Annotated in this window: 219 protein-coding genes, 4 tRNA genes, 2 pseudogenes and 1 riboswitch (2 of these 226 only partly in view); of the genes and pseudogenes, 152 read left to right on the top strand and 73 right to left on the bottom strand. The window is 59.6% G+C overall.

The features are described 5' to 3' along the window. The 57 genes from H8F22_RS05950 to H8F22_RS05670 all read left to right on the top strand — a co-directional run. Positions 1-106 carry the 3' end of a glycosyltransferase gene (locus H8F22_RS05950; RefSeq protein WP_194939836.1) on the top strand. It extends 3,467 nt beyond the left edge of the window, so the window shows 106 of its 3,573 coding nt (coding positions 3,468-3,573); its start codon lies beyond the left edge, outside the window; its stop codon occupies positions 104-106. Between the two features lie 987 nt (positions 107-1,093). Beyond that, on the top strand, positions 1,094-1,867 hold the full coding sequence (rfbF, locus tag H8F22_RS05945; protein WP_027922331.1) for a glucose-1-phosphate cytidylyltransferase: 774 nt from the start codon (positions 1,094-1,096) through the stop codon (positions 1,865-1,867). Next, a complete protein-coding gene (rfbG, locus tag H8F22_RS05940) occupies positions 1,849-2,931 on the top strand; it encodes a CDP-glucose 4,6-dehydratase (protein WP_194939835.1) in 1,083 nt (360 codons plus the stop codon). The genes rfbF and rfbG overlap by 19 nt, the downstream gene beginning before the upstream one ends. Beyond that, entirely contained in the window at positions 2,928-3,488 is a 561-nt protein-coding gene (locus H8F22_RS05935) for a dTDP-4-dehydrorhamnose 3,5-epimerase family protein (protein WP_194939834.1), read from the top strand. Before rfbG ends, H8F22_RS05935 begins: the two co-directional genes overlap by 4 nt. Beyond that, positions 3,485-4,711, top strand: coding sequence for a class I SAM-dependent methyltransferase (locus tag H8F22_RS05930; RefSeq protein WP_194939833.1), 1,227 nt, complete (start codon positions 3,485-3,487; stop codon positions 4,709-4,711). Before H8F22_RS05935 ends, H8F22_RS05930 begins: the two co-directional genes overlap by 4 nt. After that, the gene (locus tag H8F22_RS05925) at positions 4,708-5,565 is read left to right on the top strand and encodes an NAD-dependent epimerase/dehydratase family protein (RefSeq protein ID WP_059181386.1); all 858 of its coding nucleotides are present in this window, start codon (positions 4,708-4,710) and stop codon (positions 5,563-5,565) included. The genes H8F22_RS05930 and H8F22_RS05925 overlap by 4 nt, the downstream gene beginning before the upstream one ends. Beyond that, complete coding sequence (locus H8F22_RS05920; RefSeq protein ID WP_027922336.1) at positions 5,555-6,625, top strand: class I SAM-dependent methyltransferase; 1,071 nt, start codon at positions 5,555-5,557, stop codon at positions 6,623-6,625. The genes H8F22_RS05925 and H8F22_RS05920 overlap by 11 nt, the downstream gene beginning before the upstream one ends. Before the next feature lie 17 nt (positions 6,626-6,642). Then, positions 6,643-7,380 carry a cephalosporin hydroxylase family protein gene (locus H8F22_RS05915; RefSeq protein ID WP_027922337.1) on the top strand — a complete coding sequence of 246 codons (738 nt, stop codon included), beginning with the start codon at positions 6,643-6,645 and terminating at the stop codon, positions 7,378-7,380. Between the two features lie 56 nt (positions 7,381-7,436). Then, on the top strand, positions 7,437-10,370 hold the full coding sequence (locus H8F22_RS05910; RefSeq protein WP_194939832.1) for a TIGR00180 family glycosyltransferase: 2,934 nt from the start codon (positions 7,437-7,439) through the stop codon (positions 10,368-10,370). Positions 10,371-10,400: 30 nt separating this feature from the next. Beyond that, positions 10,401-11,402: a UDP-N-acetylglucosamine 4,6-dehydratase (inverting) gene (gene pseB, locus H8F22_RS05905; RefSeq protein ID WP_027922339.1), complete on the top strand. Its 1,002-nt coding sequence runs from the start codon at positions 10,401-10,403 to the stop codon at positions 11,400-11,402. Beyond that, positions 11,399-12,562 (top strand): UDP-4-amino-4,6-dideoxy-N-acetyl-beta-L-altrosamine transaminase, encoded by a 1,164-nt coding sequence (gene pseC / locus H8F22_RS05900; protein WP_027922340.1) that lies wholly within the window; start codon positions 11,399-11,401, stop codon positions 12,560-12,562. Before pseB ends, pseC begins: the two co-directional genes overlap by 4 nt. Positions 12,563-12,566: 4 nt before the next feature. Next, complete coding sequence (gene pseF / locus H8F22_RS05895; RefSeq protein WP_027922341.1) at positions 12,567-13,262, top strand: pseudaminic acid cytidylyltransferase; 696 nt, start codon at positions 12,567-12,569, stop codon at positions 13,260-13,262. After that, positions 13,259-14,764 (top strand): UDP-2,4-diacetamido-2,4,6-trideoxy-beta-L-altropyranose hydrolase, encoded by a 1,506-nt coding sequence (pseG, locus tag H8F22_RS05890; protein ID WP_194939831.1) that lies wholly within the window; start codon positions 13,259-13,261, stop codon positions 14,762-14,764. Before pseF ends, pseG begins: the two co-directional genes overlap by 4 nt. Further along, on the top strand, positions 14,757-15,809 hold the full coding sequence (pseI, locus tag H8F22_RS05885) for a pseudaminic acid synthase (protein WP_027922343.1): 1,053 nt from the start codon (positions 14,757-14,759) through the stop codon (positions 15,807-15,809). Before pseG ends, pseI begins: the two co-directional genes overlap by 8 nt. A 227-nt stretch (positions 15,810-16,036) precedes the next feature. Continuing rightward, complete coding sequence (locus H8F22_RS05880) at positions 16,037-16,963, top strand: ketoacyl-ACP synthase III (RefSeq protein WP_027922344.1); 927 nt, start codon at positions 16,037-16,039, stop codon at positions 16,961-16,963. A 96-nt stretch (positions 16,964-17,059) separates the two neighbouring features. Further along, on the top strand, positions 17,060-18,352 hold the full coding sequence (locus H8F22_RS05875; protein WP_027922345.1) for a motility associated factor glycosyltransferase family protein: 1,293 nt from the start codon (positions 17,060-17,062) through the stop codon (positions 18,350-18,352). Next, positions 18,349-18,618: a hypothetical protein gene (locus H8F22_RS05870; protein WP_027922346.1), complete on the top strand. Its 270-nt coding sequence runs from the start codon at positions 18,349-18,351 to the stop codon at positions 18,616-18,618. Before H8F22_RS05875 ends, H8F22_RS05870 begins: the two co-directional genes overlap by 4 nt. 254 nt (positions 18,619-18,872) lie before the next feature. After that, complete coding sequence (locus tag H8F22_RS05865) at positions 18,873-19,724, top strand: flagellin domain-containing protein (RefSeq protein ID WP_027922347.1); 852 nt, start codon at positions 18,873-18,875, stop codon at positions 19,722-19,724. Positions 19,725-19,798: 74 nt separating this feature from the next. Further along, the gene (locus H8F22_RS05860) at positions 19,799-20,164 is read left to right on the top strand and encodes a flagellar protein FlaG (protein WP_027922348.1); all 366 of its coding nucleotides are present in this window, start codon (positions 19,799-19,801) and stop codon (positions 20,162-20,164) included. 82 nt (positions 20,165-20,246) lie between these two features. Beyond that, positions 20,247-21,653 (top strand): flagellar filament capping protein FliD, encoded by a 1,407-nt coding sequence (fliD, locus tag H8F22_RS05855; protein WP_027922349.1) that lies wholly within the window; start codon positions 20,247-20,249, stop codon positions 21,651-21,653. A gap of 128 nt (positions 21,654-21,781) precedes the next feature. Continuing rightward, complete coding sequence (fliS, locus tag H8F22_RS05850) at positions 21,782-22,177, top strand: flagellar export chaperone FliS (protein WP_027922350.1); 396 nt, start codon at positions 21,782-21,784, stop codon at positions 22,175-22,177. Positions 22,178-22,187: 10 nt separating this feature from the next. Beyond that, positions 22,188-22,484 (top strand): hypothetical protein, encoded by a 297-nt coding sequence (locus H8F22_RS05845; protein WP_008044601.1) that lies wholly within the window; start codon positions 22,188-22,190, stop codon positions 22,482-22,484. Positions 22,485-22,658: 174 nt separating this feature from the next. Continuing rightward, positions 22,659-24,134, top strand: a complete 1,476-nt coding sequence (locus H8F22_RS05840) for a sigma-54 dependent transcriptional regulator (RefSeq protein ID WP_027922351.1) — start codon at positions 22,659-22,661, stop codon at positions 24,132-24,134. Between the two features lie 127 nt (positions 24,135-24,261). Then, the gene (locus tag H8F22_RS05835) at positions 24,262-25,467 is read left to right on the top strand and encodes a sensor histidine kinase (protein ID WP_172825915.1); all 1,206 of its coding nucleotides are present in this window, start codon (positions 24,262-24,264) and stop codon (positions 25,465-25,467) included. A 5-nt stretch (positions 25,468-25,472) separates the two neighbouring features. Beyond that, positions 25,473-26,858, top strand: a complete 1,386-nt coding sequence (locus tag H8F22_RS05830; RefSeq protein ID WP_027922353.1) for a sigma-54-dependent transcriptional regulator — start codon at positions 25,473-25,475, stop codon at positions 26,856-26,858. A 171-nt stretch (positions 26,859-27,029) separates the two neighbouring features. After that, positions 27,030-27,359 (top strand): flagellar hook-basal body complex protein FliE, encoded by a 330-nt coding sequence (fliE, locus tag H8F22_RS05825; RefSeq protein WP_008072611.1) that lies wholly within the window; start codon positions 27,030-27,032, stop codon positions 27,357-27,359. Positions 27,360-27,373: 14 nt separating this feature from the next. Beyond that, the gene (gene fliF, locus H8F22_RS05820; RefSeq protein ID WP_059181381.1) at positions 27,374-29,161 is read left to right on the top strand and encodes a flagellar basal-body MS-ring/collar protein FliF; all 1,788 of its coding nucleotides are present in this window, start codon (positions 27,374-27,376) and stop codon (positions 29,159-29,161) included. After that, positions 29,154-30,173: a flagellar motor switch protein FliG gene (fliG, locus tag H8F22_RS05815; protein WP_007894195.1), complete on the top strand. Its 1,020-nt coding sequence runs from the start codon at positions 29,154-29,156 to the stop codon at positions 30,171-30,173. The genes fliF and fliG overlap by 8 nt, the downstream gene beginning before the upstream one ends. A 7-nt stretch (positions 30,174-30,180) precedes the next feature. Further along, positions 30,181-30,990, top strand: a complete 810-nt coding sequence (gene fliH / locus H8F22_RS05810; RefSeq protein WP_027922355.1) for a flagellar assembly protein FliH — start codon at positions 30,181-30,183, stop codon at positions 30,988-30,990. Further along, positions 30,980-32,338: a flagellar protein export ATPase FliI gene (gene fliI, locus H8F22_RS05805; RefSeq protein WP_027922356.1), complete on the top strand. Its 1,359-nt coding sequence runs from the start codon at positions 30,980-30,982 to the stop codon at positions 32,336-32,338. The genes fliH and fliI overlap by 11 nt, the downstream gene beginning before the upstream one ends. Before the next feature lie 6 nt (positions 32,339-32,344). After that, positions 32,345-32,794, top strand: a complete 450-nt coding sequence (fliJ, locus tag H8F22_RS05800; protein ID WP_027922357.1) for a flagellar export protein FliJ — start codon at positions 32,345-32,347, stop codon at positions 32,792-32,794. Positions 32,795-33,008: 214 nt separating this feature from the next. Next, positions 33,009-33,320: an STAS domain-containing protein gene (locus tag H8F22_RS05795; RefSeq protein WP_027922358.1), complete on the top strand. Its 312-nt coding sequence runs from the start codon at positions 33,009-33,011 to the stop codon at positions 33,318-33,320. 5 nt (positions 33,321-33,325) lie between these two features. Next, positions 33,326-35,029: an ATP-binding SpoIIE family protein phosphatase gene (locus H8F22_RS05790; protein ID WP_027922359.1), complete on the top strand. Its 1,704-nt coding sequence runs from the start codon at positions 33,326-33,328 to the stop codon at positions 35,027-35,029. A 30-nt stretch (positions 35,030-35,059) separates the two neighbouring features. Beyond that, positions 35,060-35,407 carry an Hpt domain-containing protein gene (locus tag H8F22_RS05785; RefSeq protein ID WP_027922360.1) on the top strand — a complete coding sequence of 116 codons (348 nt, stop codon included), beginning with the start codon at positions 35,060-35,062 and terminating at the stop codon, positions 35,405-35,407. Positions 35,408-35,510: 103 nt separating this feature from the next. Further along, positions 35,511-36,899 (top strand): flagellar hook-length control protein FliK, encoded by a 1,389-nt coding sequence (locus H8F22_RS05780; protein ID WP_194939830.1) that lies wholly within the window; start codon positions 35,511-35,513, stop codon positions 36,897-36,899. Between the two features lie 222 nt (positions 36,900-37,121). Further along, positions 37,122-37,619 (top strand): flagellar basal body-associated protein FliL, encoded by a 498-nt coding sequence (fliL, locus tag H8F22_RS05775; protein WP_027922362.1) that lies wholly within the window; start codon positions 37,122-37,124, stop codon positions 37,617-37,619. A gap of 9 nt (positions 37,620-37,628) precedes the next feature. Next, positions 37,629-38,597 (top strand): flagellar motor switch protein FliM, encoded by a 969-nt coding sequence (fliM, locus tag H8F22_RS05770; RefSeq protein ID WP_027922363.1) that lies wholly within the window; start codon positions 37,629-37,631, stop codon positions 38,595-38,597. A gap of 68 nt (positions 38,598-38,665) precedes the next feature. After that, positions 38,666-39,124 carry a flagellar motor switch protein FliN gene (gene fliN, locus H8F22_RS05765; RefSeq protein ID WP_027922364.1) on the top strand — a complete coding sequence of 153 codons (459 nt, stop codon included), beginning with the start codon at positions 38,666-38,668 and terminating at the stop codon, positions 39,122-39,124. Then, positions 39,125-39,571 (top strand): flagellar biosynthetic protein FliO, encoded by a 447-nt coding sequence (gene fliO, locus H8F22_RS05760; RefSeq protein ID WP_059181378.1) that lies wholly within the window; start codon positions 39,125-39,127, stop codon positions 39,569-39,571. It begins immediately after the preceding gene. Continuing rightward, positions 39,571-40,329 carry a flagellar type III secretion system pore protein FliP gene (gene fliP / locus H8F22_RS05755; protein WP_027922366.1) on the top strand — a complete coding sequence of 253 codons (759 nt, stop codon included), beginning with the start codon at positions 39,571-39,573 and terminating at the stop codon, positions 40,327-40,329. The genes fliO and fliP overlap by 1 nt, the downstream gene beginning before the upstream one ends. After that, positions 40,326-40,595 (top strand): flagellar biosynthesis protein FliQ, encoded by a 270-nt coding sequence (gene fliQ, locus H8F22_RS05750; protein ID WP_007948918.1) that lies wholly within the window; start codon positions 40,326-40,328, stop codon positions 40,593-40,595. Before fliP ends, fliQ begins: the two co-directional genes overlap by 4 nt. A gap of 3 nt (positions 40,596-40,598) precedes the next feature. Then, positions 40,599-41,384, top strand: a complete 786-nt coding sequence (fliR, locus tag H8F22_RS05745; protein WP_027922367.1) for a flagellar biosynthetic protein FliR — start codon at positions 40,599-40,601, stop codon at positions 41,382-41,384. Positions 41,385-41,387: 3 nt separating this feature from the next. Next, positions 41,388-42,527: a flagellar biosynthesis protein FlhB gene (flhB, locus tag H8F22_RS05740; protein ID WP_059181377.1), complete on the top strand. Its 1,140-nt coding sequence runs from the start codon at positions 41,388-41,390 to the stop codon at positions 42,525-42,527. Between the two features lie 169 nt (positions 42,528-42,696). After that, on the top strand, positions 42,697-44,826 hold the full coding sequence (flhA, locus tag H8F22_RS05735) for a flagellar biosynthesis protein FlhA (protein ID WP_027922369.1): 2,130 nt from the start codon (positions 42,697-42,699) through the stop codon (positions 44,824-44,826). Positions 44,827-44,837: 11 nt separating this feature from the next. Beyond that, positions 44,838-46,172 carry a flagellar biosynthesis protein FlhF gene (gene flhF, locus H8F22_RS05730; protein ID WP_194939829.1) on the top strand — a complete coding sequence of 445 codons (1,335 nt, stop codon included), beginning with the start codon at positions 44,838-44,840 and terminating at the stop codon, positions 46,170-46,172. A gap of 116 nt (positions 46,173-46,288) precedes the next feature. Continuing rightward, entirely contained in the window at positions 46,289-47,119 is an 831-nt protein-coding gene (gene fleN / locus H8F22_RS05725; RefSeq protein WP_003222917.1) for a flagellar synthesis regulator FleN, read from the top strand. Further along, positions 47,116-47,856: an RNA polymerase sigma factor FliA gene (gene fliA, locus H8F22_RS05720; protein ID WP_007894214.1), complete on the top strand. Its 741-nt coding sequence runs from the start codon at positions 47,116-47,118 to the stop codon at positions 47,854-47,856. The genes fleN and fliA overlap by 4 nt, the downstream gene beginning before the upstream one ends. A 167-nt stretch (positions 47,857-48,023) precedes the next feature. Then, positions 48,024-48,395, top strand: coding sequence for a chemotaxis response regulator CheY (locus H8F22_RS05715; RefSeq protein ID WP_003183998.1), 372 nt, complete (start codon positions 48,024-48,026; stop codon positions 48,393-48,395). Positions 48,396-48,417: 22 nt separating this feature from the next. Further along, entirely contained in the window at positions 48,418-49,206 is a 789-nt protein-coding gene (locus tag H8F22_RS05710; protein WP_027922371.1) for a protein phosphatase CheZ, read from the top strand. A 54-nt stretch (positions 49,207-49,260) separates the two neighbouring features. Next, positions 49,261-51,501 (top strand): chemotaxis protein CheA, encoded by a 2,241-nt coding sequence (locus H8F22_RS05705; protein WP_194939828.1) that lies wholly within the window; start codon positions 49,261-49,263, stop codon positions 51,499-51,501. Positions 51,502-51,550: 49 nt separating this feature from the next. Continuing rightward, positions 51,551-52,690: a protein-glutamate methylesterase/protein-glutamine glutaminase gene (locus H8F22_RS05700; RefSeq protein WP_027922373.1), complete on the top strand. Its 1,140-nt coding sequence runs from the start codon at positions 51,551-51,553 to the stop codon at positions 52,688-52,690. After that, complete coding sequence (locus H8F22_RS05695; RefSeq protein WP_027922374.1) at positions 52,690-53,430, top strand: flagellar motor protein; 741 nt, start codon at positions 52,690-52,692, stop codon at positions 53,428-53,430. The genes H8F22_RS05700 and H8F22_RS05695 overlap by 1 nt, the downstream gene beginning before the upstream one ends. A 15-nt stretch (positions 53,431-53,445) precedes the next feature. After that, positions 53,446-54,336, top strand: coding sequence for a flagellar motor protein MotD (motD, locus tag H8F22_RS05690; RefSeq protein WP_027922375.1), 891 nt, complete (start codon positions 53,446-53,448; stop codon positions 54,334-54,336). A gap of 43 nt (positions 54,337-54,379) precedes the next feature. Then, positions 54,380-55,168 (top strand): ParA family protein, encoded by a 789-nt coding sequence (locus H8F22_RS05685; RefSeq protein WP_027922376.1) that lies wholly within the window; start codon positions 54,380-54,382, stop codon positions 55,166-55,168. A 27-nt stretch (positions 55,169-55,195) separates the two neighbouring features. Next, positions 55,196-56,056 (top strand): CheW domain-containing protein, encoded by an 861-nt coding sequence (locus H8F22_RS05680; protein WP_027922377.1) that lies wholly within the window; start codon positions 55,196-55,198, stop codon positions 56,054-56,056. A 73-nt stretch (positions 56,057-56,129) separates the two neighbouring features. Beyond that, entirely contained in the window at positions 56,130-56,615 is a 486-nt protein-coding gene (locus H8F22_RS05675) for a chemotaxis protein CheW (protein WP_027922378.1), read from the top strand. After that, entirely contained in the window at positions 56,616-57,008 is a 393-nt protein-coding gene (locus tag H8F22_RS05670; RefSeq protein WP_027922379.1) for a DUF2802 domain-containing protein, read from the top strand. It begins immediately after the preceding gene. 194 nt (positions 57,009-57,202) lie between these two features. Here the strand turns inward: H8F22_RS05670 and H8F22_RS05665 are convergent, their stop codons facing one another. Further along, positions 57,203-57,532, bottom strand: coding sequence for an EscU/YscU/HrcU family type III secretion system export apparatus switch protein (locus H8F22_RS05665; RefSeq protein ID WP_027922380.1), 330 nt, complete (start codon positions 57,530-57,532; stop codon positions 57,203-57,205). After that, complete coding sequence (fliK, locus tag H8F22_RS05660) at positions 57,529-59,115, bottom strand: flagellar hook-length control protein FliK (RefSeq protein WP_027922381.1); 1,587 nt, start codon at positions 59,113-59,115, stop codon at positions 57,529-57,531. The genes H8F22_RS05665 and fliK overlap by 4 nt, the downstream gene beginning before the upstream one ends. A 197-nt stretch (positions 59,116-59,312) precedes the next feature. Here fliK and ccmA point away from each other — a divergent pair, with 197 nt between their 5' ends. The 10 genes from ccmA to H8F22_RS05610 all read left to right on the top strand — a co-directional run bounded on the left by ccmA (position 59,313) and on the right by H8F22_RS05610 (position 66,676). After that, positions 59,313-59,948: a cytochrome c biogenesis heme-transporting ATPase CcmA gene (gene ccmA / locus H8F22_RS05655; protein WP_027922382.1), complete on the top strand. Its 636-nt coding sequence runs from the start codon at positions 59,313-59,315 to the stop codon at positions 59,946-59,948. Beyond that, complete coding sequence (gene ccmB / locus H8F22_RS05650; protein WP_007946758.1) at positions 59,945-60,613, top strand: heme exporter protein CcmB; 669 nt, start codon at positions 59,945-59,947, stop codon at positions 60,611-60,613. The genes ccmA and ccmB overlap by 4 nt, the downstream gene beginning before the upstream one ends. Before the next feature lie 72 nt (positions 60,614-60,685). After that, positions 60,686-61,441: a heme ABC transporter permease gene (locus H8F22_RS05645; RefSeq protein ID WP_007946756.1), complete on the top strand. Its 756-nt coding sequence runs from the start codon at positions 60,686-60,688 to the stop codon at positions 61,439-61,441. Next, entirely contained in the window at positions 61,438-61,614 is a 177-nt protein-coding gene (gene ccmD, locus H8F22_RS05640) for a heme exporter protein CcmD (RefSeq protein WP_027922383.1), read from the top strand. The genes H8F22_RS05645 and ccmD overlap by 4 nt, the downstream gene beginning before the upstream one ends. Further along, a complete protein-coding gene (ccmE, locus tag H8F22_RS05635; RefSeq protein WP_027922384.1) occupies positions 61,611-62,066 on the top strand; it encodes a cytochrome c maturation protein CcmE in 456 nt (151 codons plus the stop codon). Before ccmD ends, ccmE begins: the two co-directional genes overlap by 4 nt. Positions 62,067-62,069: 3 nt before the next feature. After that, a complete protein-coding gene (locus tag H8F22_RS05630) occupies positions 62,070-64,058 on the top strand; it encodes a heme lyase CcmF/NrfE family subunit (RefSeq protein ID WP_194939827.1) in 1,989 nt (662 codons plus the stop codon). Next, the gene (locus H8F22_RS05625) at positions 64,055-64,591 is read left to right on the top strand and encodes a DsbE family thiol:disulfide interchange protein (protein WP_059181373.1); all 537 of its coding nucleotides are present in this window, start codon (positions 64,055-64,057) and stop codon (positions 64,589-64,591) included. Before H8F22_RS05630 ends, H8F22_RS05625 begins: the two co-directional genes overlap by 4 nt. Further along, the gene (locus tag H8F22_RS05620; RefSeq protein WP_059181372.1) at positions 64,588-65,058 is read left to right on the top strand and encodes a cytochrome c-type biogenesis protein; all 471 of its coding nucleotides are present in this window, start codon (positions 64,588-64,590) and stop codon (positions 65,056-65,058) included. The genes H8F22_RS05625 and H8F22_RS05620 overlap by 4 nt, the downstream gene beginning before the upstream one ends. Further along, the gene (gene ccmI / locus H8F22_RS05615) at positions 65,055-66,257 is read left to right on the top strand and encodes a c-type cytochrome biogenesis protein CcmI (RefSeq protein ID WP_027922388.1); all 1,203 of its coding nucleotides are present in this window, start codon (positions 65,055-65,057) and stop codon (positions 66,255-66,257) included. The genes H8F22_RS05620 and ccmI overlap by 4 nt, the downstream gene beginning before the upstream one ends. 14 nt (positions 66,258-66,271) lie before the next feature. Beyond that, positions 66,272-66,676: a hypothetical protein gene (locus H8F22_RS05610; RefSeq protein ID WP_027922389.1), complete on the top strand. Its 405-nt coding sequence runs from the start codon at positions 66,272-66,274 to the stop codon at positions 66,674-66,676. Between the two features lie 47 nt (positions 66,677-66,723). Here H8F22_RS05610 and H8F22_RS05605 read toward each other — a convergent pair whose 3' ends face one another. Then, entirely contained in the window at positions 66,724-67,611 is an 888-nt protein-coding gene (locus H8F22_RS05605; RefSeq protein ID WP_027922390.1) for a LysR family transcriptional regulator, read from the bottom strand. A gap of 148 nt (positions 67,612-67,759) precedes the next feature. Then, on the bottom strand, positions 67,760-68,479 hold the full coding sequence (locus H8F22_RS05600) for an SDR family oxidoreductase (protein WP_194939826.1): 720 nt from the start codon (positions 68,477-68,479) through the stop codon (positions 67,760-67,762). Between the two features lie 284 nt (positions 68,480-68,763). On the opposite strand from H8F22_RS05600, the pseudogene H8F22_RS05595 reads away from it, so the two are divergent. Further along, positions 68,764-69,012, top strand: a pseudogene (locus H8F22_RS05595) (type II toxin-antitoxin system HicB family antitoxin); the annotation flags it as partial. Positions 69,013-69,110: 98 nt separating this feature from the next. Here the strand turns inward: H8F22_RS05595 and H8F22_RS05590 are convergent. Next, the gene (locus H8F22_RS05590) at positions 69,111-70,316 is read right to left on the bottom strand and encodes an MFS transporter (protein ID WP_027922392.1); all 1,206 of its coding nucleotides are present in this window, start codon (positions 70,314-70,316) and stop codon (positions 69,111-69,113) included. A gap of 237 nt (positions 70,317-70,553) precedes the next feature. Between H8F22_RS05590 and H8F22_RS05585 the strand changes: the two genes are divergently transcribed. Further along, positions 70,554-71,183 (top strand): DUF5666 domain-containing protein, encoded by a 630-nt coding sequence (locus H8F22_RS05585; RefSeq protein ID WP_172825914.1) that lies wholly within the window; start codon positions 70,554-70,556, stop codon positions 71,181-71,183. Between the two features lie 89 nt (positions 71,184-71,272). Here the strand turns inward: H8F22_RS05585 and H8F22_RS05580 are convergent, their stop codons facing one another. The 8 genes from H8F22_RS05580 to gcl all read right to left on the bottom strand — a co-directional run bounded on the left by H8F22_RS05580 (position 71,273) and on the right by gcl (position 80,875). Further along, complete coding sequence (locus H8F22_RS05580) at positions 71,273-72,271, bottom strand: sulfate ABC transporter substrate-binding protein (RefSeq protein WP_059181368.1); 999 nt, start codon at positions 72,269-72,271, stop codon at positions 71,273-71,275. A gap of 93 nt (positions 72,272-72,364) precedes the next feature. After that, positions 72,365-73,189, bottom strand: a complete 825-nt coding sequence (locus tag H8F22_RS05575) for an ion transporter (RefSeq protein ID WP_027922395.1) — start codon at positions 73,187-73,189, stop codon at positions 72,365-72,367. Between the two features lie 21 nt (positions 73,190-73,210). Next, on the bottom strand, positions 73,211-74,125 hold the full coding sequence (locus H8F22_RS05570) for an urea transporter (RefSeq protein ID WP_027922396.1): 915 nt from the start codon (positions 74,123-74,125) through the stop codon (positions 73,211-73,213). Between the two features lie 138 nt (positions 74,126-74,263). After that, a complete protein-coding gene (gene pyk, locus H8F22_RS05565) occupies positions 74,264-75,679 on the bottom strand; it encodes a pyruvate kinase (RefSeq protein ID WP_194939825.1) in 1,416 nt (471 codons plus the stop codon). Then, positions 75,669-76,949, bottom strand: a complete 1,281-nt coding sequence (locus tag H8F22_RS05560; RefSeq protein WP_194939824.1) for a glycerate kinase type-2 family protein — start codon at positions 76,947-76,949, stop codon at positions 75,669-75,671. The genes pyk and H8F22_RS05560 overlap by 11 nt, the downstream gene beginning before the upstream one ends. 119 nt (positions 76,950-77,068) lie before the next feature. Beyond that, positions 77,069-77,959 (bottom strand): 2-hydroxy-3-oxopropionate reductase, encoded by an 891-nt coding sequence (locus H8F22_RS05555; protein ID WP_027922399.1) that lies wholly within the window; start codon positions 77,957-77,959, stop codon positions 77,069-77,071. 183 nt (positions 77,960-78,142) lie between these two features. Beyond that, positions 78,143-78,925 (bottom strand): hydroxypyruvate isomerase, encoded by a 783-nt coding sequence (hyi, locus tag H8F22_RS05550; protein ID WP_027922400.1) that lies wholly within the window; start codon positions 78,923-78,925, stop codon positions 78,143-78,145. 174 nt (positions 78,926-79,099) lie between these two features. Beyond that, positions 79,100-80,875 carry a glyoxylate carboligase gene (gcl, locus tag H8F22_RS05545; protein WP_027922401.1) on the bottom strand — a complete coding sequence of 592 codons (1,776 nt, stop codon included), beginning with the start codon at positions 80,873-80,875 and terminating at the stop codon, positions 79,100-79,102. Between the two features lie 267 nt (positions 80,876-81,142). On the opposite strand from gcl, the gene H8F22_RS05540 reads away from it, so the two are divergent. Together H8F22_RS05540 and H8F22_RS05535 are read left to right on the top strand one after the other, a co-directional pair. Further along, positions 81,143-81,583, top strand: coding sequence for a GlcG/HbpS family heme-binding protein (locus tag H8F22_RS05540; protein ID WP_027922402.1), 441 nt, complete (start codon positions 81,143-81,145; stop codon positions 81,581-81,583). 209 nt (positions 81,584-81,792) lie between these two features. Further along, positions 81,793-82,251 carry an REP-associated tyrosine transposase gene (locus H8F22_RS05535; protein WP_059181367.1) on the top strand — a complete coding sequence of 153 codons (459 nt, stop codon included), beginning with the start codon at positions 81,793-81,795 and terminating at the stop codon, positions 82,249-82,251. Between the two features lie 56 nt (positions 82,252-82,307). Here H8F22_RS05535 and H8F22_RS05530 read toward each other — a convergent pair whose 3' ends face one another. Further along, positions 82,308-82,913, bottom strand: a complete 606-nt coding sequence (locus H8F22_RS05530; protein ID WP_027922404.1) for a TetR/AcrR family transcriptional regulator — start codon at positions 82,911-82,913, stop codon at positions 82,308-82,310. A 134-nt stretch (positions 82,914-83,047) separates the two neighbouring features. Between H8F22_RS05530 and H8F22_RS05525 the strand changes: the two genes are divergently transcribed. Continuing rightward, a complete protein-coding gene (locus tag H8F22_RS05525; protein WP_027922405.1) occupies positions 83,048-83,962 on the top strand; it encodes a DUF808 domain-containing protein in 915 nt (304 codons plus the stop codon). 184 nt (positions 83,963-84,146) lie between these two features. On the opposite strand, the gene H8F22_RS05520 is transcribed toward H8F22_RS05525, so the two are convergent. Together H8F22_RS05520 and H8F22_RS05515 are read right to left on the bottom strand one after the other, a co-directional pair. After that, complete coding sequence (locus H8F22_RS05520) at positions 84,147-84,935, bottom strand: MlaA family lipoprotein (RefSeq protein WP_027922406.1); 789 nt, start codon at positions 84,933-84,935, stop codon at positions 84,147-84,149. After that, a complete protein-coding gene (locus H8F22_RS05515; RefSeq protein WP_027922407.1) occupies positions 84,928-86,226 on the bottom strand; it encodes a serine/threonine protein kinase in 1,299 nt (432 codons plus the stop codon). Before H8F22_RS05515 ends, H8F22_RS05520 begins: the two co-directional genes overlap by 8 nt. A gap of 223 nt (positions 86,227-86,449) precedes the next feature. Between H8F22_RS05515 and H8F22_RS05510 the strand changes: the two genes are divergently transcribed. Beyond that, positions 86,450-86,818 (top strand): hypothetical protein, encoded by a 369-nt coding sequence (locus H8F22_RS05510; protein WP_027922408.1) that lies wholly within the window; start codon positions 86,450-86,452, stop codon positions 86,816-86,818. A gap of 124 nt (positions 86,819-86,942) precedes the next feature. On the opposite strand, the gene H8F22_RS05505 is transcribed toward H8F22_RS05510, so the two are convergent. Continuing rightward, positions 86,943-88,538, bottom strand: coding sequence for a glycoside hydrolase family 17 protein (locus H8F22_RS05505; protein ID WP_194939823.1), 1,596 nt, complete (start codon positions 88,536-88,538; stop codon positions 86,943-86,945). 300 nt (positions 88,539-88,838) lie between these two features. Between H8F22_RS05505 and H8F22_RS05500 the strand changes: the two genes are divergently transcribed. The 3 genes from H8F22_RS05500 to H8F22_RS05490 all read left to right on the top strand — a co-directional run bounded on the left by H8F22_RS05500 (position 88,839) and on the right by H8F22_RS05490 (position 91,862). Continuing rightward, positions 88,839-89,690, top strand: a complete 852-nt coding sequence (locus tag H8F22_RS05500) for a glycine betaine ABC transporter substrate-binding protein (protein ID WP_027922410.1) — start codon at positions 88,839-88,841, stop codon at positions 89,688-89,690. Positions 89,691-89,895: 205 nt separating this feature from the next. Continuing rightward, the gene (locus tag H8F22_RS05495) at positions 89,896-90,207 is read left to right on the top strand and encodes a DUF485 domain-containing protein (RefSeq protein WP_027922411.1); all 312 of its coding nucleotides are present in this window, start codon (positions 89,896-89,898) and stop codon (positions 90,205-90,207) included. Then, positions 90,204-91,862, top strand: coding sequence for a cation acetate symporter (locus H8F22_RS05490; protein ID WP_059181365.1), 1,659 nt, complete (start codon positions 90,204-90,206; stop codon positions 91,860-91,862). Before H8F22_RS05495 ends, H8F22_RS05490 begins: the two co-directional genes overlap by 4 nt. A gap of 273 nt (positions 91,863-92,135) precedes the next feature. Here the strand turns inward: H8F22_RS05490 and gltA are convergent, their stop codons facing one another. After that, entirely contained in the window at positions 92,136-93,425 is a 1,290-nt protein-coding gene (gltA, locus tag H8F22_RS05485) for a citrate synthase (protein WP_007945132.1), read from the bottom strand. Between the two features lie 363 nt (positions 93,426-93,788). Here gltA and sdhC point away from each other — a divergent pair, with 363 nt between their 5' ends. The 12 genes from sdhC (at position 93,789) to H8F22_RS05425 (ending at position 108,214) form a co-directional block, all read left to right on the top strand. After that, positions 93,789-94,163, top strand: a complete 375-nt coding sequence (gene sdhC, locus H8F22_RS05480) for a succinate dehydrogenase, cytochrome b556 subunit (RefSeq protein ID WP_027922413.1) — start codon at positions 93,789-93,791, stop codon at positions 94,161-94,163. Next, complete coding sequence (sdhD, locus tag H8F22_RS05475; protein WP_027922414.1) at positions 94,157-94,525, top strand: succinate dehydrogenase, hydrophobic membrane anchor protein; 369 nt, start codon at positions 94,157-94,159, stop codon at positions 94,523-94,525. The genes sdhC and sdhD overlap by 7 nt, the downstream gene beginning before the upstream one ends. A 3-nt stretch (positions 94,526-94,528) precedes the next feature. Further along, positions 94,529-96,304, top strand: coding sequence for a succinate dehydrogenase flavoprotein subunit (gene sdhA / locus H8F22_RS05470; RefSeq protein WP_027922415.1), 1,776 nt, complete (start codon positions 94,529-94,531; stop codon positions 96,302-96,304). Between the two features lie 11 nt (positions 96,305-96,315). Next, positions 96,316-97,020: a succinate dehydrogenase iron-sulfur subunit gene (locus H8F22_RS05465; protein ID WP_010456852.1), complete on the top strand. Its 705-nt coding sequence runs from the start codon at positions 96,316-96,318 to the stop codon at positions 97,018-97,020. 261 nt (positions 97,021-97,281) lie between these two features. Continuing rightward, positions 97,282-100,113 carry a 2-oxoglutarate dehydrogenase E1 component gene (locus H8F22_RS05460; protein WP_027922416.1) on the top strand — a complete coding sequence of 944 codons (2,832 nt, stop codon included), beginning with the start codon at positions 97,282-97,284 and terminating at the stop codon, positions 100,111-100,113. A gap of 42 nt (positions 100,114-100,155) precedes the next feature. Next, complete coding sequence (odhB, locus tag H8F22_RS05455) at positions 100,156-101,376, top strand: 2-oxoglutarate dehydrogenase complex dihydrolipoyllysine-residue succinyltransferase (RefSeq protein WP_010456848.1); 1,221 nt, start codon at positions 100,156-100,158, stop codon at positions 101,374-101,376. Positions 101,377-101,473: 97 nt separating this feature from the next. Further along, a complete protein-coding gene (gene lpdA / locus H8F22_RS05450) occupies positions 101,474-102,910 on the top strand; it encodes a dihydrolipoyl dehydrogenase (protein ID WP_027922417.1) in 1,437 nt (478 codons plus the stop codon). A 198-nt stretch (positions 102,911-103,108) separates the two neighbouring features. Further along, entirely contained in the window at positions 103,109-104,275 is a 1,167-nt protein-coding gene (sucC, locus tag H8F22_RS05445; RefSeq protein WP_007898980.1) for an ADP-forming succinate--CoA ligase subunit beta, read from the top strand. Then, positions 104,275-105,156 carry a succinate--CoA ligase subunit alpha gene (sucD, locus tag H8F22_RS05440; protein WP_027922418.1) on the top strand — a complete coding sequence of 294 codons (882 nt, stop codon included), beginning with the start codon at positions 104,275-104,277 and terminating at the stop codon, positions 105,154-105,156. Before sucC ends, sucD begins: the two co-directional genes overlap by 1 nt. Before the next feature lie 338 nt (positions 105,157-105,494). Next, a complete protein-coding gene (gene brnQ / locus H8F22_RS05435) occupies positions 105,495-106,808 on the top strand; it encodes a branched-chain amino acid transport system II carrier protein (protein ID WP_027922419.1) in 1,314 nt (437 codons plus the stop codon). Positions 106,809-107,075: 267 nt separating this feature from the next. Beyond that, positions 107,076-107,813 carry a DUF599 domain-containing protein gene (locus H8F22_RS05430; RefSeq protein WP_027922420.1) on the top strand — a complete coding sequence of 246 codons (738 nt, stop codon included), beginning with the start codon at positions 107,076-107,078 and terminating at the stop codon, positions 107,811-107,813. Beyond that, complete coding sequence (locus tag H8F22_RS05425; protein WP_027922421.1) at positions 107,813-108,214, top strand: MAPEG family protein; 402 nt, start codon at positions 107,813-107,815, stop codon at positions 108,212-108,214. Before H8F22_RS05430 ends, H8F22_RS05425 begins: the two co-directional genes overlap by 1 nt. A 67-nt stretch (positions 108,215-108,281) precedes the next feature. Here the strand turns inward: H8F22_RS05425 and H8F22_RS05420 are convergent, their stop codons facing one another. Then, positions 108,282-108,515 (bottom strand): hypothetical protein, encoded by a 234-nt coding sequence (locus tag H8F22_RS05420; RefSeq protein WP_027922422.1) that lies wholly within the window; start codon positions 108,513-108,515, stop codon positions 108,282-108,284. Between the two features lie 156 nt (positions 108,516-108,671). Here H8F22_RS05420 and H8F22_RS05415 point away from each other — a divergent pair, with 156 nt between their 5' ends. The 4 genes and pseudogenes from H8F22_RS05415 to H8F22_RS05400 all read left to right on the top strand — a co-directional run. Beyond that, complete coding sequence (locus H8F22_RS05415; protein WP_027922423.1) at positions 108,672-109,148, top strand: PaaI family thioesterase; 477 nt, start codon at positions 108,672-108,674, stop codon at positions 109,146-109,148. Further along, positions 109,145-109,597: a PaaI family thioesterase gene (locus tag H8F22_RS05410; protein ID WP_194939822.1), complete on the top strand. Its 453-nt coding sequence runs from the start codon at positions 109,145-109,147 to the stop codon at positions 109,595-109,597. Before H8F22_RS05415 ends, H8F22_RS05410 begins: the two co-directional genes overlap by 4 nt. Positions 109,598-109,677: 80 nt before the next feature. Beyond that, complete coding sequence (gene htpG, locus H8F22_RS05405; RefSeq protein ID WP_027922425.1) at positions 109,678-111,582, top strand: molecular chaperone HtpG; 1,905 nt, start codon at positions 109,678-109,680, stop codon at positions 111,580-111,582. Positions 111,583-111,657: 75 nt separating this feature from the next. Continuing rightward, positions 111,658-111,789 (top strand): annotated as a pseudogene (locus H8F22_RS05400) (dienelactone hydrolase family protein); the annotation flags it as partial. A gap of 31 nt (positions 111,790-111,820) precedes the next feature. Here the strand turns inward: H8F22_RS05400 and H8F22_RS05395 are convergent. After that, a complete protein-coding gene (locus tag H8F22_RS05395) occupies positions 111,821-112,681 on the bottom strand; it encodes a pirin family protein (protein ID WP_059181363.1) in 861 nt (286 codons plus the stop codon). Positions 112,682-112,742: 61 nt separating this feature from the next. Beyond that, on the bottom strand, positions 112,743-113,159 hold the full coding sequence (locus H8F22_RS05390; protein WP_059181362.1) for an OsmC family protein: 417 nt from the start codon (positions 113,157-113,159) through the stop codon (positions 112,743-112,745). A 261-nt stretch (positions 113,160-113,420) separates the two neighbouring features. On the opposite strand from H8F22_RS05390, the gene H8F22_RS05385 reads away from it, so the two are divergent. Next, positions 113,421-114,797 (top strand): pyridoxal-phosphate dependent enzyme, encoded by a 1,377-nt coding sequence (locus tag H8F22_RS05385; protein WP_027922428.1) that lies wholly within the window; start codon positions 113,421-113,423, stop codon positions 114,795-114,797. Beyond that, entirely contained in the window at positions 114,794-115,969 is a 1,176-nt protein-coding gene (locus tag H8F22_RS05380) for a trans-sulfuration enzyme family protein (protein ID WP_059181361.1), read from the top strand. Before H8F22_RS05385 ends, H8F22_RS05380 begins: the two co-directional genes overlap by 4 nt. 65 nt (positions 115,970-116,034) lie before the next feature. Here H8F22_RS05380 and H8F22_RS05375 read toward each other — a convergent pair whose 3' ends face one another. From H8F22_RS05375 to purM, 3 genes are read right to left on the bottom strand one after another with little or no spacing between them, the layout of a single operon-like run. After that, positions 116,035-116,748: a DUF3108 domain-containing protein gene (locus tag H8F22_RS05375; RefSeq protein ID WP_027922430.1), complete on the bottom strand. Its 714-nt coding sequence runs from the start codon at positions 116,746-116,748 to the stop codon at positions 116,035-116,037. A gap of 8 nt (positions 116,749-116,756) precedes the next feature. Further along, the gene (purN, locus tag H8F22_RS05370) at positions 116,757-117,407 is read right to left on the bottom strand and encodes a phosphoribosylglycinamide formyltransferase (RefSeq protein ID WP_027922431.1); all 651 of its coding nucleotides are present in this window, start codon (positions 117,405-117,407) and stop codon (positions 116,757-116,759) included. Further along, positions 117,407-118,465 carry a phosphoribosylformylglycinamidine cyclo-ligase gene (purM, locus tag H8F22_RS05365; RefSeq protein WP_027922432.1) on the bottom strand — a complete coding sequence of 353 codons (1,059 nt, stop codon included), beginning with the start codon at positions 118,463-118,465 and terminating at the stop codon, positions 117,407-117,409. Before purM ends, purN begins: the two co-directional genes overlap by 1 nt. A gap of 382 nt (positions 118,466-118,847) precedes the next feature. Here purM and H8F22_RS05360 point away from each other — a divergent pair, with 382 nt between their 5' ends. From H8F22_RS05360 to H8F22_RS05340, 5 genes are all read left to right on the top strand, one after another. Beyond that, positions 118,848-119,909: a DUF2066 domain-containing protein gene (locus tag H8F22_RS05360; protein WP_027922433.1), complete on the top strand. Its 1,062-nt coding sequence runs from the start codon at positions 118,848-118,850 to the stop codon at positions 119,907-119,909. 38 nt (positions 119,910-119,947) lie between these two features. Then, positions 119,948-121,021 carry an AI-2E family transporter gene (locus H8F22_RS05355; RefSeq protein ID WP_027922434.1) on the top strand — a complete coding sequence of 358 codons (1,074 nt, stop codon included), beginning with the start codon at positions 119,948-119,950 and terminating at the stop codon, positions 121,019-121,021. 230 nt (positions 121,022-121,251) lie between these two features. After that, positions 121,252-121,956: a DnaA regulatory inactivator Hda gene (hda, locus tag H8F22_RS05350; protein WP_010456804.1), complete on the top strand. Its 705-nt coding sequence runs from the start codon at positions 121,252-121,254 to the stop codon at positions 121,954-121,956. Between the two features lie 214 nt (positions 121,957-122,170). Further along, a complete protein-coding gene (locus tag H8F22_RS05345) occupies positions 122,171-122,797 on the top strand; it encodes a C40 family peptidase (RefSeq protein WP_027922435.1) in 627 nt (208 codons plus the stop codon). 165 nt (positions 122,798-122,962) lie between these two features. After that, positions 122,963-123,499, top strand: a complete 537-nt coding sequence (locus tag H8F22_RS05340) for a C40 family peptidase (RefSeq protein WP_027922436.1) — start codon at positions 122,963-122,965, stop codon at positions 123,497-123,499. 107 nt (positions 123,500-123,606) lie between these two features. On the opposite strand, the gene H8F22_RS05335 is transcribed toward H8F22_RS05340, so the two are convergent. Together H8F22_RS05335 and H8F22_RS05330 are read right to left on the bottom strand one after the other, a co-directional pair. After that, a complete protein-coding gene (locus tag H8F22_RS05335; protein ID WP_194939821.1) occupies positions 123,607-124,920 on the bottom strand; it encodes a PQQ-dependent sugar dehydrogenase in 1,314 nt (437 codons plus the stop codon). 68 nt (positions 124,921-124,988) lie between these two features. Beyond that, positions 124,989-125,573, bottom strand: coding sequence for a hypothetical protein (locus H8F22_RS05330; protein ID WP_027922438.1), 585 nt, complete (start codon positions 125,571-125,573; stop codon positions 124,989-124,991). A gap of 155 nt (positions 125,574-125,728) precedes the next feature. Next, positions 125,729-125,962: riboswitch (cobalamin riboswitch) on the top strand. Between the two features lie 81 nt (positions 125,963-126,043). On the opposite strand from H8F22_RS05330, the gene cobO reads away from it, so the two are divergent. The 14 genes from cobO to H8F22_RS05265 all read left to right on the top strand — a co-directional run bounded on the left by cobO (position 126,044) and on the right by H8F22_RS05265 (position 137,605). Continuing rightward, positions 126,044-126,655, top strand: coding sequence for a cob(I)yrinic acid a,c-diamide adenosyltransferase (gene cobO, locus H8F22_RS05325; RefSeq protein WP_194939820.1), 612 nt, complete (start codon positions 126,044-126,046; stop codon positions 126,653-126,655). Beyond that, positions 126,652-128,034, top strand: coding sequence for a cobyrinate a,c-diamide synthase (locus H8F22_RS05320; RefSeq protein WP_194939819.1), 1,383 nt, complete (start codon positions 126,652-126,654; stop codon positions 128,032-128,034). Before cobO ends, H8F22_RS05320 begins: the two co-directional genes overlap by 4 nt. After that, on the top strand, positions 128,031-128,681 hold the full coding sequence (bluB, locus tag H8F22_RS05315) for a 5,6-dimethylbenzimidazole synthase (RefSeq protein WP_194939818.1): 651 nt from the start codon (positions 128,031-128,033) through the stop codon (positions 128,679-128,681). The genes H8F22_RS05320 and bluB overlap by 4 nt, the downstream gene beginning before the upstream one ends. Further along, positions 128,678-129,586 (top strand): adenosylcobinamide-phosphate synthase CbiB, encoded by a 909-nt coding sequence (gene cbiB / locus H8F22_RS05310; protein WP_027922442.1) that lies wholly within the window; start codon positions 128,678-128,680, stop codon positions 129,584-129,586. The genes bluB and cbiB overlap by 4 nt, the downstream gene beginning before the upstream one ends. Next, positions 129,579-130,571: a threonine-phosphate decarboxylase CobD gene (gene cobD / locus H8F22_RS05305; protein WP_194939817.1), complete on the top strand. Its 993-nt coding sequence runs from the start codon at positions 129,579-129,581 to the stop codon at positions 130,569-130,571. The genes cbiB and cobD overlap by 8 nt, the downstream gene beginning before the upstream one ends. Then, positions 130,568-132,019 carry a cobyric acid synthase gene (locus H8F22_RS05300; protein WP_194939816.1) on the top strand — a complete coding sequence of 484 codons (1,452 nt, stop codon included), beginning with the start codon at positions 130,568-130,570 and terminating at the stop codon, positions 132,017-132,019. The genes cobD and H8F22_RS05300 overlap by 4 nt, the downstream gene beginning before the upstream one ends. A gap of 147 nt (positions 132,020-132,166) precedes the next feature. Continuing rightward, entirely contained in the window at positions 132,167-132,688 is a 522-nt protein-coding gene (gene cobU, locus H8F22_RS05295) for a bifunctional adenosylcobinamide kinase/adenosylcobinamide-phosphate guanylyltransferase (RefSeq protein ID WP_027922445.1), read from the top strand. Beyond that, positions 132,685-133,740, top strand: a complete 1,056-nt coding sequence (gene cobT, locus H8F22_RS05290) for a nicotinate-nucleotide--dimethylbenzimidazole phosphoribosyltransferase (RefSeq protein ID WP_027922446.1) — start codon at positions 132,685-132,687, stop codon at positions 133,738-133,740. Before cobU ends, cobT begins: the two co-directional genes overlap by 4 nt. Next, positions 133,737-134,312, top strand: coding sequence for an alpha-ribazole phosphatase family protein (gene cobC, locus H8F22_RS05285; protein ID WP_027922447.1), 576 nt, complete (start codon positions 133,737-133,739; stop codon positions 134,310-134,312). Before cobT ends, cobC begins: the two co-directional genes overlap by 4 nt. Positions 134,313-134,314: 2 nt before the next feature. Beyond that, positions 134,315-135,046 (top strand): adenosylcobinamide-GDP ribazoletransferase, encoded by a 732-nt coding sequence (locus tag H8F22_RS05280; RefSeq protein ID WP_059181354.1) that lies wholly within the window; start codon positions 134,315-134,317, stop codon positions 135,044-135,046. A 169-nt stretch (positions 135,047-135,215) separates the two neighbouring features. Beyond that, the gene (locus H8F22_RS05275; protein ID WP_027922449.1) at positions 135,216-135,620 is read left to right on the top strand and encodes a MarR family winged helix-turn-helix transcriptional regulator; all 405 of its coding nucleotides are present in this window, start codon (positions 135,216-135,218) and stop codon (positions 135,618-135,620) included. Between the two features lie 53 nt (positions 135,621-135,673). Further along, positions 135,674-136,882 (top strand): MFS transporter, encoded by a 1,209-nt coding sequence (locus H8F22_RS05270; RefSeq protein ID WP_027922450.1) that lies wholly within the window; start codon positions 135,674-135,676, stop codon positions 136,880-136,882. Beyond that, complete coding sequence (locus tag H8F22_RS32860) at positions 136,879-137,001, top strand: hypothetical protein (RefSeq protein WP_007977581.1); 123 nt, start codon at positions 136,879-136,881, stop codon at positions 136,999-137,001. The genes H8F22_RS05270 and H8F22_RS32860 overlap by 4 nt, the downstream gene beginning before the upstream one ends. A gap of 55 nt (positions 137,002-137,056) precedes the next feature. Next, positions 137,057-137,605: a glutathione peroxidase gene (locus tag H8F22_RS05265; protein WP_027922451.1), complete on the top strand. Its 549-nt coding sequence runs from the start codon at positions 137,057-137,059 to the stop codon at positions 137,603-137,605. 90 nt (positions 137,606-137,695) lie between these two features. Here the strand turns inward: H8F22_RS05265 and H8F22_RS05260 are convergent, their stop codons facing one another. From H8F22_RS05260 to H8F22_RS05250, 3 genes are all read right to left on the bottom strand, one after another. Further along, positions 137,696-138,967: an OmpP1/FadL family transporter gene (locus H8F22_RS05260; protein ID WP_027922452.1), complete on the bottom strand. Its 1,272-nt coding sequence runs from the start codon at positions 138,965-138,967 to the stop codon at positions 137,696-137,698. Between the two features lie 146 nt (positions 138,968-139,113). After that, a complete protein-coding gene (locus H8F22_RS05255; protein ID WP_027922453.1) occupies positions 139,114-139,596 on the bottom strand; it encodes a hypothetical protein in 483 nt (160 codons plus the stop codon). Positions 139,597-139,872: 276 nt separating this feature from the next. Then, entirely contained in the window at positions 139,873-140,097 is a 225-nt protein-coding gene (locus H8F22_RS05250) for a hypothetical protein (protein WP_019407963.1), read from the bottom strand. 951 nt (positions 140,098-141,048) lie between these two features. Here H8F22_RS05250 and H8F22_RS05245 point away from each other — a divergent pair. Both H8F22_RS05245 and rmuC read left to right on the top strand, forming a co-directional pair. Continuing rightward, positions 141,049-141,372 carry an SEL1-like repeat protein gene (locus H8F22_RS05245; RefSeq protein ID WP_081743915.1) on the top strand — a complete coding sequence of 108 codons (324 nt, stop codon included), beginning with the start codon at positions 141,049-141,051 and terminating at the stop codon, positions 141,370-141,372. Positions 141,373-141,547: 175 nt separating this feature from the next. After that, positions 141,548-142,912 (top strand): DNA recombination protein RmuC, encoded by a 1,365-nt coding sequence (rmuC, locus tag H8F22_RS05240; RefSeq protein WP_177327595.1) that lies wholly within the window; start codon positions 141,548-141,550, stop codon positions 142,910-142,912. Positions 142,913-143,026: 114 nt separating this feature from the next. Here the strand turns inward: rmuC and H8F22_RS05235 are convergent, their stop codons facing one another. Then, complete coding sequence (locus tag H8F22_RS05235) at positions 143,027-146,497, bottom strand: hybrid sensor histidine kinase/response regulator (RefSeq protein ID WP_027922456.1); 3,471 nt, start codon at positions 146,495-146,497, stop codon at positions 143,027-143,029. Positions 146,498-146,642: 145 nt separating this feature from the next. Then, complete coding sequence (locus H8F22_RS05230) at positions 146,643-147,179, bottom strand: TetR/AcrR family transcriptional regulator (protein WP_027922457.1); 537 nt, start codon at positions 147,177-147,179, stop codon at positions 146,643-146,645. A gap of 153 nt (positions 147,180-147,332) precedes the next feature. On the opposite strand from H8F22_RS05230, the gene H8F22_RS05225 reads away from it, so the two are divergent. From H8F22_RS05225 to H8F22_RS05210, 4 genes are all read left to right on the top strand, one after another. Beyond that, the gene (locus H8F22_RS05225) at positions 147,333-148,526 is read left to right on the top strand and encodes an MFS transporter (RefSeq protein WP_059181352.1); all 1,194 of its coding nucleotides are present in this window, start codon (positions 147,333-147,335) and stop codon (positions 148,524-148,526) included. A 42-nt stretch (positions 148,527-148,568) separates the two neighbouring features. Further along, positions 148,569-148,880, top strand: a complete 312-nt coding sequence (locus H8F22_RS05220; RefSeq protein ID WP_027922459.1) for a cupin domain-containing protein — start codon at positions 148,569-148,571, stop codon at positions 148,878-148,880. 105 nt (positions 148,881-148,985) lie between these two features. Then, entirely contained in the window at positions 148,986-150,137 is a 1,152-nt protein-coding gene (locus tag H8F22_RS05215; RefSeq protein ID WP_059181351.1) for a TDT family transporter, read from the top strand. 98 nt (positions 150,138-150,235) lie between these two features. Beyond that, entirely contained in the window at positions 150,236-152,110 is a 1,875-nt protein-coding gene (locus H8F22_RS05210) for an MFS transporter (protein WP_027922461.1), read from the top strand. A 107-nt stretch (positions 152,111-152,217) separates the two neighbouring features. Here H8F22_RS05210 and sugE read toward each other — a convergent pair whose 3' ends face one another. From sugE to rdgC, 3 genes are all read right to left on the bottom strand, one after another. Next, on the bottom strand, positions 152,218-152,532 hold the full coding sequence (sugE, locus tag H8F22_RS05205) for a quaternary ammonium compound efflux SMR transporter SugE (protein WP_027922462.1): 315 nt from the start codon (positions 152,530-152,532) through the stop codon (positions 152,218-152,220). Between the two features lie 119 nt (positions 152,533-152,651). Further along, positions 152,652-153,617 carry a bile acid:sodium symporter family protein gene (locus H8F22_RS05200; protein ID WP_027922463.1) on the bottom strand — a complete coding sequence of 322 codons (966 nt, stop codon included), beginning with the start codon at positions 153,615-153,617 and terminating at the stop codon, positions 152,652-152,654. A 189-nt stretch (positions 153,618-153,806) separates the two neighbouring features. Then, a complete protein-coding gene (gene rdgC / locus H8F22_RS05195) occupies positions 153,807-154,727 on the bottom strand; it encodes a recombination-associated protein RdgC (protein ID WP_007945202.1) in 921 nt (306 codons plus the stop codon). 161 nt (positions 154,728-154,888) lie between these two features. Between rdgC and H8F22_RS05190 the strand changes: the two genes are divergently transcribed. The 4 genes from H8F22_RS05190 (at position 154,889) to H8F22_RS05175 (ending at position 155,427) form a co-directional block, all read left to right on the top strand. Further along, positions 154,889-154,964: transfer RNA gene (locus H8F22_RS05190), tRNA-Val, on the top strand. A 19-nt stretch (positions 154,965-154,983) separates the two neighbouring features. Next, positions 154,984-155,060: transfer RNA gene (locus tag H8F22_RS05185), tRNA-Asp, on the top strand. Positions 155,061-155,259: 199 nt separating this feature from the next. After that, positions 155,260-155,335, top strand: a tRNA-Val gene (locus tag H8F22_RS05180). Between the two features lie 15 nt (positions 155,336-155,350). Next, positions 155,351-155,427: transfer RNA gene (locus H8F22_RS05175), tRNA-Asp, on the top strand. A 91-nt stretch (positions 155,428-155,518) separates the two neighbouring features. Here H8F22_RS05175 and H8F22_RS05170 read toward each other — a convergent pair. Together H8F22_RS05170 and H8F22_RS05165 are read right to left on the bottom strand one after the other, a co-directional pair. After that, positions 155,519-156,652: a catalase family protein gene (locus H8F22_RS05170; protein ID WP_194939815.1), complete on the bottom strand. Its 1,134-nt coding sequence runs from the start codon at positions 156,650-156,652 to the stop codon at positions 155,519-155,521. Continuing rightward, complete coding sequence (locus H8F22_RS05165; RefSeq protein ID WP_194939814.1) at positions 156,649-158,457, bottom strand: di-heme-cytochrome C peroxidase; 1,809 nt, start codon at positions 158,455-158,457, stop codon at positions 156,649-156,651. Before H8F22_RS05165 ends, H8F22_RS05170 begins: the two co-directional genes overlap by 4 nt. 269 nt (positions 158,458-158,726) lie before the next feature. Here H8F22_RS05165 and H8F22_RS05160 point away from each other — a divergent pair, with 269 nt between their 5' ends. From H8F22_RS05160 to H8F22_RS05140, 5 genes are all read left to right on the top strand, one after another. Next, positions 158,727-159,440 (top strand): FKBP-type peptidyl-prolyl cis-trans isomerase, encoded by a 714-nt coding sequence (locus H8F22_RS05160; RefSeq protein ID WP_027922465.1) that lies wholly within the window; start codon positions 158,727-158,729, stop codon positions 159,438-159,440. Positions 159,441-159,733: 293 nt separating this feature from the next. Beyond that, complete coding sequence (locus H8F22_RS05155) at positions 159,734-160,198, top strand: YkvA family protein (protein WP_027922466.1); 465 nt, start codon at positions 159,734-159,736, stop codon at positions 160,196-160,198. Positions 160,199-160,519: 321 nt separating this feature from the next. Next, on the top strand, positions 160,520-160,861 hold the full coding sequence (locus H8F22_RS05150) for a helix-turn-helix domain-containing protein (RefSeq protein ID WP_027922467.1): 342 nt from the start codon (positions 160,520-160,522) through the stop codon (positions 160,859-160,861). Beyond that, the gene (locus H8F22_RS05145; RefSeq protein ID WP_007898892.1) at positions 160,858-161,229 is read left to right on the top strand and encodes a hypothetical protein; all 372 of its coding nucleotides are present in this window, start codon (positions 160,858-160,860) and stop codon (positions 161,227-161,229) included. The genes H8F22_RS05150 and H8F22_RS05145 overlap by 4 nt, the downstream gene beginning before the upstream one ends. Next, on the top strand, positions 161,230-161,637 hold the full coding sequence (locus tag H8F22_RS05140) for an SEL1-like repeat protein (RefSeq protein WP_027922468.1): 408 nt from the start codon (positions 161,230-161,232) through the stop codon (positions 161,635-161,637). It begins immediately after the preceding gene. A 46-nt stretch (positions 161,638-161,683) separates the two neighbouring features. Here H8F22_RS05140 and H8F22_RS05135 read toward each other — a convergent pair whose 3' ends face one another. Together H8F22_RS05135 and H8F22_RS05130 are read right to left on the bottom strand one after the other, a co-directional pair. Beyond that, a complete protein-coding gene (locus tag H8F22_RS05135) occupies positions 161,684-163,474 on the bottom strand; it encodes a bifunctional diguanylate cyclase/phosphodiesterase (protein ID WP_027922469.1) in 1,791 nt (596 codons plus the stop codon). Positions 163,475-163,620: 146 nt separating this feature from the next. Beyond that, entirely contained in the window at positions 163,621-165,702 is a 2,082-nt protein-coding gene (locus H8F22_RS05130) for a carboxy terminal-processing peptidase (RefSeq protein ID WP_172825913.1), read from the bottom strand. A gap of 139 nt (positions 165,703-165,841) precedes the next feature. On the opposite strand from H8F22_RS05130, the gene H8F22_RS05125 reads away from it, so the two are divergent. Beyond that, positions 165,842-166,804: a zinc-binding dehydrogenase gene (locus tag H8F22_RS05125; RefSeq protein ID WP_059181347.1), complete on the top strand. Its 963-nt coding sequence runs from the start codon at positions 165,842-165,844 to the stop codon at positions 166,802-166,804. 113 nt (positions 166,805-166,917) lie between these two features. Here H8F22_RS05125 and H8F22_RS05120 read toward each other — a convergent pair whose 3' ends face one another. The 6 genes from H8F22_RS05120 to H8F22_RS05095 form a co-directional block, all read right to left on the bottom strand. Further along, on the bottom strand, positions 166,918-167,571 hold the full coding sequence (locus tag H8F22_RS05120; RefSeq protein ID WP_027922472.1) for an HAD family hydrolase: 654 nt from the start codon (positions 167,569-167,571) through the stop codon (positions 166,918-166,920). A gap of 34 nt (positions 167,572-167,605) precedes the next feature. Next, positions 167,606-168,595 carry an ABC transporter ATP-binding protein gene (locus H8F22_RS05115; protein ID WP_027922473.1) on the bottom strand — a complete coding sequence of 330 codons (990 nt, stop codon included), beginning with the start codon at positions 168,593-168,595 and terminating at the stop codon, positions 167,606-167,608. Further along, positions 168,592-169,392 (bottom strand): ABC transporter permease, encoded by an 801-nt coding sequence (locus H8F22_RS05110; protein WP_194939813.1) that lies wholly within the window; start codon positions 169,390-169,392, stop codon positions 168,592-168,594. The genes H8F22_RS05115 and H8F22_RS05110 overlap by 4 nt, the downstream gene beginning before the upstream one ends. Beyond that, complete coding sequence (locus tag H8F22_RS05105) at positions 169,379-170,224, bottom strand: ABC transporter permease (RefSeq protein ID WP_027922475.1); 846 nt, start codon at positions 170,222-170,224, stop codon at positions 169,379-169,381. The genes H8F22_RS05110 and H8F22_RS05105 overlap by 14 nt, the downstream gene beginning before the upstream one ends. Further along, positions 170,221-171,027: an alkaline phosphatase family protein gene (locus tag H8F22_RS05100; protein ID WP_194939812.1), complete on the bottom strand. Its 807-nt coding sequence runs from the start codon at positions 171,025-171,027 to the stop codon at positions 170,221-170,223. Before H8F22_RS05100 ends, H8F22_RS05105 begins: the two co-directional genes overlap by 4 nt. A gap of 182 nt (positions 171,028-171,209) precedes the next feature. Beyond that, positions 171,210-172,274, bottom strand: a complete 1,065-nt coding sequence (locus H8F22_RS05095; RefSeq protein WP_027922477.1) for an ABC transporter substrate-binding protein — start codon at positions 172,272-172,274, stop codon at positions 171,210-171,212. Positions 172,275-172,635: 361 nt separating this feature from the next. On the opposite strand from H8F22_RS05095, the gene H8F22_RS05090 reads away from it, so the two are divergent. After that, positions 172,636-173,349 carry a UTRA domain-containing protein gene (locus H8F22_RS05090; protein ID WP_027922478.1) on the top strand — a complete coding sequence of 238 codons (714 nt, stop codon included), beginning with the start codon at positions 172,636-172,638 and terminating at the stop codon, positions 173,347-173,349. 119 nt (positions 173,350-173,468) lie between these two features. On the opposite strand, the gene H8F22_RS05085 is transcribed toward H8F22_RS05090, so the two are convergent. From H8F22_RS05085 to minC, 7 genes are all read right to left on the bottom strand, one after another. Then, on the bottom strand, positions 173,469-175,628 hold the full coding sequence (locus tag H8F22_RS05085) for a mechanosensitive ion channel family protein (protein ID WP_194939811.1): 2,160 nt from the start codon (positions 175,626-175,628) through the stop codon (positions 173,469-173,471). Between the two features lie 77 nt (positions 175,629-175,705). Next, positions 175,706-175,882: a hypothetical protein gene (locus tag H8F22_RS05080; RefSeq protein WP_172825912.1), complete on the bottom strand. Its 177-nt coding sequence runs from the start codon at positions 175,880-175,882 to the stop codon at positions 175,706-175,708. Positions 175,883-176,039: 157 nt separating this feature from the next. Beyond that, positions 176,040-177,329 (bottom strand): M18 family aminopeptidase, encoded by a 1,290-nt coding sequence (locus H8F22_RS05075; RefSeq protein ID WP_027922480.1) that lies wholly within the window; start codon positions 177,327-177,329, stop codon positions 176,040-176,042. 149 nt (positions 177,330-177,478) lie between these two features. Further along, positions 177,479-178,114 (bottom strand): RluA family pseudouridine synthase, encoded by a 636-nt coding sequence (locus tag H8F22_RS05070; protein WP_027922481.1) that lies wholly within the window; start codon positions 178,112-178,114, stop codon positions 177,479-177,481. Between the two features lie 90 nt (positions 178,115-178,204). Further along, entirely contained in the window at positions 178,205-178,459 is a 255-nt protein-coding gene (gene minE, locus H8F22_RS05065; RefSeq protein WP_007944431.1) for a cell division topological specificity factor MinE, read from the bottom strand. Continuing rightward, the gene (minD, locus tag H8F22_RS05060) at positions 178,459-179,271 is read right to left on the bottom strand and encodes a septum site-determining protein MinD (RefSeq protein WP_027922482.1); all 813 of its coding nucleotides are present in this window, start codon (positions 179,269-179,271) and stop codon (positions 178,459-178,461) included. Before minD ends, minE begins: the two co-directional genes overlap by 1 nt. 201 nt (positions 179,272-179,472) lie before the next feature. Then, the gene (minC, locus tag H8F22_RS05055) at positions 179,473-180,210 is read right to left on the bottom strand and encodes a septum site-determining protein MinC (protein ID WP_027922483.1); all 738 of its coding nucleotides are present in this window, start codon (positions 180,208-180,210) and stop codon (positions 179,473-179,475) included. Between the two features lie 118 nt (positions 180,211-180,328). On the opposite strand from minC, the gene H8F22_RS05050 reads away from it, so the two are divergent. Both H8F22_RS05050 and H8F22_RS05045 read left to right on the top strand, forming a co-directional pair. After that, positions 180,329-181,261, top strand: a complete 933-nt coding sequence (locus H8F22_RS05050) for a lipid A biosynthesis lauroyl acyltransferase (RefSeq protein ID WP_027922484.1) — start codon at positions 180,329-180,331, stop codon at positions 181,259-181,261. Between the two features lie 27 nt (positions 181,262-181,288). Further along, a complete protein-coding gene (locus H8F22_RS05045) occupies positions 181,289-182,461 on the top strand; it encodes a patatin-like phospholipase family protein (RefSeq protein WP_027922485.1) in 1,173 nt (390 codons plus the stop codon). Positions 182,462-182,601: 140 nt separating this feature from the next. Here the strand turns inward: H8F22_RS05045 and H8F22_RS05040 are convergent, their stop codons facing one another. The 7 genes from H8F22_RS05040 to puuE all read right to left on the bottom strand — a co-directional run bounded on the left by H8F22_RS05040 (position 182,602) and on the right by puuE (position 189,927). After that, complete coding sequence (locus tag H8F22_RS05040; RefSeq protein WP_027922486.1) at positions 182,602-183,387, bottom strand: outer membrane protein OmpK; 786 nt, start codon at positions 183,385-183,387, stop codon at positions 182,602-182,604. Positions 183,388-183,887: 500 nt separating this feature from the next. Continuing rightward, positions 183,888-185,246, bottom strand: coding sequence for a nucleobase:cation symporter-2 family protein (locus H8F22_RS05035; RefSeq protein ID WP_027922487.1), 1,359 nt, complete (start codon positions 185,244-185,246; stop codon positions 183,888-183,890). A 167-nt stretch (positions 185,247-185,413) separates the two neighbouring features. Next, on the bottom strand, positions 185,414-186,715 hold the full coding sequence (locus H8F22_RS05030) for a urate hydroxylase PuuD (RefSeq protein ID WP_027922488.1): 1,302 nt from the start codon (positions 186,713-186,715) through the stop codon (positions 185,414-185,416). Between the two features lie 50 nt (positions 186,716-186,765). After that, positions 186,766-187,269, bottom strand: coding sequence for an ureidoglycolate lyase (locus H8F22_RS05025; RefSeq protein WP_008146154.1), 504 nt, complete (start codon positions 187,267-187,269; stop codon positions 186,766-186,768). A 124-nt stretch (positions 187,270-187,393) separates the two neighbouring features. Further along, the gene (gene alc / locus H8F22_RS05020; protein ID WP_027922489.1) at positions 187,394-188,389 is read right to left on the bottom strand and encodes an allantoicase; all 996 of its coding nucleotides are present in this window, start codon (positions 188,387-188,389) and stop codon (positions 187,394-187,396) included. A 99-nt stretch (positions 188,390-188,488) separates the two neighbouring features. Continuing rightward, positions 188,489-189,004, bottom strand: coding sequence for a 2-oxo-4-hydroxy-4-carboxy-5-ureidoimidazoline decarboxylase (gene uraD, locus H8F22_RS05015; protein ID WP_059181344.1), 516 nt, complete (start codon positions 189,002-189,004; stop codon positions 188,489-188,491). After that, positions 189,001-189,927, bottom strand: a complete 927-nt coding sequence (gene puuE / locus H8F22_RS05010; RefSeq protein ID WP_008031461.1) for an allantoinase PuuE — start codon at positions 189,925-189,927, stop codon at positions 189,001-189,003. Before puuE ends, uraD begins: the two co-directional genes overlap by 4 nt. 418 nt (positions 189,928-190,345) lie before the next feature. Between puuE and uraH the strand changes: the two genes are divergently transcribed. After that, positions 190,346-190,699 carry a hydroxyisourate hydrolase gene (uraH, locus tag H8F22_RS05005; RefSeq protein WP_194939810.1) on the top strand — a complete coding sequence of 118 codons (354 nt, stop codon included), beginning with the start codon at positions 190,346-190,348 and terminating at the stop codon, positions 190,697-190,699. 156 nt (positions 190,700-190,855) lie between these two features. Here the strand turns inward: uraH and H8F22_RS05000 are convergent, their stop codons facing one another. From H8F22_RS05000 to H8F22_RS04960, 9 genes are all read right to left on the bottom strand, one after another. Continuing rightward, entirely contained in the window at positions 190,856-192,472 is a 1,617-nt protein-coding gene (locus H8F22_RS05000) for a hypothetical protein (RefSeq protein WP_194939809.1), read from the bottom strand. Positions 192,473-193,034: 562 nt separating this feature from the next. Continuing rightward, positions 193,035-196,634: a calcium-binding protein gene (locus H8F22_RS04995; RefSeq protein ID WP_194939808.1), complete on the bottom strand. Its 3,600-nt coding sequence runs from the start codon at positions 196,632-196,634 to the stop codon at positions 193,035-193,037. A gap of 207 nt (positions 196,635-196,841) precedes the next feature. Next, on the bottom strand, positions 196,842-197,471 hold the full coding sequence (locus H8F22_RS04990; protein WP_194939807.1) for a LysE family translocator: 630 nt from the start codon (positions 197,469-197,471) through the stop codon (positions 196,842-196,844). A 79-nt stretch (positions 197,472-197,550) separates the two neighbouring features. After that, on the bottom strand, positions 197,551-198,900 hold the full coding sequence (locus tag H8F22_RS04985) for an NCS2 family permease (RefSeq protein WP_027922494.1): 1,350 nt from the start codon (positions 198,898-198,900) through the stop codon (positions 197,551-197,553). 463 nt (positions 198,901-199,363) lie between these two features. Next, entirely contained in the window at positions 199,364-199,735 is a 372-nt protein-coding gene (locus H8F22_RS04980) for a glutathione S-transferase N-terminal domain-containing protein (protein ID WP_027922495.1), read from the bottom strand. A 103-nt stretch (positions 199,736-199,838) separates the two neighbouring features. Further along, a complete protein-coding gene (gene folE / locus H8F22_RS04975) occupies positions 199,839-200,384 on the bottom strand; it encodes a GTP cyclohydrolase I FolE (protein ID WP_003204506.1) in 546 nt (181 codons plus the stop codon). Between the two features lie 77 nt (positions 200,385-200,461). Beyond that, on the bottom strand, positions 200,462-201,019 hold the full coding sequence (locus H8F22_RS04970; protein ID WP_027922496.1) for a Smr/MutS family protein: 558 nt from the start codon (positions 201,017-201,019) through the stop codon (positions 200,462-200,464). A gap of 85 nt (positions 201,020-201,104) precedes the next feature. After that, positions 201,105-201,425, bottom strand: coding sequence for a hypothetical protein (locus H8F22_RS04965; RefSeq protein WP_027922497.1), 321 nt, complete (start codon positions 201,423-201,425; stop codon positions 201,105-201,107). A gap of 131 nt (positions 201,426-201,556) precedes the next feature. Next, positions 201,557-202,147 (bottom strand): cysteine hydrolase family protein, encoded by a 591-nt coding sequence (locus H8F22_RS04960; RefSeq protein ID WP_027922498.1) that lies wholly within the window; start codon positions 202,145-202,147, stop codon positions 201,557-201,559. A gap of 239 nt (positions 202,148-202,386) precedes the next feature. On the opposite strand from H8F22_RS04960, the gene prmB reads away from it, so the two are divergent. Continuing rightward, a complete protein-coding gene (prmB, locus tag H8F22_RS04955; RefSeq protein WP_027922499.1) occupies positions 202,387-203,295 on the top strand; it encodes a 50S ribosomal protein L3 N(5)-glutamine methyltransferase in 909 nt (302 codons plus the stop codon). Positions 203,296-203,416: 121 nt separating this feature from the next. On the opposite strand, the gene H8F22_RS04950 is transcribed toward prmB, so the two are convergent. Further along, positions 203,417-204,208, bottom strand: a complete 792-nt coding sequence (locus H8F22_RS04950) for a hypothetical protein (protein ID WP_194939806.1) — start codon at positions 204,206-204,208, stop codon at positions 203,417-203,419. Between the two features lie 95 nt (positions 204,209-204,303). After that, on the bottom strand, positions 204,304-205,257 hold the full coding sequence (locus tag H8F22_RS04945) for an alpha/beta hydrolase (RefSeq protein WP_027922501.1): 954 nt from the start codon (positions 205,255-205,257) through the stop codon (positions 204,304-204,306). A 129-nt stretch (positions 205,258-205,386) separates the two neighbouring features. Here H8F22_RS04945 and aroC point away from each other — a divergent pair, with 129 nt between their 5' ends. Genes aroC through mtnC form a run of 5 tightly spaced genes read left to right on the top strand, consistent with a single transcriptional unit; the run spans position 205,387 to position 209,535 of the window. Further along, positions 205,387-206,478 carry a chorismate synthase gene (gene aroC / locus H8F22_RS04940; protein WP_007914036.1) on the top strand — a complete coding sequence of 364 codons (1,092 nt, stop codon included), beginning with the start codon at positions 205,387-205,389 and terminating at the stop codon, positions 206,476-206,478. A gap of 34 nt (positions 206,479-206,512) precedes the next feature. Next, positions 206,513-207,658 carry an MFS transporter gene (locus H8F22_RS04935; protein WP_194939805.1) on the top strand — a complete coding sequence of 382 codons (1,146 nt, stop codon included), beginning with the start codon at positions 206,513-206,515 and terminating at the stop codon, positions 207,656-207,658. Further along, complete coding sequence (locus tag H8F22_RS04930; RefSeq protein ID WP_194939804.1) at positions 207,655-208,281, top strand: methylthioribulose 1-phosphate dehydratase; 627 nt, start codon at positions 207,655-207,657, stop codon at positions 208,279-208,281. Before H8F22_RS04935 ends, H8F22_RS04930 begins: the two co-directional genes overlap by 4 nt. Positions 208,282-208,301: 20 nt before the next feature. Further along, positions 208,302-208,847 (top strand): 1,2-dihydroxy-3-keto-5-methylthiopentene dioxygenase, encoded by a 546-nt coding sequence (locus tag H8F22_RS04925; protein WP_123434165.1) that lies wholly within the window; start codon positions 208,302-208,304, stop codon positions 208,845-208,847. Positions 208,848-208,851: 4 nt separating this feature from the next. Then, positions 208,852-209,535, top strand: a complete 684-nt coding sequence (gene mtnC, locus H8F22_RS04920) for an acireductone synthase (RefSeq protein WP_194939803.1) — start codon at positions 208,852-208,854, stop codon at positions 209,533-209,535. A gap of 71 nt (positions 209,536-209,606) precedes the next feature. Here mtnC and H8F22_RS32945 read toward each other — a convergent pair whose 3' ends face one another. Further along, positions 209,607-209,885: a DUF3509 domain-containing protein gene (locus H8F22_RS32945; protein WP_027922506.1), complete on the bottom strand. Its 279-nt coding sequence runs from the start codon at positions 209,883-209,885 to the stop codon at positions 209,607-209,609. A 341-nt stretch (positions 209,886-210,226) separates the two neighbouring features. On the opposite strand from H8F22_RS32945, the gene H8F22_RS04910 reads away from it, so the two are divergent. From H8F22_RS04910 to H8F22_RS04865, 10 genes are all read left to right on the top strand, one after another. Beyond that, entirely contained in the window at positions 210,227-212,065 is a 1,839-nt protein-coding gene (locus tag H8F22_RS04910; RefSeq protein WP_027922507.1) for a long-chain-acyl-CoA synthetase, read from the top strand. 96 nt (positions 212,066-212,161) lie between these two features. Beyond that, entirely contained in the window at positions 212,162-212,680 is a 519-nt protein-coding gene (locus H8F22_RS04905) for an ankyrin repeat domain-containing protein (RefSeq protein ID WP_027922508.1), read from the top strand. Positions 212,681-212,794: 114 nt separating this feature from the next. Further along, the gene (locus H8F22_RS04900; RefSeq protein ID WP_059181337.1) at positions 212,795-213,325 is read left to right on the top strand and encodes a hypothetical protein; all 531 of its coding nucleotides are present in this window, start codon (positions 212,795-212,797) and stop codon (positions 213,323-213,325) included. Positions 213,326-213,389: 64 nt separating this feature from the next. Continuing rightward, positions 213,390-213,581 (top strand): PLDc N-terminal domain-containing protein, encoded by a 192-nt coding sequence (locus tag H8F22_RS04895; RefSeq protein ID WP_027922510.1) that lies wholly within the window; start codon positions 213,390-213,392, stop codon positions 213,579-213,581. 275 nt (positions 213,582-213,856) lie between these two features. Further along, the gene (gene speE / locus H8F22_RS04890) at positions 213,857-214,732 is read left to right on the top strand and encodes a polyamine aminopropyltransferase (RefSeq protein ID WP_027922511.1); all 876 of its coding nucleotides are present in this window, start codon (positions 213,857-213,859) and stop codon (positions 214,730-214,732) included. Between the two features lie 219 nt (positions 214,733-214,951). After that, the gene (locus H8F22_RS04885) at positions 214,952-215,185 is read left to right on the top strand and encodes a hypothetical protein (RefSeq protein WP_059181336.1); all 234 of its coding nucleotides are present in this window, start codon (positions 214,952-214,954) and stop codon (positions 215,183-215,185) included. Between the two features lie 215 nt (positions 215,186-215,400). Further along, positions 215,401-215,742 carry a ribonuclease E inhibitor RraB gene (locus tag H8F22_RS04880; RefSeq protein WP_027922513.1) on the top strand — a complete coding sequence of 114 codons (342 nt, stop codon included), beginning with the start codon at positions 215,401-215,403 and terminating at the stop codon, positions 215,740-215,742. Between the two features lie 397 nt (positions 215,743-216,139). Continuing rightward, positions 216,140-217,549 carry a circularly permuted type 2 ATP-grasp protein gene (locus H8F22_RS04875; protein ID WP_194939802.1) on the top strand — a complete coding sequence of 470 codons (1,410 nt, stop codon included), beginning with the start codon at positions 216,140-216,142 and terminating at the stop codon, positions 217,547-217,549. A gap of 12 nt (positions 217,550-217,561) precedes the next feature. Continuing rightward, positions 217,562-218,512, top strand: a complete 951-nt coding sequence (locus tag H8F22_RS04870) for an alpha-E domain-containing protein (protein WP_027922515.1) — start codon at positions 217,562-217,564, stop codon at positions 218,510-218,512. Further along, the gene (locus tag H8F22_RS04865; RefSeq protein ID WP_027922516.1) at positions 218,509-219,318 is read left to right on the top strand and encodes a transglutaminase family protein; all 810 of its coding nucleotides are present in this window, start codon (positions 218,509-218,511) and stop codon (positions 219,316-219,318) included. The genes H8F22_RS04870 and H8F22_RS04865 overlap by 4 nt, the downstream gene beginning before the upstream one ends. A gap of 122 nt (positions 219,319-219,440) precedes the next feature. On the opposite strand, the gene H8F22_RS04860 is transcribed toward H8F22_RS04865, so the two are convergent. Further along, entirely contained in the window at positions 219,441-220,262 is an 822-nt protein-coding gene (locus H8F22_RS04860; RefSeq protein WP_027922517.1) for a c-type cytochrome, read from the bottom strand. A 593-nt stretch (positions 220,263-220,855) separates the two neighbouring features. Between H8F22_RS04860 and H8F22_RS04855 the strand changes: the two genes are divergently transcribed. From H8F22_RS04855 to H8F22_RS04845, 3 genes are all read left to right on the top strand, one after another. Beyond that, positions 220,856-222,061, top strand: coding sequence for an acetyl-CoA C-acetyltransferase (locus H8F22_RS04855; RefSeq protein ID WP_027922518.1), 1,206 nt, complete (start codon positions 220,856-220,858; stop codon positions 222,059-222,061). A 27-nt stretch (positions 222,062-222,088) separates the two neighbouring features. Beyond that, complete coding sequence (locus tag H8F22_RS04850) at positions 222,089-224,233, top strand: 3-hydroxyacyl-CoA dehydrogenase NAD-binding domain-containing protein (RefSeq protein WP_194939801.1); 2,145 nt, start codon at positions 222,089-222,091, stop codon at positions 224,231-224,233. 95 nt (positions 224,234-224,328) lie between these two features. Beyond that, positions 224,329-225,051 (top strand): amidotransferase, encoded by a 723-nt coding sequence (locus tag H8F22_RS04845; RefSeq protein WP_027922520.1) that lies wholly within the window; start codon positions 224,329-224,331, stop codon positions 225,049-225,051. An 85-nt stretch (positions 225,052-225,136) separates the two neighbouring features. On the opposite strand, the gene H8F22_RS04840 is transcribed toward H8F22_RS04845, so the two are convergent. Next, positions 225,137-226,108 (bottom strand): magnesium and cobalt transport protein CorA, encoded by a 972-nt coding sequence (locus H8F22_RS04840; protein WP_027922521.1) that lies wholly within the window; start codon positions 226,106-226,108, stop codon positions 225,137-225,139. A 148-nt stretch (positions 226,109-226,256) separates the two neighbouring features. Then, positions 226,257-226,444, bottom strand: the 3' portion of a protein-coding gene (locus H8F22_RS04835) for a 1-acylglycerol-3-phosphate O-acyltransferase (protein WP_194939800.1). The gene runs 535 nt beyond the window's last position; the window shows 188 of its 723 coding nt (coding positions 536-723); the start codon falls outside the window, past its right edge; it ends in the stop codon at positions 226,257-226,259.

Genomic DNA, 226,444 nt, shown 5'->3' with positions numbered 1-226,444 from the left:
TGCGAGTTATCGCATGGGGGATCAGTTGCGTGAGGCGGTGCATCGGGATTTCATGTTGCGCGGGGATAATCTTCAGCACTGGTTGTGGGGTTGGTTGCCGGACTGATTCGGTGTACATATCCGTTTTTCGGTAACGGCTTCTATTGGTTTCGCTCTTACAGCGAGTCACTTTGGAAAATCCGGAATGCCGGCCCAGACCAAAGTAACCAAAGCGCGTTTGCCCCTTTCGTTCGGTGCCTCGCTGTGGCTCGGCATGCCCTCGCTCCGGTCCTGCTCCGTGGGCCCGCCGCCACCGGCCATCCATGGCCGGGGGCGGCTAACCCGGCATCCTTGCCGGGTTGCCCACTGCGCAGAACCTCCACTCGGCCTCTCGAGGGGGCGGTGCATCAAGATCAAAAGCTGAAGGCGAGCTAACGCTCGGCCTGATGAGTGGTGAGAAGCAAGGGCGGTATACCGATCTATTGTCGGAGCCTGGCTTGCCAGCGATGGCGTCCTGTCAGCCAACCAATCTCTCTGGGATGCACCCAGTCCAACTGTGGGAGCGGGCTTGCTCGCGAAGCTGTTGATCTTGCCGTTGTCGTTGTCGTTGCCGTTGCTTCGGCTTTTGACGTTGATCTTGATCTTGATCTGTTGCCCCTTTCCCAGAGGCCGAACGCAGGCGTTGCGTAGGGGGCACCGCGGCAAGGATGCCGCGGTAGCCGCCCCCGGCCATGGATGGCCGATGGCGGCGGGCCCCCGGAGCAATGCCGGAGTGAGGGCATGCCGAGCCACAGCGAGGCACCGAATGGAGGGGCAAAGCCTTTTGCTTACTTTTCGGCGTCTGGAAAAGTGAGTCGCTGTAAGAGCGAAACCGCCAGCAGCCGTTATCGCAGAAATGGATATGCACGCAAATCCCTAACCACAGAACCCAAAACCCATCAGTCGCCCACCCCAAGCAATTGGCTCACTTCCTGCAAGTCCCCCACATATCGCCATAAATCCTTCACCTCAACAGGCGTGAAGGCCCCAGTGGCTGCGGGTTAATGATGTGCATCTGACGGTTCGCCAACCCTAGCGGGGCTGGCCAAACCGCGCGAAGAGCAAGAGGACAGCGATGAAGGCAGTAATTCTGGCGGGTGGTCTCGGTACGCGGATCAGCGAAGAGTCGCACCTCAAGCCCAAGCCAATGATCGAAATCGGCGGCAAGCCAATTCTTTGGCACATCATGAAACAGTACTCCGCCCACGGCATTCACGACTTCGTGATCTGCCTTGGCTACAAGGGCTACGCGATCAAGGATTTCTTCGCCAACTACTTCCTGCACACCTCCGACGTCACGTTCGACATGTCCAACAACCGCATGGACGTTCACCAGAACTACAGCGAACCGTGGCGCGTGACCCTGATCGACACCGGCGAAGACACCATGACCGGTGGCCGCCTGCGTCGCGCCGCCCGTTACCTGGAAGGCGAACAAGCGTTCTGCTTCACCTACGGCGACGGCGTCTCGGACCTGAACATTGGCGCGTTGGTGGACTTCCACCTGAGCCACGGCAAACTCGCGACCGTGACCGCCGTGCAGCCACCGGGACGTTACGGCGCCCTGGAGCGCGACGGTGACAGCGTCAAAGGTTTCATTGAAAAACCACGCGGTGACGGCGGCTGGATCAATGGCGGCTTCTTCGTACTGTCGCCCAAGGTCTTGCCCTACATTGCTGACGACCAGACCTCCTGGGAAGCCGAGCCATTGGCCGCGCTGGCCAACGAGCAACAGTTGCAAGCGTTCCAGCACGACGGCTTCTGGCACCCGATGGACACCCTGCGCGACAAAAACCACCTTGAGCAGCTGTGGCTGAGCGGGGAGGCCCCATGGAAGCAATGGGACTGAGTCAGGAGTTCTGGCGCGGCAAGCGGGTTCTGCTGACCGGCCATACCGGCTTCAAGGGCAGTTGGTTGACGTTGTGGCTGCAAAGCCTCGGTGCCAAGGTCAGCGGTTTTTCGCTGGACCCGTCCACCGAACCGAGCCTGTTTGAACTGGCGCGCGTGCACGAAGGCATCAACGATCAGCGCGGCGATTTGCGTGACCTCGGCGCATTGCTGGAGCTGATCGCCGAGATCCAGCCGGAAATCGTCTTGCACCTGGCGGCCCAGCCGTTGGTGCGTGAAGGTTATCGCGACCCGTTGGGGACTTATTCCAGCAACGTCATGGGCACCCTCAATCTGCTCGAAGCCATCCGCCAGGTCGGCGGCGTGCGCGCCTGCGTGCTGGTGACCACCGACAAGGTTTACGCCAATCAGGAATGGCTGTGGCCGTACCGCGAAAACGAAGCCCTCGGTGGCCACGACCCGTACAGCAGCAGCAAAGCCTGCTGCGAGTTGCTGGCGCAGTCTTACGCGGCGTCGTTCTTCCCGGCTGAAAAGTACGCCGAGCACGGTCTGGCCCTGGCCACCGCCCGTGCCGGCAACGTACTGGGTGGCGGTGATTTTGCACCTGAGCGGTTGATTCCCGATGTGCTCAAGGCCTGGTCCGCCGACGAACCGGTGACCCTGCGTTACCCGCAAGCCGTGCGCCCGTGGCAGCACGCGCTGGAACCGCTGGCCGGTTACCTGCAACTGGCGGCCGGCCTGTATGAACAAGGCCCCGAGTTTGCCGGTGCGTGGAACTTCGGCCCGAGTGAAGCGGACATGTGCAGCGTCGGCGAAGTCGTCGAATTGCTCGCCAACCGCTGGCCACAAGCCCGTGGCCTGCGCATCGAACCGAGTGAGTTGCATGAAGCCGGCCTGTTGCGCCTGGACAGCAGCCGCGCCCGTCAACTGTTGGCGTGGCAGCCGCGCTGGTCGTTGCAACAGTGCCTGACCCAGACGCTGGATTGGCACCTGGCCTGGCAAAACGGCGACGACATGCGCGCCATCACTTTGGGCCAGTTGAACCTGTACCGAGGCGCGTTGTGAGCGAGTTTTCGATAACGCCATTGCCGCTGGCCGGTCTGTTCAGCGTGCAGCACAAACGCTTCGAGGATGAGCGCGGACACTTCGCCCGTCTGTTCTGTGAAGGCAGCCTGAGCGCCTTCGGCGAGCCGTTTCATATCCGTCAGATCAACCATTCCTGCACCCGTGAGCGGGGCAGTGTGCGTGGCCTGCATTATCAAAACGCGAGCGCGCCGGAAGCCAAATTGATCACCTGCCTGCGCGGCGAAGTCTGGGACGTAGCGGTGGATTTGCGCCCCGATTCCGCGACCTTCCTGCACTGGCACGCCGAGTACCTGCGCGCCGGTGACGGTCGCAGCCTGCTGATCCCGGCCGGCTTCGCCCACGGTTTCCAGGCCCTGAGCGACGATGCCGAATTGCTCTACCTGCACAGCGCGGATTACACGCCAGTGCATGAGGGTGGTTTGAGCGTGAACGATCCACGGCTGGCGATTGCCTGGCCGTTGCCTGTCAATAATCTGTCGGCGCGGGATTCCAGCCATCCCTTGCTTGATGACCACTTCGCTGGAGTGCGTGTATGAATTGCCGTGGTTGCGGGACTTCCCTGGCCTTGCCGCTGATCGACCTCGGCACCTCGCCGCCGTCCAACGCTTATGTGCGCGCCGATCAGCTGGAGCAAACCGAGCAATGGGTGCCGCTCAAGGTGGCGGTGTGTCAGCAATGCTGGCTGGTGCAGACCGAGGATTACACCAGCGCCGACAGCCTGTTCGACGCCGAGTATGCGTATTTCAGTTCGTTCTCCAGCACCTGGCTGGCCCATGCCGAGCGTTACGTCGCCGAGATGACCGAGCGCTTCGGCCTGACCGCTGACAGCCGCGTGGTGGAAATCGCTGCCAACGACGGTTACCTGTTGCAGTACGTCGCCGGACGCGGCATTCCGTGCCTGGGCGTCGAGCCGACCCGCAGCACCGCACAAGCGGCGCGGGACAAAGGCCTGGAGATTCGTGAACTGTTTTTCGGTCGCGATACCGCCGCGCAATTGGTCAGCGAAGGCTGGTCCGCCGACCTGATGGCTGCCAACAACGTGTTGGCCCACGTTCCGGACATCAATGATTTCCTCGGTGGTTTTGCGACCCTGCTCAAGCCGACCGGGGTGGCGACGTTCGAGTTTCCGCAACTGCTGACGTTGATGGCCGGCCAGCAGTTCGACACGCTGTATCACGAGCATTATTCCTACCTGTCGCTGACCGCCGTGCAGACCTTGTGCGAGCGCAATGGACTAGAAGTGTTCGACGTCAGTCAGCTGTCGACCCATGGCGGTTCGCTGCGGGTTTTCGTCCAGCGTGCCGATGGTGTACGTCGTCCGGTACAACCAGCCGTTCAACAGCAGTTGCAGGCCGAACTCGCCGCCGGGGTAAAAACCACCAAGTACTACGCGACCCTCGCACCCGCTGCCGAACGGATCAAACACGAACTGCTGCGCTTCCTGCTGCAGGCCAAGGCCGACGGCAAGCGTGTGGTCGGTTACGGCGCGGCGGCCAAGGGCAACACCTTGCTCAACTACGCCGGAGTCAAACCGGATTTGCTGGCGTGGGTGGCCGATGCCAACCCGCACAAGCAGGGCAAGTATTTGCCGGGCAGTCGCATTCCGATTGTCTCGCCGGCACAGATCGACCTCGAGAAACCCGATTACGTCCTGGTGCTGCCGTGGAACCTGCTGACCGAAGTCAGTCAGCAACTGGCGCAGGTGCGTCAGTGGGATGGCCGTTTCGTGATCGCCGTGCCTGAGTTGACCGTGCTGTGAAAGTGCTCGTGACCGGCGCCACCGGGTTTGTCGGCCGTCATCTGGTCGACGCCTTGCTCGCCCGTGGCTGCGAAGTCCGCGCCGTGGCGCGCAATGCCGAGACTGCCGCGACCATGCCGTGGATCAATGCCGTGGAATTCGTTGCGACGGATATTCACGCCGAGGATCTGAACATCGCCGCATTGACCGATGGCGTCGACGCGCTGGTGCATCTGGCCTGGCCAGGGTTGCCGAACTATCGGGCGCTGTTCCACTTCGAACACAACTTGATGGCCGACTACCGGTTCATCAAGGGCGCGGTCGAGGCGGGCGTCTCCCAAGTCTTGGTCACTGGCACCTGTTTCGAATACGGCATGCAAAGCGGTCCGCTCAGCGAGCACACCGCGCCGCAGCCGAGCAATCCGTACGGGTTGGCAAAAAATACACTGCGCCTGTTTCTGCAAAACCTGCAGCAGGTTCAACCGTTCACCCTGCAATGGGCGCGGTTGTTTTACCTGCATGGCGAAGGGCAAAACCCGAACAGTTTGCTCGCCGCGCTTGACCGCGCCATCGACGCTGGCGATGACAGCTTCAACATGTCGGCCGGTGAGCAATTGCGTGACTACCTGGCGATTGAAACCGCGGCCGGTTACCTCGCCGCCATCGTGCAACAGCGTGAATTCGATGGCGTGATCAATTGCGCCAGCGGCCAGCCGGTTTCGGTGCGGGCGCTGGTCGAACAGCGGCTGCGTGAGCGCGGCGCGTCGATCCATTTGAACCTCGGTCACTACCCATACCCGACCCACGAACCGATGGCGTTCTGGGGCGTGGCGGACCGTTTGCAACAGCTACTGGGAGCAGAGCATGAGGCATGAGTTGTATCGGGTCGCCGACCTGCCGGTGTTGCAAAACCGCACCTTTGCCGACCCCGCGTCGGCCAAGGCTTCGGCGTGTGCCGACATGGTCCTGGTACAGGATGAAAAGAGCGGGTTGATCTTCAACCAGGCCTTCGATGCCGACAAGCTCAGCTACGACGCCGACTACCAGAACGAGCAGGCGCATTCGGGCCAGTTCCAGAAGCACCTGGGCGATGTCGAAGGCATCATTGCCCGCCACTTCAAGGGCCGGGAACTGATCGAAGTCGGCTGCGGCAAGGGCTACTTCCTCGAACTGCTCAAAGGGCTGGGTTACGCCATCACCGGCATCGACCCGGCCTACGAAGGCGACAATGCCGACGTGATCAAAGCACCGTTCACCCGTGGCCTAGGCCTGGCGGCGGATGCCATCGTGCTGCGCCATGTGCTGGAACACATTCAGGACCCGGTGAGTTTTCTTGCCGAGATCGCCGACGCCAATCAGGGCGGGCAGATCTACATCGAAGTGCCGTGCTTCGACTGGATCCTCGAGCACAAAGCCTGGTTCGACCTGTTCTACGAGCACGTCAATTACTTCCGCCTCGATGACCTGCGCCGGATGTTCGGCACCGTGCACGAGGCCGGGCACCTGTTCGGCGGCCAGTACCTGTACATCGTTGCCGACCTGGCGACCTTGCGCCTGACCCCGGAACAACCGGTGCCACGCCTGGCGCTGCCTGACGGTTTCACCGCAAGCCTTGCGCGTGCGGTACAGATTATCCAGGACGCACCCGAGCACGGTTCGGCGATCTGGGGCGCATCGTCCAAAGGCGTGATCTATTCGCTGTTCCTGCAAAGGGCCGGTGTGGCAGTGGATCGCGTGGTCGACATCAACCCGGCGAAGCAGGGCCGTTATCTGCCCCTGAGCGGCGTGCGTGTGTCCTCGCCGCAAGAGGCCATGGACGCGCTGCCCGAAGGCGCCCACCTGTTTGTAATGAATTCCAACTACCTCGAAGAAATCAAGCGGATGACCGATGGACGCTACGTCTATCACGCCGTCGACAGCGCTTCGTTCCAGTGACTATTGAGATTAGAAAAATGACTGACAACACCATCAATAAAGCCTTCGAAGCCGAGTGCGCAGAACAAATCGCCGCTCAGGGCGACGACCAGAAACTCACCGGTCTGGCCCAGGATTTCTTCAACCAGTCGGCCAAGCACAAGTACAGCTACCACTTCTCGTGGATGGGCCGTCCGATCATCCAGCTGCCGCAAGACATGATGGCGATGCAGGAAATCATCTGGCAGGTCAAACCCGACCTGGTGATTGAATGCGGCATCGCCCACGGCGGTTCGATCATCTACTACGCCTCGTTGCTGGAGCTGCAAGGCCACGGCGAAGTGCTGGGCATCGACCTCGACATTCGCCCGCACAACCGCGAAGCCATCGAAAGCCACCCGATGAGCAAGCGCATCAAAATGATCGAAGGCTCGAGCATCGACGAGGCGATCGCCGCACAAGTCCGCGCTGCCGCCGAAGGCAAGAAAGTCATCCTCGTACTCGACTCCAACCACACCCACGATCACGTACTGGAAGAGCTGCGTCTGTACGCACCGCTGGTGTCGGTAGACAGCTATTGCGTGGTCATGGACACCGTGGTTGAGGACATGCCGGCCGATTTCTTCCCGGATCGTCCATGGGGCCCGGGCGACAACCCGAAGACCGCCGTGTGGAAATACCTGGAAGAAAACGCTGACTTCGAAATCGACCGTCAGTTGCAGAACAAGCTGCTGATCACCGTGGCGCCGGATGGCTATCTGCGTCGCGTTCGTTAATCACTTTTGAATTGAATGTAGGTTCTCGGCTTCTGGCCGGTTGTGGGGATAGAAATATGCGCGTTCAAAACACTGCTCGAAACGATGTGGCACCGCTGAATGAACGGTTGACGGTGGTGGTGATTTCCCACAACCGCAACGCCTACCTGCGGCGCACCTTGCAGTATTACAGCAGCTATCCCTGCACGATTCTGGTCCTGGACTCTTCGCTGAAAAGCGACGAGAACATCGCCCGTGATTACCCGATGGTCGATTACCGGCACCTGCCGCAATTCACCTACACCGGGTTGCAGGACAAACTCGCCTATGGCGTGAATCAGGTGACCACGCCGTACATGGTGCTGGCCGCCGATGACGATTTCCTGCTGCACGATGCGGTCACCGAGTCGCTGGAGTTTCTCGAAGACAACGCCGACTACGGCATGTGCCACGGCTACGGGATCATGTACCTGGCGCGCGCCACGGAAGTGAATTACTTCCGCCGCGACCGCAAGGGCCCGGAGGACTATTGCTCGGAGTCGGCCGAAGAACGCCTGACGCAATTCATGGGGCACTTCCTGCCGCCGTTCTACGCGGTCAGCCGTACCGAGTTGCTGCAGGACTGGCACAACGCGTTGCTGCCGGGCACCAGCTTCGAATGGCAGGAAATCGGCCATGCCTATTACATGCTCGCGCGCGCCAAGGCGCGGATCTTGCCGATCCCGTTCGCCGTGCGGGAAATCCCTTACGGTGCCTCGGAGCACAACACCAACGTGCTGACGGTGTTGACGCTCAAGGACGCAAAAACCGTGGCCGATCGCGAGCGCTTTGCCGAGTTTCTGGCGTCGTTGCCGACCGGCATGTCCCACAAGACACTGGCCGAAGGCAAGCAGGTGGCGCTGGACAGTTTCGCCACCATGGCCGACTGCCTGACCAACATGCGTTCGTTGCAGGGCACGATGATTTTCACCTCGACCTGGCTACAGGCAGGCAACGACCCTTCGCGTCTGTTTGGTCAGATGCAGTTTGTCGAGATGCCGTTCTACAACCAGCCGGTTTTCGATTTGCTGACCGAGTTCGAATTCCTGCTGCACACCATGCCGGCCGGCAAGTTGCAGCTGCAGGAACTGGAAGGCCTCTTGCTCAAGCAACATGAGCTGATGCGCGTGCACCCCAACGACAACGAGCGCACGTTGCGCAGCCGTTTGTGGGAAGCCCTGAGCCTGTATGCGTTCAACCGCACGGTGGTGTCGCGTCTGGTCGAGTCGTTGAAGGATTCCGATGAGCCCGAAGAAGGCCTCAAGCTGCAAGCCTGGGCCGAACGCCTGGCGTCGGTGCCGGCACAGGACGAGCAATCGTTGTTCGAGAACATGCCGTCCGGGCGCTTGCTGAACTGGCTCGATGCCCGCAACCCGGATGCCAAGCAGCTCAAGGTGATTGAGGCGCAGCTGCGTAAACGCAATGGCGGCCCGCAGTTCGGCATCATGCTGTTGGACCTCGACGCCGACATGGTCAAGTTGCAGGCCACCTTCGACAGCCTGGTCGCTGGTAATTGCAAGGCGTTCAAGGTCGTGGTGTTCACCACCGGTGATTTGCCGGCGACCACCACACCGCGTGACACCGTGCATTTCGTCAAAGTCACCGCCACCAATTACGTCGAGCGCATCAACCAGAGCGTCAACCAGTCCACCGCCGACTGGCTGGTACTGGCTGAGGCCGGTGATCAGTTCACCGCCAGCGGTCTGCTGCGCGCCAGCCTCGAACTGATGGGCGCCGAAGGCATTCGTGCTGTGGCGATGGATGAAATCCAGCGTCAGGAAAACGGCTCACTGGCGGATGTGTTCCGTCCGGGCGTCAACCTTGATCTGCTGCAAACCGTGCCGTCGCTGATGGCCCGCCACTGGCTGATCCAGCGTGACGTATTGGTGAACGCGGGAGGCTACTCGGCTGAATACCTGTCGGCGCTGGAGTTCGACCTGTTGCTGCGTCTGATCGAAGACGGGGGCCTGGGTGGCCTGGCGCATCTGGCCGAGCCGCTGCTGATCTGCAACGCGGCGTCCGTCGAGGAAAACCCTCACGAGCGTCAAACCCTGACCCGTCACCTGACCGCCCGCGGCTATCGCGGTCAGGTCAGCTCCGGGCTGCCTCAAACCTGGCAGATCGATTACCAGCATGCCGCGCGGCCAAAGGTCTCGATCATCCTGCACAGTCAGGACAATCTGGAGCACCTGCAACGCGCGGTGGTCAGCGTGCTGCAACGTACCCGTTACCAGCAGCATGAAATCCTGATCGCCGATAACCACAGCCAGTCCGAAGAACTGGCGACCTGGCTGACCAGCCTGGAAGGCAAGGGCGATCGCCTGCGCGTCCTGCGCACCGGTAAACGCTTGAGCGCCTCGGCGCTGCATAACTTTGCGGTCAGTGAAGCCAAGGGCGCCTACGTGGTGTTGATGTCGGCCGAAGCTGAAGTGGTCAATTCCAACTGGCTCGACAGCCTGCTCAATCAGGCCCAGCGTCCGGAAGTCGGGATTGTCGGCGGCAAGCTGATGAACTTCCGTGGAGCGACCACACAAGCAGGTCTGGTACTGGGCTTCAACGGCGTGGTCGGTTCGGTGTTTGTCGATGAGCGCAAAGATGCCAAGGGCTACATGAACGGTCACCAGGTTGAACAGAACTACTCGGCAGTGTCCGGCGCTTGCATGATGGTGCGCAAGGAGCTGTACGAGGCCGTAGGCGGTCTGGACGAAGAGCATTTCGACGAAGCGTTTGCTGACATCGACCTGTGCCTGAAAGCCGCCGACGCCGGTTACCTGATCGTCTGGTGCCCGCAAGCGCAGATGCTGCACCCGGGCCTGTTGCCGGATGCACCGCAAACGGCCGCGGCCCTGCAAGACAAGTGGCGCGCGCGCTTCGCTCAAGACGCGGCGTACAACCAGAACCTGGCCTTGACCGGCAAGGGCTTTACCCTCGGCGCAGCCTCCAGTGTGAACTGGACGCAGTTGCTCGCTTAAGCCTGGCTGACAGGTACAAGGACTCAAGGCATGTTTAACGGTAAATCGATTTTCATCTCCGGCGGCACCGGCTCGTTCGGGCGCAACTTCATTCGTCGGCTGCTGGAGCAATACCAGCCAAAACGCGTCGTCGTGTTCTCGCGCGATGAGCTCAAGCAGTACGAAATGCAGCAGACGTTCAATGCCCCGTGCATGCGTTACTTTTTGGGTGATGTGCGCGACGCCGAGCGTTTGCGCCAGGCCATGCGCGGTATCGATTACGTGGTGCATGCCGCCGCCCTGAAGCAAGTGCCGGCGGCGGAATACAACCCGACTGAATGTATTCGTACCAACGTCAATGGCGCCGAGAACATCATCGCCGCGGCCATCGACAACGGTGTGAAAAAAGTCGTCGCGCTGTCCACCGACAAGGCCGCCAGCCCGATCAACCTGTACGGCGCGACCAAGTTGCTGTCGGACAAACTGTTTGTCGCTGCCAACAACATTGCCGGTGAACAGCAAACGCGCTTTGCCGTGGTCCGCTACGGCAACGTGGCCGGTTCGCGGGGCTCGGTGGTGCCGTTCTTCAGCAAGCTGATCCGTGAAGGCGCCACTGAACTGCCGATCACCGATGAACGCATGACGCGTTTCTGGATCACCCTCGATCACGGCGTGCAATTCGTGCTCGACAGCTTTGCGCGCATGCACGGCGGTGAAGTGTTTGTGCCGAAGATTCCATCGATTCGCATCGTTGATCTGGCGCAGGGCATGGCTGAACACCTGCCGCACAAGAACGTCGGGATTCGCCCGGGCGAAAAACTCCATGAATTGATGGTGCCGCTGGACGACGCGCGGATGACCCTGGAGTTCGCCGATCACTACACGATTCAGCCGTCGATCCGCTTCACCAGTGTCGACGTGGATTTTGCCGTGGACAATCTGGGCGAACAGGGGAATGCCGTGAGCGAGGACTTCGAATACCGCTCCGACACCAACCCGCACTTCCTGTCGGTGGGTCAGATCGCAGACCTGCACGCCGAGTTGTCGGCATGATTCCTTACGGTCGGCAAAGCCTCGATCAGGCAGACATCGATGCGGTGGTTGCCGTGTTGCAGTCTGACTGGCTCACGCAAGGGCCGACCATCGAGCGTTTCGAACAGGCCATGGCCGAACGTTGCCAGGCCGGTTTCGCGGTGGCGGTGTGCAACGCCACGGCGGCGCTGCACATCGCTTGCCTGGCGGCGGGGCTTGGGCCGGGCGATCGTTTGTGGACCACGCCGAACACCTTTTTGGCCTCGGCCAACTGTGGTCGTTATTGCGGTGCCGACGTGGATTTCGTCGACATCGATCCGTTGACCTGGAACCTCGATGCCTATGCCCTGAAAGCAAAGCTGGAAGCAGCCGAAGACAGCGGCACGCTGCCCAAAGTGCTGGTGGCGGTGGCCTTTTCCGGACAAAGCTGTGACATGCGCATGATCGCCGAACTGGCCGAGCGCTATGGCTTCACGGTCATCGAAGACGCATCCCATGCGGTTGGCGCCTCCTACGCCGGTCGCCCGGTGGGCTGTGGCGAATTCGCCGCCATGACGGTGTTCAGTTTCCACCCGGTCAAGATCATCACCAGTGCCGAAGGTGGCATGGTGCTGACCAATCGCCCGCAGCTGGCTGAACGCTTGCAACGTCTGCGCAGCCACGGCATGACCCGCGATCCGCAGCACATGACCGAACCCAGCCACGGTCCATGGTATTACCAGCAAGTGGAGCTGGGCTTCAATTACCGCATCACTGACCTGCAAGCAGCCCTTGGGTTGTCACAGCTGGGTAAACTTGACGGGTTTATCGACCGTCGTCGTGAACTGGTGGCGCGTTATGAGCGGTTGCTGGCGTACTTGCCGGTGACCCTGCCGAGCATTCAGCCCGAGGCCGAATCGGCATGGCACCTGTACGTGGTGCGCCTGCAGACGGAGCGCATCAACCTCAGTCATCGGCAGGTGTTCGAAGGCTTGCGAGCCGCCGGGGTCGGGGTGAACCTGCACTATATTCCGGTGCATTTGCAGCCGTATTATCGTGACCTGGGATTTTCCGAGGGGGACTTCCCGCAAGCGGAGCGTTACTACGCCGAGGCCATCAGCCTGCCGCTGTTTCCTTTACTGAGCGATGAACAACAGGATTACGTGGTCGAGCAGTTGCGACGGCTGGTCCTTGAGGAGTAGTACCTTGAGCAGCGTTGCGATCATTCCGGCCCGAGGTGGCAGCAAGCGTATTCCCCGCAAGAACCTCAAGCCGTTCGACGGCGTGCCGATGATCGTTCGCTCGATTCGTACGGCGCTGGATTCAGCGCTGTTCGATCAGGTGGTTGTCAGCACCGACGATGAAGAAATTGCCGAGGTTGCCCGGGCGCATGGGGCTCACGTGCCGTTCATGCGTCCGGCGTCGTTGGCGGATGATTTCACCGGCACGGCGGCGGTGATGGTACATGCCTTGAATGAACTGCCGGCGTTCGACTTTGCCTGCTGCGTCTATGCGACCGCGCCGCTGTTGCAAGCGCGGTATCTGCGCCAGGGGCTGGAATTGCTCAAGCGGCATCCAGACAAATCGTTTGCATTTTCCGTCGCCGGTTTCGGCTTCCCCGTGCAGCGTGCCTTGACCCTCGACGAAGAGGGCGCCTTGACCTCGCTTTACCCGGAATTTCGCACGACCCGTTCCCAGGATTTGCCCGAAGCCTTTCAGGACGCCGGCCAGTTTTACTGGGGGCGTCGCGAAGCCTGGTTGCGCGGCGATGTACTGTTTTCCCCGGCGAGCCTGCCAGTGATTTTGCCGCGGTATCTGGTGCAAGACATCGACACCGTTGAAGACTGGAAGCGTGCCGAATATCTGTACGCGGCATTGAAAGCCGGCGGTGAAGTGCAATGAGAGTGCTGATTCGTTCCGACGCTTCGCCGACGATTGGCAGCGGCCATATCGCGCGCCTGTTGCCACTGGCCAGAACCTTGCGCAAGCAGGGTTCGCACGTGGCGTTTGCCTGTCGTCTGCTGCCGGGCCATCGACTGGATGCTTTGGCGGGTGAGGGCTTCGAAACCTTTGCGCTGCCGGATCGTTATCCTGATGAAGATCCGCAACAAGCCATCGAATCGATGCTGCCGTGGCAAGCGGACATCGACGCATTGGCACAGGTGCTGGAAGACCAGCCGGCGTTCGACTGGATCATTGTCGACCACTATGGCCTCGATCATCACTGGCAAACCGCAGCCCGACGCTGGGCACCCCGGATCGCAGCGGTGGATGACCTTGCGACGCGCACCTATAGCGTCGATCTGCTGCTCAATCAGAACCTGTCCGGTACACCTGAGGCTTATGCCTCGCTGCTGCCGCGGGGTTGCCAGACCTTGCTCGGCCCGCGTTTTGCGATGCTGCGTGATGAGTTCAACTGCGCGGCCATCGAGATCAAACCCCGGGCCAAGCGGGTGCTGGTGAATTTCGGTGGTTTCGATGCGGCAATGCAGACGCATCATGCGATGTTGGCGATGGCGGACTTCCATGAGCTGGACGTCGATTTTGTGGCCGGTGCCGATAATCCGGCCTGGGAACAGATGCAGGCGTTGGCGGCAGATCGTCCAAACTGGCGTTTGCACAGTTTTGTCAGCGACTTCTACCGGTTGATGACCGAGGCCGACTTGTTTGTCGGTGCCGGTGGCGGTACCAGCTGGGAGCGGGCGGCGCTGGGGCTACCGACGATTTGCATCGCCGTGTCGAATAATCAGCAGGCCAATGGCGAAGTCATGGCGGCAGCGGGGGCCCATGTCTACCTGGGGCCGCGTGAGCAGGTCTGTGTTGAACAGCTGCGTCAGGCCGTGGGATTTGTCGCGGACAATCAGGGCTTGCGCCAGAGCCTCGCCGAACGCTCCCGGCAATGGGTCGATGGCCGTGGCGCGCAGCGTGTGGCGGCGGCATTGGCCGGTGCGGTTTTACAGATACGCCCGGCGACCCTGGGCGATTCGACGTTGTTGTTCGAGGGGCGCAATGCGCAGGCCGTGCGGCGCTGGTCGCTGGAGACCGGTGTCATTGACCGGCAAGCCCATCAAAACTGGCTGACCGCCAGCCTGAGCAATGACCAGCGCTTGTTATTGATCGCCGAGGCGGATGATGGCCCGGTCGGTGTGCTGCGTTATGACCGGCGTGGCGTTGAAGCCGAAGTGTCGATTTATCTGTTCGAAGGCCGTTTCGGGCTGGGCTGGGGCAGGGCGCTGCTGGCGCGGGGCGAGGCCTTCGTCACCCGTCATTGGCCACAACTGACCGCCATCACTGCTCAGGTTTTGCCGTCCAACCAGCCGTCGCTGAAGGTCTTTCGCGAAGCCGGTTTCACTCAGAGTGCCTGCGCGTTCACGCGCGTATTGAAGGATCACCGCAATGACTAGTTTCAAGATCGGCAACCGCTTGATCGGTGCTGACGCGCCGCCCTTCATCATCGCCGAGATGAGTGGCAACCATAACCAGTCGCTGGACATGGCGCTGCAAATCGTCGAAGCGGCGGCCAAGGCCGGCGCCCACGCCTTGAAACTGCAAACCTACACGGCCGAGACCATGACCCTGGACCTGTCCGAAGGTGAGTTCTTCATCAAGGACCCCAACAGTCTGTGGGCGGGCACATCGCTGTATGCCTTGTACGAAAAAGCGCATACACCGTGGGAGTGGCATGCACCGATTTTTGCCCGGGCCAAGGAACTGGGGATGCTGGCATTCTCCACACCGTTCGATGACAGCGCCGTCGACTTCCTCGAAAGCCTCGACGTGCCGGCTTACAAGATCGCCAGTTTCGAGAACACCGACTTGCCGCTGATTCGCCGGGTCGCCGGCACGGGCAAGCCGTTGATCATTTCCACCGGCATGGCCAGCATCGCCGAGCTCGATGAAACCGTGCGCGCGGCCCGTGAGGCCGGTTGCAAGGACCTGGTGCTGCTCAAGTGCACCAGCACCTATCCCGCGACTCCGGCCAACAGCAATGTGCGAACGATTCCCCATCTGCGTGAATTGTTCGGTTGCCAGGTCGGTTTGTCCGATCACTCCATGGGGGTTGGCGTTTCCGTGGCCGCGGTGGCGCTGGGGGCGACGGTGGTGGAGAAGCACTTCACCCTCGACCGCGCGGCCGGTGGCGTGGATGCCAGTTTTTCGCTGGAACCGGCGGAGCTGGCCAGTCTGGTCGTCGAGACTGAGCGTGCCTGGCAGGCGATGGGCCAGGTGCATTACGGCGTGACAGAAGCCGAGCGCAAATCCCTTGTTTACCGTCGCTCGCTCTATGTCACCCAGGACATGGCCGCCGGCGAGCCCTTCACCACGGCCAATCTGCGCGCCATCCGTCCGGGGCTGGGCCTGGCCCCCAAGCACGCTGAAACCCTTCTGGGCCGCCGCGCCCGCCACGCTATCACGCGTGGAACCCCGCTGGACTGGTCCTTGGTCGAATAACACCTTATCGGCTTGATTCGGCAAAATAGAGTGACCTGTGAGTCATAACGCGCATCTTCACTGTATTGTATAAATCGGGAAGGTGGCGCCTGGCCTGTTTCTGGCCCAGTGATAGCCTTTTATTCTTCCCGCCGTCGCGGCTTCGGGGCGACGTTTTTCTCTGTTTGTCGGCGCCCTCGAATCCTTGCGAGCGGTGGTATTGGGCTGTTTATTATTGGGAAGCCGTAATGATTGGCATAAAAAGCATTGCGAGCTACGTTCCTGTAGCCGGCATAGACAATTACGCACAAGGTGCAAAATTCGAGAAGGATGAAGAATTCATCCTTGGCAAGATCGGTTCCGCTTTCCTGCCGCGCAAAGACGATGGGCAAGAAACCTCGGACCTGTGCGTCGAAGCAGCCAATGCGCTGTTCGCCAATAATCCTGATTTGAAACGTGAAGCGGTCGATGTGCTGATCGTGGTCACCCAGAACGGTGACGAAGAAGGCCTGCCACACACCGCGGCCATCGTTCAGGACAAACTCGGTCTGCCCACCACCGTGGCGGCGTTCGATATTTCCCTGGGCTGCTCCGGCTACGTCTATGGCATCTACGCAATCAAGGGCTTCATGGAAGCCGCCGGCCTGAAGAATGGCCTGCTGATCACGGCCGATCCATATTCCAAGATCGTCGACCCCGAAGACCGCAACACCACCATGCTGTTCGGCGATGCCGCCACCGCCACCTGGATGGGCGAAAACGCTCCATGGCAGTTGGGCAAGGCCAAGTTTGGCACCGACGGTTCCGGCGCGCCTCACCTGAAAGTGACCGATGGCGTGTTCTTCATGAACGGTCGTCAGGTGTTCAACTTTGCGTTGCTCAAAGTCCCGGCGCATTTGCATGAGCTGCTGGCCGATTCGCAACTGACGGCTGACGATGTCGATGCGTTCTGCATTCACCAGGGCAGTGCGGCCATTGTCGATGCCGTGGCACGGCGCTTCGAAGGCGAGCCGGAGAAGTTCCTCAAGGACATGGTCGAGACCGGCAATACCGTGTCGTCGAGCATTCCATTGCTGCTGGAAAAGCACGTACTGGATTCCAGCTGGAAGCGTGTAGCGCTGAGTGGTTTCGGCGTTGGTTTGTCGTGGGGCTCGGCGATCATCTATCGCCCTTGACGGCGACGCTTCAGTCAAAGAAAGCCAGACACAAAAAAAGCGCTCAAGGTGTAATCTTGAGCGCTATTTTTTTGCCCGGACAATAAGCGAGGCGGCATGAGCGAGTTCTTTGAGCACAACGTCGATGTCATCCAGCAGCGCTGGCCGGCATTGGCTGTGCGCTTGCTGGTGGAAGACACGAGCCTGTTGCAGGCGGATCTGGTGGAAGGCCTGGGCTCGACGTTGAGCATCAACGGCATTCAGTTGACCAGCCGCCATGATCGCAGCCGCGAGGCCAGGGTCCAGGCTGACAGCTTGCCGCTCGACAGCCCGGTGCTGCATGTTTACGGCACCGGTCTTGGCGATCTGCAAACGGCGTTGCTTGAGCGCATCGGGCTTGAGCGCTTGTACGTGCACATCCTCAACGGTGCGGTGTTCAACCTGGTGCTGCAATTGCTTGATCAGCAGCCGTGGCTCAGCGATCCGCGAGTCGAGCTGCTGTATGCCGGTGATCTTGCGGAAATCAAGCTGCCGTTTTTTGCCTTGCCGTCTGAACTGGTCCTGGCCGATGACTTCAGTGCGAAGATTCGTGATCGCCTGATCAGCGAAACTCACCTGGCCTTCAACAACCGAGAGTTCGACCCGCAGTCGCCTGAGATTATCGAGCGCATGCAAGCGTGTCTGGCGCTGGTGCAAACCGATCCTGACGTGACCGAATTATTCGCTACCCGTCCCGGCCAGGAGGTGTTCGTCATTGCCACCGGCCCGAGCCTGGAACAGCATTTCGAGACATTGCGCGTCATTCGCAGCCAGGCTGAGCGGCCGTTGTTCATCTGCGTCGACACCGCTTTTCGCCCATTGCTCAAGCATGGCATCCGTCCCGACGTGGTGGTCAGCATCGACCAGCGCATTTCAGCCCGGCACTTGCCGCCGGAAGACACGGCCGACATCACGCTGGTGTACATGCCCATGCTCGATCCATTGGTGCTCGAAGCCTGGCAAGGGACACGTCATTGCAGTTACTCCGCCAGTCCGATCTATCAGTCGTTGCGTGCGCAATTGCCCAGGGGCGAGTTGTATGTCGGCGGTAGCGTGATTCACCCGGCCGCCGACCTGGCGGTGAAGATGGGCGCAACGCAAATCACTTTGTTCGGTGCCGACTTCGCCTTCCCTGGCGACAAGACCCACGCAGGCTGGAACGACGGCGACCTGGGACCGCAACTGGGCGCCGCCAAACACTGGGTGCTGGATGGTCACGGGCAGCGCATCAAGACTCAGCTCAATTTCCGCAGCTATTTGTGTGAGCTGGAGCGGTTTATCGCCGGCCATCCGCAGGTGCGCTTCTATAACAGCAGTCGGGCAGGGGCGATGATCGCCGGAACCGTTTTTCATCCGGAGATCGCCTCATGAGTGCTCGTGAATCTTTTATTGCCGAAGCACAGCACTGCGCCACCTTGTTCCGTCTGGGGCGCGATGTAGAAGCGGGGCTGGCGATGACCGAGCTGGTTGGTGCGGTTCACCCGACGTTCGATACCAAGGCGCAGGACGTACAGCAGCAATGGGCGTTTGTGCTCGGTCAGATGTTTGCGTGTCAGGAAGCACAGAACTGGCTCGCCCTGGCAGATTATCTGGAGTACGAACTGGTCGAGTTGCTGACCGACAGCCTGTCCCTTTAAGCAATTTTTCTTCTGTCGGTGCAGGCGAGTCCTCGCCAATCCCGTCGCCGACAGTTCCCTGACGTCAGCTTTTCGTTGTTATCACGCTGCCAACCCCTTGATTTACAGGGGGTGGCAACGTGATGGCAAATATTTTTGAAAATCCCCTAAAGCAAGTTGCATTGGCGACGATAACTATTACGAAGGTTCTCTAGGCCATACCCGGCGGTTGCCAGGGCCGGAAGCCGCAGTACCCAACCAACGAGGAATTCGTCATGGCTTTAACAGTAAACACCAACGTCACATCGTTGAACGTTCAGAAGAACCTCAACCGTGCTTCCGACGCTCTGTCGACTTCGATGTCTCGCCTGTCTTCCGGCCTGAAAATCAACAGCGCTAAAGACGACGCCGCCGGCCTGCAAATCGCTACCCGTATGACCTCGCAAATCCGCGGTCAGACCATGGCTATCAAAAACGCCAACGACGGTATCTCGATCGCTCAGACCGCTGAAGGCGCGATGCAGGAATCGACCAACATTCTGCAGCGTATGCGTGAACTGGCTGTTCAGGCACGAAACGACTCGAACGGTACTCAAGACCGCGTCGCTCTGAACAAAGAATTCGCGGCGATGTCGGACGAACTGACTCGTATCGCCAAGTCGACCAACCTGAACGGCAAAAACCTGATCGACGGTACTGCTGGCACCATGACCTTCCAGGTCGGTTCCAACACCGGTTCGGCTAACCAGATCACTCTGACCCTGGCTTCCGGCTTCGACGCCGTAACCCTGTCTGTTGACTCGGCTACCCTGCAGATCACTGGTAACAGCTCGGCAACTGCTCAGGCTTCGTTCTCTGCTGCAATCACCAAGATCGACGTGGCTCTGCAAACCATCAACACCAGCCGTGCCGACCTGGGTGCTGCACAAAACCGTCTGACCAGCACCATCTCCAACCTGCAGAACATCAACGAAAACGCCGCCGCTGCACTGGGTCGCGTACAAGATACCGACTTCGCTGCTGAAACTGCACAGCTGACCAAGCAACAAACTCTGCAACAAGCTTCCACCGCAGTTCTGGCTCAGGCCAACCAACTGCCATCCGCTGTACTGAAACTGCTTCAGTAATAGCTGATTGAGTTTTGGCGAGGGGTGTGCGCTGGTCGTGCCCTCTCGCTTTTTTACTTTTAGAGGTGATGGACATGGATATGAGCGTGAAGCTGAACTTGTCTTATCCGGCGGCCAAGCACGCGACTCCGGTTGCCGACAAGGCTGCGGAAAAGCCTCAAGCGGCGCCCGCGAAAGTGGTCGACGTCAAGGACGCGCGCAAGACGGCTCAAACTGAACAGGACAAGCTGAAAATGGCGGTCCAGGAAATTGAAAAATTCGTTCAGTCGGTCAAGCGTAACCTGGAGTTCTCGATCGATGAGCCTTCAGGGCAAGTCGTGGTGAAAGTCATTGCCAGTGAGTCGGGTGAGGTGGTTCGCCAGATCCCCAACGAAGAAGTCTTGAAACTGGCCAATAGTTTGAATGATGCAAGCAGCTTGTTGTTCAGCGCGAAAGCCTGACAGCTGGCACGAATTTTGTTGCTATGTTCTTTTGGGCGTTGTAGTGGTCAAAAGACCGGCGACACACTGAAGGGAGTTCCACATGGCAAGTCCAATTTTACCGGGCACGGGTTTAGGTTCAGGCCTTGATACCGGTGCTATCGTCAAAGCCTTGGTCAACGCTGACAAAGCGGCCAAACAAGGTCAGATCGACCGTGGGACCACGACCAACACGGCGAGCATCTCCGGGATTGGTACGCTGAAGTCGCTGCTGGCCACGTTCCAGAAAGCACTCACCGATCTGGGCAGCACCACCACCCCTCAGTTCACGGGTTATTCGGCAACGTCCTCCGACCCCAAAGTACTGACTTCCACGTCCAGCAACACCGCTGTTGCCGGCAATTACGTGGTCAAAGTCACCAGTCTGGCTACCTCCTCGAAAGTCGCTTCTGCGGCCTTTGCTGGCGGCGCGACCAGTCCGATCACGGCAGGCACGCTGACCATCACCCAGAACGGCACCAGCTATCCGGTGACCGTCGGTGCGGGCGCCACGTTGCAATCGGTGCGTGATTCGATCAACAGCCAGTACCAGGCCAGCGGCCTGAGTGCCAACATCGTGACCGACAGCTTCGGTTCGCGCCTGGTGTTGGGTTCGACCACGACGGGTGCAGGTTCCGATATCTCCGCGACCGGTATCCCCGAGCTCACCATCGACGGCACAGCCCCTATGGCGGCCGTACCGACCGCCACATCTTCGGGTGCGATTGGCGGCCTGGCGGCGGATGCGGTGTTCTCGGTGGATGGCCTGGCGATGACCAGCAAGTCCAACACCGTCGACAAGACGATCTCTGGCTTGAGCCTGGTCCTGACCGGCGCCGGTACATCGACCGTTAACGTTGCGACCAACAACGATGGTCTGAAGGCATCGATCCAGAAGTTTGTCGACGCCTACAACGCCGTTGCCAACGCGGTGACGTCCTTGACCAAGCCGTCCCTGGACGACGATGGCAAGCCGACTGTTTCGGCTGCGCTGACCGGTGACCCGCTGCCGCGCTCGCTGTTGGCTGCTATTCGTGGGCCGTTGTCCCAGACCGGTGCCGGCGACAAGCTGACCGTGCTCTCGCAGTTGGGGATCACCACGGACCAAAAGACCGGTGCGTTGAACTTCGACGGCACCAAGTTCACTGCTGCGATGAACGACAAGAAGCTCGGTGGCGAAGTCCAGACCCTGTTTACCGGCACCAACGGTCTGCTCGAACGCATGAACAATGTGATCAAGCCGTACACCGATACCGGTGGCATTCTCGACACTCGCACCACCAACCTGAATGTAACCAAAACCAAGCTGACGGCTGATCAGGCTGCCTTGGATCGTCGGGTCGAAACACTGACCGCTGTACTGACCAAAAAGTACAACGACATGGATACCCTCGTCGGTAAGTTGAAGGCAACCGCCAGCAACATCACCGGAATGTTCGAGGCCATGGCCGCGCAGCAGAAGAACTCGTAACACGCAAAACGCCAAAAGCCCGGCAGCGTTTTCAAGCGCTCCGGGCTTTTTGCATTTGAATCTAAAGTTTTTTGACGCGTTGTCGATACACTGGTTAGACGAACTACAGAATTTTGATGAGGTACAACATGAATCCAATGTTAGCCCTTCGCCAATACCAGAAGATTGGCGCTCAAGCGCAAACTTCCGAAGCCAGCCCTCATCGACTGGTACAGATGCTGATGGAAGGTGGTCTGGACCGTATTGCCCAGGCCAAAGGCGCCATGGAGCGTAAAGACATTCCTAACAAGGGTGTTTTGATCGGCAAGGCCATCGGCATCATCGGTGGTTTGCGTGAAGGTCTGGACCTTGAGAACTCCATCGAAACCGTCGGTGAGCTCGACAATCTCTATGCCTACATGATGAAGCGCCTGGCTGAAGCCAACATCAAGACTGACCCGAAGATTCTCGACGAAGTCGCTGATTTGCTTCGTACAGTCAAAGACGGTTGGGATGGTATTGCCGCACCGGGTCCGCAGTTTTAAGGAGATCACCATGAGTCTTGTATTGCAGCGAATCGAACACACCCGCGACGCCCTGGTCGGTGCATTGGCCGAGCGCAATTGGGAAGCCATCGGTGAGTTGGATCTGGCGTGCCGATCCTGCATGGAAGACGTTTTGAGTGAGGCTTCGGTGGACGAGGCCGCGTTGCGCGACAACCTTGAGGAGTTGCTGGGGGTCTACAAGCAGCTGCTTGAAGCCGCGACGGGGGAGAGGCAAGCGATAGTCGACGAGATGTCGCAGATCCATCAAGCACAGAACGCGGCAAAGGTTTACCATCTGTTTGGTTAATTAATCCTCGGTTAATCCAAACATAGTGCGCCATAAATTTGACTGTGCACGGTTTTTTGACTTAACTAGTGGCTGGTTACAGATTTCAGGCGTGTACAGGCAGAATGTGTCTGCAAGCGTCTAGCTTGCCCCATCATTTTTGGGCATTGAGTTGACTAGGGAAGTTGCTATTGCATGTGGCGTGAAACCAAAATTCTGCTGATTGATGACGATAGCGTCCGCCGCCGCGACCTGGCGGTGATTTTAAATTTTCTCGGTGAAGAAAATTTACCCTGCGGAAGCCATGACTGGCAGCAGGCTGTCGGCTCTTTGTCATCAAGTCGTGAAGTAATCTGCGTCCTGATCGGGACGGTCAATGCTCCTGGCGCACTTACGGGCTTGTTAAAGACACTCGCAACCTGGGATGAGTTCCTTCCGGTTTTGTTAATGGGCGATAATTCTTCCGTTGACCTGCCAGAAGACCAGCGTCGCCGAGTGCTTTCGACCCTCGAAATGCCGCCCAGCTACAGCAAATTGCTCGACTCCCTGCACCGTGCCCAGGTCTATCGCGAGATGTACGACCAGGCCCGCGAGCGCGGTCGTCACCGTGAACCCAATCTGTTCCGCAGCCTTGTCGGCACCAGCCGGGCGATTCAACACGTCCGTCAGATGATGCAGCAAGTGGCCGACACCGACGCCAGCGTGCTGATTCTTGGTGAGTCCGGTACTGGCAAGGAAGTGGTTGCGCGCAACTTGCACTACCACTCCAAGCGTCGTGACGCGCCGTTCGTTCCGGTCAACTGCGGGGCGATCCCGGCCGAGTTGCTGGAAAGCGAATTGTTCGGCCACGAGAAGGGCGCCTTCACCGGGGCGATCACCAGCCGTGCCGGGCGTTTCGAACTGGCCAACGGCGGTACGCTGTTCCTTGATGAAATCGGCGACATGCCGCTGCCGATGCAAGTCAAGCTGCTGCGCGTGCTGCAGGAGCGTACGTTCGAGCGCGTGGGCAGCAACAAGACCCAAAGCGTCGACGTGCGCATCATTGCCGCGACTCACAAGAATCTCGAAAGCATGATCGAGATCGGCACCTTCCGCGAAGACTTGTACTATCGCCTGAACGTGTTCCCGATCGAGATGGCGCCATTGCGCGAGCGCGTCGAAGACATCCCGTTGCTGATGAACGAGTTGATTTCGCGCATGGAGCACGAGAAGCGCGGCTCGATTCGTTTCAACTCGGCAGCGATCATGTCGCTGTGCCGTCACGGCTGGCCGGGCAACGTTCGCGAACTCGCCAACCTGGTGGAGCGCATGGCGATCATGCACCCGTACGGAGTGATCGGCGTGGTCGAGTTGCCGAAGAAATTCCGCTACGTCGACGACGAAGACGAGCAACTGGTCGACAGCCTGCGCAGCGATCTGGAAGAGCGGGTGGCCATCAACGGTCACACCCCGGACTTCACCGCCAACGCCATGCTGCCGCCCGAAGGCCTGGACCTGAAGGACTACCTCGGTGGTCTGGAGCAGGGCCTGATTCAGCAGGCACTGGATGATGCCAATGGCATTGTCGCGCGTGCCGCCGAACGCCTGCGGATTCGACGCACCACGCTGGTGGAAAAGATGCGCAAGTACGGCATGAGCCGTCGCGATGGAGATGAACAGGCGGAGGATTGACGCCTGTTTTTCAAGTCCTTCATTTTTGGGTGGTTTTTTTTAGGCACGGGTATTGCTACATCCCTCGCAACGTTCCGTTTAACTGACGGTCAGCCAGCGAGAGAGCACGATGCCCCAAGCCGCCCAGATGTCTCCTGTCCCAGACGCTTCGGGACAACCGTCGTCCGTAGAGCAGGCAAGCCGGCTTGGCCTTGAGCAGGCGTTTGCGCTGTTCAGCCAGATGTCGAGTCAGCTGACCGATTCCTACAGCATGCTTGAAGCCCGGGTCACCGAGCTCAAGGGCGAGTTGGCGGTGGTCAGTGCCCAGCGCATGCAAGAGCTGGCGGAAAAAGAACGCCTGGCCAATCGTCTGCAAAATCTCCTCGACCTGTTGCCCGGTGGTGTCATCGTCATCGATGCCCAAGGCATCGTGCGTGAAGCCAATCCGGCAGCGTGTGAATTGCTCGGGCTGCCGCTCGAAGGCGAGCTCTGGCGTCACGTCATCGCCCGATGCTTCGCGCCTCGCAAGGACGACGGTCACGAAATCTCGCTCAAGGACGGTCGGCGACTTTCGATCGCCACTCGCTCGCTGGACGCCGAGCCGGGTCAATTGGTGCTGCTTAACGACCTGACTGAAACCCGTCATCTGCAAGATCAACTGGCTCGCCACGAACGCTTGTCTTCCCTGGGGCGAATGGTTGCCTCGCTGGCGCATCAGATTCGCACGCCGTTGTCGGCCGCTTTGCTGTACGCCAGTCACTTGACCGAGCAGGAACTGCCGGTCGCTACACAGCAGCGGTTTGCCGGTCGCCTGAAAGAGCGTCTGCATGAGCTGGAGCATCAGGTTCGCGACATGCTGGTGTTTGCTCGCGGCGAGTTGCCACTGACCGATCGCGTCACGCCCAAGCAACTGATGCAATCGCTGCAAGCGGCGGCACTGACGCAGGTCCAGGACCTGCCCGTGCGTTGGCAGTGCGACAGTCATGCTGGCGAGTTGCTGTGCAACCGCGACACGCTGATCGGGGCGATCCTCAACCTGATCGAGAATGCAATCCAGGCGAGTGCCGGTGATGTCCGTTTGAAGGTTCACTTGTACACCCGCGAGGACAGCCTGCGCGTGTGCGTCAGCGACAGCGGCAGTGGTATCGACAGCACGGTGCTGGCGCGTCTGGGTGAGCCGTTTTTTACCACCAAGACCACCGGAACCGGCCTGGGCCTGACCGTGGTCAAGGCCGTGGCCCGTGCGCATCAGGGTGAATTGCAACTGCGCTCGCGGCCGGGGCGCGGCACCTGTGCGCAGGTGGTCCTGCCGCTTTTTTCGGGTGACAAGTCCGGCGCTCAGGGAGCGGAATGAAAGGCATGGCAATCAAGGTTCTACTGGTCGAGGATGACCGCGCGCTACGCGAGGCGCTGGCCGATACGCTGATGCTGGCGGGGCACGATTTCAAAGCAGTCGGTTCGGCCGAGGACGCGCTGGCGGCAGTCGCCGTCGAGGCGTTCAATCTGGTGATCAGCGACGTCAATATGCCGGGCATGGACGGGCATCAGTTGCTTGGCTTGCTGCGATCGCGTCAGCCGCAACTGCCGGTATTGCTGATGACCGCTCATGGCGCCGTCGAGCGCGCAGTCGATGCGATGCGCCAGGGCGCAGCGGACTATCTGGTCAAGCCGTTCGAACCGAAGGCCTTGCTGGATTTGGTCGCGCGTCACGCGTTGGGCAATCTCGGTACGGCCGAGGGCGAAGGTCCGGTGGCGTTCGAGCCGGCCAGCGCGCAATTGCTGGAGTTGGCCGCCCGAGTGGCGCGCAGTGATTCCACGGTATTGATCTCTGGCGAGTCCGGCACTGGTAAGGAAGTGCTGGCCCGCTACATTCACCAGCATTCCCACCGCGCCAGTCAGCCGTTTATTGCGATCAACTGCGCCGCGATCCCCGACAACATGCTCGAAGCCACGTTGTTCGGCCATGAAAAGGGTTCGTTCACCGGTGCCATCGCAGCGCAGGCGGGCAAGTTCGAGCAAGCCGACGGCGGCACGATTCTGCTCGACGAAATCTCCGAAATGCCCCTTGGGCTGCAGGCCAAGCTGCTGCGGGTTTTGCAGGAGCGTGAAGTCGAGCGCGTTGGCGCACGCAAAACCATCACCCTGGACATTCGGGTCGTTGCCACGACCAACCGTGATCTGGCCGGTGAAGTGGCGGCGGGGCGTTTTCGTGAAGACCTTTACTATCGACTGTCGGTGTTTCCGCTGGCCTGGCGTCCGCTGCGCGAGCGCACCGCCGACATCCTGCCGTTGGCCGAGCGACTGCTGGCCAAGCACGTCAATAAAATGAAGCACGCGGCGGCGAAACTGTCGCCCGAGGCGCAGGCGTGCCTGATCGGCTATCCGTGGCCGGGCAATGTGCGTGAGCTGGACAATGCGATCCAGCGTGCGTTGATTCTGCAGCAGGGTGGTTTGATCCAGCCGCAGGATTTCTGCCTGTCGGGGCCGGTGGCCTGTGCGCCGTTGCCGACGTTGGCAGCCGCACCGTTGCGAGCAGTCGAGGTGGATGCTGAGTCGGCTGGCGCATTGGGCGATGACCTGCGGCGTCGCGAATTCCAGATGATCATCGATACCCTGCGTTCCGAGCGCGGTCGTCGCAAAGAGGCCGCCGAGCGCCTGGGCATCAGCCCGCGCACCTTGCGCTACAAGCTGGCGCAGATGCGTGACGCCGGCATGGACGTGGAAGCGTACCTGTTCGCCACCTGACCCCTGTAGCAGCCGGACGCAGGCTTCGCCAGCTGCTAAATAGTGCGTTATGGCTTGAATAGGGGAGCGCTTTTGTTTGCAGTGGCCACGGAGCTGGCACCCTTGTTGCTAACACCTCAGTACCCGCCGAGTGAGTGTCAAAAAATTGCGGGTCGCCAACGAGAGTAGATCATGAGCCAAGGTATTGAATTTAATCGGTTGATGCTGGATATGCGCTCCATGCAAATGGATGCCATGTCTGCGCCGAAATCGACTGCCGCAGTCCCTGAATTGGGTGGCAGCAGCTTTTCCGACATGCTCGGTCAAGCCGTCAATAAAGTGAACGACACTCAGCAGGCATCCAATCAGCTGGCCAGTGCCTTCGAAATCGGCAAAAGCGGCGTCGACCTGACGGACGTGATGATTTCCTCGCAGAAGGCCAGCGTGTCTTTCCAGGCGTTGACGCAAGTGCGCAACAAACTGGTTCAGGCTTACCAAGACATCATGCAGATGCCGGTTTAAGGACGAATTGAGTCATGGCAGAAGCAGTCGCCGATAACGTTCCGGCCAAGGCCACCCCAATAGACGGCAAACCGCCGCTGTTCGGGTTGTCCTTCCTGGAAAACCTCTCCGAGATGACCATGTTGCGTCAGGTAGGCCTGTTGGTCGGCCTGGCTGCGAGCGTGGCGATTGGTTTTGCCGTGGTGCTGTGGTCGCAGCAGCCGGACTACCGGCCTCTGTACGGCAGCCTTGCCGGTATGGATGCCAAGCAGGTCATGGACACCCTGGCCTCCGCCGATATTCCTTACACCGTTGAACCGAACTCCGGTGCCTTGCTGGTCAAGGCCGATGATTTGTCCCGTGCACGACTGAAACTCGCGGCGGCTGGTGTCACTCCCAGCGACGGCAACATCGGTTTTGAAATCCTCGACAAGGACCAGGGTCTGGGGACCAGCCAGTTCATGGAAGCGACCCGTTATCGTCGCGGCCTCGAAGGCGAACTGGCGCGGACCATTTCCAGCCTGAACAACGTCAAGGGTGCCCGCGTGCACCTGGCGATTCCGAAAAGCTCGGTGTTCGTGCGTGATGAACGCAAGCCAAGCGCTTCGGTACTGGTTGAGCTGTATTCCGGTCGTTCGCTGGAACCGGGCCAGGTGATCGCGATCATCAACCTGGTCGCGACCAGTGTTCCTGAACTGAGCAAATCGCAGATCACCGTCGTCGACCAGAAGGGCAACCTGCTGTCGGATCAGGCGGAGAACTCCGAACTGACCATGGCCGGCAAGCAATTCGATTACAGCCGCCGCATGGAAACCATGCTGACCCAGCGCGTGCACAACATCCTGCAACCGGTGCTGGGCAACGATCGCTATAAAGCCGAAGTGTCTGCCGATGTTGATTTCAGCGCCGTCGAGTCGACCTCCGAGCAGTTCAACCCGGATCAGCCGGCGTTGCGCAGCGAGCAGTCGGTCAATGAACAACGCACCGCCAGCAATGGCCCGCAAGGTGTGCCGGGTGCCTTGAGCAACCAGCCACCGTCGCCAGCCTCGGCACCGCAAACCACCGGCGGCTCGACGGCCTCGGCCGGCATGGTGCAGCCAGGCCAGCCGTTGATCGATGCCAACGGTCAACAAATCATGGACCCGGCCACCGGTCAGCCAATGCTGGCGCCGTACCCGGCGGACAAGCGTCAACAATCCACCAAGAACTTCGAACTCGACCGTTCCATCAGCCACACCAAGCAACAGCAGGGCCGATTGAATCGCCTGTCGGTGTCGGTGGTGGTCGACGATCAGGTCAAGGTCAACGCGGCTAACGGCGAAACCACCCGTGCGCCGTGGAGCGCCGACGAATTGGCGCGCTTCACTCGCCTGGTGCAGGACGCGGTCGGTTTCGACGCCAGCCGTGGCGACAGCGTCAGCGTGATCAACATGCCGTTCTCCGCAGAACGCGGTGAAGTGATTGCCGACATTCCGTTCTACTCGCAGCCGTGGTTCTGGGACATCGTCAAGCAAGTGCTGGGCGTGTTGTTCATCCTGGTGCTGGTGTTCGGTGTGCTGCGTCCGGTGCTCAACAACATCACCGGTGGCGGCAAAGGCAAGCAACTGGCCGGCATCGGCAGCGACGTCGAGTTGGGTGGCATGGGCGGCCTGGACGGCGAACTGGCCAACGACCGCGTCAGCCTCGGCGGCCCGCAAAGCATCCTGCTGCCGAGCCCGAGCGAAGGCTATGACGCACAGTTGAATGCAATCAAGAGTCTGGTGGCAGAAGACCCGGGTCGCGTGGCCCAGGTCGTGAAAGAGTGGATTAACGCAGATGAGTGATAACCGAGCCGTTGCCGCCAAACTGACCAAGGTCGACAAAGCCGCGATCCTGCTGCTGTCCCTCGGTTCGACCGATGCTGCCCAGGTGTTGCGCCACATGGGGCCTAAAGAGGTCCAGCGCGTGGGTGTAGCGATGGCCCAGATGGGCAACGTGCACCGCGAGCAGGTCGAACAGGTCATGAGCGAGTTCGTCGACATCGTCGGCGACCAGACCAGCCTGGGCGTCGGTTCCGACGACTACGTGCGCAAAATGCTCACTCAGGCATTGGGCGAAGACAAGGCCAACGGCCTGATCGACCGTATCCTGCTGGGTGGCAACACCAGCGGCCTCGACAGCCTGAAGTGGATGGAACCGCGCGCCGTCGCCGACGTGATCCGTTACGAGCACCCACAGATCCAGGCCATCGTGGTCGCGTACCTTGACCCGGATCAGGCCGGCGAAGTGCTCGGCAACTTCGACCACAAGGTACGCCTGGACATCATTTTGCGAGTCTCCTCGCTGAACACTGTGCAGCCAGCGGCCCTGAAAGAACTCAACCAGATTCTCGAGAAGCAGTTCTCCGGCAACTCGAATGCCTCGCGCACCACCCTGGGTGGCATCAAGCGTGCGGCCGACATCATGAACTTCCTCGACAGCTCGATCGAAGGTCAACTGATGGACTCGATCCGCGAAGTCGACGAAGACCTGTCCGGTCAGATCGAAGACCTCATGTTCGTGTTCAACAACCTGTCCGATGTCGACGACCGCGGGATTCAGGCGTTGCTGCGCGAAGTGTCTTCCGACGTGCTGGTGCTGGCCCTCAAGGGTTCGGACGAAGGCGTCAAGGAAAAGATCTTCAAGAACATGTCCAAACGGGCGGCCGAACTGTTGCGCGACGACCTCGAGGCCAAAGGCCCGGTGCGCGTCAGCGACGTGGAAACCGCGCAGAAAGAAATCCTCACCATTGCCCGCCGTATGGCCGAAGCCGGAGAAATCGTTCTCGGCGGGAAGGGCGGCGAAGAGATGATCTAAGGTCACTATGTCGTCCAAACATGATGAGTCCCAGACCGACCTGATTCGCGGCAAGCACGTTGCCGGTTTCGACGTCTGGGCGCTGCCCAGTTTCGACCCTTTCGTCCCGGAACCCGAGCCAGAACCTGAGCCCGAGCCGCCGGAGATGGAAGAAGTGCCGCTGGACGAAGTCCAGCCACTGACCCTCGAAGAACTCGAAGCGATTCGCCAGGAAGCCTACAACGAAGGCTTCGCGGTGGGCGAGAAAGAAGGATTCCACAGCACCACGCTCAAGGTTCGTCAGGAAGCCGAAGCAGCGTTGGCGCCGAAGATTGCCGGTCTTGAGCAGCTGATGGTCAACCTGTTCGAGCCTATCGCCGAGCAGGACACCTTCATTGAGAAGTCCCTGGTCGACCTCGTGCAGCACATCACCAAACAAGTGATTCAGCGCGAACTGGCCATCGACTCGACGCAGATCGAACACGTCATGCGTGAAGCGCTCAAGCTGCTGCCGTTGGGCGTGGGCAATGTGCGCCTGTACATCAATCCGCAGGACTTCGAACAAGTCAAAGCCCTGCGCGAGCGCCACGAAGAAACCTGGCGCATCGTCGAAGACGAGTCGCTGTTACCTGGCGGTTGCCGGGTTGAAACCGAACACAGCCGTATCGACGCCACCGTCGAAACCCGCGTCGCCCAGGTCATGGCCAAACTGTTCGATCAGTTGCACGATCAGGCGTTGCATCCGTCTGCGCCGGATCTGCATCTGGAACTGCCGGTCGATGAAAAGCCTGCTGTCGCGCCGGTCGACGCGGAACTGGACGTCCCTGATGCGCCTTGACCGCACCAGCTTCGCCAAACGCCTGGGCGGTTACGCCGAGGCCACTGAACTGGCTGGCGCGCCGATCCTTGAAGGCCGCTTGCTGCGCATGGTCGGCCTGACCCTCGAAGCCGAAGGCTTGCGCGCCGCCATGGGCAGTCGCTGCATGGTCATCAACGACGACAGCTACCACCCGGTGCAAGTCGAAGCCGAAGTGATGGGCTTCTCCGGCAGCAAAGTCTTCCTGATGCCCGTCGGCAGCGTCGCGGGTATTGCGCCCGGTGCCCGTGTGGTCCCGCTGGCCGATACCGGTCGTTTGCCAATGGGCATGAGCATGCTCGGTCGGGTGCTTGATGGCGCCGGTCGTGCGCTGGACGGCAAGGGCGGGATGAAAGCCGAAGACTGGGTGCCGATGGACGGCCCCACCATCAACCCGCTCAAGCGCGAACCGATCAGCGAACCGCTGGATGTCGGCATTCGTACGATCAACGGGTTGTTGACGGTCGGTCGCGGTCAGCGGCTCGGGCTGTTCGCCGGTACCGGTGTCGGTAAATCGGTGTTGCTGGGCATGATGACGCGCTTCACCGAAGCCGACATTATCGTCGTCGGGCTGATCGGTGAGCGGGGTCGAGAAGTTAAAGAATTCATCGAGCACATTCTCGGTGAAGAAGGGCTCAAGCGTTCCGTGGTCGTGGCGTCGCCGGCGGACGATGCGCCGCTGATGCGTCTGCGCGCGGCGATGTACTGCACGCGTATCGCCGAATATTTTCGCGACAAGGGCAAGAACGTCCTGTTGCTCATGGATTCCCTGACCCGTTTCGCCCAGGCCCAGCGGGAAATCGCGCTGGCCATCGGCGAACCGCCCGCCACCAAGGGCTACCCGCCGTCGGTGTTCGCCAAGTTGCCCAGACTGGTGGAGCGCGCCGGTAACGCCGAGAAGGGCGGTGGTTCGATCACGGCGTTCTACACCGTGTTGTCCGAAGGTGATGACCAGCAGGACCCGATTGCCGATGCTGCGCGAGGCGTGCTCGACGGCCACATTGTGTTGTCCCGGCGTCTGGCCGAAGAAGGTCACTACCCGGCCATCGACATCGAAGCGTCCATCAGCCGGGTCATGCCGTCGGTGGTCAGTCCGGAACACATGGCTCGCGCGCAGATGTTCAAGCAGTACTGGTCACGCTATCAGCAGAGTCGCGATTTGATCAGCGTCGGCGCGTACGTGCCGGGCGGTGATCGTGAAACCGACACCGCGATCTCCCTCCAGCCAGCCATGGTCACTTACCTGCGTCAGGGTTTGAACGACAACATCGGCATGGGCGCCAGCGTCAACCATCTCGCGTCCATCTTCGCTCCTGCCGCGGGCGGCTAACCGGCCATGGCACTGAGCCGAGCCGCGCGCCTGGCGCCCGTGGTGGACATGGCCGAAAAGGCCGAGAAAGCCGCAGTCATGCGCCTCGGGCATTTTCAGGGTCAGGTGCGAGTGGCGGAAAGCAAGCTCGCCGACCTTGAAGCCTTCCGCCTCGAATACCAGGAACAATGGATCGTGCGCGGCAGCAGTGGCGTTTCCGGCCAGTGGTTGCTGGGGTATCAGGGCTTCCTGGCGCAACTCGGTACGGCCATCGATCAGCAGCGGCAGAGCCTGAACTGGCACCAAAACAACCTGAACAAGGCGCGCGATACCTGGCAGCAGGCGTTTGCCCGTGTCGAAGGCCTGCGAAAACTTGTACAGCGCTACATGGACGAGGCACGGCAGCTGGAAGACAAGCGTGAGCAGAAATTGCTCGATGAGTTGTCGCAGCGCTTGCCCAGACAGGATCCGTATTGAATCAGTGGTTCCGTGTCATCGTTCTTCACGGGCAAGCCACGCTCCCACAGGTCTTGTGTTGATCGTATTTGCTTTGCACGACACGAATCCTGTGCGAGCGAGGCTTGCCCGCGAAGGCGTACTCGAAGACACTGCAAACTATCAATCTTGCTCCCCTTCCAACCAAGTGCTAAACCTTGTACAGCACGTTAGCCAATGACAGGGAAGCCGTTAAATGTCAGTCAATGCAGAAGTCTCCCAGGATGGGAAAAAGCTCACGATTTCGATCAAGGGGCGATTCGATTTCGCCAAGCACCAGGAATTTCGTGAGTCGTACGAGCGTCACAATGGCGGAAAAATGCCGAATTCGGTCGTGGTTGACTTAAAAGAAGCGACCTACCTCGACAGCTCCGCGCTGGGCATGTTGCTACTGTTGCGGGATCACGCCGGGGGTGACAACTCCGACATTCGCGTGGTCAACAGCAATTCGGACGTGAGAAAGATCCTCGCCATCTCCAATTTCGACAAGCTGTTCAACGTCACTTGACTGCCATGCAGTCGCTCGAACCCCTGACGATCCTCATCGCCGAAGACAGCGCGGCCGATCGCATGCTGCTGTCGAGCATTGTCCGCCGCCAGGGCCATAACGTGCTGACGGCCGCCAATGGTGCCGAGGCGGTCGAAACGTTTCGTCAGCAGCAACCGCACCTGGTGTTGATGGACGCGATGATGCCGGTGATGGACGGTTTCGAGGCGGCACGGCAAATCAAGCTGCTCGCCGGGGAAACCCTGGTGCCGATCATCTTCCTGACCTCGCTTACCGAAAGCGAAGCCCTGGCCCGATGCCTGGAGGCTGGCGGCGACGACTTTCTGGCAAAGCCTTATAACCCAGTGATCCTCGCCGCCAAGATCAAGGCGATGGATCGCTTGCGTCGCTTGCAGGCCACGGTGTTGCAGCAGCGCGACCTGATCGGCAGGCATCATGACTATCTGCTCAATGAGCAGCGGGTGGCCAAGGCGGTTTTCGACAAGGTCGCGCATTCCGGCTGCCTGAATGCACCGAATATTCGCTACCTGCAATCGCCTTATGCGCTGTTCAACGGTGATCTGCTGCTGGCTGCCTTTACCCCGGCGGGCGACATGCACGTGCTGCTGGGGGATTTCACCGGCCATGGTTTACCCGCGGCCGTGGGCGCCATGCCCCTGGCCGAAGTCTTCTATGGCATGACCGCCAAGGGTTACGGCCTGTCCGAAACCCTGCGCGAGATGAACGCCAAGCTCAAACGCATCTTGCCGGTGGACATGTTCTGCTGCGCAACCTTGCTGTGCCTGAGCTTTCAGCGACGCTCGGTGGAGGTCTGGAATGGCGGAATGCCGGATGGGTATCTGCATTCCATCGCCACGGGTGAACGCAAGCCGCTGACGGCCCGTCACTTGCCACTGGGCGTGCTGAGCCCGCAAACGTTCAATGACCGCACCGAAGTGTTCCCGATGGCTGTCGGGGACCGAGTGTTCCTGTTGTCCGACGGGGTCATCGATACGTGCGATGGCAATGAGCAGTTGTTTGGTGTGGACCGGTTGCAGCAGGTGTTTGCAGCCAATCGTCAACCTGACGCATTGTTTGGGGAAATCAAGCAGGCGCTGCGCAATTTTGGCGGTGAGGCCCGGGATGATGTGAGCATGGTCGAGGTCAGCCTGCTGGAGGCGACGCAACTGACGCCGCCGGCGCTGGTGTACTCCGACAGCGGCCAGTCCTGTCCACTGGACTGGTCGGTGAATTTCGAGTTTCGCGCCGAGACCCTCAAACGCTTTAATCCGCTGCCGTACCTTTTGCAGTTACTGCTTGAGGTCCACGGGTTGCGGGCTCAAAGCGGCGCGCTCTACAGTGTGCTCGCCGAGCTGTACTCCAATGCGCTGGAGCACGGCGTGCTGGGGTTGGACTCAAGCCTCAAGCGCGATGCGTCGGGTTTTGCACGCTATTACCAGCTACGCAATGAGCGGTTGGAGGGATTGCAGGACGGTTTTGTGCGGGTGCATTTGCAGGTGACGCCAGAAGGCAAGGGCGGTTGCCTGGTCGTTCGGGTTGAAGACAGCGGCAAGGGATTTGACGTGGCGCGTGTGCTGGAACGCCCCCTGGATGGCGTCCGTTTGTCGGGACGTGGTGTCAGTCTTGTCCGCCAGTTGGGCCGTAACGCCAGTTGGTCTGACGAGGGTCGTTGCGCACGCGTGGAGTTTTCCTGGGAGGCTCTGGCATAATTCACCCATTCTTGATCAAGGAGTGAGCAAGTGGCTGACACACATCTGGACCCAAACGTGCTGAGCGCGTTGCAGGAAGTGATGGAGGATGAGTATCCGGAGCTACTGGATACGTTCATTCGCGACTCCGAAGAGCGTTTGAAGCTTCTGCAGAATTATGCCGATGCCATGCAACTCAGGGATGCTGCCCACAGCTTCAAAGGCAGCAGCAGCAACATGGGCGCCACTCGCCTGGCTGAGCTGTGTCATGAGCTGGAGCAGCGCGCCAACCAAAAGAGCCTCGCGGGCATTGAAAAGCTGGTGGGGGAAATCGACGGCGAATTCGCCATCGTCCGACCGCTTTACGAGGCAGAAAAACAGCGTTCTCTCTCCGAGTAACCTGACCACCCGGCGCTTTTAGCGCCGGATGGTTAAACCTGGCTCGACCCTTGCAGACATCTCGCTCACTGTACCTACGATCCCAGTGCAGCGGAGACCGTTTATGCCCGTTACCCCTAATTCACTTCTTCAGGCCAGCACAGCGGCCAAGACGCTTGCCGCGTCCGCCAATACCCCGGCGGTGGCTGCCGAGCCAGGGGACAAGGCGTCCAGCTTTGCTGAGGTCTACGCCAATCAGGCTCAAGACAAGCCTGTCGCGGCCGTTGATAAACCGGCCAAGCCAGCGACGGACAATGCGCCGCAAGGCACTGCAAAAACAGACGGCAGCAGTGACAAGGCTGCCGCCCCGGAACCTGTGGTTGCCGATAGCGGCAATTCCTTGCCCGCCGAAAAACCGGCGCCGGCCGAGGACGCAGCCGCCATTGATGTCGCACCGGATACCTCCGAGACGCCGGTGGCCGACACCGCGCCAGCCGACCCAAGCCTCGATCCGTCCCTTGATCCAGCCTTGATGGCAGTCGTGCAGCCGGTGATCGCGGCACCCGTCGAGCCCGCTGCGCCGGTGGCCGTTACCGCACAACCGGCAGTGGCATCACCCGTTGCGGCGACCACGGCTGCCGCCCCTGCGCAAACGGCTCCTGCGCCCGTCGCTGCAACCGCCGACAGTGATTTCGATCCTGAAGCCGATCCGCTCGATGCCCTGCCGGCAGTGCGCCTGGCCATGGAGCAGAGTGGTCACGTTTCCGCGTCCAGCCAGTCCCAGCCCAAAGCGTCGCCGGCCCAGGCCCAGGCTGACGGCGAACTGACCTCGGCGCAGAATTTTGCCGCCGGCATGGCGAACATGCTCGACGTGCAAGCCGACAAGGACAGTACCAGCCAGGGCGGCGAGAAGGCGTTCAGCGGTCTGATCGATGACGGCCTGAAAGACCTGAAATCCGCCAGCAGCGACACCCGTGTCGATGACTTCGCCAACCGTCTGGCGGCATTGACTCAGGCGGCCACGCCGAAAACAGCCAACGCCTTGCCGGTGAATCAGCCGATCGCCATGCACCAGAGTGGCTGGACCGAAGAAGTGGTCAATCGGGTCATGTACCTCTCCAGCGCCAATCTCAAGGCGGCCGACATTCAGTTGCAACCGGCCGAACTGGGGCGCTTGGACATTCGGGTGAACATGGTCCCGGATCAACAGACTCAGGTCACCTTCATGAGTGCCCATCCAAGCGTTCGTGAAGCGCTGGACAGCCAGATGCATCGCCTGCGTGACATGTTCACCCAGCAGGGCATGGGGCAAGTCGACGTCAACGTGTCCGACCAGTCCCGTGGCTGGCAGGGACAGGGCCAGGAACAGGCGCAACAGGGGCAGGGTGGTCGCACCCATGCCAGTGGTGGTCGCCTCGACTCAATGGATGAAGAACTCGCGCCGACGGTGGCTGAAGTGGCGCAAGCTGCTACCAGCGTGATTGGCTCCAGCGCCGTCGACTACTACGCCTGATAAAAACGCAAAACCCTTGTAGGAGTGAGCCTGCTCGCGATAGCGGTGTAACAGTCAACGAAGCGGTTGAATGTTACTGCCTTATCGCGAGCAGGCTCGCTCCTACATTTTTTGTGGTGTCCCTGAAATCCCCGCCCAGCGCCCTCCCGACACTTCTGGCATAACACTTGCTCTTGCCTTGCCGTGCGACTGTGAAAACCCGAATAGTGACGGATTATTGGCATGGCGAAGAGCGAAGCAGTAGTAAAAGACCCCGCAACCAAAGGCAAGATCAAGCTGATTGTTTTGATCGTGGTGGCCTTGCTGCTGGCGATCGGCATGTCCGTGGGGGCGACCTGGTTCTTCATGCACAGCGCCCAGAGCAAACCGGTTGCGGCGGAAACCGCCGTGGTCGGCAAGCAGCCCGCGATTTTCGAGCCCATGGCGCCGGCCTTCGTGGCTAACTACAACCAGAATGGCCGTCAGCGCTACATGCAGGTGAGCATCACCATGCAGGGCCGCAACCAGGCCGATCTGGACGCGCTCAAGGTGCACATGCCGGTGATCCGCAACAACCTGGTCATGCTGTTCTCCGGTCAGGATTTCAACACCCTGGCCACGCCGGTTGGCCAGGAAATGTTGCGTCAGAAGGCCACGGCCAGCGTGCAGGAAGTGGCGCAAAAAGAACTCGGCAAAGTGGTTATCGAACAGTTGCTTTTCACTAATTTCGTACTGCAGTAGGAACACGACATGGCCGTGCAGGACCTGCTGTCCCAGGATGAGATCGATGCGCTGTTGCATGGCGTCGACGATGGTCTGGTACAGACCGATAACGTTGCTGAGCCCGGCAGCGTCAAAAGCTACGACCTGACCAGCCAGGATCGCATCGTCCGCGGACGCATGCCGACCCTGGAAATGATCAACGAGCGTTTCGCCCGCTACACCCGCATCAGCATGTTCAACATGCTGCGCCGCTCGGCGGACGTTGCCGTCGGTGGTGTGCAGGTGATGAAGTTCGGCGAATACGTGCACTCGCTGTACGTGCCGACCAGCCTCAACCTGGTCAAGATCAAGCCGTTGCGCGGCACTGCGCTGTTCATCCTCGACGCCAAGCTGGTGTTCAAGCTGGTGGACAACTTCTTCGGCGGCGATGGCCGTCACGCCAAGATCGAGGGGCGTGAATTCACCCCGACCGAACTGCGCGTGGTGCGCATGGTGCTGGAGCAGGCCTTCGTCGATTTGAAGGAAGCCTGGCAGGCGATCATGGAAGTGAACTTCGAGTACATCAACTCGGAAGTGAACCCGGCCATGGCCAACATCGTCGGCCCCAGCGAAGCGGTGGTGGTGTCGACCTTCCACATCGAACTCGATGGCGGTGGCGGTGACCTGCACGTGACCATGCCGTACTCGATGATCGAGCCGGTGCGCGAAATGCTCGACGCCGGTTTCCAGTCGGACCTCGACGATCAGGACGAGCGCTGGGTCAACGCCCTGCGTCAGGACGTGCTGGATGTCGACGTGCCGATCGGCGCTACGGTTGCGCGTCGCCAGTTGCGCTTGCGCGACATCCTGCACATGCAGCCGGGGGACATCATCCCGGTCGAGATGCCGGAAGAAATGATCATGCGCGCCAATGGCGTGCCTGCGTTCAAGGTCAAGATGGGCTCGCACAAAGGCAACCTTGCGTTGCAGGTGATCGAGCCGATCGAGCGCCGCTGACCGGCGCTCAAACCTCCTTGTTTTAACAGACTGCTACTAACCGAATTTTTGCCCGCCGAGGACAAATGATGAACGACGATATGAACGCGCAGGACGACCAGGCGCTGGCTGATGAATGGGCTGCGGCCCTGGAAGAAACCGGTGACGCCGGTCAGGACGATATCGACGCCTTGCTGGCCGCCGATACCGCTGGCTCGTCGTCCAACCGTCTGCCGATGGAAGAGTTCGGCAGCGTGGCGAAGAACAACGACCCGGTGAGTCTGGAAGGTCCGAACCTGGACGTGATCCTTGATATCCCGGTGTCGATTTCCATGGAAGTGGGCAGCACCGACATCAACATCCGTAACCTGCTGCAACTCAACCAGGGTTCGGTGATCGAGCTCGATCGTCTGGCCGGTGAGCCGCTGGACGTACTGGTCAACGGCACGCTGATCGCTCACGGCGAAGTGGTCGTGGTCAACGAGAAGTTCGGCATTCGCCTGACGGACGTGATCAGCCCAAGCGAACGCATCAAGAAGCTGCGCTAAGTGAAAAAGGTTCTGGGGTGTGTACTGGCGATGCCCTTCAGTGCGCTGGCCGCCGAGACGGTTGCGACCGCTACGACGGCGGCCGCGCCGGCGGTCAGCAGTGGCGTGGCCGGGCAATTGACGCAGTTGGTCTTCGGCTTGCTGCTGGTGCTGGGGTTGATCTTCTTCCTCGCCTGGCTGTTGCGCCGGGTCCAGCAGGCCGGGCCGGCCGGCAAAGGGCAGGTGATCGAGTTGATCGGTTCCCGCGCACTCGGTCCCCGTGATCGTCTGATGCTGGTGCAGGTCGGCAACGAACAGATTCTGCTTGGCCTCAGTCCTGGCACCATCACCGCGTTGCATGTGCTCAAAGAGCCGGTGCAAGTGCCGGGCGTGACTGAAAAAGCGACCCCGGAGTTTGCCCAGCGTCTATTGGAGATGCTCGGCAAGGATCAAAAGGATAAGAAGTAATGGGTGCGTTACGCATCGTCTTGACGCTGGCCCTGATGCTGGCTGCGCCGCTGGCGTTCGCCGCCGATCCGTTGTCGATCCCTGCGATCACCTTGGGCACCAACGCCAATGGTGCTCAGGAATACTCGGTCAGCCTGCAAATCCTGCTGATCATGACCGCGCTGAGTTTCATCCCGGCGTTCGTCATGCTGATGACCAGCTTCACGCGGATCATCATTGTCTTCTCGATCCTGCGCCAGGCCCTGGGCCTGCAACAGACACCGTCGAACCAGATCCTCACGGGCATGGCGCTGTTTCTGACGCTGTTCATTATGGCGCCGGTGTTTGACCGGGTGAATCAGGACGCCTTGCAGCCGTATCTGGCGGAAAAACTGACCGCCCAGGATGCCGTCGCCAAGGCTCAGGTGCCGATCAAGGACTTCATGCTGGCGCAGACGCGCAGCAGCGATCTTGAATTGTTCATGCGCCTGTCCAAGCGCACCGACATCGCGTCGCCCGATCAGGCGCCGCTGACCATTCTGGTGCCGGCGTTTGTCACGTCTGAGCTGAAAACCGCGTTCCAGATCGGCTTCATGATTTTCATTCCGTTCCTGATCATCGACCTGGTGGTGGCCAGTGTGCTGATGGCGATGGGCATGATGATGCTCTCGCCACTGATCATTTCCCTGCCGTTCAAGATCATGTTGTTCGTGCTGGTGGATGGCTGGGCGTTGATCATCGGTACGTTGGCGAGCAGCTTCGGCGGTGTCTCGCCATGACGCCGGAAGTCGCGGTAGACATCTTTCGCGAAGCGCTGTGGCTGACCACGATGATGGTTGCCGTGCTGGTGATCCCGAGCCTGCTGGTCGGCCTGTTGGTGGCGATGTTCCAGGCCGCCACGCAGATCAACGAACAGACCCTGAGCTTCCTCCCGCGCTTGCTGGTCATGCTGGTCACGCTGATCGTTGCCGGCCCATGGCTGGTGCAGACGTTCATGGAATACATCCTGCAGTTGTACGGCAGCATTCCTCAGGTCATTGGCTAAACCATGCCGTCGCTGTTGCAGCTGACCGACACCCAGATCAGTACCTGGGTGGCGACGTTCATGTTGCCGCTGTTTCGCATCGGCGCCCTGCTGATGGTCATGCCGGTGTTCGGTACAACGCTGGTGCCCAAACGTGTGCGTTTGTACTTTGCGTTGGCGATCACCGTGGTGATCGCTCCGGGGCTGCCGCCGATGCCGCCGGTCAATGCGCTGGACTTGAGTGGGCTGCTGCTGATCGCCGAGCAGATCCTGATTGGCGCGATTCTGGGTTTTTCCTTACAGCTGTTCTTTCAGGCCTTCGTGGTCGCCGGGCAGATCGTTTCCATTCAGATGGGCATGGGCTTCGCGTCGATGGTCGACCCCACCAACGGCGTTTCGGTGGCGGTGATCGGGCAGTTCTTCACCATGCTGGTGACACTGCTGTTCCTGTCTATGAACGGGCATCTGGTGGTGTTCGAAGTCCTGACTGAAAGCTTCACCACCCTGCCGGTTGGCAGCGGATTGTTGGTCAATCATTTCTGGGAACTGGCCGGCAAGCTCGGCTGGGTCCTCGGTGCGGCGTTGTTGTTGGTGTTGCCAGCGATCACGGCGCTGCTGGTAGTCAACATCGCGTTCGGCGTGATGACCCGGGCCGCGCCGCAGCTGAATATCTTCTCTATCGGTTTTCCGCTGACCCTGGTGCTCGGGCTGTTCATCGTCTGGGTCGGGCTGGCGGACATCATCAATCAGTATCAACCGCTGGCCACCGAGGCCTTGCAGTTTTTACGCGAACTCGCACGGGCGCGCTGAGTCATGGCTGAGAGCGAAAGCGGTCAGGACAAAACAGAAGACCCCACGGAGAAGCGCAAAAAAGACTCACGGGACAAGGGTGAGATTGCGCGTTCCAAGGAGCTCAACACCCTGGCGATCATGCTCGCCGGCGCCGGCGGCCTGCTGGTTTTCGGCGGCGCCCTCGCGCAGGAAATGATGGAGCTGATGCGGATGAACTTCACGCTCTCGCGGGAAGTGATTCTGGATCAACGCAACATGGGCACCTTCCTCCTGCATTCGGGGCAGATTGCGCTGGTGGCGATTCAGCCGTTGATGATCACCTTGCTGCTGGCCGCGTTGATCGGTCCGATTTCCCTGGGTGGCTGGTTGTTCGCAGCGGGTTCCATGGCACCGAAGTTCAGTCGCATGAATCCTGGCGCGGGGCTCAAGCGGATGTTCTCGGCCAAGGCCATCGTCGAGCTGCTCAAGGCGTTGGCGAAGTTTCTGATCGTGCTGTTCGTGGCACTGGCGGTGTTGTCTTCCGACATCGACGACCTGATGCGCATCGCGCACGAGCCGTTGGAGATGGCGGTCATTCACAGCCTGCAAGTGGTGGGCTGGAGCACCTTGTGGATGGCCTGCGGGCTGATCATCATCGCCGCCGTCGACGTGCCGGTGCAGTTGTGGGAAAGCCACAAGAAACTGCTGATGACCAAGCAGGAGGTGCGCGACGAGCACAAGGATCAGGAAGGGCGGCCGGAGGTCAAACAGCGCATCCGCCAGTTGCAGCGCGAGATGTCGCAACGGCGGATGATGGCGGCCATTCCCGAGGCCGATGTGGTCATCACCAACCCGACCCACTACGCCGTGGCGCTCAAGTACGACCCGGACAAAGGCAGCGCGCCGGTGCTGCTGGCCAAGGGCAGTGACTTCCTGGCCTTGAAAATCCGCGAAATCGCCGTGGCCAACAATGTCTTGCTGCTCGAATCGCCCGCCCTGGCGCGTTCGATCTATTACTCCACCGAGCTGGAGCAGGAAATACCCGGTGGCCTGTACCTGGCGGTCGCCCAGGTATTGGCTTACGTCTACCAGATCCGCCAGCACCGCGCCGGCAAAGGCAAGCCGCCTGAGCCGCTCAAGGATGACCTGCCGATTCCACCGGATCTGCGCCGCGACTCCTGACCCACCCCTGGAGCAGCTGTCGAGCCTCGCAGGCTCGACAGCTGCTACAAAAAAACTCCAATCAATCCCTCTATTTACCTCCTCTGCAAAAGTTGGAAGGCTTCTTGCAATAGCCGCTTTGCGCCAGCTTCAGGCGTCAAAAGTTTGCTTTAAAGGAACGGGGAAAACCGTGGATCGCTCTCAGTTATTCAACAGTGCTCGCACAAACGTTGCCGACTTAAGTCGGGGCAATCTGGGCGTGCCGTTGTTGCTGCTGGTCATGCTGGCCATGATGATGCTGCCGGTGCCGCCGTTCCTGCTGGACGTGTTCTTCACGTTCAATATCGCACTGTCGATCGTCGTTTTGCTGGTCTGCGTCTACGCCTTGCGGCCGCTGGACTTCGCGGTGTTCCCGACCATTCTGCTGGTCGCGACGTTGCTGCGACTGGCGCTGAACGTGGCCTCCACGCGGGTGGTGATGCTCCACGGTCAGGACGGCCACGCCGCCGCCGGTAAGGTGATCCAGGCCTTCGGTGAGGTGGTGATCGGCGGTAACTACGTGGTCGGTATCGTGGTCTTCGCGATTTTAATGATCATCAACTTCGTCGTGGTGACCAAGGGTGCCGGGCGGATTTCCGAGGTGAGCGCGCGCTTCACCCTCGATGCGATGCCCGGCAAACAAATGGCAATCGACGCCGATTTGAACGCCGGCCTGATTGATCAGAACCAGGCCAAACTGCGCCGGATGGAAGTCGCCCAGGAGGCTGAGTTCTACGGTTCCATGGACGGTGCCAGCAAATTCGTGCGCGGTGACGCCATTGCCGGCCTGTTGATTCTGTTCATCAACCTGATCGGCGGCATGGCGGTCGGTATCTTCCAGCACGGCATGACCTTTGGCGATGCCGGTCGGGTGTACGCGCTGTTGACCATCGGTGACGGTTTGGTGGCGCAATTGCCATCACTGCTGTTGTCCACGGCCGCCGCGATCATGGTGACCCGTGCTTCCGGTTCGGAAGACATGGGCAAGCAAATCAATCGCCAGATGTTCGCCTCGCCGAAAGCGTTGGCTGTCGCGGCGGGACTGATGGCAGTGATGGGCCTGGTGCCCGGCATGCCGCACTTTTCCTTCCTGAGCATGGCTGCTCTCGCTGCCGGTGGTGCGTACCTGTTCTGGAAGAAGCAGAACGTGGTCAAGGTCCAGGCGCTGCAAGAGGTCAAGCGTCAGCAGGAACTGCTGCCATCGCCGGCCCGCGCCATGGAGACCAAAGAGCTGGGCTGGGATGACGTCACGCCTATCGACATGATTGGCCTGGAAGTCGGCTATCGCCTGATTCCGCTGGTAGACCGCAATCAGGGGGGGCAACTGCTGGCGCGGATCAAGGGCGTGCGCAAGAAGCTGTCCCAGGACCTGGGCTTCCTGATGCCGACGGTGCATATCCGTGACAACCTCGACCTGGCGCCGAGTGCCTACCGCCTCACGCTCATGGGCGTGATCCTGGCAGAAGCCGAGATTTACCCGGATCGCGAACTGGCGATCAACCCGGGGCAGGTCTACGGCACGCTTAATGGCATAACCGCCAAAGATCCGGCTTTTGGCCTGGAGGCGGTCTGGATCGAAATCAGCCAGCGCGCCCAGGCGCAATCGCTCGGTTATACGGTGGTCGATGCCAGTACCGTGGTTGCCACGCACTTGAACCAGATCCTGTACAAGCACTCCAGCGAACTGATCGGTCATGAAGAAGTCCAGCAACTCATGCAATTGCTGGCCAAAAGCTCGCCTAAACTGGCTGAAGAGCTGGTGCCGGGCGTGGTTTCGCTGTCGCAGCTGCTCAAGGTGTTGCAAGCGCTGCTGGCCGAACAGGTGCCTGTGCGCGACATTCGCAGCATCGCCGAGGCGATCGCCAACAACGCCGCCAAGAGTCAAGATACTGCCGCTTTGGTGGCCGCTGTGCGGGTCGGTGTATCCCGCGCAATCGTCCAAAGCATTGTAGGTACTGACTCCGAGCTACCAGTGATCACCCTGGAGCCAAGGTTGGAACAGATATTGCTCAATAGTCTTCAGAAGGCAGGACAAGGCTCGGAAGAGGGCGTTCTGCTGGAGCCAAGCATGGCAGAGAAGCTGCAGCGCTCGTTGATCGATGCGGCGCAGCGTCAGGAAATGCAAGGTCAGCCGGTGATTCTGCTGGTGGCCGGCCCGGTTCGCGCCATGTTGTCGCGATTTGGCCGACTGGCAGTCCCGGGTTTGCATGTGTTGGCTTATCAGGAAATCCCTGACAACAAGCAAGTGACCATCGTTGCGACAGTAGGGCCCAACGGCTGAGGTAGTGGTTTATGCAAGTTAAGCGTTTTTTCGCCGCCGATATGCGTCAGGCCATGAAACTGGTTCGTGATGAGCTGGGCGCCGATGCCGCCATTATTGGCAATCGCCGGATCGCCGGCGGTGTCGAGCTGACGGCTGCGCTGGATTACAAATTGTCGGCGCTGGCCCCGCGCGTTCCGAACATGGAACTCGAGGATGAGCTGCGCAAGACCCAATCGCGCATTGTGACTGCCCAGGCCGAATTGAGCCTGCGTGGCGATGGCGAGACCGAAGGCGACAAGACCACCAATCGCCAGTTGTTCGCCGGCCTGCCACTGACCGCTGCCGAGCCATTGATCGAACCGACCTACGCCGAACCGCGTCGCTCGGCGTCTGCCCCGGCACCGGCTGCTGGCGGCGTTGATCCACGCGCGTTCGACTCGATGCGCTTCGAACTCAACAGCCTGCGTGAACTGATGGAAGTACAGCTCGGTTCGCTGGCCTGGAATCAGCTGCAAGGCAGTCGTCCGGCCCAGGCCAACCTTTGGCGTCGCCTGCAACGCATCGGCCTGTCCGGCCCGTTGTCGCGCGATCTGCTGGCCATGATCGGTGATATCGATGAGCCCCGTCAGGCCTGGCGCATGTTGCTGGCGCACCTGGCGCGGATGATTGCCACACCGGAAGTCGAGCCACTGGAAGAGGGCGGCGTGATTGCCATGGTCGGCCCTGCCGGCATGGGCAAGACCACCACCCTGGCCAAGCTCGCGGCCCGTTACGTGCTCAAGTACGGCGCGCAGAACATCGCGCTGGTGAGCATGGACAGCTTTCGCATTGGCGCCCAGGAGCAGCTCAAGACGCTGGGGCGCATTCTCAATGTGTCGGTGACCCACGTCGATCCGGGCCAGTCGCTGGTTCAGGCGCTGGAGCCACTGCTGCGCAAACGCGTGGTGCTGATCGATACCGCAGGCCTTCAGGCCAGCGATCCCGCCCTGCGCATGCAGCTCGAAAGCCTGGCCGGGCGTGGCATCAAATCAAAAAATTACCTGGTGCTCGCAACCACCAGCCAAAAACAGGTTCTAACAGCCGCTTATCACAGTTACAAGCGCTGCGGGCTCGCTGGCTGCATCCTGACTAAACTGGATGAAACGGCAAGTCTGGGCGAGGTGCTGAGCCTGGCGATCAGTCATGAATTGCCGGTGGCGTACCTGACCGATGGCCCGCGGATTCCGGATGATTTGCATCTGCCGCGCCGTCATCAGTTGGTCAGTCGCGCCGTGAGCGTGCAAATGCAGGAAGAACCCAGCGAAGAAGCCATGGCTGATATGTTCGCTGATATTTACCACAGCCCGACCAAGCAGGTTGGCTAAGGTAGTCATGAACAGTTTTTGTACCTACATCGATGGTCTGCCATGCATTGTTCCATTTGCGAACGCGCAGCCAGTAATGTGGCCTCCGTCTATGCAAGACAAGGTAAAGAAATAACATGGGCAGCATGCATCCCGTACAGGTGATCGCGGTGACCGGCGGCAAAGGTGGCGTCGGCAAGACTAACGTGTCAGTGAATTTGTCACTGGCCCTGGCTGAACTCGGCCGTCGCGTCATGCTGTTGGACGCTGACCTGGGCCTGGCGAACGTCGACGTTCTGTTGGGACTGACACCCAAACGTACCCTGGCCGACGTGATCGAAGGCCGCTGCGAGCTGCGCGACGTTCTGTTGCAGGGCCCGGGCGGTATTCGAATTGTTCCGGCCGCGTCCGGTACCCAGAGCATGGTTCATTTGAGCCCGGCTCAACACGCCGGCCTGATCCAGGCGTTCAGCGACATCGGCGACAACCTCGACGTATTGGTGATCGACACCGCTGCGGGCATAGGTGACTCGGTAGTCAGTTTTGTTCGCGCAGCGCAAGAAGTCTTGCTGGTGGTCTGCGACGAGCCGACCTCGATCACCGACGCCTACGCGCTGATCAAACTGCTTAACCGCGATTACGGCATGAACCGCTTCCGTGTCCTGGCCAACATGGCCCAGAGCCCGCAAGAAGGTCGCAACCTGTTCGCCAAGTTGACCAAGGTCACCGACCGCTTTCTCGACGTTGCCTTGCAATACGTCGGCGCGGTGCCTTACGACGAAAGCGTGCGCAAGGCTGTGCAGAAACAACGTGCCGTGTATGAAGCCTTCCCGCGTTCCAAGTGCGCCCTGGCGTTCAAGGCCATCGCGCAGAAAGTTGATACCTGGCCGCTGCCTGCCAACCCGCGCGGGCACCTTGAGTTTTTCGTCGAGCGCCTCGTGCAACAGACCGCAGGACCCGTCCTATGACAGCCAGTGGCTACAACCTCTACAAGAAGTCGGCACGTGACGCGCAGTACGAGCTGATCGAGCGTTACGCGCCACTGGTCAAACGCATTGCTTACCACTTGCTGGCCCGTCTGCCGGCCAGTGTCCAGGTTGAAGACCTGATCCAGGCCGGGATGATCGGCCTGCTCGAAGTATCGACCAAATACGACGCCAGCAAAGGCGCCAGTTTCGAGACGTACGCGGGCATACGAATCCGCGGCGCCATGCTCGATGAAGTACGCAAGGGGGACTGGGCGCCACGTTCGGTCCACCGAAATACCCGTATGGTCAGTGACGCAATTCGCTCTATTGAAGCTAAAACCGGCCGTGACGCTAAAGATCACGAGGTTGCGGCCGAACTCCAATTGAGTCTCGACGATTATTACGGGATTTTGAACGACACCCTGGGCAGCCGCTTATTCAGTTTCGACGATCTGTTGCAGGACGGCGAACACGAAGGGCTGCACGAGGATGGCGCGAGTGCTCATCTCGAGCCGTCACGCGATCTGGAAGATGAACGCTTCCAGGCGGCGCTGGCGGACGCGATTGCCAATTTGCCGGAGCGCGAGCGACTGGTGTTGGCGCTGTACTACGACGAAGAGTTGAATCTCAAGGAAATCGGTGAGGTCCTGGGGGTCAGCGAATCGCGGGTCAGCCAGTTACACAGCCAGTGCGCGGCCCGTTTGCGGGGGCGTTTGGGGGAGTGGCGAGCGCGCTGAAGGCAGTGTGGGGACACTGCGAACGGGGCTGGTGCGGATTTGAACGGCACCGGTCGCGATCTGTTGTGCTCCAGACAGTCATCGAGTGAATTGCCGAATTGATTGAAATGGCGCGTCCAGGTGCTGGGCGCGTTTAAGACTGCTTGGAGGTCGAATTGGACAAGAACATGAAAATCCTCATCGTTGATGACTTCTCAACGATGCGGCGGATCATAAAAAACCTGTTGCGTGACCTTGGGTTCACCAACACGGTCGAGGCTGACGATGGCACTACCGCCATTCCGGTTCTCAACAGCGGGAGCATCGACTTTCTGGTAACGGACTGGAACATGCCTGGCATGACCGGTATCGATCTGCTGCGCCACGTGCGCGCCGATGAAAAGCTCAAGCACCTGCCGGTGTTGATGGTGACCGCTGAAGCCAAGCGCGAGCAGATCATCGAAGCGGCCCAGGCCGGTGTAAACGGCTATGTGGTCAAACCCTTCACGGCCCAGGCGTTGAAAGAAAAAATCGAGAAGATTTTCGAACGCATCGGTTGATCCACTGCGCCACGGGGGAGCTATGGAGCATAAAGAATCTTCACAGGGCGATTTTGAATCGACCCTGAAAAAACATGCCGTCGAACTGGTCGCCAGCCTTGAAAAAGGCAGGTTCGGCGAGGCTGTGCAACTGATCCATGAGCTCAATCAGACCCGTGACCGTGGCCTGTATCAGGAAGTGGGCAAGCTCACTCGCGAGCTGCACAGCGCGATCGTCAATTTCCAGATTGACCCGAACATGCCGCAAGCCGAGGAAGTGTCGCAGATCACGGACGCCACCGAGCGCCTGGGGTATGTGGTCAAGCTGACCGAGGCCGCGGCCAACCGCACCATGGACCTGGTGGAAAGCGCCACGCCGCTGGTCAACAGCCTGAGCGAAGAAGCCCAGGCGTTGAGCACGGACTGGAGCCGGTTCATGCGCCGCGAAGTCGGGGCTGAAGAGTTTCGTGAGCTGGCCCGCCGCGTCGACGGTTTCCTGACACGCAGCACCGAGGACAACCGCACGGTGTCGAGCAACCTCAACGACATCCTGCTGGCTCAGGATTACCAGGACCTCACCGGTCAGGTGATCAAGCGCGTGACCCAGTTGGTCACCGAAGTTGAAAGCAATTTGCTCAAGCTCGTCCTCATGGCCAGCCAGGTAGACCGCTTTGCGGGTATCGAACATGACCGTGAATCGATGCTCGCCGAAAAAGATCCACAAAAACATCTCTCTCAGGGTGAAGGTCCGCAGATTCATGCCGATAAAAGAGAAGACGTTGTGTCCGGTCAGGACGATGTGGACGATTTGCTATCCAGCCTGGGATTTTAGCGTTTCAGCATTCTAGGTTTTTTAGGTTTTTAGACCTGTAGGAGCACCCCCTTAATGAGCTTCGGCGCCGATGAAGAGATCCTTCAGGATTTCCTGGTTGAGGCCGGCGAGATTCTAGAGCAACTGTCCGAACAACTGGTCGAGCTGGAAAGCCGACCGGATGATGCGGACTTGCTCAATGCAATTTTTCGCGGTTTTCACACTGTAAAAGGGGGCGCCGGCTTCCTCCAGCTCAACGAGCTGGTGGAGTGCTGCCACATCGCCGAAAACGTGTTCGACATCCTGCGCAAGGGTGAGCGTCGCGTCGATTCGGAACTGATGGACGTGGTCCTCGAAGCGCTGGACGCGGTGAACAGCATGTTCGGCGAGGTCCGCGAGCGCAGCCCGGTTACGGCGGCGACACCTGAATTGCTGGAGGCCCTGGCCCGTCTGGCCGAGCCGCAAACGGCAGATGAAGCTGCTCCGGTTGCTCACGTGGCTGAAGCACCTGCCGCCGAAAGCGAATCGGGCGACATCACCGATAACGAATTCGAACAACTGCTGGACTCGCTGAACGCCGTCAAGGCTCAGGCCGAAGCGCCAGTGGCTGCAGCACCAACGCCTGTCAGCGATGCTACTGCCAGCGACGAAATCACCGATGCCGAGTTCGAGTCGTTGCTCGATCAATTGCACGGCAAAGGCCAGTTCGCCGTTGATGCCGTGGCCCCTGCGCCAGCCGCACCGGCTGCGCCAAAAGCGGCGGGCGACAGCTCCGACATTACCGACGACGAATTTGAAGCACTGCTCGACCAGTTGCACGGCAAAGGCAACTTTGCGGTGGATGCGCTGGAGTCGGCCATTGCTTCGGTACCGACTACACCTGCGCCAACTGCGGCGGCGGTGGGTGGGGATCTGATCTCCGATCACGAGTTCGAATCGCTGCTCGACGAATTGCACGGTAAAGGCAAGTTCACCGATGTGGCGACAGGCACTGTCGTCACTGCCCCGGCGCCCGCTGCCAAGGCAGCGGCACCGGTGGCCAAGGCACCAGAACCGAAAGCCGAGGCACCGAAACCGGCTGCCGCTGCTGCACCGGCCCCGGCCCGTGCTCCGGCTGCGCCGCCACCGGAAAAACCGGCGAGCGAAGCCGAGACCACCGTGCGGGTCGATACCGCGCGTCTCGACGAAATCATGAACATGGTCGGCGAACTGGTACTGGTGCGTAACCGCCTGGTTCGCCTGGGTGCCAACAGTGCCGACGAAGCCATGTCCAAGGCGGTGTCGAACCTCGACGTGGTCACGGCTGACCTGCAAACCGCGGTCATGAAGACCCGGATGCAACCGATCAAGAAAGTCTTCGGGCGCTTCCCGCGCCTGGTTCGCGACCTGGCTCGCCAGCTCAAGAAAGAGATCAACCTGGAACTGGTCGGCGAAGAAACCGACCTCGACAAGAACCTCGTCGAGGCCCTGGCCGACCCGCTGGTCCACTTGGTGCGCAACGCGGTCGACCACGGCATCGAGTCGCCGGAAGAACGCGAAGCCTCGGGCAAGTCCCGTGGCGGTCGAGTCGTACTTGCGGCGGAACAGGAAGGTGACCACATCCTGCTGTCGATCTCCGATGACGGCAAAGGCATGGACCCGCACGTCCTGCGTTCCATCGCGGTAAAACGCGGTGTGATGGACAAGGATGCGGCGGATCGCTTGAGCGACACCGAGTGCTACAACCTGATTTTCGCGCCAGGGTTCTCGACCAAGACCGAGATCTCCGACGTGTCGGGTCGTGGCGTGGGCATGGACGTGGTGAAAACCAAGATTTCCCAGCTCAACGGTTCGATCAACATCTACTCGACCAAGGGCCAGGGCTCGAAGATCGTCATCAAGGTCCCGCTGACCCTGGCGATCATGCCGACGCTGATGGTCATGCTCGGCAACCAGGCGTTTGCATTCCCGCTGGTGAACGTCAACGAGATCTTCCACCTCGACCTGTCGACCACCAACGTGGTGGATGGTCAGGAAGTGGTGATCGTGCGCGACAAGGCGCTGCCACTGTTTTACCTCAAGCGCTGGCTGGTCAGCTCCGCCGCTCACGAAGAGCAGCGCGAAGGCCATGTGGTGATCCTTTCGGTGGGCACGCAGCGGATCGGCTTTGTCGTCGATCAGTTGGTGGGCCAGGAAGAAGTGGTCATCAAGCCATTGGGCAAAATGCTCCAGGGAACCCCGGGCATGTCGGGCGCCACCATCACCGGTGACGGCCGCATTGCGCTGATTCTCGATGTTCCGAGCATGCTCAAGCGTTACGCCACGCGGCGTATTTGATTCTGGTGGAGCGGGGCGACTGAGCCTCGCTCCGTCTAACGGAGTGTTTATGGCAGTCAAAGTCCTGGTGGTGGACGATTCGGGGTTTTTCCGCCGCCGCGTCTCGGAAATTCTTTCAGCGGATTCGAATATCCAGGTCGTCGGCACGGCGACCAACGGAAAAGAGGCGATCGATCAGGCCCTGGCCCTCAAGCCGGACGTGATCACAATGGACTACGAAATGCCCATGATGGACGGCATCACGGCCGTGCGGCACATCATGCAGCGCTGCCCGACGCCGGTGTTGATGTTCTCCTCGCTGACCCACGAAGGCGCCCGGGTCACCCTCGATGCGCTGGATGCCGGCGCCGTGGATTTCCTGCCGAAGAATTTCGAAGACATCTCCCGTAACCCGGAGAAGGTCAAGCAACTGCTGTGCGAAAAGATCCTGAGCATTTCGCGCAGTAACCGTCGCGCCAATACCTACAGTGCTCCGGCCCCGGTCGCCGCGCCTGCTCCAACTCCTGCGCCTGCAAGCGCCAGCAGTTACGGCAGCCATGCACCGTCGCGTCCGGCGCCGGCGCCGATTCCGGCACGCACCCATGCGCCTGTGTCGTCCGGCCCATCGTCGCCTGCACCAAAACGCAAAGCCTACAAACTGGTGGCCATCGGCACGTCCACGGGCGGTCCGGTAGCGCTGCAACGGGTCCTGACCCAGTTGCCGGCCAACTTCCCGGCGCCGCTGGTATTGATCCAGCACATGCCGGCGGCGTTCACCAAGGCCTTCGCCGAACGCCTGGACAAGCTCTGCCGGATCAGCGTCAAGGAAGCCGAGGATGGCGACATCCTGCGTCCTGGCCTGGCGTTGCTGGCACCGGGTGGCAAGCAAATGATGATCGATGGCCGTGGCGCGGTGAAAATCCTGCCGGGCGACGAGCGTCTGAATTACAAACCAAGCGTGGACATCACCTTCGGTTCTGCTGCCAAGTCCTACGGTGACAAAGTTCTGGCGGTCGTGCTGACCGGCATGGGCGCCGACGGTCGTGAAGGGGCTCGCCTGCTCAAACAGAGCGGCAGCGCGATCTGGGCTCAGGATGAAGCCAGTTGCGTGATCTACGGCATGCCGATGGCCATCGTCAAAGCCGATCTCGCCGATGCGATCTACGGGTTGGAAGATATTGGCAAGCACCTGGTCGAGGCGTGTATCTGATGGATGTTTTAAGCCTGATTGGCATCATCATGGCGTTCGTCGCCATCATTGGCGGCAATTACCTTGAAGGAGGCCACCTTGGCGCGCTGGCCAACGGCCCGGCAGCCCTGATCGTATTGGGTGGCACCATCGGCGCAGCCTTGTTGCAATCGCCGATGAGCGCCTTCAAGCGCGCCATGCAAATCCTTGGCTGGATTCTGTTTCCGCCGCGCGTTGACCTGGCCGGTGGCATTGATCGCGTGGTGAACTGGAGCCTGACCGCCCGCAAGGAAGGCCTGCTCGGCCTGGAAGGGGTGGCCGATGCCGAACCTGACAGCTACTCGCGCAAAGGCCTGCAACTGCTGGTTGACGGTGCCGAACCGGAAGCGATTCGCAGCATCCTGGAAGTGGATTTCTACACCCAGGAAAGCCGCGACATCGAGGCCGCCAAAGTCTTTGAAAGCATGGGCGGCTACGCGCCGACCATCGGGATTATCGGGGCAGTGATGGGCCTGATCCATGTCATGGGCAACCTGGCCGATCCGACCCAACTGGGCAGCGGCATTGCCGTGGCCTTCGTCGCGACCATCTACGGTGTGGCCAGTGCCAACCTGGTGTTGCTGCCGATTGCCTCCAAGCTCAAGTCCGTGGCCTTGCGTCAGTCGCGTTATCGCGAAATGTTGCTGGAAGGGATCCTGTCGATCGCTGAAGGTGAAAACCCTCGCTCTATTGAGTTGAAGCTTCAGGGCTTCATGGATTGATGGGAGACATGGACCATGGCACGTCGTCGCCAACCTGAAGAACATGTGAACCACGAACGCTGGCTCGTTTCCTATGCCGACTTCATCACGTTGCTGTTCGCGTTCTTCGTGGTCATGTACTCGATCTCTTCGATCAACGAAGGCAAGTACAAAGTCATCTCGCAAGCGTTGATCGGGGTCTTCACCGACGCCGATCGTTCGCTCAAACCGATTCCGGTCGGTGAAGAGCGGCCGATGACCGTGACGCCGGCAAAACCGTTGGTGAAAGACAGCGAGCAGGTCGATGCCGGGGTTGCCGGTTCCAACGACCCGCTGAAAAGTATCGCCGATGACATCAGTGCCGCGTTTGGTGACCTGATCAGCTCCAACCAGATGACCGTGCGTGGCAACGAGTTGTGGGTCGAGATCGAACTCAATTCCAGCCTGTTGTTTGGCAGCGGCGATGCCATGCCCAGCGACATCGCGTTCAACATCATCGACAAGGTCGCCGGGATTCTGAAGCCATTCGACAACCCGATCCACGTCGAAGGTTTTACGGACGATCAACCGATTCGCACCGCGCAGTACCCGACCAACTGGGAGCTGTCCTCGGCCCGTTCCGCGAGCATCGTGCGCATGCTGGCGATGCAGGGTGTGAACCCCAGCCGCCTGGCGTCCGTGGGCTACGGCGAGTTCCAGCCGGTGGCCAACAACGCCACTGCCGAAGGCCGCGCACGCAACCGTCGTGTGGTGCTGGTGGTGTCGCGCAATCTCGATGTGCGCCGCAGCCTGACCGGCACCGGTACCGCTCATGCACAACCGGACGCCGCGTTGAAGCGTGCTGGCACACAAACTGCACCGACCCCGGTCAAGTCGCCGGTACGAGAGAGCGCCGTCAATTCTCCGTCACCCGTATTAACACGCTGAGCTATTTCTCGGTCGACCCAGTCGGCCGGGCGGAACCCTTCGAATGAGAGTCTGGGCAGTTGCCAATCAAAAGGGTGGTGTTGGTAAAACCACTTCCTCTATCGCTTTAGCCGGTTTGCTGGCCGAGGCGGGCAAGCGCGTGGTTGTGGTCGATCTCGACCCGCACGGCTCCATGACCAGTTACTTCGGCTACGACCCCGACACCCTGGAACACAGCAGCTACGACTTGTTCCTGCACAAGGGCAGCGTGCCGCAAGGCTTGCCCGGTCAGTTGCTGTTGCCCACCAGCCACGAAAGCATTTCCCTGTTGCCCTCCAGCACCGCGCTGGCCACCCTTGAGCGTCAGTCGCCGGGGCAGAGTGGTTTGGGCCTGGTGATTGCCAAGAGCCTGGCGCAGTTGTGGCAGGACTTCGATTATGCGGTGATCGACAGTCCGCCGTTGCTCGGCGTGCTGATGGTCAATGCCTTGGCGGCGAGCCAGCAATTGGTGATCCCGGTGCAGACCGAGCATCTGGCCGTCAAAGGCCTGGAGCGCATGGTCAACACCCTGGCGATGATCAATCGCTCACGCAAACAGGCGCTGCCGTTCACCATCATCCCGACCTTGTTCGACCGCCGCACGCAGGCTTCCCTCGGGACTCTGCGGGTGCTGCGCGACCTGTACCCGGAAGAAATCTGGCAAGGCTACATTCCGGTCGACACGCGTCTGCGTGACGCAAGCCGGGCCGGGCTCACGCCTTCGCAGTTCGACGGCAAGAGCCGCGGCGTTCTGGCTTACCGCGCGCTGCTCAAGCATTTGCTGGCGCAGCAATCCGTTGCGCAGGTGGCGTGAGATGAACCTTCCTTGCGTGGTGCTTAAATGAATCGGCCGGTGAAAATCACCTCTCGCCCGCAACTGGCGCTCCAGAGCTATCTGGACAGCTTGCTGCAGGACGCGACCGAGGAGCTGGCGCCCGTCATCGAAGCGCCCGTCGAAGTGATCGAGCCTGAAAGCACCCTCGACGAGTTTCAGTTGGCGGTGCTCGAAGAGCAGGCGCGTGATGCCGCGGTGGTTGTGGCCCCTGTCGTTGCGCCAGTCGTGAAGGCGCCAGCACCTGTCATGGAAGCACCGGCACCGATCCTCGCGCCGGTATCGACCATCGCACCGCTGCTGCAAACGCTGGTGCCGCCGGTTGTCGAAGTTCATCTCCCGCCGAGCAACACGCCGCCTCCGGTCGAAACTGACGGGCGTCCATCGTGGGCCGCCGAGCCCTTCGAATGCCTGTTGTTCGATGTCGCCGGCCTGACGCTGGCGGTGCCGCTGGTGTGCCTCGGTTCGATATATTCGTTGGCTGGTCACGAGCTGACGCCGCTGTTCGGTCAGCCGGAGTGGTTCCTCGGGATTCTCCCGAGCCAGGCCGGCAACCTGAAAGTCCTCGATACCGCGCGTTGGGTCATGCCCGACCGCTACCGCGATGACTTCCGCCAGGGCCTGCAATACGTCATTTCGGTCCAGGGTTATGAGTGGGGGCTGGCCGTGCATCAGGTCAGCCGCTCGTTGCGCCTGGACCCCAACGAAATCAAATGGCGCAGCCACCGGGGTCAACGACCTTGGCTGGCGGGCACCGTGATTGAACACATGTGTGCCTTGCTCGACGTTTCCGCACTGGCCGAGCTGATCGCCAGTGGCGGGGCAAAGCACATGAGCAGCATCAAGAAACCGGCTCACAAACCGACATAACAAACACGCATCGGCAGTCACTGCCGATGCACAGAACACACACCGCCAGGGCGGTTTTTCGAGGGGTCAGGGTATGAATGATAAGGCGACGGCTGCAAAGGGTTCCGAAGATCCGATCCTGCAATGGGTAACCTTCAAGCTGGACAACGAAACCTACGGCATCAACGTGATGCGCGTTCAGGAAGTCCTGCGCTACACCGAAATCGCCCCGGTACCGGGTGCTCCGAGCTACGTGCTGGGCATCATCAACCTGCGCGGTAACGTGGTTACTGTAATCGACACCCGTCAGCGTTTCGGCCTGATGAATGCCGAGATCAGCGACAACACCCGTATCGTCATCATTGAAGCCGACAAGCAAGTAGTCGGGATCATGGTCGACAGCGTGGCCGAAGTGGTTTACCTGCGTCAGTCGGAAATCGAAACCGCGCCAAACGTCGGTAACGAAGAATCCGCCAAGTTCATCCAAGGCGTATGCAACAAGAACAACGAACTGCTGATCCTGGTCGAGCTGGACAAGATGATGAGCGAAGAAGAATGGTCGGACCTGGAGAGCATCTGATTGATTCTTGAGGTAGCGGTCATTGTCCTGTTCCTTTTCTGGGCAGGCACGCTGGCGATGTTTCTGGCGTACATACGCGGTCAACGATTGATCGCCGCGCAACAGGCTCAGGGCGATGCGCTGCGGGATCAGCGCATCAAGGACCTGGCCAAACGCGTGGACGACTACCAGCGCGGCAACGTGCGCATGGGTGAAGACCTGCACGAGCTGCGCGCGGTGGTCGGCCCGCTGCCGGACAAACTGGCGCAACTGGAACAGCGCGACCCGTCGAGCCTGTCGTTTGCCCAGGCGGCGCGACTGGTCGGGATGGGCGCTACGGTGGATGAACTCACGCAGTCCTGCGGCTTGACCCAGGCTGAGGCGGAGTTGATGCGCAAGCTTCACAAGAACTGATTTTTGCAACTCGGCTGAAATTGCTTTCGCGAGCTTGCTCGCGATGGCGGTGCGTCAGTCACCGTAGATTTGAAAGTGCCGCCCTCATCGCGGGCAAGCCTCGCTCCCACAGGTATTGCGGTCGCGCACAAAGTATGTGAACGCCGCCGAACCCTGTGCGAGCCGGGCTTGCCCGCGATGGCGTCCTTGAAGCCTCAGTAATTGTCACCGCGTTCGGTGATGTCCTTCTCCAGCATGACCGCATCGGGATCATGCCCCGCCGGAAACTTGCCCTTCAGGTTCCATGCAAACGCAATAATCTCGGCAATCGTGCGGTACAACTCCTCCGGAATACTCTCGCCCAGCTCCATCCGCGCCAGCAGCTTTACCAGCTCGGCGTTTTCGTAGATCGGCACTTCGTAGTCGCGAGCGATCCGCAAAATCTCTTCCGCCAGCGCTTCGTCACCCTTGGCCGTGAGGGTAGGGGCGTGGCTGCCGTCGTATTTGAGGGCGATGGCCTGGCGTGGGGCGTTGGGGGTTTTCATGCGGTTTCGTCGACCCAGCGTTGTTCAAGACGGGTTTGCGGGCCTTGTGGCGGTTTGCCGAGGTGGCAATCCAGATCGCCGACGTTCAGTCCCGACGCCAGCAGGCGTTCGCGCAGCCCGGCCAGGTTGCTTTCGATCAGGCTCGCGGTGTACGGGCGTTCGGCCCAGAGTTGGCTGGACAGGCTGCCCTTGATCAGCTGCGCCTGAATCTGCAACGGGCCTAGCGGTTCCATGTCGAACGCCAGGTCGACGCGCCACAGTGGCTGCTTGGGCTCGCGTTCGTCGCGACGTTCGTGCGGCTGTTCTTTCTCTGGGGCTTCTTCGCGCTGGAACTTGACCTGCAATGGCACGATGTCCTGCAGGTTGCGCATGGGGATTTCCAGCTGCCAGGTGCTGACCAGCCGCCCATCATCCGTCAGACCGGTTTGTTCCAGGCTCGACAGTTGATGGCTTTGCAGGCGCGAAACCGCCGCCGCTGCCAAACGCAGCAAGTGCTCCAGATCACCTTCACCGTCCTGGCTTTGCAGCAGGCGCTCGGGCAGCGGGAAACTGGTCGGCAGCGGTTTGGCGCTGACCTGGCCGAGCATGCCGAGGGCGCTGCGCACGAAACTCGGCATCGCCTGCACCAATGTGTTGGCGGCGATCAGTGCGTTGAGGTTGGTGTTGGCCGGCAGCCCCGGTGTCAGTTGTGCGATCAGCTTGAGCAAATCGCCCTTCATGTCTGGAGCCAGCGTCGGATTCTGTCCGGTCAGCAATTTCGCTTCGAGGAACAGGCCGCTGTTGGCCAACGCTTGAGCAAGACCCTTTGGCGTGCTCAATTGCTGAACGTCCGGGAGGCCAGCGAGGAGTCTTTCCACGGCAACACGCAGGTCGTTGGAAGTCGGATCCGACGACGGTGGAGGCAACGGCAGGTTTTGCAGGACTTTGATCAAGCCATCCAGCGAGCCTTGGCGGCTTTGTTGGCTGACCAGTTGCTGGGTCACCGCCAATTGTTCCTGGCGGCTGCTCAGCGGGACGAATTTCAGCGTCTGGGTGTCTTGCACCATGGCGCTCAACAACGTGCCGATGCGCAGCGGCGTCGGGCTGTCGATACTCAAGGTGCTCCCGCTCAGCACGGTGTTTAACAAGCTCACCATCGAGCGAAACACCGTCGGTTGCCCTGGCACCTGCGGCAGCACCTGCGAGGTCAGTACTTTGCCTTGCAGCAAGGTGCCGACCGGCAGTTGCGCGGTGTCGATGCGGGTAAGGGTGGCAATGCTGGAAGCGATGGCCTGTTGCACAGTGATTGCCAGATTGCTCGCCGACGGCTGCGTGATCGCCAGGCTGGTGCCTTGAGGCAGCGGCTGGGTGCTGGTGGCCTGCACCGTGGTCTGGCGACCGCTGTCGAGGGTGACTTTGAGCAACAGTTGAAAAGTCTGATCCGTCTGCTTGAGTGACAGCACTTCAGCCTTGGCGGTCTGCCCGACGTCGATCAGGCCCTCCATTGGCTTTAGCAACTGCAGCAGGTCGCCACTCATCACCAGCGGCCGCGAAGTCGCGGGCGTGGTCTGGGGTAGCGGGAGGATGTTCATTTCGCCTGTCATACGCGGTCACAACCTGAGGAAATTGCACTCTTTAGAGTAGGGCATGGCATGTATAATGCCGCCCGTCTTTCGGGGAGTGGCGAAAACATTGCAATTGTTTGACGCAGCTCTCTAGAACAGACCGCCAATGCATCTATGCTGCATCTCTTTAGCGGCCGCTTTGCCGCCGACTTGAACCGCAAAAGGCCCGTGATCCCTTGACCAGCCCAGTCCTGCAAACCGTTGCCCTCGCTTGTGAGCGAGACCTTCGGCTGCTCTTCGAAAATCTCGATTTGAGACTGGCCAGTGGCGAAATGGTGCAAATCAGCGGCCCCAACGGCAGTGGCAAGACCAGCCTGTTGCGTCTGCTGTGCGGGCTGATGCAGCCGACCGCCGGTCAGGTGCTGCTCAACGGCCAGCCGCTCAATGAGCAACGTCTTGAGCTGGCGCGCAACCTGCTGTGGATCGGTCATGCCGCCGGCATCAAGGAACTGCTGACCCCCGAGGAAAACCTCAGCTGGCTTTGCGCCTTGCATCATCCGGCGTCCCATGAGGCCATCTGGCAAGCCTTGGCGGCTGTCGGACTGCGCGGTTTCGAGGATGTTCCCTGCCACACCCTGTCTGCTGGCCAGCATCGTCGCGTGGCGTTGGCGCGGTTGTACCTGGACAGCCCGCCGCTGTGGATTCTCGATGAACCGTTCACCGCGCTCGATAAACAAGGCGTGGCGCAACTCGAAGAACACCTGGCCGCGCACTGCGAGCGGGGCGGCATGGTCGTGTTGACCACGCACCACACGCTGACCCGGATGCCGGCCGGCTATCGCGACATTGACCTGGGGAATTGGGCCGTATGAGTGTTTTCGGCCTGTTGGTCGCCCGTGAGGCCCGTTTATTGTTCCGCCGTCCTGCGGAACTGGCTAATCCGCTGGTGTTCTTCGCTATCGTCGTGGCGCTGTTCCCGCTGGCGGTCGGCCCCGAGGCTCAATTGTTGCAAACCTTGTCTCCGGGACTGGTCTGGGTGGCAGCGCTTTTATCGGTTCTGCTCTCGCTGGACGGGCTTTTCCGCAGTGATTTCGAAGACGGTTCCCTCGAACAGTGGGTCCTTTCGTCGCACCCCCTGCCTCTTCTGGTTTTGGCCAAGGTACTGGCACACTGGGCCTTCTCAGGCCTGGCACTGGTTTTGCTCGCGCCACTGCTGGCGTTGATGCTCGGTTTACCTGCCGCTTGTCTGCCGGTGTTGCTGCTTTCCTTATTGCTGGGTACACCGGTGCTGAGCCTGCTCGGTGCGGTGGGCGCAGCCCTGACGGTCGGATTGAAGCGCGGTGGCCTGTTGTTGGCACTGCTGATTCTACCGCTGTACATCCCGGTGTTGATTCTCGGCAGTGGCGCCTTGCAGGCAGCCTTGCAGGGCATGCCGGCGACCGGTTATCTCTTGTGGCTTGGTAGCCTGACCGCCCTGGCGATAACCCTGACACCTTTTGCAATAGCTGCTGGCCTGAAGATCAGCGTCGGCGAATAATGAGGTCTGGTTAAAATTTAATCAGTAAAGACCCAGCCCTTCACAGCGAAGGGCAACCGTGATGGAAACAGTATGAACTGGACGTGGTTTCACAAGCTCGGCTCGCCCAAATGGTTTTACGGCATCAGCGGCAAACTGCTGCCCTGGCTGAGCGTCGCGGCGTTGCTGCTGATCGGTGTCGGTGTCGTTTGGGGCCTGGCCTTCGCGCCGCCCGACTACCAGCAAGGCAACAGCTTTCGCATCATCTATATCCATGTTCCGGCCGCCATGCTGGCGCAGTCCTGCTATGTGATGCTGGCCGTGTGTGGCATTGTCGGGCTGGTCTGGAAGATGAAACTGGCCGACGTCGCCCTGCAATGCGCGGCGCCCATCGGGGCCTGGATGACCGCTGTGGCGCTGGTCACCGGCGCGATCTGGGGCAAACCGACCTGGGGTTCGTGGTGGGTCTGGGATGCGCGACTGACGTCCATGCTGATCCTGCTGTTTCTGTACTTCGGTCTTATTGCACTGGGCAACGCCATCAGTAATCGTGACAGCGCCGCGAAGGCCTGTGCGGTGTTGGCGATTGTCGGCGTGATCAACATTCCGATCATCAAGTACTCGGTGGAGTGGTGGAACACCCTGCACCAGGGCGCGACCTTCACCCTCACCGAAAAACCGGCGATGCCGGCCGAGATGTGGCTGCCATTGCTGCTGACGGTGCTGGGTTTTTACTGTTTCTTCGGCGCGGTCCTGTTGCTGCGCATGCGCCTTGAAGTGCTCAAGCGCGAAGCGCGGGCCAGCTGGGTCAAGGCCGAAGTACAAAACAGCCTGGAGGCCGCTCGATGAGTTTTGCTTCATTCGGCGACTTCCTCGCCATGGGCCATCATGCCCTGTATGTCTGGTCCGCCTATGGCATCTGCCTGGCAGTGCTGGTCCTCAACGTGGCGGCGCCGATCCTGGCCCGCAAGCGGTATCTGCAACAAGAGGCGCGTCGTCTGCGCCGGGAGAACGGCAAGTGAATCCGCTGCGCAAAAAGCGTCTTATCATCATTCTCGCGATCCTGGTGGGTGTCGGCGCTGCCGTCGGCCTGGCCCTGAGCGCCTTGCAGCAGAACATCAATCTGTTTTACACCCCGACCCAGATCGCTAACGGCGAAGCGCCGCAAGACACGCGTATTCGGGCGGGCGGCATGGTCGAGAAAGGTTCGTTGCAACGTTCCGGCGATTCGCTGGACGTCAAATTCGTCGTCACCGATTTCAACAAATCCGTGACCATCACCTATCGCGGCATTCTTCCGGACCTGTTCCGTGAAGGGCAGGGCATCGTTGCCCTGGGCAAAATCAACGCCGACGGCGTGGTGGTGGCCGACGAAGTGCTGGCCAAGCACGACGAAAAATACATGCCGCCGGAAGTGACCAAAGCCCTGAAAGACAGCGGCCAGTCGGCACCCACACAAGCCAAAGAGGGTTAATTGATGACATCCGGAATCTTTATCCCTGAGCTTGGCCACCTGGCCATGATCCTGGCGCTGTGTTTCGCGCTGGTTCAGGCCGTGGTGCCATTGCTCGGTGCCTGGCGCGGTGATCGACTGTGGATGAGCCTGGCTCAGCCAGCCGCCTGGGGTCAGTTCACTTTCCTGGTGTTCGCTTTTGGTTGCCTGACCTACGCGTTCATAACCGACGACTTCTCGGTCGCCTACGTCGCGAGCAACTCCAACAGTGCCTTGCCTTGGTACTACAAATTCAGCGCAGTCTGGGGGGCACACGAAGGGTCATTGCTGTTGTGGGCGTTGATCCTCGGTGGCTGGACCTTCGCGGTATCGGTGTTCTCCCGGCAGTTGCCGCGGGACATGCTGGCCCGCGTGCTGGCGGTGATGGGCATGATCAGCACCGGTTTCCTGCTGTTCCTGATCCTCACGTCTAACCCGTTCAAGCGCATCCTGCCGCAAGTGCCCAGCGATGGCGCCGACCTCAATCCGTTGCTGCAAGACATCGGCCTGATCGTTCACCCGCCGATGCTGTACATGGGTTACGTCGGTTTCTCCGTGGCTTTCGCCTTCGCCATCGCGGCGCTGATGGGCGGTCGCCTTGATGCGGCGTGGGCGCGCTGGTCGCGTCCGTGGACCATCGTCGCCTGGGCTTTCCTTGGTATCGGCATCACCCTCGGTTCGTGGTGGGCGTATTACGAACTCGGCTGGGGCGGCTGGTGGTTCTGGGACCCGGTGGAAAACGCCTCTTTCATGCCTTGGCTGGTCGGTACGGCGCTGATTCACTCGTTGGCCGTCACGGAAAAACGTGGCGTGTTCAAGAGCTGGACCGTGTTGCTGGCCATCGCCGCATTCTCGCTGAGCTTGCTCGGTACGTTCCTCGTGCGTTCCGGCGTGCTGACGTCGGTTCACGCGTTTGCGTCCGACCCTGAGCGCGGTGTGTTCATCCTGATTTTCCTGCTGTTCGTGGTCGGCGGTTCGCTGACGCTGTTCGCCCTGCGCGCGCCGGTGGTCAAGAGCCAGGTCGGCTTCAACCTCTGGTCCCGGGAAACCCTGCTGCTGGGTAACAACCTGGTGTTGGTGGTGGCGGCTTCGATGATCCTGCTCGGCACCTTGTACCCGCTGATTCTCGATGCTATGACCGGCGCCAAACTGTCGGTCGGCCCGCCGTACTTCAATGCGCTGTTCATTCCGTTGATGGCGTTGCTGATGGTGGTGATGGCAGTCGGCATGCTGGTGCGCTGGAAAGACACCCCAGTCAAATGGCTGATGAGCATGCTGACCCCGGTACTGCTCGGCAGTGCTGCGCTGGCGGTTGTGGCCGGCGTCGCTTATGGCGATTTCAACTGGGCGGTGATTGCAACCTTCATGCTGGCAGCGTGGGTATTGCTCGCCGGTGTCCGGGATATCCTCGACAAGACTCGCCACAAAGGCCTGATCAAAGGCCTGCCGACCCTGACCCGCAGTTATTGGGGCATGCAGATCGCTCACCTGGGCATTGCCGTGTGTGCGCTGGGCGTCGTGTTGTCGAGCCAGAACAGTGCCGAGCGCGACTTGCGCCTGGCGCCGGGCGAGTCCATGGACCTGGCCGGTTATCACTTCGTGTTCGAAGGCGCCAAGCACTTCGAAGGCCCGAACTTCACCTCCGACAAGGGCACCGTTCGGGTGATCCGCGATGGCAAGGAAGTCAGCGTGCTGCACCCGGAAAAACGCCTGTACACCGTGCAGAACTCGGTGATGACCGAAGCCGGAATCGACGCCGGTTTCACCCGTGACCTCTACGTCGCCCTCGGCGAACCGCTGGGCGATGGCGCCTGGGCTGTGCGCGTTCACGTCAAACCGTTCGTGCGCTGGATCTGGTTCGGCGGTCTGCTGACTGGCTTCGGCGGGTTGCTGGCGGCGCTGGATCGGCGTTATCGGGTCAAGGTGAAAAGCCGGGTGCGTGAAGCACTGGGCATGACGGGAGCGACTGCATGAGACGTTGGTTGATGCTGTTGCCACTGATGATTTTTCTGGTGGTGGCTGTTTTCCTGTATCGCGGGTTGTACCTCGACCCGGCCGAGTTGCCTTCGGCGATGATCAACAAACCGTTCCCGGCGTTTTCCCTGCCAAGCGTGCAGGGCGACAAAACCCTGACCAAGGCTGACATCGTGGGCAAACCGGCACTGGTCAACGTCTGGGGTACCTGGTGCATTTCCTGCCGGGTCGAGCACCCGGTGCTGAACAAACTGGCCCAGCAGGGCGTGGTGATTTACGGCATCAACTACAAGGACGTCAACGCCGACGCCTTGAAGTGGCTCGTGGAGTTCCACAACCCGTATCAACTGGACATCCGTGACGACGCCGGCACCCTGGGCCTGAACCTCGGTGTGTATGGCGCGCCGGAAACCTTTTTCATCGACGCCAAGGGCATCATCCGCGACAAGTTCGTCGGTGTGATCGACGAGCAGGTCTGGCGTGAAAAACTGGCTGCCAAGTATCAGGCGCTGGTCGATGAGGCCAAGCCATGAAGCGCTGGATAGCAGCGACGGTACTGGGCTTGAGCATGGCCGGCGTGGCCCACGCCGCCATCGATACCTACGAGTTCGCCAAAGAAGGTGATCGCGAGCGTTTTCGCGAGCTGACCAAGGAACTGCGTTGCCCCAAGTGCCAGAATCAGGACATCGCCGATTCCAATGCACCGATTGCCGCCGACCTGCGCAAAGAGATTTTCCGCATGCTCGGCGAGGGCAAGGACAACCAGCAGATCATCGACTTCATGGTCGACCGCTACGGTGACTTCGTCCGCTACAAACCGGCTCTCAACGCCAAGACTGCACTGCTCTGGTTCGGCCCGGCCGGCCTCCTGCTGGGCGGTTTCGTGATTATCGCCGTGATCGTCCGCCGTCGTCGCGTGCAACGCGCCGAAACCCCGGACGCGCTTTCTGCCGAGGAGCGTGAGCGCCTCGACCACCTGTTGGATAAAAACCAAGAATGATTGATTTCTGGCTCGCTGCAGGTCTGCTGCTTCTGGTTGCCCTGAGTTTTCTGTTGATCCCGGTTTTGCGCGGTCGTCGTGCTCAACTTGAAGAGGATCGTACCGCCCTGAACGTTGCGCTGTACCAAGAGCGCGTGGCTGAGTTGCAGACTCAGCAGGAAGAGGGTGTGCTCGACGCCGGGCAAATGGACGCCGGCCGCGCCGAAGCGGCCCGTGAGCTACTCGCCGATACCGAAGGCGTTGCAGCGCCTCGCGTGGGTCGCCTGGGCAAGCCGTTGCCGTTGTTGGCGGCAGTGCTGGTTCCGGTGCTCGGTCTTGGCTTGTACCTGCATTTCGGTGCCAGCGACAAAGTCGAACTGACCCGCGAATTTTCCCAGGCACCGCAGTCGATGGAAGAGATGACCCGTCGCCTGGAACGCGCCGTCGCCGCTCAGCCGGAATCGGCTGAAGGCTTGTATTTCCTTGGTCGCACCTACATGGCCCAGGACCGTCCTGGCGATGCAGCGAAGATCTTTGAGCGCACGGTGAACCTGGCCGGGCGTCAACCGGAACTGCTCGGCCAATGGGCGCAGGCCCAATACTTTGCCGATGGCAAGAAGTGGTCGGACAAGATTCAGGCCCTGACTGATGAAGCGCTGAAAGCCGATCCAAAAGAAGTCACCAGCCTTGGACTGCTTGGCATCGCAGCTTTCGAAGCCCAGCGTTATCAGGACGCTATCGACTATTGGAATCGCCTGCTGGCGCAACTGCCGCCCGAGGACAGCTCCCGCGCCGCCCTGCAAGGTGGTATCAGCCGGGCCACCGAGAAGCTGGAAGCCAGCGGCGGCAAGGTTGTCCAGGCACCTGCGGCGAAGGCGGCAGCGTTGCTGAAAGTCACCGTAGACCTGGCGCCAGCGCTCAAAGCCAAGGTCCAGCCGGGTGACACTGTCTTCATCTTCGCCCGCGCCACCTCAGGTCCACCTGCGCCGTTGGCGGCCAAACGCCTGACCGTGGCCGACTTGCCGGTGACTGTCGAACTGGGTGATGCCGACGCAATGATGCCGCAGTTGAAACTGTCGAACTTCCCTGAAGTCCAACTGGTTGCGCGCGTCTCCCGTGCCGGCCAACCGACTGCCGGTGAATGGGTCGGTCGCAGCCAGCCTCTGGCCAGCAGCACCACCGCGACGCAGACACTGACCATCGACAGCCCGGACAAATAACAGGAAGCACCGCCATGACCGCTATTGCTCGTATCACCCTGCTCAGTCTGGTTTTGGGGTTAAGTGCATGTGCGGTCCAGCGGCCAGAGCCCACGACACCACCACCGATCCCGCCATCGCAGCCAAGGCCGACACCGTCCACGACACCCTCGCCGGGCAAACCGGGCATCCCCGCCAAGCCGGCCAAACCGATGCCGCGCACCTCCGCCAGCTTCGCACCGCCACCGGGTGGTAATAGCCATTGGGACGCCAAGCTTGGCGTCTATGTGCTGGAGGATCAGACCAACACCTTCTACCGCCAGCGCACCTACTACCGCTGGAACAACGGCTGGAGCCGTTCGGTCAGCCCCGACGGGCCTTGGGAAGACACGGATATCCATGGCGTTCCGGGCGGGTTGGGACGGCAATTCGGGCAGTAAATGAAAACGGCGATCTGAGGATCGCCGTTTTGCCGCTTGAGTCCTGTTCAGGTTCTATTCACCAACAACCCCTGCACATACTCCACAAACGCCCGAGCCTTCGCGCTGGCCATTCTTCCGGTGGGAAACACCGCCCACAAATCCTGGTTCGGCAGGGTCCAGTCTGTCATCACTTCCCTGACGGCACCGCTGGCCAGCTCCGGAGCAAACATCCATTCGGAGGCCATGGTCAATCCCAGATGGGCGAGGACCGCTTCACGCAAACCTTCCGCGGCGCTGACGCGAATTCGGCCATTGATGATCACGGATTGTTCTTCGCTCGCGTTGCGAAATTGCCAGTTGGCGCCGCCGCCCAAGGCGTAGACCACTGCCTGGTGTTTGCACAGGTCAGCCGGGCAGGTGGGTTCGCCGTGTTTGTCGAAGTAAGCCGGTGTGCCGAGTACAACACGTCGGCATTCGGCGATCTTGCGGGCGGTGAGGCCGGAGTCGCTCAGGGCGCCCATGCGCAGTGCGACGTCGACGCCTTCTTCGACCAGATTGAGGTTACGGTCGTCGAGCAGCAGGTCGATGTTCAGGTCTGGATTCTGATCGAGGAACGGCCCGAGGTGCGGCACGATATGGATTCGGCCGAAGGTCACGGCGGCGCAAATGCGCAGGTTGCCGGTCAGCCCGCTGGCGGCACCGCGCGCGGCGTTGTCGGCCTCGTCAACTTCTTCGATGGCACGTTTGGCGCGTTCGAAAAAGGCCAGGCCGGCCTCGGTGGGCGTCAGGCCTCGGGTCGAACGCAACAACAGTCGCACGGCCAGGCGTGATTCGAGTTGCGCAATGGCTTTCGACACGGCGGGCTGGCCGATATTCAGGCGCCGGGCGGCGGCGGAAAACGAGCCGGTTTCCACGACGTAGACGAAGGTTTCCATTGCGGCGAGGCGGTCCATTCGAAACCCTTGTGCAGTCTGATGCCTTTAGGAAATCCCCTGTAGGAGTGAGCCTGCTCGCGATGGCGGCCTGACATTCAACAACGATGTTGGCTGTCAGGACCTCATCGTGAGCAGGCTCACTCCTATAGGGGGGTTGTATTGTTGGTTAGAACGCGGCTTTGCCGATGGAGGAGCCGCCATCGACAAACAGCGTTTGCCCGGTGATAAACCCGCTCTGCTCGGACAGCAAAAACGCGATCGCCGCCGCAATCTCCTGCGGCTGCCCCAAACGGCCCATCGGCACGCCCGCCAGATACCGCGCTTCACCCTCACTGCCCGGTGGATTGTTGGTGCGGAACAATTCGGTTTCAGTCGGCCCCGGTGCCACGGCATTCACTGTCACGCCAGTTTTCGCCAGCTCCAGCGCCCACGATCGCGTGAAGCTGATCAGCGCCGCTTTCGCCGCCGCATACGCCGTGCGTTGGGTGATCCCCAGCACGGTCAAACTGGAAATATTCACCACCCGACCCCAGCCCTTGGCACGCATATTCGGCAGCAGTGCCTGGGTGGCCTGCAACGCCGAATGGAGGTTGACCCGCATCACATCGTCGAACGTATCCAGATCGATCTCGCCCAACACCTGCGGGCGTACCAGACCGACGTTGTTCACCAGCCCATCAAACTCGTACGTCCTGGCCAGATCCGCCAGGACTTCCTGAGTCAGCGCCCGGTCGCTCAAATCCAGTGGAAACAGAATGCCGGGGAACGTCAGGTCAGGGGGTCGTGCGATCCCGACCACCCGGTGCCCGGCGCGATCCAGATGCTCGGCCACCGCGCGACCGATGCCTTTGCTGGCGCCTGTGATGAGAAAAGTACGACGGGTCATTTCACACTCCTTGAAAAGAACCTGCCGCCGGGGCGGGCGGCAGTGAAAGGGGCAGCCGCGAATCGCATCCAGCATCGCTTCAGGCTCAGGACGCTGAGTGTAATCCGGGTTGACCTCGGCGTAACGACTCACACCATCCTGATCGATCACATAATCGTGCCGGCATCGACACTCTTGGGGGAATGAGTGAGCTCACATCCTGAAAAACAACGTGAACAGACCCTGTCCGGATTCTATGGTCCAGTGACCCTTGATTAAGGTGATGTTTTGCGGGAGGAACGCCTGTGCACCATCCCATCATTATCGAGTGGGGAGACGAGAGAACGGCAATCGGTATTCAAATACCTGACATCCCTGGCGCGGTGACCGCCGGGGATACGTTTGAGGAGGCATACAACGCTGCTGTCGAAGTCGCACGGATCCTGCTGCAAAAAATGGTGGAGGAGGGGTTTATTGTTCCAACACCAACGTCAGTAAGCACGCATCGGGACAATCCGGAATTCGCAGGCAGGGGATGGGGAATGTTGAACGTTTGAATCAGGCGATTGCCATCACATCGCATCGCGAGCAGGCTCACTCCCACAGGTTGGGCGATTACCTGTGGGAGCGAGCTCGCGAGGGTTTAAAAAGCTTAAGCCGTCGCCAGCGAAGCCTTCTGCGAAGCACTCAAAAACCGCAGCAACGCCAACAGCGGAAACGTACTCCCCACAATCACGATCCACAACCAGCCGCCGTGTTCATACACTGCACTGGCCACCGACGAACCAAACGCGCCGCCGATGAAGATGCTGGTCATGTACAGCGCGTTCAAGCGACTGCGGCTTTTGGCGTCGAGGGCGTAGACCGCGCGTTGGCCGAGGACCATGTTCATCTGAACGCAGAAGTCGAGTACCACGCCGGTCACGGCCAGGCCTATGACGCTGTAGAGCGGATGGATGAACGCCGGCAGGAAGCTCAGGCTGGCGAATATCAGGGCCAGCAAAGACGCGATGCGGGTGTGACCGGCATCAGCCAGGCGACCGGCGATGGGCGCGGCGATGGCGCCGATGGCACCGACCAGGGCGAAGATCGCGATCTGGGTTTGCGACAGGCCATGATTGCGGGCGAGTTCCAGCGGCACGGCGGTCCAGAACAGGCTGAACGTGGCGAACATGCAGCCCTGATAAAACGCCCGCTGACGCAAGACCGGTTGTTGGCGCAACAGTGTCCACAGCGACCCCAGCAACTGCCCGTAAGAAGCACTGTGATCAGGCTGGCGCTTGGGAATGGTCAGCGCGAGCACGATGCTGATCGCCGCCATCAACGCGGCCGCAATCATGAACATCGCGCGCCAGCCGAAGTGGTCAGCCACCACGCTGGACACCGGTCGTGCCAGCAGAATACCCAGCAGCAAACCGCCCATGATTCCGCCGACCACCCGGCCGCGAGATTCTTCCGGCGCAAGATGCGCGGCCAGTGGAATCAGGATCTGCACCGATACTGAACTGAAGCCCACCAGCAACGAGATCAGCAAAAACACATTGGGCTGATCGGTGAACGCAGCGCCCAGCAAACTGGCAATCGCCACCACGGTGGTGATGATCATCAATCTACGGTTCTCCAGCAGATCGCCCAGCGGCACCAGGAAGAACAACCCCAGCGCGTAGCCAATTTGCGTCAACGAAACGATGAAGCTGGCCATGGTGCTGGTCAGGCCGATGTCCGGCGCGATCAGGCCAATGATCGGCTGGGCATAGTAAATATTGGCGACGATGGCGCCGCAGCAGAAGGCGAAGAGCAGCACCATGCCTTTGGTCATTGTCGCGGCACCGTGGGGCGCCTGGGTCGTTGGATTCATAACGGGTCTCGCTGGACAAAAGGGAATGCGCGAAGGCTAAGCGGCAAGCCCAAACGGCGGAAGAGAGGTTGAAGTGATAGTAATCATTCCATTGCGGAATGAGTGACGCTGGCCATGTGCTGTTTGCCGATGCACCTTGCGTCCCAAAAATGTGAGGTCCGATGATACATTCACTTACATCCTGTTCGATAGCGTGCTTATGTTCTCTCTCACGTTTCATAACCGGAAGGCACTGCCATGAATGCGATGATTCGCCACCTGATTCGCGGCGCTTCAGCCCTGACACTGATGACCTTGTTGACCACTGGCCTGGCCGCGGCCGCCGACGCGCCGGGTTTGCGCATCGGTGTTCGCGGCGAGATCACCGGGGTCAGCTCCGACGCCTTGAACGTCCACGCCAACAGCGGTGAAAACGTGGTCATCCACCTGACCAACGACACCAAAATCCGCGCCGTCACTTTGGCTAACATCGAAGACATCAAACCCGGCAGCTACATCGGCTCGGCGGCGATTCCTCAGGAAGATGGGACCCTCAAGGCGCTGGAAGTCCACGTCTTCCCGCCGGAACTGGCCGGCAGTGGCGACGGGCATCGGCCTTTCGACCTGGTCAAGGGCAGCAGCATGACCAATGGCAGCGTCGGTGATCTGGTGGTCAGCAATGGCCGGGTGTTGACGGTTAACTACAAGGGCGGGCAGCAGAAAATCCTGGTGCCGATGGACGTGCCGATTGTGAATCTGGTGCCGGGGGATCGCAGTTTGCTGAAGGTGGGGGTGAAGATCGTGACGTTTGTGACGCAGAGTGCGGACGGGACGCTGACGGCGCAATCGATCTCGGCGGGCAAGGATGGCGTGACACCACCAATGTGAAGGCAAGTCCCAATCCCGGTGAACTTTGGGTTTGTGTCCGGCAAAAAAAGGCGACCTGCTCAGGTCGCCTTTTTCATTTTGCTCAGGAATTACTGACCGGTGTAAATCTGATCAAAGATCCCGCCATCATTGAAGTGGGTCTTCTGCACCGTGCGCCAGTCACCAAAGGTCTTCTCAACCGACAGGAAGTCCACTTTCGGGAAACGATCGGTGTGCTTGGCCAACACCGCCGGGTCACGCGGACGCAGGTAGTTCGCCGCCGCAATTTCCTGACCTTCCGGCGACCACAGGTACTTCAGGTATTCCTCGGCCGCAGCGCGAGTGCCTTTCTTGTCGACGACTTTGTCGACCACCGTCACCGGCGGTTCGGCTTCGGCGGAAACGCTCGGGTAGATCACTTCAAACTGGTCACGACCAAACTCGCGGGCAATCATTTCCGCTTCGTTTTCGAAGGTCACCAGCACGTCGCCGATCTGGTTGGTCATGAACGTGGTCGTGGCTGCGCGGCCGCCGGTGTCCAGTACCGGGGCTTGTTTGAACAGCTTGCCAACGAACTCCTTCGCCTTGTTCTCATCACCGCCATTCTTCAGCACATAGCCCCAGGCCGACAGGTAGGTGTAGCGACCGTTGCCCGAGGTTTTCGGGTTCGGCACGATCACCTGAACGCCATCCTTGAGCAGATCCGGCCAGTCTTTCAGGGCTTTCGGGTTGCCTTTACGCACGATGAAAACCGTGGCGGAGGTAAACGGCGCGCTGTTGTTCGGCAGGCGCGTGACCCAGTTGTCCGGCACCAGTTTGCCGTTGTCCGCCAGGGCGTTGATGTCGGTCGCCATGTTCATGGTGATGACGTCAGCCGGCAGACCGTCGATCACCGAGCGCGCCTGTTTGCTGGAACCGCCGAAGGACATCTGCAGGGTGATGTTTTCGTTGTGCTCGGCTTGCCAGTGTTTCTGGAAGGCAGTGTTGTAGTCCTTGTAGAAATCGCGCATCACGTCGTAGGAAACGTTAAGCAGGGTCGGGGCGGCTTGAGCCATGCTGGTCAATGCCAGGCCAGCGGCCAGAAGTGAGGCGCCAAAGAGTTTTTTCACTGCGCAGTCCTTGTTCTAATTTAAAAGTGAGGCAATTTGCCAGCGACTATAGCCGGGCTCGCATAGGCCTTTAAAGATTAAAAAGCTCTTTGCTTATTCCAGTTTCTTGAATAGTGCGTTGCCACATCGCGAGCAGAATGCCGCACCGTGTTCGTGGCTGTTTTTCTTGCACACCGGGCAGTCATGTTGCAGCTGTTCGCCACGCATCGCGTTAGCCAGTTCGGCGGTGAAAATCCCGGTGGGCACGGCGATGATCGAGTAACCGGTGATCATCACCAGTGACGAAATCACCTGGCCCAACGGCGTCTTCGGCACGATGTCGCCGAAGCCCACGGTGGTCAGCGTAACGATCGCCCAATAGATGCCTTTGGGAATGCTGGTGAAGCCGTGTTCCGGACCTTCGATCACGTACATCAAGGTGCCGAACACCGTCACCAGGGTGCAGACGCTGACCAGAAACACCACGATTTTCTGTTTGCTGCCGCGCAGCGCTGACATCAGGTAATTGGCTTGCTTGAGGTACGGGCCGAGCTTGAGCACGCGGAAAATCCGCAGCATCCGAATGATCCGGATGATCAGCAGGTACTGCGCATCGGCGTAATACAGCGCGAGGATGCCGGGCACGATGGCCAGCAAGTCCACCAGCCCATAGAAGCTGAACGCGTAACGCAAAGGCTTGGGCGAGCAGTACAGCCGCAGGATGTATTCGACGGCGAAAACGAAGGTGAAGCCCCACTCGATATACGCCAGCAGATCGGCGTAGTTCTGGTGAACCGCGTCGATGCTGTCGAGCATCACGATGACGATGCTGGCGAGGATGATCAACAGCAGGATGCCGTCGAAGCGTCGCCCCGCCTTGGTGTCGCTCTGGAAAACCATGACGTAAAGCTCTTCACGCCAGTTTTTGCTGCTGTCCATGGATACCGCCTGAACCAATGATCAGCGCAGCCTAGGTTGATTCTCCCCAGGAGCGCAAGGCGCAGTGGTCATCGTGGCTTTGCCGAGCACTTGAACAATCGAACGGATCAGCCAGCAACCGAGGATGAACGGCGCGGTCAGCGTGGGCAGGCCGATCGCGGCAAACACGGGTGTCAGCAGCAACGCGAGTGCAATAGCGAGCGGAGGCAGCCACAGTTGCTGGCGTTGCGAGCTGAAGGCGAGGGCGGCAAGCACGGCGTTATAGCCACCGAGGCCGATCAGGGCGGTGTAGAAGTCATGGTTCAGCAGGCTCCAGCCCATGCCCGCGACAGACGCGAACATCGCCCAGCAAAAAGCGCGGCGGTCAGCAATCAGCAATCCGGCGGCAATCAGCGCACCGGCCAGCGGATGACCGAGGAACATCACCTGGCCGAGGCCTTTGAGGGGGGCGGCGAGCATGTTCAGGGTGTTGATTTCGATCAGGTGCGCCTGGGTCGACGGCGTGGCGAAGCACAGCAGCAACCAGCCCAATCCCACGAAGGGCGCGGTGTAGGCGGGCAGGTATTGGCTGACCCGGGAGCGTTTTAGCCACTGTTGAGTCAGCATCGCGCTCAGGCCACCGCAGGCGATGATCATCAGCGGCAGCAGGGCAGACCAGGGGAAATAGAGGCTCAGCAGCAAGCCGAGCAAGACGCCGTTGTAGCTGAACAGTCCGGCCTGTCGATCCTCTTTGGCGTAGTTGCGACGTTGCGCGGTGAGCAACCCGGCGACACCGCCCAGCAGCGCACCGCCGAGCAGGGTGGGCGCGGTAAACAGAATCGCCAACAGGCACAGCAGGCCGCACAGCGGATTTCGCTGGAGGAAGATCTGACTGAAACCGTTGAGCAGGGCTGTCGCCCAGTCGGGGCAGTGGGTGTTGAAGTGATTGGCAGGCATTTTAAGGGTCATTCAGTGCAGATCGTTCCCACGCTCTGCGCGGGAATGCCTCGATGGACGCTCTGCGTCTGCTCTTGGGACGCAGAGCGTCCCGGGCCGCATTCCCACGCAGAGCGTGGGAACGATCATGGTATGGGGTTAAATCAGGGTTTCGATGCGCAATGAGTTAGTCGACCCCGGCTGCCCAAACGGCACACCCGCAGTGATCAATAACGTGTCGCCCCGCTGAGCCATGCCCTGGGCCTGGGCAATCTCCAGCGCTGTCGAACACACTTCATCCACCTGCCGCAGCCGATCATTGACCACCGAGTGCACGCCCCACGCCAGGGTCAGGCGGCGAGCGGTCTGCAGGTTCGGCGTGAGGTTGAGGATCGGCACCGTCGGCCGTTCCCGCGCCGCGCGCAAACTCGAGGTGCCGGACTCGCTGTAGTTCACCAGCACCGCCACTGGCAGCACATTGCTGATTCGACGAATCGCACAGCTGATCGCATCTGAAACCGTCGCCTCGGCTTTCGGCCGGCTCACGTCCAGTTGCGCCTGATAGTCCGGACCGTTTTCCACCTGGCGGATGATCTTGCTCATCATCTGCACCGCTTCCAGCGGGTATTCACCGGAGGCGGTTTCCGCCGACAGCATCACCGCGTCCGCACCTTCAGCCACGGCGTTGGCCACGTCGGTGACCTCGGCGCGGGTCGGGGCCGGGGAGAAGCGCATCGACTCGAGCATCTGCGTCGCCACCACCACCGGTTTGCCGAGCTCACGGCAGAGGGTGATGATGTTTTTCTGAATCTGCGGCACGCTTTCGGCCGGCACTTCCACGCCCAGATCACCGCGAGCGACCATGATCGCGTCGCTCAATTCAGCGATTTCCCGCAGCTGAGTCACCGCCGATGGTTTCTCGATCTTGGCCATCAAAAATGCTTTGTCGCCGATCAACTCGCGGGCTTCGCGGATGTCTTCCGGACGTTGCACAAATGACAGCGCGACCCAATCCACACCCAGCTCCAGGCCGAAACTCAAATCACGGCGATCCTTGGCGGTCAGCGGGCTCAGTTCCAGCACCGCTTGCGGTACGTTCACGCCTTTGCGGTCCGACAGTTCGCCGCCATTGAGCACGGTGGTGTCGATGGCGTCGGAATACTTGGTCACCACGCGCAGACGCAATTTGCCGTCGTCCAGCAGCAGGTCCATGCCTGGCTCGAGCGCGGCGATGATTTCCGGGTGAGGCAGGTTAACGCGGCGCTCGTCACCCGGCGTCGGGTCCAGGTCCAGGCGCAAGGCCTGACCGCGATGCAGTTGCACCTTGCCTTCGGCGAACTTGCCGACCCGCAGTTTCGGGCCTTGCAGGTCCATCAGAATGCCCAGCGGGTAATTCAGCTGGCGCTCGACTTCACGAATCCAGTGGTAGCGCTGAGCGTGGTCGGCGTGATCACCGTGGCTGAAGTTCAGGCGGAAAATATTGACCCCGGCCTGCACCAGTTCGCGGATGTCGTCGATCCCGTCGATGGCTGGGCCGAGGGTGGCGAGGATCTTAACCTTCTTGTCAGGCGTCATGTTTAGGGCTCTCGAGGATCAGGATGGCGCGGAAGTCATTGACGTTGGTGCGGGTCGGCTCGGTGACGATCAGTGCGTCCAGCGCCTCGAAATAGCCGTAGCCATTGTTGTTGTCGAGTTCGTCGCTGGCGCTCAAACCGAGGGCGGCGGCACGGGCGTAGCTGTCCGGGGTCATGATTGCGCCGGCGTTGTCTTCGGAGCCGTCGATGCCGTCGGTGTCCCCGGCCAGGGCGTAGACGCCGGGCAGGCCTTTGAGGCTGTCGGTCAGGCTCAGCAAGAACTCGGCGTTGCGCCCGCCACGGCCATTGCCGCGTACGGTCACGGTGGTTTCACCGCCCGAAAGGATTACGCATGGCGCGGCCAGTGGCTGACCGTGCAGCACGACCTGACGGGCGATGCCGGCGTGGACCTTGGCCACGTCGCGGGATTCGCCTTCCAGATCGCCGAGGATCAGCGGGCTGAAACCGGCCTGCCGCGCTTTCACGGCGGCGGCTTCAAGCGATTGTTGTGGACGGGCGATCAACTGGAAATGACTACGCGCGAGGCTCGGATCTCCGGGTTTGACCGTCTCCGATTCCGGGCTTTGCAGCCAGTTACGCACTGAGGCCGGAACTTCGATGCCATAGCGCTTGAGGATCGCCAGCGCTTCGGCGCAGGTGCTTGGGTCGGCCACGGTCGGGCCGGAAGCGATGACCGTGGCGAGGTCGCCCGGCACATCGGAAATCGCATAGGTATACACAGTGGCCGGCCAGCAGGCTTTGCCGAGACGGCCGCCCTTGATCGCCGAGAGGTGCTTGCGCACGCAGTTCATCTCGCCGATGGTGGCGCCGGATTTGAGCAGGGCTTTGTTGATCGATTGCTTGTCGGCGAGGGTGATACCGGCGGCGGGCAATGCGAGCAGGGCGGAGCCGCCACCCGAGAGCAGGAAGATCACGCGGTCGTTTTCGGTCAGGTTGCTGACCAGCTCAAAGACTCGCTTGGCGACAGCCTGGCCGGCAGCGTCCGGCACCGGATGGGCCGCTTCGACCACTTCGATTTTTTCGCACGGGGCGCCGTGACCGTAACGCGTCACCACCAGACCGGAGACTTCACCCTGCCAGCAACGCTCGACGACTTGCGCCATGGCGGCCGCGGCTTTACCGGCGCCGATGACGATTACCCGACCGCTGCGATCTTTGGGCAAATGGGCTTCGAGGACTTGCTGCGGATGGGCGGCGTCGATGGCTGTGGCGAACAGCTCGCGCAGGAATTGTTGCGGATCGACCGACATGGCGGGCTCCCGGAATTCTTGTTATTGGAGTAGGGCGAAAGCAGGTGTTTCGACTCGGTCCCTGTGGGAGCTGGCTTGCCAGCGATGCAGGCCCGCTCCCACAGGTATTGCGGCGAATGTTACTTATCGCGAATCGAGAAATTCGCCATGTGTTCCAGGCCCTTGATCAATGCCGAGTGGTCCCAGTTGCTGCCACCAATGGCCGCGCAGGTGCTGAACACTTGCTGGGTGTTGGCGGTGTTCGGCAGGTTGATGCCCAGTTCCTTGGCACCTTGCAGGGCCAGGTTCAGATCCTTCTGATGCAGGCTGATGCGGAAGCCCGGATCGAAAGTGCCTTTGATCATGCGCTCGCCGTGTACTTCGAGGATCTTCGACGAAGCGAAACCGCCCATCAGTGCTTCACGAACCTTGGCCGGATCGGCGCCGTTTTTCGAGGCGAACAGCAGGGCTTCTGCGACGGCCTGGATGTTCAGCGCAACGATGATCTGGTTCGCCACTTTCGCGGTTTGACCGTCGCCGTTACCACCGACCAGGGTGATGTTCTTGCCCATGGCCTGGAACAGCGGCAGGGCGCGTTCAAAGGCATCGGCATCGCCGCCGACCATAATGCTCAGGCTCGCCGCCTTGGCGCCGACTTCACCGCCAGACACTGGCGCGTCGAGGTACTGCGCGCCTTTTTCGTTGATCTTGGCCGCGAACGCTTTGGTCGCGGTCGGCGAGATCGAGCTCATGTCGATAACGATTTTGCCTTTGCCCACGCCGGCTGCAACGCCGTCTGCGCGGAACAGCACGTCGTCTACCTGTGGGGTATCCGGCACCATGACGATGATGAATTCGGCTTCTTGCGCGACTTCTTTCGGGTTGGCCAGGGCGACGGCGCCAGCGGCAATCAGGTCGGCAGGCGCGGCGTCGTGGTGCGCCGACAGGAACAGGCTGTGACCGGCTTTCTGCAGGTTCAACGCCATTGGGTGGCCCATGATGCCGGTGCCGATAAATCCGATTTTAGCCATGAGAAAATCCTCGTTTTATTTCGATGCTGCAATGCAGTCTTAGAGACGCAGCAGATTCATTGTGGGAGCTGCGGTGCGACGATTCGACTTGCCAGCGATGGCGGTGGGTCAGGCAAGCTATTTGTTTTGTGTGCTGCCGCCATCGTGGGCAAGCCCGCTCCCACAGAGTTTTGTGTTGTTCGTTCAGATCGCGTTATGGGTTTTCAACCAGCCCAGGCCCGCTTCGGTCGTGGTCAGCGGCTTGTATTCGCAGCCAACCCAACCCTGATAACCGATGCGGTCCAGGTGTTCGAACAGGAAGCGGTAGTTGATTTCACCGGTGCCCGGTTCGTTGCGTCCTGGGTTGTCGGCCAACTGGATATGGTTGATCTCGCCCAGGTGCGCAGCCATGGTGCGGGCCAGGTCGCCCTCCATGATTTGCATGTGGTAGATGTCGTATTGCAGGAACAGGTTGGCGCTGCCCACTTGTTCGCGGATCGACAGGGCTTGCGCCGTGTTGTTCAGGTAGAAGCCCGGGATGTCGCGGGTGTTAATCGCTTCCATCACCAGTTTGATACCCGCCGCTTGCAGCTTGTCGGCCGCGTACTTGAGGTTGGCGACGAAGGTTTTTTCCACGGTGGCATCGTCGACACCTTGTGGACGAATACCGGCCAGGCAGTTGACCTGGGTGTTGCCCAGCACTTGCGCGTAGGCGATAGCCAGGGTGACACCGGCGCGGAATTCTTCAACGCGGTCCGGCAGGCACGCGATACCGCGTTCGCCCTTGGCCCAGTCACCGGCCGGCAGGTTGAACAGCACCTGGGTCAGACCGTTGGCATCGAGCTTGGCCTTGATCTCGGCGGAGCTGAAATCGTAAGGGAACAGGTACTCGACACCACTGAAACCGGCCTTGGCGGCCGCTTCAAAACGGGCAAGAAAATCCTGCTCAGTGAACAGCATGGACAGGTTGGCTGCGAAACGCGGCATGGTGGTCTCCCGTAAATATGTGCAGGCCCCTGTGGGTGCGAGCCTGTGTGGCGAGGGAGCTTGCTCCCGCTCGGCTGCGAAGCAGTCGCAAAGCTTTTGGGGCCGCTTCGCGACCCAGCGGGAGCAAGCTCCCTCGCCACACAGGCGCGCTCCCACAGTGGGAACGATCAGCTGTTAATCAAGCAACGAAATCGCCGTCGGTGCGTCGTTGCCGACCAGCGCCAGGTCTTCGAATTCGTTGACGGCGTTGATCTCGGTGCCCATGGAAATGTTGGTCACACGCTCCAGAATAATCTCGACAATCACCGGCACCTTGAACTCTTCGATCAGTTCCTGGGCCTTGCGCAGGGCAGGCTGGATCTGACCCGGTTCAAACACTCGCAATGCCTTGCAGCCGAGGCCTTCGGCGACCGCGACGTGATCGACACCGTAACCATTGAGTTCCGGAGCGTTCAGGTTATCGAAGGACAGCTGCACGCAGTAGTCCATGTCGAAACCGCGCTGGGCCTGACGAATCAGCCCCAGGTACGAATTGTTGACCACAACGTGGATGTACGGCAGCTTGAACTGCGCGCCCACCGCCAACTCTTCGATCATGAACTGAAAATCATAGTCGCCCGACAGCGCCACGACCTTGCGGGTCGGATCAGCCTTGACCACGCCCAGTGCCGCCGGAATGGTCCAGCCCAACGGGCCGGCCTGGCCGCAGTTGATCCAGTGACGCGGCTTGTAGACGTGCAGGAACTGCGCGCCGGCAATCTGCGACAGACCGATGGTGCTGACGTAGCACGTGTCTTTGCCGAACACCTGGTTCATCTCTTCGTAAACGCGCTGCGGCTTGACCGGCACATTGTCGAAGTGCGTTTTGCGCTGCAGGCTGGCTTTGCGTTGCTGGCAGTCTTGCAGCCAGGCGCTGCGGTTTTTCAGCTTGCCGGCGGCTTGCCATTCACGGGCGACTTCGATGAACACGGTCAGTGCGGCCGCGGCGTCGGAGACGATGCCCAGGTCCGGGTTGAACACGCGGCCGATCTGGGTCGGTTCGATATCAACGTGAATGAACTTGCGGCCTTCGGTGTAGACGTCGATCGAACCGGTGTGACGGTTGGCCCAACGGTTACCCACGCCCAGCACCACGTCGGATTTGAGCATCGTCGCATTGCCGTAGCGGTGCGAGGTTTGCAGGCCGACCATGCCGACCATCAAAGGGTGATCGTCCGGAATGGTGCCCCAGCCCATCAGGGTCGGAATGACGGGGATGCCGGTCAGCTCGGCGAACTCGACCAGCAAGTCGCTGGCGTCGGCATTGATGATGCCACCACCGGCCACCAGCAATGGACGCTCAGCCTGATCGAGCATGGCCAGGGCCTTCTCGATTTGCACGCGGTTAGCGGTGGGCTTAGCCAGCGGCAGCGGTTGGTAAGCGTCGATATCGAATTCGATTTCCGCCATCTGCACGTCGAACGGCAGGTCGATCAGCACCGGGCCTGGGCGGCCGGAGCGCATTTCGTAGAAGGCTTTCTGGAACGCGTAAGGCACCTGGCCCGGTTCCATGACGGTGGTTGCCCACTTGGTCACTGGCTTGACGATGGTGGTGATGTCGACGGCCTGGAAGTCTTCCTTGTGCATACGGGCGCGGGGGGCCTGGCCGGTAATGCAGAGAATCGGGATCGAGTCGGCCGAGGCGCTGTAGAGCCCGGTGACCATGTCCGTACCGGCAGGGCCGGAGGTACCGATGCACACGCCGATGTTGCCAGCCTTGGTGCGGGTGTAACCCTCGGCCATGTGCGAGGCGCCTTCAACGTGGCGAGCGAGGACGTGATCGATGCCACCGACCTTCTGCAAGGCGGAGTACAGCGGGTTGATCGCGGCGCCCGGGATGCCAAAAGCGGTATCAACCCCTTCACGGCGCATCACCAGAACGGCGGCTTCGATTGCTCTCATTTTGCTCATGGTTTTGTGCCTCTTACGTTTTGTAATTGTATACAAGTGGCTTTGCGCAGAGTGTATTCACGGCGGACGGCGCAGGTCAATCCATTTTCTCAAGCGACCGTTTCATTCGTCGAAAGTCTTATCTAGTGTGGCTTTTCGTCGCATGTGGCGCTTTTCGATAATTATTGTATACAAAAAAATAACCCATTGTGTTCTATTTGTTGCATCGGCCTGCGGCACAACGGCGCAGCCCAACGCCTTTCCGAAAAACAAAATGAGGACGGCACCATGAGCGCTTTAACCTTGAAAGTTGCAGTCAAACTGGTCAACGAAGCCATCAATGCAGGGCGGGGCATCAACGCCGCGCCGCTGACCGTCGCGGTACTCGATACCGGCGGCCACCTGATTACACTGCAACGCGAAGACGGCGCCAGCCTGCTGCGCCCGAATATCGCCATCGGCAAAGCCTGGGGCGCCATCGCCCTGGGCAAGGGCTCACGCCTTCTGGCACTCGACGCCCAACAACGCCCGGCCTTTATTGCCGCGCTCAATAGCATGGGCCAGGGCAGCGTCGTGCCGGCACCGGGCGGTGTGTTGATTCGGGATCAGGCGGGGAATGTGCTGGGAGCAATCGGGATTAGCGGCGATCTGTCGGATATCGATGAGCAGGTGGCTATTAAGGCGGTGGAGGCGTTGGAGTTGAAGGCGGATGCAGGGGTGGCTTCCTGATTTCTCGCGCCTGATCGATAGTCATCGCTGGCAAGCCAGCTCCCACAAGGTTTTGTGTTGAACAAAGATTTTTGAACGATACCAACCACTGTGGGAGCTGGCTTGCCAGCGATGGTGGCCTGACGGACACATCAAGAAAAAGACCCAACCAGCCAGATGGATCACTGAGGTCTAGCCTTCTAATGAACTCATCGTGAAGGGGCAATGGATTGCCTGATCTTCCCGCATCACATCGCCTGCGAGCCGGCCGCTATGCCGAGCCCAATAGAATCTATCTACTGACCACCAACACACTTGATCGAGCCCCGATCTTTGCCGATTTCGCTTTGGGCAGATTGGTGGCTCATCAATTTCGGCGGGCGCAAGAACTCGAATTAGCGAACTCACTGGCTTGGGTTGTCATGCCTGATCATTTTCACTGGTTGGTCGAACTGGAAAATTGTTCGCTCAAAAAACTGATGCGCGAAACCAAGTCATTGATTGCGCGAGAAGTGAATATTTCCATCAACAGGAAAGGACCGCTTTGGCAGCAGGGTTATCACGACCGGGCACTGCGGCGGGAAGAGGATCTGGTGAAAATGGCGCGATATGTGGTGGCTAACCCATTACGGGCGGGGTTGGTCGAAAAGATTGGCGACTATCCGCTTTGGGATGCCATTTGGATTTGATCTGACACTGAGTTGCCTCCATCGCTGGCAAGCCAGCGATGGCCGCAGCGCGGTGGTCAGTCCGGCTCACACCCCTTCAACACCAACCGAATGATCGTCTGCGCTGCCGCCTCATAATCGGCCTCATCCAGCTTGGCCTTGCCAGTAATCGCCGTGATTTGCCAGTCAAAGTCGGCATAGGTCTGGGTCGCGGCCCAGATGCTGAACATCAGGTGGTTGGGGTCGATGGCGGCGATCTGGCCGCGGTCGATCCAGGTCTGGATGCAGTCGATGTTGTGCTTGGCCTGGCTGTTGAGCTGTTCCACCAGGTCGGCGCTCAGGTGCGGGGCGCCGTGCATGATTTCGCTGGCGAACACTTTCGAGGCGAACGGCAAGTCGCGGGAGATGCGAATTTTCGAGCGAATGTAGCCGCTCAGTACTTCGCTGGGCTCGCCTTCAGGATTGAACGGTGTCGAGGCCTGCAGAATCGGCTCGATGATACTTTCCAGGACCTCGCGGTAGAGGTTTTCCTTGGATTTGAAGTAGTAGTAGACGTTGGGCTTGGGCAATCCCGCCTTGGCTGCGATGTCACTGGTTTTGGTCGCAGCGAAGCCCTTGTCGGCAAATTCTTCACTGGCGGCACGCAGGATCAGTTCTTTGTTGCGCTCGCGGATAGTGCTCATAAACCAGGGGGTTCCTTGCCTGTTCTGGCGGTTGCGCATGGTATCACCGGCCTCGCGCGGCGCTCAAGAATGCCCCGTGTGGCACTCGGCCGCGCTATGCTGCGCAGCATTCATTCAAGAAGGAAACCTGATTCATGGCAGGAAGCAGTTTGCTGGTGCTGATCGATGACATCGCCGCGGTACTCGACGATGTGGCATTGATGACCAAAATGGCCGCCAAGAAGACCGCCGGTGTGCTCGGCGACGATCTGGCGCTCAACGCCCAGCAGGTCAGCGGCGTGCGGGCCGAGCGGGAAATCCCGGTGGTCTGGGCCGTGGCCAAGGGCTCGTTTCGCAACAAACTGATCCTGGTGCCGTCGGCCTTGGCCATCAGCGCGTTCATTCCGTGGCTGGTGACGCCGTTGTTGATGGTCGGCGGCGCTTACCTGTGTTTCGAAGGTTTCGAGAAGCTCGCGCACAAATTCCTGCACAGCAAGGCTGAAGACCAGGCCGAACATGCGGAACTGGTCGAGGCTGTCGCTGATCCGGCGGTCGATCTGGTGGCGTTCGAACAGGACAAGATCAAAGGCGCGGTACGCACCGATTTCATCCTGTCGGCAGAAATCATCGCCATCACCCTCGGCACCGTGGCAGATGCCTCGCTGACCCAACAAGTGATCGTGCTCTCGGGCATTGCCATTGTCATGACCATCGGCGTGTATGGCCTGGTGGCGGGCATCGTCAAACTCGACGACCTCGGTTTGTGGCTGACCCAAAAGCCTGGGCAGATGGCGAAAAGCATCGGCGGCGGCATTTTGCGAGCCGCGCCTTACATGATGAAAAGCCTGTCGGTGATCGGTACGGCGGCGATGTTCCTGGTCGGTGGCGGGATCCTGACCCACGGCGTGCCGGTGGTTCATCACTGGATCGAAAGCGTCAGCGCCGGGGCGGGCGGTGCCGGGTTTATCGTGCCGACGTTGTTGAACGCGGTGGCGGGGATTGTCGCGGGTGCGGTGGTGTTGGCGGGCGTGATGGTTGCCAGCAAGGTCTGGAAAGCGCTGAAAGGCTAAAGCCAAACGCTGTCCAACTGTAGGAGTGAGCCTGCTCGCGATAGCGCTGGGTCAGTCAGTAGAGATTTTGACTGTGCTGACCTCATCGCGAGCAGGCTCACTCCTACAGGGGATTTGTGGTGTGGCGGGAATGTAAAAAGGCCATTCGACTCGCATCGAATGGCCTTTTTTGTTGCCGCCGGATTTACTCGGCGATCTGCAACTTGCGCGCCTCGGTGTACACGAACCGCACTTTTTCGTACTCGAATGGCGAGTTCAGCTGGCCATAACGGAAGTTGGTCTGGTTGCGTTTATCGATGCCGCGCAGGATCCAGACTTCCGGATGGTTGGAGCTGACTTCAGAGACGTTCAGGTAGTTGATCTCCGACTCGACGGTGAAGTCGACCGCCAGGCCACCGGTGTCGCGGATGTTCGACGGGCCGAGGATCGGCAGGACGAAGTAGGCACCGCCGGGTACACCGTAGAAGCCAAGTGTCTGACCGAAATCTTCGCTCTGGCGCGGCAGGCCCATGGCGGTGGCTGGGTCCCACAGGCCAGCGATGCCGATGGTGGTGTTGAGCAGCAGGCGCGCCGAGGTTTCCATCGAACGCTTGCCCTTGAGCTGCAGCAGGCTGTTCACCAGGTTCGGCACGTCGCCGAGGTTGTTGAAGAAGTTGCTCACGCCGGTACGCAGGAAGCTTGGCGTGACGTAGCGATAGCCATCGACTACGGGCAGGAACACCCATTGGTCGAAGCGGTAGTTGAAGTGGTACACCCGGCGGTTCCATTCTTCCAGCGGGTCATAGACGGCCAGTGCGTTGAGTGTCGAGCGTTCGAACTCGCGCTGGTCCAGCCCCGGGTTGAACTTGAGTTTGCTCAACGGCTCCTTGAAGCCGTCATTGTCGATCACGACGGGGGCGTTGGCCTTGCTGTTGTCGGCATTGGCGACGCCTGCACAGAGTAACGCAGCGATTAGCAGGAGATATTTAGCCACGGAAGAACTCCAGCATGGCGTCGCTGTTGACGCGGTAGTTAAGGTTGCCGCAATGGCCGCCGAGTGGATAAACGGTCAAGCGATCGCCGAAGGTCTTGCGCAGGAAACCGAGGTCGCCAGGGCCCAGGATCACGTCGTCGGCGTTGTGCATCACAGCGATTTTCGGGCTGTCGTGCAGGTAGTCCTTGAGTGCATAAAGACTGACCTGGTCGATCAGTTGCAGCAGGCTGCCGCCGTCGGTGCGGGCGCGCCACATCGGGATGACCTGTTCGGTGATGTAGCAGTCGAAGTCGCACTGCAGCGCACGCTTGAGGAACGGCGTGAGGCTGGTGCCTTCGGTGATCGGGAATTTCGGCGGGGTGATCAGGCCGCGACGGTTGATCAGGTCCGAGGTGAAGGCAATGTCGGCCGCCGAGAAGCGGAACGAGGTGCCGATCAGCATGGCCATCTGTTCGTTGGTCAGGTGCTGCTTGGACTGCTGGAAGTCATAGAGCAGGGCATCGTTGAGGTCGATGTAGCCTTTTTGCTGGAAGTAGCGGGTCAGTTTGTTCAGTACCAGCTCATAGAACGTGGTGCTGCTGGTGATGCCCTTGACCTCGGTCTGGACCAGCTTGTCCAGGTTGGTGATCGAGGTGTACAGGTTCACCGGCGGGTTGAGCAGCAGGACTTTCTTGAAGTTGAAGCTGCGGCGGGTCTCGTCCAGGTGCGCAACGAAGGCTGCGTCCAGTGCACCGAGGCTGTAGCCGGTCAGGTAGTAGTCGGTGACCGGCACTTTCGGGTTTTGTGCCCGCACGGCCTGCATCACCCGGTACATGTCTTCGGCGTCTTCCTTGGTGATGCCCGGTGTGGCGAAGCGTGAAGCGGCGCTGATGAAGTCGAAACTGGTCGGCGACGACAGTTGCACCACGTGGTAGCCGGCCTGGTAGTAGAGCTTTTTCAGGTACTCGTTGAGGCTGCTGTCATAGCGCGCGCCGGTACCGGCAATCAGGAAGATCAGCGGTGCGGCTTTGTCTTGTGTGGCGATGCGATAGGTGAGCTTCTTCACAGGCCAGAAATTGTCTGGCAGTTCGAATGCACGCTCCGGGCGCAGCGTGATGCTGCGGTCGCTCTGATTGATGTCCTCGTCCAGCGGCAATTTCGGACGCAGGTCCGGAGGCGTCGTGGCGATGGTCGCCTCGAACGGATTGCTCAAGGGGTAGCCATAGCTGGCGGCGTCGATATCGACCGCCAGTGCGGACGCACTCAAAATAAGGCCGCCAAAGAGGGCGGCGAAGCGCAAGAAGCGGAGCATGACTAGATCCCTTAGAGGAAGGTGCCGAATGAAGTTCGCAGGCTATGACCATCGGTGTTGCGCCAAAGTGCCACGCAGCGGCACCAAAGAGGCGTATTTCCGGATAATAGTCGCTGGACGATACACTTTGCAGCCATTTCGTTACCAGTTTTCTGTTACCCGCGTTTGCATCCCGCTGGCGGGGGATTAAGCTGGCCGCCGTTTTCGCTTATTGGAGTGTTTCATGTCCCGCCGTCTGCCCGTGGTTTTACTGCTCGTTTTGCTGCCGTTATGGCTGGCCGCCAGTTACGGCGCGCGTTATGGCTTCATGGAGGATGCGCAGTGGGTCGGCATCTGCGTGGACGAGGCGAGCCGTTGGGAATGTGGGGTTCGTTCGAACCTGGGCTTGATGATTCACTTCGCCGTGTTGGGTTGGGCGGCGATTGCGGCGGCGGTGCTCGGCTTCGTCCTTCCGGGCCGGGCCGGGTGGTGGCTGGCGGTGCTGGCGCTGGTGTTCGGGTTTCCGGCGTTGGCGTTGTACAACACGACTTTGGCGGTTTTTGCGGTGGTGATTGCGGGGCTTCGGTTGGTCCGGGCGTCTCGTAGCGCCTGATTAATGGTCATCGCGGGCAAGCCACGCTCCCACAGGGTTCTCCGGCGAATACAGCATTTGTATACGACAGAAAACCCTGTGGAAGCGTGGCTTGCCCGCGATGGGCCAGTAGCTTCTCTGAATATTAAGCCTTGCGAACCCGCAAGCTGCGCCACAACGCCGCAACCATCAACACACTCACCAGCGCCCAGCCCCAGGCCTGCTGGTTCTGCAAGCCTTCACGGTACAGTTGCGGCGCAATGCCTGCACCAATGATGAAGGTCAGCAATGCAATCTCCCGACGTGGCACGCTCACCGGACGGCACAGGTAAACCAGTGCCGGCAGGATGAATGCCACGCTCGGGAAGCTGCGATAACGCGGATCGAATACCAGTTCCAGCATCATCACCGCTGCGGCGAACCCCGCCGTCGCGAGCAACCAGCCCGCCTGACGTTCCAGCATATTGAATGCCCGCTCACGCCAACCGGTGCGAGCGCTCAACGTCAGCGCGGCGTGGGCCAGCACCAACAGGTTCAACGCCGTCAGCAGCGCCACCCACAACCATTCGCTGGCAAACCGCGTGGTGACACGAGCCAGGTCACCCCAGGCGCCAATCGAGCACGCCGCCAATGCGCCGAGCAGTGGTAGCACCAGCGCCGCGCGAGTGCTGCGAACGCGGCCACCGAGCATCAGCGTCACGAGAAAGATTACGCCGCCCACGGCCAGCCATTGCGACCAGTACGGCACGTTCGACACCGGCCCTGCCAGCACGCCTTTGTCCTGACGATCCGCGTCAAACAGCCCCCAGTAACCGCCGACCGCACCTTCGTTGGCACGCTTCCACGGCTGGTCAAACGCTTCGATCAGGTTGTAGTGCCAGCCTTGTTGCTCGGCCATGATCACAAAAGAACGAATGAACTTGGCTTCATTGACCCGGCTCGGCAGGGCGGTTTCACGTTGACGGCCTTCGCTCGGCCAGCCGGTTTCGCCAATCATCACGTCCTTGGGCGCGAATTTGTTGCCGAACACCTGACGCACTTCCGCCACATGTTGCAGGGCTGCGTCGATGTTCGAGGGATCATCTTCCCAGTACGGCAGCAAATGGATGGTCAGGAAATCCACTGCCGGGGCGATTTCCGGGTGCTTGAGCCAGAACTCCCAGACGTCGGCGTAAGTGACAGGCTGTTTGACCTGGCTTTTGACCTTGTTAATAAGCTTGGCCAGTTGCGCGCCGGTGACCTCTTTGCGCAGCAAGGTCTCGTTGCCGACGATGACGGCGGTCACCACGTCAGCGTTGGCATTTGCCGAGGCGATCAACAGGTCGACTTCTTTCTCGGTATCGACCGGGTTGCTGTTGACCCAGGCACCGATCATCAACTTCAAACCATGCTTGCGCGCCAGATCAGGCAGCGCCTCCAAGCCGGTCATGGAGTAGGTGCGGATGCATTCGAAGCTTTTCGCCAGCAGTGCGAGGTCGGCGTCCATGCGCTCGGGGCGCAATTTGAACGGCTGGTCGAACGGCGATTGATCCTTGTCGAACGGGGTGTAGGAGGCACATTGCAGCTTGTGCGTCGCGCTGGCCACGTCTGGCAGGATCACCGGTTTGCCGAGGCCGTACCAGAAGCCGCCGAAGGCAAACAACCCCAGAAGACAGGCGAATAGATAAGCAAAAAAAGGAAAGCGTGATGTTGCGGGCATGGTCAGGCCGTCTGGGAGCAAAGCCGCGTATGTTACCTGCATTTGTCCCGGGTCAGGAGGCTTGCATAATTTTGACATGCAAAGTTCGGGCGGACTGGCCGGGGCGTTTCCGCTGCTCAAGATTAATGGCGTTCTGATGTCGTTTCTCGATGCCTTGAGGTCGCTGACAGAGCAGGTCGCGGTTGTCGTCAGGTTGATGATCGACGCATCAGTGCACCCATAGATAAATCACGCTGATGGTCGGACGAGTTTGCGGTGGGCGTGATGGGGGCGCTGTGCACCATAACAATACGTTGACGCGACTCGGCATCCGTCGAGCGCAGCACTTTCGGGGAAGTAACGATGAAGATGCGACGACTTTTAGGCGCAGGTGCCGCTCTGGTGCTTGCGATTGGCTCCACCATGGCCAGCGCCGAGAGCAAGACCCTGAGCATCGGTTACGTTGACGGTTGGTCCGACAGCGTCGCGACCACTCACGTAGCGGCCGAAGTGATCAAACAGAAACTCGGTTATGACGTTAAGCTGCAAGCCGTCGCCACCGGGATCATGTGGCAAGGCGTGGCCACCGGCAAACTCGACGCCATGCTGTCGGCCTGGCTGCCAGTGACGCACGGTGAATACTGGGCCAAGAACAAGGACCAGGTCGTCGATTACGGTCCGAACTTCAAAGATGCAAAAATCGGTTTGATCGTGCCTGAGTACGTCAAAGCCAAGACCATCGACGATCTGAAAACCGACGACAGCTTCAAAAAACGCATCGTCGGCATCGACGCCGGTTCAGGCGTGATGCTCAAGACCGAACAGGCCATCAAGGATTACGATCTGACCGGGTATCAACTCAAGGCCAGTTCCGGCGCCGGCATGATTGCCGAGCTGACCCGTGCCGAGAAGAAAAACGAATCCATTGCCGTGACCGGTTGGGTGCCGCACTGGATGTTCGCGAAGTGGAAACTGCGCTTCCTCGACGATCCGAAAGGCGTTTATGGCGCTGCTGAAACTGTAAACAGCATCGGCAGCAAAGAACTCGCCACCAAGGCACCGGAAGTGGCCAAGTTCCTGAAGAACTTCCAGTGGGCGTCGAAAGACGAAATCGGCGAGGTCATGTTGGCGATCCAGGATGGCGCCAAGCCGGAAGCCGCGGCGAAAGATTGGGTAGCCAAACACCCGGAGCGTGTGGCCGAGTGGACCAAATAATTTGAGCTGACGTGTCTGGTCAGCACCTCTGAAGGCCGCTTGGCATCACCGCCAAGCGGCCTTTTGCGTTTCTCTGCGGGCGTGTCTGCTGGAAAATGGCGATTCTGTCATGTCGTTCTAATACTAAGGTCGTCTGGAACCTGTTCCGCAGCCGCATAGAGTGGATAACGTTCCAACTTTAATCTGTGCTGCGAGGATAAAAACAATGAACGACAGCATTTACCTCTCGATTCAAAACAGCCCGCGCTTCAAGGAGCTGGTTAGCAAGCGAGAAAAGTTCGCCTGGATTCTTTCGGCGATCATGCTTGGGCTTTACTCCGGATTCATTCTTTTGATTGCTTACGGGCCGCATGTGCTGGGGGCGAAAATCGGCCCTGAGTCTTCGATTACCTGGGGGATACCGATTGGTGTCGGGCTGATTCTCTCGGCCTTTATCCTGACTGCAATCTACGTACGACGCGCCAATGGCGAATTCGACGACCTGAACAATGCGATTCTCAAGGAGGCTCAGCAATGATCCGGCGTCTGATGGCTCTATTGAGCATTGCGGCGTTTGCGCCGGGTGCGTGGGCGGCTGAAGCCCTGACGGGTGAAGTGCACAAACAACCGCTCAACGTTTCCGCGATCCTGATGTTCGTGGCGTTTGTCGGCTTGACCCTGTGCATCACTTATTGGGCTTCCAAGCGCAACAACTCGGCCGCTGACTACTATGCGGCGGGCGGCAAGATCACCGGTTTCCAGAACGGTCTGGCGATTGCCGGTGACTACATGTCCGCGGCGTCCTTCCTGGGTATTTCCGCCCTGGTGTTCACCTCCGGCTACGATGGCCTGATCTACTCGATCGGCTTCCTGGTGGGCTGGCCGATCATTCTGTTCCTGATCGCCGAACGCCTGCGCAACCTGGGCAAATACACCTTTGCCGACGTGGCGTCCTACCGCCTTGGGCAAACCCAGATCCGCACGCTGTCCGCGTGTGGTTCGCTGGTGGTGGTGGCGTTCTACCTGATTGCGCAAATGGTCGGTGCCGGCAAGCTGATCCAGCTGCTGTTCGGTCTCGACTACTACGTTGCGGTGATCCTGGTCGGTATCCTGATGTGCATGTATGTGTTGTTCGGCGGCATGCTGGCGACCACCTGGGTGCAGATCATCAAGGCTGTGCTGTTGCTGTCCGGTGCCTCGTTCATGGCGCTGATGGTGATGAAGCACGTCAACTTCGACTTCAACATGCTGTTTTCCGAGGCGATCAAGGTTCACCCTAAAGGTGAGGCGATCATGAGCCCCGGCGGTCTGGTGAAAGACCCGATCTCGGCGTTCTCCCTGGGCCTGGCATTGATGTTCGGTACCGCTGGCCTGCCGCACATTCTGATGCGCTTCTTCACCGTGAGTGACGCAAAAGAAGCGCGCAAGAGCGTGCTGTATGCAACCGGCTTCATTGGTTACTTCTACATCCTGACCTTCATCATCGGCTTCGGCGCGATCCTGCTGGTCAGCACCAACCCGGTCTTCAAAGATGCGGCGGGCGCGCTGTTGGGCGGCAACAACATGGCGGCGGTGCACCTGGCGAACGCGGTGGGTGGCAGTATTTTCCTGGGCTTCATCTCGGCGGTCGCGTTTGCAACCATCCTGGCGGTCGTGGCTGGCCTGACGCTGGCAGGTGCTACGGCGGTGTCTCACGACCTGTACGCCAGTGTGATCAAGAAGGGCAAGGCTAACGACAAGGATGAAATCCGCGTTTCGAAGATCACCACCATCGCCCTGGGCGTGTTGGCGATTGGCCTGGGCATTCTGTTCGAAAGCCAGAACATCGCGTTCATGGTGGGCCTGGCGTTCTCCATCGCGGCGAGCTGCAACTTCCCGGTGCTGCTGCTTTCCATGTACTGGAAGAAGCTGACCACTCGCGGTGCGATGATCGGTGGCTGGTTGGGCCTGGTGAGTGCGGTCGGTTTGATGGTGCTCGGGCCAACCATCTGGGTGCAGATCCTGCATCACGAGAAGGCTATCTTCCCGTATGAATACCCGGCGTTGTTCTCGATGGCGATTGCCTTTGTCGGTATCTGGTTCTTCTCGATCACTGACAAGTCGACCGCGGCTGATAACGAGCGCGCGCTGTTCTTCCCTCAGTTTGTGCGTTCGCAGACAGGGTTGGGGTCGAGCGGGGCGGTTTCCCACTAAGGCTTCAGGTTGGGTTATGTAAGTTGCGTTAAACAGAAATGCCCCGGTCGAGAGATCGGGGCATTTTTGTTTGTCCGCAGGTTGGGAGGCGTGGTGTCAGGGCTGACACCTTCGCGAGCAGGCTCGCTCCTACAGGGGATGTGTGTACGACACCTAACTCCTGTAGGAGTGAGCCTGCTCGCGATGGCGATAGTGCAGGCACAAACAAAAACGGCCTCTATATAAATAGAGGCCGTTTCCGGTGCAGCTTAAGACGTTATCGCAAGACTGGTCTTATTTGCGGTCTTCCAGCTTGGTGATGTCACGCGACTCGTAGCCGGTGTACAGCTGGCGCGGGCGGCCAATCTTGTACGGGCTGGAGAGCATTTCTTTCCAGTGGGAGATCCAGCCGACAGTCCGCGCCAGCGCGAAGATCACGGTGAACATGCTGGTTGGAATGCCGATCGCCTTGAGGATGATCCCCGAGTAGAAGTCGACGTTCGGGTACAGCGAGCGTTCGATGAAGTACGGGTCGGTCAGGGCGATCTCTTCCAGGCGCATGGCCAGTTCGAGTTGCTTGTCGTTCTTGATGCCCAGTTCCTTCAACACTTCGTCGCAGGTCTGCTTCATGACGGTAGCGCGTGGATCGCGGTTTTTGTAAACCCGGTGACCGAAGCCCATCAGTTTGAACGGATCGTTCTTGTCCTTGGCCTTGGCGATGTACTTGTCGATGTTCGAGACATCGCCAATTTCATCGAGCATGGTCAGAACGGCTTCGTTCGCACCGCCGTGGGCAGGGCCCCACAGCGCAGCGATGCCAGCGGCGATACAGGCGAACGGGTTGGCTCCCGAAGAGCCGGCCAGACGAACGGTAGAGGTCGATGCGTTTTGCTCGTGGTCGGCATGGAGGATGAAGATCCGGTCCATGGCCTTGGCGAGCACCGGGCTGATCGGTTTGATCTCGCACGGGGTGTTGAACATCATGTGCAGGAAGTTTTCCGCGTACGTCAGGTCGTTGCGCGGGTACATCATGGGTTGACCCATGGAGTACTTGTAAACCATCGCTGCCAGGGTCGGCATCTTGGCAACCAGGCGGATCGCGGAGATTTCGCGATGCTGCGGGTTATTGATGTCGAGGGAGTCGTGGTAGAAGGCCGAGAGAGCGCCGACTACGCCGCACATAACGGCCATTGGGTGGGCGTCGCGACGGAAGCCGTTGAAGAAGGTCTTCAGCTGCTCGTGAACCATGGTGTGGTTCTTCACGGTGCTGACGAACTGGGCCTTCTGTTCTGCGGTCGGCAGTTCGCCGTTGAGCAGCAGATAGCAGGTTTCCAGGTAGTCCGACTTTTCAGCCAGCTGTTCGATCGGGTAGCCGCGGTGCAACAGAATGCCGTTGTCGCCGTCGATATAGGTGATCTTCGACTCGCAGGAAGCTGTCGACATGAAACCAGGGTCAAAGGTGAAACGGCCCGTGGCCGTCAGGCCCCGAACATCGATAACATCGGGACCAACGGTGCCGGTTAAAATGGGCAGCTCGACGGGGGCTGCGCCCTCGATGATCAACTGCGCTTTTTTGTCAGCCATGTGGCCTCCTATTTATGCTTGAAATCATCAGACAGACCCCCCACGCAGGGCCCGCACCACTATAGTGAGATAAATTCGAATGTCAATTTGCCTAAAGTCTTGCTCCAGAAGGCTTTAACCGGACTTTTTCCTCGAAATTGACTGCCATTTACGCCTTTTATCCAACTTGTGCAATCAGCTATTAGGGGAAGGTGAACGCGTTGTCATTAGTAGCCTAACTGTCTATACTCGGCCTCCGACCGCCAGGGGCTTTTGGGCCTGCTTTATTGGGGGTCGCACTCCCTGGGTGGTGGGTACCTGACCAGTGCACTCCCCAACAACTTTGCCCTGATTGTTAGGGGCTCTTCAGTGTGAAAAAAAGCCGTGAATAGCCAACGACCTGTAAACCTAGACCTAAGGACCATCAAACTCCCAGTCACTGCTTACACGTCCATTCTTCACCGAATCTCCGGTGTCATCCTCTTTGTCAGCCTGGCCATCATGCTTTATGCATTGGACAAGTCGCTGAGCTCCGAGGAAGGCTTCGGTCAGGTGAAAGCGTGTCTGACCAGTCCGCTAGCCAAGCTAGTGATTTGGGGAATCCTGTCCGCCTTGCTGTATCACCTGGTAGCCGGTGTGCGCCATTTGATCATGGACATGGGCATCGGCGAGTCGCTTGAAGGCGGCAAACTGGGCTCGAAAATCGTTATCGCCGTTTCCGTGGTGGTAATCGTTCTGGCAGGAGTTTGGATATGGTAACTAACGTCACGAACCTGTCGCGTTCGGGCCTCTATGACTGGATGGCACAACGTGTGTCTGCGGTCGTTCTCGCGGCTTATTTCATTTTCCTGATCGGATACGTCGTTGCCCATCCAGGCATCGGCTACGCCCAATGGCATGAACTGTTCGCAAGCAACTGGATGCGTATTTTCAGTCTCCTGGCCCTCGTTGCCCTTGGCGCTCACGCCTGGGTCGGCATGTGGACCATCGCGACCGACTACCTGACGCCAATGGCGTTCGGCAAGTCCGCGACTGCAATACGTTTCCTCTTCCAGGCAGTATGCGGCGTCGCGATGTTCGCGTACTTCGTCTGGGGTGTGCAGATTCTTTGGGGTATCTGATTCATGTCTACTACAGTTAATACGCTTTCGTTCGACGCCATCATCATTGGCGGCGGCGGTGCTGGCATGCGCGCTGCGCTGCAGCTGGCACAAGGTGGTCACAAGACTGCCGTCGTTACCAAGGTTTTCCCGACTCGTTCGCACACTGTATCCGCCCAGGGTGGCATCACCTGCGCCATCGCCTCGGCAGATCCGAACGATGACTGGCGCTGGCACATGTACGATACCGTCAAGGGTTCCGACTATATCGGTGACCAGGACGCTATCGAATACATGTGTTCCGTAGGCCCGGAAGCGGTGTTCGAGCTCGAGCACATGGGTCTGCCGTTCTCCCGTACCGAACAGGGTCGCATCTATCAGCGTCCGTTCGGCGGTCAGTCGAAAGACTTCGGTAAAGGTGGCCAGGCTGCCCGTACGTGCGCCGCTGCTGACCGTACCGGTCACGCGCTGCTGCACACCCTGTACCAGGCCAACCTGAAGGCCGGCACCGTATTCCTCAACGAATACTACGGCGTCGACCTGGTGAAGAACGAAGACGGTGCCTTTGTCGGCATGATCGTCATCTGCATCGAAACCGGCGAAACCTCCTACGTCCGCGCTAACGCCACCGTTCTGGCGACTGGCGGTGCAGGCCGTATCTACTCGTCCACCACCAACGCCCTGATCAACACCGGTGACGGCGTCGGCATGGCTCTGCGTGCTGGCGTGCCGGTACAAGACATCGAAATGTGGCAGTTCCACCCAACCGGCATCGCCGGCGCCGGTGTACTGGTGACTGAAGGCTGCCGCGGTGAAGGCGGTTACCTGATCAACAAGCACGGCGAGCGTTTCATGGAGCGTTATGCTCCGAACGCCAAAGACCTTGCAGGTCGTGACGTTGTTGCCCGTTCGATGGTTAAAGAAATCATCGCCGGCAACGGTTGCGGTCCGGATGGCGACCACGTAATGCTGAAACTCGATCACCTCGGTGAAGAAGTTCTGCACAGCCGTCTGCCAGGCATCATGGAACTGTCCAAGACCTTCGCCCACGTCGATCCAGCCGTGGCGCCGATTCCGGTCGTTCCAACCTGCCACTATATGATGGGCGGCGTGGCCACCAACATTCATGGCCAGGCAATCACTCAAGACGCTGACGGCAAGGACCAGATCATTCCTGGCCTGTTCGCTGTAGGCGAAGTGGCGTGCGTATCGGTTCACGGTGCCAACCGTCTGGGCGGCAACTCGCTGCTCGACCTGGTGGTATTCGGTCGTGCCGCCGGCCTGTTCCTGGAGCAGACCCTGAAAGAAGGCGTCGACTACGCTCGCCCTCGCCAGTCCGACATCGACGCAGCCCTGGCGCGTCTCGATGGCCTGAACTCGCGTACCGAAGGTGAAGACGTCGCTACCCTGCGTAAAGAACTGCAAAGCTGCATGCAGAACTACTTCGGTGTGTTCCGTACCGGCGAATACATGCAGAAGGGTATCGCCCAGCTCGCTGACCTGCGTGGCCGTATCGCCAACGTCAAGATCAACGACAAGAGCCAGGCGTTCAACACCGCTCGTATCGAAGCGCTGGAACTGCAGAACCTGCTGGAAGTGGCCGAAGCTACTGCCATCGCTGCAGAGATCCGCAAAGAGTCCCGCGGCGCTCACGCCCGTGAAGACTACGAAGACCGCGACGACGAAAACTGGCTGTGCCACACCCTGTACTTCCCGGGTGACAAGCGCGTAACCAAGCGTGCTGTGAACTTCTCGCCGAAGACTGTTCCGACTTTTGAACCTAAGATTCGGACTTATTAAGGGTGGCCGCCATGTTGCAAGTCAGTGTTTATCGCTACAACCCTGATCAGGACGCCGCGCCGTTCATGCAGGAATTCCAGGTCGATACCGGTGGTAAAGACCTGATGGTGCTGGACGTGCTGGCCCTGATCAAAGAGCAGGACGAAGGTTTCTCCTATCGTCGCTCTTGCCGTGAAGGTGTTTGCGGTTCCGACGGCATGAACATCAACGGCAAAAACGGTCTGGCCTGCGTCACGCCGCTGTCTTCTGTCGTAAAAGGTAACAAGCTGATCGTTCGTCCGCTGCCAGGTTTGCCGGTTATCCGTGACCTGGTCGTCGATATGAGCATCTTCTACAAGCAATACGAGAAGGTTAAGCCATACCTGCAGAACGACACGCCGGCTCCGGCCATCGAACGTCTGCAGACCCCAGAAGAGCGTGAAAAGCTTGACGGTCTGTACGAGTGCATCCTGTGCGCTTGCTGCTCGACTTCTTGCCCGTCCTTCTGGTGGAACCCGGACAAGTTCCTGGGTCCAGCTGCTCTGCTGCAAGCGTATCGCTTCCTGGCCGACAGCCGCGACACCAAGACTGCCGAGCGTCTGGCTTCGCTGGATGACCCGTTCAGCGTATTCCGCTGCCGCGGGATCATGAACTGCGTCAACGTCTGTCCGAAAGGCCTGAACCCGACTAAGGCCATCGGTCACGTACGTAACATGCTGCTGCAAAGCGGCGTGTGATTCAGCTGCTGTAACTGCAAGACCGTTGTACCGAAGATGCTACGGCGCAGGCTTCAACCGGCGCCGTAGTCTTAACCTGAGCAGCAGCCCATAAAGCTGCGGCTCTTATTTTGAAGAAATGAGACAAGCAGGGGCATCCGGGCTGGTACCCGGACTATCAGCGTGATCCTAAGTGGCTTGTTTTGGTCGCTGCATTCGGACTTCTGCAAGTTTGCTCGGTGTCGACGCCGGTGGTGTTCCCCTAACCGAGGGTGACCAAGCATGCAAGAAAGCGTGATGCAGCGCATGTGGAACAGCGCCTACCTATCCGGTAGTAACGCTGCCTATGTGGAAGAGCTCTACGAGCTCTACCTGCACGACCCTAACGCTGTGCCAGAAGAGTGGCGCACCTACTTCCAGAAGTTGCCGGCTGACGGCAACACTGCCACCGATGTTTCGCACTCCACAATTCGCGATCATTTCGTCTTGCTGGCAAAGAACCAGCGCCGCGCACAACCGGTTTCCGCCGGCAGCGTGAGCAGTGAGCACGAGAAGAAGCAAGTTGAAGTGCTGCGATTGATCCAGGCCTACCGTATGCGTGGCCACCAGGCAGCCCAGCTTGATCCGCTGGGGCTGTGGCAGCGTCCTGCACCTGCAGACCTGTCAATCAATCATTACGGCTTGACCAATGCCGATCTTGATACGACCTACCGTGCCGGCGACCTGTTCATCGGCAAAGAGGAGGCGAGCCTACGCGAAATTCACGAAGCGTTGCAGCAGACATATTGCCGCACCATCGGCGCTGAATTTACGCATATCACCGATTCCGAGCAGCGCCAGTGGTTCCAGCAGCGTCTGGAAAGCGTACGCGGCCGTCCGACTTACTCCGCCGACATCAAGAGCCACTTGCTCGAGCGCGTCACCGCCGGCGAAGGTCTGGAAAAATACCTGGGCACCAAATACCCGGGTACCAAGCGTTTCGGCCTGGAAGGCGGCGAGAGCCTGATTCCAATGCTCGACGAGTTGATCCAGCGTTCCGGTTCCTACGGCACCAAGGAAATCGTCATCGGCATGGCCCACCGTGGTCGTCTGAACGTATTGGTCAACACCTTCGGCAAGAACCCGCGCGAGCTGTTCGACGAGTTCGAAGGCAAGAAGAAGGTCGAGCTGGGTTCCGGTGACGTTAAATACCACCAGGGCTTCTCGTCCAACGTGATGACCGCCGGCGGTGAAGTTCACCTGGCCATGGCGTTCAACCCGTCCCACCTGGAAATCGTTTCCCCGGTGGTTGAAGGTTCGGTTCGCGCCCGTCAGGATCGTCGTAACGACCCTACCGGTGAGAAGGTTCTGCCGATCTCCATCCACGGTGACGCTGCATTCGCAGGTCAGGGCGTGGTCATGGAAACCTTCCAGATGTCGCAGACCCGTGGTTTCAAGACCGGCGGTACTGTTCACATCGTGATCAACAACCAGGTGGGTTTCACCATCAGCAACCCGCTGGACTCGCGCTCCACCGAGTACGCGACCGACGTTGCGAAAATGATCCAGGCGCCGATCCTCCATGTGAATGGTGATGATCCGGAAGCCGTATTGTTCGTGACCCAGCTGGCCATCGACTACCGCATGCAATTCAAGCGTGACGTGGTGATCGACCTGGTCTGCTACCGTCGTCGTGGCCACAACGAGGCCGACGAGCCAAGTGGCACCCAGCCAATCATGTATCAGCAGATCACCAAACAGCGCACCACCCGTGAGCTGTATGCCGATCGTCTGACCCAGGCCGGCGTGCTGGACGTTGAGCGTGTTCAGGCGAAAGTCGACGAATACCGCAACGCGCTGGACAACGGTCTGCACGTGGTAAAAAGCCTGGTCAAAGAGCCGAACAAAGAGTTGTTCGTGGACTGGCGTCCGTATCTGGGCCACGCCTGGACCGCGCGTCACGACACGCGTTTCGATCTGAAAACCTTGCAGGAACTGTCCGCCAAGCTGCTGGAAATTCCGGAAGGCTTCGTGGTTCAGCGCCAGGTCTCGAAAATCTACGAAGACCGTCAGAAAATGCAAGCCGGCGGCCTGCCGATCAACTGGGGTTACGCCGAAACCATGGCGTACGCGACCCTGGCGTTCGAAGGTCACCCGATTCGCATGACGGGTCAGGACATCGGTCGCGGTACGTTCTCGCACCGTCACGCTGTCTTGCACAACCAGAAAGACGCGGGCACCTACATCCCGCTGCAAAACCTGTACAAGGGCCAGCCACGTTTCGACCTGTACGATTCGTTCCTGTCCGAAGAAGCCGTGCTGGCGTTCGAATACGGTTACTCGACCACCACGCCTGAGGCGCTGGTGATCTGGGAAGCCCAGTTCGGCGACTTCGCCAACGGTGCCCAGGTGGTTATCGACCAGTTCATCACCAGTGGCGAGCACAAGTGGGGCCGTCTCTGCGGTCTGACCATGCTGCTGCCGCACGGTTATGAAGGTCAGGGGCCGGAGCACTCGTCGGCTCGTCTGGAGCGTTACCTGCAACTGTGCGCCGAGCACAACATTCAGGTAGCCGTACCGACCACGCCGGCTCAGATCTACCACTTGCTGCGCCGTCAGGTGATTCGCCCGCTGCGCAAGCCATTGATCGTTCTGACTCCGAAGTCGCTGCTGCGTCACAAACTGGCTATTTCGACCCTGGAAGATCTGGCCGAAGGTTCGTTCCAGACCGTGATCCCGGAAATCGACGCCCTGGACCCGTCCAAGGTCGAGCGCATTGTTCTGTGTAGCGGCAAGGTCTACTACGACCTGCTGGAAAAACGCCGTGCTGAAGGTCGTGACGACATCGCCATCGTGCGTATCGAGCAGCTGTACCCATTCCCTGAGGACGACTTGAAAGAAGTCCTGGCTCCTTACACCAACGCCAAACATGCCGTCTGGTGTCAGGAAGAGCCGATGAACCAGGGTGCCTGGTACTGCAGCCAACACCACTTGCGTCGTAGCATCAGCAATCTCAACAAGTCTCTCGTACTCGAGTACGCGGGCCGTGAGGCTTCTGCTGCACCTGCTTGTGGTTATGCGTCGATGCACGCTGAGCAGCAGGAAAAACTGCTGCAAGACGCCTTTACTGTTTAACGCCTTCGCGCACCTGAAACCGAATTTAAGGACCCACAGATAATGGCTATCGAAATCAAAGCCCCCACCTTCCCGGAATCGGTTGCCGATGGCACCGTTGCCACCTGGCACAAAAAGCCGGGCGACGCTGTAAAGCGTGACGACCTGATCGTCGACATCGAAACCGACAAGGTTGTGCTGGAAGTGTTGGCGACTGCTGACGGCGTACTGGGCGCTATCGTCAAGAACGAAGGCGACACCGTTCTGTCCGACGAGGTCCTGGGCTCCATCGAAGCGGGCGGCGCTGCTGCTGCCCCGGCTGCCGCTGCTGCTCCGGCCGCTGCACAAGCTGCTGCTCCAGCCGCTGAAGGCGAAGACGATCCTGTTGCTGCACCGGCTGCTCGCAAGCTGGCTGAAGAAAACGGCATCAACATCGCTTCCGTTGCCGGTACTGGCAAAGGCGGTCGTGTGACCAAGGAAGACGTGGTTGCAGCGGTTGCTGCCAAGAAAGCCGCTCCGGCTGCCGCGCCAGCCAAGGCTGCTGCACCTGCTGCCGCTGCTCCTGTGTTCGCCGCTGGCGACCGCATCGAGAAGCGCGTTCCGATGACCCGCGTTCGCGCTACCGTGGCCAAGCGCCTGGTAGAAGCTCAGTCGAACATGGCGATGCTGACCACTTTCAACGAAGTCGACATGACCGAAGTCATGGCCCTGCGTTCGAAGTACAAGGACCTGTTCGAGAAGTCCCACAACGGCGTACGCCTGGGCTTCATGTCGTTCTTTGTGAAAGCGGCCACCGAAGCGCTGAAACGCTTCCCGGCTGTCAACGCGTCGATCGACGGTGCTGACATCGTTTACCACGGCTACGCCGACGTTGGTGTTGCTGTTTCCAGCGACCGTGGTCTGGTTGTACCGGTTCTGCGTAACGCCGAACTGATGAGCCTGGCTGAAATCGAAGGCGGCATCGCTACCTTCGGCAAGAAAGCCCGTGATGGCAAACTGTCGATGGACGAAATGACCGGCGGCACGTTCACCATCACCAACGGTGGTACCTTCGGTTCGATGATGTCGACCCCGATCGTCAACCCGCCGCAAGCGGCTATCCTGGGCATGCACAACATTCTGCAGCGTCCGATGGCGATCAACGGTCAGGTCGTTATCCGTCCGATGATGTACCTGGCTCTGTCCTACGATCACCGTCTGATCGATGGCAAAGAAGCTGTGACCTTCCTGGTTACCATCAAGAACCTGCTGGAAGACCCGGCTCGTTTGTTGCTGGATATCTGATAGAAGCAGCCGCGAGCTGCAAGCTTCAAGCTGCAAGAAATGGCAGTTTGGCTTGTAGCTTGCGGCTTGAAGCTTTTCGCTAAAGAGGATTTTTTGAATGTCGCAGAAATTTGACGTAGTAGTGATCGGCGCGGGCCCTGGCGGCTACGTAGCTGCCATCAAAGCAGCTCAGCTGGGTCTCACCACCGCCTGCATCGAGAAGTACACCGACAAAGAGGGCAAACTGGCCCTCGGCGGTACTTGCCTGAACGTCGGCTGCATTCCATCCAAGGCGCTGCTGGACAGCTCCTGGAAGTTCCACGAAGCCCAAGACGGCTTCGCGATCCACGGTATCAACCACGCTGGCGTGACCATGGACGTGCCAGCAATGGTCGGCCGTAAAGCCAACATCGTCAAAGGCCTGACTTCGGGTGTTGCCACCCTGTTCAAGGCTAACGGCGTGACCTCGATCCAGGGCCACGGCAAACTGCTGGCTGGCAAGAAAGTCGAAGTCACCAAGCCTGACGGTTCGGTAGAAATCATTGAAGCCGAGAACGTGATTCTGGCTCCAGGTTCGCGTCCGATCGACATTCCACCCGCTCCGGTTGACCAGAATGTGATCGTCGATTCGACTGGCGCGCTGGAATTCCAGTCCGTACCTAAGCGTCTGGGCGTGATCGGCGCTGGCGTGATCGGTCTGGAGCTGGGTTCGGTCTGGTCCCGTCTGGGCGCAGAAGTGACCGTTCTTGAAGCGCTGGACACCTTCCTGATGGCCGCTGACGCTGCCGTTTCCAAGGAAGCGCTGAAAACCCTGACCAAACAGGGTCTGGACATCAAGCTGGGCGCTCGCGTGACCGGTTCCAAAGTGAACGGCGACGAAGTCGTTGTGAACTACACCGATGCCAACGGCGAACAGAACATCACGTTCGACAAGCTGATCGTAGCCGTTGGTCGCCGTCCGGTGACCACTGATCTGCTGTCCGCTGATTGCGGCGTGACCCTGGACGAGCGCGGTTTCGTGCACGTTGATGATCACTGCGCCACCACCGTACCGGGCGTCTACGCCATCGGCGACGTGGTTCGCGGCATGATGCTGGCACACAAGGCCTCGGAAGAGGGCATCATGGTCGTCGAGCGCATCAAGGGCCACAAAGCCCAGATGAACTATGATTTGATCCCTTCGGTTATTTATACTCACCCGGAAATCGCGTGGGTGGGTAAAACCGAGCAGGCCTTGAAGGCTGAAGGCGTTGAAGTTAACGTTGGCACCTTCCCGTTCGCAGCCAGTGGCCGTGCCATGGCAGCCAACGATACCGGCGGTTTCGTCAAAGTCATCGCCGATGCCAAGACTGATCGCGTATTGGGCGTCCACGTGATTGGCCCGAGCGCTGCAGAACTGGTTCAGCAGGGCGCGATCGGTATGGAATTCGGCACCAGCGCTGAAGACCTGGGCATGATGGTTTTCTCCCATCCGACCCTGTCTGAAGCCTTGCACGAAGCTGCTCTGGCAGTGAATGGCGGCGCCATTCACATCGCCAACCGCAAGAAGCGTTAAGACACAATAAGAAACCACGGCGGTATGGCCCGTCGTGAGCCTTGCATGCAAGTCTCACCGCGGAATATCCGCTGGACGCAGTCTTGCGTAGCTGCACCGGTTGTCCGGAAAGGCTACGCAAGCAGCAGTCACAGGTGGTGCGGCACTTGAACAAGTGCAGCACCGAATGCGCAGTACCTAACGAAGACGGTAATAAGCATGAATCTTCACGAGTATCAGGGTAAGCAGCTGTTCGCTGAATACGGCCTGCCAGTTTCCACCGGTTACGCAGTAGACACCCCGGAAGCAGCAGCAGAAGCTTGCGACAAAATCGGCGGCACCGAGTGGGTTGTCAAAGCCCAGGTTCACGCTGGTGGTCGCGGTAAAGCGGGCGGCGTTAAGCTGGTTCGCAGCAAAGAAGACGCTAAGGCATTCGCACAGCAGTGGCTGGGCAAGCGTCTGGTGACTTACCAGACTGACGCCAATGGTCAGCCAGTCACCAAGATCCTGGTTGAATCGTGCACTGATATCGCTAAAGAGCTGTACCTGGGCGCTGTCGTTGACCGTTCGAGCCGTCGTATCGTGTTCATGGCTTCCACCGAAGGTGGCGTGGACATCGAGAAAATCGCTCACGACACTCCAGAAAAAATTCTGAAAGCCACTATCGATCCACTGGTTGGCGCTCAGCCATTCCAGGGTCGCGAGCTGGCATTCCAGTTGGGTCTGGAAGGCAAGCAAGTTGCTCAGTTCGCCAAGATCTTCGTAGGTCTGGCCAAGCTGTTCAAGGATCACGACCTGGCTCTGCTGGAAGTGAACCCGCTGGTGATCAAGGCTGACGGCGATCTGCATTGCCTCGACGCCAAGATCAACATCGACGCCAACGCCATGTACCGTCAGCCTAAGCTGAAGACTTTCCACGATCCGTCGCAAGACGATCCGCGCGAAGCGCACGCTGCCAAGTTCGAACTGAACTACGTAGCACTGGAAGGCAACATCGGTTGCATGGTCAACGGTGCTGGCCTGGCCATGGGTACCATGGACATCGTCAACCTGCATGGCGGCAAACCAGCCAACTTCCTCGACGTGGGCGGCGGTGCTACCAAAGAACGCGTTACCGAAGCGTTCAAGATCATCCTGTCCGACACTAACGTCGCTGCAGTATTGGTCAACATCTTCGGCGGCATCGTTCGTTGCGACATGATTGCCGAAGGCATCATCGGTGCAGTGAAAGAAGTCGGCGTGAAAATCCCGGTTGTTGTTCGCCTTGAAGGCAACAACGCTGAGCTGGGCGCTAAAGTACTGGCAGAAAGCGGTTTGAACATCATCGCTGCTACCAGCCTGACCGACGCTGCTCAACAAGTCGTTAAAGCTGCGGAGGGCAAATAATGAGCGTCCTGATCAATAAAGACACCAAAGTTATCTGCCAGGGTATTACCGGTTCGCAAGGTAGTTTCCACACCCAGCAAGCGCTCGAATACGGCACCAAGATGGTTGGCGGCGTAACTCCGGGCAAAGGCGGCACCGAGCACCTGGGTCTGCCAGTGTTCAACACCGTGAAAGACGCTGTAGCTGCCACTGGCGCCACCGCCAGCGTGATCTACGTTCCGGCTCCTTTCTGCAAAGACTCGATCCTGGAAGCAGCCTTCGGCGGCATCAAGCTGATCGTTTGCATCACTGAAGGCATTCCTACCCTGGACATGCTGGACGCTAAAGTTAAGTGCGACGAGCTGGGCGTAGTCCTGATCGGCCCTAACTGCCCAGGCGTGATCACTCCAGGCGAATGCAAGATCGGCATCATGCCAGGTCACATTCACTTGCCAGGCAAGGTCGGTATCGTTTCCCGTTCCGGCACCCTGACCTACGAAGCTGTTAAGCAGACTACTGACGCCGGTTTCGGTCAGTCGACTTGCGTCGGCATCGGCGGTGACCCGATCCCGGGTTCGAACTTCATCGACATCCTGAAGCTGTTCCAGGAAGACCCGAAGACCGAAGCGATCGTGATGATCGGTGAGATCGGCGGTTCGGCTGAAGAAGAAGCGGCTGCCTACATCAAGGCACACGTGACCAAGCCGGTTGTTTCCTACATCGCTGGTGTGACTGCCCCTGCAGGCAAGCGCATGGGCCATGCTGGCGCAATCATCTCTGGCGGCAAGGGCACTGCAGACGAGAAGTTTGCTGCCCTGGAAGACGCAGGCGTTAAAACCGTGCGTTCGCTGGCAGACATCGGCAAGGCTTTGTCCGAGCTGACCGGTTGGGCGATGAAGTAAGCCTCGCGCTTAATTCACGCTTCACCAAACAAAGGCCACCTTCGGGTGGCCTTTGTCGTTTCCAGATGATCGTTCCTACGCAGAGCGTGGGAGCATCTGTCCTGAAGGATGAAATTTATATACGTAAACGCGACACAGAAACGTCGCGTATCGGATAGTTCGCCCTCTAATAGTGCGTTTTCAAGTCAAATTCGTTAGGCTAGCCGCCATTTTTGCGTGCGCGACCCACAAGGTTGCTACGCGCTAAAGGGTCAGTCTCATACGGACCGACAGCATTTCCCTCACCCCACAGGGAAATCCCTCTCTAAATTCCGATTCAGTAGTGTGGTATTTCCTTAATGAAAGTGTTGAAAGGCCAGGACATCCTGGCACTTGGTTTTATGACGTTTGCCCTGTTTGTCGGGGCTGGCAACATCATCTTCCCGCCTATCGTCGGTTTGCAGTCCGGGCCTAATGTCTGGATGGCGGCGCTGGGCTTTTTGATCACCGCAGTCGGTTTGCCGGTGATCACGGTTGTCGCACTGGCGAAAGTCGGTGGTGCGATGGATGCCCTGAGCAGCCCGATCGGTAAAATCGCCGGGGGCCTGCTGGCTGCCGCGTGCTACCTCGCTGTCGGCCCGCTGTTCGCCACCCCGCGCACCGCGACCGTATCGTTCGAAGTAGGCCTGGCGCCGCTGACCGGCGAGAGCCCATTGGCGCTGTTCCTCTACAGTTCGGTGTACTTCCTGCTGGTGTTCTTCATCTCGCTGTATCCGGGCCGTTTGCTGGATACCGTAGGGCGTTTCCTCGCACCGATGAAGATCATCGCCCTGGCCGCGCTCGGCATCGCCGCGTTCGCGTTGCCGGCCGGTGATATTGGCCAGGCCACGCCTGAGTACGTAGCAGCACCGTTTTCTCAAGGCTTCATTAATGGTTACCTGACCATGGATACCTTGGGCGCCTTGGTGTTCGGCATCGTCATCGTCAACGCGATCCGCTCCCGAGGCGTGGAATCGCCGGTGCTGATTACCCGCTACGCGATCATTGCCGGGCTGATTGCCGGCGTAGGCCTCGCGCTGGTTTACGTCAGCCTGTTCCGTCTCGGTTCGGGCAGCCATGAAGTGGCCGCCGGTGCAACCAACGGTGCGGCGGTATTGCACGCCTACGTTCAACACACCTTCGGTTCGTTGGGCAGCGGTTTCCTTGCAGTATTGATCTCGCTGGCCTGCCTGGTGACGGCGGTCGGTCTGACCTGCGCCTGCGCCGAGTACTTCAGCCGCGTGCTGCCACTGTCCTACAAGACCTTGGTGATCATCCTGGCGGTGTTCTCCTTGTTTGTGTCCAACCTGGGCCTGACCAAGCTGATTGCGTTCTCGATCCCGGTACTGACCGCGATTTACCCGCCCTGCATCGCTCTGGTAGCCCTGAGCTTCTGCAAGGACTTCTGGCACGAGCAGGGCCGCATTGTCGGTCCAGTGATGCTGGTGTCGTTCATCTTCGGCCTGATCGACGCGCTCAAGGGCGCAGGTCTGGCGGACTGGATGCCGACTCAGTTGTCGCACCTGCCGCTGAGCGAGCAGGGCCTGGCGTGGCTGGTGCCTTCGGTCATGACCCTGGTGGTCGCGGTGGTTTGCGATCGTCTGCTGGGCAAGCGCGAAGAAGCGCTGGCTTGAGTCGCTGAACGGCCGGTCACAAGCGGGCCATCAAGCTGAAACTGAAATGCCCCGTATCAATCGATACGGGGCATTTTTTATGGGCGTGATGCAGTGTCTTTTCCCTTGAGCTAACGTCGAAGGGTTGCAAGTTTCCAATGTAGGAGTGAGCCTGCTCGCGATGGCGATTTTACGCTCAGCAGAGATGTTGACTGATCTACCGCTATCGCGAGCAGGCTCACGCCTACAAGGTTTCGAGTATTTCGCCCTTACATCACAAGGACCTGCATGTCGTTCATCCACGCCAACCTGATCCACATCCTCGCCGCGCTCTGGTTTGTCATCTGCTGGGGCGGTTACACCCGGTACGCCTCATGGAAGGGTCGCGACACCGCGTGCCTGGCCAGCGTGTTGCACCTGTACCGCGAAGACTGGATGCGCCGCATGCTGCTACGCGACAACCGCATCGCTGACGCCAGTGTGATCGGCAACCTGGAGCGCAACGCCTCGTTTTTCGCTTCCAGCACCTTGATCATCCTGGCTGGCATCCTCACCGTGCTCGGGGCGTCCGAAAGGGCGGTGTCGTTGCTGGCGGACATTCCGATGGTGCAACAGGCGTCCCAAGGGATGTCGGAGATCAAATTGCTGTGCCTGGCGCTGGTGTTTGTCTACGCGTTCTTCACGTTCAGCTGGTGCATGCGCCAGTACAACTTCGCGGCGATTCTGGTGGGCTCCGCGCCGATGGTGGGTGAGCGCCACGTGTCCGAACAGGAACGCAAAGCCTTTGCGGCTCGTGCGGCTCGGGTCATCTCGATGGCGGCCAACCAGTTCAACTTCGGCCTGCGTTCCTATTATTTCGGCATGACCATGTTGGCCTGGTTTGTCAGCCCGTGGCTGTTCATGCTGATGAGTGCCGGCGTCGTGCTGGTGTTGTATCGCCGGGAGTTTCATTCCGACGTTCTCGACGTGATGGTCTATACCCCTACAGAGGCACCCTTGCCCGAGGCGAACAGAGAGGCCGTTTGATGAGTATTCCGTTCTGGTGTGTGTTTATCAGCGCATTGCTGATTTACGTGGCCCGCATACCGGTGGCCAAGGCGATGAAAGAGCAGGGCGGTTACAACAACCACGCCCCGCGCGAGCAACAGGCGCACCTCACGGGCTTCGGCGCCCGTGCCGTGGCCGCGCATCAGAACTGTTTCGAGGCCTTTATATTGTTTGCGGTGGGGGTGTTGATGGCGCACACCACGCAAACGGCGGGGTGGCTGATCGACCTGCTGGCGATCATCTTTGTGATCACGCGCGTTATTTACTTACTGTGTTACTGGGGCGATTTGCCCTGGCAGCGCAGTCTCGTCTGGGTTGTCGGTTTCGTCTGTTCATTGTTGTTGATGATTAGTCCGACTTTTAGAACCGTTTTACTCTAACGGCGCCAATCACAGGCAAAAGAAAACCCGCACTTGGCGGGTTTTCTTTATCACGCTAAAAACTGATTTAGTTTTTAGGTGCTTCTTTTACGGCGGCTTCGTTCGATTCAGCCTGAGCTTTGGCAGCTTCGGCGTTTTCTTTCGCAGCGTCGTTCACTTTATCCTGAGCTTTGCTCATGTCTTGCTGAGCTTGCTCAGCATGTTTAGTCGCATCTTGAGCTTTGTCCTCGGATTTTTTATCGCAGGCAGCGAGACCGAGGGAAGCGGTCAACATCAAGGCAATAGCTAAAGTCTTACGCATGGGGTGTTTCTCCTTATGGATATAACTACTGGCCTTTCGAGCACAGCCCACAGCGTTAAGTTCCTCAATTCGTTCAGATATATAGTTTTGTGATGCGATGGAACTTTTGCCCGCAGACGAGCTACTTTGATCGAGCACTAAGAAGAGTTTTTTGAAATGGCCGAAAACCCCGTTTTTGAGCGTGCGACGCGATTCATGTCGGCGTTGCGTCATTGTCAGGTCCTCGGACTGCGAGTTCACAGCGCCAGTAATGACGGACTAACGGTCATCTTGCCCTACAGCCCGCAAATCGTCGGCGACCCGCAAACCGGCGTCATTCATGGCGGTGCGCTGACATCGCTGATGGATACCGCGTGCGGCATGTCGACCCTGTGCGTGCTGCCCGAATTCGAGGTTTGCCCGACCCTTGATTTGCGCATCGATTACATGCACGCCGCCGAGCCGCATAAGGACGTCTATGGCTTCGCCCAATGCTATCGAGTGACCACTGACGTGATTTTCGCCCGTGGTTTTGCCTATCAGGACGATCCCGAGCACCCCATCGCCCACGTCGTCGGCACGTTCATGCGCATGGGCAAAGCCATCAAAGGCACCAAAGGCTTTGGCGGCGTCATCGCCGGAGGTGCGCAATGACCTATTCCTTCAAGGAACAACTGCAACAGGCCCACGAGAAGGGCGACTACGCCTCGCTGTTGCACCTGATTCCCTATGCCAAACTGATCGGCGTCGAATGTTCGCGGGTGGGGGATGATCTGCTGTTTCGCCTGCCAGCCAACAAGGACAACATTGGTAACCCTTTACTGCCGGCGATTCATGGCGGTGTGATCGCCGGGTTCATGGAACTCTCGGCGGCGCTGCACCTGCTGATTCTCACCGGTTCACCGGGCGTGCCGAAAATCATCGACTTCTCCCTCGACTACCTGCGCGCCGGGCAGTTTCGCGATACCTGGGCCAAATGTCAGGTGTGCCGCCAGGGGCGCCGGGTCGCCAACGTGGCCGTTACCGCCTGGCAAAGCACCGAAGCCGAGCCCATTGCGACGGCTCGCGCCCATTTCAAAATCGAAGAGCCCTTGAAATCCTGAACACAGCCCCCAACTTTGATGACATCCCGCCGCCGACCCTCAAGGTCGCGGCTTAGCCATCTGATTGGAGTTTGATGACCATGAGTGTGGAAACTCAAAAGGAAACCCTGGGCTTCCAGACCGAGGTGAAGCAATTGCTGCACCTCATGATCCATTCGCTGTATTCCAACAAGGAAATTTTCCTTCGCGAATTGATCTCGAACGCCTCTGACGCTGTCGACAAATTACGTTTCGAAGCCCTGTCCAAGCCTGAGTTGCTGGAAGGCGGCGCCGAACTGAAAATCCGTGTGAGCTTCGACAAGGACGCCAAAACCGTCACCCTCGAAGACAACGGCATTGGCATGAACCGTGAAGAAGCGATCACCCACCTGGGTACCATCGCCAAATCCGGCACTGCCGATTTCATGAAACACCTGTCTGGCGATCAGAAGAAAGATTCGCACCTGATCGGTCAGTTCGGTGTGGGTTTTTATTCTGCATTCATCGTCGCCGACAAAGTCGACGTGTTCAGCCGTCGTGCCGGTGATTCGGCCAGCGAGGGCGTGCACTGGTCGTCCAAGGGCGAAGGTGATTTCGAAGTCGCCACTGTCGAGAAAGCCGAGCGCGGCACTCGCATCGTCCTGCACCTGAAGTCCGGTGAAGACGAATTCGCTGATGGCTGGCGTCTGCGCAACATCATCAAGAAGTACTCCGACCACATTGCCCTGCCGATCGAGTTGCCAAAAGAAGTGGCCGCTGCCGAAGGTGAAGAGCAGCCTGCCGCCGAATGGGAAACCGTCAACCGCGCCAGTGCCCTGTGGACCCGTCCTCGCACCGAAGTGAAGGACGAGGAATACCAGGAGTTCTACAAGCACGTTGCTCACGATTTCGAGAACCCGCTGAGCTGGAGCCACAACAAGGTCGAAGGCAAGCTTGAATACAGCTCGCTGCTGTACGTGCCGGCCCGTGCTCCGTTCGACCTGTACCAGCGTGAAGCGCCGAAAGGCCTGAAGCTGTACGTGCAGCGCGTGTTCGTGATGGACCAGGCCGAGTCGTTCCTGCCGCTGTACCTGCGCTTCATCAAAGGCGTGGTCGATTCCAACGACCTGTCGCTGAACGTGTCGCGCGAAATCCTGCAGAAAGACCCGATCATCGATTCGATGAAGTCGGCGCTGACCAAGCGCGTTCTGGACATGCTGGAAAAACTGGCGAAGAGCGAGCCTGAGCAATACAAGAGCTTCTGGAAGAACTTCGGTCAGGTCATGAAAGAAGGCCCGGCAGAAGACTTCGCCAACAAAGAGAAGATCGCTGGCCTGCTGCGTTTCGCATCGACCAACGGCGATGAAGGCGAGCAAGTGGTTGGCCTGGCCGAATACCTGGCTCGCGCCAAGGAAGGTCAGGACAAGATCTACTACCTGACCGGCGAAACCTACGCGCAAGTCAAAAACAGCCCGCACCTGGAAGTCTTCCGCAAGAAAGGCATCGAAGTGCTGCTGCTGACCGATCGTATCGACGAGTGGCTGATGAGCTACCTCAACGATTTCGACGGCAAGAGCTTTGTCGACGTGGCACGGGGTGACCTGGACCTGGGCAATCTGGACTCGGAAGAGGACAAGAAAGCTGCGGAAGAAGTCGCCAAGTCCAAAGAAGGTCTGGTTGAACGTCTGAAAACTGCACTGGGTGACTCGGTGGCTGAAGTACGGGTTTCCCACCGTCTGACCGATTCTCCGGCGATCCTGGCGATCGGCGAGCAGGACCTGGGCCTGCAAATGCGTCAGATCCTGGAAGCCAGTGGCCAGAAGGTTCCGGAGTCGAAGCCGATCTTCGAGTTCAACCCGGCTCACCCGCTGATCGAGAAGCTCGACAACGAGCAGAGCGAAGAGCGTTTCGGCGACCTGTCGCACATTCTCTTCGATCAGGCGGCACTGGCTGCCGGTGACAGCTTGAAGGACCCGGCCGCGTATGTGCGCCGTCTGAATAAGCTGTTGGTTGAACTGTCGGTTTAACTGCGTTGTAAAAAAAACCCGCTTCGGCGGGTTTTTTTCATTCTGGTGTTTTTAAGCAGGAGTGAATCATGAGCCTGCGCACTGGACCTGGCCCGCACGGGTGCGCCGTTGAAAGCGGCAGTGTCGTTCCACGGCACGCTGGATTCACCTGATCCGGCGGACGCCAAAAACATCAAGGGCTCGGTGTTGGTACTGCACGGTGCTTCGCGAGCAGGCGGTGTAAGGTTCACCGAAGAGGCTACGGCAATTCGATCCGCTCACTTTCCCCCGGCACCGTCGGCCAATCCCCGGCCGCCCAGCGCCGCCGCGCCTCATCGATAACCGCCGGATCACTCGCGACAAAATTCCAGTTGATCCGCCGTGGCCCGTCCAGTGGCGCGCCGCCAAACAACACGGCGTGACAGTCGCTCTCGGCAAACAGCGTCATCTCTTCCCCCGCTGGCAACACCACCAGCGCATTCGGTTCCAGCGCCTCGCCATCCAGCTGCGCTTCACCGCTCAAGATATACAACGCGCGTTCTTCATGCTCGGTGGGAATCAGCAGCGTGGTCGCCGTCTGCAGGTTCAATTCCGCGTACAACGTAGGAGAAAGCACCGGCACCGGCGATTCCAGGCAAAAGCCTGACCCGGCAATCATGCGGATCTTCACGCCAAGGTTATCGCTGACCGGCAAGGTGCTCGCCGGATGATGGCTGTAGTGCCCCGGACCCTGTTCATGTTCCTTGGGCGAGGCCAGCCAGATCTGCAAGCCGTGCATCGTAAAGCCACTGCCTTTCAACGCTTCAGGTGTGCGCTCGACATGGGCAATCGCGCTGCCGGCGGTCATCCAGCTGACATCGCCGGCATTGACCACCTGATCGGAACCGAGGCTGTCCTTGTGCTGGATTTGCCCTTCAAACAGATAGGTGAGGGTCGACAGGCCGATGTGCGGATGCTGACGGATGTTCATGCCTTTGCCCGCCGGATAGCGGGTTTGCAGCATGTGGTCGAAGAACACAAAAGGCCCGACACTGCGGCATTTGGCAGACGGCAACGGGCGAAGAATCGGCTGGCCTTCGACATCTTCGGCGCGGGGGCGGATCACGAGCGGAGTGTTCATGCTGCATTCCAGGCTGAGCGGGTGATGCGTGGAGCATAACCCGCTTGCGCAGCCCTTGCCGCTATTGGCTGAATGCACCTTCGGACAGGTGGGTTTCGATGCTGACGTCGGTGGTGGTCATCAGTTTGTGGACCGGGCAGCGGTCGGCTACGCGGTGCAATTCATCGCGCTGCGCATCGGTGAGCACACCCTTGAGGGTCAATTTGACGTGCAGGGCGTATTTGCCTTTCAGCTCTTCGCTGTTGTCGCGTTTGACCTCGACGGTGACACCGGTCAGCGGGATGTCCTTTTTCTTCGCATACAGCTTCAGGGTCAAGGCTTTGCATGCGCCCAGGGCCGCATCGAAATAATCGTGGGGCTCTGGCGCCGAGCCCTCGCCGCCGGATGCGGTCGGCACATCGGCAAACAGTTCGTGGTCATCGATTTGAACGCTGTGGCGAAAACCTTCGGCGGAAACGGTATTGACGGTAACGGTCATGGAAAGCCTCCCAGGCTGGAAAAGTCGTTCGATCAAAAATGACCTTGAAGTTATAGAGCATTCCTCTGCGGTCGCGTTCCACTTTCTTGCGGGCTGATCCTCGTTCGCTGAAGGGGAACCGGATTACCGGCCGGCCGTGCGCGGTTGCGAATGAGGCAATCGCGGCCTATGGTCCAAGCGAGGTATTGCCTGCGACTGTCACACAATGACGCGCCGCAGGTTGGTGTCCATCCAGTGCGAAAACCATAGCAAGGTGAAGACATGCCAAACGACTCCCGCCCCGCCGTACTCGAACTGATTGGCAACACGCCGCTGGTGCGCGTTAGCCGCTTCGATACCGGCCCGTGCACGCTGTTTCTCAAACTTGAATCACAAAACCCCGGCGGTTCGATCAAGGACCGCATCGGCCTGGCGATGATCGACGCCGCCGAGCGCGACGGTCGCCTGCAACCCGGCGGCACCATCGTCGAGGCCACGGCTGGCAACACCGGCCTGGGCCTGGCGTTGGTCGGCCGGGCCAAGGGCTATCGCGTCGTGTTGGTGGTGCCCGACAAGATGTCCACCGAAAAAGTCCTGCACCTCAAGGCGATGGGCGCCGAGGTGCATATCACCCGCTCCGATGTCGGCAAGGGCCATCCCGAGTACTACCAGGATGTCGCCGCGCGGCTGGCCAAGGAAATTCCCGACGCGTTCTTTGCCGATCAATTCAACAACCCGGCCAACCCGCTGGCCCACGAATGCAGCACCGCACCGGAGATCTGGGCGCAAACCCAGCATGATGTCGATGCCATCGTCGTCGGCGTCGGTTCGGCCGGGACGCTGACGGGCTTGACCCGGTTTTTCAAACGCGTGCAGCCGAACCTGGACATGGTCCTGGCCGACCCGGTTGGCTCGGTGATGGCCGAATACAGCCGCAGCGGCACCCTCGGAACGCCCGGTTCGTGGGCAGTGGAAGGCATTGGCGAAGACTTCATTCCCTCGATTGCCGACCTGTCCAGCGTGCGCCACGCGTATTCGATCAGCGACGAAGAAAGCTTCGATCATGCCCGCCAACTGCTGCGCGCCGAGGGCATTCTCGGCGGTTCGTCGACCGGCACCTTGCTGGCGGCGGCGCTGCGCTATTGCCGCGAGCAAACCGAGCCGAAACGGGTTGTGAGTTTTGTCTGCGACACCGGCACCCGCTACCTGTCGAAGGTGTACAACGACCAGTGGATGAACGATCAGGGTCTGCTGCAATACAAACGCTACGGCGATCTTCGCGACCTGATCTCGCGCCGTTTCGAGGATGGCCGGGTGATCAGCGTCGGCCCGGACGACACGTTACTGACCGCTTTCCAGCGCATGCGTCTGGCGGACGTGTCGCAACTGCCGGTGCTGGTGGACGGCCAGCGGTTGGTCGGGGTGATCGACGAGTCCGACATTCTGCTGCGGGTGCATCAGGACGCCTCGCACTTTCGCTTGACGGTGGCCAGCGCGATGACCGACAAACTGCAAACCCTGCCGGCCGCTGCCAGCCTGGCTGAGCTGCAGGCGGAGCTTGATCGTGGGCTGGTGGCGATCATTGCCGATGCCTCGGGCTTCCATGGCCTGATTACCCGCGTCGACCTACTCAATCATCTACGGAGATCCCTGGCATGAGTCACGATAAAGATGCTGCGCCCCATGGCTTCGCCACTCGCGTGATCCATGCCGGGCAGGCGCCGGACCCTTCCACCGGCGCGTTGATGCCGCCGATTTACGCCAACTCCACCTATTTGCAGCAAAGCCCGGGCGTGCACAAAGGCCTCGACTACGGTCGCTCGCACAACCCGACGCGCTTTGCGCTGGAGCGTTGCGTGGCGGATCTTGAAGGCGGCACCCAGGCGTTTGCGTTTGCGTCCGGGCTGGCGGCGATTTCCACGGTGCTCGAACTGCTCGATGCCGATTCGCATATCGTCTCGGGCAATGATTTGTATGGCGGCACATTTCGCCTGTTCGACAAGGTGCGTCGGCGCAGCGCCGGGCACCGCTTCAGCTTTGTCGACCTGACGGACCTTTCGGCCTTCGAAGCGGCGCTGCAGGACGATACGCGCATGGTCTGCGTCGAGACGCCGAGCAATCCGTTGTTGCGCCTCACGGACCTTGCCGCCATCGCGCGCATTTGCCGCCAGCGCGGCATCATCTGCGTGGCCGACAACACCTTCGCCAGCCCGTGGATCCAGCGTCCGCTGGAACTGGGCTTCGATGTCGTGGTGCACTCGACCACCAAGTATTTGAACGGACACTCCGACGTCATCGGCGGCATCGCGGTGGTTGGGCAGAACGCCGAGTTGGCCGAACGCCTGGGCTTTCTGCAAAACGCGGTGGGCGCGATTGCCGGGCCGTTTGACGCGTTCCTCACCCTGCGTGGTGTGAAGACCCTGGCATTGCGCATGGAGCGTCATTGCAGCAACGCATTGGCGCTGGCGCAATGGCTGGAACAGCAGTCGCAGGTCGCGCGGGTCTACTACCCGGGGTTGTCGTCACATCCGCAGCACGAGTTGGCGCGGCAGCAGATGCGCGGTTTCGGCGGGATGATCTCACTCGATCTGAACACTGATCTGGCGGGTGCCAAGCGCTTTCTGGAAGGTGTGCAGATCTTTGCGCTGGCAGAAAGCCTGGGCGGGGTGGAAAGCCTGATTGAGCACCCGGCGATCATGACCCACGCCACGATTCCCGTCGATACCCGTGCGGAGCTCGGCATCGGTGATGCGCTAGTGCGGTTGTCCGTGGGGGTTGAGGACGTCGAAGACTTGCGCGCCGATCTGGCGCAGGCACTGGCGCGGATCTGACGGTTCAGCAGGCAAAAAAAATCCGGAACCCTTAGTGGATTCCGGATTTTCATTTCGATCGCGGATCAGCTGCCTTTGACAGACTTACCGTTGACCGTACCGTCGAGGAGCATGATGTTGTACTCCTTGCCGTCGGTCTCAACCTGTTGCAGGCGGACCAGCAGGTAATCCCAGTCCTTGGCGAACCACAGGACGGTGATGCGCTTGCTTTGTGTCGGGTCGCGCACGCGCTCGACCTTGATCGCATCGATCTGACCGGCCTTGGTGTCGACTTTTTCCGAACCCAGTACGCGGAAGTCATAGGTATCGACTTCACCACCGTCGACAACCTGATAGCTCATGCTTTTTTTGCCAGCGGCAACGTCGTGTTGCAGGGCCAGTTGATACGTGGACTTGTCGACCATGCCACGGTTCAGCGGCACTTTGACCGGGTCACCGCGATCGGTGCCAGTGACCATTTTGGTGGTCCAGTCGAAATCCAGATCAGCCTTTTTCGCTTTACCCAGGCCGCCACGTTCAAAGTGATAGGACTGAGGCAGCAGGGTGTCCTTGTCCAGGGTCAGGGTGCTTTCTTCAGTCAGGCTGGCAATCATCATCGATGCCTTGAAACTGAGTTTCCAGACGCCGTTGGCTTCCTTGGTCAGGCTGCGTTCAGCCGTGCCGCTCATGGGCAGCTGTTTCCAGTCGGCGGTGTAGCTGGCGGAGAAAGGTTGAAGTTCCGAAGCCTGTGCCAGAGGCAAGGCAAACAGAGCGCAAGCGAAGAGCAGGGCGCGACGCATAATATCTCCTAGTTTCGAATCAAGTGGCCGCTGGCCGCGAGTAACTTCCCATCCAGTAAAGCACCTTGTTCGCCGAGTGATAAACGACCTTCGGCAAACCAGCGTACAGCCAACGGGTAGATCAGGTGTTCCTGGGCATGGACTCGCTGCGCCAGACTCTGCGGCGAATCGTGCAACTCTACCGGTATTACTGCCTGTACGACCAGTGGTCCGCCATCGAGTTCCTCGGTGACAAAGTGCACGGAGCAGCCATGCTCGGTGTCACCGGCCTCCAGCGCGCGCTGATGAGTGTGTAACCCTTTGTATTTGGGTAGCAGCGACGGGTGGATATTGAGCAGGCGACCGGCGTAATGGCGCACGAAATCAGCGCTGAGAATGCGCATGAAACCGGCCAGTACCACGAGTTTGGGATTGAAGGCGTCGATCAGTTCGATCAGCGCAGCATCAAAGGCCTCGCGGCCTTCGAAAGCCTTGTGATCCAGGGAGCGGGTGTCGATACCCGCGTCCCTGGCGCGTTGCAGGCCGTAGGCGTCGGCACGGTTGGAAATCACCGCAGCAATGCGGACCGGGCTGTCGCCGGTCCGCGTGCTGTCGATCAAGGCCTGCAAGTTACTGCCGGTGCCGGACAACAGCACCACGACATCACAGGTCTTTGACATCAGTGAGCCTTGAGGTTCTTCAGTTCAACCTGGGCCGCGCCTTCGGCAGCGGTGGCGATCTGACCGATGACCCAAGGCTGCTCGCCCGCTTCACGCAATACATTCAGCGCGGTTTCAACGTGCTCTTGAGCCACGCAGATAACCATGCCGACACCGCAGTTCAGCACGCGGTGCATTTCGTTTTCGTCGACGTTGCCTTTCTCTTGCAGCCAGTCGAACACGGCAGGGCGGTTCCAGCTTGCCACGTCAACCACGGCTTGGGCGCCTTTTGGCAGAACGCGCGGGATGTTGTCCAGCAGGCCACCACCGGTGATGTGAGCCATGGCCTTGACCGCGCCGGTGTCCTTGATCAGCTTGAGCAGCGGCTTCACGTAGATACGGGTCGGGGCCATCAGCAGGTCGGTCAGCGGTTTGCCGTCGAGCTGGATGTTTTCGATGTCGGCACCCGACACTTCGATGATCTTGCGGATCAGCGAGTAGCCGTTGGAGTGCGGGCCGGAAGACGGCAGGGCGAGCAGGGCATCGCCGGCAGCGACTTTCGAACCGTCGATGATTTCGGATTTTTCCACGACGCCAACGCAGAAGCCGGCCAGGTCGTAGTCTTCGCCTTCGTACATGCCAGGCATTTCAGCGGTTTCGCCGCCGACCAGGGAGCAGCCGGACAGTTCGCAGCCCGCGCCGATGCCGGTCACGACCTGGGTCGCGGTTTCGACGTTGAGCTTGCCGGTGGCGTAGTAGTCGAGGAAGAACAGCGGCTCGGCGCCGCAGACCACCAGGTCGTTCACGCACATGGCCACCAGGTCGATGCCGATGCTGTCGTGCTTGTTCAGGTTCAGGGCCAGGCGCAGCTTGGTGCCCACGCCGTCGGTGCCGGAAACCAGCACAGGCTGCTTGTAGCCAGCCGGGATTTCGCAGAGGGCGCCGAAACCGCCCAGGCCGCCCATGACTTCCGGGCGCGCAGTGCGCTTGGCGACGCTCTTGATGCGTTCGACCAATGCTTCACCGGCGTCGATGTCTACACCGGCGTCCTTGTAGCTCAGGGAGGGTTGCTTGCTCATGATCCAGGCCTTTAGGGGGGATTCAGGGGTAACGACCGAGTCCAGCGGGGACGCCGAATTCGACGGGGGCGATTGCCTCACGCGAAATTCGAGCCGCCCGGCTGTTGCCGGTCTGCGAAGGCGCGCGATTTTATCAGGCTTGAGGGGCAGCGGCCATCCTCACGCCGACGGCAGGGGCATATCCCATTAAAAAAATTGATATTGGCCGTGTTAGTGGCCTCTCGCATGGCTGTATAAGGTATTCCGATTAACCGTCTATCGTTATGACAGTGCGAAAACTTATCGCGGCCGTGTGAATGTTTTGCGCAGGGATGTGGTCACAGCCCTGTTCGATCGTCTTCATGCGGTCTGTTCCAGCCGCTCTTGTCGTCAGGAATCTTCCATGCGTTTTCTTTCTAAATTTTTGTGTCTGAGCTGTTTTTCCCTTTTCAGCCTCGCGAGCCATGCCGAGAACGTGAAAGGTCTTTATCAGGTGCGCGAGCCTGTCACCAGTCAGTCGACCGAGGAGCGTGATCAAGCGACCCAGCGGGCACTGGACACGCTGGTGCTGCGCCTGACCGGCGATCCGAAGGCCGCGCAGAGCCCGGGGTTGGCGGCCTTGCGCAAAGATCCTCAGCAGATCATCAGTCAGTACGGCTTTGATGCCGGGCCGCCGGAAGTGTTGAAAGTCGATTTCGACCCGGCCACCACCGAGCAGGCGCTGCGTCGGGCGGGGTTGTCGTTGTGGGGCGTGAATCGGCCGTCGATCCTTGGCTGGTGGTTGAACGACTCCACCGAAGGTTCGAGCCTGGTGGGTGATGGTCAGGCCAGCGCTGCGCCATTGCGTCGTGCGGCGCAGCATCGTGGTTTGCCGTTGCGCTTGCCGCTGGCGGATTTGAGCGAGCAATTGGTGGCGACCGCGCCGACGCTTGAAGGCACGGATGCGACGCCGCTGCACAATGCCTCGGAACGTTACAACGCTGACGCCTTGCTCGCGGTGCATGCCAAGGAAGAGGGCGGGCAGTGGCAGGCGAAGTGGAATTTGTGGCTGGGCGACAAGAAGGAAGCAGGCAGCGTGCAAGGCGCCGATCAGGCCGCTGTGGCCGATGCTGTGATGCTGGCGGTCAGCGAGCGACTGGCGCCGCGGTTCGTCGTCAAGGCCGGGGCTTCGGGCGAGCAATTGCTGGAAGTGCAGGGCATGAACCTGGAGCGCTACGCGGCGCTGGGGCGCTTGCTCGACCCATTTGGCGCGCGTCTGCAAAGTGTTGACGGTGATCGCATCCTTTATCGGGTGAACGGCAGCGCCGAGCAACTGCGCTCGCAGTTGTCTCTGGCCAAGTTGCAGGAAGTGCCGGCCGGTGAGGCGCCTGCGCCCGTCGCCCCGGTTCAGCCAGCGGCGCAAGGTTCGGCGCCTGTCGTAGCGCCGGCCGTGGCACCGACGCCGCAGTTGCGATTCCGCTGGTAGGGTTTTCTTTCTTTATATAGATGCATATGGAGTGGTACATGGCCGATACGCGCCGTTGGTTCTGGTTGGGTGGAGTGGTTCTGCTCTGCGCGTTTGTCTGGCTGTTGCATCCGATCCTGACGCCATTTCTGGTGGCGCTGCTGCTGGCCTATCTGTTCGATCCGCTGGTGGATCGGCTGGAGAAGGCCGGGCTTTCAAGGACGTGGGGCGTGGTGGCGGTGTTTGCGCTGTTCACCCTGATTTTCACCACGCTGATGCTGGTGTTGGTGCCGCTGCTGGCCAGGCAGTTGTTTCGTTTATATGAGCTGGCACCGCAGATGCTCGACTGGCTGCAGCACACCGCATTGCCGTGGGCACAATCGAAATTCGGGTTGTCCGAGGGCTTCTGGAAGTTCGACAAGCTCAAGGCCGCGATCAGTGAGCACATGGGCCAGACCAGCGACATTGTCGGTGTGGTGTTGAGTCAGGCCACGGCGTCCGGTCTTGCGTTGATTGGCTGGCTGGCGAATCTGGTGTTGATCCCGGTGGTGAGTTTTTACCTGTTGCGGGACTGGGACCTGATGATGGCGAAGATCCGCAGTCTGCTGCCACGTGATCGCGAAGAACGCGTGGTCGAGCTCGCTGGTGAATGTCATGAAGTGCTCGGTGCGTTTGTGCGTGGTCAATTACTGGTGATGGTGGCGCTGGGCGTGATCTACGCGTCGGGCCTGATGCTGGTCGGGTTGGAATTGGGACTGTTGATCGGCCTGATCGCCGGTTTGGCCGCGATCGTGCCGTACATGGGCTTCGTCATCGGGATAGGCGCGGCGCTGATTGCCGGTCTGTTCCAGTTCGGCGGCGACCTTTATCCAATGTTGGGCATTGTCGCGGTGTTCATGGTCGGGCAAGCCCTGGAGGGCATGGTGCTGACACCATTGTTGGTCGGAGACCGGATCGGCCTGCACCCGGTGGCGGTGATTTTCGCCATTCTCGCGGGCGGCGAGCTGTTCGGTTTCACCGGCGTGTTGCTGGCGTTGCCGGTGGCGGCCGTAATCATGGTGCTGGTGCGCCATGTGCATGATTTGTATAAAGATTCTGAGATGTACAGTGGTGAGGATGAACCGCAGTTGTAAGGTTCGTTGAAAGGTCGTCTCGGCCAACCCGGATCATTGCCGGGTTGGCCTGCATCCCTCGCATGACTGTCACATGCACCGCCAACAAAACTGTCATAAAACCAGTGCGTTAACGCAAACCTTTGATTTTGCTTGTGGTCTGTCGCATTGTGCGACCAGCGTCACGGGTATAAACTTCGCAAACTTTACACAGAGGCCACTAACGGTTCCTTTGGAACTGTTCAGTCAGCATGAAACCGATTCAGCTGCCCCTAGGTGTGCGTCTGCGTGACGACGCTACCTTTATCAATTACTACCCAGGCGCCAATGCCGCTGCACTCGGCTATGTCGAGCGGCTATGCGAAGCCGACGCCGGGTGGACCGAAAGCCTGATTTATCTCTGGGGCAAGGACGGGGTAGGGCGTACGCACTTGTTGCAAGCGGCCTGCCTGCGCTTCGAGCAGTTGGGGGAGCCGGCGGTTTACCTGCCATTGGCCGAACTGCTGGACCGTGGCATCTCGATTCTCGATAACCTCGAACAATACGAACTGGTCTGTCTGGATGATTTGCAGGCGGTTGCCGGTCGGGCGGATTGGGAAGAGGCGCTGTTCCATCTGTTCAATCGCCTGCGCGATAGCGGTCGGCGCCTGCTGATCGCCGCGTCGACCTCGCCGCGTGAACTGCCGGTGAAGCTGGCGGACTTGAAATCGCGCTTGACCCTGGCCCTGATCTTTCAGATGCGGCCGCTCTCCGACGAAGACAAATTACGTGCCTTGCAGTTGCGTGCGTCGCGTCGTGGCCTGCACCTGACCGATGAAGTCGGGCATTTTATTTTGACCCGCGGTACTCGCAGCATGAGTGCGCTGTTCGAGCTGCTTGAACGCCTCGATCAGGCCTCTCTTCAAGCTCAGCGCAAGCTGACCATTCCCTTCCTGAAAGAAACGCTGGGCTGGTAAAACCTAAGCCTGGCAGGGGTTTCGGCATATTTCAGGCGCCAGGAAATGCGCTTTCCTACAGGGTTGCAGGCGGCGCAAGCGTCTAAAGTGGGCTTAAGCGCTTAGATGTTAACGAGAAACCGATAAGTCACATAAAGTTCGATTGAATTTGCAAATGAGGATGATAGCGGGCATAGTCTCGACTTCTTTACAACTATCAGCCACGGTCGTGCCCATGCTAAAGCGCTTCGCACCCCTCGTGCCTCTCGCACTCGTCACCCTGTTGTTCGGTTGCGCTGCTCACTCTCCAGTGTCCCAGCAAGAGCAACAACAGCAGGTTAAAAATTCAGTTACCGCGCAATCCTCTTCCGTTCTTTTCCAGGAAGAGCTGGCCACCGATAAAGAACTGGCTGACTTCGCCGACGGCAAGTCGTACCAGCTTCCGGTTCTGGCCGACAGCATCCTCGAACGTGGCATGTCCCTGATCGGTACCCGTTACCGTTTCGGCGGTACCTCTGAAGCCGGTTTCGATTGCAGCGGCTTCATCGGTTATCTGTTCCGTGAAGAGGCGGGCATGAACCTGCCACGTTCCACTCGCGAAATGATCAACGTGGACGCACCTCTGGTAGCTCGCAGCGCGCTGAAGCCGGGCGACCTGCTGTTCTTCGCCACCAACGGTCGTCGTGGTCGCGTCAGTCACGCCGGGATCTACCTGGGTGACAACCAGTTCATCCACTCCAGCAGCCGCAAAAGCGGTGGTGTCCGGGTCGATAGCCTGGGCGACAGCTACTGGAGCAAAACCTTCATCGAGGCCAAGCGCGCTCTTGCAATGGCCCCGACTGTGGTCACCGCTCGCAAGTAAACCTACAACTTGTAAGGTGAAGTTAAAGTCTTACTTGAACTTTGCCGCATAGCCGCTAGAATCCAGATCTAATATTGATGGCAAACCGCCTGCGTCCAACGCAGGCGGTTTTCTTTTCTGTCTTCCTGGCAGAAAAAGCCGCAGCCAGATCAGGATGTTCTGCTTATGACGATGTCGGCCCGCCTCGCACTCATGTTCTTCGCAGCGCTGCTCAGTGCCTGCGCCAGCCGCACACCGCCTCCTGCGCCGGTGGTTCGCGCGCCCATCGTCTTTGGTTCTTCTCAAGCATTCTCGCCCGAAGCGGAAGAGGTATTGTTCCGTGCGTTGGGGCTCGTGGGCACACCTTACCGCTGGGGCGGCAATACCCCCGATTCGGGGTTCGATTGCAGTGGGCTGATCGGTTACGTTTATCGGGATGCCGCCGGCATTTCCCTGCCGCGCACCACGCGCGAAATGATCAGCATGCAAGCGGCCAACGTGGGCAAGGAAGGTTTGCAAACCGGTGACCTGATTTTCTTCGCCACCAATGGCGGCTCTCAGGTCAGCCATGCCGGGATTTACGTCGGCGAAGGGCGCTTCGTTCATGCCCCAGCCACGGGCGGCACGGTGAAGCTCGACAGTCTGTCCAAGGCTTATTGGCAGAAGGCGTACCTGAGCGCCAAGCGCGTTCTGCAGCCTGAGCACCTGGCGCGTAACCCCTGACACACCGCTGTACCTGCTCGCGATAGCGGTGAGTCAGCCAACATCAGCGTGACAGATCCAACGCTATCGCGAGCAGGCTCGCTCCTGCGGGGGATTGGGGGTTGCGGTTATTGGGTTGCAGACACGCGCCACACCTTGTTCCCTACATCATCCGCCACCAGCAAGCCTCCCTGCTGATCAATCACCACGCCCACTGGACGGCCCATGGCGTCCTCGTCCTTATTGAGGAATCCCGTCAGCACATCCACCGGTTGCCCGGTCGGTTTGCCACCCGAGAACGGCACGAAAATCACCTTATAGCCACTATGCGGATTGCGATTCCACGAGCCGTGCTGGCCAATGAAGGCGCCTTCCTTGAATTGCGCGGGCAAGGTGTTGCCTTCAGCGAACGTCAGGCCCAGCGAGGCGGTGTGCGGGCCGACCGCGTAGTCCGGTGCAATGGCCTTGGCCACCAGGTCCGGGTTTTGCGGTTCGACGCGAATGTCGACGTGCTGGCCGTAATAGCTGAATGGCCAGCCGTAGAACGCGCCATCCTTGACCGAAGTAATGTAGTCCGGCACCAGGTCGCTGCCGATCTCGTCCCGCTCGTTGACTGCGGTCCACAGCGCGCCGCTGCGAGGCTCCCAAGCCAGGCCGTTGGGGTTGCGAATGCCTGAGGCGAATATCCGGTGATTACCGGTGGCGCGGTCCACTTCCCAGATCGCCGCGCGGCCTTCTTCCTTGTCTAGGCCGTTTTCACCGACGTTGCTGTTTGAGCCCACCGTGACGTACAGCTTGCTGCCGTCCTTGCTGGCGATGACGTTTTTGGTCCAGTGATGATTCAGCGTGCCCCCCGGCAGATCGACCACCTTGATCGGCGGCGACTTGATCGCGGTGTCACCGCTTTCATAGTGAAAGCGCAACAAGCGGTCGGTGTCGGCCACGTACAGGTCACTGCCGACCAGCGTCATGCCGAATGGTGAATTGAGATTTTCCAGGAACACCGTGCGGGTTTCGGCGATGCCGTCATGGTCCTTGTCTCGCAGCAGCGTGATGCGATTCGGGCTGGGGACGGCGGCGCCGGCGCGGCCCATGGTTTTCTTCATGACCCAGCCACGAATCCCTTTGCCGTCATCGGGTTTGGCTGGCGCGTTGGTTTCGGCCACCAGCACGTCACCGTTGGGCAGCACGTAGAGCCAGCGCGGGTGATCGAGGTCTTCAGCGAAGGCCGCCACTTGGGTGCCTGCGGCAGCGGTGGGTTTCGCGCCGGCCGGCCAGCCGACCGCCGGGGCGATGTTCACCGTCGGGATCAGGGTTTTATTCGGTTCGGGCAATTTGGGTGACGGGCCGGTGCCGTCGGAGACTTGCAGGCTGGAGGTATCACCACAGGCGGCAAGCCCTCCGGCGAGCACGATGACGAGAACGAGCGGGGGTTTGCGCATGCTGGTCTTCCCTATGAATGCAGTGTCTTAATTCATAGAGAAGATAAACAGAGCGATGGTTCAACCGGTCAGCCGCGAGCTTCCTTGAGCAGCACCGCAATGCCGGGGTGATAGTTGCCGGCTTCATTGCGCAATTTGCGGTAGGCGTAAGGGAAGTACCAGGCCACGGCGCAGCAGTGTTCCTTTTGCAGGTCGTCGACCATGTCCTGAAGTTCTTCTGGGGTCGCGCTCTGCTGGGCTTTTTGCGGAGCCACGAACAGGCAGCCGAGTTTCAGGTCGCTGGCGTAGCTGATGCGTTTGGCATCGCTGGTGATGTCTTGCAGCGCCTGGGTCAGGTTCAGGCTGTTGACCTTGGGCCAGCGTTGAGTGGCCTGAAAGTAGGCGCGCTCTTCAGCAGTCGCAATAAACAGATCGGCACGGGCATTGCGCTCGCCTTCTTCGTTCTGTTTACGCGTCGTTGTATTTTGCAGAGTGACCATTTCCGCCATCCACGCAGCGGCATTGAGCAGGCCAAGGTTAGCCTTTTCGTCATGCCAGTAAGGCGCTTCGTTATCGCCGCGAACCGAGTTGTAGCGGTCGATACAGTCAAACCAGCGTTCCAGCACCGGTCGCAGGAATTCCAGCTTCGGATTGCTGATAATCATGCCTTGCATGTTGCTCACCCTTGTAATTGTGTTGTTGGGTTTGTGGCTCTTTGATATCACTGCTGACCGTGTGGTGCAAGATTGGCGTCAGTAAATTGAGCGGCGGCAGTATATCGCTCGCCGGGGCTTTGTCTTCATTTGACGCTCCACCCCCAACCCTCTAACCTTCGCGGCTTGTTTCAGGTGCTCTGTGGCAGTGGCCGACAGAGTGAAACAGGGAAGCCGGTGAGTGACTATCGTCAAGCGACGAAGCGTCACGATCCCGGCGCTGCCCCCGCAACGGTAAATGAGTGAAGACTGCGCCTTGAGCCACTGTGTCTGTTGTCGACATGGGAAGGCGCGCAGTCCGGCCAAAGCCGCTCATGAGCCCGGAGACCGGCCTGATTCATCCAGCGGCATCACGGTGGGCGATGCCAGGCTTCTTGCCGTCTATTCTTGTGCCTGCCCGCCGTTATCCAGCCTCAACGGAGAGCTCCCCCATGACCGATACCCCAGATCGTGACGAACGCCATTTGGCGCGCATGCAGCGCAAAAAAGCCGTGATCGACGAACGCATTGCCAATTCCCCGAACGAGTGCGGCTTGCTGCTGGTGCTGACTGGCAACGGCAAAGGCAAAAGCAGTTCGGCGTTCGGCATGCTCGCCCGCTCCATGGGCCACGGCATGCAGTGCGGTGTGGTGCAGTTCATCAAGGGCCGTAACAGCACCGGCGAAGAGCTGTTCTTCCGTCGCTTCCCGGAGCAAGTGCGCTTCCATGTCATGGGCGAGGGCTTCACCTGGGAAACCCAGGACCGCCAGCGTGACATTGCCGCCGCCGAAGCCGCTTGGGCGGTGTCCCGTGAATTGCTCGGCGATCCGTCCATCGGCCTGGTGGTGCTGGATGAACTGAACATTGCGCTCAAACACGGCTACCTCGACCTCGATCAAGTGCTCAGCGATTTGCAGGCACGTCCGCCGATGCAGCACGTGGTGGTGACCGGTCGTGGCGCCAAACCGGAAATGATCGAGCTCGCCGACACCGTCACCGAAATGGGTGTGATCAAGCACGCGTTCCAGGCCGGGATCAAAGCGCAAAAAGGCGTCGAGCTGTGAGTCAACCTCGTCATTGCCCGGCGGTACTGATTGCCGCGCCGGCCTCCGGTCAGGGCAAGACCACCGTCACCGCCGCGCTGGCCCGTTTGCATCGCAATCAGGGGCGCAAGGTGCGCGTATTCAAATGCGGCCCGGACTTTCTCGACCCGATGATTCTCGAACGCGCCAGCGGTGCGCCGGTGTATCAACTGGACATGTGGATGGTCGGCGAGCAGGAAAGTCGTCGACTGTTGTGGGAAGCCGCCGCTGAAGCCGACTTGATCCTCATCGAAGGCGTCATGGGCTTGTTCGACGGCACGCCGTCCAGCGCCGACCTGGCGCGGCACTTTGGTGTGCCGGTGCTCGCGGTGATCGACGGCACCGCCATGGCGCAGACCTTTGGTGCGTTGGCATTGGGCCTGGCGAAGTATCAGCCGGACTTGCCGTTTGCCGGCGTGTTGGCCAATCGCGTCGGCACGTTGCGTCATGCGCAACTGCTTGAAGGCAGCCTCACCGAAGGCTTGCGCTGGTACGGCGCGTTGTCGCGGGAAACCGGGATCGAATTGCCGAGCCGTCATCTGGGCCTGGTTCAGGCCAGTGAGCTGAATGACCTCGATCTGCGCCTGGATGCGGCGGCCGATGCGTTGGCCAACAGTTGCGAGGTGGCGCTACCACCTGCGGTGGAATTTGCCGCCCCGGATGTGATCCCTGCCGAGCCGTTGCTCGCGGGTGTACGAATTGCCGTGGCCCGTGATGAAGCGTTTGCGTTCACCTACGGCGCGAGCCTGGATTTACTGCGAGCCATGGGCGCCGAGTTGCGGTTTTTCTCGCCGATTCGTGACCGCCAATTACCCGAGGCGGACAGCCTGTATCTGCCGGGCGGTTATCCGGAGTTGCACCATGTTGCACTGTCGCAGAACACCCCGATGCTCGACGCGATCCGCGCGCATCATGCGGCCGGTAAACCGCTGTTGGCCGAGTGTGGCGGCATGTTGTATTTGCTCGACTCGCTGACCGATGTCGACGGCACTCGTGCCGAACTGGTGGGCTTGCTGAAGGGCGATGCGGTGATGCAAAAGCGTCTGGCCGCGTTGGCGTTGCAAGCAGTGGAATTGCCGGAAGGTTCGTTGCGTGGCCATACGTATCACCATTCGCTGACCAGTACCGAGCTCGAGCCGATTGCGCGTGGCCTGAGCCCGAATGGCGGGCGCGGGGCGGAGGCGGTTTATCGTGAGGGGCGGATGACGGCTTCTTATGTGCACTTTTATTTTCCGTCCAATCCATCGGCGGTTGCCGCGCTGTTCGTGCCTGATCATCAGGACGCCATCGCGAGCAGGCCCACTCCTGCATTGGATTACCTCAACCCTGTGGGAGCGAGCTTGCTCGCGAAGAGGCCATGACTGACAACGCATTCTCCGAAGCCGAACGCGCAGCGGTCTACCGCGCCATCGGCGAGCGCCGCGACATGCGTCACTTCAGCGGCGACACGGTCGAGCCCGAGCTGTTGCGACGCCTGCTCGAAGCCGCGCACCAGGCGCCTAGCGTCGGCCTGATGCAGCCCTGGCGTTTCATTCGCATCAGCGACCGAGCCCTGCGCGGCAAGATCCAGTCGCTGGTGGAAGAGGAACGCATCCGCACCGCCGAAGCCCTCGGCGAGCGCACCGACGAATTCATGAAGCTCAAGGTCGAAGGCATCAACGACTGCGCCGAGGTGCTGGTCGCCGCGCTGATGGATGATCGCGAGCGTCACATCTTCGGCCGTCGCACTTTGCCGGAGATGGACATGGCCTCGTTGTCCTGCGCGATCCAGAACCTCTGGCTGGCCTCCCGCGCCGAAGGTCTGGGCATGGGCTGGGTGTCGCTGTTCGAGCCGCAAGCGCTGGCGGACCTGCTGGGTTTGCCGGCCGGGGCCAAACCGTTGGCGGTACTTTGCCTGGGCCCGGTCAAGGAATTCTATCCGGCGCCGATGCTGGTACTCGAAGGCTGGGCGCAAGCGCGTCCACTCAGTGAGTTGCTGTACGAAAATTATTGGGGAGTGAGTCAATGAGTGTGGCGTTATTGAGTGTCGCCGCCGTGGCGCTGGACGCGCTGCTGGGTGAACCCAAACGCTGGCATCCGCTGGTGGCGTTCGGTCGTTTTGCCGAGCGCATCGAGCAACGTTTCAATGGGGAAGGTCGCGGCTGGCGCAGCCATGGCGTCACCGCGTGGGTGATGGCGGTGGTGCCGCTGACCTTGCTCGCCACGGCATTGTCCTGGGCGCCTTATGTCGGTTGGGTTGTCGAGATCCTCGCGCTGTACTGCGCCCTCGGCATGCGCAGCCTCGGCGAACACATCGAGCCGGTGGCCAAGGCGCTGCGCAGTGATGACCTGGACGAGGCGCGCAAGCGTGTCGGTTATCTGGTCAGTCGCCAGACCAGCGAACTGGATAAAACCGAAGTCGCCCGCGCGGCCACCGAGTCGGTGCTGGAGAACGGCAGCGATGCCGTGTTCGCCGCACTGTTCTGGTTTGCCGTGGCCGGCGCGCCCGGCGTGGTGCTCTACCGATTGAGCAACACGTTGGATGCGATGTGGGGTTATCGCAACGAACGCTTCGAACGCTTCGGCTGGGCCGCGGCGAAGATCGACGACGTCCTCAATTACATTCCTGCACGGCTGGTGGCGTTGACTTACGCGCTGTTGGGGAAAACCCGGCTGGCGTTGAAATGCTGGCGGACCCAAGGCCCGACCTGGGACAGCCCGAATGCCGGCCCGGTGATGGCGGCAGGCGCCGGTGCATTAGGCGTCGAGTTGGGCGGGGCGGCGATTTATCACGGCGAGCTGCATCAGCGTCCGCAACTGGGCGAAGGTGTGCCGGCGGATGCCGACTCCATTGATCGCGGCTGGCAATTGGTCCAGCGCGGGGTATGGTTATGGTTGCTGATTCTCTGCGTGGGGGCTGAATTCTATGCTTGAGCACGGTGGCCGGTTGCGCAAGGCGGCGCTCGAATACGGCATTGCAGAAGCCGATTGGCTCGACCTGTCCAGCGGCCTGGCGCCCTGGCCATTTCCGGTCCCGGACATCCCGCTGCGCGCCTGGGCACGCTTGCCGGAAACCGATGACGGCCTGGAGCAGGTGGCCTGCGACTATTACAGCGCTGCACAAGTGCTGCCGGTGGCCGGTTCGCAAATGGCCATCCAGTTGCTGCCGCGTTTGCGCCGTGCCGGCAAGGTCGGCGTGCTGTCGCCGTGTTATGCCGAGCACGCCGAAGCCTGGCGGCGCTGCGGCTATATCGTGCGTGAAGTGCTGGAGCAGGAAGTCGACTTCTTTATCGACAGCCTCGACGTGCTGGTGGTGGTCAACCCGAACAACCCGACCGGCCTGAGCCTGACCCCGAGTCGGCTGCTCGACTGGCACACTCGCCTGGCCTCGCGTGGCGGCTGGCTGGTGGTGGACGAGGCGTTCATGGACAACACGCCGCAGTTGAGTGTGGCGCCGTTTACCCATCTGGTCGGCTTGATTGTGTTGCGTTCGTTCGGCAAGTTTTTTGGTCTGGCCGGCGTACGGCTGGGTTTCGTGCTGGCGGAGCGCAAGCTGCTCAAACTGCTCGCCGAGCAAGTCGGGCCGTGGGCGGTCAGTGGGCCGACCCGAGTGATTGGTCGGACCTGCCTGCTGGACACCGAAGGTCACGTCCGCCAACGTCAGCGCAGTGAAGAGGCCAGCGAACGTCTGGCGCGGCTGCTGGAGCAGTTCGGGTTCAAGCCGCAGGGCGGATGTGCCTTGTTCCAGTGGTTGATCACCGATCAAGCCGAGCAGTTGCATGAGTTCATGGCCCGTCAGGGCATCTTGTTGCGCTTGTTCCCACACAACAGCAGCCTGCGTTTGGGTCTGCCCGCTGACGAAGCGGACTGGACTCGCCTGGCGCAAGCCTTTGAAGCCAATGCCAAGGAAGCCCAATGACCACGTTAATGGTGCAGGGCACCACGTCCGATGCCGGCAAAAGCACGCTGGTGACGGCGCTGTGTCGCTGGGTGGTGCGCCAGGGCGTAAACGTCGTGCCGTTCAAACCGCAGAACATGGCGCTCAACAGCGCGGTGACGGCCGATGGTGGTGAGATCGGTCGTGCGCAAGCCGTGCAGGCCCAGGCCGCCAACCTTGAACCGCACACCGACATGAACCCGGTGCTGCTCAAACCCAACAGCGACACCGGCGCCCAAGTGATCATTCACGGGCGCGCGGTCACGACCATGAACGCGGTTGCCTATCACGACTACAAAACCATCGCCATGCAAGCGGTGCTGGCCTCTCACGAACGCTTGAGCGCGGCGTATCCGGTGGTGATGGTCGAAGGCGCGGGCTCACCCGCCGAGATCAATCTGCGGGCCGGCGATATCGCCAACATGGGCTTTGCCGAAGCGGTGGATTGCCCGGTGGTATTGATCGCCGACATCAATCGCGGCGGGGTGTTCGCGCATCTGGTGGGCACGCTGGAGTTGCTGTCGCCGACGGAGCAGGCGCGGATCAAGGGCTTCATCATCAATCGTTTTCGCGGCGATATCGCCTTGCTTCAACCCGGTCTCGACTGGCTCGAAGAGCGCACCGGCAAACCGGTGATCGGTGTCCTGCCGTATGTGATGGATCTGCATCTTGAGGCTGAGGATGGCATCGATCAGCGCCAGACTGACAAGGCCGACCAGGTACTGAAAGTCGTGGTGCCGGTGCTTCCGCGCATCAGCAACCACACCGATTTCGATCCGCTGCGTTTGCATCCGCAAGTCGATCTGCAGTTCATCGGTCCCGGCCAGGCGATCCCGCCGGCCGACCTGATCATCCTGCCCGGCTCGAAGAGCGTACGCAGCGACCTCGCGTATTTGCGGGCCAATGGCTGGGATTCGGCGATCAGTCGTCATCTGCGCTACGGCGGCAAAGTCCTCGGGATTTGCGGTGGTTTGCAAATGCTCGGCGAGCACGTACACGACCCGCTGGGCCTGGAAGGCGCACCGGGCTCAAGCGCTGGTCTGGGGTTGCTGGCGTTTGAAACGCAGCTCGAAGAAGAGAAGCAACTGCGCAATGTGCGCGGTCGTCTGGCATTGGAAGATGCGGCTGTCAGCGGCTACGAAATTCATGCCGGCGTGACCACCGGGCCGGCGTTGGAAAACGCCGCTGTGCAGTTGGACGATGGTCGCTGCGATGGCGCGCAAAGTGTGGATGGGCAGATTTTCGGCACGTACCTGCATGGCTTGTTTGAATCGCCGTCGGCGTGCAGTGCGTTGCTGCGCTGGGCGGGGTTGCAGAATGTGCAGGAGGTCGATTACCACGCATTGCGCGAGCGGGATATCGAACGGTTGGCGGATCTGGTGGAGAAACATCTGGATACCGGGCTGCTGCGTCAACTCTGCGGGATTTGAGGTGGCTTAGAGGCCGCCATCGCGGGCAAGCCCACTCCCACAGGGGCCGTATTTGTGCCCAAGACTGTGAACAGTCCCGATCCTTGTGGGAGCGGGCTTGCCCACGATGAGGCAGTCGCCACGCCGACAATTAAAAGGTAATGAACCATGCTCCAACTGATCCTCGGCGGCGCCCGCTCCGGCAAAAGTCGACTCGCCGAAAAACTCGCCACCGACAGCCAGCTGGCCGTGACCTACATCGCCACCAGCCAACCGCTGGACGGCGAAATGAACGACCGCGTCGCCCATCATCGCGCCCGTCGTCCCGTCGAGTGGGGATTGATCGAAGAACCGATTGAGCTCGCCCGCGTCCTGCGCGCAACCGCCAGTGCCAATCGTTGCCTGCTGGTGGATTGCCTGACGCTGTGGATGACCAATCTGCTGATGCTCGACGATACCGAACGCCTCAACGCTGAACGTGAAGCCCTACTGGACTGCCTGGCCGCGTTGCCGGGTGAAATCATTTTTGTCAGCAACGAAACCGGAATGGGTGTCGTGCCGCTGGGCGAATTGACTCGCCGCTACGTCGATGAAGCCGGTTGGCTGCATCAAGCCCTGGCCGAGCGCTGCCAACGCGTCGTCCTGACCGTCGCCGGCCTGCCCCTGACTCTGAAAGGAACTGCGTTATGACTCAATCCTGGTGGCTGAACCCGTGCAAGCCGATCGATGCGCAAGCCGTCGAACAGGCGCAGGCGCGTCAACAGCAACTGACCAAACCCGCCGGCTCCCTCGGTCGACTGGAATCGGTGGCGGTGCAATTGGCCGGGTTGCAGGGGCAGGTCAAGCCGAGCCTGGACCATCTGTGGATCGCGATTTTTGCCGGTGACCATGGTGTCGTGGCTGAAGGCGTGTCGGCGTTTCCTCAGGAAGTCACCGGGCAGATGTTGCACAACTTCGTCACTGGCGGCGCAGCGATCAGCGTGTTGGCGCGGCAGTTGGGCGCCTCCCTGGAAGTGGTGGATCTGGGCACGGTGACCCCGACCTTGAATCTACCCGGTGTGCGTCACTTGAACGTTGGCCCCGGCACGACGAATTTCGTCAAAGGCCCGGCCATGACGACGGCCCAGGGCGAACTCGCCTTGCAGGCTGGTCGCGACAGTGTGCAGCGTGCCATCGCCGTCGGGGCGCAGTTGTACATCGGTGGCGAAATGGGCATCGGCAACACCACCGCCGCCAGTGCATTGGCCTGTGCCTTGCTCGATTGTCCGGTGGTGCATCTGGCCGGGCCGGGCACCGGTCTGGATGTGTCGGGTGTGAGCCACAAGGCTCGGGTCATCGAGCGCGCGTTGGCGCTGCACGGTGTTCAGCGCGAGGACGCGTTGCAGACGTTGTTCAATCTGGGTGGTTTTGAAATTGCTGCGCTGGTGGGGGCCTATCTGGCGTGTGCGCAAGAAGGCGTGGCGGTGCTGGTCGACGGGTTTATTTGCAGCGTCGCGGCAGTGGTGGCGGTGCGCTTGAATCCTGAATGCCGTGCCTGGCTGCTGTTCGGCCATCGCGGTGCCGAGCCGGGTCATCGTCATGTGCTGGAAACCCTGAACGCGGAACCGTTGCTGGACCTTGGTTTACGACTGGGCGAGGGCAGCGGTGCCGCATTGGCCGTGCCGTTGTTGCGTCTGGCCTGCGACCTTCACGGGCAGATGGCAACCTTCGCCGAAGCGGCGGTTGCGGACCGTCCGGCATGACGTTGCACTTGGACCTGTTGCGTCATGGCGAGACCGAGCTCGGTGGCGGATTGCGTGGCAGTCTCGATGACGCGCTGACCGAAAAAGGCTGGGCGCAGATGCGCGCGGCGGTGATCGAGCAGGGGCCGTGGGATCGATTGGTCAGTTCGCCGTTGCAGCGTTGTGCGCGTTTCGCTGAAGAGCTCGGTGTGCAACTGGGTTTGCCGGTGCAGTTGGACAAAGACCTGCAAGAACTGCACTTCGGTGCCTGGGAAGGGCAGAGCGCAGCGGCGCTGATGGACACCGATGCCGAGGCATTGGGGCTGTTCTGGGCTGATCCCTATTCGTTTACGCCGCCGGGCGGCGAGCGGGTGGCCGACTTTTCCGTTCGGGTACGGGCGGCCATTGAGCGACTGGTTATTGCTTACGCGGGCGAGCGGGTCCTGTTGATCAGCCATGGTGGGGTCATGCGTTTATTGCTGGCTCAAGCGCGGGGGATGCCGCGTGAGCAGTTGCTCAATGTTGAAGTCGGTCATGGGTCGTTGTTTTCATTGCGTGTCGAACCCGGTGTCATTCTCAAGGAAGCGATTTGACCATGCTGCCATTCTGGATCGCCCTGCAATTTCTGAGCAGTCTGCCGATTCGCCTGCCCGGCATGCCGGCGCCTCAGGAGCTGGGCCGGTCGCTGCTGTTTTATCCGCTGGTGGGGCTGCTGTTCGGCGCGATTCTGTGGGCGCTGAATGGGTTTTTACTGGGAACGCCGTTGTTATTGCATACGGCGTTGTTGCTGACGGTTTGGGTCTTGCTCAGCGGCGGGTTGCACCTGGACGGTCTGGCCGATAGCGCCGACGCGTGGCTCGGTGGTTTTGGTGATCGGGAACGCACGCTGACGATCATGAAAGACCCGCGCAGCGGGCCGATTGCCGTGGTGACGCTGGTGTTGGTGTTGTTGCTGAAATTCGCGGCGTTGTTGGCGTTGATCGAGCAGCAGCACGGTATTGTCCTGATCATCGTTCCGTTGATTGGCCGCAGCGCGATGCTGGGCTTGTTCCTGACCACGCCGTATGTGCGTGCAGGCGGGCTGGGGCAGGCGTTGGCGGATCATCTGCCGCGATTGGCGGGTCAGCAGGTGTTGGCGGTCAGTGCGGTGGCGTGTGTGCTGATTGCGGGGCTCAGCGGTGTTTGGGCGGTGGTGCTGGCGGCAGTGGTTTTTGTGTGGTTGCGCCAGGTGATGGTGCGTCGATTGGGCGGGACGACGGGGGACACGGCCGGGGCATTGCTGGAATTGCTGGAGATGGTGGTGCTGGTAGGATTGGCGTTGATCTGATGGCTTTTGTGCAGGATGTGCTGGCCTCTTCGCAAGCAGGCTCACTCCTACAGTTGATCGCATTCCGCTGTAGGAGCGAGCCTGCTCACGATAGCGGTCTTTCAAGCACTGCCATTTCTATATCTATCCATAACTTGATTTAACACAACCGCGGGTATATACACGCACCATGCTCGACTCCCAATGTTTATGTATCAATCTGCGTCGCGCCGCACGTGGCGTCAGCAGGCATTACGACGGCGCTCTCGACGGCTTCGGGATCAACGTTGCCCAGTATTCTTTGCTGTGCAATTTGCAGCGCCTGGATCAACCGAGTATTTCCACCCTCGCCGAAGCCATGGGCCTGGACCGCAGCACCCTCGGACGCAATTTGCGCGTGCTGGAGGGGGAGGGGCTGGTGAAGCTGGTCGAGGGCGAGGACATGCGCAATCGCATTGTCCGCCTGACCGAGGCCGGTGCCGAGCGCTTGGCAGCGGCCCTGCCGGCCTGGGAAGCGGCTCAACAACGGTTGATTGACCGACTGGGCGCCGAAAAACGCGAAACCTTGTTGCGACTGCTGGACGAACTGGCCTGAAGCCGGTTTTTCCGATCTTAAGCGGGTATATACCCGCTACCGGAGAATAAGAAATGACATCGATGTGGCGTACGTGCGGTTGGGTGTTGGTGGGGAGTGCGCTGATCCTCGCGTTGTCGTTGGGCGTGCGCCACGGCTTCGGACTGTTTCTGGCGCCGATGAGTGCCGAGTTCGGCTGGGGGCGTGAGACCTTTGCGTTTGCCATCGCCTTGCAGAATCTGATCTGGGGCCTGGCGCAGCCCTTCACCGGCGCACTGGCCGATCGCTTCGGCGCGGCGAAAGTGGTGCTGGTCGGTGGTGTGCTGTATGCGCTGGGCCTGGCGTTCATGGGACTGTCAGATTCCGCCGTGACGTTGTCGTTGAGCGCCGGCCTGTTGATCGGCATCGGTCTGTCCGGCACTTCGTTCTCGGTGATCCTCGGAGTGGTCGGCCGTGCGGTGCCACCGGAGAAGCGCAGCATGGGCATGGGCATCGCCAGTGCGGCCGGCTCGTTCGGCCAGTTCGCGATGCTGCCGGGCACGTTGGGCTTGATCGGTTGGCTCGGCTGGTCCGCCGCGTTGCTGGTGCTGGGCCTGTTGGTGGCGTTGATCGTGCCGCTGGTGAGCATGCTCAAGGACAAACCGCTGCCGACGCTCGGTCACGAACAAACCCTCTCCGAAGCGCTGCGCGAAGCCTGCTCCCATTCGGGGTTCTGGCTGTTGGCGTTCGGCTTTTTCGTCTGCGGTTTCCAAGTGGTATTCATCGGCGTGCATTTGCCGGCGTATCTGGTGGATCAACACCTTCCGGCCACGGTCGGCACCACGGTGCTGGCGCTGATCGGGTTGTTCAACATCTTCGGCACGTACACCGCCGGATGGCTTGGCGGACGCATGTCCAAACCGCGTTTGCTCACCGGTTTGTACCTGTTGCGGGCGGTGGTGATCGCGCTGTTCCTGTGGGCCCCGGTCACGACGACCACGGCCTACCTGTTCGGTATGGCCATGGGGTTCTTATGGCTGTCGACCGTACCGCTGACCAACGGCACCGTGGCGACCCTGTTCGGTGTGCGCAACCTGTCCATGCTCGGCGGGATTGTGTTCCTGTTTCATCAGCTCGGTTCGTTTCTTGGCGGCTGGCTGGGCGGGGTGGTGTATGACCGGACCGGGAGCTATGACTTGATCTGGCAAGTGGCAATTCTCTTGAGCCTGTTGGCTGCTGCCCTGAACTGGCCGGTGCGTGAGCGGCCGGTGGCGCGCCTGCAAACACAGATGAGTGCGATATGAACAGTCTTTGGCCGCGAATCGCTGTAGCCGCTGTCTGCGCCTTGCTGCTGGCATTGTCATGGTGGGGCTGGCATCAGGGCGGTCTGGCGCTGATGCAATTGGGCATGGGTGCTTGCTAGGGAGCGGCGGGGGCGAGTAACTTCGTTTTTGACGACTTCTCAAGGATGCACCGACATGCTGATGCGCTGGATTGCAGTCCCCGCGTTGCTGATGGCAATGACCGGACTGGCTCAGGCTGAGTGCCCTGAACTGTTACAAGGCTCATTGCAAAAACTGCGGGCCAAGGAATCGATCGACCTGTGCCAACGGTTCGAAGGTAAACCGCTGGTAGTGGTCAATACCGCGAGCCACTGCGGTTTCGCCCCGCAGTTCAAAAGCCTTGAGGCGCTCAATCAGCGTTTCAAGGAAGAGGGGCTGGAGGTGATTGGCGTTCCGTCGAACGATTTCAAGCAAGAATCCAAGGACACCGCCGAGACGGCCAAGGTCTGTTACGTGAATTACGGCGTGACCTTCACCATGACCGAACCGCAAGCAGTGCGAGGTGAGGACGCGACGCACCTGTTCAAGGTCCTGGCCGCGCAGAGCAGCGCACCGAAGTGGAATTTCTACAAATACGTGGTCGATCGCAAAGGCCAGGTGATCGCCAGTTTCTCCAGCCTGACCAAACCCGATGATCCCGAGTTCATTGCCTCGGTGCAGAAAGCCCTGGCTTCCCAACCCTGATTCGCGCCCACCAAAAAGCCCCGCCTCTGTATAAGAGAGCGGGGCTTTTTTTGATTCAGCAGGCGAGCGGTTCAGCCTCGCCTTGAATCATCAGAAGCGGTAGGTCGCGCCGACACCGAAACCGTTCGCCCAGTTTTCATACTTGGCGTTGTAGGTTTGGCCACGGTCGTTGACGTTGTTGACCTTGACCGACTCTTCGTGCAGGTACGAATACGCCACGTCGATGGTCAGGTCGTCTGTCGGGCTCCAGCCAGCGCCCAGGCTGAAAATCTTGCGATCGCCAGTCGGGATGCGTGGGGAACGGTCGGCGTTGTTGGTCGGCGCCTGGTCAAAGGACAAACCGGTACGCAGTACCCATTCCTTGTTCAACTGGTAAGACGCGCCGATGGCGTGAGCCCAGGTGTCGTGCCAGTTCTGTTCTTCGGTGATGGTACCGAACTGACCGTTCAGTACGGCCGGAACACCTTTGCTTTCGACGGTGATGTCTTTCAGGCGGCTCCAGCGAGTCCAGGTACTGCCTGCGTAAAGAGTCCACTTGTCGTCGAGCTGGTGAGTGACCGAGAAGTCCACCGATTCAGGCGTGGTCAGGTCTAGCGACGCGTCGTATTTCTGGCTTGGGTTCTGGCCGATCAGGCCCAGCACGTTGTAGTTGACCTTGGTGTCGCCGTCGAGCTTGTACTTCACTTTCGAGTGGTAGGTCAGGCCGACGCGGGTGCTGTCGGTGGCTTGAACCAGTACGCCGATGTTGTAGCCCAGCGCGGTGTCGTCACCCTTGATCTTGACCTTGCCGTCTGGCGCGGCCTGGGTGATCGACAGGTTCGATTCCAGGGTGCCGTCGATGCGGTTGATGGTCGGGCCGAAACCGATGGACACCTTGTCGTTGAAGGCGTAGCTGACAGTCGGTTGCAGGGTGACGATCTTAACTTCGCTCTTGCTGCCGAAGTAACGACCGGCAAAGCCGTTTTCGTAGTCGGTTACCAGACCGAACGGTGCGTACACACCGATACCGAATGCCCAGTGGTCATCGATTGGCTTGACGTAGTAGCCCATCGGCACGCCCATGAAAGGGACCATGTCACCTTTGTTGGTGCCGCCATTCGGGCTGGAGCTGGCGTTGCTGATGTCAGTGTGTGCGTCGATGAATGCAACACCGCCGGTCACTTGTTCGCGCTTGATGCGGGACATACCGGCAGGGTTACCAACAATAGTGGATGCGTCGTCGGCAGAAGAAGATCGCCCGGCAAAACCTGTTCCCATCCCGCTGATGCTTTGTTCGTTAAGGGCAAAGCCACTTGCAAAGAGCTGGGTGGATGCCAGGGTAACGGCGAGGCTAAGGGTGGTTTTGAGCATTACTTTTTTCATTATTAGAACTCCTGGTGATCACCGGGGCGAAAATTACCAACATTTTCGTCCCAGCGCTATAGGCTGTATGGCTTGAGTTAGAGCGGTTTTGTAGGACAATCCGACCAGGTTCGCGGTCGGATGCACGAACTTGTGAAACCGATGGGTCAGCAGGCGACCTGATTCAGCGGTGAAACACAGGTTTGCCAGGCGCAAGTGAAGTCGCGCAGGCGTCCTTGAGGCTGAAAGGTCTGGCGCCAGATTCGGGCCATGCCCAACACATCATCGGCGGCGGGGAGGGGCGTGTTTTGTTCTTCGACCAGCAGCCAGGCAATGGCGGTGGCGTAACGCAGGTTAACGGTCAATTCCAGATGCGGCCCACTGAGAAACGCATGTTGGCTGGCCAGGCCGCGGACGAGACTTGCCCGTTCCGGGTCCAGCGCCAGATAGTGATCCCAGAGTGCCTGGTGGCGGGGTTCGGCGATTCGGTACAGGCCGTGTCCACGGCGGTCATGCAGGGCGGAACCAAGGGCTGACTGACTGGCGGCGATGCCCAGCAGCAAGGATTCGGCAGTTGCGCTATGGCGTCCCAGGTAGATCAAGGTCGGACGAATCACATAACGGCACAGTTCGCTGGCAGCGATACCCATAAAGCCCTCGAAACACGAAGTGGGCGGCGATACCTGAAGGGGGCCTTGGCAGCGGTGGATCGAATCAGGCTCGCCGGAAGCGGATCAAGCCGCTTGAGTTGAAGTGTAGTGTCATATTCGCGCTGTAAAGGACTGTTTTTAAAATATTTCCAGCTTCGAGTTATAACCGTTATATCGCTTTGTGCTTAACGAGTTGCAGCGAAAAGGGAAATATCAGGCAATAAAAAGCCCCGCTTTTTGAGCAAGGGCTTTTGGTTTTTCAGTCTTACTGGCGTCTCAGGCAATCAATGCCTGGCGGGTACGCTCGATCACGGCCTGCAGCGGCTCTGCGCTGGAGTATTGATCGGGGTACAGGCGTTCGCTGTGACGAGCGATGCCGTGTTCGTTGACCAGAGTGAAACTGAAGCAGCCTTTGCGAGCCGCCATGATCAGGCAGTTCATTGGAGCAAAAGCGTTGGTTAGGGTGCGAATGGCATCCTGAGTGTGGATTTGAGTAGACATAGTGTTGGTGTTCCTACAAGCGACACGGATAAGAGCCGTGCAAAATTTAAACGTTCCAGTGACGACGACCACCATTGGTCGAACGAAGAACCCGACTGGAACAAAGCAGCCAGTTTGAAGCGCTGATAATTGGCGCGCTTGGGCTGGCAGGTAGGTACTTAGGAGGGCAGGCAACACATCAAGGGCAAAGGTTCTGGGCCCGGGGTGAAGATCCTGATCAATTTGCAGGCTGGTTCGGCCAGAGTAAGTGAGCTTCGCAACACCCTTCGCTTTGTTCGAAGGCTGTGTTGGCGCAAGGTTTACCTGGAAACCATCGAGGTGGTCGATCCTGTTTTGTCGGTGGAGGCTTCTCTTGAGGGAAGGCTGACCGCGAGGATTTGTTCGACCAGAATTGACTTTCAGCTTGGTACTAACGCCGCGGATAGTAACGGATTGAATTTTAGAATGGAAGTGTGTTAGCAAAAAAGATCGATGAGCCTGGCCAGCGCACCCCGCAATCGCTCACATTCCGACCGGTGGTGGCTGTCATTCATCGGCTCGCGAACTGCCTGGATCAAGGGTTTTGCCGATTTATCCCCAGAGGTCATGCAAAAACGCGCCGAAAAAGTGCATCCATATAACCGCCGCCAAGGTACTTGTGCACATAAGTTGCGCAGACTGTAACCCCACTGTCATCCAGGCCCCACCCGCAGTGGGTGCCTGTATTGAAAATTTAAGTCAATGAAAAACATCGCTTTTTTTTACTGGTGAAAAAATCGTCAGTTTGACTGCGAGCCCCATTCCACAGGGCTTTGCGCGAGTTCAAGGGCGGTTGTCCACTGAGTTATCCACAGCTTCTGTGGATTGTCCCGAGCGCTTGCTCTAGCACGGGCGTGCCGGGTTTTTTTAGGCTTTACCTGTAAGAAAAAAAGAGTACAGTTGCGCGCCTTCCGATCTGTCCCACAGTGCTTTATGAAGTTTCGCTCAGTATCAATCTCCGCTACCTCCACACCTTCACGTGTTACCCCACCCAAGCGTTTTTCGATGCGTGTCGCCGAATGGCTGCTGGACAGTCCGCGTCTTGGGGATAACCCCAACATCAAGCACTTCGCCGGGCGCTTGCTCAAGCAGCCTGCCCGTGAAGGCGTGGTGGCTGCGCAAAGCCGCCTCGGGCAATTGATGTGCCGTGAATGCGGCAATGCCCGTGATCGGCGCATTGGTCAGGACCTGCTGCGTCAGGCCGCGCGAGCAGGGGATACGCGGGCCCAGCAGGAACTGGGTCTGATTGAAGACTGAGCTGTCCAAGTCAGGTGGCCTTGGTTAACCTTCAAGCTTTATCTCATCGGCAGGAATCTTTATGGCTATGGACTTGACCAGCCTATTACTCGGTCTGGCAGGCGCGGGCCTGCCATTGCTGGTACTGGCCTGGCAAATTCAACGCCGTGCGAGCGGCTCGCAAGCCGAGGCGGCTCTGCTGGAAGAGCGCCTGGCCATGGCCCAACTGGCGCAGGACGGCCTGAATGCCCAACTCGACGCCTGTCGCGATGAAATCGGTGACCTGAGCCAGGCCAACGCCGCCAAGCAAGCGGACCTCGCTGCCACGCGCCGTGAAGTCGAACTGCTGCAAATCGAGCGCGACGACGCTCGCGATGCCTCTCACGCCTGGAACCTCGAGCGCGCCGGTAAAGAGGCAGAGCTACGTCGCCTGGACACGCTGGCGGCGTCACTTAACGCCGAACTACGCGAGCAACAGGAAAGCCATCAGCAACGCCTCAGTGACCTGCAGGGTTCGCGAGACGAGTTGCGAGCGCAGTTCGCCGAACTGGCGGGCAAGATTTTCGACGAGCGTGAGCAGCGCTTCGCCGAAACCAGTCAACAGCGGTTGGGCCAGTTGCTCGATCCGTTGAAAGAGCGCATTCAGTCCTTCGAAAAACGCGTCGAGGAAAGTTATCAGGCCGAAGCGCGCGAGCGTTTCTCGCTGGCCAAGGAACTGGAACGCCTGCAACAGCTGAACCTGCGCCTGAGCGACGAAGCCACCAACCTCACTCGCGCCTTGAAAGGGCAGAAAACCCAGGGCAATTGGGGCGAACTGATTCTCGAGCGAGTGCTTGAACACGCGGGGCTGGAGAAGGGCCGCGAGTACCAGACCCAGGTCACTCTCAAAGGCCCGGATGGCGAGCGCTTCCAGCCGGATGTGATTATTTACCTGCCGGGCGACAAGCAAGTGGTGGTCGACTCCAAGGTCAGCCTGACGGCCTATCAGCAATACGTGGCGGCCGAAGACGACGCCATCGGCCAGATCGCCATCAAGCAACACGTGCTGTCGCTGCGCAATCACGTCAAAGGCCTGTCCGGCAAGGATTACAAACGGCTCGACGGCTTGCACAGCCTGGATTTCGTCTTGCTCTTCGTGCCAATCGAAGCAGCGTTTTCCGCGGCTTTGCAGGCGGAGCCAACGTTGTTCCAGGAAGCCTTCGACCGCAACATCGTGATCGTCAGCCCCACCACGTTGCTGGCGACTTTGCGTGTGATCGACAGCCTGTGGAAGCAAGAGCGCCAGAGCCAGAACGCCCGGGAAATCGCCGAGCGTGCCGGGTGGCTGTACGACAAGTTTGTGTTGTTCATCCAGGATCTGGACGAAGTCGGCAATCGCTTGCAGCAACTGGACAAAGCCTACAGCTCTGCGCGCAACAAGCTGACAGAAGGCCGGGGGAATCTGGTCAGTCGCAGCGAGCAGCTGAAGTTGCTCGGCGCGCGAGCCAGCAAGAGCTTGCCGGCGGACTTGCTGGAGCGGGCGATGACCGATGTGGATGGCTTGGCCGAGTTACCGGAATAGCCGGAAAAGCATCGCGAGCAGGCTCACTTCTACAGGAACAGCGCTAAACCCTGTGGGAGCGAGCTTGCTCGCGATGGCGGCAGAAGCCTCCCTGCAAAGCTAAAACCCGCCGCGCTACAACGGCAAATGCCGACTCAACAACGCCCTCAACGCCGCCGGCTTCACCGGCTTGGCCAGATAATCCAGCCCCGCCGCATGCACCTGCGCCACCGTCTCCGGCCGGCCATCGGCGCTGATCACCACCCCCGGCACGGGTTCCCCCAGTTGAGTGCGCAGCCACGCCATCAGCTCGGTCCCGGTTTCGCCATGGTCCAGGTGGTAATCCACCAGCGCCAGTTGCGGACGAACGCCGTCGTTGAGCAGCGCTGCACATTCCTCTCGGTTACGCGCGGTCCAGACCTGACAACCCCAGCGCGTCAGCAGGCTGTTCATGCCGATCAGAATGCTGTCTTCATTGTCGATGCACAGCACCTGTGCGCCGCTCAATACGTGGCCGTTGAGTTCAGCGGTCTTGGGCGCCACCACGGTTTGTGCCCGAGCCAGCGGCACGCTGACGCTGAACACACTGCCGCGCCCCGGCCAGGAGCGAACTTGCAGCGTGTGTCCCAAGACGCGGCACAGCCCATCGGCAATCGCCAGGCCCAATCCCAGGCCTTTCTCCGCGCGGGTCTGATGACTGTCGAGGCGTTTGAATTCTTCGAAGATCACCTGCAGTTTGTCCTGCGCAATGCCCGGCCCGCGGTCCCAGACCTCCAGGCACAATTCATCCTTGCGCCGCCGGACGCCGAGCAGCACCGGCCCCTTGGCATAGCGGAATGCATTGGTCAGGAAATTTTGCAGGATCCGTCGCAGCAGTTTGATGTCGCTGTCGACCCGCAACGTGCTGCTCCGAACCCGGAAGCTCAGCCCTTGTTCCTGAGCCTGCGCCTTGAATTCGGCGCCAAGGGTGTCGAACAATTCGTTGAGTGCGAAGGGCTTCGGGTCGGGGTTGATCTTGCCATTTTCCAGGCGAGAAATATCCAGCAGGTCGCTGATCAAGTCCTCGGCCGAACGCAACGAACTGTCCAGGTGATGGACCAGTTTTTGCGCCTCGCCCGACAGACCATCGTCCTGGTGAGACAACGCGGCGGAGAACAGGCGCGCAGCGTTCAGCGGTTGCATCAAGTCATGGCTGACGGCCGCCAGAAAGCGAGTTTTCGACTGGTTGGCAGATTCGGCAGTGCTCTTGGCTTCTGTCAATGCAACGTTGAGTTGCGACAACTCGTGGGTGCGCTCTGCCACCCGCTGCTCCAGGCCTTCGTTGGCTTCGGTCAGCGCTTGTTCGGCTTCGCGGAACGCGGTGATGTCGGTGAAGCTCATGACGAAACCACCACCGGGCATCGGATTGCCGATCAGCTCGATTACCCGTCCGTTGGGGAACAGTCGTTCCGAGGTGTGGGCGCGGCCCTGACGCATCCAGTGCAGGCGGCGGGCGACGTGCACTTCGGCTTCACCGGGGCCGCACAGGCCGCGTTCGGCATTGTGGCGAATGATATCGGCAATCGGGCGTCCGACGCTGATCAGGCCGTCCGGGTAGTTGAACAGCTCCAGATAACGCCGGTTCCAGGCCACCAGTTTCAGTGACTGGTCGACCACGCTGATGCCCTGGGTGATGTTTTCGATCGCGCCTTGCAGCAGGGCGCGGTTGAACTGCAACACTTCCGACGCTTCGTCGGCGATGCGCACGACGTCTTCCAGCTGCATTTCCCGGCCTTCGATGGCGGCTTTCACCACCGCCCGCGTCGAGGAAGCACCGAGTACACCCGCCAGCAGGCGTTCGGTGTGGGCGATCCATTCACCGTCGGCGTTCTGATTCGGGTTGAAACCTTTGCCTTGGCGGTAGGCGAAACGGATGAAGCTCTGACGCGCCCGTTCTTCGCCGACGAAACGCGCGGCCAGTTGCAGCAAATCATCGATCTGCACGGCGAGCATCGAACGGGCGCTGGGGCGTGCGCTGATTTCCTGGCCGATGAAACGACCCGCCTGCCAGTGCTCGGAAACCCGCGTCCGGGACAACACCGAGACCCAGGCAAACAACGTGAAATTTCCGGCCAGCGACAGCACCACGCCTTGGGTCAGTGGGGTGATCGGCAGGTTCATCGGGTTGCTGTGCAGCCAGGCCAGGCCCGGGAAGCTCTCCAGCGGCCAGCCGAGGCTACGCGCCGCAATCGGCAGGATCAGCGTGTAGAACCACAGGAATGTTCCGGCGGCGAGCCCGGCGAATACGCCGCGACGGTTGGCCTGCTTCCAGTACAGCGCGCCGAGCATGGCTGGGGCCAGTTGCGTCACGGCGGCGAAGGCGATCTGGCCGATGGTTGCCAGGCTGGCGGTCGAGCCCAGCAGGCGATAGCTGACGTAGGCCAGGAGCAAAATCACCACGATGCTCACCCGGCGTACCGAGAGCATCCACTGGCGAAACACTTCGAACGGTCGCTCGGCGTTGTTTCGGCGTAGCAACCACGGCAACAGCATGTCGTTGGACACCATGGTAGACAGCGCCACGCTGGCGACAATCACCATGCCGGTCGCCGCTGAGGCGCCGCCGATAAACGCCAGCAAGGCGAGGGCAGGGTGCGCCTGGGCCAGCGGCAGGCTGATGACGAACGAGTCCGGCAACACCGAACTGGGCAGCATCATCTGACCGGCGAGGGCGATCGGGACGACAAACAGCGCGGCCAATGCCAGGTAGGCCGGAAACACCCATTTGGCCAGACGCAAATCCTGAGGATCAATGTTCTCCACCACCGTCACGTGGAACTGCCGGGGCAGGCAGATGATCGCCATCATCGCGACGCCCGTCTGCACCACCATCGACGGCCAGTTGATGGTTTCCTTCCAGTATTCTTCGAGGCGCGGGGCGAGCATGGCCTGGTTGAACAGGTCGTCGAAACCGTCGTACAGCCCAAAGGTCACGAACGCACCGACGGCGAGAAACGCGAACAGCTTGACCAGTGACTCAAACGCGATGGCCAGCACCATGCCACGGTGGTGTTCTGTGGCATCAAGGTTGCGGGTACCGAAGACAATGGTGAACAGCGCCAGCACCAGCGACACAATCAAGGCGGTGTCCTGGGCGCGAACCCCCATCGCGTCGGCGCCCGCGCCAATCAGCAGGTTTACCCCGAGCACAATGCCCTTGAGCTGCAAGGCGATGTAGGGCAACACGCCGACCAGACAGATCAACGCCACCACAATCGCCAGTGACTGGGATTTACCGTAGCGGGCGGCAATGAAGTCGGCGATGGAGGTGATGTTTTCCTGTTTGCTGATCATCACCATTTTTTGCAGGACCCACGGCGCGCCCACCAGCAGCAGAATCGGTCCGAGGTAGATCGGCAGGAACGACCAGAGCTGTTCCGCCGCCTGGCCCACGGCGCCAAAGAATGTCCAGCTCGTGCAATAGACCGCCAGCGACAGGCTGTACACCCACGCACGCACGCGCGGTGGCAACGGCGTGCTGCGACGGTCACCGTAGAAGGCAATGGCGAACATGATGGCCATATAGGCCAGGGCGACGGCGGCGATCAGCCCGCTGGACAGCGACATGGGAACTCCCGACGAAAGACACCCGGGACTCCCGCCCGGTCAGACAGTCTCGCACGACCGCCCCGGTTAGTCAGTGTCGACCAAGGTCGTGGCGTGGCGGGGTGTCGCAGGCGGCGTATCAGGCGGATGTTGGTTGTCTGGGCCCTTACTGATTCAACGCAATCCCGATCAACCGATGCAACTCCTCAACCTCCAACGGCGCCTCGGAAAACAGGATGCGAAACACGATAGGCGCCGCCACCATGTTAATCAGCCGATCGACACTCGGTTTTGGCTCATTCGGATAACGATCCAGAATCATCTGCAACTGCCCGCCAATGATCGTGGCGCAATAGCTCGGCTTGAGGCTCGCTTGCACGTCGCGCAGCATGTTGCGGCCGGGTTCGGAACTCATCTCGTCCAGATACTGTTCCGCCCAGGCCTGCACATCACCGCGCAGGCTGCCGGTATCGGCCGATGCGGTTTCCGGCTGCATGCGGGCGAGGGCGACGTCCGCCAACAATGCCGACAAATCACCCCAGCGCCGATAGATCGTCGACGGTGTAACTCCTGCACGCGCAGCGATTTGCGGCACGGTCACGCTGGCGCGCTCCTGCTCTTCGAGCAATTCGCGCACGGCCTTGTGAATCGATTCCTGCACCCGGGCACTGCGGCCGCCGGGACGTAAGGTGGGGCCTGTCATTACCTGTTTCCTGTTCTCGCCGAGACTTGCCGTCAGGCAAACGCCCTGGCTCTAAAAGCCATGCATCGGACCTTAACACAAAGAATTTGCTTTAAGCGCCAGCCAGTAGCACACTCCGCAAAAGCGAAAAATTAGCTTTTGCGGAGTGTGCCGATGTCCAGTTCTCGTTCAAATCGTGCAAGCCTGTGGTTTCTGGCGATCACTTTACTCAGTTTTCTCGCGGCTTCCACGGCGCCGACGCCGTTGTATCGCTTGTACCAAGAGCAGATGCACTTCTCGGCCGCGACCCTGACCCTGATTTTCGGTGTCTACGCCTTCAGCCTGCTGGCGGCGCTGCTGACGGTTGGTTCGCTGTCGGATCACCTTGGGCGCAAGCCGGTGATTTTCACCGCCGTGGTGTTGAATGCCCTGGCGATGTTGCTGTTTATCAATGCTGACAGCGTCGCCTGGCTGATCAGTGCTCGAGTGCTGCAAGGGTTTGCCACCGGCATGGCGACCGCCGTGCTGAGCGCCACACTGCTGGACACCGACCGCCAACAGGGGCCGTTGATCAACAGCGTTGCGCCGCTGCTTGGCATGGCCCTGGGCGGATTGGGCTGTGGTTTGCTGGCCGAATTCGCACCCGCGCCGTTGCACCTGACGTATTGGCTGCTGTTCGTCCTGTTTGCGTTGCAGGCGCTCTATATCTGGCGTTTGCCGGAAAGTGTGTCGCGTCAACCGGGGGCTTGGGCTTCGCTGCGGCCGACCTTGCATGTGCCGGTTCAAGCGCGCTCGACCTTATGGCGGGTACTGCCGCTGAATACGGCAACGTGGGCGCTCGGCGGTTTTTATGCGTCCCTGGCACCCTCGTTGGTGCGCACGGCCACCGGTTCCACCTCGAACCTGATTGCCGGGTCGACCGTCGCGGCGCTGACGGTGACAGGGGCCTTGATGATTTTCACCCTGCGCAATCGTCCCGCTGCTCTGGCGCTGCAGTTGGGAGCAAGCTTGCTGCCAACCGGTATCGTCCTGGTGCTACTGGGCGTGCACAGCGCCAGCCTGCCGTTGTTTTTCCTCGGCACGCTCGTCGCTGGTTGTGGTTTCGGCGCCGGTTTTCTGGGGGCCGTGCGCAGTCTGGTGCCATTGGCTCTACCCCATGAGCGCGCGGGGCTGATGTCGGCGTTTTATGTACTCAGTTACCTGGCGTTCTGTCTGCCATCGCTGTTGGCCGGGAACCTGACGCGAAGCTTCGGCCTGGTCGCGACGACCGACGGCTACAGTGCCGTGCTGATCGTGCTCTCCGTTGGCGCTTTGCTGGCGTTGATCCGTCAGCGCTCGTTGAAAGTCTGTGGCACAGATGTGCGTTGATCGCTAGCCTTGGCCTCTTCATTCATTTCGACGGACCGCCCCATGAAGATCATCCGCAGCAAATCTTTCACCGCTGATCGCGCCTGGGGCGCACTCGACATCGCCAACATGAACGGCATCACCACCCGTTTGCACTGGACCGATCAGCCTTATAAATGGCACGTCAACGATGGCCAGGAAGTGTTCGTGGTGCTGGATGGGCAGGTGCAGATGCGTTATCGCGAAGAGGGCATCGAGAAGCAGGCGCTGTTGGATGTTGGCGACATCTTTTATGCCTCTGTCGGCACCGAGCATGTGGCGCATCCGCAGGGTGCGGCGCGAATTCTGGTGATCGAATCGCAAGGCAGTGTCTGAATCTATATCTGCAAAACAGATAAGTTATAGAGATATTACCCGTTATATAGATATTCGATTCAGTTCTACCATGGGCTCCACCTCACCAGAGGAGAGGAGTTCGCCATGACATGCCCTAACAGCGTCACAACCGGTATCAAACCGTTCAGCCATTTGCAGCACCCGCGTGAGGTCATCCGTCAATTCACGCCCAACTGGTTCGCCGCGACCATGGGCACCGGGGTGCTCGCGCTGGCGCTGGCGCAATTGCCCCTCGCCATTCCCGGTTTGCGCGCGCTCGCCGAAGGGGTGTGGCTGTTCAATATTTTCCTGTTCGCCGTCTTCACCGCCGTGTACACCGCGCGTTGGGTGCTGTTCTTCGACGAAGCGCGGCGAATCTTCGGCCATTCCACGGTCTCAATGTTCTTCGGCACCATTCCCATGGGCCTGGCGACCATCATCAACGGCTTTCTGGTGTTCGGTCTGCCGCGCTGGGGTGACGGCGTGATTCCTATCGCCGAAATGCTCTGGTGGCTGGATGTGGCGATGTCGCTGGCGTGCGGCGTGCTGATTCCCTTCATGATGTTCACCCGTCAGGAACACAGTATCGACCAGATGACCGCCGTCTGGCTGTTGCCGGTGGTGGCCGCGGAAGTCGCGGCGGCCAGCGGTGGCCTGCTGGCGCCGCACCTGGCGGATGCGCATTCGCAACTGGTGGTGCTGGTGACGAGTTACGTGCTCTGGGCGTTTTCCCTGCCGGTGGCCTTCAGCATTCTGACCATCCTGTTGCTGCGTATGGCGCTGCATAAATTGCCCCATGAAAATATGGCCGCTTCGAGCTGGCTCGCGTTGGGTCCGATTGGCACCGGGGCACTGGGCATGTTGCTGCTGGGGGCGGACGCGCCAGCCATCTTCGCCGCCAACGGTCTGCCGGGCATGGGTGAAATCGCCGCCGGCCTGGGGCTGGTAGCCGGGATCACCCTGTGGGGCTTCGGTTTGTGGTGGATGCTGATTGCGGTGCTGATTACCTTGCGTTACCTGCGCGCCGGCATCCCGTTCAACCTCGGCTGGTGGGGGTTTACCTTCCCGTTGGGCGTCTACTCGCTGGCGACGTTGAAACTGGCCAGCACCTTGAACCTGACGTTTTTCAGTGTGTTTGGCTGCGTGCTGGTGGCGTTGCTGGCGATGATGTGGCTGATCGTTGCCCGGCGCACGTTGCAAGGCGCGTGGCGCGGTGAACTGTTTGTCTCGCCGTGCATTGCAGGATTAAAGAAATAACCTGCAAAGATTAGGTAATGTGTGGCCTGGATCGACGTTCGGCATTCCAATAACCGTATCCACGCCACTCGCTACCTAACATCAGGGACACATGGAAGATGAGTCACCCCTCGCAGTTCACCTTGCTCCGCACCCGGCGCTTCCTGCCGTTTTTCGTGACCCAGTCCCTCGGGGCGTTCAACGACAACATCTTCAAGCAGTCGTTGATCCTCGCCATTCTGTACAAATTGACCATCGACGGTGACCGCTCGATCTACGTCAACCTCTGTGCGCTGCTGTTCATCCTGCCGTTCTTTCTGTTCTCGGCGCTGGCCGGACAGTTCGGCGAGAAGTTCGCCAAGGACCGCCTGATCCGCCTGATCAAGCTCGGCGAAATCGTCATCATGGCGGTCGGCGCGGTGGGTTTCGTCTTTGATCATCTGTCGTTGATGCTGGTGGCGCTGTTCGCCATGGGCACACATTCGGCGCTGTTCGGGCCGGTGAAATACTCGATCCTGCCCCAGGCCCTGCGTGAAGAAGAGCTGGTCGGCGGTAACGGGCTGGTGGAAATGGGCACCTTCCTGGCGATTCTCGCCGGGACCATTGGCGCCGGGATCATGATGTCATCCAGTCACTACGCGCCTATCGTTTCCAGCGCGATCATCGGCGTTGCCGTGCTCGGCTACCTGGCCAGTCGCAGCATTCCACGGGCGGCGGCTGCTTCGCCGGAAATGCACCTGAACTGGAACATTTTCAGCCAGTCCTGGGCCACGTTGAAGTTGGGCCTTGGACAGACGCCCGCGGTATCGCGTTCGATCGTCGGTAACTCGTGGTTCTGGTTTGTCGGGGCGATTTACCTGACCCAGATCCCGGCCTATGCCAAAGAGTGGATGCACGGCGACGAAACCGTGGTGACTCTGATTCTGACGGTGTTCTCGGTGGGGATCGCGCTCGGCTCGATGCTCTGTGAAAAGCTCTCCGGACGCAAAGTCGAGATTGGCCTGGTGCCGTTCGGCTCGTTCGGTCTGACGGTGTTTGGCTTGCTGCTGTGGTGGCATTCGGGCGGTATTCCGGACAGCGCGACCGGCCACGGCTGGGTTGAAGTTCTCGGCTTTGGTCACACCTGGCTGGTGTTGATCGACATCCTTGGCCTGGGGATCTTTGGTGGTTTCTACATCGTGCCGCTGTATGCGCTGATCCAGTCGCGCACCGCCGAGAACGAGCGGGCGCGGGTGATTGCCGCCAACAACATTCTCAATGCGTTGTTCATGGTGGTGTCGGCGATTGTCTCGATCATCTTGTTGAGCCTGGTCAAGCTGTCGATTCCGCAGCTGTTCCTGGTGGTGTCGCTGCTGAACATCGGCGTCAACGCCTACATCTTCAAGATCGTCCCCGAATTCAGCATGCGCTTCATGATCTGGCTGCTCAGCCACTCCATGTACCGCGTGGAGCATCGCAATCTGGAGCTGATTCCCGATGAAGGCGCGGCGCTGCTGGTGTGCAATCACGTGTCCTTTGTCGATGCGCTGCTGATTGGCGGCGCGGTGCGTCGGCCGATTCGCTTTGTGATGTACTACAAAATCTACAACCTGCCGGTGCTGAACTTTATCTTTCGCACGGCCGGGACGATTCCGATCGCGGGGCGTCAGGAAGACATTCAAATCTACGAAAGAGCCTTCAAGCGGATTGCGCAGTATCTGAAGGATGGCGAGTTGGTGTGTATCTTTCCGGAAGGCAAATTGACGGCTGACGGGGAGATCAATGAGTTCAAGGGGGGGCTGACGCGAATTCTGGAAGAAACGCCGGTGCCGGTGATTCCACTGGCGTTGCAGGGGTTGTGGGGGAGTTTCTTCAGTCGTGATCCGGGCAAGGGGCTGTTTCGCCGGTTGTGGTCGCGGGTGACGTTGGTGGCGGGGCCGGCAGTGGCGGTTGAAGCGGCGGAGCCGGCCAAGTTGCAGGCGCTGGTTGGCGAGTTGCGCGGCACCGTCAGATAGTGGGTGAATGTGCTGGCCGCATCGCGAGCAGGCTAACTCCTACAGGTGATTTGTGACCAACATAGATCACCTGTAGGAGTAAGCCTGCTCGCGATGGCGGTCTAAAGTCAGGCGCTGACTTTGAGCCCAACCAAGCCAGCGATGATTAACGCCACACTGGCCAGCCGAAACAGCGCCATCGACTCACCAAACAGAATGATCCCAGCAATCACCGTGCCGACTGCACCCACCCCCGTCCAGATCGCATACGCCGTGCCCAGCGGCAATTCCTTCATCGCAAGGCCCAGCAAGCCAAGGCTGATGGCCATGGCTGCAACGGTCAATGCGGTGGGCAGGGGACGGCTGAAACCGTCGGTGTACTTCAGGCCAACGGCCCAGCCGACTTCGAACAGGCCGGCGAAAAACAGGATGATCCAGGACATGAAAGACCTCCATCGATTGACGGGGTCGTCCCCAGATTAATGACTCGATCGAGCCGCGAGGTCGTCCTCGCGTTGCGCCATAGAGTGCCCATCATTAATCCGGGGATCAAGTTTGCGGCTTATTCGGTGGCCTGTCGCGCAGCGGTTTCCCGGTCTTGTTTCTCGCTCATTCGACGGAAATACGTCGAGAGCAGCGCCCCGGAAATATTGTGCCACACGCTGAACAACGCACTCGGCACCGCCGCCAGCGGCGAGAAGTGGGCACTGGCCAGCGCGGCGCCCAGCCCGGAATTCTGCATGCCGACTTCCAGCGCCAGCGATTTGCGTTGGGCCAAAGGCAGCTTGAACAGGCGGCCGGTGAAGTAGCCCAGCAGATAACCGAAGCTGTTGTGCAACATCACCACGGCCATGATCAGCAGGCCGGACTCGGCAATCTTCGCCTGGCTGGCGGCGACCACGGCGGTGACGATGATCACGATGCTCACCACCGAAATCAGTGGCAACACTTCTACCGCGTGGCGAACCTTGGTACCGAGCACGCGTTGCGCCACCACGCCGAGGATGATCGGCAACAGCACCACTTGCAGAATCGACCAGAACAGCTCCATGAACGACACCGGCAACCAGGCCGAGGCCAACAGCCAGATCAGCGCTGGAGTCAGCAGCGGAGCGAGGAGGGTGGTGACGGCGGCGATGGCCACCGACAGGGCCAGATCGCCGCGTGCCAGCCAGGTCATCACGTTCGACGAGGTGCCGCTTGGGCAGCACCCGACCAGAATCACGCCGACGGCAATTTCCGGCGGCAGGTGAAACGCCTGGCAGAGCAACCACGCCACGCCGGGCATGATCACGAAATGGGCAACCACGCCTAACGCAACGCGCCACGGATGGCGGGCGACTTCGGCGAAGTCTTCAAGTTTGAGGGTCAGGCCCATGCCGAACATCACCAACCCGAGCAGTGGCACGATTGCGCCCTTGAGGCCGATGAACCACGCCGGTTGCAGGAAGGCCAGAACCGCGAAAATCAGTACCCAGTAAGCGAAGGTGTTCCCGACAAAACGACTCAATGCTGCCAATGCACGCATGGCTTGATCCTTATTATGAGTAACGATCCCAAGGTGGAATCCAATCAATGTGGGAGCCGGCTTGCCTGCGATGGCGGTGTGTCAGTCAGCTGATCTGTAGACTGACATAGCGCCATCGTCGGAACGCCGCCCGGAGCAAGCCCGGCTCCCACAGTTGATCCGGTTTCTTCAGGGGAAATCGGTTTTGCTTTAGATCCCCTGCGGAGTCTCTTCGCCGCCCAGCGCTTCAACCAGCGCCGGCAGGAAGTCGCCGAAGGTCAGCATCATCAGGGTGAAGCTGGCGTCCAGTTGGCCCAGGGCCTCTTCGCCGCCGTCCTGTTCCGCCTGATCTTGCAGCAGGTCTTCGAACTTCAGACGCTTGACCACCATCTTGTCGTCGAGGACGAAAGACAGTTTGTCTTGCCAGGCCAAGGACAGCTGAGTGACCACTTTGCCGGTGCTCAGGTGCAGCTGGATTTCTTCGCTGGTCAGGTCCTGACGCTTGCATCGCACGATGCCGCCGTCTTCGTGGGTATCACGCAGCTCGCATTCGTCCAGCACAAAGAAGTCGTCTGCGGCTTTCTGGGTGGTGACCCATTCGGTCATGGTGGCGGTTGGCGACATTTTTACGGTCAGTGGACGTACCGGCAGGGTGCCGATCACTTCACGCAGGGTGGACAGCAGGTCTTCGGCACGTTTCGGGCTGGCCGAGTTGACGAGGATCAGGCCTTGTTTCGGCGCAATGGCGGCGAAGGTCGACGAGCGACGAATAAAGGCGCGCGGCAGGAACGCCTGGATGATTTCATCCTTGATCTGGTCGCGTTCTTTCTTATAGACCTTACGCATTTGCTCGGCTTCGATCTCGTCGACCTTTTCCTTTACGGCGTCACGCACGACGCTGCCCGGCAGGATGCGTTCTTCTTTACGCGCAGAAATCAGCAGGAAGTCGCCGCTGACGTGGACCAGCGGTGCATCTTCGCCCTTGCCGAATGGCGCGACGAAACCGTAGGTGGTCAACTCCTGGCTTGCACATGGACGCGCCAGTTTGGTGGCCAGTGCAGTTTCCAACGCCTCGGCATCAACAGGCAGATCTTGGGTCAGGCGATAGATAAGCAGGTTTTTGAACCACATGGGGTAAGTCTCTCCTTATATACAAAGGGGGGCATTATTCTCTTAGCTGCGCCATAGGCCAACCCTTCGCTAAGCCTTTGGAAGGCCTGAGAAAATTATTTAAAAAAGTGCTTGCCAGAGGTGAGGTCGCTCCGTAGAATGCGCGCCACACCGAACGTGAAGGGTGATTAGCTCAGCTGGGAGAGCGTCTGCCTTACAAGCAGAATGTCGGCGGTTCGATCCCGTCATCACCCACCATTCGCATTCAGTGTTACGCGCAGCGGTAGTTCAGTCGGTTAGAATACCGGCCTGTCACGCCGGGGGTCGCGGGTTCGAGTCCCGTCCGCTGCGCCATATTCGGTTACCTGGAACGCTGAACGCCAGGTCACCACGGAAAAGCCCGCTCACGCGGGTTTTTTTCTGTCTGTAGATTGTCCGTTGTTCCTGCAGGTTGCATCGTTTCACCGGTTTTCGGATTTATTTGAAAAATAATTCAATTAAATCAACACTTTACGAAAACCTGTGGCATAATGTGCCCCGCAACGAAGGTAAAGGGTGATTAGCTCAGCTGGGAGAGCGTCTGCCTTACAAGCAGAATGTCGGCGGTTCGATCCCGTCATCACCCACCACTTTCAACGCTACGCGCAGCGGTAGTTCAGTCGGTTAGAATACCGGCCTGTCACGCCGGGGGTCGCGGGTTCGAGTCCCGTCCGCTGCGCCATATTCGGTTACCTGGAACGCTGAACGCCAGGTACCACACAGAAAGCCCGCTTAATGCGGGCTTTTTGCTGTCTGGCGTTTGGCAATTGCGTTTATTGCTCGGCGTTACGACTGTGTCGGTAGTCGCTTACGGCTTCATACACCGCTTTGCGAAGTCGGTTGATGCCGCCAATTGGCCGATGAGCCTCAAGACCAAACCATGGATTGAACGACTGGTTGTCGCATTGGATATTCAATGCCGGCGTGTCGAAATCTTGCGCGGGTACTTTGATTCGCGCCACGGTCTGGAATGGCGCCGCGTTTTCACGCCATTCGATGCTGGTGTCTTCTATGGGCATGTACTGGCTTGGGTCCTGACGCTGAATTTGCAGGACGAAGCAGGCCGGCACCCGGTCGGTCGACAATTGCTGGTTCAGCGCATTGCGCAGGAAGTTTGGCAACTTCTGGTTCTGCGCGGGCAGGGTGTAGGCCGGGCAGCTATCAGGGTCCGGCATCACTCGGAATTTGGCATTGGTGGCACCAAACTTGTAGGGCGAAACCGAAAAGTAAGTGGTCTTCGTCGGACTTTCCGGGGCGGGTGACAGGGTTGCCAAGGCGATAAACAGGTGCCGAACCTGCCAGGTCCGTGGGTCCCAACCCGGGAAAAACGCCATCAGCTTTTTGCCGTCAGCCTGGGCCGCTACATTCTGACGGTACTCGGCGACATCGCTGACGAAGAAATTCGGGTGGCTGAACATCACAAAATCCTGTTCGCCACGAGTCTGTTGATCGGCGAGCAGCTGTTTGCCGGGCACATCGAGCAATTTGATTGCCATGCCCCGGGCGTCTCGAATGCTGTCGAATTGCGGATACGCATTGCCATTGGACAGGCGCATTGTCGCTTGCCAGGTTTTGCCGGGTTGGCTGAACACGCCCTGGCGCAGTTCCTCGGTCAGATCCGCCAGCACTTGAACCTCGGCCTTCACGCAGCCATGGGCCTTGGCATGTGCATCGCGCAGGTAGCGGGTGTTCTCACGGTGTTGATCGACGATGCGCACCGCCGTCTGAATGACGTCCTGAGTCATGGCGGCTTCGCCATCCGGTATCACTTCTTGCGCTGAAACAGGTCCGCTGTGCTGCCAGGCGAACCACGCCATGGCTAGCGCATAACCGAGCACACCCAGGCCGATCAACCACAGGAGGGTCTTGCCAAGAAAAGCGCCAAGGCGCATCCAGAGTCTGCTCATGGCAATTGCGCCTCCAGCGGGCCGCCCAATACCTTCAGATATTCCAGCAGCGCCCAGCGCTCCTGCGGTTGCAGCAAGCGGCCAATCACGCCGTTGCCGCGCTGGCCGGCACGGAACTCGTGGCCGCTGTTGTGATTGCCGGTGATGCGCGTGTCGAACACAAAGCCATTGGTAAAGGCCTCGGTACGATAGCCAAGATGTTGCGGGTCGTACTCGAACGTACCTTTATAGAAGGTCGTTGCGCGTTCATCTTGAGGTGAGAGCAGCTGATAAATGCTCGGTACCGAACCGTTGTGCAGAAACGGCGCAGTGGCCCAGACGCCTGCCAGTGGCCGTGCCTTATAGGCCCGCAGCTCACGCACGCTAATTGGCAGGCCGAAGCCATTCATGGCCGGTTGTTCGGCGGCAGGAATGTTCGCGTCACGGTAAGCGCGGTTTCCGACGAAAGCCGTGATGTATGCCAGCCCCTTGGCCGATGACAGCTGGCTCAAATCCAGCGGTTCAGCGGGTGCTGGCTGCAAGTGCACGTCCAGCTGCTTGAGTTCCGCCAGGTCCCATTGCAAGGCGGAGAGGTCGAAGCGATGGTCGGCAATGTTGTTGGCGGCGCCCGGGTCGGTGCCAATGAAATCGACCGGTAGCATTTTCAAATGTTGCACCCAGCGCCCGTCACTCTCGACTGTGCGTGGCAAATGGCAACCGGCGCAGTTTTCGCGGAACAACTCGCGACCTTTGGCTGCCAACGGCTTGTCGACAGCGCCGAGTAACTCTTCAGGCCATGCGGGTGGTTTGAGCCGTTGCAGGGTTTCCTCGATCTGGTGCAGGTCGCGTAATCGCACACTCGACGGATAACGTCCGTCACCTTTGAGCGGTTGGCCGTTGGCATCGAAGAAACTCAGTGTGGCGCCCACACCCAGGGATTCGCCGATGTTGCGAGCCATGGGTTGTTGCGCCGAACCGTTCCACTGCACCCAGTCGAACGTCCACATGTCCCACAATTGCGGGTAATCCACCGGGGCATTGGCCACACGGTAGTTGTCGGCTGAAATCGCATCACCGAACGTGGCGTTGGCAATGCGTCCGAAGGCGTCGGTACGGCCCGGTCCTTCCTCGGTGGGGTAGAGCCCGCGATGGGTATCGTTCCAGGCAACTTTGACGAAGGTAACGAGGGACGCTTTGAACTCTTCACGCAATTGTGGGTGCCGGGCGTCGTAGTCATCGCCCAGCACGTTGCGGGCGAAGCGTTCGAATTTCCACGGGTTGAGGTAAGTCGAGGTCAGACTGGCGACCAACGCTTGTCCGAAACTGCCCCCTTTCAACGTAGGAACACTGGAAGGCAAAACGTGCTGCGCCGAACCGCCGTCAATGCGGATCGCCTGGCCGTTGAAGCGCAACTCACCGGTGTGGCAAGCGGCGCACGAGATGTCGAGAAATTCGTCCTGACTGCCGGGATTTTGGTGGCGGGCAAAACCTACCGGCAAATTCCCAGGGTTGTCTGGCGTGGCTTTCTGCCCGGGATCGATCAGGAAACCAAAGCGGGCGAGGTACTCGGGCGATGCGAATCGTTGTTGCGAGAAGGGCAGTTCGAGGGCGTTGAACCAGGCATAGCGCAAGCCTTTGACCTGGGTTCCCTGAGGCGTGAAGTAGTAAGTCTGGCGATCTTCGGCGCTCCATTGTTCCAGGTAATGCACCTGTTGCGCGGGCGACCAGGTCGGCAGTTTCGGATTGGCGACGTAATACAGAACCACGGCCAGGCCGAGTCCCAGCAGCACAGCCACCAGCATCAGCAGGCGAAATAAGAGGCGCAAGATAAACATCCTTGTCGAGTTGTGGCTCTCTTATGCCGCAGGGGACGGGGTGCGGCAAGTGGCCATTACGCCAGATGTTGTGGGATATAGGATCAGCTGCTGTAGGTGCCAGATGACAGATGCTTCATGATGCCAATCCTGAAATGCGTTAAAACACCTGAACTTATCAGAAGTTTCCAGCTCTCATGCCGGTAGCCATTGGTCGTGGCCGCCTGATAAGCTCGCGGCTTTACTCGATTGCCCTTTAGGCGCATGAACAAGGAAATAGCATGAAACAGCATCGGTTGGCGGCGGCGGTAGCCCTGGTTAGCCTGGTACTTGCGGGTTGTGATTCGCAGACCAGTGTAGAGCTGAAAACTCCGGCGCAAAAAGCTTCCTACGGCATTGGCCTGAACATGGGCAAAAGCCTGGCTCAGGAAGGCATGGATGACCTGGATTCCAAAGCCGTAGCCCAAGGCATCGAAGATGCCGTTGGCAAGAAAGAGCAGAAGCTCAAAGACGAGGAGCTGGTCGAAGCCTTCGCCGCACTGCAGAAGCGTGCGGAAGAGCGTATGGCCAAGATGAGCGAAGAGTCGGCGGCTGCCGGCAAGAAATTCCTCGAAGAAAACGCCAAGAAAGCCGGCGTAGTGACCACCGCCTCGGGCTTGCAATACGAAGTGGAAAAGAAAGCCGATGGCCCACAGCCTAAGCCGACCGACGTAGTGACTGTTCACTACACCGGCAAGCTGACCAACGGCACCGTCTTCGACAGCTCCGTCGAGCGCGGCAGCCCGATTGATCTGCCGGTCAGCGGTGTGATTCCGGGTTGGGTCGAAGGCCTGCAACTGATGCACGTTGGTGAGAAGTACAAGTTGTACATCCCTAGCGAACTGGCTTATGGCGCCCAAAGCCCAAGCCCGGCGATCCCAGCCAACTCGGTGCTGGTATTCGACCTGGAGCTGCTGGGGATCAAAGATCCAGCCAAAGAAGACGCCGCCAAGTAATCAGCGTCTGCTTTGACAACAACGCCTCGCTTATGCGGGGCGTTGTTGCATCCGGGGTTCGGCGCAGGTAAACAAAGCGAACGGTTGCTGTACGCTGGAGTCATAGCCATTGAAGACGCCCGTGCTAGCCGCGCCGGCGCGCCAAGTCAATGAAATCTTGGGTTTTTTTATGTGAGTAAAAAACGCCCGATCTGAGCCGGACCCTTATGAAACGGGGCTTTCAGCCGTGAAAAGCAGCTCTGTTCACAAGGTTATCCACAATTTGTGTGGATAACATTTCAGTGGGAGGAATGATGAAAGCACCCTGGAATTTCGCTCGATTCTTGCCCCTCGCCGGGCGCCTGCTCGCGCGCGGGCGCTTGCCGACGTTGCTGTTCGCCGTCGCCAGCAAAGGCGCCAGCCAAGGCAATCGCCTGGGCAAGGTCAAAGACGATTTGCGCCTGTTGCAGGCGCTGTGCCTGGCCTACTGGCGTGGGGAGTACCGTGCCGTCAGCCCGAAGGCGTTGGTCTCGGTGGTCGCCGGCCTGATGTATTTCCTCAGCCCGGTGGATGCCATCCCGGATTTCATTCCGGTGTTCGGCATGCTCGATGACATCGCGGTGCTGGCCTGGCTGATGAAAGTCCTCGACGACGAACTCAATGCCTTCCGCGCCTGGCGCAGGCGACAGGTGCCGGAGAAGCTGGCGGTGGTCGAACGCCTGCCCGATACCCCGGAGAAACTTCAGCTCCAGGGCCCCCAAAAAATACGGGGTGATTGAAGGATGCAGATCAGCCAACCGGTTTTTGCCGCAACGCAATTCCTCTAGCAGCTGGCGCAGCCTGCATTCGGCTGCGCAGCAGTCGTAATATCTGTATTTATGGTCTTTCTGAAACACCGCGTCGCCTGATTTCACGACTGCTACGCAGCCGAACGCAGGCTTCGCCAACTGCTACCGATCGCGTCTTGGCTTGACTCATTGGCATAAGGGCGACTGAGGATCCAATTTATTGATACCCCCGCGCGACCTTGGCCGCTGTTAGGATTACACTTCTAGGGAAAAGTGCCGACTCGCAAAGTGTCGTTGTCCTACGGGGAAGTCATGGATATTCAGATAATCACACGCGAAGGCGAGCCCGAGTATGCAGTTTTACCGTGGGCTCAGTACCAGGCTCTACTGAAAGCAGCAGGCATCAACGAGAAACCGGCGCCAGACGCGCCAGTGCATCGCACGGCAACACCAGACCAGATTCTTCCAGGTCTGGATCAACTACGCAGTTTGCGCGAAGGGAAGGGCATCGCCATCGAGGCGCTGGCCCGCACGGTAGGCATCAGCCCGTCTTATCTGGCCTTGATCGAAAGTGGCGAGCGTCTGCCCGACGCTGCGATTCGCCGCAGCCTGGCCTGGGAATTGACGGTGCCAGGGTGGAGGGATGAATCGTGAGCGTACGCATCAGTCGTCAACATTGGGACGGGTTGCTGGGTGAACTGGATCAGGCGCGTCGTCAGCGTCATCTTCTGACCTATCGAGCGTTGCTGGAGCGTTTGCAATTGCCCACGCCGGCCATGCAAACCCTGACCGCTGCGCTCGAACATCTGGCTGCTCTGGATGCCAGGGCCGAGCAACCGTTGCGCAGCTCGCTGGTGATCAGCCAGGGCGCCAGTCGTTTGCCGCGCACCGGCTTCTTTGAATGTGTCGAGCGTCTGGGGCGTTTCTCCGGGCCATCTGACGGTGTCGCCGCCGCGTCCTGGCATGCTTCGGAAGTGGTGCGTGTGTTCGAATACGAATACCCCGAATCGGCCGAGGCCTGAGTGTTTTTAAAACTCAAGGCCCGGGCTGGTTACTGGCTGGCCCGCCGGTTGTTTCATTGGTCATGGTTCGTGCGCCAACCGCGCGGCTGGAGCTGGCTCGAAGGCCAGTTCGCGCGCATGGCGAATTTGGGTGACGTCGGTGCCCAGAGCTTCTATGGCCACATCCTGACCTTTCGCGGCGTCGGCCTTGGGGCTCGCGAGGAGGGCGTGCGATTGCTGCGCCTGGCGGCGTTGGCGGGGGATGGCAAGGCGGCGTATCAGGTTGGGGTGATCTGTCTGGCAGGAACGCCGAGCAAGGCGCCGGACCTGGTTGAAGCTGCGCGCTGGTGGGGCATGGCCGTGAAGGCGGGGCATCCATTGGCAGAGCTCAAGTTGAAAGAATTGGCGGCTCGGGGTGAGGGGCAATAAACCCAACCTGTGTTGACTGAGCGGACGCTATCGCGAGCCAGAATATTCAGCGCTGCCCTTCCAGCAATGCATTCTCTGCCCCAGACACCGCCAGACTATCAATCACATGCACGCTATACCCCTGCACATTCTTCGCATGGTGTTTAGCCTGCGATGCCATCTCCGCCAACTGGCTCGCATCGAGTTGTCCACAGGCCTGTGGATGCAAATGCACTACGCCGATCGACAATGACAACAACGGAAACTCCTGTCGCACCCCCTGACGGTTCGGCGCGATAAAGCACCCGGCTTCCAGGTGTTCGCTGCGGTAAAAGCGTCGGCATTGGCTCTGGAAGTCGTCCAGCAACTGGTTCAACCGTTTACGCCAGTCTTCCGGGCCGAGCACCAGCAGGAAGTCGTCACCGCCGATATGGCCGACGAAATCACGGGAAGGGTCGACGCGATCATTCAGGCATTGCGCCAGGCAGAGCAGGACTTCATCCCCTCGGCCGTAGCCGTAAATGTCGTTGAAGGGCTTGAAGCTGTCGATGTCGACATAACAGATCACTGACTCCCGTTCCTGTTGCAGCAAACGTGTCAGGCATTGCTGGATCGGTACGTTGCCGGGCAACAGGGTCAACGGGTTGGCGTAGCGGGCCTGCTGGATTTTCAGCTCGGTAATCAGCTTGAGGACATCCATCACCCGACCCAGTCCCAGATAGCTGCCATTGAGGGTGATGATGAAGTCTTCTTCAATGCGTTGGCGCGCGCGGCTGGTGATCAGGCGGCTGACCTGTTGCAGCGACTGGCTCATTTCCACGGCGAGAAAGTCATCGTTCATCAAGCGACTGATCGGTTTGCGGGCGAACAGGTCGGTGGCAAACGGTTTCAGCAACGCGTCCGACAACGAATGCCGGTGAACGATGCCACAGGGGTGGCCTTGATTGTCGAGCACTGCCAGGGAGTTCAGATTGGCCTGGCGGCGGAACGCTTCGAGCACGGTGGCGGTCGGTGTGTCGTGCGCAACGGCAGGTTGGTCGTTGAGCAGGGGGCAGAGGTCGCTGCCTTCGTCATTCAGCGCAACGGCGGTGCTGTCGTGTTTGGGCATCAGGGCGCGAGCATCCCGGGGCGGATGTTCCTGAGGACGGCACAGCAGATAGCCCTGGACCAGATCAACGCCCATCTCGGTCAGCACCGCGAGCTCTTCCTGCAATTCAATGCCTTCGGCAATCACTTGAGCTCGTGAGGCTTTGGCAATCTGCAGGATTGAACCGACAAACTCTCGCTTGAGTGCGTCCTGGTGAATACCGTCGATGAAGTGACGATCAATCTTCACGTAATCCGGGCGCAGCTCCGACCACAACCGCAAGCTGGAATATCCCGCGCCCAGATCATCCAGCGCAATGGAAAATCCCATCGCCCGATAGTGATGCAGCGCGTTTTGCAGCAACTGGAAGTCATCGGTCGGGGTTTGTTCGGTGAGTTCGATCACTACCTGGCTCGGCGGAATGCCGAAATCCTGCAGCAGTTGCAGGGTGCGGCCGGGTTGATGGGCCGCTTCAAGCAGGGATTCCGGGGAGACATTGAGGAACAGTTTGCCCGGCAGTTGCTGTTCGTTGAAACGTCGGCAAGCGCTTTCGCGGCAAGCAATTTCCAGCTCGCTCAAGCGACCGGCCTGGCGGGCCACGGAGAACAATGCGATAGGGGAGTGCAGCGGACTGTTGGACGGGCCGCGGGTGAGGGCTTCATAGCCGACAATGCGTCGCTCGGAGAGGGAAATGATCGGCTGGAACAGGCTGTGCAAGCCGCTTTGAGCCAGAATGGAACTCAAGGCACTCAGCTGTTCTGTCGTGGTCATGGCAATCTCGGGGCGATAAAAAAGGACTGGGAGCAGCCTCTTGTCAGAGGTGCTCCCAGTCCTTTATTTCACGACAGAATGATGACTGTTTGATGACGCTCCGGGGAGCGTCAGCATTAAATTGCCATCATGTTGCGTGTCACCACTTAGTGCTTGGCAACCGCGGTGTTGAGTTTCAGGTAGTCCAGCAGAATCCGACCGGTCTCGCTCAGGTAAGCGTCGTCTTCTGGCTTGGTCTTGTCCGGTTCGGCCGCAAGGGCGTCTTCGTCTTCTTTCTTCAGCTCTTTGAGCGGTTCTTCGCCTTTGGCTTTGCGACGGATGTTTTCCATCACCAGCTGCTTGGCTTCGATATCGGTGTGCTGCGCCCGACGGTCGGCTTCATTGAGGCTGACGGTTTTTTCTTCCATCAGTTTCTGCGCCAGGGCCAGCTTGTCGCGGATGAACACGAACTCCGCATCCTTGGACGAGCGCGTATCGTGCTCTGACTTGAGCTGCGCCAGGTACGGTTTGAACGGATCTACCGCAGGCTTGATGGCCGCATGGATGGTGTCCCATGGCATGGCTTCAGGCAGGGCGCTTTCGCCGATTTCCTTGGTGTCGATGATCGACGGGTAATCGATGTCCGGCAGCACGCCCTGATGCTGGGTGCTCTGGCCGGAAACCCGGTAGAACTTGGCCAGGGTCAGTTTCAGTTCGCCGTGGTTCAGCGGCTGAATGGTCTGCACGGTGCCTTTACCGAAGGTCTGGCCGCCGATGATCAGCGCACGGTGGTAGTCCTGCATGGCGCCGGCAAAAATCTCCGAAGCCGAGGCGGACAGGCGGTTGACCAGCAACGCCATCGGGCCTTTGTAGAACGCGCCTGGGTTCTCATCTTCCAGCACATCAACCCGGCCATCGGCGTTACGCACGAGAACGGTAGGGCCCTTGTCGATGAACAGACTGGTCAGCTCGGTGGCTTCCTGCAAGGAGCCGCCGCCGTTGTTGCGCAGGTCGATGACCACGCCGTCGACCTTGTCTTTCTGCAACTCGGTCAGCAGTTTCTTGACGTCACGCGTGGTGCTCTTGTAGTCCGGATCGCCGGCACGGAATGCCTTGAAGTCGAGGTAGAAGGCCGGGATCTCGATGACGCCGAGCTTGTAGTCCTTGCCATCCTGTTTCAGGTTGAGGACCGACTTCTTCACGGCCTGATCTTCAAGCTTCACCGCTTCGCGGGTAATCGGCACGATCTTGGTGGTCTGGTCGTTTGGCGCATTGCTGGCCGGAATCACTTCCAGGCGCACCACGGTGCCTTTCGGACCGCGGATCAGCTTGACCACTTCGTCCAGGCGCCAGCCGACCACGTCGACCATCTCTTTGTTGCCTTGGGCAACGCCGATGATCTTGTCGGCCGGTGCAACCTGCTTGGTCTTGTCGGCCGGGCCTGCCGGCACCAGACGCACGACTTTCACCTGGTCGTTATCGCTCTGCAACACGGCGCCGATGCCCTCCAGGGACAGGCTCATGTTGATGTCGAAGTTTTCCGCGTTATCTGGCGACAGATAGTTGGTATGCGGGTCGTAGGACATGGCGAAGGTGTTGATGTACGCCTGGAAGATATCTTCCGCACGGGTCTGGTCCAGGCGCGCCAACTGGTTCTTGTAGCGCTTGGTCAGGGTTTCCTGGATCTGCTTGGAATCCTTGCCCGCGATCTTCTGCCGCAGCACTTCGTCCTTGACGCGTTTGCGCCACAGGTCGTCGAGTTCAGCGGTGGACTTGAGCCAAGGGGCGTCCTTGCGATCGATCAGCAAGGTTTCCTTGGTGGTGAAGTCGATCTTGTCGACGCCTTTGTTCAGCTCGGCAAGGGCGAAGTCCAGACGCGCCTTGACGCGGTCCAGGTAGCGCTTGTAGATGGTGAACCCGGCGTTCAGGTCGCCGCTTTTGAGGAAGTCGTCAAACTGGGTTTTCCACTTGTCGAATTCCGCAATGTCGCTGGCCATGAAGTAGCTGCGCGACGGGTCCAGCAGCTTGAGGTAGCTGTCGTAGATGATCACGGAGCGCGCGTCATCGAGCGGCGGCTTGCTGTAGTGGTGGCGCTTGAGCAATTCGACGACGTTCAGACTGGCGATTACTTCGTCACGATCAGGCTGAAGCTTGTCCCAGCTATTGGCTGCAAACGTATTGGTCGATATCGGTAACAGACCGATACCGATGAAAAGGGCTAGGGCGGTGCCAGGGAAAAAATGCTTCATGCTGATTCGACGCGGGGACAATTGATCACGCATATTAGGCCGTCTTTGAAGTCGCCGGATCCACGAGGGCCGGTCGCATAATGCAAGAAAGCCCGGCGCTACAGCTACGGGCTCAGTCCAGACTCACTATGGAGGCACTGTGAAAGCATTGCAAGGCGTTGAAGGTCAAGTGGAGTGGCTTGAAGAGCCCAGTCCTACATGTGATGTAGGACAAGTTCGTATCCGAGTGGCGGCAGCGGGGCTCAATCGCGCCGATTTATTACAGAAAGCGGGCCTCTATCCGCCACCGCCGGGAGCCAGTCACGTACTGGGTCTTGAGTGTTCAGGGGTGATCAGCGAGGTAGGCGCGGGGTCTTCCTGGCAGGTCGGTGATCGGGTTTGCGCCTTGCTGGCCGGGGGCGGGATGGCCGAAGAGGTAGTTGTCGACGGACGGCATGTGTTGCCGGTTCCTGAAGGTTTGTCGCTGGTCGAGGCGGCAGCGCTGCCGGAAGTGTATGCGACCGTCTGGCTGAATGTGTTTCAACTCGCTGCGCTCAAACCGGGTGAGAAAGTTCTTCTGCACGCCGGAGCAAGTGGAATTGGTTCAGCTGCCATTCAGCTGTGCAAGGCGTTTGGTAACCCGTGCTGGGTCAGCGTCGGTTCCACCGAGCGATTGGCTTACTGTGAAGCTCTGGGCGCGCAGGGTGGGGTGGTGCGAAAGGGCGATCTGGACAGTTTGAATGACCTTGGGCCATTCGATGTGATCCTCGACCCGGTGGGCGGTCAGTACGCCGCGTTGAATCTGAAGTTGCTGGCCCCTGATGGTCGTTGGGTGCTGATCGGCCTGATGGGCGGCCGTGAGGCACAGCTGGACCTGGCGCAGGTGCTGGCCAAGCGCGTGCAGCTATTGGGTTCGACCTTGCGCAGCCGCGACGATCAGTTCAAGGCGGATTTGTTCAGTGATTTGAGCCAGCACGTCTGGCCGCTGTTTGCCGAGGGGCGACTGAGCCCGCAGTTGGCCAGGACGTTCCCGATCAAGGATGCCGAAGCGGCGTTTGCCGAGTTGGCGAGCAATACCGTGGCGGGGAAACTGGTGTTGGTGATTGACGAAAGCCTGATCTGACAACACAAAACCTGTGGGAGCGTGGCTTGCCCGCGATTCAGGTGACGCGGTGTATCAGTCAGACCGCGTCATCGTTCATCGCGGGCAAGCCATGCGCCTACAGGGGCAATGCGTTACTTCCAGAGATGGATCGGCCAGCCGGCCGTTTCGGCGTGCTCAAGCAGCACCGGATCCGGGTTCACCACGTGTGGGAAATCCACCTTCAGCAACAACGGCAGATCATTGCGTGAGTCGGAATAAAAACTCGCGCCTTCGAGGTTTTCCTCTTCCGCATCCAGCCATTCCAGCAACCGGGCAATCTTGCCTTCGCGGTAGGTCAGGGTGCCGACGGTCTGACCGCTATAAACGCCGTGCATCACTTCCAGTTCGATGCCGAGAATCTCGTCGATGCCCAGACGGTCGGCAATCGGCTTGACCAGGTGAGTGCCCGAGGCCGAGATCACCAGAATCCTGTCTCCGGCCTTGCGATGGGCGGCGATGGCTTTGGTGGCGTCACTGAAGATGATCGGCTCGATGAAGTCTTCCACCCAGGGCCCGACCAAATGCTCGATCTCTTCCGGTGTGCGCCCGATCATCGGCTCCAGGCTGAAGGTCATGTACTCCTCCATCCGCAGCTTGCCGTGACTGTAGGCGTCCATCAGTTCGTTGTTCTGACGCATGAACGACTCAGGGTCGACCCAGCCCAGGCGGCCCATTTGCTCGCTCCAGAGGGTGGCGCAGTCGCCGTGGATCAGGGTTTCGTCCAGATCAAAAATTGCCAGGGCCATCAGTGCAGTTCTCTCTTCAACATCAGCAAAGGCATCAGGCTACCTCACAGAGGGCCGTCGGATCGATGGAAAGCGCCAGACGCTGACCATCGGGGTGCAGGTCGGCCGCCGAGCGGTTGAGCACATCCACCACCAATTCCACGCCGCGGGCTTCGACCCGGTAGCGAATCACATTACCCAGCAGGCTGTGACTGCGGATTTGCGCGTCGAGTTGGCCGTTGAGGCTCAGCTCGATGGCTTCCGGGCGAATCGCGATGCGGTGGCTGATCGGCCGTTGCAGCAGCTTCGAAGCGCTGTCGGCGTCCAGCAGGTTGTAGTTGCCGATAAAACCGGCGGCAAACACGTCGACTGGCGCGGTGTACAGGGTTTCGGCGTCGCCACTCTGTACGATTTTTCCCTGATTCATCAGGAAAATTCGGTCAGACATGGTCAGCGCTTCTTCCTGATCGTGTGTGACGAAGATTGTGGTCAGGCCCAGTTCACGCTGGATCGCACGGATCTGTTCGCGCAAGTGCTTGCGAATCCGCGCGTCGAGGGCCGACAGCGGTTCGTCCAGCAATAATAGCCGTGGCCGGGTGACCAGTGAACGGGCGAGGGCTACACGCTGGCATTGGCCGCCAGAGAGTTGATGCGGATAACGGGAGGCGAAGTCGTTCAGCTCCACCAGTTTCAACACTTCGGCGACACGTTTGTGACTGTCGTCGGCGTTGACCTTTTGCATGCGCAATCCGAAGGCGATGTTCTGCTCCACGGTCATGTTGGGGAACAGTGCGTAGCTCTGGAACACCATGCCGATGCCGCGCTTTTGCGGGCTCATTGGCACCAGGTCGACACCCTCCAGCAGGATCTTGCCGCCATCGACCGAGGTCAGGCCGGCAATGCAGCGCAGCAGCGTGGATTTACCGCAACCGGACGGACCGAGCAGGGTGACGAATTCGCCCTTCTGGATCTCGCAGTTGATGTCGCTGAATACTGTTGTACCCGCGTAATTTTTTTGCAGATGTTGGACGCTGACATAGCTCATTCGCTTTTGTCCTTGTTCAAGATATTGGCCGCCCAGGTCAGAACCAGCACAAAGAAGAAATAGGAAATCACCAGCGCACTGGTGAAGTGGCCGCTGCTGTTACGCATGTTGTTGAGGTAGACCTGCAGGGTTTCGTAGCGGGTGCCGACGAGGATGTTGGCGAACACGAACTCCCCGAACAGGAACGAGAACGACAGCAGCAGCGCCACCATCAAGCCCTTGCGCAGGTTCGGCAGCACCACCAGGAACGCCGCTTGAAAGGTGCTGGCGCCGAGCAGTTGGGCGGCGTCCATCAGGTCGCGCAGGTTGATCGCTTGCAGGTTGTTGGTGATTGCCCGGTACATGAACGGCAGCGCAATGGTGAAGTAGCAACCAATCAGAATCCACGGCGTGCCGACCATCGCGAACGGCCCGGAACCGTAGAGCTGCAACAGCCCCACCGACGACACCACCGGCGGCACCGCAAAGGGCAGCAAGATCAGGATATTCATCAGCGCATCGAGTTTCGGGAAGTGGTAATGCACCACGAACAGCAGCGGCAGAATCAGCACCACCGACAAAATCAATGCGCCGACGCAGACCAGCAGTGACTGGCCAAATGCGTTGAGAAAGCGCGGATCGCTCCACAGCTGGATGTACCACTTGAAGGTAAAGCCGCTGGGCAGGATGGTCGCCGACCAACTGCTGGCAATCGAGTAGATCAACGTCCCGAGCAGCGGCAACAACAGAATGGCAAACAGCAGGTACACCACGACGCGGTGGTAGACACCGGCGGGGCCCAGTTCAGCGCGAGACATGGTAGCTCCTCTTCAACAGCAACTGATGCACGATGGTCACCAGGGTCATCAACGCCACCAGCACCACGGCCAGGGCACTGGCGAGGTTCGGGTCGAGGGAAATATCACCGGACACCATCGCCGCGATGCGGATCGGCAGCACGTTGAAGTTGCCGGTGGTCAACGCATACACCGTCGCGTAGGCGCCAAGGGCGTTGGCCAGCAGGATCACGAACGTACCGAGCAGCGCCGGTGTCAGCACCGGCAAACCGATGTGCCGCCAGAACTGCCAGCCGTTGGCACCGAGCAGCTCGGCAGACTCGCGCCAGTCTTCGCGCAGGGCGTCGAAGGCGGGGTAGAGCAGCAACACGCCAAGTGGAATCTGGAAGTACGTATAGAGAATGATCAGCCCGGTCTTCGAGTACAGATTGAAATCCTGAATGATCCCGGCCTGCTTGAGCATGATGGTGAAGCTGCCGTTGAAGCCCAGCAGGATGATGAAGGCGAAGGCCAGGGGCACGCCGGCAAAGTTGCTGGTCATGTTGGCGAAGGCGTTGACGAAGTTGCGCAGTTTCGAGTCGACCCGGCGCAAGGAGTAAGCGCCGAGCACCGCAATAATGATCCCGAATACACTGGACCAGAAACTGATCTCGAGGCTGTACTGGATCGCCTGCAAGTAGAATTTCGAATTGAAGATTTTGGTGAAGTTGGCCAACCCCCAGCCGAACTCTTCCGATTGCAGGCTGTTGATCATCACCCAGACCAGCGGGGCGATTTCGAACACGATAAAGAACAGGGCGAACGGTACGAGGCACAAGGCTGCCAGCCACTTGCTACGGGTATTGGCATTCACTTGAGCAGCTCCCGGCACACAGGTTTGTCGTGGGCCACGCCCAACAGTTCGCAGACCGTGCCGCAGATTTCAATCTGTTTCGGCGCAGCACTGGCGTTGAAGCTGAACGCGTCACCGAGGACAAACAACGGCACTTCGCGTTCTTCCGACAACAAGCCGTTGTGGGAGCGGTCGTTGTTCATGCCGTGGTCGGCAGTCACCAGCACCTGATAACTGGCGTCGAGCCAGGTGCGCAGGTAATCGGCAAGGATGATATCGGCCGAGCGCGCACTGTTGCGGTATTGCGGGGTGTCGAGACCGTGCTTGTGCCCGGCGTCGTCGATGTTCATCGGGTGGATCAACAGAAAATTCGGCGCATGCCGCAGGCGCAGGCTTTCGGCGTCGGCGAACAGGTGTGAATCCGGGTAGTGGTCGTTCCAGTAGAAGTGACCGTGCTGGATCGGCAAGGCTTCATCGTCGGTGTGACGATCCCGGGCCGCCACGAACGGTGAGCGGTTGTACAGCTCGCTGACCCAGTGATACGCCGCCGCAGCGGTTTTCAGACCGGCGTCCGTGGCGTAGTGATAAATGCTGCGCTGATTGGACAGACGCGAGACGTTGTTGTGAACGATGCCGCTCTCGATGGGCGGGACGCCGGTGAGAATGCATTCATAAAGGGGACGGGACAGGGACGGCAGTTCGCACTCCAGTTTGTAGAGTGCCGCGCGTCCTGCGCCGACATAGGCCTGCAGGTGCCCCATGGTGTGGCGCGCGACCTCGTAATTGAGGCCGTCGAGCACGACAAGGATGACGTTGTGCTTCATAGGGGCAAAAACTCCGCGAACAGTTATTTCAAATACAAACCCATTTCCGCTTGTAGGAGTGAGCCTGCTCGCGATAGCGGTGGGCCAGTCAACATTGATGCTGAATGCTCAACCGCTATCGCGAGCAGGCTCACTCCTGCATTGGATTTCCGTTGGGTTATCCAATGTAGGGATCTACCGGGTTACTGCATGTTGACGATGACTTCTTCGTTCCACTTCTGAGGAAGGGCTTTGGAGGTCTTTTCCCATGCATCGGCGTCTTTGATCGGCGTGACTTTTTTGTACTGCTCGTTAGGCAGCAGCTTGGCCTTCACGTCTTCTGGCAGTTTGATGTGCTCTGCACGGATCGGGCGCGCGTTGCCTTTTGCCAGGTTGATCTGGCCGGCGTCGCTGAAGATGTATTCGCGGGTCAGCTTGGCGGCGTTCGGGTTTTTCGCGTACTTGTTGATGATGGTGGTGTAGCCGGAGATCACCGAACCATCGGATGGAATCAGCACGACGTAGTCATCCGGATTGGCCATCTTCGCTTTGTAGCTCAGACCGTTGAAGTCCCAGACCACGCCGACTTCGATTTCACCCTTTTCCATGGTGGCAATCGTCGGGTTGGCCATGGACAGGCGACCCTGTTTGGCGATGTCTGCGAACAGCAGCAGGGCCGGTTGCAGGTTTTTCTCGTCGCCGCCATTGGCCAGGGCCGCCGCCAGTACGCCGTTGGCCGCCTGGGCCGCGGTGCTCACGTCACCGATGGACACCTTGTATTTACCGGTCTTGAGGTCTGCCCACTTGGTGGGGGCTTCCGAACCGTGCAGCAGCTTTTTGTTGACGATAAACGCGATGGTACCGGTGTAGGCCAAAGCCCAGTTGCCGTCCTTGTCTTTAGCCCAGTCTGGCACCTGCGCCCAGGTCGTCGGCTTGTACGGTTGCACCACGCCTTGCTTGACCGCGATCGGGCCGAAGGCTGCGCCGACGTCGCCGATGTCAGCGCTGGCGTTGTCTTTTTCAGCGGCGAATTTGGCGATTTCCTGGGCCGAGCTCATGTCGGTGTCGATGTGCTTGAGGCCGTAGGTTTTAGCCAGGTCTTCCCAGGTGCCTTTCCAGTTGGCCCAGTCATCGGGCATGCCGACGCTGTTGACTGCGCCTTCCGCTTTCGCAGCGGCTTCGAGGGTTTTCAAATCATCAGCCGCCATGGCGGCGGTGCACATGGCGATGGTCGAGCCTAACAGTGATGCCAGGAAAAGCTTTTTCATCCGAAGCTCCTTTGGGCGTTTTCAACGCTGCGATTGCGGTTGTGTTGGTCTAGGTCAGCAATACCTGAGCCAATTTAGGCGGGCTCGATGACACTTTCATGTCGGTCGTCGCCCGGCAGCACAATTATTTGTCCGGTATTGGCAGGTGCCCGGTAAGCGTAGACCATGGGCAAAGGCCCGGCACACAAGGGACTTGGCCGATGTATTGCAGGGTTTGAGGCGAACGATCGGATGACCGTTGGGTAGCTTTGTCATCTATCAGTCATCTGCACTGCCTACGCTTGCAGGATGAAAAAAGAGCCGGTTTTCAGCGCGGTTCTGCCCCGAAACAGTGCTGGTCTAGTCCAGATAGGTAACGTTGATGCGTGATGAGGCAACGAAAGCGGTGACAGCCATCGGTCAGGTCCTGCAGGAACAGCTCGACCACGGCCTGTTGGCGCCCGGCAGCAAGCTACCGGCCGAGCGCAAGCTCAGTGAGTTGTTCGGGACCACACGGATTACCGTGCGCGAGGCGTTGTTACAGTTGGAGGCGCAAGGGCAGATTTATCGCGAAGAGCGCCGCGGCTGGTTCGTTTCGCCACCGCGCCTGGCTTACAACCTGATGCAGCGCAGCCATTTTCACGCGATGGTCAGCGCGCAGGGGCGGGTGCCGTCGACCGAGGTGATTTCAGCGCGGTTGCAACCCGCCTCGGCGGCGGTGTGCGCGTGGTTGCAATTGCCGGCGCTGTCGAGCGTGATCCAGATCTGCCGCGCGCGGCGCATTGATGAGCGGCTGGTGTTGTACGTGGAGCACTATTTGAATCCGCAGTATTTTCCGGGGATTCTCGAGTTTGATTTGAATCAGTCGATTACCGAGTTGTACGCACGGCATTACGATTTGCATTACGGGCGGGTGCGGTTCGAAATTGTGCCGACGTCGCTGTCGGTGGATGCGGCAGCGGCGCTGCGGGTGTCGGTGGGAAGCCCGGGGTTGCGGATTGCGCGGGTCAATTATGATCAGCATGAACGGCTGATCGATTGTGACCTGGAGTTTTGGCGGCATGATGCGATTCATGTCGGGGTGGATGTGGTTTAGCTCGCTGAAACCGCTTCGATCCTATCGCGGGCAAGCCCGATCCCTCAGAGTTCAATGACTTCCTTGTGGGAGCGGGCTTGCCCGCGATGGCGGCCTTACAAACACCCATTCTCTCGGGGCTATTTTTCCTTCTGCGCGTCACCCGCCGCCGTAGCCACCTGAACACTCATGCGCGGCATCGCCAGATCCAGCCCCGCCTCATCCAGATGCCGCTTCAGCGACAGGTTGAACGCCCGCGAAACCTCCCACTGCTTGATCGGTGCAGTCTTGAACCGCGCGCGCAGGATCGCATTACCCGACTCGAAACTCTCGACCCCCTGGAACTCCAGCGGCGACCAGATATTGCGCCGTTGCAGCGGGTCGGTGCGCATCTTCTGACCGACTTCGCGCATCAGTTTGATCGCGCTATCAATGTCCATGTCGGACGGCACCGCCACCCGGAAGATCGCGTAGCCGAATTCCCGGGAGTAGTTCTTGATGCTTTTGATTTCGCTGAACGGAATAGTGTGGACGATGCCGTCGATGTCCCGCAGGCGCACGGTGCGGATGGTCAACCCTTCGACGGTGCCCAGGTGGCCGCCGACGTCCACGTAGTCGTCGATGGCCAGGGAGTCTTCGATGATGATGAACAAACCGGTGATCAAGTCCGCGACCAATGACTGCGCACCGAAACCGATGGCCAGACCGATTACACCCGCACCGGCCAGCAGTGGCGTGACGTTCATGCCCATGTTCGCCAGCGCGACGATCAGCGCGACAATGAAAATCGCCACGAACAGCACGTTGCGGATCAGCGGCATCATCGTCTGCGCACGGGCATTGGCCAGGCCTTTGCGTGAGCGGGTGAGTGCGTGGTGCACGGCGGTGTCGCTGAGGATCCAGATCAGCCAGGCGAAAATCAGCGTGCCGGCAAGGCTGAACAGTTTGACGCTGACCTCATGGCCTTCACCTTCGGTGAACGTGATCAGCGACATGCCCCAGACGCGCAGACCGAGCTCAATGAACGCCAGCCACACCAGCAAGTGAGCGAGGGTGTAGAAAAAGTTTTTCAAGCGTTCCGAGTACAGCGCATGGCGCTTCACACCGCGTTGCGGTTTAAGGGCGTGACGGCGGACCAGTCCGTTGATGACCATGCACAACACCAGCAACACGGTGCAGATCAGCGACTGTCGCAGGGCAGTGCTGGTGTCGCCGGCCGAAACGAACGTGGCGAACAGCGAGACGCCCACCAGCACCAGTGCCGGGAGGTACCAATAGGTGCCGAGAATTTCGATGGTGTCGCTGAGGGCGCGGCGGGTCAGGCGCCGGGACAACGGCTGATTGCGGATCAAGTGTGCGATCGGCCGGCGGAACCGCAGGATGAACAACCCGGTAGAAATCGCCGCCAGCACATTGGCCGCCGTCGCCGCCGTATGCGCCAGGTGGCTGCCAAGCCCGGCGACCAGTCGCGGATCGCTCAGCGCTTCACCAAACGCGGCGAAACTGCCGATCAGCCACAACGGCCGAAACGCCTGGTGGCGCAGGATATACAAGGCGCGGTGACGATGCGGACCATCGAGCAGGGAGAACGCGATCACGCAGATCGCCGAGAAGCACGTGCCGACCACCAGCGCGTAAGCCAGCACCATCGCCAGGCTTTTGCCCAGCGACGAGGGCAGGGCGTAGCTCATATAGACCGTGATCACCAGGGCGATCAGCCAGGGCCCCAGCTTGCGCAGGGCGAAGCGCAACATGTCCACGGCCTTGGGGTGTTGCGGAAGTTCTTCGGTCAGGCCAAAGCGCATGCGCACCCGATGACCGACCCAAATCAGCGCCGCTGCCAGCAGGCTCCAGACCATCAGGATCATGGCGAACGCGAAGATGATCGGCAGCCACTCGCTGGCCGGCATTATCAAGGCTGACAGTTCGTCTCTCGCCAGTCCAAACTCTTCAGACCAGCGATTGATCGGGCTGTCGGCCCCGGAGAATTGTTTTTCGAACGAGGCCAGCGTGCCGCCGATCAAGCCGAGCACGCCTTCTTCGGCGGCCGGCTGAGCCTTTTTGGTGGCGTCGCGCAGCTTCTTCAGGTCGGCCAGCAGTTTGCTGCGCTGCTGGTCGTTTTCCAGCGACTTGATCACTTCGTCCAGCGATTGCCCCAACGGTTCTTGCGCCTCTGGCTGGGCTTTCGTGGAGCCGCTGAGCAAGCTTGGCAAACCGACTGCCTGGGCAGGCGCCATCGGCAGCAACGTCATGAGGCAGACAAGGAAGAAACACGGCAGGGCGAACAGACGAGCGAGCACTAGGCGGTCAACCTCGGGATGAGCGGATCGACCGAGTGTACGAGCCCGTCTAAATCAATGCGAGTCGGAGGTCGGATTTATTCGTTGAGTTTGGCGAGGATCTTGAAAACCACGGTGCCGAAAATGATCAGCATGCCAATCCACATGGCGAATACACCGGCGTTTTTGTCGCGAAAGTTGAAGCCGATGGCCAGCATGATCATCCCGACGAGGATCGGGATCAGCATGGCGTGAAACGAAGACATCGAGATCATGGAGACTGCCTTGTCTAAAGGAATAATTAAAGTTTAGGTGGCTTTGGGTGACCGAGAGTGATGTGAATCAAGCAAAGTACTTCGCGAGCAGGCTCACTCCTACAATTGAAATGCGTTCCAACTGTAGGAGCGAGCCTGCTCGCGAAGCTGTCGGGAATTACGGCAATTCCTGGCAGGCGTAGAACGCGCTCAGCACTTTGACCAGGTGCGCCAGGTCGTGGCTGCCGCACAGTTCACGGATCGAGTGCATGGCGAACGTCGGCAGGCCGATGTCCACGGTGCGCACGCCCAGGTGGCTGGCGGTGATCGGACCGATGGTCGAGCCACAGCCCATGTCGCTGCGCACCACAAAGCTTTGCACGGGCACTTCTTCGGCCATGCACAGATGACGGAAGAAACCGGCGGTTTCGCTGTTGGTGGCGTAGCGCTGGTTGCTGTTGACCTTGATCACCGGGCCGGCGTTGAGTTTCGGGCCGTGGTTGGCGTCATGCTTTTCCGCGTAGTTGGGGTGCACGCCGTGGGCGTTGTCGGCGGAAACCAACAGGGATTTCTGGATGGTGCGCACGAACTCGTCACCTTCAGGCAACAGGCGGCGCAGCGTCTGCTCGAGCATCGGGCCATCAGCGCCGCATGCAGAACAGGAGCCGACTTCTTCGTGGTCGTTGCACACCAGCACGCAGGTTTCGTCGGTTTCTGCGGTCAGCAACGCTTGCAGGCCGGCGTAGCACGACAGCAGGTTGTCGAGGCGCGCACCGGCGATGAAATCACCGTGCAGGCCGATGATCGCAGCGCTTTGGGTGTCGTAGAAACTCAGTTCGTAATCCAGCACGACGTCGGCGTTCAAACCGTGTTCCAGCGCCAACTGGTTGGTGAGCACAGCGCGGAAATCCACGCGCTCGTCACCGGCGAATTGCGCGAGGATCGGCGGCAATTCGGTCTGTGCGTTGATCGCCCAGCCCATGTTGGCTTCACGGTTAAGGTGAATCGCCAGGTTGGGAATGGTCGCGATGGGCGCCTTGAAGTCGATCAACTGGCTCTCGACCTTGCCATCACGGCGGAAGGTCACGCGGCCGGCGAGGGACAAGTCACGGTCGAACCACGGCGCCAGCAATGCACCGCCGTAGACTTCGACGCCCAATTGCCAGAAACCCTGGCGCTGCAGTTCAGGCTGGGGCTTGACCCGCAGGCACGGGCTGTCTGTGTGCGCGCCCACCAGGCGAATACCACCATGCAGCGGCGAATGACGGCCCATCTTGATCGCGACGATGGAGGAGTCGTTACGGGTGACGTAGTAACGGCCATTGGCTTCGGTGGTCCAGGGCTCGCGCTCATCGAGTCGCACGAAACCGGCCGCTTCCAGGCGCTGGACGAGGCTGGCAGTGGCATGGAACGGGGTAGGGGAGGCCTTGAGGAAGTCGATCAGGCCTTGGTTCAACTCTTCGCGCATAAGAAGCTCCAGACAGCAATGGCGCCAGTTTAACGTATTGGTCGGAGAATTGGCGGTGACTGATGTTGGGGTAGGCTCCGATATTGGATTTGTCGGAGAACCCTGTGGGAGCGGGCTTGCCCGCTCCCACAGGGTTTGCGCTCAATCACTTAGAACGGTGCCGGGCACTCGAAACGCAAGCGTTCACCGGTTTGCGGGTGGGTGAAGCTGAGCATGCTGGCGTGCAGACACAGGCGCGGCCAGGCGGCCAGGGCCTGCTCGTGGGCGTAGAGCCCGTCACCCAGCAGCGGGTGGCCGATGGAAAGCATGTGCACGCGCAGTTGGTGCGAGCGGCCGGTGATCGGCGTCAGCTCGACACGGCACCAGTCGCCACAGCGTTCCAGCACACGCCAGAACGTCAGGGCATGCTTGCCGAATTCGTGGTCAACCACATGGCGTGGCTTGGTCGGCGGGTCATAGCGCAAGGGCAGGTCGATGCTGCCGCTGTCCAGTTCCGGCTGACCCCAGCACAGCGCTGTGTAGGCTTTTTCGGTTTCGCGGTCGTGAAATTGCCGAGATAACTCGCGATGAGTGTCCGGGTCTCGGGCGAGAAGAATGATGCCGGAGGTTTCCCAGTCCAGGCGATGGACGATTCGCGCTTCCGGGTAGCCGTTTTCTTGCAGGCGGGTGATCAGGCAGTCCTTGTTGTCATCGGCCCGGCCAGGGACGGAGAGCAACAGGGTCGGTTTGTTCACCACCAGTACGGCGGCGTCCTGATGAAGGATGTGGACATTGGACAACGGCATTAAAACAGCCTCGTAACAAACGCCAACGGCGGCTCAAGTCCCTTCCAGTGTTAGAAGGGCCCTGAGCCGCCGTGGCTCCGACCGGATCGATTAACGATCCGGCAGGGTGATATTGAGTTCCAGAATCGAGCAGCTGCCCTGGTTTTCCAGAGCGACGTGCACGTCATCGGACCCGATATTGACGTACTTGCGGATCACTTCAACCAGTTCCTTCTGCAAGGCTGGCAGGTAGTCCGGCGTACTGCGTTGGCCGCGTTCATGCGCCACGATGATCTGTAGACGCTCTTTCGCTACCGATGCGGTACTTGGCTTCTTGTTGGCACGAAAGAAGTCAAAAATGTTCATTACCTACCTCCAAACAGGCGCTCGAAGAATCCCTTCTTCGTGACATCGAGGAAACGATGTTCCTTTTCTTTGCCCAGGAGGCGATCAACCGTATCGCTATAGGCCTGGCCCGCGTCGCTCTGGTCGTCGAGAATCACTGGCACACCCTGGTTGGAGGCTTTGAGGACCGCCTGGGATTCCGGGATCACGCCGAGCAATTTGATCGAGAGGATTTCCTTGACGTCTTCAACGCTGAGCATCTCGCCTTTCTCGACCCGCTCCGGGTGGTAGCGGGTAATCAGCAGGTGTTCCTTGATCTGCTCTTCGCCACGTTCGGCGCGACGGGATTTGCTGGCCAGCAGGCCCAGCATACGGTCCGAGTCACGTACCGAGGACACTTCCGGGTTGGTCACGACAATCGCTTCATCAGCGAAGTACATGGCCAGGTGGGCGCCTTTCTCGATGCCGGCCGGAGAGTCGCAGACCACGAATTCGAAGTCTTCTTTCAACGCCATCAGGACTCTTTCCACGCCTTCCACCGTCAGCGCGTCTTTGTCGCGGGTCTGGCTGGCGGCCAGGACGTAGAGGTTTTCCAGGCGCTTGTCTTTGATCAGGGCCTGTTGCAGGTTGGCTTCGCCGTTTACCACGTTGACGAAGTCATACACCACGCGACGCTCGCAACCCATGATCAGGTCGAGGTTACGCAGGCCGACGTCGAAGTCGACGATCACTGTTTTGTGACCACGCAGAGCGAGGCCGGTACCGATAGCGGCGCTGGTGGTGGTCTTACCCACACCACCCTTGCCGGATGTAACCACGAGAATCTTGGCCAAGGTGTTTCACCCCTAAGGAAAAAGGACTTTTAGCCCCTGAAAAACATCTCTTGAAAAACTACTGCAGTCGGACAGCCTTGGCTGGAATCCGGTCCTGGGCGGGGCTTACCTCCGGTAAACACTGCTTTTGGCCGTTTTCCTACTTCGTTTGAGCCGTTTTCGCTACGTTTTAGAGATGCTTGGAAAATGCGGCAGTATCCGTTAAAGCCGAATGATGTTCAACACGTCGCCGGACAGGCTGACTTGTACACCCGCGCCCCACAACGGGTCGCGACGCAGATCCTCGGAGACCTTGTAGTGGCCTGCGATGGACACCAGTTCAGCGCTCATTTGCTGACAGAAAATCCTGGCTTTCGTGTCGCCCTTGACGCCGGCCAGCACTCGACCGCGCATCGGGCCGTATACATGGATGTTCCCATCGGCGAGAAGTTCCGCGCCCGGGCTGACCGAGGAGATCACCACCAAATCGCAACCCTGGGCATAAATCTGCTGGCCACCCCGTACTGGCGACGTAATGATTTTCGTCGGTTTGATGGTCGGTTCCGGCGGTTTTTCCGGTTTTTTCTTCACCTGGCCTTCGAGAGGATCCAGCGCACGCTCACGGGCGCCGGACGGCGGCAGCACCGGCAGATCGACGGCAATGGCGGCCGCGATGTCTTCGATGCGGCTGGCGCGGATGGCCAGGGTGCGCAAGCCATGCTGGCGACAGACGCGCATCAGCCCCGGCAAATCCACCGAGCCTTCGCTGGCCGGGAGCTTGTCCAGGGCCAGCACCAGCGGGGCATTGCTGAAAAAGTTAGGCGCCTGTGCGACCTTGGCGGCCAATTGCCGATCAAGGTTCTCGAGGTCGTTGCGGGCCAGTTCCAGCACCGTAATGGCGAGCATGCTGCCCTTCAACTGGAACACGGGATCCTGGTCTTGCGGTTCGGTTTGGCTCATGGTCGGCATACAACGGCTTGTCACTAAAAGTGCCGAGACTTATAACGAGAACGCCCGCAAGCCGCAAGCCGGGTCGAACGATGTAGAATGCGCGGCCATTGTCTTTCCGGAACCTTTAATGGATCGCCCGCGTTTTCGAAAAACATTTCTAATGCCGCGTTTCTGGCCGCTGTGGTGTGGCTTGGGGCTGTTGTGGCTGATTGTTCAGTTGCCGTATCCGGCGTTGCTGTTCATCGGTCGCCTGCTCGGTGCCTTGATGTATCGGGTGGCCGGCGACCGACGGCGCATCGCCAAACGCAACCTTGAGCTGTGTTTCCCTGAAAAGTCGGCTGCCGAGCGCAAGCGCTTGCTCAAGGAAAACTTTGCCTCCACCGGCATCGCCTTCTTCGAAATGGCCATGAGCTGGTGGTGGTCGCGTCAGCGCCTGGCCAGACTGGCCCATGTCGAAGGCCTGGAACACCTGAAAAAGGCCCAGCACGACGGCAAGGGCGTGATCCTGATGGCGTTGCATTTCACTACGCTGGAAATCGGCGCGGCACTGTTGGGGCAGCAGCACACCATCGACGGCATGTACCGTGAGCACAAGAACCCGCTGTTCGACTACGTCCAGCGCCGGGGGCGCGAACGGCACAACCTCGATTCGCTGGCGGTCGAGCGCGACGATGTGCGCGGCATGCTCAAGCTGCTGCGCGCCGGCCGCGCGATCTGGTACGCACCGGATCAGGACTACGGCGCCAAGCAAAGTATTTTCGTGCCGCTGTTCGGCATTCAGGCGGCTACCGTGACCGCTACCAGCAAATTTGCGCGGCTGGGCAAGGCGTTGGTGGTGCCGTTCACTCAGGAGCGCCTGGCGGACGGCAGTGGCTATCGACTGGTGATCCATGCACCGCTCGAAGGTTTCCCCGGCGAGACCGAAGAGGCCGATTGCATCCGCATCAATCAGTGGGTCGAAGGTGCCTTGCGTGAATGTCCGGAGCAATACCTCTGGGCCCATCGCCGCTTCAAGAGCCGGCCACCCGGCGAGCCCAAGTTGTACAAAAAACGCGGTTGACCCCTTTAAGCGCCATGGAGTGTTGCGATGAGTCCTGCTGAACCGGTTACAGGGTTGATTCTTTCCGGCGGCGGGGCTCGAGCGGCGTATCAGGTGGGCGTGCTGGCGGCGATTGCCGAGTTGCTGCCGATGGGCGCGGCGAACCCGTTTCCCGTGATCGTCGGTACTTCGGCCGGGGCGATCAACGCGGTCAGCCTCGCCAGTGGCGCGATGGATTTTCGTGGCGCCATCGAGCGTTTGACCGCGTTCTGGCAGGGCTTTCGCAGCCATCTGGTGTTGCGCAGTGACTGGCCCGGCGTCATCCATCAGGCCAGCCGGTTTGTCAGTCACAGTTTGCTCGGGCTGGGCGCTCATGTGCCGGTGGCGTTGCTCAACAGTTCGCCGCTGCGCGGTTTACTCAATGACAAACTGAACATGGCCGGCATTGCCGAATCCATTGCCCACAAGCAATTACAGGCGGTCGCGGTGACGGCGTTCGGCTACGAGTCCGGTCAGGCGGTCACTTTCTATCAGGGCGGCGGCACCATCGATTCGTGGTTGCGCCATCGCCGCATCGGCGTTCCGACTCAATTGAGTGTCGAGCATTTGCTGGCCAGTTCGGCCATTCCGTTGTTGTTCGCCCCGGTGAAAATTGGCGAGGAATACTTCGGCGACGGTGCGGTGCGCCAATCCGCGCCGATCAGCCCGGCCCTGCACCTGGGCGCCAGTCGCGTGCTGGTGGTGGGTGTCAGCGGCAACCCGCGTGGTGTCGACCCGCAGCAGCCGCTGCAACGCGCCTACACCGGGCAACAGCCGACGCTGGCGCAGATCGGTGGGCACCTGCTCAACAGTACATTCATTGACAGCCTGGAAAGCGATATCGAGTTGTTGCAGCGTCTGAACCAGTTCAGCCACTTGATGCCCGCGGGTACGCCGACCCGTGCGCTGGGCGTGGCGCCGGTGGAGGTGTTGGTGATTTCGCCGAGTCAGCCGATCGATGAGATTGCGGCGCGGCATCGGCAGGAATTGCCGGCAGCGTTGCGCCTGTTTCTGCGTGGGCCGGGGGCAACGAAGACGAGCGGGGCGGGGGTGTTGAGTTACCTGCTGTTCGAGGCGGGGTATTGCAGCGAATTGATCGATCTGGGGCGGCGGGATGCGTTGGCCAAGCGTGAAGAGCTTTGCCGGTTTCTCGGGTTGGCGGAGTCTGTGGTTACAGCTTGAGATTGGCGGTGCGGCTATCGCGGGCAAGCCACGCTCCCACAGGGTTTTGTGTCGTTTACATCATTTGAGAACGACCTGAAACCCTGTGGGAGCGTGGCTTGCCCGCGATGGCGTCCTTGCAGACGCCACTTACAGCCGGATCAGAAGTGAACCTTGACCAGCAAGCTGGTCGCGCTCTGATCGGTCTTGAAGCCCTGGCTGTCTTCGATACCGTATTTGTTTTTCCAGTAGTCATACTCGACGCCGACGTACAACTGCTTCTCGCCCAGCTTCAGTGCCTTGCCCAGGTCATATTTGATCTGTGGGTTGAAGTGCAGGTTGGCGTGGTACTGACCTTCCTTGTTCACGTCGTTGTCGACCACCCAGTCCATGAACCCGTCGATCACGACGTCCGAGCTGCCCATCGGGATGGTGTAGGACCAGACCGGAGTGATCTGCCAGACGTTGTCACCCGCGCGGCCGCCTTCGGTGTGACGGTTGTAGAAGTTCAACTGGAAGTAGTCGAAGCCCGGGATGGACAGGTCGAAACCCGGACCGATCAGGTACGACTCGGTGTCGTCTTCGCCGAACTCATAGGTCATCGCCAGCAGGACGTCCTTGATCGGGCCGAACTCCAGCTTCTGGTCGAAAATCTTGCCGAACGACAAACGCGGGCTGAATTCACCGTAGTGGGTGTTCTTCCCCGCGAAGGCGTCTTCCTTGCCGTTGTAGAAGATTTTGTCGATGAAGAAGAAGTTGTCGCCGTACTTCCAGCCATCGGCGTGCTCGAAGGTCACTGTCTGCTGGATGTTCGGGTTGACCTGGAAATCCTTACCGTACAGGTAAGTCAGGCTGTTGGTCTGCCATTGCAGCAGGTCGCCGGCCATGGCCTGGCCGCCGGCCAGTAAAGATCCCGCGAGCATCAGGCTGGTGCACGTACGTTTCATTCGGTTGCTCCCAAAAAGTAGGTGGTTCCACGTTATTTTTTTAAGATCGGCGCTCTGGTGTGGCGCCTGTTTCTGTAGCGGTAAAAAATCATCCAGTCGGTCAGCTTTAATGCTGTTAGCAAGAGCTGCGCCAAGGCTTTCAAAAAGCAAAAAAACGCCCGCTCGGCTGCTCAAAAACAGTCGATTGAGAGGGGGGGTGGAGTGCCTTGGTACCGTCCAGAGCCGGGATAAGCTGGCTTTCTGGTCAGGAATTAAATCCGGGCTTTTTTTTAAAGCGGATTCAGGCGGCCGCGGAGAATACTGACTACTCGGCCAGGTCTCAAGTGCCCCGCAACAGCGCACCGACGACAGGTGTGGGGCACGGTTGGCGGAGGTTGGTCGCTCGTCGCAAAACGAGCGGCTTGAGTCGTTAAAAACCATCTGTTGCTTCCTCTTGTTTTTATTGTTGAGGCGCAGGCAGCCATGGGCTGCCAGAAGGCAGCCCTGTTCATGGGGGTTGATCAGTGCGTGTGTGCGGTGCAGTCGTTCATGGCCGCGCGCTCGGCGCCACCCAGAATGTTGAACAGCAGGTTCAGCGTCAGGGCGCTGATCGTGGCCATGGCGATACCGCTGTGGGTAATCGGGCTCATCCATACCGGCAGGTGGGCAAAGAACTCGGGGCGCACCACCGGGATCAACCCCATGCCGATGCTGACGGCCACCAACAGTTGATTCCGCCGGTCACCGATGTCGGCTTCCTGAAGAATCTTGATCCCGGTCGCGGCAACCATGCCGAACATCGCAATCGCCGCACCGCCGAGGACCGCTGGCGGAATCGACGCCACCAGGAAGGCGGCTTTGGGCAGCAGGCTCAAGACGATCAACAAGCCACCGGCGACGATGGTCACCGAACGGCAGCGCACGCCGGTCATCTGCACCAGGCCGATGTTCTGCGCGAAAGAGGAGTGGGTGAAGGTGTTGAAGAACCCGGCGAAGAACGAGGCGCCGGCATCACACAGCAAGCCGCGACGCAGCATCCGTGGGCAGACTTCCTGGCCGGTAATCTTGCCAAGGGCGAGGAACATCCCGGTGGACTCGACAAAGATGATCACCACCACCAGGCACATCGACAAAATCGGCGCGAGTTCAAACCTGGGCATGCCGAAATGCAGCGGGGTGACGAATTGCAGCCACGGCGCTTGCGCCATGCCGCTGAGGTCGACCATGCCGATCAGGCCGCAGAGCACGTAGCCCAGGCACATGCCGATCAGCACTGAAATATTGACCCAGAACCCGCGCATGAAACGGTGCACCAGCAAAATGGTGCCCAGCACCAGCGCGGCAATGGTCAGGTAAATAGGTGAACCGAATTGTGTGGCGCCCGCACCGCCACCAGCCCAATTGACGGCCACGGGGAACAGCGACAAACCGATGGAGGTGATGACCGTGCCGGTCACCAGAGGCGGGAAGAAGCGCACGACTTTGGACATGAACGGCGCGATGATCATGCCGAAGAACCCCGCAGCGATGGTCGCGCCGAAGATCCCTTGCAGACCGATCCCGGGCATGCCGGCCATGGCAACCATACTGCCGACGGCGGCGAAACTGGCGCCCATCATCACCGGCATGCGGATGCCCATCGGGCCGATTCCCAGCGATTGCACGATGGTCGCGATCCCGGCCACCAGCAAGTCGGCGTTAATCAGAAAGGCGATTTCTTCACGACTCAGGCCTGCGGCCTGTCCGATGATCAGCGGCACCGCGATGGCGCCGCCGTACATCAGCAAAACATGTTGCAGACCGACCAGGATCAGCTGCAAAAGGGGCAAACGCTGAATGGCGGGTGCGTCGGGGATGCGCGCTTCGGATAGCTCGGACATGCAACACCTCGGATCTTTTTTATTCTTGTGATTGAACAGCTGCCGGGTTGCTCACAGCTGTTTTTGCATCAGGGAAACCGCGTTGCGGCTATTCGCGAGCAGGCTCGCTCCCACAGGTATTGCACTACCCATGTGGAAGCGAGCCTGCTCGCAAAGCTTTTCAACGATTAATTGGTCTGGGCTCCCTGCACAATCCACGCACCGATCAGGTCACGTTCCTGCTGGGTCATCTGCGTGATGTTGCCCAGTGGCATGATCTGGCTGGTGACAGCCTGAGCCTGGATGCGCGGCGCGTTCTGGCGGATCTGCTCGGGGGTATCGAACATCACACCGGCAGGGGCGGCACTGAACAGCGGGCTGGTCGGTTTGGCCGAGTGGCAAACCGCGCAACGCTCCTGAATCACACTGTGGACCTTGTCGAAACCAGGGCCGGCGTTAGAGGCCTGAGCCGGTGCCGCGGCGGGTGCTTCTGCGGGTTTGGCTTCAGCGGGTTTCAAGCCACCGCCTACAGCCGTTTCCGGCAGCGGTTGGTATTCGATCTTCGCCGGCGCCTTGGCCACGTCCGGGCTGGTCATCGGCGCAGGGCCGGTGACGTAAGCCAGGCTGATCATGCCGACCGCTGCCACGGGCAAGGTCCAGGCAAATTTGTGGCTGTCGTGGCGGGTGTTGAAGTAGTGACGCACCAACACCGCCAGCACCGCGATCCCGGCCAGGATCAGCCAGTTGTATTGGCTGCCGTAGGTGCTCGGGAAGTGGTTGCTGATCATGATGAACAGCACCGGCAAGGTGAAGTAGTTGTTGTGACGCGAACGCAGCAAGCCTTTGGCTGGCAGTGCCGGATCCGGCGTGCGGTTCTCGGCAATCGCCGCGACCAGTGCGCGTTGCGCCGGCATGATGATGCGGAACACGTTGCCGACCATGATGGTGCCGATGATCGCGCCGACGTGCAGGTACGCGCCACGACCGCTGAACACTTTGCTGAAGCCGTAGGCCGCACCGATGATCAGCACGAACAGGATTGCGCCTAGCAGGGCAGGGCGTTTGCCCAGGGCCGAGTCGCACAGGAAGGAGTAAATGAACCAGCCGGCGAACAACGAACCGATACCCAGCAGGACCCCTTCAGGGCCGGTCAGGCTGCTGCCCGGTGCCAGCAGGTACAGCGTCGGGTTGGAGTAGAACACCACACACAGCAGCGCGATGCCTGACATCCAGGTGAAGTAGGCTTCCCATTTGAACCAGTGCAGGTTGTCCGGCATGGTCGGTGGAGCCAGTTTGTATTTTTCCAGGTGATAGATACCGCCGCCGTGGATCGCCCACAGATCGCCCGCCAGACCACTTTTCGGGTTGACCCGATTGAGGTTGTTTTCCAGCCAGACGAAATAGAACGACGCACCGATCCAGGCCACGCCAGTAATCATGTGAACCCAGCGCACGCTCAGGTTCAGCCATTCCAACAGATGTGCTTCCACAGTCTTTACCTCTCGCCTGTCACTCTGTTGTCGAGTGATCAGACCTTCTCTTATTGGTGGGGGGCGAGGATCAAACGCTCATCCTCTTTGAAAAAATGCTCATCGCAGTTATTGCCTGTGCCACTGCGATCAACCACCAGGAAGTCATCCCGCTTTTCGATCGTCAGCACCGGGTGGTGCCAGACGCCGCGATGGTAATTAATGCCCTGCCTGCCGTTGGTGACGAAGGCGCGGACCAAGCCTGATACAGGTTCATCGCCAAGTGGCGCGACCACGATCAGAAAAGGGTTGCCGAGCAGCGGAATAAACGCCTGGCTGCCCAGCGGGTGACGCTCCAGCATGCTGACGGTCAGCGGCATGTCCTGCGCGTCGGCGCGGAAGATGCTGATGATCGCGTTGTCCTCTGGTTTCGCGGTTTCCACCGTGGCCAGTTTATGGAAGCGCATGGTCGAACCGTTGTTGATCATGAAGTGATCGCTGCCGTCGGTTTCGATCACGTCACCGAAAGGGGCGAAGGCTTCTTTGGTCAGCGGTTCAATCGTCAGTGTGCGCATGCTGTTCTTATCCGAATTCTGTGTTGTTGGTTCTATCGTCATCGCTGGCAAGCCAGCTCCCACAGGTTGTGTGTACACCACAATTCCTTGTGGGAGCGGGCTTGCCCGCGATTAGAGGCGGCGCTTATTTAGCGACCTTGCCGAGAATACGCAGGCGGCTCACACCCCCATCCGGGAACACGTTCAGGCGAATGTGGGTGATCGGGCCCAGCGCCTTGATCTGCTCGGCGAAGGTGTGTTCGGCGTGCATTTCCAGTTTCTGCGCTGGCAGCAGTTCGCGCCAGAACAACGATTGGGTTTCGATCTGGCTGTCGGTGCCGCCTTTGACGAATGCGCCCTGGATCGAGCAGGTGTCCGGGTAGTTGCCCTTGAAGTGCAGGGTGTCGACGATGACTTTCTCGACTTCACCGGCATGGCCCAACGCGACAATCACCCAGTCATTGCCCGGGGTACGACGACGTGCAGTTTCCCAGCCGTCGCCCATGTTGATGCCACGGCCAGGGTTGAGGATGTTGCTCATGCGACCGAAGTGTTCGTCGGAGCAGGCGAGGGCGCGGCCACCATTCAGGGCAGCGGCCAGGTCGATTTGCTCATTGTCGCCCACCGCGGACCAGTCGCGGTGCGGCACGCCGTACACGCGCAGACGGGCCACGCCGCCATCCGGGTAGATGTTGAAACGCAGGTGGCTGAACGCCTGATCGTTGTTGATTTCGTGGAAGTGGTGGCTGTTGCCTTGCAGCTCGACGGCCGACAGCACTTCAACCCACTGGGTGTTTTCAGTCGGCTCGCCTTCAGCCAGGAAACAGGCTTCCAGGGAGGCCGACGGCGGGAAGTTGCCGGTGAAGAATGAAGTGTCGATGTCCACGCCTTTGATCGAGCCCGGTACACCGAGGCGAATCACGGCGCTGTCGTAGCCTTCGAAGCGCTTGCGGCGCGACTCCCAGCCGTCCATCCACTTGCCGTTGTCATCGAACACGCCTTCTTTCCACACAGCCGGGGTCGGCTGGAACAGGCGGTTGGCATCAGCGAACCAGTCATCGGTGACCGAGATGATTTTGGTGCCCAGGCGGGCGTCGGCCAGGTTGACGAACTTCTCGAAAGGTACGGCGTAAGCTTTCATTCTTCTTGTCTGCCTTTAATAAGTTGGCTTGGGATGCTTGCAGCGCCTTGGGCGATTGCTGCGTTCAATTTCGCCCGGGCTTTTTACAAGGGCTGCTCGCTATAGGGTCAGTAAACGGAACAACGCAATCTTGTTGATCTCTGCCAGCGCGCATTTGAATTCGGTCTCTGCCGAGTTGTGAATGCGCGTTTCGAACGCCGCGAGGATCTGATGCCGGTTGCTGCCTTTTACCGCCATGATGAAGGGAAACTTGAACTTGGCTTTGTAGGCGTCGTTCAGCTCGGTGAAGCGCTGGAACTCTTCGGCCGTGCATTGGTGAATACCGGCGCCAGCCTGTTCGTTGGTGCTGGCTTCGGTCAGTTGGCCCTGGACGGCGGCTTTGCCGGCCAGGTCCGGGTGAGCGTTGATCAAGGCCAGTTGGCTTTGATGATCGGCGCTCAACAGGATGTCGCTCATGCGCTGGTGCAGGGTTTCGATTTCGTCGATCGAGGCGTCCTGGCCCAGGTCGAAGGCCTTTTCGGCCACCCATGGCGAATGTTCGTAGATGTCGGCGAAGGCGGCGACGTATGCATCGCGGCTCAGGCTCGATGGCTTCAGCGTTTGAAAGGTGCTCATTGGGCAGCCCCTTGGTACGGGTGGGTTTCGTGCCAGTGGCGAGCGATGTCGACGCGACGGCTGAACCACACCTGTTCATGACTTTTAGCGTATTCGATAAAGCGCTTGAGCGAAGCCAGACGCGCCGGACGGCCGATCAGGCGGCAGTGCAGGCCGATCGACAGCATCTTCGGTGCTTCGGCGCCTTCGGCGTACAGGACGTCAAAGGCGTCCTTGAGGTATTCAAAAAAGTCGTCGCCCTTGTTGAAACCCTGAACCTGGGTAAAACGCATGTCGTTGGTGTCCAGCGTGTACGGGATCACCAGGTGCGGCTTGCCGGTCGGATTGTTGGGTTCCCAGTAGGGCAGGTCGTCGTCGTAGGTGTCGCAGTCGTAGAGGAAACCGCCTTCTTCCATCACCAGGCGACGGGTGTTCGGGCCGGTGCGGCCGGTGTACCAGCCCAGCGGGCGTTCACCGGTGATTTCGGTCAGGACGCGGATCGCTTCAAGCATGTGCTCGCGTTCCTGCGCTTCGTCCATGTACTGGTAGTCGATCCAGCGGTAACCGTGGCTGCAGATTTCATGGCCGGCATCGACCATCGCGCGGATCACGTCCGGGTGGCGCTGGGCGGCCATGGCGACGGCGAAGATGGTCAGCGGAATATCGAATTCCTTGAACAGTTTCAGAATCCGCCAGACGCCGGCACGGCTGCCATACTCGTAAAGGGATTCCATGCTCATGTTGCGCGCGCCTTGCAGCGGCTGCGCCGAAACCATCTCGGAGAGGAAGGCTTCAGATTCTTTGTCGCCGTGCAGGATATTGCGTTCGCCACCTTCCTCGTAATTGAGCACGAAAGACAGAGCGATGCGGGCATTGCCCGGCCAGTGTGGGTGAGGAGGGTTACTGCCGTAACCGATCAGGTCGCGTGGGTAGTCAGCGCTCACTGCAGTCTTCCTTCTTGTTCGTTGACAGGTTGTGTGGCGCCTGGCGGTGAAATGACAGGCTGGCGTCACAGCGATGGGCTGATTGTATACAACTTTATATTCGATTTGTAAGCCTGAATTTCTGCATTTTTCGCGAACTGTCATGAATAGCTGGTATTGCAAGAAACCTGCCTGACTGGTCAGCTATAGGATAGAAGCTCCGCTGATCGTATGGCGTGGCCATAAATTTGCCGCAGATTCCCGACTGGCGGGCATGGCGGGAAATATGTCGTTTTTATTGTGTACAATTTTTTTTAAAAGTGTCTTAATCAGTCGCTCGCCGCAGTGATTCGTGCTCCGAATCGGTGCGGTCTCCTTTTCAACTGACTTCGGGAGGTGCGAGGCCTGACTGCTCCACGCAGGCAGGCGCGCAGAATCAATGGGACGTTTGACTACACACGTTTTAGACGCTGCACACGGTTGCCCGGGCAACTCGATCAAGGTCGAGCTGTACCGCGTTGAAGGTTCGCACCTGGAATTGGTCGCCAGCGCGACAACCAACAGCGATGGCCGTGTCGATGCACCGCTGCTGCAAGGCGATGACTACCGCACCGGGGTCTATCAGGTTCAGTTCCATGCGGGCGATTACTATCGCGCCCGTGGCGTTCAGTTGCCGGAGCCGGCGTTTCTCGATGTAGTGGTGCTGCGTTTCGGCATCTCTGCGGAACAGGATCACTACCATGTGCCGCTGCTGATTTCGCCATACAGCTATTCCACGTATCGCGGCAGCTGATCCCCCAAGCAGCTGCCTCAACCTGGAAGCGACTGCGCATATAGCTTCTTTGGTCTTTCGCCCGCTCACACTGCGGGCTTTTTTTATCTTGTGTTCGGCACGGATACCTTTGGGCTGCACCCCGCTGTCGGAAGGCGAGGTGCGCACGTTTCGCTATCAGCGTTCCTTGATGATAAACACCGAAGGACGTCCAGCGAGCAGGTGCTGGACACCGCCTATGAGCCATACCACATCACCCTTCGCATCGGCGGCAACCAGCGACTGGTGGGCTTCGGCGCCGACTCGCGTCTTCAGCAGAGGGTCGTCAAGCTCTGGAATGGACGGCGGCAGGATTTCAATCGCATCGGTCTCCACACGTCCCAGTTTCAAAAAGTACACCTTGTCGTGATTAGGCCTTTTAAATACCAGTGTTGGGGGCGTGAGCTGAACACTCTCTACGTGTGCGGGAAGAAAGACCTTGTAACCGCTGTGGCCCAGTATCGAAGCGAGCAACAACGAAAGTCGCCCCGGCGCGTTGGGCAACTCGACGTAGAACTGCCAGGCATGAGTGCCCTCGGGGTTGAAGTTCAACTGCTGTAAGGGCGTCACGGAATCCGGAGTGTGTAATTCGACGATTCGTCTGGCGCCATCATTGCCGGACGCAACAGGCAACATGTCCAAAGGGTCGCCGAGCCGCGGCACGCCCAGTGTCGAGTTGCCCTCCCAGTAGCGAAAGGTCTGCTTCATTCGGGCCAAACCGCTGCCGTTGAACTCCGCCGACTCGCTGGATAGCTCGAATAGTCGCTTGGCGACAGCGCGGGATGTCGGCTCGGTGAAGCCTTTGTAAACATCCGCAACCTGTTGCGTCAGTGTTTTTTCGAAGAGCCGAGCAGCACCGTCGACTTTCCGGGTATTTGTACCGGCGTGGTAGCTGGTGGCGACGGGTTGCAACGAAGGTGCTTCCTGCAACATGCGCTCGAAGGCCTCGAAGCGCGAGGGCGCAAATCCCGGGTGTTGAATGAAAACGAGGGGGAGCTGATCGGCCATCGGCCCCTTTGGCACGATCGGATAATGCAGTTGGCCGATCATTATGGATTCCACCGAATCAGGCTTGGTTATTTTCCCCCAGGAGGCCCATAAATACGGGTTGTCATTCAAGGTGGCAGCAGGAGGGTTGTTATCGGCCACGGGATTGGCCGCCTCGACCTGTTCGTCCAGGCGAGGGCGCTTGCCTGGCATGGGGCCTGAATCTTCGGCGTCTGAGGCTGGGGTGTTGGTTGCCTTGCGTTGCCAAAGTGTCATCCCTTCAATATTTTCGAGTAACGGGCCCGAAGGGATCAATTCGCTCGTCGAGGAGGCCTGATAGTGGCCGTCCGTATTTTTGCGGACCATGACCGCGCCTTCTTCCGTCACGTCGACATAGGTTCTTTTCAGCTTGTCGTAACGAATGCCGTTGGCGTCGGGCTGCGTCAGTTTGTCGGCCAGGTGCCGAGGAATGATCTCCAGCGTTTCCGACCTCGCGGGTACGCTTGCGATGGGAAGGGCCATGCCCTCGCGAGTGATTCTCCACTGTGGCTGGCCAGGCACCTTCGTGAGGACCGGGCCGGGTTGGCCCGGGGCAAATGGAAGGGGCACCTGGTAGTCGCCCCTTGCGTTTGCCCTGATCAGAAAAATGCCTTCCTCTCCAATATCGGCGTAAAGCTGTTGCTGGCGGCTCATGAAAAGCCCGGTGTCGGCGATGTTGAATAGTTCGTCGACCTTGTTCCGAGGCCAGGAAATCATGCGGGTAGCCATCTCGGCATCGCTTGTAGCGTTAGCCGGCATGTCGTGAACGACGACAGGCTGACGAGGCAAGGTACTGTGCGACGAACCTGGCACGTTGACGTCGGAAACGGGATTGGTGTCTCCCCGCGATGTGCCAACCGTTGCGGCGTGATTGTCTCCTCGTACCCGGCTGTCTTCTGACGAAGACCTTGGAAGTGTTGTCGAGGAGTCAGGTGTATTGGACGTTGACACTCTTTTTGGCGGTTTGGCCATCGGACGTATTCCTGGATGTTTATATAAGTGGGTAATGTTTAAACAATAAGTATCGGAGGCCCGATACCGGGCGTTTGATAATGGGGGCCGGCCGACCCTGGCCACATCATCCTCAGGAGCGCGTCTGGGGGAGGACGATGAAGTGCCAGGCGTATTGGGGCTGGGGATTTTCTCTCTTGAGAAGGTACGGCCCCGGAAAACACGGTGGTTAGTTTTGATTGGATCAGCCGTCGAGAGGCTATAGATATGTATAGGGTGTGGCGGTATTTGCTACAAAAGACGTCCGCCTGATCCTGAGGTTTGATGTCTTGTGCTAGTGCTATAAACGTTTGCAGTTGTCTAAAAGTATCCGCAGATCGGCGGCGCTTACCGGAGGGGTGGAACGGGTGCCTAACTCTATCAACTCATAACAGTGTGCGAGTTGGTGGGCGCACCGGTGTAAAGGCACCAGGTCGGCGTAAAGGATCGTGCGGGACTTGTCTGTATCAAGTATCCAGCGACGGTCCGTCACGTTGTAAGACAGACTGCCGGCAGTACCGTCTCTCAGGGCTATGTTTCGAACGATGAGGTCTTCCATTTCCAAGGCCCTCAGTTCTGCCAATAGGGCGCCTTCGTTCAGAACGTCACCTTTGAAGTACCGGCCATCCAGTGAGTCAATGTAGACCTCGTCGAAATCCAGATCGATTTTATAGACAACGCCATCGGGCGTGATGACCCGTATCTGATCGATCAAATCTTGTGGGTCGTTGTAGCGCGGAAGGTGGATAACGGTATGTCCGATCAGCAAACAGTCTTCCACCCGTTTGATTCTGGTGTAAGCGAGGCTCGTTGCATCGAATTCCCAGGTAGACGCCGAAGGCGATTTGAGGATGGCGTTCGCTCGAGCACCTGGCGTTGAAATGCCTAGCGTCATTTCGGAGCTGAGGTGGACAAGGTACGTCGAGCCGCCACCCTCCAGATGTTCGATGGTTGTTTGTTCAGGGTAAGCGACCAGTTTGACGCACTTCTCTCGGTCGCCCAGCTGATGGGCTTCGTTGTCCAGGGGCTGACAATAAATAGACGTTCCATCTCTGGCCGCCAGTGGCAGCGGCACTTGGCGGGTGCGCTCCATTGGACCGTTTATCTCGAACTGATCGTTGGAAAAAACCGAATCAGGCAGGGAGGGGGGGGCGACTCTATACGAAACACCGTCATTCATGATCAGAAGAACAGGTTGGTTCAACACGTTGGTGGGGCGCGTCAGTCGGCTTGTGATTCTCTGGTCGCCGCCCCCGATAGAACTGGCGAGGTTGTTGATAGTCAATCGCTGACTGTCAAAGTGAAAGGTCACAGCGCATTCTTTATACAGGATGCGATCAAAGTCACGTTGGCGTATCAGGTCTACCTTGAAGTAAGCCTCGACCCGCGTCAGTTCATGGCTGGCATATTCCAGATACAGGGTTGCCAGCGTATTTATGCTTCGTTGTTTTACTGTCAGGACCGTATGGTTATTGAGTCGCGAAACAAAATAACTCGTGTTCTTGTCATGTGCGATCGTGTATTCGCGGTTGTAAAGTATCACCGGGTTTTGAGTTTTTCCCTGCTGGGTAATGACTGTTTCAATTTCGAGGGAGCCAGCAGTCTCGATGGTTTCGGGGAGTTCAGGCATCAAATGAAACCCGTCCTTTGTAACGAACGTCAGTTTCCTGTTCTGCAGTTGCCGTCGATTGTTGGCTGTTTTATAGACGCCCTTGATGTAGACATCCCTCTCTTTAAGATCGTCGAGATCAAAGCCTGAAGTGATGACCAGTTCGTGATTGTCGATTTTCCAGCTTTTTATCAGGTCCATTCTCCAGTCAAGTGCAATGACGCTCTCGTCCACGCCATCTTCAGTAATGAATACGTTGCCGGACTTATGGGACACCGCGTAGTGATCCTTTCCGGGACCACCAGAGGCACTACCTTCATTGTTCAGGAGATAGATTTTGTCATCCCCGGCGCCCGCCTCAATGGTGTCGCGCCCGCGCGATTTGATGACATTCGGACCGCCTGTACCGATGACCCTGTTTTGCGCACCGGCCAGGGTTTCAACGTTCTCGATGCTCTCCAGAAGCGTGTGCCGATAGTTGAAATGGCCCTCGTTGGCCTGGTCACGGGTAATGATGGACAGTCGTCCATCGTTCAGATCGATGAAATACCCGAATCTTTGCCGGTTGCCCTCAAGGTAGCTTCCGGTAACGACTAGCGTATCGCTGCCCAAACCACCTTTCAGAAGTGTGGGCAGAGGGTCTTTTGGACCGTTTTTGAGAAGCTCGGCGGCGCCTTCGAAGATGAACTCATCGTCTTTCTCACCCCCGGTCAGTTGCTTGATGCCTGCGCCGTAATAGAATCTGTTTGGCTTTTTTTCAACACCCACGATGGTGTCGTCGCCGCCCCCCATAAACCACACCGCACCTTTGTTTTCTCCTGGCGTTCCGAACTCGGCGCCGGGCATGTCGTCAGTCACACCGTCCCGAGCATCAATCGTGTCGTTACTATCAATGACGTGCGGTTTCTGTACGGTTTTATATAGGTACTGTTGCGCCTCCCAATCGAAGCTAGGCACCTGTGTCGGCTTTAACTCGACCTTGAACTTGCCGTTTACAATGACTTCTGTACTGTCTTTTAATTTTCCTTCCAGTAATTTTCGAGCGGTCGCTTGTAACAGTCTCGAATGTACAACGGTTGATTTGGCAATTGCATGGCGGGTTTGTATGTTGTCGTCCGGGGTGATTCCCCAAAAGGCGAACCAGCCCGTGCGCAGGCGCTCATGGGTAGTAAGTTCAATGTAATCATCGATATCGTCGACAACGCGTACCGCCGCATAGACCTGAGAACCTGCCACCAGCAGAAGTCCGGCCGTCAGCCCCACCGGGCCGATAAAGGAGAAGCCTGCCAATGCGGCAGCACCCAGAATCAACGTCATGGCCGCGCTGGTCACGCTCAAGCCAGCGGCGACATAGTGATCAATGGCTTCTTTGCCTGTGGTTGCCGCGGCGCTATTAAAGGATTTGATGGCGGACATGACATCGAAGGGCAATGTCAGTGCGCTCGCGATCAGACCCGCGCTACGCCCCAGTCGAACGCCGAAGCTGGTTTTGGCAAAATCCCCGTAGGCTTTTTGCCCAGCGTCGATCATGTATTTTGCTTGCTTGGTGACCGCCACTTCGACGGCTAATGAAGTGACTTCCGCTGAAGTGCTGAGGCTGTTGAATACGACTTCGCCATGATCTTTTCTTGCAATGGCGTCTTGCAGGCCGCGCAGACCGCTGTAAATGCCGAAGGCCTGAAGCCCGGTCCCCATGCTGACCATGCTGCTACTTTTGATCCGATTCACCCAGGGAGGTGTGGTTTTGGACAAGTGCGCGTGGCGTATATCAAGCCTCTGCGCCGCGTTCAGCAGCTTGTCCAGTTTGTGGCGGTACTGTTCAGGATCGGCAAGTAGATCAGGTAATTCTCTTAACAGGGGCGGAGCCGTTAGTGGGCGTTGAGACGCCATTTCAAACAGCAAGGAAGGCAGGGCGTAATCATCCCTGGCGCCGGTGAAGCGCATACGCGCTTCAATAAACACAGGGTCAAATTGCAAGGCGTTGATAAAAGACCGCTTGGGGTGCCGAAAGAACGTGTTTTGACCGTTCAATCCCTGACCATTTGAGGTCGCGCCCAGTGCATCCAGTGCGCACCGGGTGATCGAATGGGCGCCTATTTTTATAGGGCCGAACAACTCATCAATGACGCGTAGCTGGCTTTTATTGGCGTTTGTTTGTTGCGGGGCGGAGGCGATGCTTACTTTGTCGAAATCAATAGTGGTTGGGGAGTGCTCATTGGCCTGCAGGTTAATATCCGTCACTTCGACAGCATTGTAGTGATCGGGATCGGGGGATTGGAAAACCATTGCCATAGGAACTTCCTTTTCCTGGCGTTGTGTGCAAAATCGCAGTGCCATGGTAGGAGGAGTTCTGAAAAGACAACGATATATATGTATATCGCGTGTTGCGGTTTGTTGCGGGGAGTGGTTGAAGTGTTGCCATCCTTGGCAATCAATTCTTAGTGCGGTGGTGTTAATAAACGCCTGTTGAGTTGAATCGCCGGGTTAATACTGATCCGATCAGTGGTTGCTTAATAAGGAGGCCGCGCCCGCTCCACTGAAAAGTCCTGCGCTCACCCGGTTAAACCAACTTTGTCCTTTGCCACTGCGTAAATACCTGGCTGCACCATGAGCGCCCAGCCCATAAGCCAATTTGCACACCAGATCGAGCACGGTCCAGGTCGCAATCATCACCAGCAACTGCGGCAAAAACGCTTGTTCCGCGTTCAAAAACTGCGGTAAGAAAGCGGCAAAAAACAGAATGTCTTTCGGATTGCTCGCACCCAGCACAAACGCTCGGCCGAACAGCGCACGAAAACGTGGCACCGGCGCCGCCTGAGGCACTTCGGCACCCACCGATGGCTGACGCGATTGTTGCCAGCTCTGCCAGGCGAGGTAGAACAGGTAGAGCGCGCCGACGATTTTCAACGCGCTGAACAACTGTTCCGACGCCAGCAGCAAGGCGCCCAGACCCAGCGCGGAAGCACTGAGCAAGCAGATCGAAGCAATCACGCCACCGAGAAATGCTGGGTAAGAACGGCGCAAACCGTAATTCAGACTGTTGCTGATCATTAGCAATGACAGGGGCCCAGGGATCAGGATTACCACCAGCGCAGCGCCGCTGAACAGCAGCCAGGTTTCCAGACTCATCACTTTCCTCCATTTGTGCAAAAGCCCCACCCGGTGGGGTGAGGCTGTTTTGAAACACTGTTTGTGAAACGTAGGCGGCTTACAAGAAAATGAACTTGGCGATGAAGATCGCGCAAAGCACCCACAAGCTGACGGAGATTTCCTTGTACTTACCGGTGCCGGCCTTCAACGCCACGTAGGTGATGAAACCCAGCGCAATACCGTCAGCGACCGAGAAGGTCAGCGGCATCATGATCGCGGTCACGATGGCCGGAATGCTGTCGGTTGCTTCGTCCCATTCGATGTGCTTCATACCGCCCATCATCAGCATCGCCACATAAATCAGCGCGCCGGCGGTGGCATAGGCGGGAATCATGCCGGCCAGTGGTGCGAAGAACATCGCCGCAATAAATAGCACACCCACGGTCACGGCGGTAAGACCTGTCCGACCACCCGCGGCAACACCCGCGGCACTTTCAACATAACTGGTGACCGGCGGAACACCCACAATCGCACCAAAGACGCTGGATGCACTGTCGGCTTTCATGGCGCGGGAGAGGTTTTCGATCCGCCCGTCGGCGCCGACCAGGTTGGCGCGCTGGGCTACGCCCATCAGGGTGCCGGCGGTGTCGAACATGTGCACGAAGAGGAACGCCAGGACCACGCTGATCATGCTGACGTTGAACACGCCGGCCAGGTTCATCGCCATCCAGGTCGGGGCCAGGCTCGGCGGGGCCGACATGATGCCCTCGTAGTGCACCAGGCCCAGGCCCCAACCGGCCAGGGTCACGGTGATGATGCTGATGAGGATCGCGCCGAACACTTTGTGGTAGCTGAGAATGGCGATCATCAGGAAGCAGATGGCGGCGAGCAACGGGCCGGGTTCGCGCAGGGAGCCGAGTTTGATCAGGGTGGCCGGGCTATCGACGACGATGCCCGCAGTCTTCAGGCCGATCAGCCCCAGGAACAAACCGACGCCGGCGCCCATGGCGAAGCGCAGGCTCACGGGAATGCTATTCAGCAGCCATTCGCGAATCCTGGAAAAGGTCAGGATCATGAACAACACACCGGAGACAAACACCGCGCCGAGGGCGGTTTCCCAGTTGTAGCCCATGGTGCCGACCACGGTGTAGGTAAAGAAAGCGTTCAGGCCCATGCCTGGTGCCAGGCCGACCGGCCAGTTGGCGTAGAGGCCCATCAACAGGCAACCCAGTGCGGCGGCGATGCAGGTCGCCACAAATGCGGCGCCGTGATCGATCCCGGCGTCGGCCATGATGTTAGGGTTGACGAAGATGATGTAAGCCATGGTGATGAAGGTTGTCAGACCGGCAATCAGCTCGGTCTTCACCGTGGTGCCATGCAAGGTGAGTTTGAAGATGCGCTCAAGCAAGCCATTGCGTAACGGCGGCGAGAGTTCCAGCGTCGATGCTTCGGATTTGCGGCTTTCCACAGCGAGTACTCCTCAAGAGTTTTATTGTTATTTCCAGGACCGGACCCATGAGGGTGGCAGCGGACCTTTGAGGCACTTGCGAATATGTTGACCGGCTGGTCAGGAACTCGCACGAAGTGGATTATGCTTTTGTATACAAAGAAAGCAAATAATGTTTTTGATTTTGTTTACGAAAATGTTGGCGATAGGGATATATCGCCTGTGCGGACCCCTTCGCGAGCAGGCTCGCTCTCACAGTTAATTGCATTTCCCTGAAAGAACTCGGTCACCTGTGGGAGCGAGCCTGCTCGCGAAGGGGCCAGACCCGCCACTAAAAGTGGGCGGCTGAAGCGGTCTGAGGGGAGGGCAGAAACAAATAAACCGGCGCAAGGGCCGGTTTATTTTTGACTGGGGGTTGTGGTGACTGTATCGGCGTCATCGCGAGCCTGCTCGCGATGGCGTCAGTCAGCTCACCACAAAGCCATCAAGCAGCCGCAAACCGCTTGTCCAGATAATCAATGATCACCTTGGACTCATACATCCAAGTGGTCTGGCCATTTTCTTCAATGCGCAGGCACGGCACCTTGATCTTGCCACCTTGCTCCAGCAGGGCCTGGCGATCCTGTTCGTTGTTCTTTGCATCACGCAGTGTCACCGGCACATTCAGGCGACGCAGGCTGCGGCGGGTTTTCACGCAGAACGGGCAGGCGTGGAATTGGTACAGGGTCAGGTCCTTGGCAGCGGAGTTGACCTTGGCCTGAGCCTCGGCGGGGCGCTGCTTCTTGCCCGGACGGGTGATGAAGTCGATGAAGATGATCAGTTGGCCAAGGCCGACACGAAGCGCTTTTACGAACACGTTGAAAGCCTCACGGTGCGAATGAAGAAGGGCGCGCAGCTTACCTGATTTTTTCAGACGAAAAAAAACCGGCGATGAATGCCGGTTTTCTTCGTGCCGCACGTTACTTGATCAGGCTGAGAAACTCGCTGCGGGTGGCGGCGTTTTCGCGGAACTCACCGAGCATCACCGAAGTGATCATCGACGAATTCTGTTTCTCCACACCGCGCATCATCATGCACATGTGCTTGGCCTCGATCACCACCGCAACGCCCAGGGCGCCGGTGACTTGCTGGACCGCATCGGCGATCTGGCGGCTGAGGTTTTCCTGGATCTGCAGGCGGCGAGCGTACATGTCGACGATTCGCGCCACTTTCGACAGGCCCAATACTTTGCCGCTCGGGATGTAAGCGACGTGTGCCTTGCCGATGAACGGAAGCAGGTGGTGTTCGCACAACGAGTACAACTCGATGTCCTTGACCAGCACCATTTCGCTGTTGTCGGAGCTGAACAAGGCACCGTTGGTGACTTCTTCGAGCGTCTGTTCATAACCGCGGCAGAGGTACTGCATGGCTTTGGCGGCACGTTTTGGCGTGTCGAGCAGGCCCTCGCGGGAGACGTCCTCGCCCAGTTGGCCGAGAATCGCGGTGTAATTCTGTTCCAGGGACATGAAACTACCTGTGGGGATTTTCGCAAAGGGCAAGGGTACGGTGGCAAACACGGCGCTGCAAGCATGATGCGACAGCTTTACTCGTCGCGACCTTCCATCATGGTGCGTTTGAGCATCACATAAACCGCCCCGGCGCCGCCATGTTTAGCCTGGCACGAGGTGAAGCCGAGCACCTGTGAATGCTGGCGCAACCACGTGTTGACGTGACTCTTGATCATCGGCCGCTTGCCGTCCAGACGCACGGCTTTGCCGTGAGTGACGCGCACGCAGCGAATTTCGAACCTGGTCGCTTCGGCCAGAAACGCCCAGAGGGTTTCCCGGGCCTTTTCCACGCTCATGCCGTGCAGGTCGAGGCTGCCCTCGAACGGAATCTGCCCGATCTTGAGCTTGCGCATCTGGCTTTCCTGGACACCGTCACGGGCCCACATCAATTCGTCTTCCGGGCCGACATCGATGACGAACTGATCGGACAGCCCATCCACGGTGGTGGCATCGGTACGAATGGTTGCGGCTTGACGCAGCTTGGCGATTTGCGCGCGGTCGGCCTTGGGTTTGCCGGTTTCGGCGCGATCGTGCTTGATCGGCTTGACGCCTTGGATCGCACTTTTGAACAGGGAAAAATCGTCGTCTTGCATGTCAGCCTCCGCGAAGGTCGGCCAGTTTACCCAAGTCGAGGCGCTATCCATAACAATTGAGGCCCGGCAGATGCCAGGCCTCGGTTCAATCGTGTTTTTTCATCAGGTGCGGGGACATGTTCAGCTCACGCGACTGACGCGACCGGCGTCGGCAGCGACGCCACAGCCACACGCCGAGGTACAGCACGAACAGGCCGACCGCCAGGACCACTGCCGCACCGGTGCGGCTGGTATTCAGTTCGCCCAGCGCAGGTGCGTGGCCGAGCAGGCTGGCGGCAGCAGCCATGGCGAGCAATACACCGCACGTTGCCAGCAACGCGGCAAACGCCGCGCCAATACGAAAACGCCAGTTGCGTTGGCCTTTGGGCCGCAAGCGGCGAGCGTCAAAACCATCGGATAACTTCATTCCGACCTTCCTCAATGGGTATCGGCCCTTCGACCGGGAGTTGACCGGGATGTTCCTGAGGCTAAGACAATTGCGGCAAACGAGAGGCTTTTGCAGATGAGCGGCGCTATTGGCCGCTCATCACGGGCCGATCAAATCAGATCGTGAGTGAGCGCGAGGGTGGCGAAGTTGTCCGCCATGATCGCCATTTCGGTCTGCTGAACGTGCTCGGCACTCAGTACGCCGCCCTTGTAAGGCAAGTCGCGCGTGGCGCAGGCGTCTTCCACCAGCGTGCAACGGAAACCCAGGTTCTTGGCGGCACGCACTGTGGTGCTGACGCTGGAGTGGCTCATGAAGCCGCAGACGATCAGGTCAAGGGCGCCGAGGTCTTCCAGGCGTTTGGCCAGTTCGGTGCCGTGGAACGCACTTGGCAGCAATTTACCGAGGATGGTTTCGTCGGCCTGTGGTTCAAGGCCGGGGATGAACTCACCGCGCTCGCCTTGTGGGTCGAACAGCCCGCCGACCGTACCGAGGTGGCGTACATGCACGATGGGGCGGCCGGCCGCACGGGCAGCCGCCAGCAATTGCTTGATGTTCGCGACGGCAGCGTCCATGCCGCTCAGGGCCAGTGGACCGCTGAGGTATTCCTTCTGGGCATCGATGATGACGAGGGTCGCATGGCTCAGATTGGCTGCTGCGTAACCGCGGCCGCTGAGTTGAAACATCGTTTTTGGAACGGACATTCTGGGGCTCCTTGGAGTGGGGCTTTTGCGACATTGTCCTCTGGCTGAGCGGTTCTGTGAATCGCTACTATCGTAGACGCCGTCATTACTGGCTCTCAGCCTTGTCAAGTTGCGGGTTTTGTTCAATAGCCAGCGGCAAAAAGGGATCGATCCTACATTCGGCCCGGTGTTTTTCCTGCGTCGTCGTGGCGCGTTTTGGCTGTTAGAATCGCCAGTCGTTTTTTCTGGAGTTTGCCGTCGTGATCACTTCCCGCCTTCGTACCCTGCGTGACCATATCCGTTGGGCCGTCAGCCGCTTCCATGGGGAGGATCTGTTTTTCGGCCATGGGACCGACAACGCCTGGGACGAAGCCCGTCAACTGGTGTTGGGTGCCTTGCACTTGCCGTGGGAAATCGCCGACAGCTACCTCGACTGTGCGCTGGAAGATGATGAGCTGGTCAATCTGCAGCGCTTGCTCAAGCGCCGCATCGAAGAACGCATTCCGACCGCTTACCTGTTGGGCGAAGCGTGGTTTTGCGGCATGTCCTTCATCGTCGACGAGCGCGTGCTGATCCCGCGTTCACCGATTGGCGAACTGATTGAAAAACGCTTCGAGCCATGGTTGGGGGCCGAACCAGCGCGCATTCTCGACCTGTGCACCGGTTCCGGTTGCATCGGTATCGCCTGCGCCTACGAGTTCCAGAACGCCGAAGTAGTGCTGGCCGATCTGTCGTTTGAAGCGCTGGAAGTGGCCAACCAGAACATCGAGCGTCACGGTGTCGATGAGCGGGTGTACACGGTTCAGGGCGATGGCTTTGATGGTTTACCGGGTCAACGTTTCGACCTGATCGTGTCGAACCCGCCCTACGTCGATGCGGAAGATTTCGCCGATATGCCGGACGAGTATCAGCACGAGCCGGAGCTGGGCCTGGCCTGTGGCGATGACGGTTTGAACCTGGTGCGCCGCATGCTGGCGGAAGCGGCGGATCATCTGACCGAGAAGGGCTTGCTGATTGTCGAAGTGGGCAACAGTCAGGTTCACGTCGACGCACTGTACCCGGAAGTCGATTTTGCGTGGCTCGATTTCGAGCGCGGCGGGCATGGGGTGTTCATGTTGACGGCTGAACAGTGCCGCGATCATCAGGCACTGTTCGCTTCTCGCGTCTGACTTTAGAAAGCCATCGCGGGCAAGCCTCGCTCCTACAGGTTCAGAATGTGTCGCACCATTCGGGTACGACACAGAACCTGTGGGAGCGTGGCCGCGATGGCCGCACGTCGGTCTCAGACGTTTACCGATGCGTAGCAATCCAGATCAACAACCCCGCCTGAAACATCGCAAACGCCACCAGACACGTAATGGTAAAGCGCAGCCCGGCGTCTTCCCGCTTGTACTTGCTGACTTTTTCTTCGTGCGTCTTCAGCTTTACTTCTTGCTCGGCCAGGTTCTGCTCGGCCTGCTGAAGCATCTGCGCCGCTTCGAGAATTTCCACCAGTTGCAGCTTTTCAGTGTTCCACTCGCCCGACAGGTCACCGACCTGCACGTCTTTGACGCTGCCCTTCAAATGCTGGGCATCGGCATACACCACCTCAAAACCATGGGCCTTGAGGAAGTGATCGCGGCGCAGGCGGGTGTCTTCGTTCAGCGCATCTTTATTGTTCAGGTCCGTGCCGTCGACGGTGTAACCGGACCAGCGCTTCTTCGCCCACGTGATGCCTTGAGCGGCCATGAAGCGGCCGATGCCACGGTTCATCGGTTCAATCTGCAAGCCGCTGTCGGGGCCGAAATGCACACGCTTGGCGGTGTGATCGACCCACACGTCGAGGTGATTCTGTTCTTTGCGCACGCGCTGACCGGGCAAGGTGATGCTCATGCGCATCAGGCTCTGCTCCTTGCTGTTGCGTTCGGCATAGCCGAATTCGACAAAGCGCAGCGGTCGCCCGCCGGTGTTGCGGTCTGTTTTCAGCGGCGCCAGACGGAGCATCTTGTGGTGCTCGACGTGGACGTCCGCCCACGGCAGCTCAACCGCTGGCGGTGCGTCTTTTTCAGCGGTGGTGTCGGGTGAAGTCTGGGTATCAGTCATAACGGCGAGATCCTGTCCAAGCCCTGCCGCCAGCCATTGCGCTGGCGACAAAGGCTTATCGGCCGTTTTTGACAGGACTGGAGGGCCAACAGCGCTTAACTGGGGCGAAGTCCGTCAATAAACCCGAGGATGCGGGTGCCAAGCTCGGCCGCCAGTGGCAATTGGGGGTCTTTATAAGAGGCCAATTGCCGTTTGACGTCGTTGGGCACAATGCGCATGACGTGGTTCATGCCTTCGATCAGCGCCAGCTCGGCGTCCGGTTTGGCGGCTTTCAGCAGCCTGGCGTCACCGACTCCAACCTGAATGTCGTTGCTGCCCTGAATGATCAACGCCGGCATCTTCAACCTGGCGAACGCTGCCGCCGGGTCCTGCCGGAACAGAGAAATCAGGTATGGCTGCACACTCGGACGGAAAATCGTCTGAAGCTGCGGCGGCACGTTGTCGTCGGTGTGACCGGCCTTGAGGCTGTCGAGCAGCTCATTGCTGCGCAGCATCAGCGCCGGTGGCAGTTGATTGCTCAACTGTTGACGCAACACCTGATCAACCGGGCGAGCGCTGCCGGACAGCGAGATGACCGCCGCGGCGTTTACACTTGGCGCCGCCAGGGTGGCGATCAAGGCGCCTTCGCTGTGGCCGAGCAGAATCAGCGGGCCGAAACGCGGATCACTTTTCAGCTTCTGGCCCCAGGCTTCGGCATCGGCCACATAGGCCTCTACCGACAGATTGCGTTCATCCGGCGTGGCGGCAAGGCTCGCTGCCACACCGCGTTTGTCGTAACGCACGCTGGCGATGTTGTGTTTGGCCAGCACCCAGGCGAGCCGTTTTAGGCTGTCATTGCGTCCGCCGTCGGTGTTATTGCCGTCACGATCTGTAGGACCGGAGCCGGAAATGATCAGGACGACTGGCACAGGATTGTCGGATTTTGGCAGCAACAGCGAGCCGAAAAGCTCACCGGTGCCGGTATCCAGCGTAATAGGTCGTTGCAGGACGGTGGCCTGCACGTAGCCGGTAAACAAGGTCAGGCTCAAGGCTAAAACTCGCAGCATCATCACGCCATCATTCACAAAGGTGCCGGTTGGACTCGCGGGCACCCATAAGGTTCGAGGATGAACTACTTGGGTAGCCTGCGTATACTGGCGCGCATTCGTATTCAGGTTCTATTTCACGGAGCGTCCTGCATGTCCGGCAATACCTACGGCAAGCTGTTCACTGTCACCACCGCGGGCGAAAGCCATGGTCCGGCGTTGGTCGCCATTGTCGACGGCTGCCCGCCGGGGCTGGAGATTTCTCTGGAGGATTTGCAGCGTGACCTGGATCGCCGCAAGCCGGGCACCAGCCGTCACACCACGCAACGCCAGGAAGCCGACGAAGTCGAAATCCTCTCTGGCGTGTTCGAAGGTCGCACCACCGGGTGCTCCATTGGTCTGCTGATCCGCAACACCGACCAGAAGTCCAAGGACTACTCGGCGATCAAGGATCTGTTCCGCCCGGCCCACGCCGACTACACCTACCACCATAAATACGGTGAGCGTGATTACCGTGGCGGCGGTCGCAGCTCGGCCCGGGAAACCGCGATGCGCGTAGCGGCTGGTGCAATTGCCAAGAAATACCTGGCCACCCAGGGCATCGTCATTCGCGGCTACATGAGCCAGCTCGGCCCGATTGAAATTCCGTTCAAGACCTGGGATTCGGTGGAAGAGAACGCTTTCTTCAGTCCTGACCCGGACAAAGTCCCGGAGCTGGAAGCCTATATGGACCAGTTGCGTCGCGACCAGGATTCGGTCGGCGCGAAGATCACGGTGGTGGCTGAAGGCGTGATGCCTGGCCTCGGCGAGCCGATTTTCGACCGCCTCGATGCCGAGCTGGCCCATGCGCTGATGAGCATCAACGCGGTGAAAGGCGTGGAAATCGGCGCCGGTTTCGCCAGTGTTGCCCAGCGCGGCACTGAACACCGCGATGAAATGACCCCGGAAGGTTTCCTCAGCAACAATGCCGGCGGCATTCTCGGTGGTATTTCGTCCGGCCAGCCGATCGTCGCGCACCTGGCGCTGAAGCCAACGTCGAGTATCACCACGCCGGGCCGTTCCATCGACATTCATGGCAACCCGGTGGACGTCATCACCAAGGGCCGTCACGACCCATGCGTCGGCATCCGCGCTACGCCCATCGCTGAAGCGATGATGGCCATCGTGTTGATGGATCACCTGTTGCGTCACCGTGGTCAGAACGCCGATGTGCGCGTGAGCACACCGGTGCTGGGTCAGCTTTAATGGCTGACCTTAACGCCGCTGCGGTCTGACGAGCGTGGCGGCGCTCCCGTACTGGCGGCTCTCCAGTTTCTATCTGTTCTATTTCGCCTTGCTCGGCTCGACGGCGCCGTTTCTGGCGCTGTACTTCGATCACCTGGGGTTTTCCAGTGCGCGCATCGGCGAACTGGTGGCAATCCCGATGCTGATGCGCTGCGTCGCGCCGAACATCTGGGGCTGGCTGGGGGATTACACCGGCCGGCGCCTGGCCATCGTGCGCTTCGGCGCGGTGTGTACGCTGCTGACGTTCTCGCTGATTTTTGTCAGTAAGACCTACGCCTGGCTGGCGATGGTCATGGCGTTGCACGCGTTCTTCTGGCACGCGGTATTGCCGCAGTTCGAAGTCATAACCCTGGCGCACTTGAAAGGCCAGACCTCGCGCTACAGTCAGATTCGCCTTTGGGGCTCCATCGGTTTCATCATCACCGTGGTGTTACTGGGCCGATTGTTCGAATGGCTCAGCCTCGACATCTATCCGGTGGCGTTGGTGTTGATCATGGCCGGTATCGTCGTCAGCAGCCTGTGGGTGCCGAATGCCCAACCAGTTCAGGGCCTTCGTGAAGCGGGGGACGGGTTTCTCAAGCAATTGCGCAGCCCCGGGGTGTTGGCGTTTTATGGCTGCGTGGCGCTGATGCAGATGAGCCATGGCCCGTATTACACGTTTTTGACCTTGCACCTTGAACGGTTGGGCTACAGCCGCGGCGTCATCGGCATGCTCTGGGCAGTTGGTGTGGTTGCTGAAGTGCTGATGTTTTTGGCCATGAGTAAAATCCTCGCGCGCTTCTCGGTGCGCCGGGTGCTGCTGGCGAGTTTCCTGTTGGCCGCCCTGCGTTGGGTGCTGCTTGGTTCGTATGCCGAATTTCTCTGGGTGTTGCTGTTTGCCCAGGTGCTGCACGCCGCCACGTTCGGCAGCTTTCACGCGGCTGCCATCCAGTTCGTGCAACGTAGTTTCGGCGCACGCCAGCAAGGGCAGGGCCAGGCGCTTTACGCCGCGCTGGCCGGCACCGGCGGCGCATTGGGCGCGTTGTATTCCGGTTACAGCTGGAATGCCCTCGGCGCACCGTTGACCTTTAGTATTGCAAGCCTCGCAGCCCTGGCGGCTGCCGTTATCATTGCCACACGACTGCAAGAGGACAGGCCATGAGCCTTACCCGTGAACACCTCGCCCAGGAAATCATCGACGCCGGGCGTTTTCTGTATGGCCGCGGCTGGTCACCGGCCACCAGCAGCAACTACTCGACGCGTCTGTCGCCGAGCGAAGCGCTGCTGACGGTGTCCGGCAAGCACAAAGGTCAGTTGGGGCTCGACGATGTGCTCGCCACCGATTTGTCGGGCAACAGCCTGGAACCGGGTAAAAAGCCGTCCGCCGAAACCCTGCTGCACACCCAGCTCTACAGCTGGCGCGCGGACATCGGCGCGGTGCTGCACACCCATTCGGTGAACGCCACGGTGCTGTCGCGCCTGACCCCGGAAGATTTCATCGAGTTCGAAGACTACGAACTGCAAAAAGCCTTCAGTGGCGTATCGACCCACGAATCCCGGGTGCGCGTGCCGATTTTCGACAACGATCAGGATATTGCGCGCCTCGCCGCCAAGGTTCAGCCTTGGCTGGACGCCCATCCCGATTGCGTCGGCTACTTGATTCGCGGCCATGGCCTCTACACCTGGGGCGCGCGCATGAGTGATGCGCTGCGGCAGATCGAGGCCTTTGAATTTTTGTTCGAGTGCGAGTTGAAGATGCGCGCGCTCTTCAACCGTAACGCATGAACCGTTAAGGAGTTGCCCTGATGAGCAGCCTGTCCGTTTACCACGTCTCAAGCCCTGACCTGCCGAACAAGGTACTGACCCATTTTGAAGACATCGCCTCGACCCTGGCCGAACAGGGCGTGCGTTTCGACCGCTGGCAAGCGGCGGCGAAGATCCAGCCCGGCGCCAGTCAGGAAGAAGTGATCGCCGCGTATCAGGAGCAGATCGACAAGCTGATGACCGAGCGCGGTTACATCACGGTCGACGTCATCAGCCTGAACAGCGATCACCCGCAAAAAGCCGAACTGCGCGCCAAGTTCCTCGACGAACACCGTCATGGCGAAGATGAAGTGCGATTTTTCGTGGCGGGTCGTGGCCTGTTTACCCTGCACATCGACGATTACGTCTACGCGGTGCTGTGCGAAAAGAACGACCTGATCTCGGTCCCGGCCGGCACGCCGCACTGGTTTGACATGGGCGAGCATCCGCATTTCGTCGCGATCCGCCTGTTCAACAACCCTGAAGGCTGGGTGGCCAATTTCACCGGCGAAGACATCGCCAGCCGCTTCCCGCGTCTTGAGGACTGAACCGATGCCGATCAAAGCGATTCTCACCGACATCGAAGGCACCACCAGCGCGGTGAGTTTTGTGTTCGACGTGCTGTTTCCCTACGCCGCGAAACACCTGCCGGAGTTTGTCCGTCAGCACGCCGCGCGCGCCGATGTGGCGGAGCAACTGTCGGCCGTGCGTCGCGACAGCGCCGAGCCGGATGCCGACGTTGAGCGGGTGATCGCCATTCTGCTGAGCTGGATCGCCGAAGACCGCAAAGCCACGCCGCTCAAGGCGTTGCAAGGCATGGTCTGGGAGCAGGGTTATCAGGCCGGGCAGTTGAAGGGCCACGTTTACCTGGACGCCGTTGAAGCGCTCAAGCGCTGGCATCAGGAAGGCTATCAACTGTTTGTGTACTCCTCGGGCTCGATCCAGGCGCAAAAACTGATCTTCGGTTGTTCCGAGGCTGGGGATTTGTCGCCACTGTTCAGCGGCTATTTCGACACCACGTCGGGGCCCAAGCGGGAAGCGCAGTCTTACCAACGCATCACTCAGGCCATCGGGCTTGAGCCTGCGCAGATTCTGTTTCTGTCCGACATCGTCGAAGAGCTGGACGCTGCACGCACGGCCGGGATGGCGACCTGCGGGCTGGCGCGAGAGGGTGGGGAGTTGGCAGGCCATCTGACCGTCGACAGCTTCGCGCGAATCAACCCCTCCACCTTATAAAGCACACCACATAACAACGCAGGCCGTGAAGCGAAAGCTCACGGCCTGTTTGTTTTCAGCACTGCAACGATTTACGCCGTGTGATAAGTCGGCAAGGCAAATCGTTGCTGGCTTTGCAGCATGGAGATCTGCGGCAGTTCACTCGCCTGTTCGGCAAGGTCACGGCGAATCGCACTGATCACCCAGGTCAACTGATCACCCGCGTGCAATTGCTGGTAGGAAATCGAACGCTTGAACACACGGCCTTCGCTGCTGCGCAAGGTCAGCAAAATTCCGCCGTCAGGACGCGCTTGGGTGGTGACTTCGAAGTTGGAGAACAGGGAGGTAAATTTTTCTTGGATCAGGCTCATGTCTATCAGCTCCGTTTGCACGAGATTGGCAAGCATGGAGAGGTAGTTGCAGCGATTGTGCCAGTATTTGAATTTAATAAAATCCTTATAAATCAATAAGTTAATTTTATGTCGGGTTTTCGCTTTCGTGCAATCTGCATGAATGGCCATCGTGCATCCTGCATTTTGAAAGATTGTTGCTGCTTCGATGGAACCAATCCGCACCTCGAGGTTCATCGTTCGTTTATCCGGGTTGCGGATACAAAACATTGCAAAATCCGCGTGTACAGGCCAAGAACCGCTGACGTATTTTCGAGCTCATGGAACGCCGCCCGACAATAAAAAAATCAGCGGGAGCACAGATGAAACGCAGGCCAAACGACACGATTACCTGGGGCATGATGCTCCGCAAACTGCCGACGATCGCCAGAACCATTCCCCGTGTGGTGAAGGGCCTGAAAGTCGCCAACGTCAAGGATCCGACCCAACCGTGTGGCCTGGGCTGGTGTTTCGAACAGGCGACGTTGCGCAATCCCGATGGCCCCGCGTTACTGCAGGGCGACGTGACGCTGACCTATACGCAGGTCAACCAGTGGGCGAATCGCATTGCTCATCATCTGATTGCCCAAGGCATCGGCAAGGGTGACGTGGTCGCGGTCTTCATCGAGAACCGTCCAGAACTGCTGGTGACGATTCTGGCCGTGGCCAAGGTCGGCGCGATCAGCGCGTTGCTCAATACCTCGCAAACCCGCGATACCCTCGCGCACAGCCTGAATTTGGTAGCCCCCGTGGCGATCATTGTCGGCGGCGAACTGGTCCCGGCGTTTTCCCAGGTCCGCGAGCGGGTGTCCATCGCGCCGGCGCGAACCTGGTTCGTCGCCGATCAAGACACCTGCAACCATCCGGGCGTTGCCCCCGACGGTTTCATCAACCTGATGGCGGCGAGTGCCGACGCGTCCGAGGAAAACCCTGTCAGCAGCCAGCAGGTTTTTTTCGACGATCCTTGTTTCTATATCTACACCTCGGGCACCACCGGATTGCCCAAGGCCGGCGTCTTCAAGCACGGACGCTGGATGCGCAGCTCCGCCAGTTTCGGCCTGATCGCCCTGGACATGCAGCCGCACGACATCGTCTATTGCACCTTGCCGCTGTATCACGCCACCGGGCTCTGCGTGTGCTGGGGCTCGGCCATCAACGGTGCTTCGGGCTTTGCCATCCGCCGCAAATTCAGCGCCAGCCAGTTCTGGAATGACGTACGCAAATACCACGCGACCACCCTCGGTTACGTGGGCGAGTTGTGCCGCTATCTGGTGGATCAACCTACCAGCGCCGAAGACAGCCAGCACGGCGTGACGAAGATGATCGGCAACGGTTTGCGCCCCGGCGCGTGGGACGCCTTCAAGACCCGCTTCGGCGTCGAGCATATCTGTGAACTGTATGCGGCCAGCGACGGCAACATCGGCTTCACCAACATTCTCAATTTTGACCACACCATCGGTTTCTCGCTGATGGCCTGGGAGCTGGTGGCCTACGACCACGACAGCGGCCAGCCGATTCGCAACGCCAAGGGTTTCATGAACAAAGTGCCCAAGGGCGTGCAGGGTTTGTTGCTGGCGAGAATCGACGACAAGGCGCCGCTGGACGGTTACACCGATCCGCAAAAGACCGAAAAAGTCGTGCTGCATGACGTGTTCAAGAAGGGCGATCGGTACTTCAACACCGGTGACTTGCTGCGCAACATTGGTTTTGGCCATGCACAGTTCGTCGACCGCTTGGGCGACACCTACCGCTGGAAGGGCGAGAACGTCTCGACCACGGAAGTGGAAAACATCCTCCTGCAACACCCGCACATCGCGGAAGCCGTGGCGTATGGCGTGGAAGTCCACAACACCAACGGGCGTGCCGGCATGGCGGCGATTACTCCGGCCGAATCCCTGGCCACCCTGGACTTCAGCGAACTGCTGGAGTTTGCTCGCCAGCAAATGCCGACCTATGCGGTGCCGCTGTTTTTGCGGGTGAAAGTGAAAATGGAGACCACCGGGACCTTCAAATACCAGAAGACCCGGCTCAAGGACGAAGCCTTCGACCCTGGCAAGACCGGCGATGACCCGATCTACGCCTGGTTGCCCGGCACCCAGACTTATGTGCAGGTTACCGAGCAGGTGCTGGCGGATATTCACAGCGGCAAGTACCGCTATTGAATGTGCCTATGGCGGCCCTTGAGAAAAAACAAGTGACAGCGCGGGGGCTGCTCGGGAAACTGTCGGCTTTACGAATAACCGAACAGGGAGCCCCCGATGTCAGATCAAAGCCGCCAGATGACCCCCGAAGAAGCCGCTGAATTTGCCGAACAGGTATTCAACAAGGCGCGCGAGGGCGATGCGGCCATGATGGCAGCGCTGTTGACCAAAGGCCTGCCGCCCAACCTGCGTAACCACAAGGGCGACACCTTGCTGATGCTGGCCGCCTACCACGGCCACGTGGACACCGTGAAAGTCCTGCTCGAACACAAGGCCGACCCGGAAATCCGCAACGACAACGGCCAAAGCCCGATTGCCGGTGCCGCGTTCAAGGGCGACCTGGCGGTGGTCACGGCCTTGGTCGAGGGCGGCGCGCAAGTGGAAGGTTCATCGTTTGATGGCCGTACCGCGTTGATGATGGCGGCGATGTTCAACCGCGTCGCCATCGTCGACTACCTGATCAGCAAAGGGGCCGATCCGAAAGCCAAGGACGCCAACGGCGTGTCGGCCCTCGATGCCGCTAAAACGATGGGCGCCGTCGACACCACCGCGCAGCTGGAAAAACTGCTGGGATGATGCTTTGTGGTGAGGGGCATGCTCCCTCGCCACAGGTCTCCTCACGCTCGGTAACTTTCTGCGAATGCGCTATCCTTCGCGCCCTCAAAATTCACTCGCTACAGGATCCGCCTCATGAAAGCCGCACTCGTCGAACTCATCAGCAAAATCAGCTCCGGGTGCATGAGCGATGACGAAATCCTGAAAGTTGCTGACGAAGCGGCTCAAGCCTACGCCGATCCGCAGGCTTTTCTCACGGCCAACCCGGATATCAACTACGACGACACCTTCCCGATCCCGTTGGGTGAATGGGTGGTGGTCGGCAGTCTGCCGGAGACGGTGCTGTTCCAGGCCGACACCTACATGGACCTGTTCGCCCAGATCGTCGCCTCGTTCGGCCCTGGCGTTGATTTCAATATCAAACCCAAGCAGCTGGCCAAGACCGAAGCCCTGACCGCACTCAATCGCATTCAGGTGCAAATGGGTAGCATGAATAAGGAAAACGGTGGTTACACGCTGATGAACTTCAGCCAGCTGCTCGACGACGAGCTGCAAGTGGTGCTGGTCTACGGCAACGATGTGCCGCGTGTGCTTGAGCTGTGTGCCAAAGTCGGCATCGCCGCTGCGCCGTCGCTGGAAGCGCTGAAGATCGCGATTCACGTTTAAAAAGCGGAACCCTCGCAAGGCCCGGCTATCCTAAGGGTGCATATCACTCTTAGGGAGCGTCACCATGGGTTCTACGTTCAACAGCCTGGTCGCCTTGATCATTTTCGTGCTGGATATCTGGGCCATCATCAACGTGATAAAAAGTGGCGCCACCACCGGGATGAAAATCCTCTGGGTGCTGTTGATCGCGTTCCTGCCGGTATTGGGCCTGATCATCTGGGCCATCGCCGGGCCGCGGGGCAACGTCCGCATCTGAGTGCGTCCTCACAACTGACACTGAACCTGTGGGAGCGCGGCTTGCCTGCGATGGAATCGCTGCGGTCTACCTAGACCGAGCCGTCCGCATCGCAGGCAAGTCGAGACGTCGCACCGCCGCTCCCACAGAGGAATGTGTCGACTTATCAAGTGAGGTTCGACCTGTCATCTTCCGCGACGTAGAATGCGCGCCTTTCCCGGTTAATCGAGCTGCTCGATTGGCCATCATGGGCGGGTAACCGTCCGTTGCCACCCGCATTCATCGGAGCACTTCCCATGAGCACTACCCCTGCCAGCGAATACCTGGAAACCCTCTACGAAGGCTATGGCCAGCGTTTTCGCATGGAAAAACTGCTGCACGAAGTGCGCACCGAACACCAGCACCTGGTCATCTTCGAAAACCCGCGCATGGGTCGAGTGATGGCGCTTGACGGCGTGATCCAGACCACCGAAGCCGACGAATTCATCTATCACGAAATGCTCACCCACGTGCCGATCCTGGCGCACGGCAGCGCCAAGCGCGTGCTGATCATCGGTGGCGGCGACGGCGGCATGCTGCGTGAAGTGGCCAAGCACCGCAGCATCGAACACATCACCATGGTCGAGATCGATGGCACTGTGGTCGACATGTGCAAGGAATTCCTGCCAAACCACTCCAAAGGTGCGTTCGAAGATCCTCGTCTGAACCTGGTGATCGACGACGGCATGCGTTTCGTCGCCACCACGACTGAAAAGTTCGACGTGATCATTTCTGATTCCACCGACCCGATCGGTCCGGGTGAAGTGCTGTTCTCGGAAAACTTCTACCAGGCCTGCCGTCGCTGCCTGAACGAAGGCGGCATCCTGGTCACCCAGAACGGCACCCCGTTCATGCAGATCGAAGAAGTCAAAACCACCGCCGGGCGTCTGCGCAGCCTGTTCCCGGACTGGCACTTCTATCAGGCGGCCGTGCCGACCTACATCGGTGGCTCGATGACATTTGCCTGGGGCGCGACCGATACCGCTTATCGCAAATTGTCCCGTGAAACCCTGCAACAGCGTTTCGCCGGCAGCGGCATCATCACCCGCTACTACAATCCAGAGATCCACATCGGCGCCTTCGCCTTGCCGCAATACGTGCTGCAAGCGGTGAACAAGCCAAGCAACGACTAAGGGTTGTACACACCCCCTGTGTAGGCGTGAGCCTGCTCGCGATAGCGGTGTGTCAGTCACATGATTATTGACTGACAGATTGCTATCGCGAGCAGGCTCACTCCTACAAAAACGGCAACCGGTTTCCTGTCAGAACATCGCAATTCGTTTGAACGATCAGTCAGCGCAAAAGTCCAGATGCATGTAGGCCCATCCATGGGCTTTATCGAGGAGGCACTGATGCAAAAGTGGAAAATCACTTTCGTGGATGATCACGGTGAAACAGTCGATGAAGTCTTTGAGTGCAACGAGTGCCCGGATAACGAGCACGCCGCCAAACTCATCAAGGCCCGACTTCTTCCCGTCGCTGCCAAACTGGATCTGAATGATCTGGAAGGGCGAACCGCTGATGCGAGCGTCAAAAGTCTCAAAGCCCAGAACAGCATACAAATCCTCGGCATCACGCCAATCTGAACCTCTCCTGTCTCATTCTCATTCAGGCCTTGGCAGCGGCTCTCTCTTGAGGCTACTCTGCAATCGAGATCAGCGAACGGATCGCTAAGGTCTGGTCTTGTCAGCTACATGCTTGCTTCCCACCGGCAACGAGGTTGCCGCATCGCGCGCACCACTCGGTTGCGCGTGCCGGGAATACGGAAAGTCTATCCATCACTATATGAGGGGGACGTTTCATGAGCACAGCCTATCAAGAAGACATCAGCAGCTCGGTGCTGCGCCGCATGAAAGAAGGCGGTTTCGACTTTTCAAGATTCCACCCCATCGAGTTCTACGCCATTTTTCCCGACGAGGAGCGGGCCCGCAGAGCAGCAGGTCATTACCGTGGCGAATCCCTGAATGCGCAAATCAGTGTGCGCGACGACGGGGCATGGGCGCTCGAACTGAGCAAAGTCATGTACGCCACTTACGATGACATCGGCGATTTCGAGCAAGGCTTCGAGGCGGTGGTCGAGCCTCTGGGCGGCATCATCGAAGGATGGGGCGTCAAGCAGGAGGTACGAGGGCTACTCGCATAATCCTATGAACAGTGACACGCACTAACGGCTGACCTTCGGGTTGGCCGTTTTAGTTTGCGGAGGGTCGTAAAACACGTCCGGCAAAACCCTGAAACAAGAATCCGGCGCAAAAAAAAGCCGCCTGAGCAGGCGGCTAAAGGGAAGTTCGGGCTGTTTATCCAGCGAATGCGCGGATTATCCCCGCCGGCGGCCGGGCAGTGAAATCAACTCTGACTATGCTGGTGATAGGCGACAACGTCGCCTTGCAATGAAGCGGGGGCTGTCAGGTTGGGGCGTTTGCTGCACAGGAATGGTGCGGTGAAAACGGAGCGATTATCCAACCGATTGATATCAAAGCGTTTCTGCCGCTGGCACGGGCCTTGCGAAGCCTAGATGTCCGGGTGACAAGGAGTACGGCATGATCCGCACCTATTTTGATGAAATGTACGATGCCGGCGGCCAGGTCCGCCCGCATTATCGGGAGTTTGCCCGTTGGCTGGCCGAAACGCCTGACGAGCTTCTGGCACAACGGCGACGCGAGGCCGATCTGTTATTTCATCGCGCCGGGATAACCTTCACGCTCTACGGGGACGAGCAGCGGACAGAGCGCCTGATTCCCTTCGACACCATCCCCCGCAGCATTCCTGCCAGCGAATGGCGGGTCGTCGAGCGCGGCTGCATTCAGCGGGTCAAGGCACTGAACATGTTCCTTGCCGACCTCTATCACGAGCAGCGCATCATCAAGGCCGGCATCATCCCGGCCGAGCAAGTGCTGGCCAACGAGCAATACCAGTTGGCGATGCAAGGGCTGGATCTGCACCGGGACATCTATTCGCACATCTCAGGTGTCGATCTGGTGCGCGACGGCGACGGCACGTACTACGTGCTCGAAGACAACCTGCGTACACCGAGCGGCGTCAGCTACATGCTCGAAGACCGCAAGATGATGATGCGCCTGTTCCCCGAACTGTTTGCGGCGCAACGCATTGCGCCTATCGATCACTATCCGAATTTGCTTCTGGATACCCTGAAAAGCTCCAGCCCGATCGATAACCCGAGCGTGGTGGTGTTGACGCCGGGTCGCTTCAACAGCGCATTTTTCGAGCATGCCTTTCTGGCTCGGGAAATGGGGGTTGAACTGGTGGAGGGCGCGGACCTGTTCGTGCGCGATGACAAGGTGTTCATGCGCACCACGGACGGGCCGAAAGCTGTCGACGTGATCTACCGTCGCCTCGACGATGCGTTCCTCGATCCGCTGGCGTTCAATCCGGATTCAATGCTGGGCGTTCCGGGGCTGCTGTCGTCGTACCGTTCCGGCAACGTCGTGCTGGCGAATGCCATCGGCACCGGGGTGGCGGACGACAAGTCGGTGTACCCGTTTGTCACCGACATGATCCGTTTCTACCTCGACGAGGAGCCGATCCTGAAGAACGTGCCGACGTTCCAGTGTCGCAATCCCTCCGAACTGTCCCACGTGCTGGCCAATCTTCCGGATCTGGTGGTCAAGGAAACCCAGGGCTCTGGCGGTTACGGAATGCTGGTGGGGCCGGCGGCGACGGCGGCGGAAATCGAATCGTTCCGTGCACGGATCAAAGCCAAGCCCCACGCGTACATCGCGCAACCGACGTTGTCCCTGTCGACCTGTCCGACCTTTGTCGAAAACGGCATTGCGCCACGCCACATCGACCTGCGTCCGTTTGTATTGTCTGGCCGCGAAACCCGGGTCGTGCCCGGCGGTTTGACCCGTGTTGCTTTGCGTGAAGGCTCTCTGGTGGTGAATTCCTCCCAGGGTGGCGGAACCAAGGACACCTGGGTGGTCGAGGATTGAAGGAAGCCTGCCATGTTAAGTAGAACTGCCTCGGATTTGTATTGGATGTCGCGTTACCTGGAGCGGGCGGAAAACCTCGCACGGATGCTCGACATCAGTTATTCGCTGTCGCTGATGCCGCAGGATGGTCGCGGCAACGGGCTGCACGAACTCGCCATGCCGCTGCTGATCACCGGCACCCTGGACGATTACCTGGAGCGCCACGGCGAGTTGCATGCCGAACGGCTGTTGCATTTCTTCGCCCTCGATGCGGCCAACCCGGCGAGCATCTACAGCTGCCTCGGTTCGGCGCGAGCCAGTGCCCATGCGGTGCGTGGGCGAATCACCGCCGACATGTGGGAAAACATAAACGCCACCTGGCTGGAAATTCGCGGGATCGCCGAACAGGGCTTGAGCCGCTATGGCATGAGCCGTTTTTGCGAGTGGATCAAGGAACGTTCCCACCTGTTCCGGGGCGCGTCCTACGGCACCATCATGCGTAACGATGCGTTCCGCTTCATTCGTCTGGGGACGTTTATCGAAAGGGCCGACAACACGCTGCGCCTGCTCGATGCACGCTACGAAATGGCCGGCGATCAAGCCGAAGCGGTCAGTGACAGCACGGCGCACGCCTATTACCAGTGGAGCGCCTTGTTGCGAGCGCTGTCGTCGTTCGAGGCGTACACCGAGATCTACCGCGACGCCCCCGGTGCCCGGCATGTGGCCGAGTTGCTGTTGCTGCGCGCGGATGTACCGCGTTCCTTGCGCGCGTGCACCGAAGAAATCGACCAGATTCTCGCCAGCCTGCCGGGGGCCAACGGCCGCCCCGCGCAGCGCCTGGCCGCCGAGATCGACGCACGCCTGCGCTACACCGGCATCAACGAAATTCTCGACGAAGGCCTGCATGCCTGGCTGACCGAATTCATCCCGCTGGTGCGCCAGTTGGGCAACGCCATTCACAGTTCTTACCTGGAGGCTGCATGAGACTTTCCATAAGCCACGAAACCACCTATCACTATGAAGATCAGGTGCGGGCGAGCATCCAGTATTTGCGACTGACACCCCATGACAGCGAGCGCCAGCACGTGCTCAGTTGGCAACTCGACCTGCCGCGCCCGGTGCGCGCGCAACTCGATCCGTTCGGCAACATCCTGCATGTACTGACCATGGACGAGCCGCACGAGGCGATCATCATTGGCGCCCGTGGTCAGGTGGATATCGATGAACTGCGCGAAGCCGAACATGAGAGCCAGTCGGCGCTGCCGTTCCTGCGTTTCACCCGGCTGACCGAAGCCGACGAAGCCTTGCGAGCGTTCGCGCAAAAGGAATGCAAGACCCGTCGGGATCGCACCGCACTGATCGACTTGATGCATGGCCTGAACCAGCACATGACCTACACGCCAGGCTCGACCGAAGTCGACACCAGCGCGGCCCAGGCCTTTGCCGGACGTTCCGGCGTCTGTCAGGACCATACCCATGCGTTTCTCGCCTGTGCGCGAAGCCTGGGCATTCCGTCGCGTTATGTGTCGGGTTATCTGTACAGCGAGAACAGCGAACACCTGGCCAGTCACGCCTGGGCGGAAGCCTGGCTCGATGATGCGTGGTACAGCTTTGATGTGACCAATGAATTGGCCCGGCCCGAGCGCCATTTGAAGCTTGCCGTGGGCCTGGATTATCTGGACGCCTGTCCGGTACGCGGAATGCGCCGGGGCGGCGGGTGTGAGCAGATGCATGCGAAGGTGTTTGTGTCGCCGACGCCGATGCCGGTTATCTCCGTCCAGCAACAATAATCAGGCGCCTTACAAATCCCTTGTAGGAGTGAGCCTGCTCGCGATAGCGGTCTGCCAGTCAGCAAATCTGTAACTGACGCACCGCTATCGCGAGCAGGCACTCCTACAGTGGGGGATGGGTATCAGGGCTTAATTTTGCGCCCGGCCATGTGCTTCAAATACCCCACCAGCATGTCCAGATCCGCATCTGGCAATACCTGCGCCGTAAACCCCGGCATCTTCGCCTGCGGCCACTGGCGCAAGCTCTGCGGATCACGGATATAGCGCTTCAAGAACTCCGCCCCGAAATACTCGGTCGGACTAAACGGAATATTCAAATCCGGCCCGAACTGCGCATCCCCGGCACCGTTCAATCGATGGCACGCCAGGCAGTTCTTCTGAAACAACGCAAAGCCTTGATTCACCGGATCGCCCGCCTTCAACGCCGGATCAGGCAGCAGGGCAGGGAAGCGCGCAGCGACCGGCGCCAGGCGCTTGATGCTGGACACCTGAAACGGCCATTGTTCCGGGCTGATATTGCCGGCCTGCGGATCCGTCCAGACCAGATAAAACGGCCCGGCCCCCGGCTTGCCTTCTGACAATGCCGGCCAAGGTTTGGCCGGGTCTTCAATCGCCAGCCACGCCCGCGCACCTTGGGTGTTGAGCAAAGGCGCCGCGGCCAACTCGGCGGCAAATCCGTCCAGCGCCACGGCTTGCAAATGGTCATCGGGCTTGATGCCGGTCAACAGCGCCGCCAGCGGCACCGCTTGATAACTCATGTCCCGTTTGTAGGAAACGTCGTCGGCAATATGGAGGGTCTGGACTTGCGGGTGCTTGAGCAGTTCTTCGGTCTGCCAGGTGCGAGTGGTCGCGCCCAGCTCGAGGTTCAGCTGTGCGGCAAACAGAGGCGTGCTGAGCAGCAAGGCCCCGAACAGAATGAGCGTTTTCAATAGATCGCCGTCCATGTCGTGGAAGTGCCCAAAGGTTGGCACACCCACGCTGGCCCGGGTAGCGGGCCAGTCACATTTTTAGAATGACGATATAAATACCTGACACCGTTTTCTTTTACCGACTAGCCAATCACCTTGGTCAGATTCGGCAAAATCAACAATAGCGTGGTGGCGAAAAGAATGAGCCCGGCTTGACGTACTTTCGAATGTTTGAACATGGCTTGACCGCCTTTTTTGTTATTTCCTGATGCCTGCCTGCATATCTCCATGACGGCAGAGCGTTGCACTTCCTGTCAGACGAGTGCCTCGGCAAAACCCGACGACAACTTCGTACACTTCACCTTAGAGCCCGCGTCACTCGTGACTTAGATCCATTTCGTATGGAACTATCGACAAATGCTCTTAAAAAGCATGAGGCCTATTGCCAGCTTCTTGGGCGCCCTTTTGCTAGACAGCTCCGTGTCCTGAATCGGTTAATCCCATCGCTCACTACCGTCCGTCTGAGCACGTCAGTCAACGTCAGTGAGCACTGCGGTCATTGAATCCGCGGCGGCCCGGCATAAGAGTGAGCACTCAGTATTTACTCACCGCCCAGGTTCGAGGACGTCATGACCCAAGCTTTGATTTTCGACGCGTTACGCACGCCCCGTGGCAAAGGCAAGGCCGATGGCGCCTTGCACAGCGTCAAACCGGTCAATCTGGTGGCCGGCTTGCTCACGGCGCTGCAACAGCGCACGTCGCTCGATACCAGCCAGGTCGATGACGTGGTGCTCGGCTGCGTGACGCCGATTGGTGATCAAGGCTCCGATATCGCCAAAACCGCGACCCAAGTGGCGGATTGGGACGTCAGCGTCTCGGGCGTGCAGATCAACCGCTTCTGCGCTTCGGGGCTTGAAGCGGTGAACCTCGGCGCGATGAAGGTGCGCTCCGGTTTCGAAGACCTGGTGGTGGTCGGCGGTGTCGAGTCGATGTCTCGCGTGCCCATGGGCAGCGACGGTGGGGCTTGGGCGCTGGACCCGGAAACCAATCTGCACAGCCATTTCACACCGCAAGGCGTGGGCGCCGACCTGATTGCCACCCTCGAAGGGTTCAGCCGTCAGGACGTGGATGCCTACGCGCTGCACTCGCAACAGAAAGCGGCGCGGGCACGGGCGAACGGTTCGTTCAACAAGTCGCTGGTGCCGGTGCAGGATCAGAACGGCATCATCTTGCTCGATCACGATGAGTTCATTCGCGCCGACTCCACCCTGGAAGGCTTGGGCAAGCTCAAGCCGAGTTTCGAGATGATGGGGCAAATGGGCTTCGACGCCACGGCGTTGCGCGTCTACAGCCATGTCGAACGGATCAATCACGTGCACACGCCGGGCAACAGCTCCGGGATCGTCGATGGTGCGGCGCTGATGCTGATTGGTTCCGAAGCCAAGGGCCGGGCGCTTGGCCTGCAGCCTCGGGCGCGGATCGTTGCCACGGCGGTCACCAGCACCGATCCGACCATCATGCTCACCGGCCCGGCGCCGGCTACCCGTAAAGCGCTGGCCAAGGCCGGGCTGCGGGTGGAAGACATCGACCTGTTCGAGGTCAACGAAGCGTTCGCCTCGGTGGTGCTCAAATTCATCAAGGACATGGCCATCGATCCGGACAAGGTCAACGTCAACGGCGGCTCCATCGCCATGGGTCATCCGCTGGGCGCCACGGGCTGCGCGATTCTCGGCACGCTGCTCGATGAGCTGGAAACCCGACGCCTGCGCTATGGCCTGGCGACGTTGTGTGTCGGTGGCGGCATGGGCATTGCCACCATCATCGAACGCCTCTGAGCCCCCGACTTCCAAGGAAACATGTTCATGACTGAAGCCATTCGTTACGAAAAGGGTCAGGACCGGATCGTTGTCCTGACCATCGACATGCCGGGCCAGAGCGCCAACACCATGAACGCGGTCTACCGCGAAGCCATGGCCGACTGCGTCGCCCGTCTGGTCGCTGAAAAAGACAGCATCGCCGGGGTGATCATCACCTCGGCGAAGAAGACGTTCTTCGCTGGCGGCGACCTCAATGAACTGATCAAGGTTGGCAAGCCAGAGGCCAAAGCGTTCTACGACATGGTGCTGACCCTAAAAGGTCAATTGCGCACCCTGGAAACCCTCGGCAAACCGGTGGTGGCCGCGATCAACGGCGCCGCATTGGGCGGTGGTTGGGAAATCTGCCTGGCGTGTCATCATCGCGTGGCACTGGACAATCCATCCGTGCAACTCGGCCTGCCGGAAGTCACCCTCGGCTTGCTGCCGGGCGGCGGCGGGGTGGTGCGCATGGTGCGGATGCTGGGCATCGAGAAAGCCTTGCCGTATCTGCTCGAAGGCAAAAAAGTCCGGCCACAACAGGCGTTGCAGGCCGGGTTGATTGACGAGTTGGCGAAGGATTCTGATGAACTGCTGAGCAAGGCGCGGGCCTGGATTCTGGCCAATCCGACAGCGGTACAACGTTGGGACGTGAAGGGTTATCAGATCCCCGGCGGCACCCCGTCCAGCCCGAAAGTCGCGCAGATGCTCGCCATCGCGCCATCGATCCTGCGCAGCAAGACCCAAGGCTGCATGCCTGCGCCGGAGAAAATCCTCTGCGCGGCGGTTGAGGGCGCCCAGGTGGATTTCGACACTGCGCACCTGATCGAAACCCGCTACTTCACTGAGCTGACCACGGGCCAGGTCTCGAAAAACCTGATTGGCACTTTCTGGTTCCAACTCAACGAGATCAATGCCGGCGGTTCGCGGCCGCAAGGTTTTGCGCCTTGTGTGACGCAAAAAGTCGGGATACTCGGCGCCGGGATGATGGGCGCGGGCATCGCGTTTGTCAGCGCATCGGCAGGCATCGAGGTGGTGCTCAAGGACATCACGCTGGCGGCGGCGGAGAAGGGCAAGGCCCATTCGGCAGCGTTGCTGGACAAGAAAGTCGCGCGCGGCCAGATGATTGCCGAGCAGCGTGAGGCGATTCTGGCGCGGATCCGTACCACGGAAAACGATGCCGACCTGGCGGGTTGCGACCTGATCATCGAAGCGGTGTTCGAAGATCGCGAGCTCAAAGCCAGGGTCTCATCGGCTGCGCAAACAGTCGTCGGGCCGGATGCGGTGATCGCTTCCAACACCTCGACGTTGCCGATCAGCGGCCTGGCCACCGCGGTGCCGGACCAGAGCAAATTCATCGGCCTGCACTTCTTCAGTCCCGTGGAAAAAATGCCGCTGGTGGAAATCATCAAAGGCGCCAATACCAGCGACGAAACCCTGGCTCGAGGCTTCGATTTCGTCCTGCAAATCAAGAAAACCCCGATCGTGGTCAACGACAGTCGCGGCTTCTTTACCTCGCGGGTGTTTGGCACCTTCACCAACGAAGGCATCGCCATGCTCGGCGAAGGCGTCAGCGCGCCGATGATCGAGACCGAAGCACGCAAGGCCGGCATGCCCATCGGGCCGCTGGCGATTTCTGATGAAGTTTCCCTCAGTCTCATGAGCCATATCCGTCAGCAAACGGCCAAAGACCTGCAAGCCGAAGGGAAACCGCTGACAGAGCATCCGGCCTTTGCGGTGATCGACTTGCTGCTCAACGAATACAAACGCCCCGGTAAAGCGGCAGGAGGCGGTTTTTACGAATACCCGGCCGCTGGCCAGAAGCATCTGTGGCCAGAGCTGAAAAGCCGTTTCGAAAAGCCTGACGGGCAGATTTCGCCCAAGGATGTGCGTGATCGCCTGCTGTTCGTGCAAGCCATCGAAACCGTGCGCTGTGTGGAGGAGGGTGTGCTGACGTCGACGGCGGACGCCAACGTCGGTTCGATCTTCGGCATCGGTTTCGCGGCCTGGACCGGCGGTGCACTGCAATTCATCAATCAGTACGGCGTGCAAGACTTCGTCGCCCGCGCCCAATACCTGGCCGCGCAGTATGGCGAACGCTTCAATCCGCCAGCGTTGTTGCTGGAAAAAGCCGCCAAAGGGGAGACGTTTTAAGGGACCGGTGACGCTTCGCGGGGCTTGCCTTGGAACGGTGTTTCGAGGCAGGCTCTGGGGTGTGCATTATTCCCATCACGTGTCAGGTATTTTTTATGTCGTTACGCATCTGCATTCTGGAAACCGACATCCTGCGTCCAGAATTGGTCGACCAATATCAGGGCTACGGGCAGATGTTCAAGCACCTGTTTTCGCAGCAACCTATCGCGGCCGAGTTCACGGTCTACAACGTGATGCAGGGCGAATACCCAAGCGATGACCTGACCTTCGACGCTTATCTGGTCACCGGCAGCAAGGCCGATTCCTTCGGCACCGACCCGTGGATCGAAACCCTCAGGAAATACCTGCTGACCCGCTACGAACGCGGCGACAAACTCTTGGGCGTGTGTTTCGGCCATCAGTTGCTGGCGTTGTTGCTGGGCGGCAAAAGCGAACGTGCCACCCAAGGCTGGGGTGTCGGCACCCACAGTTACAAACTCGCGGCCAAGGCGCCGTGGATGAGCCCGGTCAGGGAAGAGTTGACCTTGTTGATCAGCCACCAGGACCAAGTGACGTCGCTACCGGAAAACGCCACGGTCATCGCCTCCAGCGATTTCTGCCCGTTCGCGGCTTATCACATCAATGATCAAGTGCTGTGCTTCCAGGGTCATCCGGAATTCATTCACGACTATTCGCGAGCGCTGCTGGACATTCGTCAGGAAGCGCTGGGCGAGCAGATCTACTCCAAAGGCGTGAAGAGCCTTGAGCATGAGCATCATGGCGCTACGGTAGCGGAGTGGATGATGCGGTTTGTGGCGCACAAGCCAGAAACGGTTTAAAACCTGATTCAAGCTCGCACCCACAATGGAGATACCCTTGTGGGAGCGAGCTTGCTCGCGATTGTCACTGACACCTGGGTAGTGGCTACAACCACCCCGACTTCTTGAAACTCGCCCACAAACTTGTGCATCCCACCGCAATAAACCCCAACACCCCGAAGTACCCGTAGTGCCACGCCAGCTCCGGCATGTTTTGAAAGTTCATCCCGTAAATCCCGGCCACCGCCGTCGGAAACGCCAAAATCGCCGCCCACGCGGCAAATTTGCGCTGCACCACGCTCTGGCGTGAAGCCTCCAGCAACACCCCCACCTCAATCGTCTGGCTGGCAATGTCGGCCAGGGTCGTCAGGTCTTCCATCTGCCGCGTCACGTGAATCTGCACATCCCGGAAGTACGGGCGCATGTTCTTGTCGATGAACGGGAAGCTCAGTTTCTGCAATTCCTCACCAATCTCCACCATCGGCGCCGCATAACGACGCAGGCGCAATACGTCCCGGCGCAGGCCGTGCAGTTTCTGGATGTCATGTTCATTCAACGCACTGCACAACACGTTGCGCTCCAGCTCATCGATCTCGGCGTGGATCGCTTCGCCCACGGGCTGGTAGTTTTCGATCACAAAGTCGAGGAGGGCATAGAGCACGAAGTCCTCCCCGTGTTCAAGCAACAACGGGCGCGCCTCACAGCGTTGCCGGACATAGGCATAGGACGCCGAATGACCATTGCGTGCAGTGATGATGTAGCCGTTACCGGCAAAGATATGCGTCTCGATGAACTGCAGTTTGCCTTCGTTACGAATGGGCGAATACGTGACGATAAACAATGCGTCGCCAAAGGTTTCGAGTTTCGGCCGGCTGTGTTTTTCCAGGGCATCTTCGATGGCCAGTTCGTGCAGGTTGAACTGGCGTTGCAGGTTGGCCAGCTCCTGGGCGTCCGGCTCTTCGAGGCCGATCCAGACAAAGTGGCCGGGTTTTGCGGCCCAGGCTGCGCCCTCGTCGAGGGTGATGTTGGTGACTTTCTTACCGGCGCTGTAAACCGCAGCAGCAACAACTCTACCCATGATTCAGGTTCACTTCTTATTAGCAGGTGGCAGTGGCAGGCAATCTTCAGCTTAGCCTTGTCTGATGCTTCAGAGTGAGCGAACTCTGCAGAGTTCGAAGGTGAAAGTTCGAAGGCAAAAGAAAACCCGCACCAGGCGGGTTTCTTTTTTAAGCGGCTTGCAGTTGCCGATCCATCGAAGCGATGCACTCGCGCATCTGTTCGCGGCACTGGGCCATCAGCAGGGGTATGTCGTCCAGACTCAATCCTGCTGTCGGAATCGCCGGCAGCGAGCGAATCAGAATTTTCCCACTGCGCCAGCGGTTCAATCGCATGTGTTTGACGTAACTGCTGACGC

Origin of the sequence: Pseudomonas mucoides, assembly GCF_015461845.1 — a bacterium.
Classification (GTDB): domain Bacteria; phylum Pseudomonadota; class Gammaproteobacteria; order Pseudomonadales; family Pseudomonadaceae; genus Aquipseudomonas; species Aquipseudomonas mucoides.
This window is presented reverse-complemented; position numbering and strand designations above follow the sequence as displayed.

Coding starts and splice junctions, on each gene's coding strand:
- H8F22_RS05700 (WP_027922373.1), top strand. CDS start 51,551: ATGGCAGTCAAAGTCCTGGTGGTGGACGATTCGGGGTTTTTCCGCCGC.
- H8F22_RS05540 (WP_027922402.1), top strand. CDS start 81,143: ATGAGCGCTTTAACCTTGAAAGTTGCAGTCAAACTGGTCAACGAAGCC.
- ccmI (WP_027922388.1), top strand. CDS start 65,055: ATGATTGATTTCTGGCTCGCTGCAGGTCTGCTGCTTCTGGTTGCCCTG.
- H8F22_RS05050 (WP_027922484.1), top strand. CDS start 180,329: ATGGATCGCCCGCGTTTTCGAAAAACATTTCTAATGCCGCGTTTCTGG.
- motD (WP_027922375.1), top strand. CDS start 53,446: ATGGCACGTCGTCGCCAACCTGAAGAACATGTGAACCACGAACGCTGG.
- H8F22_RS05330 (WP_027922438.1), bottom strand. CDS start 125,573: ATGCAAGGCATGATTATCAGCAATCCGAAGCTGGAATTCCTGCGACCG.
- H8F22_RS05335 (WP_194939821.1), bottom strand. CDS start 124,920: ATGCGCAAACCCCCGCTCGTTCTCGTCATCGTGCTCGCCGGAGGGCTT.
- purM (WP_027922432.1), bottom strand. CDS start 118,465: ATGAGCAAGCAACCCTCCCTGAGCTACAAGGACGCCGGTGTAGACATC.
- H8F22_RS05375 (WP_027922430.1), bottom strand. CDS start 116,748: ATGCGTCGCGCCCTGCTCTTCGCTTGCGCTCTGTTTGCCTTGCCTCTG.
- H8F22_RS05555 (WP_027922399.1), bottom strand. CDS start 77,959: ATGGCTAAAATCGGATTTATCGGCACCGGCATCATGGGCCACCCAATG.
- flhF (WP_194939829.1), top strand. CDS start 44,838: ATGCAAGTTAAGCGTTTTTTCGCCGCCGATATGCGTCAGGCCATGAAA.
- H8F22_RS05845 (WP_008044601.1), top strand. CDS start 22,188: ATGAGTCTTGTATTGCAGCGAATCGAACACACCCGCGACGCCCTGGTC.
- H8F22_RS04990 (WP_194939807.1), bottom strand. CDS start 197,471: ATGAGTCTGGAAACCTGGCTGCTGTTCAGCGGCGCTGCGCTGGTGGTA.
- H8F22_RS05115 (WP_027922473.1), bottom strand. CDS start 168,595: ATGAGCTATGTCAGCGTCCAACATCTGCAAAAAAATTACGCGGGTACA.
- H8F22_RS05685 (WP_027922376.1), top strand. CDS start 54,380: ATGAGAGTCTGGGCAGTTGCCAATCAAAAGGGTGGTGTTGGTAAAACC.
- H8F22_RS05260 (WP_027922452.1), bottom strand. CDS start 138,967: ATGAAAAAAGTAATGCTCAAAACCACCCTTAGCCTCGCCGTTACCCTG.
- H8F22_RS05075 (WP_027922480.1), bottom strand. CDS start 177,329: ATGCGCGAAGAGTTGAACCAAGGCCTGATCGACTTCCTCAAGGCCTCC.
- H8F22_RS05495 (WP_027922411.1), top strand. CDS start 89,896: ATGAACGACAGCATTTACCTCTCGATTCAAAACAGCCCGCGCTTCAAG.
- H8F22_RS05585 (WP_172825914.1), top strand. CDS start 70,554: ATGAATGCGATGATTCGCCACCTGATTCGCGGCGCTTCAGCCCTGACA.
- H8F22_RS05035 (WP_027922487.1), bottom strand. CDS start 185,246: ATGTCCGAGCTATCCGAAGCGCGCATCCCCGACGCACCCGCCATTCAG.
- H8F22_RS32860 (WP_007977581.1), top strand. CDS start 136,879: ATGAACAGTCTTTGGCCGCGAATCGCTGTAGCCGCTGTCTGCGCCTTG.
- H8F22_RS04960 (WP_027922498.1), bottom strand. CDS start 202,147: ATGTCCGTTCCAAAAACGATGTTTCAACTCAGCGGCCGCGGTTACGCA.
- htpG (WP_027922425.1), top strand. CDS start 109,678: ATGAGTGTGGAAACTCAAAAGGAAACCCTGGGCTTCCAGACCGAGGTG.
- H8F22_RS04925 (WP_123434165.1), top strand. CDS start 208,302: ATGAGCAGCCTGTCCGTTTACCACGTCTCAAGCCCTGACCTGCCGAAC.
- H8F22_RS05270 (WP_027922450.1), top strand. CDS start 135,674: ATGACATCGATGTGGCGTACGTGCGGTTGGGTGTTGGTGGGGAGTGCG.
- uraH (WP_194939810.1), top strand. CDS start 190,346: ATGGGACGTTTGACTACACACGTTTTAGACGCTGCACACGGTTGCCCG.
- H8F22_RS05080 (WP_172825912.1), bottom strand. CDS start 175,882: ATGATCTCGATGTCTTCGTTTCACGCCATGCTGATCCCGATCCTCGTC.
- H8F22_RS05665 (WP_027922380.1), bottom strand. CDS start 57,532: ATGAAAACCCCCAACGCCCCACGCCAGGCCATCGCCCTCAAATACGAC.
- H8F22_RS05150 (WP_027922467.1), top strand. CDS start 160,520: ATGGATATTCAGATAATCACACGCGAAGGCGAGCCCGAGTATGCAGTT.
- sdhA (WP_027922415.1), top strand. CDS start 94,529: ATGTCTACTACAGTTAATACGCTTTCGTTCGACGCCATCATCATTGGC.
- H8F22_RS05790 (WP_027922359.1), top strand. CDS start 33,326: ATGCAGTCGCTCGAACCCCTGACGATCCTCATCGCCGAAGACAGCGCG.
- H8F22_RS05300 (WP_194939816.1), top strand. CDS start 130,568: ATGACCACGTTAATGGTGCAGGGCACCACGTCCGATGCCGGCAAAAGC.
- H8F22_RS05715 (WP_003183998.1), top strand. CDS start 48,024: ATGAAAATCCTCATCGTTGATGACTTCTCAACGATGCGGCGGATCATA.
- fliN (WP_027922364.1), top strand. CDS start 38,666: ATGAACGACGATATGAACGCGCAGGACGACCAGGCGCTGGCTGATGAA.
- H8F22_RS05250 (WP_019407963.1), bottom strand. CDS start 140,097: ATGTCTACTCAAATCCACACTCAGGATGCCATTCGCACCCTAACCAAC.
- H8F22_RS05120 (WP_027922472.1), bottom strand. CDS start 167,571: ATGGCCCTGGCAATTTTTGATCTGGACGAAACCCTGATCCACGGCGAC.
- H8F22_RS05910 (WP_194939832.1), top strand. CDS start 7,437: ATGCGCGTTCAAAACACTGCTCGAAACGATGTGGCACCGCTGAATGAA.
- rfbG (WP_194939835.1), top strand. CDS start 1,849: ATGGAAGCAATGGGACTGAGTCAGGAGTTCTGGCGCGGCAAGCGGGTT.
- bluB (WP_194939818.1), top strand. CDS start 128,031: ATGACTGACAACGCATTCTCCGAAGCCGAACGCGCAGCGGTCTACCGC.
- cbiB (WP_027922442.1), top strand. CDS start 128,678: ATGAGTGTGGCGTTATTGAGTGTCGCCGCCGTGGCGCTGGACGCGCTG.
- cobT (WP_027922446.1), top strand. CDS start 132,685: ATGACTCAATCCTGGTGGCTGAACCCGTGCAAGCCGATCGATGCGCAA.
- H8F22_RS05560 (WP_194939824.1), bottom strand. CDS start 76,949: ATGTCGGTCGATCCGCAACAATTCCTGCGCGAGCTGTTCGCCACAGCC.
- H8F22_RS05215 (WP_059181351.1), top strand. CDS start 148,986: ATGACATGCCCTAACAGCGTCACAACCGGTATCAAACCGTTCAGCCAT.
- pseG (WP_194939831.1), top strand. CDS start 13,259: ATGAGAGTGCTGATTCGTTCCGACGCTTCGCCGACGATTGGCAGCGGC.
- sugE (WP_027922462.1), bottom strand. CDS start 152,532: ATGTCCTGGATCATCCTGTTTTTCGCCGGCCTGTTCGAAGTCGGCTGG.
- H8F22_RS05930 (WP_194939833.1), top strand. CDS start 3,485: ATGAATTGCCGTGGTTGCGGGACTTCCCTGGCCTTGCCGCTGATCGAC.
- rfbF (WP_027922331.1), top strand. CDS start 1,094: ATGAAGGCAGTAATTCTGGCGGGTGGTCTCGGTACGCGGATCAGCGAA.
- cobU (WP_027922445.1), top strand. CDS start 132,167: ATGCTCCAACTGATCCTCGGCGGCGCCCGCTCCGGCAAAAGTCGACTC.
- H8F22_RS04945 (WP_027922501.1), bottom strand. CDS start 205,257: ATGATGCTGCGAGTTTTAGCCTTGAGCCTGACCTTGTTTACCGGCTAC.
- folE (WP_003204506.1), bottom strand. CDS start 200,384: ATGTCCCTGGAACAGAATTACACCGCGATTCTCGGCCAACTGGGCGAG.
- pseI (WP_027922343.1), top strand. CDS start 14,757: ATGACTAGTTTCAAGATCGGCAACCGCTTGATCGGTGCTGACGCGCCG.
- H8F22_RS05780 (WP_194939830.1), top strand. CDS start 35,511: ATGCCCGTTACCCCTAATTCACTTCTTCAGGCCAGCACAGCGGCCAAG.
- H8F22_RS05505 (WP_194939823.1), bottom strand. CDS start 88,538: ATGCAGGTAACATACGCGGCTTTGCTCCCAGACGGCCTGACCATGCCC.
- H8F22_RS05630 (WP_194939827.1), top strand. CDS start 62,070: ATGACATCCGGAATCTTTATCCCTGAGCTTGGCCACCTGGCCATGATC.
- H8F22_RS05220 (WP_027922459.1), top strand. CDS start 148,569: ATGAAGATCATCCGCAGCAAATCTTTCACCGCTGATCGCGCCTGGGGC.
- H8F22_RS04995 (WP_194939808.1), bottom strand. CDS start 196,634: ATGGCAATGGTTTTCCAATCCCCCGATCCCGATCACTACAATGCTGTC.
- fliH (WP_027922355.1), top strand. CDS start 30,181: ATGTCGTCCAAACATGATGAGTCCCAGACCGACCTGATTCGCGGCAAG.
- H8F22_RS05380 (WP_059181361.1), top strand. CDS start 114,794: ATGAGTCACGATAAAGATGCTGCGCCCCATGGCTTCGCCACTCGCGTG.
- H8F22_RS05695 (WP_027922374.1), top strand. CDS start 52,690: ATGGATGTTTTAAGCCTGATTGGCATCATCATGGCGTTCGTCGCCATC.
- H8F22_RS05200 (WP_027922463.1), bottom strand. CDS start 153,617: ATGCGTGCATTGGCAGCATTGAGTCGTTTTGTCGGGAACACCTTCGCT.
- H8F22_RS05110 (WP_194939813.1), bottom strand. CDS start 169,392: ATGTCTCGCGCTGAACTGGGCCCCGCCGGTGTCTACCACCGCGTCGTG.
- pyk (WP_194939825.1), bottom strand. CDS start 75,679: ATGACGCCTGACAAGAAGGTTAAGATCCTCGCCACCCTCGGCCCAGCC.
- H8F22_RS04900 (WP_059181337.1), top strand. CDS start 212,795: ATGAAAGCCGCACTCGTCGAACTCATCAGCAAAATCAGCTCCGGGTGC.
- fliA (WP_007894214.1), top strand. CDS start 47,116: ATGACAGCCAGTGGCTACAACCTCTACAAGAAGTCGGCACGTGACGCG.
- H8F22_RS05430 (WP_027922420.1), top strand. CDS start 107,076: ATGTCGTTCATCCACGCCAACCTGATCCACATCCTCGCCGCGCTCTGG.
- H8F22_RS05360 (WP_027922433.1), top strand. CDS start 118,848: ATGCGTTTTCTTTCTAAATTTTTGTGTCTGAGCTGTTTTTCCCTTTTC.
- H8F22_RS05245 (WP_081743915.1), top strand. CDS start 141,049: ATGAAGTTTCGCTCAGTATCAATCTCCGCTACCTCCACACCTTCACGT.
- H8F22_RS05870 (WP_027922346.1), top strand. CDS start 18,349: ATGAGTGCTCGTGAATCTTTTATTGCCGAAGCACAGCACTGCGCCACC.
- H8F22_RS05575 (WP_027922395.1), bottom strand. CDS start 73,189: ATGGACAGCAGCAAAAACTGGCGTGAAGAGCTTTACGTCATGGTTTTC.
- H8F22_RS05880 (WP_027922344.1), top strand. CDS start 16,037: ATGATTGGCATAAAAAGCATTGCGAGCTACGTTCCTGTAGCCGGCATA.
- H8F22_RS05710 (WP_027922371.1), top strand. CDS start 48,418: ATGGAGCATAAAGAATCTTCACAGGGCGATTTTGAATCGACCCTGAAA.
- H8F22_RS04910 (WP_027922507.1), top strand. CDS start 210,227: ATGAAACGCAGGCCAAACGACACGATTACCTGGGGCATGATGCTCCGC.
- alc (WP_027922489.1), bottom strand. CDS start 188,389: ATGAAAGCTTACGCCGTACCTTTCGAGAAGTTCGTCAACCTGGCCGAC.
- flhB (WP_059181377.1), top strand. CDS start 41,388: ATGGCTGAGAGCGAAAGCGGTCAGGACAAAACAGAAGACCCCACGGAG.
- H8F22_RS32945 (WP_027922506.1), bottom strand. CDS start 209,885: ATGAGCCTGATCCAAGAAAAATTTACCTCCCTGTTCTCCAACTTCGAA.
- H8F22_RS05355 (WP_027922434.1), top strand. CDS start 119,948: ATGGCCGATACGCGCCGTTGGTTCTGGTTGGGTGGAGTGGTTCTGCTC.
- H8F22_RS05340 (WP_027922436.1), top strand. CDS start 122,963: ATGACGATGTCGGCCCGCCTCGCACTCATGTTCTTCGCAGCGCTGCTC.
- H8F22_RS05280 (WP_059181354.1), top strand. CDS start 134,315: ATGCTGCCATTCTGGATCGCCCTGCAATTTCTGAGCAGTCTGCCGATT.
- H8F22_RS05410 (WP_194939822.1), top strand. CDS start 109,145: ATGACCTATTCCTTCAAGGAACAACTGCAACAGGCCCACGAGAAGGGC.
- H8F22_RS05530 (WP_027922404.1), bottom strand. CDS start 82,913: ATGAGCACTATCCGCGAGCGCAACAAAGAACTGATCCTGCGTGCCGCC.
- H8F22_RS04850 (WP_194939801.1), top strand. CDS start 222,089: ATGACTGAAGCCATTCGTTACGAAAAGGGTCAGGACCGGATCGTTGTC.
- H8F22_RS05570 (WP_027922396.1), bottom strand. CDS start 74,125: ATGCCTGCCAATCACTTCAACACCCACTGCCCCGACTGGGCGACAGCC.
- fliG (WP_007894195.1), top strand. CDS start 29,154: ATGAGTGATAACCGAGCCGTTGCCGCCAAACTGACCAAGGTCGACAAA.
- H8F22_RS04855 (WP_027922518.1), top strand. CDS start 220,856: ATGACCCAAGCTTTGATTTTCGACGCGTTACGCACGCCCCGTGGCAAA.
- H8F22_RS05590 (WP_027922392.1), bottom strand. CDS start 70,316: ATGAATCCAACGACCCAGGCGCCCCACGGTGCCGCGACAATGACCAAA.
- mtnC (WP_194939803.1), top strand. CDS start 208,852: ATGCCGATCAAAGCGATTCTCACCGACATCGAAGGCACCACCAGCGCG.
- H8F22_RS05170 (WP_194939815.1), bottom strand. CDS start 156,652: ATGAGCAGACTCTGGATGCGCCTTGGCGCTTTTCTTGGCAAGACCCTC.
- H8F22_RS05275 (WP_027922449.1), top strand. CDS start 135,216: ATGCTCGACTCCCAATGTTTATGTATCAATCTGCGTCGCGCCGCACGT.
- H8F22_RS04950 (WP_194939806.1), bottom strand. CDS start 204,208: ATGACTGATACCCAGACTTCACCCGACACCACCGCTGAAAAAGACGCA.
- H8F22_RS05000 (WP_194939809.1), bottom strand. CDS start 192,472: ATGGCTACCCGCATGATTTCCTGGCCTCGGAACAAGGTCGACGAACTA.
- H8F22_RS05130 (WP_172825913.1), bottom strand. CDS start 165,702: ATGAAGCATTTTTTCCCTGGCACCGCCCTAGCCCTTTTCATCGGTATC.
- H8F22_RS04895 (WP_027922510.1), top strand. CDS start 213,390: ATGGGTTCTACGTTCAACAGCCTGGTCGCCTTGATCATTTTCGTGCTG.
- H8F22_RS05525 (WP_027922405.1), top strand. CDS start 83,048: ATGGCAGGAAGCAGTTTGCTGGTGCTGATCGATGACATCGCCGCGGTA.
- H8F22_RS05705 (WP_194939828.1), top strand. CDS start 49,261: ATGAGCTTCGGCGCCGATGAAGAGATCCTTCAGGATTTCCTGGTTGAG.
- ccmD (WP_027922383.1), top strand. CDS start 61,438: ATGAGTTTTGCTTCATTCGGCGACTTCCTCGCCATGGGCCATCATGCC.
- H8F22_RS04865 (WP_027922516.1), top strand. CDS start 218,509: ATGAGACTTTCCATAAGCCACGAAACCACCTATCACTATGAAGATCAG.
- H8F22_RS05255 (WP_027922453.1), bottom strand. CDS start 139,596: ATGGGTATCGCTGCCAGCGAACTGTGCCGTTATGTGATTCGTCCGACC.
- H8F22_RS04870 (WP_027922515.1), top strand. CDS start 217,562: ATGTTAAGTAGAACTGCCTCGGATTTGTATTGGATGTCGCGTTACCTG.
- H8F22_RS05605 (WP_027922390.1), bottom strand. CDS start 67,611: ATGGACCGCCTCGCCGCAATGGAAACCTTCGTCTACGTCGTGGAAACC.
- H8F22_RS05230 (WP_027922457.1), bottom strand. CDS start 147,179: ATGACAGGCCCCACCTTACGTCCCGGCGGCCGCAGTGCCCGGGTGCAG.
- fliQ (WP_007948918.1), top strand. CDS start 40,326: ATGACGCCGGAAGTCGCGGTAGACATCTTTCGCGAAGCGCTGTGGCTG.
- H8F22_RS05625 (WP_059181373.1), top strand. CDS start 64,055: ATGAGACGTTGGTTGATGCTGTTGCCACTGATGATTTTTCTGGTGGTG.
- H8F22_RS05420 (WP_027922422.1), bottom strand. CDS start 108,515: ATGCGTAAGACTTTAGCTATTGCCTTGATGTTGACCGCTTCCCTCGGT.
- H8F22_RS05095 (WP_027922477.1), bottom strand. CDS start 172,274: ATGAAAAAGCTTTTCCTGGCATCACTGTTAGGCTCGACCATCGCCATG.
- rdgC (WP_007945202.1), bottom strand. CDS start 154,727: ATGTGGTTCAAAAACCTGCTTATCTATCGCCTGACCCAAGATCTGCCT.
- H8F22_RS05830 (WP_027922353.1), top strand. CDS start 25,473: ATGGCAATCAAGGTTCTACTGGTCGAGGATGACCGCGCGCTACGCGAG.
- H8F22_RS05680 (WP_027922377.1), top strand. CDS start 55,196: ATGAATCGGCCGGTGAAAATCACCTCTCGCCCGCAACTGGCGCTCCAG.
- sdhD (WP_027922414.1), top strand. CDS start 94,157: ATGGTAACTAACGTCACGAACCTGTCGCGTTCGGGCCTCTATGACTGG.
- H8F22_RS05100 (WP_194939812.1), bottom strand. CDS start 171,027: ATGAAGCACAACGTCATCCTTGTCGTGCTCGACGGCCTCAATTACGAG.
- fliD (WP_027922349.1), top strand. CDS start 20,247: ATGGCAAGTCCAATTTTACCGGGCACGGGTTTAGGTTCAGGCCTTGAT.
- speE (WP_027922511.1), top strand. CDS start 213,857: ATGAGCACTACCCCTGCCAGCGAATACCTGGAAACCCTCTACGAAGGC.
- H8F22_RS05515 (WP_027922407.1), bottom strand. CDS start 86,226: ATGCTCCGCTTCTTGCGCTTCGCCGCCCTCTTTGGCGGCCTTATTTTG.
- aroC (WP_007914036.1), top strand. CDS start 205,387: ATGTCCGGCAATACCTACGGCAAGCTGTTCACTGTCACCACCGCGGGC.
- H8F22_RS05395 (WP_059181363.1), bottom strand. CDS start 112,681: ATGAACACTCCGCTCGTGATCCGCCCCCGCGCCGAAGATGTCGAAGGC.
- fliE (WP_008072611.1), top strand. CDS start 27,030: ATGAGCCAAGGTATTGAATTTAATCGGTTGATGCTGGATATGCGCTCC.
- H8F22_RS04840 (WP_027922521.1), bottom strand. CDS start 226,108: ATGGGTAGAGTTGTTGCTGCTGCGGTTTACAGCGCCGGTAAGAAAGTC.
- H8F22_RS05920 (WP_027922336.1), top strand. CDS start 5,555: ATGAGGCATGAGTTGTATCGGGTCGCCGACCTGCCGGTGTTGCAAAAC.
- H8F22_RS05210 (WP_027922461.1), top strand. CDS start 150,236: ATGAGTCACCCCTCGCAGTTCACCTTGCTCCGCACCCGGCGCTTCCTG.
- H8F22_RS05865 (WP_027922347.1), top strand. CDS start 18,873: ATGGCTTTAACAGTAAACACCAACGTCACATCGTTGAACGTTCAGAAG.
- H8F22_RS04875 (WP_194939802.1), top strand. CDS start 216,140: ATGATCCGCACCTATTTTGATGAAATGTACGATGCCGGCGGCCAGGTC.
- brnQ (WP_027922419.1), top strand. CDS start 105,495: ATGAAAGTGTTGAAAGGCCAGGACATCCTGGCACTTGGTTTTATGACG.
- H8F22_RS05225 (WP_059181352.1), top strand. CDS start 147,333: ATGTCCAGTTCTCGTTCAAATCGTGCAAGCCTGTGGTTTCTGGCGATC.
- minC (WP_027922483.1), bottom strand. CDS start 180,210: ATGAGCCAAACCGAACCGCAAGACCAGGATCCCGTGTTCCAGTTGAAG.
- H8F22_RS05040 (WP_027922486.1), bottom strand. CDS start 183,387: ATGAAACGTACGTGCACCAGCCTGATGCTCGCGGGATCTTTACTGGCC.
- H8F22_RS05160 (WP_027922465.1), top strand. CDS start 158,727: ATGAAACAGCATCGGTTGGCGGCGGCGGTAGCCCTGGTTAGCCTGGTA.
- fliK (WP_027922381.1), bottom strand. CDS start 59,115: ATGACAGGCGAAATGAACATCCTCCCGCTACCCCAGACCACGCCCGCG.
- H8F22_RS05620 (WP_059181372.1), top strand. CDS start 64,588: ATGAAGCGCTGGATAGCAGCGACGGTACTGGGCTTGAGCATGGCCGGC.
- fliR (WP_027922367.1), top strand. CDS start 40,599: ATGCCGTCGCTGTTGCAGCTGACCGACACCCAGATCAGTACCTGGGTG.
- H8F22_RS05425 (WP_027922421.1), top strand. CDS start 107,813: ATGAGTATTCCGTTCTGGTGTGTGTTTATCAGCGCATTGCTGATTTAC.
- H8F22_RS05500 (WP_027922410.1), top strand. CDS start 88,839: ATGAAGATGCGACGACTTTTAGGCGCAGGTGCCGCTCTGGTGCTTGCG.
- hyi (WP_027922400.1), bottom strand. CDS start 78,925: ATGCCGCGTTTCGCAGCCAACCTGTCCATGCTGTTCACTGAGCAGGAT.
- H8F22_RS05235 (WP_027922456.1), bottom strand. CDS start 146,497: ATGTCGCTGTCCAGCGGGCTGATCGCCGCCGTCGCCCTGGCCTATATG.
- lpdA (WP_027922417.1), top strand. CDS start 101,474: ATGTCGCAGAAATTTGACGTAGTAGTGATCGGCGCGGGCCCTGGCGGC.
- fliJ (WP_027922357.1), top strand. CDS start 32,345: ATGGCACTGAGCCGAGCCGCGCGCCTGGCGCCCGTGGTGGACATGGCC.
- H8F22_RS04885 (WP_059181336.1), top strand. CDS start 214,952: ATGCAAAAGTGGAAAATCACTTTCGTGGATGATCACGGTGAAACAGTC.
- H8F22_RS04880 (WP_027922513.1), top strand. CDS start 215,401: ATGAGCACAGCCTATCAAGAAGACATCAGCAGCTCGGTGCTGCGCCGC.
- H8F22_RS04845 (WP_027922520.1), top strand. CDS start 224,329: ATGTCGTTACGCATCTGCATTCTGGAAACCGACATCCTGCGTCCAGAA.
- H8F22_RS05265 (WP_027922451.1), top strand. CDS start 137,057: ATGCTGATGCGCTGGATTGCAGTCCCCGCGTTGCTGATGGCAATGACC.
- H8F22_RS05025 (WP_008146154.1), bottom strand. CDS start 187,269: ATGCGCACACTGACGATTGAACCGCTGACCAAAGAAGCCTTCGCCCCT.
- H8F22_RS05345 (WP_027922435.1), top strand. CDS start 122,171: ATGCTAAAGCGCTTCGCACCCCTCGTGCCTCTCGCACTCGTCACCCTG.
- H8F22_RS05510 (WP_027922408.1), top strand. CDS start 86,450: ATGTCCCGCCGTCTGCCCGTGGTTTTACTGCTCGTTTTGCTGCCGTTA.
- fliP (WP_027922366.1), top strand. CDS start 39,571: ATGGGTGCGTTACGCATCGTCTTGACGCTGGCCCTGATGCTGGCTGCG.
- fliS (WP_027922350.1), top strand. CDS start 21,782: ATGAATCCAATGTTAGCCCTTCGCCAATACCAGAAGATTGGCGCTCAA.
- H8F22_RS05460 (WP_027922416.1), top strand. CDS start 97,282: ATGCAAGAAAGCGTGATGCAGCGCATGTGGAACAGCGCCTACCTATCC.
- H8F22_RS04860 (WP_027922517.1), bottom strand. CDS start 220,262: ATGGACGGCGATCTATTGAAAACGCTCATTCTGTTCGGGGCCTTGCTG.
- H8F22_RS05795 (WP_027922358.1), top strand. CDS start 33,009: ATGTCAGTCAATGCAGAAGTCTCCCAGGATGGGAAAAAGCTCACGATT.
- pseB (WP_027922339.1), top strand. CDS start 10,401: ATGTTTAACGGTAAATCGATTTTCATCTCCGGCGGCACCGGCTCGTTC.
- H8F22_RS05915 (WP_027922337.1), top strand. CDS start 6,643: ATGACTGACAACACCATCAATAAAGCCTTCGAAGCCGAGTGCGCAGAA.
- H8F22_RS05835 (WP_172825915.1), top strand. CDS start 24,262: ATGTCTCCTGTCCCAGACGCTTCGGGACAACCGTCGTCCGTAGAGCAG.
- cobC (WP_027922447.1), top strand. CDS start 133,737: ATGACGTTGCACTTGGACCTGTTGCGTCATGGCGAGACCGAGCTCGGT.
- H8F22_RS04970 (WP_027922496.1), bottom strand. CDS start 201,019: ATGCAAGACGACGATTTTTCCCTGTTCAAAAGTGCGATCCAAGGCGTC.
- H8F22_RS04930 (WP_194939804.1), top strand. CDS start 207,655: ATGAGCCTTACCCGTGAACACCTCGCCCAGGAAATCATCGACGCCGGG.
- sucD (WP_027922418.1), top strand. CDS start 104,275: ATGAGCGTCCTGATCAATAAAGACACCAAAGTTATCTGCCAGGGTATT.
- H8F22_RS05135 (WP_027922469.1), bottom strand. CDS start 163,474: ATGACCACGACAGAACAGCTGAGTGCCTTGAGTTCCATTCTGGCTCAA.
- H8F22_RS05610 (WP_027922389.1), top strand. CDS start 66,272: ATGACCGCTATTGCTCGTATCACCCTGCTCAGTCTGGTTTTGGGGTTA.
- H8F22_RS05465 (WP_010456852.1), top strand. CDS start 96,316: ATGTTGCAAGTCAGTGTTTATCGCTACAACCCTGATCAGGACGCCGCG.
- H8F22_RS05875 (WP_027922345.1), top strand. CDS start 17,060: ATGAGCGAGTTCTTTGAGCACAACGTCGATGTCATCCAGCAGCGCTGG.
- odhB (WP_010456848.1), top strand. CDS start 100,156: ATGGCTATCGAAATCAAAGCCCCCACCTTCCCGGAATCGGTTGCCGAT.
- uraD (WP_059181344.1), bottom strand. CDS start 189,004: ATGAGCACCTTTCAAACGCTGAAGCCATCGAGCCTGAGCCGCGATGCA.
- sucC (WP_007898980.1), top strand. CDS start 103,109: ATGAATCTTCACGAGTATCAGGGTAAGCAGCTGTTCGCTGAATACGGC.
- fliM (WP_027922363.1), top strand. CDS start 37,629: ATGGCCGTGCAGGACCTGCTGTCCCAGGATGAGATCGATGCGCTGTTG.
- H8F22_RS05675 (WP_027922378.1), top strand. CDS start 56,130: ATGAATGATAAGGCGACGGCTGCAAAGGGTTCCGAAGATCCGATCCTG.
- cobO (WP_194939820.1), top strand. CDS start 126,044: ATGACCGATACCCCAGATCGTGACGAACGCCATTTGGCGCGCATGCAG.
- gltA (WP_007945132.1), bottom strand. CDS start 93,425: ATGGCTGACAAAAAAGCGCAGTTGATCATCGAGGGCGCAGCCCCCGTC.
- H8F22_RS05070 (WP_027922481.1), bottom strand. CDS start 178,114: ATGCCGTTGTCCAATGTCCACATCCTTCATCAGGACGCCGCCGTACTG.
- fliI (WP_027922356.1), top strand. CDS start 30,980: ATGCGCCTTGACCGCACCAGCTTCGCCAAACGCCTGGGCGGTTACGCC.
- fleN (WP_003222917.1), top strand. CDS start 46,289: ATGGGCAGCATGCATCCCGTACAGGTGATCGCGGTGACCGGCGGCAAA.
- purN (WP_027922431.1), bottom strand. CDS start 117,407: ATGTCAAAGACCTGTGATGTCGTGGTGCTGTTGTCCGGCACCGGCAGT.
- H8F22_RS05415 (WP_027922423.1), top strand. CDS start 108,672: ATGGCCGAAAACCCCGTTTTTGAGCGTGCGACGCGATTCATGTCGGCG.
- H8F22_RS05645 (WP_007946756.1), top strand. CDS start 60,686: ATGAACTGGACGTGGTTTCACAAGCTCGGCTCGCCCAAATGGTTTTAC.
- pseC (WP_027922340.1), top strand. CDS start 11,399: ATGATTCCTTACGGTCGGCAAAGCCTCGATCAGGCAGACATCGATGCG.
- H8F22_RS05860 (WP_027922348.1), top strand. CDS start 19,799: ATGGATATGAGCGTGAAGCTGAACTTGTCTTATCCGGCGGCCAAGCAC.
- H8F22_RS04965 (WP_027922497.1), bottom strand. CDS start 201,425: ATGAAGTTATCCGATGGTTTTGACGCTCGCCGCTTGCGGCCCAAAGGC.
- H8F22_RS05155 (WP_027922466.1), top strand. CDS start 159,734: ATGAAAGCACCCTGGAATTTCGCTCGATTCTTGCCCCTCGCCGGGCGC.
- minE (WP_007944431.1), bottom strand. CDS start 178,459: ATGAACATTTTTGACTTCTTTCGTGCCAACAAGAAGCCAAGTACCGCA.
- H8F22_RS04905 (WP_027922508.1), top strand. CDS start 212,162: ATGTCAGATCAAAGCCGCCAGATGACCCCCGAAGAAGCCGCTGAATTT.
- hda (WP_010456804.1), top strand. CDS start 121,252: ATGAAACCGATTCAGCTGCCCCTAGGTGTGCGTCTGCGTGACGACGCT.
- H8F22_RS05385 (WP_027922428.1), top strand. CDS start 113,421: ATGCCAAACGACTCCCGCCCCGCCGTACTCGAACTGATTGGCAACACG.
- gcl (WP_027922401.1), bottom strand. CDS start 80,875: ATGAGCAAAATGAGAGCAATCGAAGCCGCCGTTCTGGTGATGCGCCGT.
- H8F22_RS05840 (WP_027922351.1), top strand. CDS start 22,659: ATGTGGCGTGAAACCAAAATTCTGCTGATTGATGACGATAGCGTCCGC.
- ccmB (WP_007946758.1), top strand. CDS start 59,945: ATGAGTGTTTTCGGCCTGTTGGTCGCCCGTGAGGCCCGTTTATTGTTC.
- H8F22_RS05490 (WP_059181365.1), top strand. CDS start 90,204: ATGATCCGGCGTCTGATGGCTCTATTGAGCATTGCGGCGTTTGCGCCG.
- H8F22_RS05600 (WP_194939826.1), bottom strand. CDS start 68,479: ATGACCCGTCGTACTTTTCTCATCACAGGCGCCAGCAAAGGCATCGGT.
- H8F22_RS05045 (WP_027922485.1), top strand. CDS start 181,289: ATGAGTCCTGCTGAACCGGTTACAGGGTTGATTCTTTCCGGCGGCGGG.
- cobD (WP_194939817.1), top strand. CDS start 129,579: ATGCTTGAGCACGGTGGCCGGTTGCGCAAGGCGGCGCTCGAATACGGC.
- fliF (WP_059181381.1), top strand. CDS start 27,374: ATGGCAGAAGCAGTCGCCGATAACGTTCCGGCCAAGGCCACCCCAATA.
- fliL (WP_027922362.1), top strand. CDS start 37,122: ATGGCGAAGAGCGAAGCAGTAGTAAAAGACCCCGCAACCAAAGGCAAG.
- H8F22_RS05390 (WP_059181362.1), bottom strand. CDS start 113,159: ATGACCGTTACCGTCAATACCGTTTCCGCCGAAGGTTTTCGCCACAGC.
- H8F22_RS05090 (WP_027922478.1), top strand. CDS start 172,636: ATGCGTGATGAGGCAACGAAAGCGGTGACAGCCATCGGTCAGGTCCTG.